Source organism: Agrobacterium sp. 22-209-1 (assembly GCF_053522485.1).
This window is the reverse complement of record NZ_JBNWCH010000007.1, coordinates 1-223,514: the sequence shown is the minus strand read 5'-3', so window position 1 is coordinate 223,514 and position 223,514 is coordinate 1. Positions and strand designations below refer to the sequence as shown.

General features: G+C 59.1%; 220 protein-coding genes, 2 tRNA genes, 1 other RNA gene and 3 pseudogenes (1 of these 226 running past the window's edge). 99 read left to right on the top strand and 127 right to left on the bottom strand.

Annotated elements, in window-relative coordinates; translation table 11 throughout:
* The 9 genes from ACQZ48_RS17160 to rimP all read right to left on the bottom strand — a co-directional run.
* On the bottom strand, window positions 1-277 hold the 5' portion of the coding sequence (locus tag ACQZ48_RS17160; RefSeq protein ID WP_448729055.1) for a class I SAM-dependent methyltransferase. The gene continues 740 nt to the left of window position 1, outside the view; only the first 277 of its 1,017 coding nucleotides appear in the window; it begins with the start codon at window positions 275-277; its stop codon lies beyond the left edge, outside the window.
* Window positions 278-352: 75 nt separating this feature from the next.
* The gene (gene pnp / locus ACQZ48_RS17155; RefSeq protein ID WP_077983279.1) at window positions 353-2,500 is read right to left on the bottom strand and encodes a polyribonucleotide nucleotidyltransferase; all 2,148 of its coding nucleotides are present in this window, start codon (window positions 2,498-2,500) and stop codon (window positions 353-355) included.
* Window positions 2,501-2,779: 279 nt separating this feature from the next.
* Window positions 2,780-3,049 (bottom strand): 30S ribosomal protein S15, encoded by a 270-nt coding sequence (gene rpsO, locus ACQZ48_RS17150; protein ID WP_003492949.1) that lies wholly within the window; start codon window positions 3,047-3,049, stop codon window positions 2,780-2,782.
* A gap of 164 nt (window positions 3,050-3,213) precedes the next feature.
* On the bottom strand, window positions 3,214-4,161 hold the full coding sequence (truB, locus tag ACQZ48_RS17145; protein WP_077983278.1) for a tRNA pseudouridine(55) synthase TruB: 948 nt from the start codon (window positions 4,159-4,161) through the stop codon (window positions 3,214-3,216).
* Between the two features lie 3 nt (window positions 4,162-4,164).
* A complete protein-coding gene (gene rbfA, locus ACQZ48_RS17140) occupies window positions 4,165-4,581 on the bottom strand; it encodes a 30S ribosome-binding factor RbfA (protein ID WP_004439055.1) in 417 nt (138 codons plus the stop codon).
* Window positions 4,582-4,716: 135 nt separating this feature from the next.
* Entirely contained in the window at window positions 4,717-7,455 is a 2,739-nt protein-coding gene (gene infB / locus ACQZ48_RS17135) for a translation initiation factor IF-2 (protein ID WP_191217273.1), read from the bottom strand.
* 102 nt (window positions 7,456-7,557) lie between these two features.
* Window positions 7,558-8,259: an RNA-binding protein gene (locus tag ACQZ48_RS17130; RefSeq protein WP_191217274.1), complete on the bottom strand. Its 702-nt coding sequence runs from the start codon at window positions 8,257-8,259 to the stop codon at window positions 7,558-7,560.
* Window positions 8,256-9,872: a transcription termination factor NusA gene (nusA, locus tag ACQZ48_RS17125; protein ID WP_077983274.1), complete on the bottom strand. Its 1,617-nt coding sequence runs from the start codon at window positions 9,870-9,872 to the stop codon at window positions 8,256-8,258. The genes ACQZ48_RS17130 and nusA overlap by 4 nt, the downstream gene beginning before the upstream one ends.
* A gap of 63 nt (window positions 9,873-9,935) precedes the next feature.
* Window positions 9,936-10,532, bottom strand: a complete 597-nt coding sequence (rimP, locus tag ACQZ48_RS17120; RefSeq protein ID WP_077983273.1) for a ribosome maturation factor RimP — start codon at window positions 10,530-10,532, stop codon at window positions 9,936-9,938.
* A gap of 286 nt (window positions 10,533-10,818) precedes the next feature.
* On the opposite strand from rimP, the gene ACQZ48_RS17115 reads away from it, so the two are divergent.
* The gene (locus ACQZ48_RS17115) at window positions 10,819-12,447 is read left to right on the top strand and encodes an MFS transporter (RefSeq protein ID WP_142914228.1); all 1,629 of its coding nucleotides are present in this window, start codon (window positions 10,819-10,821) and stop codon (window positions 12,445-12,447) included.
* 22 nt (window positions 12,448-12,469) lie between these two features.
* On the opposite strand, the gene ACQZ48_RS17110 is transcribed toward ACQZ48_RS17115, so the two are convergent.
* Together ACQZ48_RS17110 and recR are read right to left on the bottom strand one after the other, a co-directional pair.
* A complete protein-coding gene (locus ACQZ48_RS17110; protein ID WP_191217275.1) occupies window positions 12,470-13,735 on the bottom strand; it encodes a lytic murein transglycosylase in 1,266 nt (421 codons plus the stop codon).
* A 37-nt stretch (window positions 13,736-13,772) separates the two neighbouring features.
* The gene (gene recR, locus ACQZ48_RS17105; protein ID WP_077983270.1) at window positions 13,773-14,378 is read right to left on the bottom strand and encodes a recombination mediator RecR; all 606 of its coding nucleotides are present in this window, start codon (window positions 14,376-14,378) and stop codon (window positions 13,773-13,775) included.
* A 37-nt stretch (window positions 14,379-14,415) separates the two neighbouring features.
* On the opposite strand from recR, the gene ACQZ48_RS17100 reads away from it, so the two are divergent.
* A complete protein-coding gene (locus ACQZ48_RS17100) occupies window positions 14,416-15,051 on the top strand; it encodes an MOSC domain-containing protein (protein ID WP_165691223.1) in 636 nt (211 codons plus the stop codon).
* 55 nt (window positions 15,052-15,106) lie between these two features.
* Here the strand turns inward: ACQZ48_RS17100 and ACQZ48_RS17095 are convergent, their stop codons facing one another.
* The 3 genes from ACQZ48_RS17095 to ffs form a co-directional block, all read right to left on the bottom strand.
* Window positions 15,107-15,430, bottom strand: coding sequence for a YbaB/EbfC family nucleoid-associated protein (locus ACQZ48_RS17095; RefSeq protein ID WP_006309920.1), 324 nt, complete (start codon window positions 15,428-15,430; stop codon window positions 15,107-15,109).
* A 24-nt stretch (window positions 15,431-15,454) separates the two neighbouring features.
* On the bottom strand, window positions 15,455-17,329 hold the full coding sequence (locus tag ACQZ48_RS17090; protein WP_191217276.1) for a DNA polymerase III subunit gamma/tau: 1,875 nt from the start codon (window positions 17,327-17,329) through the stop codon (window positions 15,455-15,457).
* Window positions 17,330-17,408: 79 nt separating this feature from the next.
* Window positions 17,409-17,505, bottom strand: an RNA gene (gene ffs, locus ACQZ48_RS17085) — signal recognition particle sRNA small type.
* Between the two features lie 64 nt (window positions 17,506-17,569).
* Here ffs and ACQZ48_RS17080 point away from each other — a divergent pair.
* Window positions 17,570-17,998, top strand: coding sequence for an HIT domain-containing protein (locus ACQZ48_RS17080; RefSeq protein WP_191217277.1), 429 nt, complete (start codon window positions 17,570-17,572; stop codon window positions 17,996-17,998).
* A 2-nt stretch (window positions 17,999-18,000) separates the two neighbouring features.
* On the top strand, window positions 18,001-18,960 hold the full coding sequence (nudC, locus tag ACQZ48_RS17075) for an NAD(+) diphosphatase (protein WP_191217394.1): 960 nt from the start codon (window positions 18,001-18,003) through the stop codon (window positions 18,958-18,960).
* Window positions 18,961-18,975: 15 nt separating this feature from the next.
* On the opposite strand, the gene ACQZ48_RS17070 is transcribed toward nudC, so the two are convergent.
* Both ACQZ48_RS17070 and ACQZ48_RS17065 read right to left on the bottom strand, forming a co-directional pair.
* Window positions 18,976-19,839: a prephenate dehydratase gene (locus ACQZ48_RS17070; protein WP_137409543.1), complete on the bottom strand. Its 864-nt coding sequence runs from the start codon at window positions 19,837-19,839 to the stop codon at window positions 18,976-18,978.
* An 11-nt stretch (window positions 19,840-19,850) separates the two neighbouring features.
* Complete coding sequence (locus tag ACQZ48_RS17065) at window positions 19,851-20,606, bottom strand: 3-deoxy-manno-octulosonate cytidylyltransferase (protein ID WP_191217278.1); 756 nt, start codon at window positions 20,604-20,606, stop codon at window positions 19,851-19,853.
* 150 nt (window positions 20,607-20,756) lie between these two features.
* Here ACQZ48_RS17065 and ACQZ48_RS17060 point away from each other — a divergent pair, with 150 nt between their 5' ends.
* On the top strand, window positions 20,757-21,332 hold the full coding sequence (locus tag ACQZ48_RS17060) for a c-type cytochrome (protein WP_077983264.1): 576 nt from the start codon (window positions 20,757-20,759) through the stop codon (window positions 21,330-21,332).
* Between the two features lie 81 nt (window positions 21,333-21,413).
* Here ACQZ48_RS17060 and ACQZ48_RS17055 read toward each other — a convergent pair whose 3' ends face one another.
* The 3 genes from ACQZ48_RS17055 to ACQZ48_RS17045 all read right to left on the bottom strand — a co-directional run bounded on the left by ACQZ48_RS17055 (window position 21,414) and on the right by ACQZ48_RS17045 (window position 25,332).
* Window positions 21,414-22,142: a sugar transferase gene (locus ACQZ48_RS17055; protein WP_080791952.1), complete on the bottom strand. Its 729-nt coding sequence runs from the start codon at window positions 22,140-22,142 to the stop codon at window positions 21,414-21,416.
* A 290-nt stretch (window positions 22,143-22,432) separates the two neighbouring features.
* The gene (locus tag ACQZ48_RS17050) at window positions 22,433-24,727 is read right to left on the bottom strand and encodes a PBP1A family penicillin-binding protein (RefSeq protein WP_448729054.1); all 2,295 of its coding nucleotides are present in this window, start codon (window positions 24,725-24,727) and stop codon (window positions 22,433-22,435) included.
* A gap of 146 nt (window positions 24,728-24,873) precedes the next feature.
* Window positions 24,874-25,332 (bottom strand): YbaK/EbsC family protein, encoded by a 459-nt coding sequence (locus tag ACQZ48_RS17045; protein ID WP_448729053.1) that lies wholly within the window; start codon window positions 25,330-25,332, stop codon window positions 24,874-24,876.
* A 459-nt stretch (window positions 25,333-25,791) separates the two neighbouring features.
* On the opposite strand from ACQZ48_RS17045, the gene ACQZ48_RS17040 reads away from it, so the two are divergent.
* Window positions 25,792-26,001: a cold-shock protein gene (locus ACQZ48_RS17040; protein ID WP_003492998.1), complete on the top strand. Its 210-nt coding sequence runs from the start codon at window positions 25,792-25,794 to the stop codon at window positions 25,999-26,001.
* A gap of 409 nt (window positions 26,002-26,410) precedes the next feature.
* On the opposite strand, the gene ACQZ48_RS17035 is transcribed toward ACQZ48_RS17040, so the two are convergent.
* Both ACQZ48_RS17035 and ACQZ48_RS17030 read right to left on the bottom strand, forming a co-directional pair.
* A complete protein-coding gene (locus ACQZ48_RS17035) occupies window positions 26,411-27,802 on the bottom strand; it encodes a dipeptidase (RefSeq protein ID WP_448729052.1) in 1,392 nt (463 codons plus the stop codon).
* A gap of 166 nt (window positions 27,803-27,968) precedes the next feature.
* Window positions 27,969-28,403, bottom strand: a complete 435-nt coding sequence (locus ACQZ48_RS17030; protein ID WP_162520634.1) for a MarR family winged helix-turn-helix transcriptional regulator — start codon at window positions 28,401-28,403, stop codon at window positions 27,969-27,971.
* Window positions 28,404-28,816: 413 nt separating this feature from the next.
* Between ACQZ48_RS17030 and polA the strand changes: the two genes are divergently transcribed.
* The 10 genes from polA to ACQZ48_RS16980 all read left to right on the top strand — a co-directional run bounded on the left by polA (window position 28,817) and on the right by ACQZ48_RS16980 (window position 40,505).
* Window positions 28,817-31,816, top strand: coding sequence for a DNA polymerase I (gene polA / locus ACQZ48_RS17025; RefSeq protein ID WP_191217280.1), 3,000 nt, complete (start codon window positions 28,817-28,819; stop codon window positions 31,814-31,816).
* Between the two features lie 75 nt (window positions 31,817-31,891).
* Window positions 31,892-32,632, top strand: coding sequence for a DUF1868 domain-containing protein (locus tag ACQZ48_RS17020; protein ID WP_191217281.1), 741 nt, complete (start codon window positions 31,892-31,894; stop codon window positions 32,630-32,632).
* A gap of 171 nt (window positions 32,633-32,803) precedes the next feature.
* Complete coding sequence (gene rpmF / locus ACQZ48_RS17015) at window positions 32,804-32,989, top strand: 50S ribosomal protein L32 (RefSeq protein WP_003507205.1); 186 nt, start codon at window positions 32,804-32,806, stop codon at window positions 32,987-32,989.
* Between the two features lie 186 nt (window positions 32,990-33,175).
* Complete coding sequence (locus ACQZ48_RS17010) at window positions 33,176-34,978, top strand: sensor histidine kinase (RefSeq protein ID WP_173987812.1); 1,803 nt, start codon at window positions 33,176-33,178, stop codon at window positions 34,976-34,978.
* A complete protein-coding gene (locus ACQZ48_RS17005) occupies window positions 34,975-36,321 on the top strand; it encodes a sigma-54-dependent transcriptional regulator (RefSeq protein WP_191217282.1) in 1,347 nt (448 codons plus the stop codon). Before ACQZ48_RS17010 ends, ACQZ48_RS17005 begins: the two co-directional genes overlap by 4 nt.
* A gap of 197 nt (window positions 36,322-36,518) precedes the next feature.
* Window positions 36,519-37,502 carry a tripartite tricarboxylate transporter substrate-binding protein gene (locus tag ACQZ48_RS17000; protein WP_077984628.1) on the top strand — a complete coding sequence of 328 codons (984 nt, stop codon included), beginning with the start codon at window positions 36,519-36,521 and terminating at the stop codon, window positions 37,500-37,502.
* Window positions 37,503-37,602: 100 nt separating this feature from the next.
* Complete coding sequence (locus ACQZ48_RS16995) at window positions 37,603-38,064, top strand: tripartite tricarboxylate transporter TctB family protein (RefSeq protein ID WP_077984585.1); 462 nt, start codon at window positions 37,603-37,605, stop codon at window positions 38,062-38,064.
* Between the two features lie 9 nt (window positions 38,065-38,073).
* Window positions 38,074-39,579: a tripartite tricarboxylate transporter permease gene (locus tag ACQZ48_RS16990; protein ID WP_077984584.1), complete on the top strand. Its 1,506-nt coding sequence runs from the start codon at window positions 38,074-38,076 to the stop codon at window positions 39,577-39,579.
* Between the two features lie 148 nt (window positions 39,580-39,727).
* On the top strand, window positions 39,728-39,940 hold the full coding sequence (locus ACQZ48_RS16985; RefSeq protein WP_077984626.1) for a SlyX family protein: 213 nt from the start codon (window positions 39,728-39,730) through the stop codon (window positions 39,938-39,940).
* 13 nt (window positions 39,941-39,953) lie between these two features.
* Window positions 39,954-40,505 (top strand): DUF924 family protein, encoded by a 552-nt coding sequence (locus ACQZ48_RS16980; RefSeq protein ID WP_448729051.1) that lies wholly within the window; start codon window positions 39,954-39,956, stop codon window positions 40,503-40,505.
* Window positions 40,506-40,572: 67 nt separating this feature from the next.
* On the opposite strand, the gene dnaJ is transcribed toward ACQZ48_RS16980, so the two are convergent.
* The 3 genes from dnaJ to ACQZ48_RS16965 form a co-directional block, all read right to left on the bottom strand.
* Window positions 40,573-41,706, bottom strand: coding sequence for a molecular chaperone DnaJ (dnaJ, locus tag ACQZ48_RS16975; RefSeq protein WP_077984581.1), 1,134 nt, complete (start codon window positions 41,704-41,706; stop codon window positions 40,573-40,575).
* A 90-nt stretch (window positions 41,707-41,796) separates the two neighbouring features.
* A complete protein-coding gene (gene dnaK / locus ACQZ48_RS16970) occupies window positions 41,797-43,698 on the bottom strand; it encodes a molecular chaperone DnaK (protein ID WP_077984580.1) in 1,902 nt (633 codons plus the stop codon).
* A gap of 309 nt (window positions 43,699-44,007) precedes the next feature.
* Window positions 44,008-44,097: transfer RNA gene (locus ACQZ48_RS16965), tRNA-Ser, on the bottom strand.
* A gap of 220 nt (window positions 44,098-44,317) precedes the next feature.
* Here ACQZ48_RS16965 and ACQZ48_RS16960 point away from each other — a divergent pair.
* From ACQZ48_RS16960 to deoA, 10 genes are all read left to right on the top strand, one after another.
* Entirely contained in the window at window positions 44,318-44,635 is a 318-nt protein-coding gene (locus tag ACQZ48_RS16960) for a hypothetical protein (protein WP_142913793.1), read from the top strand.
* Window positions 44,636-44,710: 75 nt separating this feature from the next.
* Window positions 44,711-45,361, top strand: coding sequence for a peptide-methionine (S)-S-oxide reductase MsrA (gene msrA / locus ACQZ48_RS16955; RefSeq protein ID WP_448729050.1), 651 nt, complete (start codon window positions 44,711-44,713; stop codon window positions 45,359-45,361).
* A 214-nt stretch (window positions 45,362-45,575) separates the two neighbouring features.
* Entirely contained in the window at window positions 45,576-46,568 is a 993-nt protein-coding gene (locus tag ACQZ48_RS16950) for a BMP family lipoprotein (protein ID WP_077984574.1), read from the top strand.
* An 82-nt stretch (window positions 46,569-46,650) separates the two neighbouring features.
* On the top strand, window positions 46,651-48,156 hold the full coding sequence (locus ACQZ48_RS16945) for an ABC transporter ATP-binding protein (protein ID WP_137410933.1): 1,506 nt from the start codon (window positions 46,651-46,653) through the stop codon (window positions 48,154-48,156).
* 7 nt (window positions 48,157-48,163) lie between these two features.
* Window positions 48,164-49,267: an ABC transporter permease gene (locus ACQZ48_RS16940; protein WP_077984572.1), complete on the top strand. Its 1,104-nt coding sequence runs from the start codon at window positions 48,164-48,166 to the stop codon at window positions 49,265-49,267.
* Between the two features lie 6 nt (window positions 49,268-49,273).
* Window positions 49,274-50,245, top strand: coding sequence for an ABC transporter permease (locus ACQZ48_RS16935; protein WP_077984571.1), 972 nt, complete (start codon window positions 49,274-49,276; stop codon window positions 50,243-50,245).
* 4 nt (window positions 50,246-50,249) lie between these two features.
* Complete coding sequence (locus ACQZ48_RS16930; protein ID WP_077984570.1) at window positions 50,250-50,654, top strand: cytidine deaminase; 405 nt, start codon at window positions 50,250-50,252, stop codon at window positions 50,652-50,654.
* Window positions 50,654-51,454, top strand: a complete 801-nt coding sequence (locus ACQZ48_RS16925; protein ID WP_137409555.1) for a purine-nucleoside phosphorylase — start codon at window positions 50,654-50,656, stop codon at window positions 51,452-51,454. Before ACQZ48_RS16930 ends, ACQZ48_RS16925 begins: the two co-directional genes overlap by 1 nt.
* A 2-nt stretch (window positions 51,455-51,456) precedes the next feature.
* Window positions 51,457-52,230, top strand: coding sequence for a deoxyribose-phosphate aldolase (gene deoC / locus ACQZ48_RS16920; RefSeq protein ID WP_077984568.1), 774 nt, complete (start codon window positions 51,457-51,459; stop codon window positions 52,228-52,230).
* A complete protein-coding gene (gene deoA / locus ACQZ48_RS16915) occupies window positions 52,227-53,543 on the top strand; it encodes a thymidine phosphorylase (RefSeq protein ID WP_191217288.1) in 1,317 nt (438 codons plus the stop codon). The genes deoC and deoA overlap by 4 nt, the downstream gene beginning before the upstream one ends.
* On the opposite strand, the gene ACQZ48_RS16910 is transcribed toward deoA, so the two are convergent.
* The 9 genes from ACQZ48_RS16910 to cyoA all read right to left on the bottom strand — a co-directional run bounded on the left by ACQZ48_RS16910 (window position 53,536) and on the right by cyoA (window position 62,384).
* The gene (locus ACQZ48_RS16910) at window positions 53,536-54,057 is read right to left on the bottom strand and encodes a TIGR02281 family clan AA aspartic protease (RefSeq protein WP_191217289.1); all 522 of its coding nucleotides are present in this window, start codon (window positions 54,055-54,057) and stop codon (window positions 53,536-53,538) included. The two genes, deoA and ACQZ48_RS16910, sit on opposite strands and share 8 nt — an antisense overlap.
* A gap of 134 nt (window positions 54,058-54,191) precedes the next feature.
* Window positions 54,192-54,821 carry a uracil phosphoribosyltransferase gene (gene upp, locus ACQZ48_RS16905; protein ID WP_077984565.1) on the bottom strand — a complete coding sequence of 210 codons (630 nt, stop codon included), beginning with the start codon at window positions 54,819-54,821 and terminating at the stop codon, window positions 54,192-54,194.
* 93 nt (window positions 54,822-54,914) lie between these two features.
* Entirely contained in the window at window positions 54,915-55,892 is a 978-nt protein-coding gene (locus tag ACQZ48_RS16900) for an adenosine deaminase (protein WP_191217290.1), read from the bottom strand.
* Window positions 55,889-57,109, bottom strand: a complete 1,221-nt coding sequence (locus tag ACQZ48_RS16895) for a phosphopentomutase (RefSeq protein WP_191217291.1) — start codon at window positions 57,107-57,109, stop codon at window positions 55,889-55,891. Before ACQZ48_RS16895 ends, ACQZ48_RS16900 begins: the two co-directional genes overlap by 4 nt.
* Before the next feature lie 113 nt (window positions 57,110-57,222).
* A complete protein-coding gene (locus ACQZ48_RS16890; protein WP_191217292.1) occupies window positions 57,223-57,984 on the bottom strand; it encodes an SURF1 family protein in 762 nt (253 codons plus the stop codon).
* A gap of 162 nt (window positions 57,985-58,146) precedes the next feature.
* Window positions 58,147-58,542 carry a cytochrome o ubiquinol oxidase subunit IV gene (gene cyoD, locus ACQZ48_RS16885; RefSeq protein ID WP_003514416.1) on the bottom strand — a complete coding sequence of 132 codons (396 nt, stop codon included), beginning with the start codon at window positions 58,540-58,542 and terminating at the stop codon, window positions 58,147-58,149.
* A complete protein-coding gene (gene cyoC, locus ACQZ48_RS16880) occupies window positions 58,542-59,168 on the bottom strand; it encodes a cytochrome o ubiquinol oxidase subunit III (RefSeq protein WP_173987824.1) in 627 nt (208 codons plus the stop codon). The genes cyoD and cyoC overlap by 1 nt, the downstream gene beginning before the upstream one ends.
* A 5-nt stretch (window positions 59,169-59,173) precedes the next feature.
* The gene (gene cyoB, locus ACQZ48_RS16875; RefSeq protein WP_448729049.1) at window positions 59,174-61,177 is read right to left on the bottom strand and encodes a cytochrome o ubiquinol oxidase subunit I; all 2,004 of its coding nucleotides are present in this window, start codon (window positions 61,175-61,177) and stop codon (window positions 59,174-59,176) included.
* 76 nt (window positions 61,178-61,253) lie between these two features.
* On the bottom strand, window positions 61,254-62,384 hold the full coding sequence (cyoA, locus tag ACQZ48_RS16870; RefSeq protein ID WP_173987966.1) for a ubiquinol oxidase subunit II: 1,131 nt from the start codon (window positions 62,382-62,384) through the stop codon (window positions 61,254-61,256).
* Between the two features lie 248 nt (window positions 62,385-62,632).
* Here cyoA and ACQZ48_RS16865 point away from each other — a divergent pair, with 248 nt between their 5' ends.
* From ACQZ48_RS16865 to ACQZ48_RS16855, 3 genes are all read left to right on the top strand, one after another.
* The gene (locus tag ACQZ48_RS16865) at window positions 62,633-63,961 is read left to right on the top strand and encodes an MFS transporter (RefSeq protein WP_077984559.1); all 1,329 of its coding nucleotides are present in this window, start codon (window positions 62,633-62,635) and stop codon (window positions 63,959-63,961) included.
* Between the two features lie 405 nt (window positions 63,962-64,366).
* Window positions 64,367-69,868, top strand: a complete 5,502-nt coding sequence (locus ACQZ48_RS16860) for a glutamate synthase-related protein (protein WP_448729048.1) — start codon at window positions 64,367-64,369, stop codon at window positions 69,866-69,868.
* Window positions 69,865-71,634: a sulfite reductase subunit alpha gene (locus tag ACQZ48_RS16855; protein WP_191217295.1), complete on the top strand. Its 1,770-nt coding sequence runs from the start codon at window positions 69,865-69,867 to the stop codon at window positions 71,632-71,634. Before ACQZ48_RS16860 ends, ACQZ48_RS16855 begins: the two co-directional genes overlap by 4 nt.
* A gap of 39 nt (window positions 71,635-71,673) precedes the next feature.
* Here the strand turns inward: ACQZ48_RS16855 and ACQZ48_RS16850 are convergent, their stop codons facing one another.
* From ACQZ48_RS16850 to fabA, 5 genes are all read right to left on the bottom strand, one after another.
* A complete protein-coding gene (locus ACQZ48_RS16850) occupies window positions 71,674-72,267 on the bottom strand; it encodes a TadE/TadG family type IV pilus assembly protein (protein ID WP_137409565.1) in 594 nt (197 codons plus the stop codon).
* Entirely contained in the window at window positions 72,264-72,857 is a 594-nt protein-coding gene (locus tag ACQZ48_RS16845; RefSeq protein ID WP_077984555.1) for a TadE/TadG family type IV pilus assembly protein, read from the bottom strand. The genes ACQZ48_RS16850 and ACQZ48_RS16845 overlap by 4 nt, the downstream gene beginning before the upstream one ends.
* Before the next feature lie 182 nt (window positions 72,858-73,039).
* Complete coding sequence (fabI, locus tag ACQZ48_RS16840; RefSeq protein WP_077984554.1) at window positions 73,040-73,846, bottom strand: enoyl-ACP reductase FabI; 807 nt, start codon at window positions 73,844-73,846, stop codon at window positions 73,040-73,042.
* A gap of 6 nt (window positions 73,847-73,852) precedes the next feature.
* The gene (gene fabB, locus ACQZ48_RS16835) at window positions 73,853-75,076 is read right to left on the bottom strand and encodes a beta-ketoacyl-ACP synthase I (protein ID WP_137409567.1); all 1,224 of its coding nucleotides are present in this window, start codon (window positions 75,074-75,076) and stop codon (window positions 73,853-73,855) included.
* A gap of 76 nt (window positions 75,077-75,152) precedes the next feature.
* Window positions 75,153-75,668: a 3-hydroxyacyl-[acyl-carrier-protein] dehydratase FabA gene (gene fabA, locus ACQZ48_RS16830; RefSeq protein WP_077984552.1), complete on the bottom strand. Its 516-nt coding sequence runs from the start codon at window positions 75,666-75,668 to the stop codon at window positions 75,153-75,155.
* A 317-nt stretch (window positions 75,669-75,985) separates the two neighbouring features.
* On the opposite strand from fabA, the gene irrA reads away from it, so the two are divergent.
* Window positions 75,986-76,405, top strand: coding sequence for an iron response transcriptional regulator IrrA (gene irrA / locus ACQZ48_RS16825; RefSeq protein ID WP_003507276.1), 420 nt, complete (start codon window positions 75,986-75,988; stop codon window positions 76,403-76,405).
* 75 nt (window positions 76,406-76,480) lie between these two features.
* Here the strand turns inward: irrA and ACQZ48_RS16820 are convergent, their stop codons facing one another.
* Window positions 76,481-77,119 (bottom strand): trimeric intracellular cation channel family protein, encoded by a 639-nt coding sequence (locus ACQZ48_RS16820; protein WP_077984550.1) that lies wholly within the window; start codon window positions 77,117-77,119, stop codon window positions 76,481-76,483.
* A 77-nt stretch (window positions 77,120-77,196) separates the two neighbouring features.
* On the opposite strand from ACQZ48_RS16820, the gene ACQZ48_RS16815 reads away from it, so the two are divergent.
* Entirely contained in the window at window positions 77,197-77,715 is a 519-nt protein-coding gene (locus ACQZ48_RS16815) for a hypothetical protein (protein ID WP_137409568.1), read from the top strand.
* Window positions 77,716-77,727: 12 nt separating this feature from the next.
* Here the strand turns inward: ACQZ48_RS16815 and ACQZ48_RS16810 are convergent, their stop codons facing one another.
* Window positions 77,728-78,438 (bottom strand): YoaK family protein, encoded by a 711-nt coding sequence (locus ACQZ48_RS16810; protein WP_137409569.1) that lies wholly within the window; start codon window positions 78,436-78,438, stop codon window positions 77,728-77,730.
* A 206-nt stretch (window positions 78,439-78,644) separates the two neighbouring features.
* Between ACQZ48_RS16810 and ACQZ48_RS16805 the strand changes: the two genes are divergently transcribed.
* From ACQZ48_RS16805 to ACQZ48_RS16770, 8 genes are all read left to right on the top strand, one after another.
* Window positions 78,645-79,586 (top strand): ABC transporter substrate-binding protein, encoded by a 942-nt coding sequence (locus ACQZ48_RS16805; RefSeq protein ID WP_162520586.1) that lies wholly within the window; start codon window positions 78,645-78,647, stop codon window positions 79,584-79,586.
* 138 nt (window positions 79,587-79,724) lie between these two features.
* Window positions 79,725-80,498 carry an ABC transporter permease gene (locus ACQZ48_RS16800; protein ID WP_142913780.1) on the top strand — a complete coding sequence of 258 codons (774 nt, stop codon included), beginning with the start codon at window positions 79,725-79,727 and terminating at the stop codon, window positions 80,496-80,498.
* Complete coding sequence (locus tag ACQZ48_RS16795; RefSeq protein WP_142913779.1) at window positions 80,498-81,283, top strand: ABC transporter ATP-binding protein; 786 nt, start codon at window positions 80,498-80,500, stop codon at window positions 81,281-81,283. Before ACQZ48_RS16800 ends, ACQZ48_RS16795 begins: the two co-directional genes overlap by 1 nt.
* 27 nt (window positions 81,284-81,310) lie before the next feature.
* Window positions 81,311-82,048, top strand: a complete 738-nt coding sequence (gene hutC / locus ACQZ48_RS16790; protein ID WP_077984544.1) for a histidine utilization repressor — start codon at window positions 81,311-81,313, stop codon at window positions 82,046-82,048.
* A gap of 192 nt (window positions 82,049-82,240) precedes the next feature.
* A complete protein-coding gene (gene exbB, locus ACQZ48_RS16785; protein ID WP_191217296.1) occupies window positions 82,241-83,437 on the top strand; it encodes a tonB-system energizer ExbB in 1,197 nt (398 codons plus the stop codon).
* A 6-nt stretch (window positions 83,438-83,443) separates the two neighbouring features.
* Window positions 83,444-83,920, top strand: coding sequence for a TonB system transport protein ExbD (gene exbD / locus ACQZ48_RS16780; RefSeq protein WP_077984543.1), 477 nt, complete (start codon window positions 83,444-83,446; stop codon window positions 83,918-83,920).
* A complete protein-coding gene (locus ACQZ48_RS16775; RefSeq protein ID WP_448729047.1) occupies window positions 83,917-84,843 on the top strand; it encodes a TonB family protein in 927 nt (308 codons plus the stop codon). The genes exbD and ACQZ48_RS16775 overlap by 4 nt, the downstream gene beginning before the upstream one ends.
* A 123-nt stretch (window positions 84,844-84,966) precedes the next feature.
* Window positions 84,967-85,956 carry an Ldh family oxidoreductase gene (locus ACQZ48_RS16770; protein WP_269826183.1) on the top strand — a complete coding sequence of 330 codons (990 nt, stop codon included), beginning with the start codon at window positions 84,967-84,969 and terminating at the stop codon, window positions 85,954-85,956.
* A gap of 216 nt (window positions 85,957-86,172) precedes the next feature.
* On the opposite strand, the gene ACQZ48_RS16765 is transcribed toward ACQZ48_RS16770, so the two are convergent.
* The 16 genes from ACQZ48_RS16765 to phnG all read right to left on the bottom strand — a co-directional run bounded on the left by ACQZ48_RS16765 (window position 86,173) and on the right by phnG (window position 100,576).
* On the bottom strand, window positions 86,173-86,418 hold the full coding sequence (locus ACQZ48_RS16765) for a helix-turn-helix domain-containing protein (protein WP_077984540.1): 246 nt from the start codon (window positions 86,416-86,418) through the stop codon (window positions 86,173-86,175).
* Between the two features lie 463 nt (window positions 86,419-86,881).
* Window positions 86,882-87,922: an AraC family transcriptional regulator ligand-binding domain-containing protein gene (locus tag ACQZ48_RS16760; protein ID WP_448729046.1), complete on the bottom strand. Its 1,041-nt coding sequence runs from the start codon at window positions 87,920-87,922 to the stop codon at window positions 86,882-86,884.
* A gap of 87 nt (window positions 87,923-88,009) precedes the next feature.
* Entirely contained in the window at window positions 88,010-88,609 is a 600-nt protein-coding gene (gene phnN / locus ACQZ48_RS16755; protein WP_165691305.1) for a phosphonate metabolism protein/1,5-bisphosphokinase (PRPP-forming) PhnN, read from the bottom strand.
* A complete protein-coding gene (locus ACQZ48_RS16750) occupies window positions 88,606-89,742 on the bottom strand; it encodes an alpha-D-ribose 1-methylphosphonate 5-triphosphate diphosphatase (protein WP_077984538.1) in 1,137 nt (378 codons plus the stop codon). Before ACQZ48_RS16750 ends, phnN begins: the two co-directional genes overlap by 4 nt.
* Window positions 89,739-90,437 carry a DUF1045 domain-containing protein gene (locus tag ACQZ48_RS16745; RefSeq protein ID WP_170985425.1) on the bottom strand — a complete coding sequence of 233 codons (699 nt, stop codon included), beginning with the start codon at window positions 90,435-90,437 and terminating at the stop codon, window positions 89,739-89,741. The genes ACQZ48_RS16750 and ACQZ48_RS16745 overlap by 4 nt, the downstream gene beginning before the upstream one ends.
* A gap of 264 nt (window positions 90,438-90,701) precedes the next feature.
* Window positions 90,702-92,051 (bottom strand): phosphonate ABC transporter, permease protein PhnE, encoded by a 1,350-nt coding sequence (phnE, locus tag ACQZ48_RS16740; protein ID WP_191217300.1) that lies wholly within the window; start codon window positions 92,049-92,051, stop codon window positions 90,702-90,704.
* Window positions 92,051-93,037, bottom strand: a complete 987-nt coding sequence (phnE, locus tag ACQZ48_RS16735; protein WP_142913774.1) for a phosphonate ABC transporter, permease protein PhnE — start codon at window positions 93,035-93,037, stop codon at window positions 92,051-92,053. Before phnE (ACQZ48_RS16735) ends, phnE (ACQZ48_RS16740) begins: the two co-directional genes overlap by 1 nt.
* Window positions 93,038-93,107: 70 nt before the next feature.
* Window positions 93,108-94,013, bottom strand: coding sequence for a phosphonate ABC transporter substrate-binding protein (phnD, locus tag ACQZ48_RS16730; RefSeq protein ID WP_065114564.1), 906 nt, complete (start codon window positions 94,011-94,013; stop codon window positions 93,108-93,110).
* A gap of 85 nt (window positions 94,014-94,098) precedes the next feature.
* The gene (gene phnC / locus ACQZ48_RS16725) at window positions 94,099-94,959 is read right to left on the bottom strand and encodes a phosphonate ABC transporter ATP-binding protein (protein WP_077984535.1); all 861 of its coding nucleotides are present in this window, start codon (window positions 94,957-94,959) and stop codon (window positions 94,099-94,101) included.
* Window positions 94,960-95,197: 238 nt separating this feature from the next.
* Window positions 95,198-95,815, bottom strand: a complete 618-nt coding sequence (locus tag ACQZ48_RS16720; protein ID WP_191217301.1) for a DapH/DapD/GlmU-related protein — start codon at window positions 95,813-95,815, stop codon at window positions 95,198-95,200.
* Window positions 95,812-96,519, bottom strand: a complete 708-nt coding sequence (phnL, locus tag ACQZ48_RS16715) for a phosphonate C-P lyase system protein PhnL (protein WP_142913772.1) — start codon at window positions 96,517-96,519, stop codon at window positions 95,812-95,814. The genes ACQZ48_RS16720 and phnL overlap by 4 nt, the downstream gene beginning before the upstream one ends.
* A 67-nt stretch (window positions 96,520-96,586) precedes the next feature.
* On the bottom strand, window positions 96,587-97,363 hold the full coding sequence (gene phnK, locus ACQZ48_RS16710) for a phosphonate C-P lyase system protein PhnK (protein WP_191217302.1): 777 nt from the start codon (window positions 97,361-97,363) through the stop codon (window positions 96,587-96,589).
* On the bottom strand, window positions 97,360-98,262 hold the full coding sequence (locus ACQZ48_RS16705) for an alpha-D-ribose 1-methylphosphonate 5-phosphate C-P-lyase PhnJ (RefSeq protein WP_077984531.1): 903 nt from the start codon (window positions 98,260-98,262) through the stop codon (window positions 97,360-97,362). The genes phnK and ACQZ48_RS16705 overlap by 4 nt, the downstream gene beginning before the upstream one ends.
* Window positions 98,263-98,395: 133 nt before the next feature.
* Entirely contained in the window at window positions 98,396-99,505 is a 1,110-nt protein-coding gene (locus ACQZ48_RS16700) for a carbon-phosphorus lyase complex subunit PhnI (protein WP_077984530.1), read from the bottom strand.
* Between the two features lies 1 nt (window position 99,506).
* Complete coding sequence (gene phnH / locus ACQZ48_RS16695; RefSeq protein WP_448729045.1) at window positions 99,507-100,115, bottom strand: phosphonate C-P lyase system protein PhnH; 609 nt, start codon at window positions 100,113-100,115, stop codon at window positions 99,507-99,509.
* A complete protein-coding gene (gene phnG / locus ACQZ48_RS16690; RefSeq protein ID WP_173987852.1) occupies window positions 100,115-100,576 on the bottom strand; it encodes a phosphonate C-P lyase system protein PhnG in 462 nt (153 codons plus the stop codon). Before phnG ends, phnH begins: the two co-directional genes overlap by 1 nt.
* A gap of 82 nt (window positions 100,577-100,658) precedes the next feature.
* On the opposite strand from phnG, the gene phnF reads away from it, so the two are divergent.
* Entirely contained in the window at window positions 100,659-101,396 is a 738-nt protein-coding gene (gene phnF, locus ACQZ48_RS16685; protein ID WP_448729044.1) for a phosphonate metabolism transcriptional regulator PhnF, read from the top strand.
* Window positions 101,397-101,405: 9 nt separating this feature from the next.
* Here phnF and dapB read toward each other — a convergent pair whose 3' ends face one another.
* The 4 genes from dapB to mepA form a co-directional block, all read right to left on the bottom strand.
* A complete protein-coding gene (gene dapB / locus ACQZ48_RS16680) occupies window positions 101,406-102,233 on the bottom strand; it encodes a 4-hydroxy-tetrahydrodipicolinate reductase (protein ID WP_173987857.1) in 828 nt (275 codons plus the stop codon).
* Between the two features lie 131 nt (window positions 102,234-102,364).
* Entirely contained in the window at window positions 102,365-103,387 is a 1,023-nt protein-coding gene (locus tag ACQZ48_RS16675) for a glucokinase (RefSeq protein ID WP_191217305.1), read from the bottom strand.
* A gap of 22 nt (window positions 103,388-103,409) precedes the next feature.
* Window positions 103,410-103,793, bottom strand: coding sequence for a methylglyoxal synthase (locus tag ACQZ48_RS16670; RefSeq protein ID WP_020812947.1), 384 nt, complete (start codon window positions 103,791-103,793; stop codon window positions 103,410-103,412).
* A gap of 100 nt (window positions 103,794-103,893) precedes the next feature.
* Entirely contained in the window at window positions 103,894-104,943 is a 1,050-nt protein-coding gene (gene mepA, locus ACQZ48_RS16665) for a penicillin-insensitive murein endopeptidase (protein ID WP_077984525.1), read from the bottom strand.
* Between the two features lie 205 nt (window positions 104,944-105,148).
* Between mepA and ACQZ48_RS16660 the strand changes: the two genes are divergently transcribed.
* The 7 genes from ACQZ48_RS16660 to ACQZ48_RS16630 all read left to right on the top strand — a co-directional run bounded on the left by ACQZ48_RS16660 (window position 105,149) and on the right by ACQZ48_RS16630 (window position 115,202).
* A complete protein-coding gene (locus tag ACQZ48_RS16660) occupies window positions 105,149-106,993 on the top strand; it encodes an extracellular solute-binding protein (RefSeq protein ID WP_191217306.1) in 1,845 nt (614 codons plus the stop codon).
* A gap of 139 nt (window positions 106,994-107,132) precedes the next feature.
* Window positions 107,133-108,227 carry a microcin C ABC transporter permease YejB gene (locus tag ACQZ48_RS16655; RefSeq protein ID WP_077984523.1) on the top strand — a complete coding sequence of 365 codons (1,095 nt, stop codon included), beginning with the start codon at window positions 107,133-107,135 and terminating at the stop codon, window positions 108,225-108,227.
* 29 nt (window positions 108,228-108,256) lie between these two features.
* On the top strand, window positions 108,257-109,372 hold the full coding sequence (locus tag ACQZ48_RS16650; protein ID WP_406568461.1) for an ABC transporter permease: 1,116 nt from the start codon (window positions 108,257-108,259) through the stop codon (window positions 109,370-109,372).
* Window positions 109,373-109,377: 5 nt separating this feature from the next.
* Entirely contained in the window at window positions 109,378-111,018 is a 1,641-nt protein-coding gene (locus tag ACQZ48_RS16645; protein ID WP_191217307.1) for an ABC transporter ATP-binding protein, read from the top strand.
* Between the two features lie 99 nt (window positions 111,019-111,117).
* On the top strand, window positions 111,118-112,365 hold the full coding sequence (locus ACQZ48_RS16640; protein WP_077984521.1) for an NAD(P)/FAD-dependent oxidoreductase: 1,248 nt from the start codon (window positions 111,118-111,120) through the stop codon (window positions 112,363-112,365).
* A gap of 172 nt (window positions 112,366-112,537) precedes the next feature.
* Window positions 112,538-113,899: a glutamine synthetase family protein gene (locus ACQZ48_RS16635; protein WP_165691302.1), complete on the top strand. Its 1,362-nt coding sequence runs from the start codon at window positions 112,538-112,540 to the stop codon at window positions 113,897-113,899.
* Between the two features lies 1 nt (window position 113,900).
* Window positions 113,901-115,202 carry an NAD(P)/FAD-dependent oxidoreductase gene (locus ACQZ48_RS16630; RefSeq protein WP_191217308.1) on the top strand — a complete coding sequence of 434 codons (1,302 nt, stop codon included), beginning with the start codon at window positions 113,901-113,903 and terminating at the stop codon, window positions 115,200-115,202.
* On the opposite strand, the gene ACQZ48_RS16625 is transcribed toward ACQZ48_RS16630, so the two are convergent.
* From ACQZ48_RS16625 to rirA, 7 genes are all read right to left on the bottom strand, one after another.
* Window positions 115,199-115,687 carry a gluconokinase gene (locus ACQZ48_RS16625; protein WP_162520591.1) on the bottom strand — a complete coding sequence of 163 codons (489 nt, stop codon included), beginning with the start codon at window positions 115,685-115,687 and terminating at the stop codon, window positions 115,199-115,201. The genes ACQZ48_RS16630 and ACQZ48_RS16625 overlap by 4 nt on opposite strands.
* 109 nt (window positions 115,688-115,796) lie before the next feature.
* Window positions 115,797-116,537 (bottom strand): ABC transporter permease, encoded by a 741-nt coding sequence (locus ACQZ48_RS16620; protein WP_137409584.1) that lies wholly within the window; start codon window positions 116,535-116,537, stop codon window positions 115,797-115,799.
* On the bottom strand, window positions 116,534-117,472 hold the full coding sequence (locus ACQZ48_RS16615; protein WP_077984518.1) for an ABC transporter ATP-binding protein: 939 nt from the start codon (window positions 117,470-117,472) through the stop codon (window positions 116,534-116,536). The genes ACQZ48_RS16620 and ACQZ48_RS16615 overlap by 4 nt, the downstream gene beginning before the upstream one ends.
* Window positions 117,469-118,635, bottom strand: coding sequence for an ABC transporter permease (locus ACQZ48_RS16610; protein ID WP_162520578.1), 1,167 nt, complete (start codon window positions 118,633-118,635; stop codon window positions 117,469-117,471). Before ACQZ48_RS16610 ends, ACQZ48_RS16615 begins: the two co-directional genes overlap by 4 nt.
* 96 nt (window positions 118,636-118,731) lie before the next feature.
* Window positions 118,732-119,643, bottom strand: coding sequence for a glycine betaine ABC transporter substrate-binding protein OsmF (gene osmF, locus ACQZ48_RS16605; protein WP_448729043.1), 912 nt, complete (start codon window positions 119,641-119,643; stop codon window positions 118,732-118,734).
* 141 nt (window positions 119,644-119,784) lie between these two features.
* Window positions 119,785-120,831, bottom strand: a complete 1,047-nt coding sequence (locus ACQZ48_RS16600; RefSeq protein ID WP_191217395.1) for an AbrB family transcriptional regulator — start codon at window positions 120,829-120,831, stop codon at window positions 119,785-119,787.
* 169 nt (window positions 120,832-121,000) lie between these two features.
* The gene (rirA, locus tag ACQZ48_RS16595; protein ID WP_077984514.1) at window positions 121,001-121,471 is read right to left on the bottom strand and encodes an iron-responsive transcriptional regulator RirA; all 471 of its coding nucleotides are present in this window, start codon (window positions 121,469-121,471) and stop codon (window positions 121,001-121,003) included.
* 173 nt (window positions 121,472-121,644) lie between these two features.
* Here rirA and ACQZ48_RS16590 point away from each other — a divergent pair, with 173 nt between their 5' ends.
* On the top strand, window positions 121,645-122,694 hold the full coding sequence (locus tag ACQZ48_RS16590; RefSeq protein ID WP_448729042.1) for a Fe(3+) ABC transporter substrate-binding protein: 1,050 nt from the start codon (window positions 121,645-121,647) through the stop codon (window positions 122,692-122,694).
* 91 nt (window positions 122,695-122,785) lie between these two features.
* On the opposite strand, the gene ACQZ48_RS16585 is transcribed toward ACQZ48_RS16590, so the two are convergent.
* Entirely contained in the window at window positions 122,786-124,282 is a 1,497-nt protein-coding gene (locus ACQZ48_RS16585; protein WP_448729041.1) for a CoA-acylating methylmalonate-semialdehyde dehydrogenase, read from the bottom strand.
* Window positions 124,283-124,388: 106 nt separating this feature from the next.
* On the opposite strand from ACQZ48_RS16585, the gene ACQZ48_RS16580 reads away from it, so the two are divergent.
* The 8 genes from ACQZ48_RS16580 (at window position 124,389) to pncB (ending at window position 131,252) form a co-directional block, all read left to right on the top strand.
* Window positions 124,389-125,270, top strand: a complete 882-nt coding sequence (locus ACQZ48_RS16580; RefSeq protein ID WP_191217309.1) for a LysR family transcriptional regulator — start codon at window positions 124,389-124,391, stop codon at window positions 125,268-125,270.
* A 117-nt stretch (window positions 125,271-125,387) separates the two neighbouring features.
* On the top strand, window positions 125,388-126,311 hold the full coding sequence (locus ACQZ48_RS16575) for a DMT family transporter (RefSeq protein ID WP_191217310.1): 924 nt from the start codon (window positions 125,388-125,390) through the stop codon (window positions 126,309-126,311).
* A gap of 292 nt (window positions 126,312-126,603) precedes the next feature.
* A complete protein-coding gene (locus tag ACQZ48_RS16570) occupies window positions 126,604-127,710 on the top strand; it encodes a DUF475 domain-containing protein (RefSeq protein ID WP_137409587.1) in 1,107 nt (368 codons plus the stop codon).
* An 11-nt stretch (window positions 127,711-127,721) separates the two neighbouring features.
* Window positions 127,722-128,015, top strand: a complete 294-nt coding sequence (locus tag ACQZ48_RS16565; RefSeq protein ID WP_191217311.1) for a hypothetical protein — start codon at window positions 127,722-127,724, stop codon at window positions 128,013-128,015.
* Window positions 128,016-128,068: 53 nt separating this feature from the next.
* Window positions 128,069-128,413, top strand: a complete 345-nt coding sequence (locus ACQZ48_RS16560; protein WP_077984611.1) for a MarR family winged helix-turn-helix transcriptional regulator — start codon at window positions 128,069-128,071, stop codon at window positions 128,411-128,413.
* 18 nt (window positions 128,414-128,431) lie between these two features.
* Window positions 128,432-129,283, top strand: a complete 852-nt coding sequence (locus tag ACQZ48_RS16555; protein WP_191217312.1) for a C40 family peptidase — start codon at window positions 128,432-128,434, stop codon at window positions 129,281-129,283.
* A 94-nt stretch (window positions 129,284-129,377) separates the two neighbouring features.
* Complete coding sequence (locus ACQZ48_RS16550) at window positions 129,378-129,737, top strand: hypothetical protein (RefSeq protein WP_191217313.1); 360 nt, start codon at window positions 129,378-129,380, stop codon at window positions 129,735-129,737.
* A gap of 210 nt (window positions 129,738-129,947) precedes the next feature.
* Window positions 129,948-131,252, top strand: a complete 1,305-nt coding sequence (gene pncB, locus ACQZ48_RS16545; protein ID WP_191217314.1) for a nicotinate phosphoribosyltransferase — start codon at window positions 129,948-129,950, stop codon at window positions 131,250-131,252.
* Window positions 131,253-131,359: 107 nt separating this feature from the next.
* Here the strand turns inward: pncB and ACQZ48_RS16540 are convergent, their stop codons facing one another.
* A complete protein-coding gene (locus ACQZ48_RS16540) occupies window positions 131,360-132,754 on the bottom strand; it encodes a leucyl aminopeptidase family protein (RefSeq protein ID WP_448729040.1) in 1,395 nt (464 codons plus the stop codon).
* 256 nt (window positions 132,755-133,010) lie between these two features.
* On the opposite strand from ACQZ48_RS16540, the gene ACQZ48_RS16535 reads away from it, so the two are divergent.
* Window positions 133,011-133,721: a tetratricopeptide repeat protein gene (locus ACQZ48_RS16535; RefSeq protein ID WP_191217397.1), complete on the top strand. Its 711-nt coding sequence runs from the start codon at window positions 133,011-133,013 to the stop codon at window positions 133,719-133,721.
* Between the two features lie 45 nt (window positions 133,722-133,766).
* Here ACQZ48_RS16535 and ACQZ48_RS16530 read toward each other — a convergent pair whose 3' ends face one another.
* The 9 genes from ACQZ48_RS16530 to ACQZ48_RS16490 form a co-directional block, all read right to left on the bottom strand.
* Entirely contained in the window at window positions 133,767-134,753 is a 987-nt protein-coding gene (locus ACQZ48_RS16530) for a type II secretion system F family protein (protein WP_077984506.1), read from the bottom strand.
* A gap of 9 nt (window positions 134,754-134,762) precedes the next feature.
* The gene (locus tag ACQZ48_RS16525; protein WP_077984505.1) at window positions 134,763-135,767 is read right to left on the bottom strand and encodes a type II secretion system F family protein; all 1,005 of its coding nucleotides are present in this window, start codon (window positions 135,765-135,767) and stop codon (window positions 134,763-134,765) included.
* A gap of 15 nt (window positions 135,768-135,782) precedes the next feature.
* Window positions 135,783-137,255 carry a CpaF family protein gene (locus ACQZ48_RS16520; RefSeq protein WP_077984504.1) on the bottom strand — a complete coding sequence of 491 codons (1,473 nt, stop codon included), beginning with the start codon at window positions 137,253-137,255 and terminating at the stop codon, window positions 135,783-135,785.
* A 33-nt stretch (window positions 137,256-137,288) separates the two neighbouring features.
* Window positions 137,289-138,572 (bottom strand): AAA family ATPase, encoded by a 1,284-nt coding sequence (locus ACQZ48_RS16515; protein WP_191217316.1) that lies wholly within the window; start codon window positions 138,570-138,572, stop codon window positions 137,289-137,291.
* 34 nt (window positions 138,573-138,606) lie between these two features.
* On the bottom strand, window positions 138,607-139,287 hold the full coding sequence (locus tag ACQZ48_RS16510; RefSeq protein ID WP_077984609.1) for a CpaD family pilus assembly protein: 681 nt from the start codon (window positions 139,285-139,287) through the stop codon (window positions 138,607-138,609).
* 62 nt (window positions 139,288-139,349) lie between these two features.
* A complete protein-coding gene (locus ACQZ48_RS16505; RefSeq protein ID WP_373692764.1) occupies window positions 139,350-140,921 on the bottom strand; it encodes a type II and III secretion system protein family protein in 1,572 nt (523 codons plus the stop codon).
* 11 nt (window positions 140,922-140,932) lie between these two features.
* Window positions 140,933-141,739, bottom strand: coding sequence for a Flp pilus assembly protein CpaB (gene cpaB, locus ACQZ48_RS16500; RefSeq protein ID WP_142913758.1), 807 nt, complete (start codon window positions 141,737-141,739; stop codon window positions 140,933-140,935).
* Window positions 141,740-141,856: 117 nt separating this feature from the next.
* Window positions 141,857-142,369: an A24 family peptidase gene (locus ACQZ48_RS16495; protein WP_142913757.1), complete on the bottom strand. Its 513-nt coding sequence runs from the start codon at window positions 142,367-142,369 to the stop codon at window positions 141,857-141,859.
* Between the two features lie 85 nt (window positions 142,370-142,454).
* On the bottom strand, window positions 142,455-142,634 hold the full coding sequence (locus ACQZ48_RS16490) for a Flp family type IVb pilin (RefSeq protein WP_142913756.1): 180 nt from the start codon (window positions 142,632-142,634) through the stop codon (window positions 142,455-142,457).
* 443 nt (window positions 142,635-143,077) lie between these two features.
* On the opposite strand from ACQZ48_RS16490, the gene ACQZ48_RS16485 reads away from it, so the two are divergent.
* Entirely contained in the window at window positions 143,078-143,461 is a 384-nt protein-coding gene (locus ACQZ48_RS16485) for a pilus assembly protein N-terminal domain-containing protein (RefSeq protein ID WP_142913796.1), read from the top strand.
* A 185-nt stretch (window positions 143,462-143,646) separates the two neighbouring features.
* On the opposite strand, the gene ACQZ48_RS16480 is transcribed toward ACQZ48_RS16485, so the two are convergent.
* Both ACQZ48_RS16480 and ACQZ48_RS16475 read right to left on the bottom strand, forming a co-directional pair.
* Window positions 143,647-143,733 (bottom strand) — tRNA-Leu (locus tag ACQZ48_RS16480).
* 119 nt (window positions 143,734-143,852) lie between these two features.
* Complete coding sequence (locus ACQZ48_RS16475) at window positions 143,853-144,158, bottom strand: Rdx family protein (protein WP_191217317.1); 306 nt, start codon at window positions 144,156-144,158, stop codon at window positions 143,853-143,855.
* A 145-nt stretch (window positions 144,159-144,303) separates the two neighbouring features.
* Here ACQZ48_RS16475 and ACQZ48_RS16470 point away from each other — a divergent pair, with 145 nt between their 5' ends.
* The 4 genes from ACQZ48_RS16470 to ACQZ48_RS16455 all read left to right on the top strand — a co-directional run bounded on the left by ACQZ48_RS16470 (window position 144,304) and on the right by ACQZ48_RS16455 (window position 147,152).
* The gene (locus ACQZ48_RS16470; protein WP_077984497.1) at window positions 144,304-144,753 is read left to right on the top strand and encodes a DoxX family protein; all 450 of its coding nucleotides are present in this window, start codon (window positions 144,304-144,306) and stop codon (window positions 144,751-144,753) included.
* Window positions 144,754-144,888: 135 nt separating this feature from the next.
* Window positions 144,889-145,614, top strand: coding sequence for a type 1 glutamine amidotransferase (locus ACQZ48_RS16465; RefSeq protein ID WP_191217318.1), 726 nt, complete (start codon window positions 144,889-144,891; stop codon window positions 145,612-145,614).
* Between the two features lie 58 nt (window positions 145,615-145,672).
* Window positions 145,673-145,861, top strand: coding sequence for a YegP family protein (locus ACQZ48_RS16460; protein WP_059759498.1), 189 nt, complete (start codon window positions 145,673-145,675; stop codon window positions 145,859-145,861).
* Window positions 145,862-146,039: 178 nt separating this feature from the next.
* Window positions 146,040-147,152: a glycoside hydrolase family 25 protein gene (locus tag ACQZ48_RS16455; protein WP_142913754.1), complete on the top strand. Its 1,113-nt coding sequence runs from the start codon at window positions 146,040-146,042 to the stop codon at window positions 147,150-147,152.
* Window positions 147,153-147,179: 27 nt separating this feature from the next.
* Here the strand turns inward: ACQZ48_RS16455 and ACQZ48_RS16450 are convergent, their stop codons facing one another.
* Window positions 147,180-148,055: a DMT family transporter gene (locus ACQZ48_RS16450; protein WP_137409598.1), complete on the bottom strand. Its 876-nt coding sequence runs from the start codon at window positions 148,053-148,055 to the stop codon at window positions 147,180-147,182.
* Between the two features lie 115 nt (window positions 148,056-148,170).
* Between ACQZ48_RS16450 and ACQZ48_RS16445 the strand changes: the two genes are divergently transcribed.
* Together ACQZ48_RS16445 and ACQZ48_RS16440 are read left to right on the top strand one after the other, a co-directional pair.
* A complete protein-coding gene (locus ACQZ48_RS16445; RefSeq protein ID WP_448729039.1) occupies window positions 148,171-149,583 on the top strand; it encodes an aminotransferase-like domain-containing protein in 1,413 nt (470 codons plus the stop codon).
* A gap of 72 nt (window positions 149,584-149,655) precedes the next feature.
* Complete coding sequence (locus ACQZ48_RS16440) at window positions 149,656-149,973, top strand: hypothetical protein (protein WP_080791645.1); 318 nt, start codon at window positions 149,656-149,658, stop codon at window positions 149,971-149,973.
* A gap of 77 nt (window positions 149,974-150,050) precedes the next feature.
* Here the strand turns inward: ACQZ48_RS16440 and ACQZ48_RS16435 are convergent, their stop codons facing one another.
* Window positions 150,051-150,509: an Rrf2 family transcriptional regulator gene (locus ACQZ48_RS16435; protein WP_077984493.1), complete on the bottom strand. Its 459-nt coding sequence runs from the start codon at window positions 150,507-150,509 to the stop codon at window positions 150,051-150,053.
* A gap of 154 nt (window positions 150,510-150,663) precedes the next feature.
* Between ACQZ48_RS16435 and ACQZ48_RS16430 the strand changes: the two genes are divergently transcribed.
* Window positions 150,664-151,551, top strand: coding sequence for an NAD(P)/FAD-dependent oxidoreductase (locus ACQZ48_RS16430; RefSeq protein WP_077984492.1), 888 nt, complete (start codon window positions 150,664-150,666; stop codon window positions 151,549-151,551).
* Here ACQZ48_RS16430 and ACQZ48_RS16425 read toward each other — a convergent pair whose 3' ends face one another.
* Window positions 151,552-152,328, bottom strand: a complete 777-nt coding sequence (locus tag ACQZ48_RS16425) for an AraC family transcriptional regulator (protein ID WP_443388519.1) — start codon at window positions 152,326-152,328, stop codon at window positions 151,552-151,554.
* Window positions 152,329-152,422: 94 nt separating this feature from the next.
* On the opposite strand from ACQZ48_RS16425, the gene ACQZ48_RS16420 reads away from it, so the two are divergent.
* Window positions 152,423-152,830, top strand: coding sequence for a DUF2000 family protein (locus tag ACQZ48_RS16420; protein WP_077984602.1), 408 nt, complete (start codon window positions 152,423-152,425; stop codon window positions 152,828-152,830).
* Window positions 152,831-152,889: 59 nt separating this feature from the next.
* On the opposite strand, the gene lepA is transcribed toward ACQZ48_RS16420, so the two are convergent.
* The 3 genes from lepA to ACQZ48_RS16405 are packed head-to-tail and all read right to left on the bottom strand — an operon-like array spanning window position 152,890 to window position 156,260.
* Complete coding sequence (gene lepA, locus ACQZ48_RS16415; RefSeq protein WP_162520589.1) at window positions 152,890-154,728, bottom strand: translation elongation factor 4; 1,839 nt, start codon at window positions 154,726-154,728, stop codon at window positions 152,890-152,892.
* A 60-nt stretch (window positions 154,729-154,788) separates the two neighbouring features.
* Entirely contained in the window at window positions 154,789-155,658 is an 870-nt protein-coding gene (locus ACQZ48_RS16410) for a carbon-nitrogen hydrolase family protein (protein WP_271364752.1), read from the bottom strand.
* On the bottom strand, window positions 155,655-156,260 hold the full coding sequence (locus tag ACQZ48_RS16405) for a GNAT family N-acetyltransferase (RefSeq protein ID WP_191217321.1): 606 nt from the start codon (window positions 156,258-156,260) through the stop codon (window positions 155,655-155,657). The genes ACQZ48_RS16410 and ACQZ48_RS16405 overlap by 4 nt, the downstream gene beginning before the upstream one ends.
* A 72-nt stretch (window positions 156,261-156,332) precedes the next feature.
* Between ACQZ48_RS16405 and ACQZ48_RS16400 the strand changes: the two genes are divergently transcribed.
* The 3 genes from ACQZ48_RS16400 to ACQZ48_RS16390 all read left to right on the top strand — a co-directional run bounded on the left by ACQZ48_RS16400 (window position 156,333) and on the right by ACQZ48_RS16390 (window position 157,960).
* Window positions 156,333-156,734, top strand: a complete 402-nt coding sequence (locus tag ACQZ48_RS16400) for a ketosteroid isomerase-related protein (RefSeq protein ID WP_142913747.1) — start codon at window positions 156,333-156,335, stop codon at window positions 156,732-156,734.
* A gap of 95 nt (window positions 156,735-156,829) precedes the next feature.
* The gene (locus ACQZ48_RS16395; RefSeq protein ID WP_191217322.1) at window positions 156,830-157,411 is read left to right on the top strand and encodes a helix-turn-helix domain-containing protein; all 582 of its coding nucleotides are present in this window, start codon (window positions 156,830-156,832) and stop codon (window positions 157,409-157,411) included.
* 21 nt (window positions 157,412-157,432) lie between these two features.
* Window positions 157,433-157,960: a GNAT family N-acetyltransferase gene (locus tag ACQZ48_RS16390; RefSeq protein WP_142913746.1), complete on the top strand. Its 528-nt coding sequence runs from the start codon at window positions 157,433-157,435 to the stop codon at window positions 157,958-157,960.
* Window positions 157,961-157,965: 5 nt separating this feature from the next.
* Here the strand turns inward: ACQZ48_RS16390 and ACQZ48_RS16385 are convergent, their stop codons facing one another.
* Window positions 157,966-159,042 (bottom strand): alpha/beta hydrolase family protein, encoded by a 1,077-nt coding sequence (locus tag ACQZ48_RS16385; RefSeq protein WP_089153266.1) that lies wholly within the window; start codon window positions 159,040-159,042, stop codon window positions 157,966-157,968.
* Between the two features lie 143 nt (window positions 159,043-159,185).
* Between ACQZ48_RS16385 and ACQZ48_RS16380 the strand changes: the two genes are divergently transcribed.
* Window positions 159,186-160,280, top strand: coding sequence for a helix-turn-helix domain-containing protein (locus tag ACQZ48_RS16380; RefSeq protein ID WP_191217323.1), 1,095 nt, complete (start codon window positions 159,186-159,188; stop codon window positions 160,278-160,280).
* 6 nt (window positions 160,281-160,286) lie between these two features.
* On the opposite strand, the gene ACQZ48_RS16375 is transcribed toward ACQZ48_RS16380, so the two are convergent.
* Window positions 160,287-161,390: a TRAP transporter substrate-binding protein gene (locus ACQZ48_RS16375; RefSeq protein WP_077984484.1), complete on the bottom strand. Its 1,104-nt coding sequence runs from the start codon at window positions 161,388-161,390 to the stop codon at window positions 160,287-160,289.
* 162 nt (window positions 161,391-161,552) lie between these two features.
* A complete protein-coding gene (locus ACQZ48_RS16370; protein WP_191217324.1) occupies window positions 161,553-162,023 on the bottom strand; it encodes a truncated hemoglobin in 471 nt (156 codons plus the stop codon).
* 141 nt (window positions 162,024-162,164) lie between these two features.
* Here ACQZ48_RS16370 and mbfA point away from each other — a divergent pair, with 141 nt between their 5' ends.
* Window positions 162,165-163,148, top strand: a complete 984-nt coding sequence (mbfA, locus tag ACQZ48_RS16365; RefSeq protein ID WP_448729038.1) for an iron exporter MbfA — start codon at window positions 162,165-162,167, stop codon at window positions 163,146-163,148.
* Window positions 163,149-163,205: 57 nt separating this feature from the next.
* Here the strand turns inward: mbfA and ACQZ48_RS16360 are convergent, their stop codons facing one another.
* Together ACQZ48_RS16360 and ACQZ48_RS16355 are read right to left on the bottom strand one after the other, a co-directional pair.
* Complete coding sequence (locus ACQZ48_RS16360; RefSeq protein WP_142913744.1) at window positions 163,206-163,820, bottom strand: transglutaminase-like cysteine peptidase; 615 nt, start codon at window positions 163,818-163,820, stop codon at window positions 163,206-163,208.
* 119 nt (window positions 163,821-163,939) lie between these two features.
* Window positions 163,940-164,728, bottom strand: coding sequence for an alpha/beta hydrolase (locus tag ACQZ48_RS16355; protein WP_191217325.1), 789 nt, complete (start codon window positions 164,726-164,728; stop codon window positions 163,940-163,942).
* A 187-nt stretch (window positions 164,729-164,915) separates the two neighbouring features.
* Between ACQZ48_RS16355 and infC the strand changes: the two genes are divergently transcribed.
* The 6 genes from infC (at window position 164,916) to pheT (ending at window position 170,856) form a co-directional block, all read left to right on the top strand.
* Window positions 164,916-165,452, top strand: a complete 537-nt coding sequence (gene infC / locus ACQZ48_RS16350; protein WP_077224822.1) for a translation initiation factor IF-3 — start codon at window positions 164,916-164,918, stop codon at window positions 165,450-165,452.
* Window positions 165,453-165,641: 189 nt separating this feature from the next.
* The gene (rpmI, locus tag ACQZ48_RS16345) at window positions 165,642-165,845 is read left to right on the top strand and encodes a 50S ribosomal protein L35 (protein ID WP_003493355.1); all 204 of its coding nucleotides are present in this window, start codon (window positions 165,642-165,644) and stop codon (window positions 165,843-165,845) included.
* Window positions 165,846-165,885: 40 nt separating this feature from the next.
* Window positions 165,886-166,290, top strand: coding sequence for a 50S ribosomal protein L20 (rplT, locus tag ACQZ48_RS16340; RefSeq protein ID WP_003493358.1), 405 nt, complete (start codon window positions 165,886-165,888; stop codon window positions 166,288-166,290).
* A 164-nt stretch (window positions 166,291-166,454) separates the two neighbouring features.
* Window positions 166,455-167,333, top strand: coding sequence for a lipopolysaccharide kinase InaA family protein (locus ACQZ48_RS16335; protein ID WP_191217326.1), 879 nt, complete (start codon window positions 166,455-166,457; stop codon window positions 167,331-167,333).
* Entirely contained in the window at window positions 167,326-168,408 is a 1,083-nt protein-coding gene (gene pheS / locus ACQZ48_RS16330; RefSeq protein ID WP_191217327.1) for a phenylalanine--tRNA ligase subunit alpha, read from the top strand. Before ACQZ48_RS16335 ends, pheS begins: the two co-directional genes overlap by 8 nt.
* Before the next feature lie 24 nt (window positions 168,409-168,432).
* Entirely contained in the window at window positions 168,433-170,856 is a 2,424-nt protein-coding gene (gene pheT, locus ACQZ48_RS16325; RefSeq protein ID WP_191217328.1) for a phenylalanine--tRNA ligase subunit beta, read from the top strand.
* A 58-nt stretch (window positions 170,857-170,914) separates the two neighbouring features.
* Here the strand turns inward: pheT and ACQZ48_RS16320 are convergent, their stop codons facing one another.
* Window positions 170,915-171,916, bottom strand: a complete 1,002-nt coding sequence (locus ACQZ48_RS16320) for an aldo/keto reductase (RefSeq protein ID WP_142913740.1) — start codon at window positions 171,914-171,916, stop codon at window positions 170,915-170,917.
* A 117-nt stretch (window positions 171,917-172,033) separates the two neighbouring features.
* Between ACQZ48_RS16320 and ACQZ48_RS16315 the strand changes: the two genes are divergently transcribed.
* Complete coding sequence (locus ACQZ48_RS16315) at window positions 172,034-172,924, top strand: LysR family transcriptional regulator (protein WP_191217329.1); 891 nt, start codon at window positions 172,034-172,036, stop codon at window positions 172,922-172,924.
* On the opposite strand, the gene ACQZ48_RS16310 is transcribed toward ACQZ48_RS16315, so the two are convergent.
* The 4 genes from ACQZ48_RS16310 to ACQZ48_RS16295 all read right to left on the bottom strand — a co-directional run bounded on the left by ACQZ48_RS16310 (window position 172,925) and on the right by ACQZ48_RS16295 (window position 175,973).
* Window positions 172,925-173,368 carry a GNAT family N-acetyltransferase gene (locus ACQZ48_RS16310; protein ID WP_191217330.1) on the bottom strand — a complete coding sequence of 148 codons (444 nt, stop codon included), beginning with the start codon at window positions 173,366-173,368 and terminating at the stop codon, window positions 172,925-172,927.
* A 1-nt stretch (window position 173,369) separates the two neighbouring features.
* Window positions 173,370-174,320, bottom strand: a complete 951-nt coding sequence (locus ACQZ48_RS16305) for an aldo/keto reductase (RefSeq protein WP_191217331.1) — start codon at window positions 174,318-174,320, stop codon at window positions 173,370-173,372.
* A 109-nt stretch (window positions 174,321-174,429) separates the two neighbouring features.
* Complete coding sequence (locus tag ACQZ48_RS16300) at window positions 174,430-175,413, bottom strand: GlxA family transcriptional regulator (protein ID WP_448729037.1); 984 nt, start codon at window positions 175,411-175,413, stop codon at window positions 174,430-174,432.
* Window positions 175,413-175,973, bottom strand: coding sequence for an isochorismatase family protein (locus ACQZ48_RS16295; protein ID WP_191217333.1), 561 nt, complete (start codon window positions 175,971-175,973; stop codon window positions 175,413-175,415). Before ACQZ48_RS16295 ends, ACQZ48_RS16300 begins: the two co-directional genes overlap by 1 nt.
* 179 nt (window positions 175,974-176,152) lie before the next feature.
* Between ACQZ48_RS16295 and ACQZ48_RS16290 the strand changes: the two genes are divergently transcribed.
* On the top strand, window positions 176,153-177,136 hold the full coding sequence (locus tag ACQZ48_RS16290; protein WP_191217334.1) for a Gfo/Idh/MocA family protein: 984 nt from the start codon (window positions 176,153-176,155) through the stop codon (window positions 177,134-177,136).
* Here the strand turns inward: ACQZ48_RS16290 and ACQZ48_RS16285 are convergent.
* Complete coding sequence (locus ACQZ48_RS16285; protein WP_137409619.1) at window positions 177,133-177,504, bottom strand: GtrA domain-containing protein; 372 nt, start codon at window positions 177,502-177,504, stop codon at window positions 177,133-177,135. The two genes, ACQZ48_RS16290 and ACQZ48_RS16285, sit on opposite strands and share 4 nt — an antisense overlap.
* Before the next feature lie 12 nt (window positions 177,505-177,516).
* Entirely contained in the window at window positions 177,517-177,759 is a 243-nt protein-coding gene (locus ACQZ48_RS16280; RefSeq protein WP_077983775.1) for a hypothetical protein, read from the bottom strand.
* A gap of 189 nt (window positions 177,760-177,948) precedes the next feature.
* Here ACQZ48_RS16280 and xseA point away from each other — a divergent pair, with 189 nt between their 5' ends.
* Window positions 177,949-179,547 carry an exodeoxyribonuclease VII large subunit gene (gene xseA / locus ACQZ48_RS16275; protein ID WP_191217335.1) on the top strand — a complete coding sequence of 533 codons (1,599 nt, stop codon included), beginning with the start codon at window positions 177,949-177,951 and terminating at the stop codon, window positions 179,545-179,547.
* Here xseA and ACQZ48_RS16270 read toward each other — a convergent pair whose 3' ends face one another.
* From ACQZ48_RS16270 to ACQZ48_RS16260, 3 genes are all read right to left on the bottom strand, one after another.
* Entirely contained in the window at window positions 179,548-180,750 is a 1,203-nt protein-coding gene (locus ACQZ48_RS16270; RefSeq protein ID WP_137409621.1) for a mandelate racemase/muconate lactonizing enzyme family protein, read from the bottom strand.
* Between the two features lie 54 nt (window positions 180,751-180,804).
* Entirely contained in the window at window positions 180,805-181,512 is a 708-nt protein-coding gene (locus tag ACQZ48_RS16265) for a FadR/GntR family transcriptional regulator (protein ID WP_077983772.1), read from the bottom strand.
* Window positions 181,513-181,619: 107 nt separating this feature from the next.
* A complete protein-coding gene (locus tag ACQZ48_RS16260; RefSeq protein WP_170985432.1) occupies window positions 181,620-182,120 on the bottom strand; it encodes a MarR family winged helix-turn-helix transcriptional regulator in 501 nt (166 codons plus the stop codon).
* Window positions 182,121-182,201: 81 nt separating this feature from the next.
* On the opposite strand from ACQZ48_RS16260, the gene pecM reads away from it, so the two are divergent.
* Entirely contained in the window at window positions 182,202-183,065 is an 864-nt protein-coding gene (pecM, locus tag ACQZ48_RS16255; RefSeq protein ID WP_191217337.1) for a 4-hydroxybenzaldehyde efflux transporter PecM, read from the top strand.
* Window positions 183,066-183,072: 7 nt separating this feature from the next.
* Here pecM and ACQZ48_RS16250 read toward each other — a convergent pair whose 3' ends face one another.
* The 3 genes from ACQZ48_RS16250 to ACQZ48_RS16240 all read right to left on the bottom strand — a co-directional run bounded on the left by ACQZ48_RS16250 (window position 183,073) and on the right by ACQZ48_RS16240 (window position 185,236).
* The gene (locus ACQZ48_RS16250; protein ID WP_191217338.1) at window positions 183,073-184,311 is read right to left on the bottom strand and encodes an aminopeptidase; all 1,239 of its coding nucleotides are present in this window, start codon (window positions 184,309-184,311) and stop codon (window positions 183,073-183,075) included.
* Between the two features lie 88 nt (window positions 184,312-184,399).
* Window positions 184,400-184,876 carry a Cys-tRNA(Pro) deacylase gene (gene ybaK, locus ACQZ48_RS16245; RefSeq protein WP_137409625.1) on the bottom strand — a complete coding sequence of 159 codons (477 nt, stop codon included), beginning with the start codon at window positions 184,874-184,876 and terminating at the stop codon, window positions 184,400-184,402.
* 12 nt (window positions 184,877-184,888) lie between these two features.
* The gene (locus tag ACQZ48_RS16240) at window positions 184,889-185,236 is read right to left on the bottom strand and encodes an ArsC family reductase (protein WP_191217339.1); all 348 of its coding nucleotides are present in this window, start codon (window positions 185,234-185,236) and stop codon (window positions 184,889-184,891) included.
* 234 nt (window positions 185,237-185,470) lie between these two features.
* Between ACQZ48_RS16240 and ACQZ48_RS16235 the strand changes: the two genes are divergently transcribed.
* Window positions 185,471-185,638 carry a hypothetical protein gene (locus ACQZ48_RS16235; RefSeq protein WP_003503889.1) on the top strand — a complete coding sequence of 56 codons (168 nt, stop codon included), beginning with the start codon at window positions 185,471-185,473 and terminating at the stop codon, window positions 185,636-185,638.
* 59 nt (window positions 185,639-185,697) lie between these two features.
* On the opposite strand, the gene ACQZ48_RS16230 is transcribed toward ACQZ48_RS16235, so the two are convergent.
* Window positions 185,698-186,414, bottom strand: coding sequence for a 2'-5' RNA ligase family protein (locus tag ACQZ48_RS16230; protein WP_191217340.1), 717 nt, complete (start codon window positions 186,412-186,414; stop codon window positions 185,698-185,700).
* A gap of 380 nt (window positions 186,415-186,794) precedes the next feature.
* Window positions 186,795-187,121, bottom strand: a complete 327-nt coding sequence (locus tag ACQZ48_RS16225; RefSeq protein ID WP_202048158.1) for a winged helix-turn-helix transcriptional regulator — start codon at window positions 187,119-187,121, stop codon at window positions 186,795-186,797.
* A gap of 152 nt (window positions 187,122-187,273) precedes the next feature.
* Here ACQZ48_RS16225 and ACQZ48_RS16220 point away from each other — a divergent pair, with 152 nt between their 5' ends.
* Window positions 187,274-188,263, top strand: coding sequence for a quinone oxidoreductase family protein (locus ACQZ48_RS16220; RefSeq protein WP_448729036.1), 990 nt, complete (start codon window positions 187,274-187,276; stop codon window positions 188,261-188,263).
* A gap of 73 nt (window positions 188,264-188,336) precedes the next feature.
* Here the strand turns inward: ACQZ48_RS16220 and ACQZ48_RS16215 are convergent, their stop codons facing one another.
* Window positions 188,337-188,897: a TetR/AcrR family transcriptional regulator gene (locus ACQZ48_RS16215; RefSeq protein WP_191217343.1), complete on the bottom strand. Its 561-nt coding sequence runs from the start codon at window positions 188,895-188,897 to the stop codon at window positions 188,337-188,339.
* A gap of 109 nt (window positions 188,898-189,006) precedes the next feature.
* Here ACQZ48_RS16215 and ACQZ48_RS16210 point away from each other — a divergent pair, with 109 nt between their 5' ends.
* From ACQZ48_RS16210 to ACQZ48_RS16195, 4 genes are all read left to right on the top strand, one after another.
* Entirely contained in the window at window positions 189,007-189,795 is a 789-nt protein-coding gene (locus ACQZ48_RS16210) for an SDR family NAD(P)-dependent oxidoreductase (RefSeq protein WP_191217344.1), read from the top strand.
* 51 nt (window positions 189,796-189,846) lie between these two features.
* Window positions 189,847-190,929, top strand: coding sequence for an alkene reductase (locus ACQZ48_RS16205; RefSeq protein ID WP_191217345.1), 1,083 nt, complete (start codon window positions 189,847-189,849; stop codon window positions 190,927-190,929).
* Window positions 190,930-191,058: 129 nt separating this feature from the next.
* Window positions 191,059-191,892 carry an alpha/beta hydrolase gene (locus ACQZ48_RS16200; RefSeq protein ID WP_321186463.1) on the top strand — a complete coding sequence of 278 codons (834 nt, stop codon included), beginning with the start codon at window positions 191,059-191,061 and terminating at the stop codon, window positions 191,890-191,892.
* A 50-nt stretch (window positions 191,893-191,942) separates the two neighbouring features.
* Entirely contained in the window at window positions 191,943-192,944 is a 1,002-nt protein-coding gene (locus tag ACQZ48_RS16195) for an NADP-dependent oxidoreductase (protein WP_448729035.1), read from the top strand.
* 232 nt (window positions 192,945-193,176) lie between these two features.
* Here ACQZ48_RS16195 and guaA read toward each other — a convergent pair whose 3' ends face one another.
* The 13 genes from guaA to ACQZ48_RS16130 form a co-directional block, all read right to left on the bottom strand.
* Window positions 193,177-194,754 (bottom strand): glutamine-hydrolyzing GMP synthase, encoded by a 1,578-nt coding sequence (gene guaA / locus ACQZ48_RS16190; protein WP_077983759.1) that lies wholly within the window; start codon window positions 194,752-194,754, stop codon window positions 193,177-193,179.
* A gap of 82 nt (window positions 194,755-194,836) precedes the next feature.
* The gene (locus tag ACQZ48_RS16185) at window positions 194,837-195,475 is read right to left on the bottom strand and encodes a 5'-methylthioadenosine/S-adenosylhomocysteine nucleosidase (protein WP_137409635.1); all 639 of its coding nucleotides are present in this window, start codon (window positions 195,473-195,475) and stop codon (window positions 194,837-194,839) included.
* On the bottom strand, window positions 195,472-195,921 hold the full coding sequence (locus ACQZ48_RS16180) for a PaaI family thioesterase (protein WP_077983757.1): 450 nt from the start codon (window positions 195,919-195,921) through the stop codon (window positions 195,472-195,474). The genes ACQZ48_RS16185 and ACQZ48_RS16180 overlap by 4 nt, the downstream gene beginning before the upstream one ends.
* Window positions 195,922-196,056: 135 nt before the next feature.
* A complete protein-coding gene (locus ACQZ48_RS16175) occupies window positions 196,057-196,509 on the bottom strand; it encodes a TspO/MBR family protein (protein ID WP_137409636.1) in 453 nt (150 codons plus the stop codon).
* A gap of 51 nt (window positions 196,510-196,560) precedes the next feature.
* A complete protein-coding gene (locus ACQZ48_RS16170; protein ID WP_191217348.1) occupies window positions 196,561-197,655 on the bottom strand; it encodes a DUF1513 domain-containing protein in 1,095 nt (364 codons plus the stop codon).
* A gap of 4 nt (window positions 197,656-197,659) precedes the next feature.
* Window positions 197,660-198,781: an imelysin family protein gene (locus ACQZ48_RS16165; RefSeq protein WP_191217349.1), complete on the bottom strand. Its 1,122-nt coding sequence runs from the start codon at window positions 198,779-198,781 to the stop codon at window positions 197,660-197,662.
* Window positions 198,781-200,304 (bottom strand): di-heme oxidoreductase family protein, encoded by a 1,524-nt coding sequence (locus ACQZ48_RS16160; RefSeq protein WP_142913721.1) that lies wholly within the window; start codon window positions 200,302-200,304, stop codon window positions 198,781-198,783. Before ACQZ48_RS16160 ends, ACQZ48_RS16165 begins: the two co-directional genes overlap by 1 nt.
* A 58-nt stretch (window positions 200,305-200,362) precedes the next feature.
* Complete coding sequence (locus tag ACQZ48_RS16155) at window positions 200,363-201,640, bottom strand: imelysin family protein (protein WP_137409640.1); 1,278 nt, start codon at window positions 201,638-201,640, stop codon at window positions 200,363-200,365.
* Window positions 201,641-201,795: 155 nt separating this feature from the next.
* Complete coding sequence (locus tag ACQZ48_RS16150) at window positions 201,796-203,085, bottom strand: RsmB/NOP family class I SAM-dependent RNA methyltransferase (protein ID WP_191217351.1); 1,290 nt, start codon at window positions 203,083-203,085, stop codon at window positions 201,796-201,798.
* Window positions 203,086-203,146: 61 nt separating this feature from the next.
* Window positions 203,147-203,515, bottom strand: a complete 369-nt coding sequence (locus ACQZ48_RS16145; RefSeq protein ID WP_077983751.1) for a septal ring lytic transglycosylase RlpA family protein — start codon at window positions 203,513-203,515, stop codon at window positions 203,147-203,149.
* Between the two features lie 427 nt (window positions 203,516-203,942).
* Window positions 203,943-204,815, bottom strand: a complete 873-nt coding sequence (locus ACQZ48_RS16140) for an SDR family oxidoreductase (RefSeq protein ID WP_191217352.1) — start codon at window positions 204,813-204,815, stop codon at window positions 203,943-203,945.
* 3 nt (window positions 204,816-204,818) lie between these two features.
* Complete coding sequence (gene queG, locus ACQZ48_RS16135; RefSeq protein WP_448729056.1) at window positions 204,819-205,970, bottom strand: tRNA epoxyqueuosine(34) reductase QueG; 1,152 nt, start codon at window positions 205,968-205,970, stop codon at window positions 204,819-204,821.
* Window positions 205,971-206,100: 130 nt separating this feature from the next.
* Window positions 206,101-206,793, bottom strand: a complete 693-nt coding sequence (locus ACQZ48_RS16130; RefSeq protein ID WP_003520121.1) for a glutathione S-transferase family protein — start codon at window positions 206,791-206,793, stop codon at window positions 206,101-206,103.
* Between the two features lie 261 nt (window positions 206,794-207,054).
* Here ACQZ48_RS16130 and ACQZ48_RS16125 point away from each other — a divergent pair, with 261 nt between their 5' ends.
* Entirely contained in the window at window positions 207,055-207,861 is an 807-nt protein-coding gene (locus ACQZ48_RS16125; RefSeq protein WP_191217353.1) for an undecaprenyl-diphosphate phosphatase, read from the top strand.
* A 596-nt stretch (window positions 207,862-208,457) separates the two neighbouring features.
* On the opposite strand, the gene ACQZ48_RS16120 is transcribed toward ACQZ48_RS16125, so the two are convergent.
* From ACQZ48_RS16120 to dnaN, 6 genes are all read right to left on the bottom strand, one after another.
* Window positions 208,458-209,438 carry a complex I NDUFA9 subunit family protein gene (locus tag ACQZ48_RS16120; RefSeq protein ID WP_077983746.1) on the bottom strand — a complete coding sequence of 327 codons (981 nt, stop codon included), beginning with the start codon at window positions 209,436-209,438 and terminating at the stop codon, window positions 208,458-208,460.
* A gap of 121 nt (window positions 209,439-209,559) precedes the next feature.
* Entirely contained in the window at window positions 209,560-209,847 is a 288-nt protein-coding gene (locus ACQZ48_RS16115; RefSeq protein ID WP_077983790.1) for a DUF1330 domain-containing protein, read from the bottom strand.
* A 20-nt stretch (window positions 209,848-209,867) separates the two neighbouring features.
* Complete coding sequence (gene pyrF / locus ACQZ48_RS16110; RefSeq protein WP_003503850.1) at window positions 209,868-210,575, bottom strand: orotidine-5'-phosphate decarboxylase; 708 nt, start codon at window positions 210,573-210,575, stop codon at window positions 209,868-209,870.
* Window positions 210,576-210,579: 4 nt separating this feature from the next.
* Entirely contained in the window at window positions 210,580-211,176 is a 597-nt protein-coding gene (locus tag ACQZ48_RS16105) for a histidine phosphatase family protein (RefSeq protein WP_137409645.1), read from the bottom strand.
* 95 nt (window positions 211,177-211,271) lie between these two features.
* On the bottom strand, window positions 211,272-211,865 hold the full coding sequence (gene pmtA / locus ACQZ48_RS16100) for a phospholipid N-methyltransferase PmtA (protein ID WP_077983743.1): 594 nt from the start codon (window positions 211,863-211,865) through the stop codon (window positions 211,272-211,274).
* Window positions 211,866-212,054: 189 nt separating this feature from the next.
* Window positions 212,055-213,173, bottom strand: a complete 1,119-nt coding sequence (dnaN, locus tag ACQZ48_RS16095; RefSeq protein ID WP_137409646.1) for a DNA polymerase III subunit beta — start codon at window positions 213,171-213,173, stop codon at window positions 212,055-212,057.
* 264 nt (window positions 213,174-213,437) lie between these two features.
* Here dnaN and rsmI point away from each other — a divergent pair, with 264 nt between their 5' ends.
* The 11 genes and pseudogenes from rsmI (at window position 213,438) to ACQZ48_RS16040 (ending at window position 223,290) form a co-directional block, all read left to right on the top strand.
* Entirely contained in the window at window positions 213,438-214,379 is a 942-nt protein-coding gene (gene rsmI, locus ACQZ48_RS16090; protein ID WP_137409647.1) for a 16S rRNA (cytidine(1402)-2'-O)-methyltransferase, read from the top strand.
* Entirely contained in the window at window positions 214,369-214,737 is a 369-nt protein-coding gene (locus ACQZ48_RS16085; RefSeq protein WP_137409648.1) for a YraN family protein, read from the top strand. Before rsmI ends, ACQZ48_RS16085 begins: the two co-directional genes overlap by 11 nt.
* Before the next feature lie 17 nt (window positions 214,738-214,754).
* Window positions 214,755-214,916 (top strand): annotated as a pseudogene (locus ACQZ48_RS16080) (maltose acetyltransferase domain-containing protein); the annotation flags it as partial.
* Between the two features lie 222 nt (window positions 214,917-215,138).
* A pseudogene (locus ACQZ48_RS16075) lies at window positions 215,139-215,291 on the top strand (DapH/DapD/GlmU-related protein); the annotation flags it as partial.
* A gap of 132 nt (window positions 215,292-215,423) precedes the next feature.
* Window positions 215,424-216,722, top strand: coding sequence for an extracellular solute-binding protein (locus ACQZ48_RS16070; protein WP_448729034.1), 1,299 nt, complete (start codon window positions 215,424-215,426; stop codon window positions 216,720-216,722).
* An 82-nt stretch (window positions 216,723-216,804) separates the two neighbouring features.
* Window positions 216,805-217,773 (top strand): ABC transporter permease subunit, encoded by a 969-nt coding sequence (locus tag ACQZ48_RS16065; RefSeq protein WP_170985433.1) that lies wholly within the window; start codon window positions 216,805-216,807, stop codon window positions 217,771-217,773.
* Between the two features lie 11 nt (window positions 217,774-217,784).
* Window positions 217,785-218,627 (top strand): sn-glycerol-3-phosphate ABC transporter permease UgpE, encoded by an 843-nt coding sequence (gene ugpE, locus ACQZ48_RS16060; protein WP_003520108.1) that lies wholly within the window; start codon window positions 217,785-217,787, stop codon window positions 218,625-218,627.
* 10 nt (window positions 218,628-218,637) lie between these two features.
* Window positions 218,638-219,738 (top strand): sn-glycerol-3-phosphate import ATP-binding protein UgpC, encoded by a 1,101-nt coding sequence (locus ACQZ48_RS16055; protein ID WP_077983739.1) that lies wholly within the window; start codon window positions 218,638-218,640, stop codon window positions 219,736-219,738.
* A 109-nt stretch (window positions 219,739-219,847) separates the two neighbouring features.
* A complete protein-coding gene (locus ACQZ48_RS16050) occupies window positions 219,848-220,360 on the top strand; it encodes a cupin domain-containing protein (protein ID WP_077983738.1) in 513 nt (170 codons plus the stop codon).
* Window positions 220,361-220,602: 242 nt separating this feature from the next.
* Window positions 220,603-221,562: a glutathione synthase gene (gene gshB / locus ACQZ48_RS16045; RefSeq protein ID WP_137409651.1), complete on the top strand. Its 960-nt coding sequence runs from the start codon at window positions 220,603-220,605 to the stop codon at window positions 221,560-221,562.
* Window positions 221,563-221,745: 183 nt separating this feature from the next.
* Entirely contained in the window at window positions 221,746-223,290 is a 1,545-nt protein-coding gene (locus tag ACQZ48_RS16040; protein ID WP_191217356.1) for a YifB family Mg chelatase-like AAA ATPase, read from the top strand.
* A 102-nt stretch (window positions 223,291-223,392) separates the two neighbouring features.
* Here the strand turns inward: ACQZ48_RS16040 and ACQZ48_RS16035 are convergent.
* Window positions 223,393-223,514: pseudogene (locus tag ACQZ48_RS16035) on the bottom strand (IS630 family transposase); the annotation flags it as partial.

Genomic DNA, 223,514 nt, shown 5'->3' with positions numbered 1-223,514 from the left:
CGACGCGGTTTTCATTCTCGCCGCGATGTTTGCCGCAAAGCAGCAGAGCCACATCGTAATCTTCGCCCGAAATATCAGGAGTCACTTCTGCGCCTTGAGCCTGCAGAGCACGATAAAGCGGACGTAGATGTTGAACCGCGACGATCTCCGCGTCGAATCCATCCAGCCGCGGACCGGCTTCCGCTCCCAGAAACAGAACGCGTTCGCCCTCCTTCGGCATGGAAAGCATGTCCGAGGCAAAGGGGTGGAAAAGGGTTTTCACGGCGTCACGGCTCATGGGAGCATCCTCAAGGTCAAATAGAAAAAAGGCGCGGGCAAAACCCGCGCCTCGATAGGGTCTGGCGGGGCTGCCTTATTCGGCAGCGGCTTCGCCGTCTTCCTTCTTCTTGTCTGCAACGACTTCCTTGCCGGTCGCCTGGTCGACAACCTTCATGGACAGGCGAACCTTGCCGCGCTCGTCGAAGCCCATCAGCTTGACCCAGACCTTGTCGCCTTCCTTGACGACGTCGGAGGTCTTGGCAACACGCTCGGAAGCGAGCTGCGAGATGTGGACGAGGCCGTCACGCGCGCCGAAGAAGTTGACGAAAGCGCCGAAGTCAGCGGTCTTGACAACAGTGCCTTCATAGATGGCGCCGACTTCCGGTTCCGCAACGATCGAGTGGATCCACTTGCGGGCCGCTTCGATTTCCTTGCCGGAAGAAGAGGCGATCTTGACGGTGCCGTCGTCTTCGATGTTGATCTTCGCGCCGGTCTTTTCGACGATTTCGCGAATGACCTTGCCGCCGGAGCCGATGACTTCACGGATCTTGTCGACCGGAATGTTCATGACTTCGATGCGCGGTGCAAATTCGCCGAGCTGGCCGCGGCTCTCGGTGATGGCGTTGGCCATTTCGCCGAGAATGTGCTTGCGGCCACCCTGTGCCTGCTCGAGAGCGATCTTCATGATCTCTTCGGTGATACCGGCGATCTTGATGTCCATCTGAAGCGAGGTGATGCCGTCGGCCGTACCTGCGACCTTGAAGTCCATGTCGCCGAGGTGGTCTTCGTCACCGAGGATATCGGAGAGAACCGCAAAGCGCTCGCCTTCGAGGATCAGGCCCATGGCGATACCGGCAACCGGCTTTGCCAGCGGAACGCCGGCGTCCATCAGTGCAAGCGAGGTGCCGCAAACGGTTGCCATCGACGAGGAGCCGTTGGACTCGGTGATTTCGGAAACAACGCGTAGCGTGTATGGGAACTGCTCTGCAGTCGGCAGCATCGGGCGGATAGCGCGCCATGCGAGCTTGCCGTGACCGATTTCGCGACGGCCCGGGGAACCCATGCGGCCTGTTTCGCCGACCGAGTAGGGCGGGAAGTTATAGTGCAGCAGGAAGCGTTCCTTGTACATGCCGGTGAGGCTGTCGACATACTGCTCGTCTTCGCCGGTGCCGAGGGTCGCAACAACGATCGCCTGGGTCTCGCCGCGGGTGAACAGCGCCGAACCGTGGGTACGCGGCAGCAGGCCAACTTCCGAAACGATCGGACGAACGGTCGACAGGTCGCGGCCGTCGATGCGGCTCTTGGTGTCCAGAACGTTCCAGCGAACGATCTTGGCCTGAAGGTGCTTGAAGACAGCGCCGATTTCTTCCGGCGTGTACTTGGCTTCGCCTTCTTCCGGCAGGAAGTGTGCCTTCACCTTGGCCTTGACGGCGTCGACGGCGGCGTAACGGGCGGCCTTTTCGGTGATCTTGTAGGCGGCGCGCAGTTCGGTTTCAGCAAGACCGAGCATTTCGTTTTCGAGAGCGGAAAAATCTTCCGGTTCGAATTCGCGCGGTTCCTTGGCGGCAACTTCGGCGAGCTTGATGATCGCGTCGATAACCGGCTGGAAGCCGCGATGACCGAACATGACGGCGCCGAGCATGATTTCTTCGTTGAGTTCCTTGGCCTCGGACTCAACCATCAAAACGGCGTCCTGCGTACCGGCAACGACGAGATCGAGAACAGACTCGTCCATTTCGTCCAGATGCGGGTTAAGGACATATTCACCGTTGATGTAGCCAACGCGCGCGCCGCCAACCGGGCCCATGAAGGGAACGCCAGAGAGCGTCAGCGCTGCGGAAGCCGCAACCATCGATAGGACGTCCGGATTGTTTTCCAGATCGTGCTGGATAACGGTGACGACGACCTGCGTGTCGTTCTTGTAGCCTTCAGGGAAGAGCGGGCGGATCGGGCGGTCGATCAGGCGCGAAACGAGGGTCTCGTTTTCGCTCGGGCGGCCTTCGCGCTTGAAGTAGCCGCCGGGGATCTTGCCGGCTGCGTAGGTCTTTTCCTGGTAGTTGACGGTGAGCGGGAAGAAGTCCTGGCCTGGCTTCGGAGACTTTGCGGAAACCACAGTCGCGAGAACCATCGTCTCGCCGTAGGTTGCGATGACGGCGCCGTCAGCCTGACGGGCAACCTTGCCGGTCTCGAGCTTCAGCGGGCGGCCTGCCCATTCGATTTCCACGGAGTGTTGATTGAACATATCTTGTCCTTGGTTGTGGCTGCCGCACCGGTATCGTGCCGGCGGTGGCAGCGCGGTGACGCAATCACGGGCAAGACAGCGGGAGGCTTTCGACAAGCAAGCATCCGGCAATCCTGCCCCATGACAGGTCTGCGGTTGAAAAAGGCGGCACCGGCCCATCCGGGTCACCCTTATCGTCCGGGGGCCACATCAGCGGTAAGCGCCCGGAAATTCATGCGGCCTCAAAAGACCGGATATAAAAACCGGCGGGCATCGTTGCGAAACCCGCCGGAGAAGTTATTAGCGGCGAATGCCGAGAGCACCGATCAGCTTGGAGTAACGGGCTTCGTCCTTCTTCTTCAGATAGTCGAGAAGCGAACGACGGCTCGAAACCAGCGTCAGAAGGCCACGACGGGAGTGGTTGTCCTTCTTGTGGTCCTTGAAGTGACCGGTCAGGTTGTTGATCCGCTCGGTCAGGATAGCGACCTGAACTTCCGGAGAACCGGTGTCGCCTTCCTTCGTGGCATATTCCTTGATGAGGGCGGCTTTGCGCTCTGCAGTAATCGACATCGGACGATCCTTTCTATTTTAAGGAAAAATGGGACGCCAAAGAGCCGGGATGTCGTCCAGCTCTGGCCATTCAGTAGCGCAGGCAAAGCCTAAGCTGGCGCTGCCTATAAACTATTCCGGGTGCAATGGAAAGAGGCGATTGATTCCCGCCTGCGCCGCCCGGCTCAGCCGAAAACCCGCTTCGGCCGGAACTCGCCTTCGCCGATCTCGCCGATGGCGACGAGCTTGCCATGCGCAGTGGCATAGGCTTCCGGATGGTTGGCGGGCGCGTCGCGCCCGCGCAGCAAGATGGGGTTGCCCATCTTCAGCCGGTGCGCCTGGTCGTCGTTGATGATGAGGCGGGGAAGGGCGGAAAGCGCCTCCGCCGTATCGATCAGATAGGCATCCAGCGCTTCCAACCGCTCGTCGCGGTCTTCCATGGCTTCCAGTGCCGTCAGCGTTTCGAGCGGCACCATCATCTCTTCGCCGAAGGGTGCGACCATGGTGCGGCGCAGTTCCGAGATATGGCCGAAACAGCCGAGATCGCGGCCCATGTCGCGCGCCAGCGCCCGCACATAGGTGCCCTTGCCGCACTCCACTTCAAAATGCGCTGTATCGGCATCGGGGCAGGCCAGCAGCGTCAGGCGATGGATTTCCACCTCGCGTGCGGGAATTTCCACGGTCTCGCCGTCTCGCGCCAGATCATAGGCACGCTCGCCGGCGATCTTGATGGCGGAAAATTGCGGCGGAGTCTGCATGATCACGCCGGTATAATGGGGTAGAATATCGCGGATTGCCTGTTCGTCCGGGCGCCGATCAGAGGAATCGACCACCTCGCCTTCCAGATCGTCGGTCGCGCGTTGCTCGCCCCAGGTCACGGTGAATTCGTAGATCTTCCGGCCGTCCATGACGTAAGGCACCGTCTTGGTGGCGTCACCGAGCGCGATCGGCAGCATGCCGGACGCGAGCGGATCGAGCGTGCCGGCATGGCCGGCCTTCTGGGCGTTGAACAGCCACTTGATCTTGGAAACGGCCTCGGTGGAGCCGAAATCGAGCGGTTTGTCGAGGATCAGCCAGCCCGAAATCGGACGGCCCTTGGGTTTGCGGTTCTGCTGTTTGCGTGGTTTGGACATGCTTCAGTTCTGTTCGTCGTCTTTTTCGTTTGAAGGCCCAAGATCGCGCTGCACTTCGGGTGAGCGCAGGAGCGCGTCGATCTTCTGGTAATTGTCGAAACTCGTATCGTCGCGGAAACGCAGTTCCGGCATGTATTTCATCTGCCGAAGCTGCGGACCGAGGCGACCACGCATGAACTTGGCGTGGCGGTTGAGTGCCGTGATGATGTCGGTGTGATCGGCAACGCCAAGCGGCGTCACGTAGGCGGTAGCGATCTTGAGATCGGGAGACATTCGCACTTCCGAAATGGAAATGACGGTGCTTTCGATCAGATCGTCGCGGACTTCGCCGCGCTGGAGAATTTGTGTCAGGGCGGCGCGCACCTGTTCGCCAACGCGCAGCATGCGTTGGGAAGGGGCCGATGATGTAGCTTTTGCCATGGGTTATGCCTCAAACGGAGCGAGCGCCGGTTAAGCCGGCGCCCGACAGTAAAGTCCTGTTTTGCGGCGAGAACGCTCTTTGTTCTATCGCATTTCCGGACGGAAAACCGGGGATCCACTTTTCCTGGAAATGCTTTAGAGCGTTCTCGTGATGTGTTCGACGCGGAAGCACTCGATGGTGTCGCCGGCGCGGATGTCTTCGTAGTTTTCGAAGGCCATACCGCATTCCTGACCGACCGGCACTTCTGCCACTTCGTCCTTGAAGCGCTTGAGGGTCTTGAGCTTGCCTTCGTGGATGACGACGTTGTCGCGAACCAGACGAACACCTGCACCACGCTCCACCTTGCCTTCGACGACGCGGCAACCCGCGACCTTGCCGACCTTCGTGATGTTGAACACCTCGAGGATTTCGGCATTGCCGAGGAAGGTCTCGCGACGTTCCGGCGAAAGCAGGCCCGACATCGCCGCCTTCACGTCATCCACCAGATCGTAGATGATGTTGTAGTAGCGGATTTCGATACCGGCGCGTTCGGAGGCCGTACGGGCCTGTGCGTTGGCGCGAACGTTGAAGCCGATGATCGCGGCGTTGGAGGCCTCGGCAAGCGAGATATCCGATTCCGTGATGGCACCAGCGCCCGAGTGAACGATACGAGCGCGGACCTCGTCGGTGCCGAGCTTGTCGAGCGAAGCGATAATGGCTTCGACCGAGCCCTGCACGTCGGCCTTGATGACCAGCGGGAATTCCTTCATTCCCGAAGTCTGCAACTGGCTCATCATCTGTTCCAGCGAACCGCGCTGGCCCGTCTGACGGGCGACAGCCTTGTCGCGTGCCAGACGCTGGCGGTACTCGGAAATCTCGCGAGCACGGCTTTCGTTTTCGACAACCGCGAAACGGTCACCGGCAGATGGCGTGCCGGAAAGACCGAGAATCTCGACAGGCATAGCCGGACCGGCTTCCTTGACGTGTTCGCCCTTGTCGTTGACGAGGGCGCGAACGCGGCCCCACTGGTCACCGGCCACGATGATCTGACCGGGCTTCAGCGTGCCCTTCTGCACGAGAACTGTAGCGACGGCGCCGCGGCCGCGGTCGAGTTCCGCTTCGATGACGGTGCCTTCCGCGGTACGGTTCGGATCTGCCTTGAGGTCGAGAATTTCAGCCTGCAGCAGGATCGCTTCGAGCAGTTTGTCGAGACCAAGCAGTTTCTTGGCCGACACTTCCACGTCAAGCACTTCACCGCCCATCGATTCCACGAAGACTTCGTGCTGCAGGAGCTGCTGACGAACCTTCTCAGGGTTTGCCTCGTGCTTGTCGATCTTGTTGATCGCAACGACGATCGGAACACCCGCCGCCTTGGCATGGTTGATGGATTCGATCGTCTGCGGCATGACGCTGTCGTCTGCGGCGACCACCAGAACGGCAATATCCGTCGCCTGTGCACCACGGGCACGCATGGCCGTGAAGGCGGCGTGGCCGGGGGTGTCGATGAAGGTGATCTTCTGGCCGTTCTTCTCGACCTGATAAGCACCGATATGCTGGGTGATGCCACCGGCTTCACCGGCAACCACATTCGCCTGACGGATGGCGTCGAGCAGCGAGGTCTTGCCGTGGTCGACGTGACCCATGATGGTGACGACGGGCGGGCGGGAAACCATTTCGCCTTCATCGTCCGTCTGGTTGAAGATGCCTTCTTCGACGTCGGATTCGGAAACGCGCTTGACGGTATGGCCGAATTCGACCGCGATCAGTTCGGCCAGATCGGCGTCGATTACGTCGCCCGGCTTCATCATCTGGCCTTCCTTCATCAGGAACTTGATGACGTCGACGGCGCGTTCGGACATGCGCTGTGACAGTTCCTGAATGGTAATGGTTTCCGGCAGGATCACTTCGCGCATAACCTTTTCACGGGTTTCCTGCATCTGGCTGCGGCGGAATTTCTCTTGACGGCGGCGCATGGATGCCATGGAGCGGCCGCGCGGTGTGCCGTCTTCATCCAGATTGGACGAGGTGACCGTAAGTTTGCCGCGACGGCGTTCTTCTTCGGTCTTCAGGCGGGCGGCGGGCTTCGCAGGTGCAGGTGCTGCAACCTTGCCACGGACCGGCAGGTTACCACGGCGTGCACCGCGATCGTCCTCATCGTCGCCATCGGTGCGACGCCCACGCGGAGCGACGGTTTCCGTGGTTGCGCGACCAGGTGCGGCAGCGGCGGACTGAGGGCGAGCATCCGAGCGCGGCGCCGGCTGAGTGGCGACTACCGGCTTTTCAGCGGCCTGTTCGGATTTCGCTTCCACGGCCGGCTGGCTTGCCGCCACCTTGGCGGCTTCGGCTTCCTCGGCGGCACGGCGCGCAGCTTCTTCCTTCTCGGCGGCAATGCGGCGTTCTTCCTCGACCTTGCGGCGGGCTTCGTCTTCGGCCCGCTGCTTGGCTTCGATCACGTCACGAGCCTGCGCTTCCATCAGCGCGCGGCGGCGGGCTTCCATCTCGCCTGCGGACAGATCGTGCAGGACGTTCCCGCGCGGACGCTCAGGCTGGCGCTGCTGCGGTGCGGACGAGCCGGGACGCTGCTGCGACTGGGAGGAACCTGGACGCTGCTGCTGGCCGCTGGGCTGGTGGATGCGCGGCTGCGGAGCCTGCGGACGCGGTGCTGCCGCGGGGGCAGGGGCGGCCGGCTTCGGAGCGGGCGCTGCGGTCGAATGAACCTGCTTCTCGTCTTCCGGACGCAGGGGGCGGCGCTTGCGTGTTTCCACGACAACCGCGTTCGTGCGACCTCGACCCATATCCTGCCGCACGGTGCCCTGATTCATCCCGCCCGGCTTGAGGGTGAGAGTCTTCTTAGGCTGTGCGTTAAGTGTCTTGTCGTCGTTGTTGTCGGTCATTCCGTTCCCGTTCCTTCGGACGAGAACCGGATGACGTCCATCAGGCCTCGTCGTTCAATTGCTGCATCGGAACGCGGCGACCGTTGATGTCGGTTAACCGCGTCATTGTTCTGTCCGGGCAGCGTCGCGTTCCGCCTGAGATTGGCCGCCAAGGCGGTACTGCTCAAGCATCGTTGCGCGCTTCACTACACCCTCACCCGCCTGCCCTGCAAGCGCGCAGGCATGGATAAAAGCATTCTGGCCCATCAACTCGTCCATTTCGGCTTCGCTAAAGAGCCGGAAGGACGGAATTTCATTGCCGGCATCGCTGCCGAGCGCCCAGGCCTTGCGGGCCTGGTCCAGTTTTCTGACGCCATCGGCCGCAGCATCGGTCGCGTGAAACACGGCAATCGCGTTCCCGGACCGGACGGCAGCATCGACTTTCGTCGCGCCGCTGATGAACTGGCCCGCCTTGCGCGCCATATTCATCATACCAGCCACATGCTGCGCCATCAGCCGGTCGAGAAGAGTAAGAAGCTCGGCCCCGGCCTTGACGTCGCGTTTGAGAGCCCGCGCGAAGAGCTTCTTCGCGATGGCCTTCTCGATCAGGGCGCGCTCGGGTGTCACCCAGCAACCGCGCCCCGGCAATTGGCGTTTCAGGTCCGGCACGACGGTGCCGTCCGGTCCTGCGACGAAGCGGATCAGCTCATCCGGCGATCCGCTCTGCCGTGTCACAATGCACATACGTCCATTGACGTCGCCCTTGATCCGCCCGTCGTCATCCGTTTCGGGCAGATCGTCCGGCTCATGCGCCTGCGATGTCATTCCTGTTCGGCGGTATCCGCCTCCTCGGCAGCTTCCGCATCGGCTTCCTGTTCGGAAGCGAGCTCTTCGGCGGTGATCCAGCCTGCCAGAAGGCGAGCCTGCACCACCATGTTTTCGGCCTCGACGCGCGAAACGTCGAGCTTGGAGAAGATGCCTTCGAACTTCTTCGTCTCGCCGTCCTTGCGCTCGCTCCAGCCAACCAGATCGTCCGCTGCACAGCCGGCAAAGTCCTCGATGGTCTTGATGCCGTCTTCACCGAGCGCAACCATCATCTGCGAAGTCAGGCCATCGATCTGGCGCAGCTCGTCGGAAACGCCGAGTTCCTTGCGCTTGGCATCCATTTCGGCTTCCAGGCGCTCCAGATATTCGCGGGCGCGGGTCTGGATTTCATCGGCGGTGTCTTCATCGAAGCCATCGATCGAGGTAATTTCGTCGAGATCGACATAAGCGAGTTCTTCAACCTGCGCGAAGCCTTCCGAAGCCAGAACCTGGCCGACCATTTCGTCGACGTCGAGGGCTTCCATGAAGAGGGCCGTGCGCTCGTTGAATTCCTTCTGGCGACGCTCGGATTCTTCCTGCTCGGTCATGATGTCGATATCCCAGCCGGTCAGCTGCGATGCCAGACGCACGTTCTGACCGCGGCGGCCGATGGCGAGCGACAGCTGCTCGTCGGGAACAACCACTTCGATACGCTCGGATTCTTCATCCAGAACGACCTTGGCGACTTCCGCCGGCTGCAGGGCGTTGACGATGAAGGACGCCGGCTCCTGGCTCCACGGAATTATGTCGATCTTCTCACCCTGAAGTTCGCCGACAACGGCCTGGACGCGCGAACCGCGCATACCGACGCAGGCGCCGACCGGATCGATCGAGCTATCGTTCGAGATGACGGCGATCTTGGCGCGCGAACCGGGGTCACGGGCAACCGACTTGATCTGGATGATGCCGTCGTAGATTTCCGGGACTTCCATGGTGAAGAGCTTCACCATGAATTGCGGATGCGTACGCGACAGGAAAATCTGCGGGCCACGCTGTTCGCGGCGAACGTCGTAGACATAGGCGCGCACACGGTCGCCATAACGCATGTTTTCGCGCGGGATCATCTCGTCGCGACGGATGATGCCTTCGCCACGGCCGAGATCGACGATGACATTGCCGTATTCGACGCGCTTGACGGTGCCGTTGACGATTTCGCCGATACGGTCCTTGAATTCGTCATACTGACGGTCGCGCTCGGCTTCACGTACCTTCTGCACGATCACCTGCTTGGCGGACTGGGCGGCGATACGGCCGAAGTCCATCGGCGGCAGCGGATCGGCGATGAAGTCGCCGAGCTTGGCGTCGGGGTTGCGGTCGCGGGCGAGCTCCAGCGGGATCTGGGTCGAATAGTCCTCAGCCGCTTCGACAACTTCCAGAAGACGCTGCAGGCGGATTTCGCCGGTCTTGGAGTTGATGTCGGCGCGGATGTTGGTTTCCGAACCATAGCGCGAGCGGGCGGCTTTCTGGATAGCGTCGGCCATTGCGGCAAGCACGATTTCGCGGTCGATGACCTTTTCGCGCGCCACAGCATCGGCGATCTGCAGAAGCTCAAGCCGGTTAGCACTCACTGCCATTTTTTTATCTCCGTAAGTCGCATAATTGCGGGGATCGCCCGTTTCCCGGGCTTTACGTTGGAATTAGTCTTCGTCTGCTTCGTTTTCGTCGTTCTGGTTTGCGGCGGCGGCCTTTGCCGCCTTGTCTGCCCGCAGCGCATCACGAATAAGGTCGTCCGTCAGAATGAGCTTCGCATCCGAAAGCGCGGTGAACGGAACAATGACTGTCGGCTCTTCGCCATAAGCGATCTGGTCGCGTTCCAGCTTGAAACCGTCAGCATCAACCTCAACGATCTTGCCGCGAAACCGCTTGCGGTTCTCGACCAGAATGGAGGTTTCGACCTTCACCAGATGGCCCTGCCAGCGGGTGAAATCCGATTTGCGAACCATCGGCCGGTCGATACCGGGCGAGGAAACTTCGAGATGATACGCTTTATCGACCGGATCTTCCACATCAAGAACCGGTGAAATCGCCATCGAAATGGCTTCGCAGTCCTGAACGGTCATGGTTCCGTCTTCGCGCTCGGCCATCACCTGCAGCGTCATGCCGTTCTGGTTGGAGAGCCGCACGCGCACCAGAAGATAGCCCATGCCCGTCAGAACAGGCTCGATGATCTCGGCAATGCGCTGGTCGATGCCTGTTTCGGTTATCAGTCGCGGTTCTTGTGCGGTGTCTGCCATCTGGCCTTCCGGTCTTTGATGTTCATCGGGCAGTCAGCCCGTGGTTTCCGGTTCGCCTAACGAAAAAGAGCGGAGCCTTGCGGCCCCACTCTTCATCAAGCGATCAAGAATTTCAAAGGTCATATAGACCTATTGGGGCAGGATTGCAAGGTTTTCGCAGGCGTCTGCGTTTCAGTAACGGTCCCGCCACATTTTCACCCTTACCATGCCGGAAAGGCTGGCATGATCGCCGGCGCTGTCTATAGTTGCCGTTTGACAAATCGCAGTTGCATCAAGTGGACAGAGCGTGCCTGACCGTAAATCGCCACTCGCGCCTTTAAGGCATTTGACTTACAGACGAATCTGGATCGCCAGCCTTGCCTCGAACTTTGGCGGACTGATCCAGGCGGTGGGTGCCGCATGGATGATGACCTCGCTTTCGAGTTCGGAAAACATGATCGCGCTGGTTCAGGCCTCCACCTCTTTGCCGATCATGCTGTTCTCACTGATTTCAGGCGCGCTGGCCGATAGCTTCGACCGCCGCCGCATTATGATTTCGGCGCAGCTGCTGATGCTGACGGCCTCCGTGCTGCTCACCGTCTTTGCCTGGTCTGGCTGGCTCACGCCCTGGCTGTTGCTGTTCTTCACCTTCATGATCGGTTGCGGCACGGCGCTCAACAATCCCTCTTGGCAGGCGTCGGTCGGCGAAATGGTGCCGCGTGAGGATCTGCCCGCCGCCGTGACGCTGAACAGCGTCGGCTTCAACATCACCCGCAGTGTCGGCCCGGCCATCGGTGGTATCATCGTCGCCGCCGCGGGTGCCGCTGCCGCTTTTTTCGTGAATGCGCTGAGCTATTTCACCCTGATCTACGCACTATTTCGCTGGCAACCGCCCAAATATGCCTCAACCCTGCCGCGTGAGCAGCTTCTGGCCGCCATCTCCGCCGGCATGCGGTATGTGGCGATGTCGCCCAATATCGGCAAGGTGCTGGTGCGGGGTTTTCTCTTCGGTCTTTCCGCCAGCGCCATCCTTGCCCTGATGCCCATTGTCGCCCGTGATCTGGTCGAGGGCGGCCCGCTGACCTACGGTGTCATGCTTGGCGCTTTCGGCGTCGGCGCGATTGGTGGAGCCCTTATCAGCGCCAGATTGCGCGAAGTCCTGTCGAGCGAATGGATCGTGCGCGTCGCCTTTTTAGGCTTCGCTTTCAGCGCTGGCGTAACGGCGGTCAGCACGAGCGCCATCATCACGTCGATTGTACTGACCATTGCCGGTGCCTGCTGGGTGCTGGCCCTGTCGCTCTTCAACACCATCGTCCAGCTCTCCACCCCACGCTGGGTGGTGGGCCGGGCACTGTCGCTTTATCAGACGCTGACCTTCGGCGGCATTGCGGTAGGCAGCTGGCTGTGGGGCGAGTTGGCGGAAGATTACGGCATTTCCTATTCACTTCTCTGTTCGTGCGTTTTGATGCTGCTCGGCGTTCTCGTCGGCCTCAAGCTCGCCATGCCGGCCTTCGCCTCGCTCAATCTCGATCCACTCAATCGTTTTGTGGAGCCGCCGCTGAGACTGGACGTCAAGCCGCGCAGCGGCCCGATCGCCATTCTCATTGATTATGAAATCCATGACGAAGATCTCGGCGAATTCCTGCCGCTGATGGCGGAACGCCGCCGCATCCGTCTGCGCGATGGCGCACGGAACTGGAACCTGATGCGCGATCTCGAAAACCCCGACATCTGGACGGAAAGTTACCATGTGCCGACATGGGTGGAATATGTTCGTCACAACCACCGCCGTACCCAGGCGGATGCCGAGGCCTGGGACCGGCTGCTGGAGCTTCACCGCGGCAAGACGCGGCCGCGGGTGCACCGGATGATCGAACGGCAGACCATTCCGCCGACCGACGATATCTTCCACAAGCCGCATACCGACCAGCATTGAGAGACGATGGGCCGGCGGCGGATTATTTCAGCTTCGCCTTCAGCGTGGCATCGGGAAAACATGTCGGTGTGAGGCCGTTTTTCGACTGCCAGTCGCCGAGTGAGCGGCGCGTCTTGAAACCCGCCAGCCCGTCCGCCTTGCCGACATCGTAACCCTTGGCGACCAGCGCCTTCTGCATGGCCAACACGTCGGAGCGCAGCATCGACCCGACATTGCCCCATTCCCCCTTGAACGGCCCTGCGCCATGGGCGATGCGATCGGCGAGATTGCCGATGAAGAGCGCGTAGAGATCGGAATTATTATATTCCTTGATGACGTAGAAATTCGGCGTCACCACAAATTCCGGCCCATGCCGCCCGGCCGGCACCAGCATCATTCCATCGGCGGTCAGGTCATTGGCAGGAAAGGCTTTTCCGGAAATGCGGGTAATGCCCATCTTCGCCCAGTCGGCCACCGGCCGGGCCAGATCAGGGCCTTCCTGCGCGCAGGAGACATTGGCGGGGATGGAGACTTCGAAACCCCAGTCGCGATTGCGCTGCCAGCCACGCTTGGAAAGATAGTTCGCTATGGATGCTAGTGCATCCGGCACGGAATTCCAGATATCGCGGTGGCCATCACCATCGAAATCCACGGCATATTTCAGATAGCTTGATGGCATGAACTGCGGCTGGCCAAGCGCGCCGGCCCAGGAACCCATCATGCGTGAAGCCGCTATATCGCCGTTTTCGACGATCTTCAGCGCGTCGATCAGCTCGGCGCGGAACATCTCCTTGCGGGTCGACATATAGGCTTTCGTGGCCAGCACATCGACCACGGAATGCGGCAGTTTCGCCCGGCCGAAACCGGATTCGCGGCCCCAGATCGCAACGACGATCTCGCCAGGCACAACATATTTCGCCTCTATCCTGCGCAGCGTCGCCGCATGCGTTGCCGCAAGCGAACGGCCAGTACCGGCAAGTCCCTGCAGCCGCTTTTCGGAGAAATAGGCGCCGGGCGAGGAGAACTCCGCCTGGGTCTGGCTCTGCTCCTTTGGCGGCTTCTGGCCGGGAATGACGAGATCGGGCAGGTTCCAGCTGATGGAGAGGCCGCTGAGCGTGGCTTCAAGAGTCTTTTGCGAAATGCCGGCCTTGCGGGCTTCCGGCCAGATTTCCTTTTTCAGCCAGGCATTAAATTCGGCGTCATATCGGGCTGCCGCTGCTCCTGTCGGCGCCGACTGCGCCAAGGCCGTCGTTGCTGAAAAAACGGAAAGAAGTGCAGCCAGTACCTTCGGGGCAAAATGGTTTCGCATTCGGTCTCCTCTTTGAATGACGGGAGGGAGGTAGGCCTCAGATCGTCGTTCGCGCCCGAAGCGCCGCGGTCAATGTGCCCTCGTCGAGATAATCAAGCTCGCCGCCCACAGGCACGCCATGTGCGAGCCTCGTGATCTTGATGCCGAGGTCGGAGAGGCGGTCGGTGATGTAGTGAGCGGTTGCCTGCCCCTCCACCGTCGCATTAACGGCGATGATGAGCTCGCGAATGCCGCCGGCGCTCACACGGTCGATCAGGCCCTTGATATTCAGGTCCTCGGGCCCAACACCGTCGAGCGGCGACAGCGTGCCGCCCAGAACGTGGTAGGCGGTGTTCATCGCGCCCGCCCGCTCCAGCGCCCAGAGGTCAGACACGTCTTCCACCACGATGATGACGGACTGGTCGCGCCGGTCGTCGGCGCAGACGGTGCAGGGATCGATGGTATCGACATTGCCGCAGCAGGAGCAGATCTTCACCTTGTCATAGGCTTCGCCCATGGCATGGCCGAGCGGCCCGAGGAGCTGTTCCTTCTTTTTGATGAGATGCAACGCCGCCCGCCGTGCCGAGCGGGGCCCAAGCCCCGGCACTTTTGCCAGAAGCTGGATCAGTTTTTCAATTTCGGGACCGGTGACTCGTTTTGCCATGAGCGCTTTCTACTGCATAAATCGGGGAACGGGAATCATGAAGCTTGAAGGGCAGTCGATGAAAATCAGGGCGGTGTGTCGGGGCGAGGCAAAAAGCCTGCCGGGAAAGACGACGAAGACGGGCATCTTTAAACATGCCGTGAATGGCCCGGTCATGGTCGACGCGGAAGGCATTGTCAGCGACGCCGTGTGCAATCGCAAACACCATGGCGGGCCGGATCAGGCGATTTACGTCATGGGCTCCGTCGATCTCGAGTTTTGGTCGAGCACCCTGGGTTTTACGGTTGAACCCGGATTTTTCGGCGAGAACCTCGTGCTTGATGGTGTCGACAGCGCGAGATTGCATGTGGGCGACAGGTTTACGGCCAACGACATCGTGCTGGAGGTGACCGCTGCCCGCATCCCCTGCGCCACGCTGTCGGCCCGCATCGGCGATCCCGATTTTGCCCCGCGTTTCCGAGAGGCGGGCCAGCCGGGTTTTTATTGCCGGGTGCTGAAAGGTGGAATGCTTGCGGCCGGTGAGGAGGTGATGTTCGAACCCTATTCGGGAACGAAACTGCCGATACCGACTATCCTGCAGCGCTTCCGTCCCATGCAACTCAACGAAGCCGAACGCGCGGCCTATCTTGAAACACCGCTCGCAAGCCGGTTTCGTGCGATGCTGGAATCTTAAGGTCGCGTCGCGAGGATGGCGAAGGCTCAACGCCATCCTCTTCAGTTGGAATATCTTAAAAAGGCAGCTTCATGCCAGGCGGTAGCGGCAGACCTGCGGTCAGATCGGCCATCTTTTCCTGAGCCTGCGCTTCGCCCTTTTCTTTGGCGTCTTTATGGGCGGCAACAATAAGGTCCTCAAGGATTTCGACCTCGTCTTCTTTAAACAGCGAAGGATCGATTTTCAGGCCGCGCATTTCGCCCTTGCCGTTCAAAATGACGGTCACCAGACCGCCACCGGCCCGGCCTTCGATTTCGAGGGCGGCAATTTCCTGCTGCACCTTCTCCATCTTGGACTGCATTTCCTTGACCTTGCCCATCATACCCATGATGTCGCGCATGTGCCAATCTCCTGTTCTTCTTGTTTAAAACTCGATGTCGTCGCCGGGAAGGATGTCTCCTTCGCTCGATTCGGCAACCGATGGCGGGGTGATGTCCTCCGCCTCATCCTGTATCGCCGCGCGGATACGCACGTCGGTGATCTTTGCGCCGGGAAACTGCGCCAGGATCGCGGCAACATCAGGGTCCTGACGCGCATCGACCAGGCGGGCATCGCGGGCATTGCCTTCCGCCTCGACCAAGGTCGGCTCACCTTGCTCCTTGCTGAGGCTGACGATCCAGTGGATACCGGTCCATTCCTTCAGCTTGACGCCAAGTTCACCGGGTAGCGAGCCGGGCGCACCTTCGCCGAGGCGCATATCGAGCCGGCCAGGCTCCAGCCGCACCAGCCGCACGAAGTTGCGTACCTTCGCCCGCATAACGGGATCGCGGTTTTTCTGGCAGAGATCGGCAATATCCTGCACCGAATTGACGGGAACCTTCGGCTCCGGCCGCTCTTCGGTTTTCGGGGTCGCGACCTGCATCTCCTGCGGCCGGCTATCTGGAACAGCGCGTAGCATGGTGGAGGGCTGCGGGCCCGCCTGCCTCGGGGCGGCAAAGTCTGCAGGTCTTGCCGCTGCCACGGTCTGCGCCGACGAATAGGCACGCGCGCCGCCGCCATTGCCACCGCCGGAAGGTGCGCCATTGGCGTAACCGCCGTCACCGCTGGAAAGCTCAAGCAGGCGCCGCGCCGCATCTTCCGGTGCCGGCAGGTTGGCGGCATGCGAAAGCCGAATCAGCACCATTTCAGCGGCACCCGCCGGGCGTGAGGCGTTTTCCGTTTCAGGAATGCCCTTCAGCAGCATCTGCCAGATGCGCGACAGCGCCGTCACCGCGATGGTTTCGGCAAGCTCCGCGCCACGCACGCGCTCGATCTCGGAAAGCGACGGGTCTTCCGCCGCGTCAGGCACATATTTCATGCGGGTAACGAGATGGGTGAAATCGGCAAGATCGTTCAATACGACGACGGGGTTCGCGCCCGCCTCATATTGTCCGTTGAATTCCGAAAGGGCTGCCGCAACATCGCCTTTGACGACATGCTGGAAGAGATCGACAATGCGCGCCCGGTCGGCAAGGCCGAGCATGCCGCGCACCGCTTCGGCCTCCACACGGCCGCCGCCGTGGGCAATCGCCTGATCGAGCAGGGAAAGGCCGTCACGCGCGGAACCTTCGGCGGCGCGGGCGATCATCGACAGCGCCTGCGGATCGGCTTCGAAACCCTCCTTGCCCGCGATGGCGGTGAACAGTCCGACGAGATCGGCGGCGCTGATGCGACGCAGATCGAAGCGCTGGCAGCGCGATAGAACGGTGATCGGCACCTTGCGGATTTCGGTGGTCGCAAAGATGAATTTCACATGTTCCGGCGGCTCTTCCAAGGTCTTCAGAAGACCGTTGAAAGCCTGCGTCGACAGCATGTGCACTTCGTCGATGATATAGACCTTGTAGCGCGCCGAAACCGGGCGATAGCGAACCTGTTCGATGATCTCGCGAATATCGTCGATGCCGGTATGGGAGGCGGCGTCCATCTCGATCACGTCGACATGCCGGCCTTCCATGATCGCCTGACAATGTTCGCCGGGAATGCGAAGGTCGATGGTCGGCTTGTCGATGGTGTCGGTCTTGTAATTCAGCGCGCGGGCGAGAATGCGGGCCGTGGTCGTCTTGCCCACGCCGCGAACGCCGGTCAGCATATAGGCCTGCGCGATGCGCCCGGTCTCGAACGCATTGGTCAGCGTGCGGACCATCGGTTCCTGGCCGACCATCAGATCGGAAAAATCCTTGGGGCGATATTTGCGCGCCAGTACCCGGTAGCCGGTCCCGACCTGGGATTCGCTTGATGTGGGGGGTACGGTGTCGCTCATCGCCTCGCCAGTTTGTTTTGCCAGTTATCTTGGGGCGCTGAACTGGCCCGGCGAAAGCTGAGCACGTCTTTTAAAAAAGGTGGGAGGCTGGCACGGCGACCCGTGCCGGGCTCGTTAGGGCTGCTTCCTTCCGGACCTGACCCGGTTGGCGAGTGGCTCGTCCACCACCAACCTCCCGGGCCACATATCGGCAATATCGAAAGCAAATGCAAGCCAAGCCTTCAAAAAACTGCTATCACAATGAAAACAAACATGGAGGACGCCTTGGAGACATTCCGGCTGGACGAGAGACTGGCGCGCGACAGCGTGCTTGTGACGCGTTTGGGACTATGTGAGCTGCGTTTGCAAAACGACAAACGCTGGCCCTGGCTGGTGCTGGTGCCGCAGCGGGACGGCGTCAGCGAATTGTTCGATCTCACCCCGCTTGATCAGGCCGTGCTGACATTCGAGACCAATCTCGTCGCCTCCGCCTTGAAAGAAGTTACCGGAGCCACCAAGATCAATGTCGGGGCGTTGGGCAATATCGTCCGGCAGCTGCATGTCCATATTATCGCCCGCAACGAAGGCGACACCTGCTGGCCGGATCCCATCTGGGGTCACGGAAAGCCTGTGCCCTATGCCGCGGGCGAAAAGGAAACTTTGATGAAAAAAATCTCCGGCGCGCTCTGATGATGTCAATGAAAATTTTTGAATCCACTGCCCCGCATCCCGAAGCAAGCCTGCTGACGGCCTTTTCCAAAAACGCTCTCGACCGTTTCGCTGAAAAGCGGACCGAGGAATGTGTTGCCGAGGCTCTGAAAGTTGACGGCACCCATATTTTTGCCTTTTCGGGCAACCGGCTTGTTCTGAAACATGACGAGCAGGTCATCGATCCCCTGTTTTCCGCCTATGAGTTGGCCGAGTTGCAGCCGGATTTCGACAATGCCGTGCTGCTCGGATATCGCGAAACCGGCGAGCCGAGAATTGCGGTGCCGGTCGCCGTGGCCGAGGATGAGCTCGCGAGCCACTATAAACTCGCCGACGCCCGTACCCTTTATCGCGATCATCTTCTCGATGAGGAATTGCTGAGCGAGGTTGCCCAGGCCGTCAGCCTCACCCACTGGAACGCCGACAATCGATTTTGCGGTAAGTGCGGCGGTGCCATGGAGCTGCGCATCGGTGGCTACAAGCGTATCTGCGCCGCCTGCAACCACATGATTTTTCCCCGCACCGATCCTGTCGTTATCATGATGACGATCAATATCGAGCGTGATCTCTGCCTGCTTGGCCGCGGTGCGCATTTTGCACCGGGCATGTATTCGTGCCTTGCCGGTTTTGTGGAGCCGGGCGAAACCATCGAGCAGGCCGTCCGCCGCGAAACGCATGAGGAATCCGGTGTTGAAGTCGGTCGCGTGCGTTATCACGCGTCGCAGCCCTGGCCGATGCCGCATACGCTGATGATCGGCTGTTATGCAGAGGCGCTGTCTTTCGATATTGCCCGCGATGAGATCGAACTGGAGGATTGCCGCTGGTTCACACGGGCGGACGTCGCAAAGATGCTGGAGACTGCAACGGGTGAGGGCTTTTCCGCGCCTCCCGGCGGCGCCATCGCGCACCGGCTGATGCGCGACTGGGTGGAATGGACGAAATAATCGCGTTCGGCAGGCTCAACCCTGGTGGAGCTTGCCGCGCATCGCATGGCCCTTGTAGACACCGAGAATGCGGACTTTTTCCGAGAAAAAGCGCAGCTCGTCCAGCGCATGCCGCACCGGCTCGTCATCGGGGTGGCCTTCAATATCGGCATAAAACTGCGTCGCCACGAATTTACCGCCGAGCTGGTAGCTTTCGAGCTTCGTCATGTTGATGCCGTTCGTCGCGAAACCGCCCATGGCCTTGTAGAGCGCGGCCGGAATATTGCGAACATTGAAAACGAAGGTGGTGACGACGATTTCGTCGCTCGATTGACGCTTGGCCCAGTTTTCATCACGGGAAAGCACAACGAAACGCGTGACGTTGTTTTCCGAATCCTCGACGTTTTCAGCGAGAATATCGAGGCCGTAGAGGCTGGCGGCAAGGCGCGGCGCAAGGGCTGCCATGCTGCGGTCGCCCTTTTCAGATACCAGTCTCGCGGAGCCCGCCGTATCGCCGGCGATGACGGGCTTCCAGCCGTTCGAGCGGATGATTTTCCGGCATTGGCCCAGCGCGTGAATGTGGCTGTGGACGGTTCGGATCTCTTCCTTTTTCACCCCCGGCATCACCATCAGCTGAAAGCGGATCGGCATGAAATATTCGCCGATGATGTGCAGGCGCGATTCCGGCAGCAGGTGATGAATATCCGCAACGCGGCCGGCAAGCGTGTTTTCAATCGGGATCATGCCGAGATCGGCTTCGCCGTTTTCAATGGCGTTGAAGGCGTCCTCGAATGTCGGGCAAGGCAAGGGTTCCATATCCGGGAACATGTCACGGCAGGCCATATCGGAATTCGCACCGAATTCGCCCTGGAAGGCAATGCGATTTGTGCTCAAGGTCATGGGACTTTCCGTTAGAGAGTTCTGCTTGCGAGGATTTTGCGGGCTTTTTCCAGATCGTGCGGCGTGTCGACACCGAGCGGCACGGAACTGACGATTTCCGCATCGATGCGCATGCCCGCTTCCAGCGCGCGCAGCTGTTCCAGCCTTTCGCGCTTTTCCAGCGGCGAAGGCGGCAGGCTGACGAATGTCTCAAGTGCTGCACGGCGATAGGTGTAAAGCCCGATATGATGATAAAGCGGGCCATCGCCGTAAGGGGCGGTGGTGCGGGTAAAATAAAGCGCCCGCAGCCGTGTGTCGGAAAGCGGGCTGCCAACGACTTTCACGACGTTCGGATTGGTTTTTTCTTCCTCGTCGGCGATTTCGACCGTCAGTGTCGCAATATCGACGGCGGCATTTTCCAGCGGACGCAGCGAAGAGCGGATCGTCTCCGCCTCGATGGTCGGAAGATCGCCCTGGACATTGATGACATATTCCGCCTTGCCATAGGGGTCGGCCTTTTGCAGTGCCTCGAAAATGCGGTCCGAGCCGGACTGGTGGTCGTCGCGTGTCATCATCACGTCAAAACCGGCATTCTGAACGGCGGAAAATACCTGCTCGTCATCGACCGCAACGACGATTCGTTCGGCGCCGGCCTCGCGCGCCCGAAGGGCCACCTGCACGATCATTGGCTTGCCGCCAATGTCGGCGAGCGGCTTGCCCGGCAGGCGCGTGGATGCCATCCGCGCCGGTATGAGGACGACAGCTTTCTCGAAATCCCGATTCTTCATCCGACACCCTTCAAATCCCGCCCGAAAAGTGTCAAAACGTCACGGTGTGGGGACCATTATTCAAGTTGCGCAGGCTGTGCAAAAGCCATAGCTTTCGAGTAATTTCAAGATGCCCGGTTATATGGAGCGGATGCGAGGGAGCGCATATAGATGAATTCTTATGTTAATATGGGCGTTGGGGCGTTGCTGGGCACGGTTTTCGTTCTGATGTCGGTGTCGATTGCCTCTGAGGGCATTTTTCATGCGCCGGCGCCCGAGAAGGAAGGTTACGCCATTGCTGCGGCAGAGGGTGGCGGCGAAGCAGCCGGCGGAGAAGCCGCGGCAGCCGCGACGCCGATCGCGCAATTGCTTGCGAGCGCCGATGCCGCCAAGGGCGAGACGGTCTTCAAGAAATGTACGAGCTGTCATACCGGAGAGAGTGGTGGTGCAAACAAGGTCGGCCCCAATCTCTTCGATATCGTTAACCGGCCGATCGCCAGCCACGAAGGTTTCAGCTATTCCGCAGGGATGAAGGATTTCTCCAAAGGCGGTTCCGTTCACTGGGATTACGATCATCTCAACTACTTCCTCGAAGCTCCGAAGAAACACGTTCCCGGCACGGCCATGGGCTTTGCAGGCGTGAAGAAGGAAACCGAAAGAGCCGATCTCATCGCTTATCTGCGCTCGCTGTCGGCAAACCCGGCACCGCTTCCGGATCCGAATGCAGCGCCCGCACCGATGAACTGATCGCCATGATGTTCAATGATAAAAGCCCGGCATCGCTGCCGGGCTTTCGTTTTTTACGCCTGGACGAATGACTCGTGAAAATCAGAAACCCTTGCCGCCGCGCAATTCGGAAATCACCGTTCCGACCATGATCTTGATATCCAGCCAGATCGAAAAATTGTCGACGTAATAAAGATCGGAGACGATTCGGGCGCGGGCCTTGTCGCTGCGATCCGTCGGGCCGCGCAATCCTCGCATCTGGGCAAGGCCGGTAATGCCCGGCCGCACCCTGTGCCGCATATGGTAGTGTGGCACAAGCTCTTCATAAAGACGACCGGCCGCCAGCATGCCGATGGCATGGCAGCGAGGCCCGACCAGTGACATATCGCCTTTCAGCACATTCAGAAGCTGCGGCAGTTCATCGATATTGGTGCGGCGAAGAATTGCGCCGATCCGGGTTATTCTGGGATCGTTCTTCACCGTCTGCGCCACACCGGTGGCATCACAAAGGTCGGTTCTCATGGAGCGGAATTTATAGACACGGATTTTCCGCCCGTTCATACCCCAGCGGACCTGCGAAAACAGGACCGGCCCCTTGCTGTCGAGTTTGACCATCACTGCGACGGTGAGCAACACCGGCGCGAGCGCGACAAGGGCGATGGACGCCCCTGCAATATCCATCGTTCTTTTGAGCGCGAACTGGCCGCGCAAAAATGCGGAGACGGTTTTTTCCGAAGAGGAAGGTTGCGTTTCCGGCGATTCGAAAGTTGTGGCTGCGGAATAGGAGGCACCGTAAAAAACGGCATGCGATGAGCCTTTAGTACCCAGCATAATATAGAGCCCTGAAAAGTTATTTTGATAGAAGAAAATTAATTTATATGAAGGATTAATAATTCATTTACCGTAAAAAGTCATGCGAAATGTAACCGCTCTGGCGCAAATGGCAATCTACGGTTAATGCGACTGCACGCGGATGTTGTAAGGGCGAGCATCCTCTCCGCTCGTGGCTGCGGAGAGGGCCTGTGGCATGGAACCAAACCCTGTAAAATCGGGAGTTTTCTGCAGCGATGGCGACATTGCCATCGACCCCGCGACCAGCGCCTGCCGCGTGTTCTAAATCGTTAGTTTCCCATGAGAATATCGAGCAGGGTCGTCTGCTTCGGTCGGGATGGCCTCTGATCGCCGATTTCGGCGGGTGGCACAGGCCCGTTGCCGGCTGAATAGCCGGGTTCGATATCGCGGGAAGGGATATTTGCCGGCGGCATCGGCACGCCCGGCTGATTTGGGTTTGGCGCAACCGGGGCCTGGGGGTAGGCATGGTTATCCGCAGTCCCGCCGCCGAGCGCATTGGAAATGATATCGCCGATGGTGGAGGGCGCGCTTTCCGGCGCCGGTTGCTGCATTTCCCCGAGCGGCGGAACACCCGATGCACCGAGGCCGAAGAGCGGCGAAGGCGACAGCCCCGAATGGGCGGCGGTCATGAAATCTTTCCAGGCCTTTGCGGGAAGGCCGCCGCCGGTGACCTTCTTCATTGATGTGCCGTCGTCATTGCCGAACCAGACACCTGTGGTCAGGTTGCTTGTATACCCGACAAAAAGGGCGTCGCGGAAGGACTGGGTCGTGCCCGACTTTCCAGCCGCCTGCCAGCCTTGAAGGCGCGCGGCCTTGCCGGTGCCTTCGGTGATGACGCGCGACAACATGCCGTTCATGGTCGCGGCGATGTCTTCGCTCAGCACACGCGGCGGATTGTCGTATTTGTTTTCGTAAAGCACCTTGCCGTCGGCATCGGTGATGCGTTTGACGATATGTGGTGTCGCCTTGTAGCCACCATTCATGAAGGGAGCATAGGAGGCCGTCAGCTCCATCAGCGACACTTCCGAGGTGCCGAGCGCGATGGAAGCATTGTTCTGCAGCTCGGATTCGATGCCCATGCGATGGGCCACCTGTGTCACCCGTTCCGGGCCGACTTCCATCACCAGCTGTGCGGCGATCGTGTTCAGCGAATTGGCAAGCGCAGTGGCGAGCGTGACTTCGCCGCGATATTTCTTCTCGTAATTTTCCGGTGTCCAGTTGCCGATGCGTACCGGCGCGTCATTGCGGATCGTGTAGGGGGTAAGCCCCGATTCGAGGGCGGCGACGTAAACGAAGGGCTTGAAGGCCGAGCCGGGTTGCCGTTTTGCCTTCACGGCGCGGTTGAACTGGCTTTCCGCATAATCCGCTCCACCGACGACCGCGCGGATCGCACCCGTACCATCGATGGAAACCAGCGCCGCCTGCGAAGCGCCCTGCTTCTTGCCGTCACCTTGCAGCACATGGGTAAGCGACTTCTCGGCGTCGCGTTCGAGATTGGGGTCGATGGTGGTATCGACAACGATGTCCTGCTTGACCTCGCCGACCAGGCTGCGCACTTCTTCCAGCACCATATCGGCGGCGTAATGCTCGGCGCCCGACCAGAAACGTTTCGCCTTGGTCGGGGGCTGCGACATGGCGGTCTTGATTTCGTCATCGGTAATGAAGCCGACATCGCGCATGGATTGCAGCACGACCTGCGCCCGTTCTTCCGCCGCCTGCGGATCGCGCGCCGGTGAAAGGCGTGAGGGGGCTTTGAGAAGCCCGGCGAGCATAGCCGCCTCGCCCAGATTGACGTCGCGCGCGGATTTGTTGAAGTAGCGCCTAGACGCCGCCTCGACGCCATAGGCGTTGGAGCCGAAATAGACGCGATTGAGATACATCGCGAGAATCTGGTCCTTGGTGAACTTGTGTTCCAGCCAGAAGGACAGCAGCACTTCCTGAACCTTGCGTTCCAGCGTCCTGTCCGGCGAAAGGAACAGGTTTTTCGCGAGCTGTTGCGTCAGAGTCGAGCCACCCTGCACGGCTCGCCCCGTCAGCACATTCGTGACGATGGCGCGTCCGAGGCCCAGCGGATCGACCCCGAAATGCGAATAAAACCGCCGATCCTCGATCGCCATAACGGCCTGCGGAATATAGGGCGACATATCTTCCAGCGCGAGCGCCTCGCCGCCGGTCGTGCCGCGATTGGCAAGCACGCTGCCGTTGACCGAAACGATCTTCACATTCGGCGGACGTTCGGGAATGGACCAGCTGCTGGCGCTCGGCATGCGCGCACCATAATAAAGGACAAGCCCGGCAACGCCGATTCCGCCCCAGATGCCTAGCACGATGCACCAGTAGAAGAGGGAGCGGATGAAGCCCATGACGCCGCGACCGGAATTGCTGCTGCGCTTTTCTTTCTTGCGGGAGGTGGTGCGACTGGATGCCGGCTTCGGGTTTTTGGCCTGCTGTTTTGTGGTTCCGCCAATGCGCTCGCTGGCGTCAAGACGCAGGTCATCGCCGGACTCGTGGAAATCCCCGAAGGAGGGTTCTACCCGTTCGCGTGATTTACCTTTGCCTGCCATCCAGCCGAAGTCGCTCCTATTTGCGAAACCGTGCACATCCCGTTCGGGTTTAAGGCGTCTATGCCTGCGCGATTCTTAATCCAGGATGAAGAGTTTAAATGCGGCAATTTAAGGCGGGGTTAAGTCTTGGCCGGATCACATCGGCGTCATTGGCAGACGTCGACCCATTCCGCTCCAGTCAATTCGGCCATAACCTCCGGCGAAATCTTCACCGCCGCATTGGTGGCACCGGCCGCGGGAACCACCTCGCGATAGTTTTTCAGCGATATGTCGCAAAACACCGGAAGCCGAGAAGGCAGGCCGAAAGGGCACACGCCGCCGATGGGATGGCTGGTTACGGCAACAACCTCTTCCGGGTCGAGCATGCGCGGCTTTACGCCGAAATGATCGCGGAATTTGCGGTTGTCGAGCCGCTTCGTGCCGGCGGCGACGACGAGAAGAATGATTTCACCCGCCTTCAGGCAAATGGTCTTCGCAATCTGGTCAGGGTCGACACCATGCGCTTCGGCGGCCAAAGCGACTGTCGCCGAACTCGTTTCCGTTTCAATCACGGCAACCTCGGGTGACTTTTCGGTGAAAAAAGCTCTGACGGATTCGATAGACATGCGTGTTTATTAGGCGTTACGCGGAGAAGCTTCAAGTCGCCCCGGAATAGCTATGCAATATGCGCAATGCTGCGCTGCGATGAAACGTCTGTTTTTTAAGCTGGTATACTGTATCTTCAAATCATCGAAGCGACGCACTCCTCCTCCCAGCGTCGCCCGATTGGACTGACAATACTCCTCCTCCCAATTGTCAGTCAGTTTCAAGAACCCGGCGCACCTCCTCCCGCGCCGGGTTTTTGCGTTCATGGTCTGGCCCCTACTTAACCCTGACCAGTTGGCCGTGTTCAAAGAAACTTGACTTTCAGCCCCTTCCCACCTAGGTACTTCGCCATCGATATTTGTTTGACGACCAGAGCTTCGGCGTCTTTTTAGACGCTCACGACGATCTTTTCCTTCAAATTCGACCCAAGTCCGCACTGCTTGCAGTGCAAATACAATTGCCAACGGAAGGAAATCGTTATGGCGACTGGTACAGTAAAGTGGTTCAACGCAACCAAGGGCTACGGCTTCATTCAGCCTGACGACGGTTCGCAGGACGTATTCGTTCACATCTCCGCTGTTGAGCGTGCGGGCCTCACCGCCCTCAACGACGGCCAGAAGCTCTCCTACGAGCTGATGCAGGACCGCCGCTCGGGCAAGATGTCCGCAGGCAACCTCGTTGCTGCCTGATACGCGCTTTGGCCCGAAAGGGTCACTCGCATGAATGGAAAGGCCGGATTTCTCCGGCCTTTTTCTTTTGAAGGGCGCGGCGAACGGGCGGGCCTTGAAAAGGCGCGAGTGCATACCAATATAGGGTTCAACAGTGTTTCAGATGAGAGCTGTCGGACGGGCATTTCGAAAGTGCCGCTGTTATCGCGTTAACCAAAGATTAACCGAAGCAGCCGATCCTGATGGTGAAATGCGGCGGCCATGGAAGTGGACACGCTCTGGAACATCACCGTTGAACGCTTTGACCACGGATGTACTGGCATTGACGGAAAACGGATGGAAAGGTCGGGCTTGCCCGGCCTTTTTGTTTTTGCGATGAGCAAACGGAAAGGGAGGAAGCGCCGGGTAACCGGCGCTTCCTCTTTTTTTGTCATTTTGCCGCGAGCGCGTCCAGAATGCGGATCCAGGAGCGGATGCCCTTGTGGAAGGACTGCAGATCGTATTTTTCATTCGGCGAGTGAATGCGGTCGTCCGTCAGGCCGAAGCCGACAAGCAGCGAATCCATGCCCAGCATCGTCTGGAAATCGCCGACGATCGGGATCGAGCCGCCCATGCCGATGACAACGGCGGGTTTTGGCCACTCTTCCGAAAGCGCATTCTTGGCTTTGGTGAGCACGGGCGAATCGTAGGACAGCTGGATGGCCGGTGATGCGCCATGTTCGTGGAACTCCACGGAGCAATCGGCCGGAATCTTGGATCGCACATAGGCCCGGAAGCTGTCGCGAATGGCTGCAGGGTTCTGCTCGCCGACGAGGCGGAACGACACCTTGGCGGAGGCTTTCGCGGCGATCACGGTCTTGAAGCCGTCGCCGGTATAACCGCCGATGATGCCGTTGACTTCGGCCGTCGGGCGCGCCCAGGTCTGCTCCAGCACGGAACGGCCCTTTTCGCCCGAGGGAACAGAAAGGCCGACTTCACCGAGGAAGGCTTCCGCCGTGCGGCCAAGCGTTTCCCAGGAGGCCTTGATGTTGGCAGGGGTTTCTTCCACACCGTCATAAAAACCGGCAAGCGTCACGCGGCCCGTCTCGTCATGCAGTCCGGCAAGGATATCGGTGAGGATGTGGATCGGGTTTGCGGCGGCGCCGCCAAAAAGGCCGGAATGCAGATCGCGATCAGCCGCAGTAATGATGATCTCTTCACCAACCAGGCCGCGAAGGGCTGCGGCAATGGCGGGCGTATCCCGGTCCCACATGCCGGTATCGCAGACCAGCGCATAATCGGCCTTCAACTCCTGCGCATTGGCCTCGAGGAATGGCTTCAGTGACGGCGAGCCGGATTCTTCTTCGCCTTCAAAAAGAATGGTAACGCGCACCGGCAGGCCGCCATTGACAGCCTTGTACGCTCGGCAGGCTTCCACGAAGGTCATCAGCTGGCCCTTGTCGTCCGCCGTTCCGCGTCCGGTAATCACCTGCCGGCCGGCGCCGATATCCTTGACGGCGGGTTCGAACGGATCGTTTTCCCACAGCTCGAGCGGATCGACCGGCTGGACGTCATAATGGCCGTAAAAAAGCACATGCGGTGCATCCTCGGTGGCTGCATCGTGATGCGCAACGACCATGGGGTGGCCGGCCGTATCCCGGACGGAAGCCGTAAAGCCGAGCGCCGAAAGCGTTCTGACTAGCCATTCCGCCGCCTTGCGGCATTCCGCCTTGTAGGCGGGGTCCGTCGAAATCGAGGGGATGCGCACGAGTTCGAACAGCCGCTCGAGGCTCGAGGTGAGATTGTCGTCGGCGGTGGAAAGAATGGGGGAAACGTCTGTCATCGATGATCCTGTCATGTCTGTCGTGACCCGGCGATAAGACGAAACATCCGGGCATCGCGCATCGCGGGAAACAAGGGGGCCGGCGCGTCGTGAATCGGCAAACGTGCGGCCGCCGGAACGATAGAGCAGTTCAGGGAAAGTGCGAAGCGGTTTCGGGCTGTAAATGCTATTTCGCTTTTTTGGCGCTTTCGATCGCCCGGCGCATATATTCCAGCAGAAGCTGCCTCTCGAAACGCCGGAAATCCTTGAGCAACGCATCTTCGGTGGCTTCGGAGGCGGCAATGGCGTTGGCTTCCAGATCCCTGCCGCGCTGGGTCAGTTCGATGATCTGGGCACGGCGGTCGCTTGGATGGGATTTGCGGACGATCAGCCCATCGCGCTCCATGCGCGAGAGCGTATTGGCGAGCGTCGCCTGTTCGACATCGATCCGATCCAGCAATTGCCGCTGCGTCAGGCCGTCCTCATGCCAGAGTTCGATGAGGATGGGGAATTGCCCGGGCGAGAAACCCAGAGCGGCGGCTCTTTTCTGCAGCGCCATGGTGAATTCCCGCGCCATTCTCGAAGCGAGATAGATTGCCGATTCGTCCCGGGAAAAACCCATTCTTCCGCCCATAAAGCATCGGCCGGCTCAGCCCGGCAATTCGATAGCGCGATATATATCGCATGATATGTTTAAGCCAGACCGAAATAGTGCATAAAACAAAACCGCCATGGCCGGGAGGGGTCGGCCATGGCGGTCATATTGGAGGACAAAGGCCCGGAGAGGGGGAAAGGCCTTTGTCCGGTCTGACGCGGCGGGGGACGAGCCAGCTATCAGACTACGGCGTGATCAGGCGCCGTCCACTGAGAAATGTGTCTCCAAATGCGGCTTTTCAAGGGAAAGTCGGATTACAAATCGGTAACGTTCAGGTGAATTTTGCAGGCCTATGCTACCGCCTCATTCCCCGCTCTTTCCGGTGCGTTGCGCGAAGTTTCGGTAGACGCCAAAACGGCCCCGCGCTATCCATGCTACCCATGAAAAAAGGCGATCATCTCTTCCTCGTTGACGGTTCCGGTTTCATTTTCCGGGCCTTCCATGCAATTCCGCCGCTGAACCGCAAGTCGGACGGGCTGCCGGTCAACGCCGTCTCGGGCTTCTGCAACATGTTGTGGAAGCTTCTGAAGGATGCCCGCAACACCGATGTCGGTGTGACTCCGACGCATTTTGCGGTGATTTTCGACTATTCGTCGAAGACCTTCCGCAACGAACTTTACGATCTCTACAAGGCCAACCGCACCGCGCCGCCGGAAGATCTGGTGCCGCAATTCGGCCTGATCCGTGAGGCGACGCGCGCCTTTAACCTTCCCTGCATTGAGACGGAAGGCTTCGAGGCGGACGATATCATCGCCACCTATGCCCGGCAGGCCGAGGCGATCGGAGCCGATGTCACCATCATCTCCTCCGACAAGGATCTGATGCAGCTCGTCACGGCTAATGTACATATGTACGACGCCATGAAGGACAAGCAGATCGGCGTTCCGGACGTTGTCGAGAAGTGGGGCGTAGGCCCGGAAAAGATGATCGACCTGCAGGCAATGACGGGCGATTCGACTGACAATGTTCCTGGCATTCCTGGCATCGGCCCGAAGACGGCGGCACAATTGCTGGAGGAATACGGCGATCTCGATACACTGCTGGCGCGGGCAGGCGAAATCAAGCAGCAGAAGCGCCGGGAAAATATCATCGCCAATGCGGAGCTTGCCCGCCTTTCCAGACAGCTCGTGGCACTCAGAACCGATGTGCCGCTGGATCAGTCTCTCGAAGCGCTGGTGCTCGAACCACAGAACGGCCCGAAACTGATCGCCTTCCTGAAGGCGATGGAGTTCACGACGCTAACACGCCGGGTTGCCGAGGCGACCGAAACCGACGCTTCCGCCATCGATCCCGCCAATGTGCCGGTACAATGGGGCGCCGAAGCCCATGGTCCCGATCTCGATGCGCCAGCCGCTGCCGTGAACGCTGGCGAAGTGGCCACTAGCGCCGCTGGCGCTTCGGCTTCGCCTGCCGCTCCGGCAAGGAAAGTAACGGGGGAGGGTAGCGCGCCCGCTGATCTCGCCACAGCGCGACAGGCGCTTTTTTCCGCCGCCAAGATCGATACGACCGCCTATCTGACGATCAGGGACCTTGACACGCTCGACCGCTGGATCGCGGCGGCCCGGGAGACAGGCGTCGTCGCCTTCGATACGGAAACGACCTCGCTCGACCCGATGCAGGCGGCACTTGTCGGTTTTTCTCTGGCCATTGCCGATAACGGCAAGGATGCCACGGGCACCGATATCCGGGCCGCCTATGTTCCCTTGACGCACAAGACCGGTTCCGGCGGCGATCTTTTCAGCGACGGCATCAAACTGGCCGAAGGGCAGGTGCCCTTTGCCGAGGCGCTGGCGCGTCTGAAGGGCCTGCTCGAAGACGAAGCCGTTCTGAAGGTCGCGCAGAACCTGAAATATGACTATCTGCTGATGAAGCGCCATGGCGTCGTCATGCGGAGCTTCGACGACACGATGCTGATTTCTTATGTTCTCGAGGCCGGCAAGGCCACGCACGGCATGGATTCGCTGTCCGAACGCTGGCTCGGCCACACGCCGATCGCCTATAAGGACGTTGCGGGATCGGGTAAGTCGAGTGTCACCTTCGATTTTGTCGATATCGACAAGGCCACCGCTTATGCTGCGGAAGATGCCGATGTGACCCTGCGGCTCTGGATGGCGCTGAAGCCGAGGCTTGTCTCGGAACGGCTGACCAAGGTTTATGAGCGGCTGGAACGTCCCCTCGTGCCGGTTTTGGCGCATATGGAAGAGCGCGGCATCACCGTGGACCGGCAGATTCTCTCGCGCCTTTCCGGCGAACTCGCCCAGAAGGCCGCATCCTTCGAAGAGGAAATCTACGAGCTGGCGGGCGAGCGCTTCAACATCGGATCGCCAAAGCAGCTCGGCGATATTCTGTTCGGCAGGATGGGTCTGCCCGGCGGCTCGAAAACCAAGACCGGCCAATGGTCAACATCGGCGCAGGTTCTGGAAGATCTGGCAGCGGAAGGTGCCGAACTGCCGCGCAAGATCGTCGACTGGCGGCAGCTGACGAAGTTGAAATCGACCTATACAGATGCGCTGCCGGGATATATCCATCCCGGGACGAAGCGGGTGCATACGTCCTATGCGCTCGCCTCCACCACCACGGGACGCCTGTCCTCCTCGGAGCCGAACCTTCAGAACATCCCGGTTCGCACAGCGGAAGGCCGCAAGATTCGCACGGCTTTCATTTCCACGCCCGGTCACAAGCTTCTGTCGGCCGACTACAGCCAGATCGAACTGCGCGTGCTTGCCCATGTCGCCGATATTCCGCAGCTTCGGAACGCCTTTGAAAACGGCATCGACATTCATGCCATGACGGCATCGGAAATGTTCGGCGTGCCGGTTGAAGGCATGCCGTCGGAAGTGCGCCGCCGCGCCAAGGCGATCAATTTCGGCATCATCTACGGCATATCCGCCTTCGGTCTCGCCAATCAGCTTGGTATCGCCCGCTCCGAAGCAGGCGACTATATCAAGAAATATTTCGAGCGTTTTCCCGGCATTCGCGATTACATGGAAGCGACCAAAGCCTTCGCGCGCGAAAACGGCTATGTCGAGACGATTTTTGGCCGCCGCGCCCATTATCCGGAAATCCGCTCCTCCAATCCTTCGGTAAAAGCCTTCAATGAGCGCGCGGCCATCAACGCGCCGATCCAGGGCTCGGCCGCCGATATCATCCGCCGGGCCATGGTCCGCATCGAGCCGGCGCTGGAGGCGGAAAAGCTTTCCGCCCGCATGCTTTTGCAGGTGCATGACGAACTCATCTTCGAAGTCGAGGAAGCGGAAATCGAAAAGACCCTGCCGGTCGTCGTCTCCGTCATGGAAAATGCGGCCATGCCGGCGATTTCCATGAGGGTGCCGCTGAAAGTGGACGCCCGCGCGGCGGACAATTGGGATGAGGCGCATTGATCGGTCAATGAGCGGCGGATGTCATTACTTTGTCGCGTGCGGGGACTAGGGGAAACGTTTCACAAGGAGTTTCCCATGCACGCCCCGCTGGTCTCGAAAGATCTCGACTATATTTCCGTCGCCAACCACGATCAGCCGCCGCGCCATCTCGGCAGCCGCTTCAATGCGGATGGCGAGTTTCTGCCGGAGCCCGGCAATACCGTTGTAAGCCATCTCGCCAGCGGATCGCAGACCGAAAAAGCGATCATCGCAACCCGCCAGCGCTTTCTGGACATGCCGGAGGCGTCGCAGCTTGCCTTCACGCCGATTTCCAGCCTGCATATGACCGTGTTTCAGGGCATCATCGAGTTCCGCCGCGCCTTGCCCTACTGGCCGGAAAACATTCCTCTCGATACGCCGATTGACGTGATGACCGATTATTATCGCGACCGGCTCTTCGCCTTTCCGGCCCTGCCGGCATTCAACATGCAGGTGACGGGCCTGCGCCCGACGGGCCTTGTCATGAAGGGTGCTACGGCCGAGGATGACCGGATCGTGGCTCTCTGGCGGGATGAATTTGCCAAGTTGTTCGGCTATCGCCACCCGGATCATGAAACCTACGAATTTCACATCACCCTGTCTTACATCATCAGCTGGTTCGAGCCGGAAACCCTGCCGCGCTGGCAGGCCATGCTGGATGAAGAACTTGAAAAACTGCGCGCTGCCGCGCCGGTCATAGAGATGCGACCGCCAGCTTTCTGTGAATTCAAGGATATGAACCACTTCAAGGAACTCGTTGTTTTCGATAAACCCGCGCCTGTGATTTCCGATATCTGAGACAGGCCTGCCGCGCTGATTTCCCTGAATCGGAAAAAATGCGCATCAGGGCTGGTCAAAGCCCGTTTGGGCATGTATAAGCGCGCCAAATTTCCGATATCGAGACATCCGACATTCGGCCTTTGGTTCTGGCCGGTTCCGTTGTTTCGCCGCTTAAGTGGAGTAACAAAAATGGCTGTACCAAAAAGAAAAACAAGCCCGTCCAAGCGCGGTATGCGCCGCTCGGCTGACGGTCTCAAGTCTGCAACCTACGTTGAAGACAAGAACTCCGGCGAACTGCGCCGTCCGCACCATATCGATCTGAAGACCGGTATGTATCGCGGCCGTCAGGTTCTGACGCCGAAGGAAAGCGCATAAGCTTTTCTAAAAGCATCTATGCAAAAACCGGCCCCCGTGGCCGGTTTTTTGTTTTGAGGGCCGTTCTGCTGTCTTTTCCGCTCACTTGGAAAATTCGGCCACTCCTCCTACACTCTTTTAGAGAGAGCAGGTTTCGATGCCTGCAAAAGGCGGGGAGCTTCGGTGAAATATCGCTGGATTTTGTTGATGCTTCTCAGCCTCGGTCTCGGTTATGGCGCCGTGACCAGAGGTGGCGGCATTATTGCGGAAAGCTATTTCGGCGAAATGTCCGATCAGGGCCGCACCACTCTGCGGCTGGCCGTTTCCGCCCTCGGCGGGCTTTTGAGCCGCTACGAGCCGCTGCCGGCTCTGATCGCCGATCATGACGACATTGAGGAACTGGTCGCACATCCCAAGGATGCCGAACTGCGCCAGCGCGCCAATGTCTATCTCAAATCCATCAACACCCTGCTGGAATCCTCCGATATTTACATCATCACGCTGGATGGGGAGACAATCGCCGCCAGCAACTATGATGGTCCAACCAGCTTCGTCGGTGAGAATTTCAGCTACCGTCCCTATTTTCAGGACGCCGCCAAAGGTTTCCAGTCGCGGTTCTTCGCGCTTGGCACCACGTCCCACAAGCGTGGCTATTATTTTTCGGCGCCCATCCTTTTTAATGAGGAGATCAAGGGCGTCATCGTCTTTAAGGTCGACATTGAAGGCATAGAAGCCTCCTTCGGCAATGGCGAGAACCGAATTCTGGTATCGGACCCGGAAGGCATCATCTTCATGACTGGAACGCCGCAATGGCTTTATTCCGGCCTGATGCCGCTGACGCCCGAGAGGCTGGCGCGCACGGAGACTTCTCGCCGCTACGCCAATGCAACGCTGAAGGAGTTGCCGGTGAAAAACGGCAACTTTGGCTCCCATCAACTGATGACAATCACCCAAAATGACGGTGAAAGGGAATATATGGTCCTGTCGCAGCCGATGCCCGACGCGGGCTGGACAGTCAGTGTGCTGATGGACACGGGTTCCCTCCGAACGCAGGTGAAGACGGCGATGATAGCCATCATCCTCTGCCTGTGTCTTGCTGCCGCGCTGATCGCCGCCATGCTGCAAAGGCGTCGTCGTCTGCGCGAACGCCTGACCCATCAGGCGGAGGCGCAGGCGGAGCTGGAACGCCGGGTGGAGGAGCGCACCGCCGATCTGGCGCGGGTCAATCAGGAGATCGAACACGAAGTCGCAGAGCGCCGCCAGACGGAAAAACAGTTGCGCAAGATGCAGAACGAGCTGGTGCAGGCGGGCAAGCTCGCAGCGCTCGGCCAGATGTCGGCGGCGTTGTCGCATGAGTTCAACCAGCCGCTCGCAGCCGCCAAGAATTATGCCGAAAACGCCTCGCTTCTCGTGGAACGGGGACGGCTGGAGGAGGTGACAGAAAACCTCAGGCGCATTTCGGGCCTTATCGACCGTATGGCCTCCATCAGCAAACATCTCAGGAATTTCGCCCGTAAACCCAATGAAAAAACGGCCGCGGTAAGTCTCGAAGCTGTCCTTCGCGATACGCTCGAAATCGTCGGCGCGCGGCTGAAGGCCGCCGATGCGGTGCTGGATGTGGATCTCGGTCGGGTTCCGCTTGCCGTGAAAGCCGGCCCGGTGCGGCTGCAGCAGGTGCTCGTCAACATCATCTCCAATGCTGCCGATGCGGTGGAGGGACGCGAGGAACGCCGCATTGCGCTGCGGGCCGTGCAGCACGGCCAGTCGGTGTCGATTTTCATTCTTGATCGCGGTCCGGGCGTGCCGGCGGCGATTTCAGAACGCATTTTCGATCCCTTCTTCACCACCAAGGGCGTGGGGCGCGGCCTCGGTCTTGGCCTGTCCATATCCTATAATATCATCAAGGATTTCGGCGGCCAGCTGCGCGTCAGAAACCATGAAGACGGCGGGGCGGAGTTCGAGATCGAATTGCCAGCCGCCGCGTGGCGCGTGGAGGCGGCTGCGGAATGACCATGTCGCGGGTTCTATTGATCGATGATGAGGAAGAGCTGCGCTTTTCCACGGCGCAGGCGCTGGAGCTCTCAGGCTGTGACGTCACCATGCTCGCAAGCGCCGAACATGCGCTCGAACTCATCGGCTACAGCTTCGACGGCGTGGTGGTTAGCGATATCCGGATGCCCGGCATGGATGGTATGACGCTGCTGCAGAAGGTGCGGGAGCTTGATGCGGAGATACCTGTCATCCTGATGACAGGCCATGGCGATGTGCAGCTCGCGGTCAACGCCATGCGCAACGGCGCTTATGATTTCATCGAAAAGCCGTTCACGCCGCAATATCTCGCCGGCATCATAAAAAGGGCCAATGATCGGCGGGCGCTGGTGCTGGAAAACCGCCGTCTCAAGGCGGTGGCAGGCAAGCATGACGATCTCGAAACACGTCTGCCCGGCAGAACCCAGATCATGGTCGATCTGCGGTATCGTATCCGCGCTATCGGTGCGACGGACGCCGATACGCTGATCGTCGGTGACACGGGCGCCGGCAAGGAGGTCGTGGCGCGCGCGCTTCACGATATCAGCGCCAGGGCCAACCGGCCATTCGTGGCGATCAATTGCGCCGCCCTTCCGCAGACGTTGATCGAAAGCGAGTTGTTCGGTCATGAGGCAGGCGCCTTCCCCGGTGCGCTGCGCCCGCGCTACGGCAAGTTCGAACATGCTCGCGGCGGCACCATATTGCTGGATGAGATCGGCTCCATGCCCTTCGAATTGCAGGGCCGCTTCCTGCGTGTCTTGCAGGAACGGGTGATTACCCGTCTCGGCTCGAATGAAACGGTCGAACTCGATGTCCGTTTTATCGCCACCAGCAAGGTCGATCTGGAACAGGAAGTCGCGGCCGGTCGGTTCCGTGCGGATCTTCTTTATCGGCTCAACGTGGCGACACTTCTCGTGCCGTCGCTCTCGCAGCGCAGCGCAGATATACCGTTACTTTTCCTGCATCTCGTGCGGGAAGCTGCTGCCCGCTACGGGCGGGAAGACATGGAGGTGCCGCAAAGTCTGCTTTCGGTCGTCTCCCTGCGTGAGTGGCCGGGCAACGTGCGTGAACTGCGCAATGCGGCAGACCGTTTCGTTCTCGGTCTGGAAAGCGATGTGTCCGAAGCCTCCCTGCCGTTTCATGATGACGGAAAAGCGGCCCTTGCCACACGGGTTGCGGCTTATGAAAAAAGCCTGATCGCACACGCAATCGCCGTGCACGGCGGAAATCTGAAATCCGTTTATGAAAATCTCGGCATTTCGCGCAAAACGCTCTACGAAAAAATGCAGAAATACGGCCTGCACCGGCACATGACCGAGGTCTGATGGGTGGATTTCCACCCATAGATCATTCCTTATGGGTAGAAATCCACCCATTGCCGTCCGGGATGGCAATAAAAGCGCACCGCACGACAAGACCGCCATTGCTGAACGGTGATCCCGGATCGCAAATATCTCACCCCGGTCGCCATGGAGGAGCATGCGCGGCTGAAGTGGCGAACATTTTCATCCGGGAGGAATCGATGAAAATACTGAAGACAGTCACCGGCCTTGCTGCTGCCGCTGCCGTTTCCCTTTTTGCGCTGTCCGCATCCGCTCAGAACTATCCAGAGCGCAATATCACCATGGTCGTGCCCTTTTCCGCTGGCGGCCCCACGGATACGGTCGCGCGTCTTGTCGCTGAATCCATGTCGAAGGACCTCGGCCAGCAGATCATCGTCGAAAATGTCGGCGGCGCAGGCGGCACGCTGGGTGCTGGTCGCGTGGCGTCGGCCGATCCGGACGGTTATACCGTTCTTCTCCACCATATCGGCATGGCGACCAGCGCCACGCTCTACCGCAAGCTCGCCTATGACACGCTGAACGCCTTTGAATATGTCGGTCTGGTCACCGAAGTGCCGATGACCATCCTGTCGCGCAAGACCCTCGAGACGACGGATCTGAAAAGTCTGATCGACTATGCCAAGGCGAACAAGGACAAGGTGACCGTCGCCAATGCCGGCATCGGCGCCGCCTCGCATCTGTGCGGCATGCTGTTCATGAGCGCCATAGAGACACCGCTTGTCACCGTTCCCTATAAGGGCACAGGTCCGGCCATGACCGATCTTCTCGGCGGCCAGGTCGACATCATGTGCGACCAGACCACCAACACCACCAAGCAGATTCAGGGCGGAACCGTGAAAGCCTATGCCGTAACCACGGCCAAGCGGCTGGACGTGCTTCCGGATGTGCCGACGGTTGTCGAAGCAGGCCTGCCGAAGCTCGAAGTAGGTATCTGGCACGGCATCTATACGCCGAAGGGCACGTCTGCCGAAATCAACGAAAAGCTCTCCAAATCGCTGCAGGCCGCGCTGAAGGACGAGAATGTCGTAGCTCGTTTTGCTGAACTCGGCACCACGCCTTCCTCTGAAAGCGATGCGACGCCTGCGGCGCTGAAGGCCAAGCTTGAAAGCGAAATCGCCCGCTGGAAGCCGGTGATCGAAGCTGCCGGCCAATATGCCGACTGATGGCTGAAAGAATTACCGGCGGCGTCATGCCGCCGGCTTTTTGCCATCGATTTAACGCGCGGGACGGTGGGTTGCCGGCCGCAGTGGAGGGGCATCTTTCATGAAGTCGTTTTTTATTGACCCTGCCGAAGCAGTCTGCGGGGCAATTTTTATTGGGCTTGGCGCATTTTTTGCCCTGCAGTCCTATGGGCTGGAGATTGGGAGCGCATTCCGAATGGGACCCGGCTATTTCCCGCTTGTTTTGGCGATCATTCTGGTCCTGCTCGGTGGGGTGATATTCATACGGTCCACGCGCATACAGGGTGAGGCTATCGGCGCGATTGCCTGGCGGGGGATATTTTTCATTCTGCCCGCCCCGATCTTCTTCGGCCTCACTGTCCGGGGTCTCGGTTTCGTTCCGGCACTTTTTTTCAGCGCCCTCATCGCTTCCTTCGCCTCGCACAAGATGAGCCCGGTCATGGCGGTCATTCTTTCCGCTGCGATCACGGTCTTTTCCGTCGCTGTTTTTAACTACGGTCTCGGCCTGCCGTTCCAGCGCTTCGGTCCCTGGCTTAAATTTTGAGGTGCCGTGATGGATTTGCTCGATAATCTCGCTCTCGGTTTCGTCACGGCTTCTTCGCTGGCAAACCTGTTCTTCTGCCTTATCGGCGTGTTGCTCGGCACTTTGATCGGCGTGCTGCCCGGCATCGGTGCGACGGCGACCATCGCCATGCTGCTGCCGATTACCTTCCAGCTCGAACCGGTCTCGTCGCTGATCATGCTCGCCGGCATTTATTACGGCGCGCAATATGGCGGCTCGACCACGGCCATCCTGATCAACATGCCCGGCGAATCCTCCTCTGCCGTTACCGCCATCGATGGCTATCAGATGGCGCGCAAGGGCAAGGCGGGGGCTGCTCTTGCCATCGCCGCCATCGGCTCGTTCTTTGCCGGCACGGTATCCACCTTCCTTGTGGCGATCTTCGCGCCGCCCTTGACGGCGATAGCGCTGGAGTTCGGCGCGGCAGAATATTTCTCGCTGATGGTCGTGGGCCTCGTCTCATCCATTGCGCTCGCCCATGGCTCCATCGTCAAGGCTCTGGCCATGGTCGTGCTCGGCCTGCTGCTCGGTCTGGTCGGCACGGATATTTACAGCGGCACGCCGCGCTTCACTCTCGGTATTCGCGAGTATGCCGACGGTCTGAACTTTGTGGCTGTGGCCGTTGGCGTCTTCGGTATCGCCGAGATCCTGCGCAATCTCGAAAACGAGCGGACCCGCTCTGTGCTGATCGCCAAAGTCAGCAGCCTGATGCCGTCGAAGGAGGACTTCAAGGCCATGATCGGTCCGGTGTTGCGCGGCACTGTCATCGGTTCGGCACTAGGTATTCTGCCGGGTGGTGGTGCCATCCTTGCGGCATTTGCATCCTATACGGTTGAAAAACGCGTCTCCAAGAACCCGAAAGAATTCGGGCATGGCGCGGTGGCCGGGGTGGCCGGTCCGGAATCCGCAAACAACGCGGGTGCGCAGACCTCCTTCATCCCGCTGCTCACGCTTGGCATTCCCGCCAATCCGGTCATGGCGCTGATGATTGGCGCGATGATCATCCAGGGTATCGTGCCGGGTCCGAACGTTGCGACCGAACAGCCGGCGCTGTTCTGGGGCATCATCGCCTCCATGTGGATCGGCAACCTGATGCTCGTCATCCTGAACCTGCCCCTGATCGGGCTGTGGGTGAAGCTTCTGACGGTGCCTTATTATGTGCTGTTCCCCATCATCATGGCCTTCTGCGCCATCGGGGTCTACAGCGTCAATTCCAACGTCTTCGATCTGTATGCCGTCGCCTTCTTCGGCTTCATTGGCTATGTGCTGGTGAAACTGCGCTGCGAACCTGCACCGTTGCTGCTGGGCTTCGTGCTCGGTCCGCTGCTGGAGGAGAACCTGCGGCGCGCCATGATTCTGTCGCGTGGCGATCCATCGACCTTCTTCACCCGGCCGATCAGCGCCACCCTGCTTTTCATCGCGTTGGCCGTGCTGATCGTCGTCTTTCTGCCCAGCGTGAAGAAGAAACGCGAAGAGGTTTTCGTAGAAGAAGACTGAGGAATGCCAAAGACTCGGATGCCGGCGATGGAAACACCGCCGGCTTTTTTCGTTTCCGGATCGCCATGACGAATTTGCTTCACCAAAGCGACATATGGTTGACTCCCAAGCTTTTACGCCCAAGGAAGGGCTGGAAAGAGAGGTCGATATGACGTCGGAAACCGAAAAACGCATCATCATACTCGAGGAAACGGCCGCGCATCAGGCGAAGGTGATAGAAGAACTCTCTGATCAGCTGGCGGAGCAGTGGAAGGTGGTGGAGCAGACCCGTGCCAAGCTGGACCGCCTGACGGAGAGGTTTCTGAGCCTCGAAGAGCAATCGCTGGACGCGCCTGCAATTACCCGGCCGCCGCATTATTGACAGGGAAGAGCCAATGAAAAACGACACCGCCGAGCTAGCCGCCGATATCGTCGATTTCTGGAAGAAGGCCGGACCGGAGAAGTGGTTCGACAAGGACGCCGCCTTCGATAACCGCTTTCACGACCGTTTCCGCGACGCCCATTTTGCGGCCGCAAGACGTGAATTGGACAACTGGCTGGAGGACGCGGAAAGCAGCCTCGCGCTGATGCTTCTGCTGGATCAGTTTCCGCGCAACTGCTTTCGCGGCACCGCGCACATGTATGCGACCGATCCTCTGGCGCGGCTTTTTGCCGATGAGGCCATCCACAGCGGGCATGATCAGGCGGTGAGTGAGGATTTGCGGGTGTTCTTCTATCTGCCCTTTTCCCATGCCGAAGATATCGAGGCCCAGCAGCGTGCCTGCGTCCTGAACTATCCGCTTGGCGGGCTTTATCTTCACCATGCCGAAGAACATCGCGATATCATCGAGCGTTTCGGCCGCTTTCCGCATCGTAACAAGATATTGTTGCGAGAAACGACACCGGAGGAGCGGCAATATCTGGAAGAGGGCGGCTTTTCCGGTTGAGCCAGAAACGAAAACGCCGCCAGTCCCTGATGGCGGCGGCGTTCTAAAAGCGGGGAAGCGGCAGCGATCAGCCGTCGAAGAATTCCTTCATCCGGGCAAAGAAGCCCGTCGATTCCGGATTATTCTCCTTGGAGGAGAGCTGCTCGAATTCCTGCAACAGCTCGCGCTGCCGCTTGCTGAGTTTCTGCGGCGTCTCGATCTGAATCTGGATATAAAGGTCGCCCGTCTGCGCTGAACGCAGCACCGGCATACCCTTGCCCTTCAGACGGAACTGCTTGCCCGGCTGGGTTCCTTCCGGAACCGTAACCCGCGATTTGGTGCCGTCGAGCGTCGTGACATCGAAAGTGCCGCCGAGCGCCGCCGTCGTCATGGAGATCGGCACGGTGCAATAAAGGTCGGCGCCGTCGCGCTGGAAGAATTCATGCGGACGCACGGACAGGAAGATGTAAAGATCGCCCGCCGGACCGCCGCGCATGCCAGCTTCGCCTTCCCCCTGCAAGCGAATGCGGGTGCCGTCTTCAATGCCCGAGGGAATGTTGACCGAGAGCGAGCGCTCTTCCGTTACACGGCCCTGACCATGGCACTTGCCGCACGGATCGGAGATCGTCTGCCCGCGGCCATGGCAGGTGGGGCAGGTGCGTTCCACCGAGAAGAAGCCCTGTGCTGCGCGCACGCGGCCGGAACCCTGACAGGTAGCGCAGGTCTTCGGCTGTGTACCTGGTTTGGCGCCAGAGCCCGAACAGACATCACAGGTGATCGAGGTAGGAACCCTGATCTGCGCCGTCTTGCCGGTGAAGGCCTCTTCCAGCGTGATTTCCATGTTGTAGCGAAGATCGGCGCCGCGTTCGCGCCCGCCGGAAGAGCGGCGCGCACGGCCACCACCCATCATCTCGCCGAAGATGTCCTCGAAGATGTCGGAGAAGCCGCCATTGGCGAAACCGCCGCCACCCATGCCGCCGCCGCCCATGCCGCCATTTTCAAATGCGGCGTGGCCGAAACGGTCATAGGCCGCTCGTTTCTGAGGGTCCTTCAACGTCTCGTATGCTTCGTTGATTTCCTTGAATTTCCGTTCGGAATCGGCATCGTCCGGGTTCTTGTCCGGATGGTATTTCATCGCGAGTTTGCGGAAGGCGCTTTTCAGCTCTTTTTCGTCCGCAGTCTTGCTGACGCCAAGTGTTTCGTAAAAGTCTGCTTTCGCCATTCAGTTAACAAGCCTCGCAAATGGATTTCCGGCTGCACGTCGGCAGCCGGATGTCTTGCATAAATTGTCAGGAGACGGAAAGTCACGCGATTAAGCGGACTTCTTGTCGTCCTTGATTTCTTCATAGTCGGCGTCGACGACGTCGTCCTTGCCTTCTTCGGAAGCATCGCCGGCCTCGGCCTGCTGCGCTTCGTAGATGGCCTGACCAAGCTTCATGGAAACTTCCATGAGGGTCTGGGTCTTGGCCTGAATGTCGTCTGCATCCGGCTCAGCGGCTTCGACGGCGGTCTTCAGGCTGGCAATGGCGTCTTCGATAGCCTTGCGGTCAGTTTCGGAAACCTTGTCGCCATATTCCTTCACCGACTTTTCGGTGGAGTGGATGAGGCTTTCGGCCTGGTTCTTGGCTTCCACACCCGCACGACGCTTCTTGTCGGCCTCGGCATTGGCTTCGGCGTCCTTCACCATCTTTTCGATGTCGGCGTCGGAGAGACCTCCGGAGGCCTGGATGCGGATCTGCTGTTCCTTGCCGGTGCCCTTGTCTTTCGCCGAAACCTGCACGATGCCGTTGGCGTCGATATCGAAGGTCACTTCGATCTGCGGAACGCCACGCGGTGCCGGCGGCAGGCCGACGAGGTCGAACTGGCCGAGCAGCTTGTTGTCCTGCGCCATTTCGCGCTCACCCTGCGAGACGCGGATGGTCACGGCCGACTGGTTGTCTTCGGCGGTCGAGAAGGTCTGGCTCTTCTTGGTCGGGATCGTCGTGTTGCGATCGATCAGACGGGTGAAAACGCCACCCAGCGTTTCGATGCCGAGCGACAGCGGGGTCACATCGAGCAGCAGAACGTCCTTGACGTCGCCCTGCAGAACGCCAGCCTGAATGGCGGCGCCCATGGCGACCACTTCATCCGGGTTCACGCCCTTGTGCGGCTCCTTGCCGAACAGCTGCTTGACGACTTCCTGGACCTTTGGCATGCGGCTCATGCCACCGACGAGAACGACTTCGTCGATCTCGGAAGCGGAAACGCCGGCATCCTTGAGCGCTGCCTTACACGGTGCGACGGTGCGCTGCACCAGATCGTCAACCAGGCTTTCGAATTTGGCGCGGGTCAGCTTCAGCGTCAGGTGCTTCGGACCGGAAGCATCGGCCGTGATGAACGGCAGGTTGATTTCGGTCTGCTGCGAGGAGGAAAGTTCGATCTTTGCCTTTTCGGCAGCTTCCTTGAGGCGCTGCAGAGCGAGCTTGTCGTTCTTCAGGTCGATACCCTGATCCTTCTTGAACTCGCCAGCCAGATATTCGACCAGACGCATGTCGAAGTCTTCACCGCCAAGGAAGGTATCGCCGTTGGTGGACTTCACTTCGAAGACGCCATCGCCGATTTCCAGGACGGAAATATCGAAGGTACCGCCGCCAAGGTCGTAAACCGCGATGGTCTTGCCGTCCTTCTTGTCGAGGCCGTAAGCGAGTGCTGCCGCAGTCGGCTCGTTGATGATACGCAGGACGTCGAGACCTGCAATGCGGCCGGCATCCTTGGTTGCCTGGCGCTGCGCATCGTTGAAGTAGGCGGGAACGGTGATAACGGCCTTCTCGACCTTTTCACCGAGATAAGATTCAGCCGTTTCCTTCATCTTCTGAAGGATCATCGCGGAAATCTGCGAAGGGGAATAGGGCTTGTCCTGCGCCTTCACCCATGCGTCGCCATTGTCACCCTTGACGATCTCGAAGGGAACAAGAGCCTTGTCCTTCTCGACGGTCGGGTCTTCATAACGGCGGCCGATCAGGCGCTTGACCGCAAACAGGGTGTTGGTCGGGTTGGTGACCGCCTGGCGCTTGGCCGGCTGGCCGACAAGGCGTTCGCCATCGTCGGAAAATGCCACCATGGACGGCGTGGTGCGCGCGCCTTCCGCGTTTTCAATTACTTTCGTGTCCTTGCCGTCCATCACTGCGACGCAGGAATTGGTCGTGCCAAGGTCGATACCGATTACTTTTGCCATGCTCTTCTCTCCTTGAAGCGAGCTGCCGGAACCCCGTGAGGCATTCTTGTGGCAACTCCTTGACTTGGATTTGCAGCCTTCGCTGCTGTTATGCGGCGTATATAAGGAGCGATTTTTCCTGCTGCAAGGCGCAAGACAGGGGGAAGCGCAGCAAAAAAGCGCAAGAAACCCCTGTCTGTGCAGAAGCATAGCCATCACTGCTTGCGGAAGCGGGAAAACGCGGCTCGGGCTCTACGCGGCGTTGCCGGTCGGCATCGCGGCGAACGACCCGTTGAGACTGGATTTTAACGGTATCGGGGTGGGGTGAAATGGCGGACAGGGTGGGATTCGAACCCACGGTACGCTTTCACGCACACACGCGTTCCAGGCGTGCGCCTTAAACCACTCGGCCACCTGTCCTTTTTCAAATCTGCATGTTTTGAAGAATGCAAATCACTGGAACGGCGCGATATATACCGATGAATTCGCAGGGATCAACACGAATCTGACAGTTTTTTGAAATGTCGGCAATTTCCTGTGTTCCGATGCGATTGCAAACCGGTTTTCCCGCCTTTATCGATGCATTATAGATTTGAAAATATGTCTGTCTGACCGACAGATCGTAAGCGAGGTGTCTCTGATGAAAGCTTTTTTGCGGTTTTTGAGCTTTCTTTTCCTCGTTGCTGCGGTTTTTCTGGGCGTGCTCGACTCGATCCGCTCGGTTTCCACATCCTCGGTCAACATCGCTGGCGTCCTGTCCGTCTGGAACTATCTTCTTCCTGCTTCCCGCACCATGGTGGAAGCGGCCATGGCTCACTATATTCACCCTGAAGCGTGGCGCTTCATTGAAAATGCCCTGTCGGCGGTGCCCGCATTTGCCGTTTCCCTGGCGCTTTCGCTGCTCTGCTGGATGGCGGGTTACAGGAAACACAAGGCGATGAGGCGTTTATCGGCCTGACTTTGTGTCTGTCGAAAGGATGCGCCCGCAGACGTGAACCATGAAAAGCGGCGGACTTGCCGCATGGAGGACCGAATGTTCCTGTTCGATACGCTTTCAAAAAAAACCACGATGCCGACTAAAGAAACCGCCTTGCCCGGCCGTGAAGAGGCGCTTGCGGTGCCGGAAGCCCATTTCGTCAATGGCCGGCCCTTGAAGGGGCCTTATCCTGAGGGACTTGAAACCATTTATCTCGGCATGGGCTGCTTTTGGGGTGCGGAACGGTTGTTTTGGAAAACGCCGGGTGTCTGGGTGACGGCGGTTGGTTATGCCGGCGGCTTCACCCGCAACCCCACCTATCAGGAGACGACGACCGGCCAGACGGGCCACGCCGAAGTGGTCAAGGTTGTATACGATCCGGCGGTTATCTCGCTTTCGGGCCTGCTGAAGATATTCTTCGAGGAGCATGATCCGACTCAAGGGATGCGGCAGGGCAACGATGTTGGCACGACCTACCGTTCCGCCATCTACGCGACGACGGAAGGGCAGTTGCAGCAGGCGCAGAAGGGGCGGGATGCCTTTCAGGAGGCCCTCAACGATGCCGGTCATGGCGCTACCATCACCACCGAGATCGGGCCGCTTGAAACGTTTTATTACGCCGAGGACTATCACCAGCAATATCTTGCCAAGAACCCCGGTGGCTACTGCGGCCTGAGGGGAACCGGCGTAAGCTGCAATATCGACTAGTTTTTTTGCAAGTCGCTCCGGTGGAAAGACCAAAAAAGCGCCAGAATAAAGTTTTTCCACCGGGTCAAAAAAACCGGATGAATTTTTCATTGAGCCATGCAAGGATATGAGGCAAGCACAGCCGGGATAACGGCTGGCGGTTCCGCAGACATTCCCGGTAAACGGGATTGCGGGAGGACCCTTAAAATATCAATTGCAACAACAGGGCTGCACAATGAAAAAATCCCTTCTGACGCTTTTTGCGCTTGCCGCAATGTCGGCTTCCGCGCTGGCTGCCGATATCAAGCCGGCGCTGGTCTATGGCACGGGCGGCAAGTTCGACAAGTCGTTCAACGAGGCCGCTGCGGCCGGCGCTGAAAAGTTCAAGGCGGAAACGGGCATCGATTTCCGTGACTTCGAACCGACCAGCGACACGCAGGGCGAACAGGCCATCCGCAACTTCGCCAGCAAGGGCTTCAACCCGGTCGTGGCCGTTTCTTTCGCCTGGACCTCGGCCATGGAAAAGGTCGCAGCCGAATTCCCCGACACCAAGTTCGTGATCGTCGATTCCGTCGTTGAGCTGCCGAATGTCCGCTCCGTGGTCTACAAGGAGCATGAAGGTTCCTACCTCGTCGGTCTTCTGGCCGGCATGGCCTCCAAGACCGGCAAGGTCGGCTTCATCGGCGGCATGGATATTCCGCTGATCCGCAAGTTCGCCTGTGGTTACGCCCAGGGTGCAAAGGCGGCAAACGACAAGATCGAAGTCTTCCAGAACATGACCGGAACGACAGGTGCAGCCTGGAACGATCCGGTGCGCGGCGGTGAACTCACCAAGAACCAGATCGATCAGGGCGCTGACGTGATCTATGCGGCAGCCGGTGCGACTGGTCTCGGCGTTCTGCAGACTGCCGCCGATAACAAGAAGCTCTCCATCGGCGTCGACTCCAACCAGAACCATCTGCATCCGGGTTCCGTTCTGACCTCGATGGTCAAGCGGGTCGATCTGGCTGTCTATAACGCCTACAAGGATGCCAAGGACGACAAGTTCACCCCCGGCATCGTTGCGCTCGGCGTCAAGGAAGATGGCGTGGCCTATGCCCTCGACGACAACAACAAGGCGCTCATCACGCCGGAAATGACCGCCGCCGTGGACAAGGCGAAGGCCGATATCATCTCCGGCGCCGTCAAGGTCCATGACTATATGGCGGACAATTCCTGCCCGAAATGATATGATATCTGACTGGGGCGCATGATGTTTTTCATCTTGCGCCCTTTTCATATCCAGCCTTCGGAAAGGTTTCGGTTTGAGTATGGACCCAGCAATCGAACTCGTGGGCATCGACAAGAAATTCGGTGCCGTTCACGCCAATAAGAATATCAACCTGACCGTTGCCAAGGGTACGATACACGGCATCATCGGGGAAAACGGTGCCGGGAAGTCGACCCTGATGTCGATCCTTTACGGTTTTTACCAGGCGGATGCCGGTGAAATCCGGGTGAATGGCGCGCCCGTCGCGATCCGTGACAGCCAGGCGGCCATCAATGCCGGCATCGGCATGGTGCATCAGCACTTCATGCTGGTGGAAAATTTCACCGTGCTGGAAAACGTTATGCTCGGTGCAGAAGGCGGCGCATCGCTTGCCAAGGGGCGGGCGGCGGCCCGCAGGGAGCTAAAGCGCCTCGAGGACGATTACGGGCTGGAAGTCGATCCGGATGCGGTGATCGAGGAACTGCCGGTCGGCCTGCAACAGCGCGTCGAAATCCTCAAGGCCATGTATCGCGGCGCCGAAATCCTGATCCTCGATGAGCCGACCGGCGTTCTGACGCCGGCTGAGGCGGATCACCTGTTCAAGATCCTCGGCGTTCTGCGTGAGCAGGGCAAGACCGTCATTCTCATCACCCACAAGCTGCGCGAGATCATGGCGATCACGGATTCCGTCTCCGTCATGCGCCGCGGCGAAATGGTGGCAACCCGCAAGACGTCCGAAACCAGCGTCGAGGAACTGGCTGAGCTGATGGTCGGTCGCCGCGTGCTGCTCCGGGTGGAGAAGGGTGAGACGACGCCGGGCGATGTTCTGCTCTCTATCCGCAATCTGACTGTCAAGGACAACCGTGGCGTCACCATGGTGGATGATGTCTCTCTTGATGTCCGCGCCGGTGAAATCGTCGGCATTGCCGGTGTGGCGGGCAATGGCCAGTCGGAATTGCTCGAAGCCATAGCCGGGATCCGCAAGCCCTATTCGGGCGAGATATGGGTGGATGGCCGGAAGGTGGACCGCCCCGATCCGGCAATTTTGCGCAGGCTCGGCCTCGCGCATATCCCGGAGGACCGCCACCATATGGGGCTGGTGCTGAAATTCGAGGAATATGAAAACTCCATCCTCGGTTATCACCATGATGAGCGATACGGCAAAGGGCCCTTCCTCAACCCCGAGGCGATCCGCAAGGATGCGGTCGAAAAGATCGAGAAATACGATATCCGCCCGCCGAACCCGCAGCTGAAGACCGCCAATTTTTCCGGCGGCAATCAGCAGAAGATCGTCGTCGCCCGCGAAATCGAACGCGACCCGAAGATGCTGATCATCGGCCAGCCGACCCGCGGCGTGGACATTGGCGCCATCGAATTCATCCATCGCCGCATTATCGAAATGCGCGATGCCGGCAAGGCGATTTTGCTGGTTTCGGTCGAACTTGATGAAATCCGTTCCCTTTCGGACCGGATCATGGTCATGTTCGCCGGCCGTATCGTTGGAGAGAAAACGGCGGAAGCCGAAGAACAGACGCTGGGCCTGATGATGGCCGGCATCGCCGCATGAGGCATGAATGAGCACCGCTTCCGTTCCCTTACCAAACTGGATCAGCTATGGCCTGTTGCCGTTGCTGAACGTCGTCACCGCCTTCCTGATTTCCGGCCTCGTTGTCTGGTCGATCGGGGAAAACCCGCTGGCGGCGCTCCGCCTTCTCATCGAAGGAGCGCTCGGCCGCGGCGACGCCATCGGCTTCACGCTGTTCTACACGACGAGCTTCATCTTCACCGGTCTCTCCGTCGCCGTGGCTTTCCATGCCGGCCTGTTCAATATCGGCTCCGAAGGTCAGGCCTATATTGGCGGTCTGGGTGCCGCGCTGGTGGCGCTGGCGCTCGACCGTTACGTGCCGTGGTATGTGACGATGCCTTTCGCCGTCATCGGCGCTGCGGTTTTCGGCGCGGCCTGGGCCTTCATTCCGGCTTGGCTGCAGGCGAAACGCGGCAGCCACGTTGTCATCACCACCATCATGTTCAACTTCATCGCGGCTGCGCTGATGGTCTATCTGCTGGTGAATGTGCTGATCGTGCCGGGCAAAATGGCGCCGGAAACACGCACCTTTCTGCCGGGCGGGCAATTGCCGAAGCTTGACTGGCTGATGGCGCTGTTCGGCCTCAAGCTCGGGCCGGCGCCATTCAACGTCTCCTTCATCATCGCGCTGGTCATGTGTTTCCTTGTCTGGGTTCTGATCTGGCGCACCAAGCTCGGTTATGAGATGCGCACGCTCGGCATCAGCCCGTCGGCCGCCGTCTATGCCGGCATTCCCTATGCGCGCACTGTCATCATCGCCATGCTGATTTCCGGCGGTCTGGCGGGCATGATGGCGCTGAACCCGGTCATGGGCGCTTCCGCCCGCCTGCAGGTGGAATTCGTCGGCGGTGCGGGTTTCGTCGGTATCGCTGTGTCGCTGATGGGGCGAAGCCATCCGCTTGGCATCATCTTTTCGGCATTGCTGTTCGGTATTCTCTATCAGGGCGGTGCGGATCTTTCTTTCGAGATGCCGAACATCACCCGTGAGATGATCGTTGTCATCCAGGGTCTGGTGATCCTTTTCGCAGGCGCATTGGAATATATGTACCGGCCGGCGGTTGTGCGCATCTACCAGCGTTTGGCAAAGGGGTGAGTTGATATGGATTTTTTCGATATGCTGGTCAGCATCCTCGGCTCGACCGTCCGTCTCACTATCCCGCTGCTCTTCACCGCGCTCGCTGGGCTCTTTTCCGAGCGCGCTGGCGTGTTCGATATCGGCCTTGAAGGCAAGATGCTGGCGGCGGCCTTCGCTTCCGCCTGTGTGGCCTATATCACGGCCAATCCCTGGGCCGGTCTGCTGGCGGGCATCACCATCTCCATTCTGTTCTCGCTGACCCATGGTTTTGCCGTCATCACTAACCGTGGCAACCAGATCGTATCCGGCGTGGCACTCAACTTCATCGCCGCCGGTCTGACGGTGGTTCTGGGGCAGGCGTGGTTCGGACAGGGCGGCCGCACGCCGCAATTGTCGGCAGAGGGCCGTTTTGCGCCGATCATCCTGCCCGGCGCGGATGCGATGCGCGAAGTGCCTTTCATCGGCCCGCTCTACGCCAATGTCATTTCCGGCAACAATATCCTCACCTATCTGGCATTTCTGGCGGTACCGCTGTCCTGGTGGGTGCTTTACCGCACCCGTTTCGGCCTGCGACTGCGCGCTGTCGGTGAAAACCCGGGTGCCGTCGATACGGCGGGCATTTCGGTGACGTGGATGCGTTACCGCGCGGTCATCGTCGCCGGCTTTCTCTGCGGTTTCTCAGGTGCCTATCTTGCCGTTGCGCAATCGGCGGCCTTCATCGCCAACATGTCGGCGGGCAAGGGCTATATCGCGCTGGCAGCGCTGATCTTCGCGAAATGGAAGCCGGTGCCGGTCATGTTCGCCTGCCTGCTATTCGGTTTTCTGGACGCCTTCGCTAACTTCATGCAGGGCAAATCCGTGCCCGGTATCGGCGAAGTGCCGGTGCAGATTTTCCAGGCCATGCCCTATATTCTGACCTGCATTCTGCTTGCCGGTTTCATCGGCGTCGCCAAGCCCCCCAAGGCCGGTGGCGTTGCCTATGCAAAGGAGCGTTAAATCCATGTCCTCCGATCCAAAATCCCATGCGCTGTTCGAGGCGGCGGTGGAGGCCATGGCCTTTGCGCACGCGCCTTATTCCAAATTTCCGGTCGGCGCGGCGATCCGCGCGGAAGACGGGAAGATTTACAAGGGCGCCAATATCGAGAACCTCTCTTTTCCGCAGGGCTGGTGCGCCGAACCTTCTGCGATCAGCGCCATGATCATGGGTGGGGCAAAGAAGATCAGCGAGATCGCTGTCATTGCTGAAAAGCTGGCTCTCTGCCCGCCTTGCGGCGGATGCCGGCAGAAGATCGCCGAATTTGCCACGCCGGAAACGCGAGTCTATCTGTGCGACGAAACTGGCGTCCAGAAGGTCATGACCATGGAAGAGCTTTTGCCCTTCAGCTTCAAGACAGAGCTGCCCTGATGCCGGATACGCTGATCGATATTCTGGTGGAGCGCCTGAACGGCCTAATGCCGCGCGTAGCCATCGTCCTCGGCTCGGGTTTGGGTTCTTTGGTGGAAGAGGTCAGCGATCCGATCCGCGTGCCCTATGCCGAGCTTCCCGGTTTTCCCGCAAGCGGTGTTTCCGGCCATGCGGGCGAGCTGGTGGCCGGTTATCTCGGTGGTGAGCCGGTCATGATGCTCTCCGGTCGGGTGCACTTTTACGAAAAGGGCGATCCGTCCGCGATGCGGGTTGTCATCGAAGCGCTGGCTGGTCTCGGCGTGCAGTCGCTCATCCTCACCAATTCGGCAGGCTCGGTCAGGCAGGATATGCCGCCCGGTTCAGTCATGCAGATCACCGATCACATCAACTATTCCGGCATGAACCCGCTGATCGGTGAAGAAAGCGACCGTCGCTTCGTCGGCATGACCACTGCTTACGATCCTGATCTGATGCTTGCCATGCGCAACGCCGCCATCCGCGCGACGGTGCCATTGTTTGGCGGCGTCTATATGTGGTTTTCCGGCCCGAGCTTCGAAACGCCGGCGGAAATCCGCATGGCGCGGCTGCTGGGGGCGGATGCCGTCGGCATGTCCACCGTGCCGGAAGTCATCCTTGCCCGCTTTTTCGGGATGCGCGTTGCCGCCGCATCGGTTATTACCAATTACGGTGCCGGCATGACCGGTGCGGAACTGAGCCATGAAGAAACCAAGGATATGGCTCCCGTGGGTGGCAAGAGGCTTGCCGCCATCCTAAAGGAAATGATCGCAGGAGGAGCGTGACCATGGAACTCCAGCGTCCGCGCGAAGCGGCTGCCCTCACTTTGTCCTTGCTGGACCTGACCAATCTCAAGGAAGATTGCACGCCCGAGCAGATCGCCGCTCTATGCCAGCGGGCCCATACGGAATACGGCAATACGGCCGCAATCTGCATCTGGCCGCGCTTCGTGGCGCAGGCCCGTGCTGCTTTCGGAAAAGACCATGCTATCCGCATCGCCACGGTCGTCAATTTTCCTTCGGGCGATCTCGACATCGCAGCTGTGGTTGCGGAAACCGAGGCGGCGATCCGCGACGGCGCTGACGAAATCGATCTGGTCATTCCCTATCGAAAGTTCATAGCAGGCGATGAAACGGCGGTTTCGAACATGGTGGCTGCCGTTCGCAAGGCCTGCGCGGCACCTGTGTTGCTCAAGGTTATTCTTGAAACCGGCGAGTTGAAGGACAAGGCGCTCATCCGTCGCGCATCGGAACTCGCCATTGCCGAAGGGGCCGATTTCATCAAGACCTCGACTGGCAAGGTTGCCATCAATGCCACGCTGGAGGCCGCCGACATCATGTTGCAGGCGATCCGCGACAGCCGGCAGAAGGTGGGTTTCAAGCCCGCCGGCGGCATCGGCACAGTGGAGGACGCCACGCTTTACTTGAGGCTTGCGGAAACCATCATGGCGCCCAACTGGGCCATGCCGTCCACCTTCCGTTTCGGCGCGTCGGGTGTTCTCGATGATGTGCTGAACGTGCTGGCCGGCGGCGAGCCCGCCAGGGCCGCCAGCGGGTATTGAGCTTGATCCCGCAGGAAATCATCCGGCGCAAACGCGATGGCCTGTCACTTGAGCCTCGGGAGATTGCCGCTTTCATAGAGGCGCTTTCAAAAGACGGCATCTCGGAAGGGCAGGCGGCTGCCTTTGCCATGGCGGTGTTCTTCCGCGGCATGAGCCGGGATGAGATGGTGGCGCTGACACTGGCGATGCGCGACAGCGGTGAGGTCCTGTCCTGGAGCGATCTCGGCAGGCCGGTGGCGGACAAGCACTCCACCGGCGGCATCGGCGATAATGTCTCCCTGATGCTCGCGCCCATCGTTGCCGCCTGCGGTCTTGCCGTGCCGATGATTTCCGGCAGGGGCCTTGGCCATACCGGCGGCACGCTGGACAAGCTGGAAGCGATCCCCGGTTACAACGTCACGCCGGACGAGATGTTGTTTCGCCGGACGGTAAAGACGGTCGGCTGCGCCATCATCGGCCAGACGGGTGACCTCGCTCCCGCCGATAAACGCCTCTATGCCATTCGCGATGTGACCGCGACGGTGGATTCCATACCGCTGATCACGGCCTCCATCCTGTCGAAAAAGCTTGCGGCCGGGCTGCAGACGCTGGTTCTGGATGTGAAGGTGGGCAACGGCGCCTTCATGCAGAATGTGGAGGATGCCCGCAATCTGGCTCGCGCGTTGGTCGATGTGGCGAATGGCGCGGGCCTGCCGACGACGGCGCTGGTAACCGACATGAACCAGCCGCTTGGCGATGCAGCCGGTAATGCGGTCGAGATCGTTAATTGCCTGGATTTTCTGGCTGGTCGCAAAGCGGGAACCCGTCTCGAAAAGGTCGTGCTCGCCTTCGCTGCTGAAATGCTGGCGCAGGCCGGGAGCGCGACTACGCTTGATGAAGGCGAGGCGCTGGCGCTGGCCGCTCTTTCCTCCGGCCGGGCCATGGAGGTCTTTGCGCGGATGGTTTCAGCACTCGGCGGGCCTTCGGATTTCGTTGTACGCCCGTCCCATTACCTGCCGTCCGCGCCGGTCACTCTCCCGGTTTCGGCTCCGCGCAGCGGTTGGCTCTCATCCTGCGCGACCCGCGATCTCGGTATGGTGGTTGTGGAGCTTGGCGGCGGTAGAAGAAAGCCGTCGGATACCGTTGACGCTGCCGTCGGTATTTCTGACATCCTGCCGCTCGGCACAAAAGTGGAAAAGGGCGAGCCTGTCGCGATAGTCCATGCTGCCTCTAAAGAAGAAGCGGAACACGCCGCCGAAATGATTGCGGCTTGTTACGGGATTGATGACGCTGCGACAGAGATCGGCAACGTGGTTCTTGAGAGGATCACCTGACCAGCCGCATTTCGCCGCCCGATACCTTGAATGATGACAATTGCTTGAGGAAGCTCATGCCGATCAGCATGTTGCTAAGCGCATTGTCCTTCAGCACCATGGCGTCGACATTCTGAACCCGGATAGCGCCGATTTCCACCCGGTCGAGCTTCACATAGGCGGCCATGGTCTGGCCGTTGGCCGTTGAAATCGCATACTTAAAATCGAGGCTGTTGACCCCGTAACCGAGTCGGCGCGCAATCGTCTCGTTGATGGCGACCATGGAAGCGCCGGTATCGACAAGGCCGTCGAAGGATTTGCCGTTGATGCGGAAGGCGGCATTGAAGTGGCCGCGAGCATCGGCTTTCAGATTGACGCCGCCAAGGGAAACGGACGCCGGTTTGGCCGCCTCGGGTCTGGCTTCCGCTTTCTCGGCGCCTGCTTCCGGGCGCGGCTGAAATTTTTCCACCAGCGCCGGAATTTGCGTTGCGCCGAGGGAAATGCCAACAAGCAGGAAAATCGCGCGCGCCAGCAAGTCGTATCTCCTCAAAGGGCGGGGTTATCCTTGCCGAGAATAGACGCAAAACATGCTGAAATCTTAAAAGAAAAAGCCATCCGCCGCGTTGCGTGCGGCGAATGGCTCAAACGGTTAAGTAATGATGAACGGTGTTATTTGGTACCGTACATGCGGTCGCCAGCATCGCCGAGGCCGGGAACGATATAACCCTTCTCGTTCAGATGGCTGTCGATGGCGGCGGTATAGATATGCACATCGGGATGCGCTTCACGGAAGTTCTTGATGCCTTCGGGCGCCGCCAGCAGACACAGGAAACGGATGTTCTTCGCACCGCGCTCCTTCAGCTTTTCAACGGCGGCGATGGAGGAGTTTCCGGTTGCCAGCATTGGATCGACAACGATGATCAGGCGCGCATCGAGGCTTTCCGGAGCCTTGAAGTAATATTCGACAGCTTCCAGCGTGTCATGATCGCGATAAACGCCGATATGGGAAACACGCGCCGAAGGCACGAGCTCGAGCATGCCTTCCAGGAGGCCATTGCCAGCGCGCAGAATGGAAGCAAAAACCAGCTTCTTGCCTTCGAGCACCGGTGCCTGAATGGTTTCGAGCGGCGTATCGATGGTTTCCATCGTCATCTCAAGGTCGCGCGTCACTTCATAGCAGAGCAGCGTCGAAATTTCCCTCAGCAGACGGCGGAAGCCGGCCGTGGAAGTTTCCTTCTTGCGCATGATGGTGAGTTTGTGCCGCACCAGCGGATGTTCGATGACTGTGACGCCGTCCATGAAACTGGCCTTCCTTTTATCTTATGCCCTGTAATTCACCGAAAGCTCGTTTTTCGCAAGCCTTCTTCGCGGTTTTACCCTGTCAACAACAGCTCAGGACTGATCGATCCGTGCGAGCAGCCGTGCGCGGGTGGCTTCGTCCACAAAGGCGCATTCCAGCGCGGTGCGGGTCATGCGGTTGATCTCGGCATCGCTGAAACCGAAAGTCTCCGCAGCGAGCGCATATTCCCGCGCAAGCGAGGTGAAGAAGAACGGCGGGTCGTCGGAACTGATGCAGACACGCACGCCGGCATCGTTCAGAGCTTTCAGCGGGTGGCTGGCGAAATCGGGATAGACGCCGAGCGCGATATTCGAGCCGGGGCAGACTTCGAGAACCGTTCCCGTCTCGACCAGACGGGAGATGAGAGCGGCATCTTCAACGGCGCGCACGCCGTGGCCGATACGCGACGGTTTGACGAGATCGAGTGCGTCGGCAACGCTTTCCGGTCCGCAGACCTCACCGGCATGAATGGTCAGCCCAAGGCCGGCATCGCGGGCGATGTCGAAAGCACGCGCATAATCGGCGACGCGGCCCATGCGCTCCTCGCCGGCCATGTTGAAACCCGTTACCAGCGGATGCCGGGCGCGCGCCGCATATTCGGCCGCGGCGATCACCCGTTCCGGACCGAAGTGGCGTTCACCGGTGACGATGATGCGGGTTTCGATTCCGGTCTTTACCTTGGCAATGCAGATGCCCTCGGCAATGCCGGCAAGATAAGCGTCGGCGCCAAGGCCGATGCGGTCGCCATGATCCGGCGAGATGATCAATTCGCTGTAGATCGTATTGGCTTGCGCCAGTTCCGTCAGATAGGTTTCCGTCAGGACCGCATAGTCCTCATCGGACTTGAACACCTGCGCCACCGCATCGTAGCACTGGATGAATTCCGCAAAATCCGACCATACATATTGGCCGTCCCGCAGAAAACCGCTGGTGTCTATGCCGTATTTCTCCGCCTGTTTAGCGACAAGGGCGGGCGGAGCCGCACCTTCGATGTGGCAGTGAATTTCCGCTTTCAGCAAATGCGATGTCAAATGAAGCTCCTGCCGTGAGAACCGGCCTCGATGCCAAGATGGTGGGCGATGCTTTCGCCGATATCGGCGTAGCTTGAGCGGATGCCGACATCGCGGGACCGGATTCCCGGCCCGAATGCCATGATCGGCACCCGTTCGCGTGTATGGTCCGTGCCCCGCCAGGTGGGGTCGCAGCCGTGATCGGCGGTCAGAAGGGCGATGTCACCCGGTGCCATCTTGCGATGGATTTCGGGGATTCGCGCATCGAAGGCCTCAAGGGCGGCGGCGTAACCGGCAACGTCGCGACGATGGCCGTAAAGCATGTCGAAATCGACGAAATTGGTGAAGACGAGATCGCCGTTTTCGGCCTCATCGATAGCCTGCAACGTCGCATCCATCAGGGCGCTGTTGCCATTTGCCTTGATGACGCGCGTCACACCCTGATGGGCGTAGATGTCGCCGATCTTGCCGATGGCGTGCACTTTTCGGCCGGCCTCCACAAGTCTGTCGAGCAGGGTCGGTTCAGGCGGCAGAACGGAGAAATCGCGGCGGTTGCCGGTGCGCTCGAAGGTCGCGACCGTTTCGCCGATGAAGGGGCGGGCGATGACGCGGCCGATATTCAGCGGATCGAGCAGCTTGCGCACCGTCTCGCAGAGCGAGATGAGCCGCTCCAGACCGAAATGCGTTTCGTGCGCGGCTATCTGGAAAACGGAATCGGAGGAGGTGTAGCAGATCGGTTTACCGGTCCCGATATGTTCTTCTCCGAGCGCAGCGATGATCTCGGTGCCGGAAGCATGGCAATTGCCGAGAATGCCCGGAATATCGGCTTGCCTGCAGATCGCTTCCACCAGTTCAGGCGGAAATGCATCGCCTTGCGTCGGGAAATATCCCCAGTCGAAGGTGACGGGTGTACCGGCGATCTCCCAGTGACCGGAAGGTGTGTCCTTGCCTTTGGAGATTTCGCTGGCGGAACCGTGCAGGCCGAAAATGCGCTCCGGCGGTTCCATGCCGGCGGGAATGTCGCCGCTTGCCTGTCTGGCGATTTCCAGTAGGCCGAGCGAACACATGTTCGGCAGCTTCAACGGACCGGCGCGAAGTCCCGCTTTATCGGCAGCGCCCGCTGCACAGAATTCCGCGATATGGCCGAGTGTGTTTGCGCCAAGATCGCCATAGCGCTCCGCGTCGGGTGCGCCGCCGACGCCAAAGGAATCCAGAACGAGAAGAAATGCTCTTGCCATAACTCACCGAAACAAAATGCGCCGACGGGCAATGTCAGGCCGAACTGTCGTTATAGATCAGCAAAACGTGAAGAAGGAAGTGCTTTTATGAACCATCCGGTAAAACCGGCTGCTTAGTCCTCGTCCCGTTTCGGTTTGGGGGCGTTGAGGTTGCGCAGGACATACCACCCTGCGGCCACCACCATCGCCGCCAGAATATACCACGTAACGGCATAGGAGAGGTGGTTGTTGGGAAAGGTGAGCATGGTCTTGCCGCCGACCGGCAGGCCGCCCGGATTGGGTGTCGCATCGGCGTCGACATAGAACGGCGCGACATCGGACAGGCCGGATGCCTGCGAGATTTGCGGAATGTTTCGGGAATACCAGCGGCCATTTGCCGGATCGTTGGTGCGCAGGAAAAGCCCGCCGGTTTCGGGCGCGCGCATCAGCCCGACGATCTCGACGTTTCCGGCCGGTTCGCCTTCCTGGCGGGAGGATGGGTCGCGCCTGTCGGACGGCACGAAGCCGCGATTGACGATGATGCTGGAGCCATCGTCGCGCTGGAGCGGCGTCATCACCCAGTAACCGGGCCCGAGATCCGTGACCGTATAGACCTGAACCTCCCTGTCATTGAGGAAGGTGCCGGACAGTTTCACACGGCGATATTCGTATTCCGCCGGATCGCCGAGCGCCGGCCATTCTTTGGCGTCAGGGGCGTCGACGGGATCGGCATGGACGCGGGCTTCGACGCGCTCGATGAGATCGAGCTTCCAGGAAAGGCGTTTGACCTGCCATGTGCCAAGCGCCAGCAGCAGCCCCGTCAGGACAATGGTCAGGAGCAGGACGACGATCGCAGCAGGGCGGATTCGCCGGTTATTTGGTGTGGTTTCACTCATGTCACAGTCCTTGGGAAGCCGCGGCGAGCGGCAAAGACCATCTGGCGTCCACCGGGGCATCCTCCAGCAAATAACCCCATAAATCGCACCACGATTCATGGGGTTATGTGTTGGCGCGAAAGCGGCCCGCCGGAAACCCGGCAGGCCGTTGGTCTATGCTGCTCAGGGCAGGTTTTTCACATCCTCAATGTGCAGCGGCATCATGTTCTTGTTCATGTTGTACATGACCCAGAGCGAGCCGGAGAGCGTGATCAGGAGCACCACGACGGTGAAGATCAGCGCCATGAAGGTCCAGCCGCCTTCTGACTTGGTGTCCATGTGCAGGAAGTAGATCATGTGAACGAAGATCTGGATGACGCCGAGACCCATGATGGCGATGACCAGCAGGGTCTTGTTTTCAAGAACGTCGCCCATGACCAGCCAGAAGGGGATCGCCGTCAGGATGACCGACAGGACGAAGCCGATCATGTAGCTCTTGAAGGTGCCGTGGCTAGCACCATCATGGTGATGATGGTCGTCGCCATGCGCGTCGTGATGTGCGTGTGCTTCGGAACTCATCAAAGAACTCCCATGAGGTAAACGAAGGAGAAGACGCCGATCCAGATGACGTCAAGGAAGTGCCAGAACATCGACAGGCACATAAGGCGGCGCTTGTTCGCCGCGATGAGGCCATGTTTGCCGACCTGGAACATCAGCGTGACGAGCCAGATGATGCCGAAGGTGACGTGCAGGCCGTGCGTGCCGACCAGCGCGAAGAAGGCCGACAGGAACGCCGAACGCTGCGGGCCCGCACCTTCCGCGATCAGGTGGTGGAACTCGTAAAGTTCGACGGCAAGGAAGGCGAGGCCGAAGAGGCCGGTCACGCCAAGCCATATCAGCGTTGTTTTTACCTTCTGCTTTTCCATTTCCAGCATGGCAAAGCCATAGGTGATGGAGGAGAAAAGCAGGAAGCCGGTATTGATGGCGACCAGCTTGAGATCAAACAGGTCCGCACCCGAAGGACCGGCCGCATAGCTGCGGCCGACAACGGCATAGGTGGCAAACAGCGTCGCGAAGATGAGGCAGTCGCTCATCAGGTAGAGCCAGAAGCCCAGCGACGTGCCGTTCTCCGGGTGGTGGTCTTCCTTCAGGTAAAAGACCGGTGGTTCAGCGCCGCTGGCGCTTTGTGCAGGTGCATGAGCCATATTCGTTACGCCTGTTCTGCAAGCAGCTTTGTACGCTCAGCCTCGACAGTCGAAACGTCGGAAGCCGGAATGTAGTATTCGCGGTTGTAGTTGAAGGTGTGGGCAATCGAGACTGCAATGATGGCGAGCATCGAAAGGGCGGCAAGCCACCAGATATGCCACACCAGGGCGAAGCCGAGGACGACGCTGATGGCGCTGATGATGACGCCTGCGCCGGTGTTCTTCGGCATATGGATTGGGATGAACCCTTCCTGCGGACGGCTGTAACCGCGCTTCTTCATGTCCGCCCAGGCATCCACGTCGTGAATGACCGGCGTGAAGGCGAAGTTGTAGGCGGGCGGCGGCGAAGACGTCGACCATTCCAGCGTACGGCCATTATAGGGGTCGCCGGTCACGTCACGCAGCTGGTCGCGCTTCAGGTAGCTGACGATGAGCTGGATGATGAAGGAGGCGATGCCGAGCGCAATCAGGAAGGCACCGAAGGCTGCGATCACGAACCAGATCTGTAGCGAGTTGTCCTCGAACTGGCTGAGACGGCGGGTGATGCCCATCAGGCCGAGAATGTAGAGCGGCATGAAGGCGAAATAGAAACCGATGAACCAGAACCAGAAGGACAGCTTGCCCCAGAACGGATCGAGCCGGTAACCGAAGGCTTTCGGGAACCAGTAAACGATGCCCGCAAGCACACCGAACACGACGCCACCGATGATGGTGTTGTGGAAGTGGGCGATGAGGAACAGCGAGTTGTGCAGCACGAAATCCGCCGGCGGAACGGCAAGAAGAACGCCGGTCATGCCGCCGATGACGAAGGTGATCATGAAGCCGATCGTCCAGAGCATCGGAACGTCGAAATTGATGCGGCCCTTATACATGGTGAAGAGCCAGTTGAAGATCTTCGCGCCGGTCGGGATCGAAATGATCATTGTGGTGATGCCGAAGAAAGCGTTGACGCTCGCGCCGGACCCCATGGTGAAGAAATGGTGCAGCCACACGATGTAGGCAAGGATGGTGATGACACCCGTCGCATAAACCATCGAGGCATAACCGAAGAGGCGCTTGCGGGAGAACGTGGCAACGATTTCCGAGAATACGCCGAATGCGGGCAGCACCAGGATGTAAACTTCGGGATGGCCCCAGATCCAGATGAGGTTGACATACATCATCGGATTGCCGCCGAGATCGTTGGTGAAGAAATTGGTGCCAACGTAACGGTCGAGGGTGAGAAGTGCCAGCGTGCCAGTCAGGATCGGGAAGGATGCCACGATCAGGATGTTCGAACACAGCGATGTCCACACGAAGATCGGCAGGCGCATCATGGTCATGCCAGGCGCGCGCATCTTGATGATGGTCACGATCAGGTTGATGCCCGATAGCGTCGTTCCCACACCGGCGATCTGCAGGCCCCAGATATAATAATCGACCCCGACCCCGGGGCTTCCATCGATGCCGGAGAGCGGCGGATAGGCCAGCCAGCCGGTCTGCGCATATTCACCGATGAACAGCGAGATCATGGTGATGACGGCGCCGGCCGTGGTCATCCAGAACGAGAAGTTGTTGAGGAAAGGGAACGAAACGTCGCGGGCGCCGATCTGTAGCGGTACGACGAAGTTCATCAGACCCGTGATCATCGGCATGGCCATGAAGAAGATCATGATGACGCCGTGGGCCGTGAAGATCTGATCGTAATGGTGCGGCGGAAGGTAACCCTCCGATCCGCCCGACGCGATCGCCTGCTGGACGCGCATCATGATCGCATCGGCGAAACCGCGCAGCAGCATGACCAGCGCCAGAATGATGTACATGATACCGATCTTCTTGTGATCGATGCTCGTGAACCATTCGTTCCAGAGATAGCCCCAGAGGCGGAAATAGGTGAGGGCGCCGACGACGGCGATACCGCCCAGAGCCACGGCCGCGAAGGTCGCGACAAGAATGGGCTCGTGAAGCGGGATGGACTCCCATGTCAGCTTCCCGAACAGGAACGACGTTTGATCGGAATTGACGATCATTTTTAGCCTCTTGCGATTCTAAGACATAAGATCGGCGCAGCCATTGGCCGCGCCGCATAATGCCGGGACGTATCCGTCAGCCAGCGACTTGTTTCGTTTCCGGCAGCGCCGCAGGTTCGAAAGTCTGGCCTTCGAGCGCAGCCGGAGTGGATTGGGGGCCGCTGGCGACGCCAAAGGGCGCAAGCGGCGTGCAGACGACGGAATTCAGCGCCTTGGCGATGTCGATGCCTTCCTTGCCGCCGCCGCCATTGGCGTCGATATGCATCATGTCACGCATGCAGAGCTTGTTCGGCTCGACGCAGCGGTTGAGGATGGCGCTGTAGAGTTCGGGATCGACCGAAGCGAAATATTGTACCGGTTCGCGTTCGGAAGGCTTGGCGAATTCCAGATATTCCTGACGGCCGAAGCCCTTGCCGCTTTCTTTCGCCTTCGCCACCCACTGATCGAAGCCCTGCTGGCTCAGGCCATGGAACTTGAAGCGCATGTGCGAGAAACCGGGGCCGGAGAAATTGGCCGAGAAGCCGTCATAAACGCCTTCCTTGTTGATGACCGCGTGCAGCTTCGTCTGCATGCCGCCCATGGCGTAGATCTGGCCGGCGAGCGCGGGAACGAAGAAGGAGTTCATCGCCGTCGTGCCGGTGATCTTGAAATTGATGGGAACATCGACCGGAGCGGCGAATTCATTGACGCTGCCAATGCCGAGGTCGGGATAGAAGAACAGCCACTTCCAGTCCATGGCCACCACTTCTACCGTGATAGGCTTGGTTTCGGCGGTCACCTGGCGGTTCTCGTCGATACGCTCCAGCGGGCGATAGGGGTCGAGACGGTGCGTTGAAATCCAGGTCACGGTGCCGAGCATCAGGATGATGGCGACCGGAGCCGACCAGATCACCATTTCCAGGCGGGTGGAGTGGTGCCACTCGGGATCGTAATCCTCAGCCTTCCCTGATTCGCGATACTTCCATGCGAAGAACAGCGTCAGGGCAATGACCGGGACGATGATCAGCAGCATCAGAACCGTGGACGTTATGATAAGATCGCGCTGCTGGATCGCGATGTCGCCCGAAGGGTTCATGACGACGAGGTTGCAGCCGCTGAGCAGCAGCAGAGCCGGGATTGCCAGAAGGGCGGATAGGATTTTTTTGATCGTGCGCACGTTCTTTGAACTCGTACAGTTTGGATTATGCCGCGAATAATTGCCGAACATCATTTTTAGAATGAGGTATATTGTCGCGGTGCAGCGAAACCTTCGCGATGCACCATGTCTCGGGCAGTGCTGCGTTTAGGACGGAGCCCGTGCATTATCGCATGGTCGGCTGACTGGGCAACCTTTTATTGCCAAACTTCAATTGACGTTACGTAGGGTGCGTGTGACAATCCGTCGCATCGTAACGCAACGGATGAGGAGCCGGCGCGTTACAGGAAATGGTTCGTCCATGACGCAGGAGGGATATTATGAGTTATACGAATGCTGCTCCATCCTTTGGGCAGGCGCCGGAAGCGAACGGACATGGGGCCGGTCCCGTCAAGGTCGATCCGGATCGCATCACGATTGCAGTCATTCTCGCGAGAATGACGGAGTTTTTTGACTTTTTCATCTACGCCATCGCCTCCGCGCTCGTTTTCCCCCACGTCTTCTTTTCCTTCGTCGATCCGCTAACGGCCACGCTCTATTCCTTCGCGGTTTTCTCATTGGCCTTTATCGCAAGGCCGATCGGTTCGCTGATCTTCCTCCAGATAGACCGAAAGTTCGGGCGCGCCGTTAAGTTGATGGCTGCCCTCTTCACGCTCTGTGGTTCCACGATGGCGATCAGCTTCCTTCCGTCCTATGCGGAAGCGGGCATGCTCGCGCCGGTCATGCTGGCTGTATTCCGTATCGGTCAGGGTCTTGGTCTGGGCGGCGCATGGGACGGTCTCGTCTCGCTGCTCGCCATGAATGCACCGCAGAAGCAGCGCGGATGGTACGCCATGATGCCTCAGATCGGTGCGGCCATGGGGTTCGGTCTCGCCAGCGCCTTCTTCATCGTCTTCGTGACGCAGCTTTCCAATGCGGAATTCCTCGCCTGGGGCTGGCGTTTCCCGTTCTTCGTGGCGCTAGCGCTGAATGTTCTCGCGCTCTTTGCCCGCCTTCGCATGATCGTGACGCCGGAATTCCAGGCCATGCTGGAGCAGCACGAACTGGAACCGCGCCCCATGTTCAAGATGCTACGTTCACAGTTTCCGGTGGTGGTCACGGGTGCCTTCGTGCCGCTGGCGAGCTTTGCGCTCTTCCATCTCGTCACGGTCTTTCCGCTGAGTTGGGTTTCGCTCAACACCAGCCAGCGTGTGTCGGACTTCCTGTTCGTGCAATTCGTCAGCGCCATCATCGCCGGCGGCATGATCGTGGTTTCGGGCATTCTGGCCGACCGGATCGGCCGGCGGAAGCTTCTGGCTGTTGCGGCCGTGCTGATCGGGCTCTTCAGCCTCGTGGCACCCGTTCTCCTGAGTTCGGGCGATATTGGCCGCTATCTCTTCGTCCTGATCGGCTTTTCTCTGCTTGGCCTGTCCTTCGGTCAGGCGGGCGGCGCGCTTGCTTCCCGCTTCAGCCGTGAGTACCGCTATACCGGCGCATCGCTCACCTCGGATATTTCCTGGCTGATCGGCGCCGGTTTCGCACCGCTCGTCGCGCTCGGATTTTCGTCTAAATTCGGTCTTTTCGCCGTCGGCATTTACCTGATGTCGGGTGCGCTCTGCACGCTGATCGCCCTCTGGTTCAGCCGCACGCTGGACATGCCATCGGAGTGATCTGGGCAATTTAAAAATCCCTGCACCCATCGCGCCGCGGAATCCTGTCGGATTTCGCGGCGTTTTTGTTTTTTTATTGCGCCAGGTCGATTTTAATCTTGACTCAGTCGATCATGAAATATTATGTAAGCAATACTGACGTAATTCAGTGTGCCTCACCGCCGGAAAGCCGGCCATCAGGGAACGCGATGCGAACGACGACGATCATTATTTGCGAGAAAGCGGCCAACGCCGCCACGCCGTTTGTCGGCCGCAAAACGACCGTTCGCGCCATTAAACGCCGATAAGCAGAAGAAGAGGAGCAGCCAGGTCGCCTGCGGCTCCGCCCGCAGAGTGCCGGCTGACGCGCCGGGTTTCGGGAAAGACGGCGATGCCGCGCGAAACGCGCAACGAGAGGAGAGTGCCTTGAGCGTGACGGAGCAAAAATTCGGCCTTTACGATGCGGCTTTTGAAAAAAGCAGCTGTGGCGTCGGTTTCATCACCCGCAAGGACGGCGTGCAGACACATGAGGTGCTGAAGCGCGGCCACGAGGCTCTCTGTGCCGTGCCGCATCGCGGCGGCATGTCGGCGGAAGGAGTCGGTGACGGTGCGGGCGTGTCGATGGATCTGTCGCTCTCCTTTTTCCAGAAGCTGACGGGCAACGATACCTTGCAGGCCGGCCGGTTTGGCGTCGGCAATTTTTTCCTGCCGCAGAACCCGTCTTTCCATGAACAGGCGGTTGGCATTATCGGCAGCGCGCTGCAGCAGCAGGGGTTTTCGACTCTCATCGTCCGCGACGTGCCGGTGAATGACGCGGCCATCCGCCCTGCCGCCATCCGTTACCAGTTGCCGATCCGGCAATGGGTCTTTTCGGCTCCGGCCGAATGCGGCACCCCTGCCGAATTCGACTGGCGTATCCACAAGGCGCTGCTCGCCATCGAAGCGCTGGCCTATACCGTGCCTGATCTCGCCGGTTTTTACCCACTGTCGCTCAGCGCGCGCACGCAGGTGCTCAAAGGGCGTCTGAACTCGCACGAGGTCATGCCTTATTTCTGCGACCTCACCGATCCGCGCCATGAAGTGCATACGATGTATTTCCACACGCGGTTTTCCACCAATACCGATCCGCATCCCTCCATGGCGCAGCCCTTTCGCCTGATGGCGCATAATGGTGAGCTCAACACCGACAAGAAGAACCGGCTGTCTGAAGCGGCCGTGGCGCTGGCGAAGAATGCCAGCATCGTCAGGCCGAAGGGCCAGTCGGACAGCTGCCGTCTGGACCAGACATTGCAGGCGCGGGTGATGGAGGATGGTCTCGACCTCGTCACCGCCGTGGTCTCGATGATGCCGCCTGCCTGGGAAAACGACGACACCCTGTCGCCGGGAGTCAAGGCGATGCTGGAATATTTCTCGCTCTATGAGGAGAAGAATGACGGTCCGGCCGCGCTGATCTTCGGCGACGGCAACATCATCGGCGCCCGTCTCGATCGCCTCGGCCTGCGCCCTTTACGCACCGTCGAGACGGAAGATTATCTCTGCGTCATGTCGGAGGCGGGGCAGATCGCCTTTCCGGCGGAAAGCGTCATCCGCCGCGGTCGTATCGAGGCGGGCGGCATGCTTTATTACGACCACGCCGAGCGGCGTGCCTTTTCCACCGTCGAGGCGTTGGAGCTTCTCGCCTCACGCCGCGATTATTCATCTCTGCTGCGCGAAGCCCGTGTCCTGCTGGACGATCTGCCGGAAGTGCCCGCCGAAAAGCAGGGCTCGCCACTACGTTACAATGGCGATCTGGAACGGCACCAGCGTTATGTCGCCTATTCGCATAATCAGGAAAGCTTCAAGTTCCTGATGGACCCGATGCTGGCCTCCGGCGCGGAAAAAATTTCGGCGATGGGATATGGCAATGCCATCAACGCGCTGTCCGATCAGGAAGGCGGCGTCGCGAAGTATTTTTCACAGCGTTTCGCGCAGGTCACCAATCCGCCGCTCGACAGTATTCGTGAGGCCGATGGCATGACGTTGCGTGTCGCCCTCGGTGCGAAGCCGAACAGCGGTGCGAAGAAGGCCCGCCAGATCGTCGTGCACTCCCCGATCCTGACTCATCTCGACATGCTGCGCATTCGCGAGCAGTCGGAGACGCCCGTTCGCCGTTTCGAAATGCTTTATACGCCGATCTTTGATGCTGCGAAAGCCAATGAAGCGGCCCTCCGGCAGGCGATCGACGGCCTTTGCGATGACGTCGTGGCTTTCGCGGCGGAGGAAGGCGGCATTGCCGTCGTCACCGACCGGCATGTTTCGGCGGGCCGCGCAGCTTTGCCGATGATTATGGTCGTCTCCGCCATCAACCAGCGGCTGATTGAGGAAGGCCTGCGGCTGCGCGTTTCCCTGATCGTCGAAAGCGGGCAGTTTTCGTCCTCCCATCATATCGCGGCGGGCCTTGGCTTCGGGGCTTCGGCTGTCTACCCACTCGGCGTGCAGTTCCGTGCCGAGGAGAAATTCGGTGCCGACGCCGACAAGGCCTTCAAGCGCTTCGCCAAGGCGGCTGAAAAGTCGCTGATGAAGACCATGGGCAAAGTCGGCCTGTGCACGGCGGAAAGCTACATCGGCGGTGAGTTCTTCGAGCCGAATTTCCTCGATACCAACGATCCCGTCCTGAAGCGTTATTTCCCCAATGTGAAGACCCCGGTCGGCGGCGTCACCTTCGCCGTCATCGCGCAGGCGGTGGCCGACTGGCATCGAAAAGCATTGTCGGTGAAGGGTGAAAACGACATTCCGCTGCTCGGTCTCTTCAAGGAGCGTGCGGAAGGTGCTGGCCATTCCTATGGCACGACGGCGGTACGCGGTTTCGTGGATATGACCGAGGAAAAGATCGGTTTCGACAAGGGAACCGAAAATGAGGACGCCTTGCGTCTGCTGCCGCTTAACCGGCTGGAAGATGCCTTCGGTCTCAACGATGCGGCCTATTATCACAACAGCTTCGACCGGCTGACCCCGGAGGCGATCGACGCATTCGAGGTAACGCCCGGTTACCGCGCGTTTGCCCGCATGATGGCGGAAGAAAGGGCCCGCCGTCCGGCAGCCCTTCGTGATGTTCTTGAATTGCCGGCCGATGTGACCTTTGCCGGTTCGGCCGAGGACTTCCGCCGCGAAATGGGGCGCTTTTCCAGACGTGGCAACAACAGCTTCATGGTGCGCGGATTGCTCTGCGAAAATGCAGGCGAAGGTGCGTTCCGGCTGCAATTGACCGGACCGCACGGTCACGAGCTTGCCCGGCTTGCCGCGCTCGGCCAGTCGCTGCTCGACCGTTTCGGTGAGGATATTGCCGGCCATTGGCTGGAGGGCGGCGCGCTTCTGGTTCAGGCGAAGGGCGAAGCTTTCACCTATCTGTCGCTGATCCGCACCGCACCTGACAGCATTGCGCTCGAGGCAGTGCAAAAGGCGAGCGAGATCACCAGGACGCTGGCATCGGGCGCCATGAGCCACGGTGCGCTGGTTGCCGCCGCCCATGAGGCGGTTGCCCATGGCACCAACATGGTCGGCGGTATGTCGAATTCGGGCGAGGGCGGCGAACATATATCCCGCTACGGCACCATCCGTGCCTCGCGCATCAAGCAGTTCGCCTCCGGCCGCTTCGGCGTCTGGGCCGGTTATCTTGCCGATCCGATGCTGGAAGAGATCGAGATCAAGATCGGTCAGGGCGCAAAGCCAGGCGAGGGCGGGCAGTTGCCGTCTCCCAAGGTGACGGTGGAAATCGCCGCCGCGCGTGGCGGCACGCCGGGCGTCGAGCTTGTCTCGCCGCCGCCGCATCACGATACCTATTCCATCGAGGATTTGGCTCAGCTCATCCATGACGCCAAGGCGGCGCGCGTGCGCGTCATCGTCAAGCTCGTCTCGTCGGAAGGGATAGGCACGATCGCGGTCGGCGTCGCCAAGGCGGGGGCCGATGTCATCAATGTCGCCGGCAATACCGGCGGCACGGGGGCGGCGGCCGTCACCAGCCTCAAATATACCGGCCGCGCGGCGGAAATTGGTATCGCGGAAGTTCATCAGGCGCTCTGCGCCACCGGCCTGCGCTCCAAGGTGCTGCTGCGTTGTTCCGGCGCACACCAGACGGCCAGCGACGTGGTGAAGTCGGCGTTACTCGGCGGCGACAGTTTCGAGTTCGGCACGACGGCGCTGATGATGCTGAAATGCGTCATGGCGAAGAACTGCAACATCAAGTGCCCGGCCGGTCTCACCACCAATCAGGAGGCTTTCAACGGCGATCCGCGCGCGCTGGCGCAATATCTCATGAATATCGCCCATGAAACGCGTGAGATTCTGGCCGCACTCGGGCTGCGCTCGCTGCGGGAAGCACGCGGACGTTCCGATCTTCTTCACCTCCTCGATCACCCGGCAAGCGTCGGCCAGCTTGACCTCCAGGCAATGCTTGCCGTGGTCGAAGAGGTGAAGATCGACAGCCCTGTCTATATGGAAAAGGATTTTGGGCTGGACGATGCCTTCATCGAACTCGTGCGCTCGGCTCTGGTGGACAGCAAGCGGGAAAAAATCGAGCTGGGCGGCAATCGCTTCCTGAATAATTGCAGCAAGAGCGTCGGCGGCCAGCTCGCCGTCGATATTGAACGCATGCTGAACCACGAGCTTTCCGACGAAGAGGCGGATGCGCTTCCGGCCGTGAAGCGGGACAGCCGTGGCCGCCGGTTCCTGGAGGCGGGTTCGGTGCATATCGAGACGTCGGGTTCGGCCGGTCAGTCCTTCGGCGCCTTCTGCAATGACGGCATGGTCATGGTTCATACCGGCACCTGCAATGACGGTGTCGGCAAAAGCGCCTGCGGCGGCACCATCGTCGTGCGCTCACCCGGCGGCGGATCCGAAGAGGCGGGCGGCAATGTGCTGGTCGGCAATTTCGCGCTGTTCGGCGCCACCGGCGGCCGCACCTTCGTGGAAGGGCAGGCGGGAGACCGTTTCGCAGTGCGTAACTCCGGTGCCACCGCTGTCGTCGAAGGCGTGGGTGATTTCGCCTGCGAATACATGACCAACGGCGCGGTGCTGAACCTTGGCAGCTTCGGCAAGGGTTTCGGCAACGGCATGAGCGGCGGTTTCGTTTATCAATATGATCCCTATGGCGATCTGCCGAAGAAGATCAGCCATGATTCCATCCTGCTCGGCTCGATCACCGGTGAGGATGAGCAGGCCGCGATCCATCATCAGGCTGTGCACCAGCTTCTGGCCTGGCATGTCGCGGAGACTGGCTCGGCCAAGGCGGTATGGCTTCTGGAAAACTGGGAAAGCGAACAGCATAATTTCGTCTATGGCATGCCACGCGCCCTGCTGCTTTATCAGGATAGCGACAAGATTCTGAAGGCGAAGCCCCGCAAGGAACTGCTGGAGGAATTGGCATCCGCGCTTACCGCCCATCAACTGCGCAAGTTCAAGCTCGCCTATCGCGACCGCAAGGCCGTCCTGAACGGAAGGGTGCCGGGTCATAGTGAGACGGATACGGAGGAGATGTATGCGCTTCTCAATAACTACACGGTGTTGAGCATGGCGCAGGCGATCGCCCTCCAGCGGGTGCCGACGGCGCCGGGTCCTTCCGACCCGGCTATTGAAAAAGCCGTGCGCAATCTCATTCTTACGGAAGACTATGCGCTGATGCAGCGGCTGCTGAAATATGCCCGCGAGGCGCTTTCAGACCATAGCGATCAACAGCTCGCGGTGATGATCGCCGCCAAACGTCTCGACGATTACAAGCAGGCGCTGGCGCGCAGGAACACCTTGTCGGTGGACAGCCCCGGCACCTATGGCTGGATCATTCAGCAGAACCGGAAAAACATCGAGAAGATCGGCCGTCTGCCGGGCTTCGAGGAGCTTTTCGCAGCCCGCGCCATTCCAGACCTCGCCACCGCATCCAGCCATAGGGCAGCATGATGAAGATACCTTATATTCCCGAGGACGCGCCCTTCAACGGTGATCAGCGCGCATGGCTTTCCGGTTTTCTGGCGGGGCTCCATTCCCGTGCAGCCATCGGCATGGAGACATCTGTTGCTGCGGCCGCTCCGAATGCCGAGGCCAGTATGCTGAATATTCTTTTCGGCACCCAGACCGGCAATGCTGAGGCGCTGGCGATGGATATCGCCGCCGCCGCCCGCGCGCAGGGCATGCAGCCGGTGGTGACGGCGTTGGACGATGTCTCGATGGACGGTCTCGGCGCCATGAAGCGCGTCATTGTCGTCACCTCGACATATGGCGAAGGTGAAATGCCTGACAATGCTCAGCTTTTCTGGGAAGCGCTCACCGCTGACAGCGCGCCGCGTCTGGACGGGATGAATTTTGCCGTCCTCGCGCTCGGCGATACCGGCTATGACGGCTTCTGCCAGGCGGGCAAGCTGATCGATACGCGGTTCGAACAACTCGGTGGCAAGCGTATGAAGACGCGTATCGACTGCGATATCGACTTCGAGGACGCCGCCGCCGCATGGATCGGCGAGACGCTGCCGCTCGCGGTTGCTGTCGATGGCGGCAATGCGGCATCTGTCACCATGCCCCATGTCGCCGAGCCGCCCGTGCGGGCAAAACAGGGCTGGAGCCGCAAAAATCCCTATTCGGCTGAAGTAAGCGTCAATCGTCGCCTGTCCGGTACCGGCTCGTCCAAGGAAATTCGCCACTACGAATTCGACCTCGGCGAAAGCGGTCTGGACTATGAGGCGGGTGACGCTCTTGGCGTCGTGCCCCTGAACGATCCGAAACTGGTCGGCGCGCTGCTGCAACACTTCGAAGCGGCTGCGGACCGCCAAATCGCCGGGCTGGACGGTCCGGTCGGCGATGCGCTTCTCAACATGTTCGAGATATCGACGCCCTCGCGCGAACTCGTCGCCGAAATCGGCAAGCGGGCGGGGCATAACGAACTCAGCCACATTCTCGCAAACGGAGACAGGGAGCAGCTCGCCGCCTTTCTCTGGAGCAAGGATATTCTCGACCTCATCAATCTCGCCGAAAAGCCGCTATTTGATGTTGCTGAATTCGTGACATTCCTGAAGCCGCTGCAACATCGCGCCTATTCCATCTCCTCCAGCCCGCTGGTTGCAAAAAACAGCGTGCATCTGACCATCGCCAGCGTGCGTTATCGCGCCGAGGGCCGTGAGCGTGGGGGCGTGTGCTCCACCTATCTCGCCGACCGCGTGGAGGCCGGGCAGAGTGCCGGGATTTTCGTCTCGCCGAACAAGGCGTTTCGTGTGCCGCAGGACAATGATGCGCCTGTTATCATGGTAGGGCCGGGCACGGGCATCGCGCCATTCCGGGCATTTTTGCAGGAACGGCAAGCCAGAGGCGCAAAGGGCAAAAACTGGCTGTTTTTCGGTGATCAGCACCGGCAGTCGGATTTCATCTATGAAAGCGAGCTTGGCGACATGAGTCGCGATGGCGTTCTGACCCGTCTCGACCTCGCCTTTTCACGAGATCAGGCGGAAAAGATCTATGTCCAGACCCGCATGCGGCAGAACGGTAAGGCGCTCTATCAATGGCTTGAAGAGGGTGCTTTTTTCTATGTCTGTGGCGACGCGACCCGTATGGCGAAGGATGTCGACGATGCCTTGCGTGGCATCGTCAGCGAAGAGGCCGGCATCTCCGCCGAGGCGGCAAGCGAGTATGTGAACCGGCTGAAGCGCGAAAAACGTTATCTGCGCGACGTCTACTGACGATTGCCATGACGGGACCGCCTTGACGCACCGATTGGTTCAGCAATTGGTGCAGACGGTCTCGGCGTCGCGCTGCTTGAAGAAATACTCCCGCCCGATCGTGATCGACTTTACTCCGGACGAGGCAATGTCGGGCATGAACATCAACAATTCATGCGGTATGGAAAGTTCGACGTGGATGAGAAAGCTGTTTTCCACCAGCAGGCGCGTCGGAACGGCGACCGGTGAACCCACCGCATAGGGTCTCTGATTTTTCTCATCCCAGGACCAGGTGATTTTCGCCTGTTTTTGCGCGTCGATCTTGATGCCGCTGATCTTCAGCTGCAGACCCTTGGTGCTGTAGGGCGCAAACACGGCGGCTGCGACGTCCTGCATGCCCGTGAGATAGGTCTTATCGACGGAACCTGTTTTCGATATCAGATCATTGATGGAGGCTGCGGCGGTGCTTGCCCGCTTGTAGGTATTGTATCCGATCGTTAATTCGAAAGAGGTTAGATAAAGCGCAAGCAATATCGGAAAGAGGATCGCGAACTCCACCGCGCCCACGCCACGGCGATCTTTGGCAAAGCGTGAAACGAGCGCCACCAGGCGTCGTTTGCCGTTTGCCGCAACGGACACCAGCCCTGCCATCATGAGCCCCCGCCTGTGATGTATTTCTCATTCATGAACGCATTTGTCGCGACGATGAGGAAATGTGAGGGCATTGATCCATCGGCCGGACGTATTTTTGTGAGATATGGCCGGATGATATCGGCAACGACACGCCAGCGATAATAGACACGCAACATGTTGATGGTTTCCGGCCCGCCCGGCGTGAAGCCGAATTGAGCGGTATCGAGATCGTAATATTCGCCATAGGCCTTCAGCGGTATCGTGGTCGGAATATCCTTGAAGGCGGCAAAGGAGCGAAGGTCGATATAGAGCTTCTGTTCTTTATCGATCTCATCCGAGCAGGTAATCATCACTGAAACTTCGTCGCAGAAACTCTTGCGGAAATCCTCTTTCGAAATCGAGCTGCTGATTTGCCCTGTGCGCAAACGCCGCGCCATGGTCTCGGTGGCGTTGGCGACGACCTGTTCCGCCATCAAGGCGACGAAGGTCTCGATGATCGCAAAGACGACGAGGAAATAGGGTATTGCGAGTATCGCGAATTCGATAGCCGCTGTCCCGTCGCGCGAGACTCCCAATTTTTCCAGCAATGGCTTCAGTCTGGCCAGTCGCATGAGGCGATATCGATCTCTAAGAATATGCGGCGAGCGCAACCGTTGAATTTGTTGCGGACCATAACCACCCGATGTTTAAAATCAGTTACTTCGATAAACTATACTTTAGTGATTTCCAAAATCGATACGACGCATAAAAAGCCCGGCACAGGGCCGGGCTTTGTTGATTGCGAAAGGTAGGCTTATTCCGCGTCTGCCTTGGAGAGAACCTCAAGCGTGGGTGTCGAGGTGATATTGTAACCGCAATCCACGTAATGACATTCGCCGGTCACGCCGCGCGACAGGCTGGACAGCAGATAAAGTGCGGACCCGCCGATATCGTCGATGTCAGCCGTCCGCCGCAGCGGTGCGTTTTTCTGGTTCCACGCGTAGATAGCGCGTGCATCCGAGATGCCGGCACCTGCCAGCGTCCGGACCGGGCCGGCCGAAATGGCGTTGACGCGGATATCGCGCGGGCCGTAATCGGCGGCGAGATAACGCACGGACGCCTCGAGAGCCGCCTTGGCGACGCCCATGACATTGTAGTTCGGAATGACGCGCTGCGAACCATTATAGGTCAGCGTCAGCATGGAGCCACCATTGGTCATCAACTCAGCAGCGCGCTTGGCGATTTCCGTGAAGGAGAAGCAGGAGATGACCATGGTGCGGCTGAAATTCTCGCGCGTCGTATCCGCGTAGAGGCCTTTCAGCTCGTTCTTGTCGGAAAAGCCGATGGCATGGACGATGAAATCCAGCGAGCCCCATTTTTCGCGGATGGTCGCGAACAAGGCGTCGACCGAGGCGATATCCTCGACATCGCATGGCACGATGAAATCGGAACCGAGTTCGGCGGCGAGCGGTTTCACGCGCTTGCCGAGCGCTTCCCCCTGATAGGTGAAAGCCAGCTCCGCGCCCTGTGCTGCAAGCGCCTTGGAGATACCCCAGGCGATCGAATGATTATTTGCGACGCCCATGATGAGGCCGCGTTTACCCTGCATGATGCCGTTCATGGGCAATTATCCGTTATGACGCTGGAAGACGAGCGTGGCGTTGGTGCCGCCGAAGCCGAAGGAATTGGAAAGGATGGTGTCGATCTTGGCGTTGTCGATGCGGCTGCGAACGATCGGAACGCCCGCAAATTCCGGATCGAGCTCGGAAATATGCGCGCTCTCGCCGATGAAGCGTTCCTGCATCATCAAGAGGCCGTAGATCGATTCCTGCACGCCGGCCGCACCCAGCGAATGGCCGGTGAGAGACTTGGTCGACTGGATGTGGGGGATCTTGTCGCCGAAAACTTCGCGGATCGCGCCGATTTCCTTGCTGTCGCCGACCGGCGTCGAGGTGCCGTGGGTATTGATGTAGTCAATGTCGCCCTTCACGGTGGCAAGCGCCTGCCGCATGCAGCGGATCGCACCTTCGCCTGACGGGGCAACCATGTCGTAACCGTCCGAGGTCGCGCCATAACCGACAATTTCGGCATAGATTTTTGCACCGCGTGCCTTCGCATGCTCCAGCTCTTCCAGAACCAGAACGCCCGCACCGCCGGCGATGACGAAGCCGTCGCGGTTGACGTCATAGGCGCGCGAGGCGACGTCGGGTGTTTCGTTGTATTTGGACGACATCGCGCCCATGGCGTCGAAAAGGTTCGACATCGACCAGTCGAGATCCTCGTGGCCGCCGGCGAACATCACGTCCTGCTTGCCCCACTGGATCATTTCGGCGGCATTGCCAATGCAGTGCGCCGAGGTGGAGCAGGCCGAAGAGATGGAGTAGTTGACACCGTGGATCTTGAACCAGGTCGCGAGCGTGGCCGAAGCGGTGGAGGACATGGCCTTCGGCACGGCAAAGGGACCGATGCGCTTCGGGCTGTTGTTCTTCAGCGTGATATCGGCGGCCTCAACGATGGTGCGGGTGGAAGGACCGCCCGAACCCATGATGATGCCGGTGCGCTCATTGCCGCTGATGTCGCTCTCCTCGAGACCGGAATCGGCGATTGCCTGCTTCATGGCGACGTGGTTCCAAGCGCCGCCTTGCGACAGGAAGCGCATGGCGCGACGATCGACCAGATCGGTGGGGTCCAGAGACGGCTTGCCCCAGACCTGGCACTTGAAACCGTGTTCGGCAAAATCCGGCGAAAAAGAAATGCCGGATTTGGCATTGCGCAGCGACGCGGTGACCTCAGCGGCATCACCGCCGATGGAGGAAACAATACCGAGGCCGGTGACAACAACTCGTCTCATCAAAGGGACCTTTTCTTTAGATTTCGGCTGGGCGACTTAAGGCCGTCCGGCGTTTGTCTCGATTATTTCGTCTGCCTCAGGCAGACTTTTCCTTGGACAGGCCGACCCGCAGATCCGATGCCTGATAAATGGTTTCACCATCCGCCTTCAGCCAGCCATCGGCGGTGCCAAGCACCAGACGGCCGCGCATCACGCGCTTGAAATCAATACCATATTGCAGGAGCTTGGTGTGAGGGCGAACCATGCCCTTGAATTTCACTTCGCCGGTGGAAAGCGCCATGCCGCGGCCTTCTTCGCCAAGCCAGCCGAGGAAGAAGCCGGTCAGCTGCCACATGCCGTCAAGGCCGAGGCAGCCCGGCATGATCGGGTTGCCCTGGAAATGGCAGGGGAAATACCAGTCGTCGGGGCTGACATCGTATTCGGCGCGGATGAAACCTTTATCGAACGCGCCACCGGTTTCGGAAATTTCGGTGATGCGATGGACCATGAGCATGGGGGGCAATGGGAGCTGTGCATTTCCCGGGCCGAACAATTCGCCGCGACCGCAGGACAGGATCTCCTCGTAATTGTAACTTGATTGCCTCGTTGCCATACCGCTTTCACTTCCCCAATCACTGGTGTTGATCGACTTCACTAGAGCAAGTTAGGTTCAAAATGAAGCGCTGCAAGGGCAGAGGCGGTTTCGCCCCCATTCTTTGTCTTCAGAACCTTCTTTGCCGAAGTCATTACCTCAATATGCCGTCCGCATACAGGAACCATCCGGCTGGAACCAGAGGAAATTTGCAGGAATGGCCGGTTTGCAGCCATTTGCGACACGCAGCGGCGCTGAAACTATTGAAAGCAATCCCTGCAAAAGATATATGCTATTGCAATTGACGGGTTTCATACCCCTGTTTGGAATGGGATGGCATGGCATTTGACGCCACATTGGATATCGGAACGAGGCTGCGGCGCTCGGGGCTGCGGCCCACGCGCCAGCGCGTTGCTTTGGGCGATCTTCTCTTCGCAAAGGGTGATCGCCACCTGACGGTCGAGGAGCTGCATGACGAGGCGGTCACCGCTGGCGTGCCCGTTTCTCTCGCCACGGTCTACAACACGCTGCACCAGTTTACCGAAGCCGGCCTGATCCGAGTTCTGGCCGTCGAAGGTGCGCGCACCTACTTCGATACTAACGTCTCGGATCACCATCACTTCTTCGTGGAAGGTGAGAACGAGGTTCTCGATATTCCCGTCAACAATCTTCAGATCGACAATTTGCCGGAAGCGCCCGAGGGCATGGAAATCGCCCATGTGGACGTGGTGATCCGCCTTCGCCGCAAGCGCGGCTGACGCTTCTATCTGATGACGGATATGAAAATGGCGCCGAAGGGCGCCATTTCTGTTTTCAGCGTCTCTTTCGACAGGTCACTTCATCACGTCTTCCGGCCGTCTGCCGGGCTTGGCCTTATAGGGTGGGAAAGTCCAGCCGAACAGCAACGCACCGGAGCGCACGGATAAGGCTGTCAGGAAACCCGCGGCGGATGCGGCATAAAGCGGTGCGCCGAAGAAATAGACGATAATGAAGGTGGAGGAACCCAGAAGCGCGCAGGTGATATAGATTTCCGGGCGCAACAGAACGGAAGGCTCCCCGGCCATAATATCGCGCAGCACCCCTCCGAATGTCGCCGTCAGAACGCCTGTGACGATGGCGACGGTTGCCGAGCCGCTCGCGGCAAGGCCCTTGGCTGCTCCCATGACGCAATAGGCGGACAGGCCGAGGGCATCGAGCCAGATCAGTACGCGATAACGGGATTCGAAAAGATGCGCGGTGAAGAACAGCAGAACCGCGACCGAGACGCAGACGAGAATATAGGTGGGGTTTATTACCCAGAATACTGGCGTTCTGCCCAGTACCAGATCGCGCACCGTACCGCCGCCGATGCCGGTTGCGGCTGCGAAAAACAGGAAGCCGATCAGATCCAGCTGTTTGCGCGAGGCGGCGAGTGCGCCGGTTGCGGCAAACACGGCGACGCCGGCATAATCGAGAAAACCGAGAAGTGTCATGAAAAGGTTCCTCCCGGAACACGGGCAGCGAACACGTCAGTGTCGCGCAAGCACTAAACTCTAGGCTGGCCGCCCGGATGATCGCAACATCCATAACTCAAACGGATGCAAAGGAAAATGCCGTGCGAATCGCTCTCGTTGCCGCTCTTCAGGCGCTGGTTCTCTTGATGTTCCCGGTGGCGCTCGCGGCGCAGCAGCAGCTGGTGAACGATCCGGAGATTTACGAGAAGGATCATTTCCGCAACGAGTGCAGGGTGGCGGCTTTCGGCGACGATTTCGTTACACGGCTGGATATCAACAATGACGGGCTGATGGATGCCGTTGTCAATCATGGCGTTCTGGATTGCGACGGCGAAAAAGGCCGCGCCTGCGACGACGAGGGATGCCCCTATAATTTCTATGTCCAGGTGAAAGAGGGCGGCTATCTGATGATCGCGACGGCCCGGATTTACGGTTATGATTTCATCAAGCGGTTCGGCAACATGGTTTTCGTGCTGAAGATGCATCCGCGTTATTGCGAGCGTACCGACAAGGAACCCTGCCTGATGACGGTGCGGGTCCGCGGCACGAAATTCGTCACCATCTCGCGAAAGTGACGACGACGATTTTCAGGGCGTAATTCGCCGGATTTTGACCCTTTGATTGTAGCGCTGGCGAAGCGAGCGCGGAATGATGAAGGTGGCGATGGCGACGGTGAAAACCGTGGCCGCAACCACCCAAAGGGCATTCGATTGCAGCGTGGCGGCGAGAACGGCGCCGCAGATCGCGCCGCATATCATGCCAAGCCATGGCACGATCTGAATGCCCCAGTCGAGGCTCCGCTCGCCGAGAAGAAAGCGGCCGATGCCGCGGCCGAAGCGGGAAAGCGCGCCGGTCACATAGGTAAGCCCGATCGGCAGTCCCTCAATGTGCTCAACGGCGGCGTTGACCATGCCCATGGCGAAAACGACGAGGTAAAACTGCGCAAGAGCGGACGTCTCGCCGCCGAGCAGCGCGGCAATTGTTACCAGCAATCCCACCGCCATCAGAACGGCGAAGATGCGCCGGTCGAACTTATGCGCCACCACGATGCCGCCGGCATTGCCCGCCACGAAGGCAACGATTGCGAAAAGCAGCTTCGCGGCATGGGAATAGAGGCCAGCCTCCATCGAGACTGCGGCGCGCGTGGTGTTACCGGTCATGAACGACACGAAGTCACCTGAAATATGCAGGCCCACCGCATCCGTCATGCCCGCGATGAAGGAAATGGCGGCAACCAGCGCAATTCCGGTTCCGGTTCGCCTTGCCCTGATGATACTGCGGCGTCTTTGTCTGGTCATGGAGAGCTCGATATGGAAAAATGGCGGGCCTGTGGATGGGGCCGTGTTATCCTATGTCTAAAATGCCGGACGGTACATTTGCAATCGTTCTGGAGGCGCTCGGGAACCTCTATTTTGTCTAGACAAATACAAAATCCCTGCCTACCATGCCTCAAATAAAGCGAAAAACAACATCGCACAAAAATAAATCAAAAGGGGTTCAGATCATGAAGAAAACATGGGTTCTCGCCACAGTCGCCGCGCTCTTTTCATCCGCTTCCGCCTATGCCGAGACGTCGGTAACGATCGGGATGTCCGGCTGGACCGGTTTTGCGCCGCTGACGCTCGCTAAACAGGCCGGCATTTTCGAAAAGAATGGCCTCAAGGTCGATATCAAGAAAATACCGCAGGCGAGCCGCCATCTTGCTCTTGCTTCCGGTGACATCCAGTGCGCAGCCACCACAGTGGAAACATGGATTGCCTGGAACGCCAATGGCGTGAAATCTACCCAGATTTTCCAGATGGATAAATCGCATGGCGCCGATGGCATCGCCGTGCGCAGTGATGTGGCAAAGGTCGAAGACCTGAAAGGCAAGACGGTTGCCGCTTCCGCGCCGGGCACTTCGCCTTATTTCTTCCTTGCCTGGATCCTCAAGGAAAACGGCCTCACCCTGAAGGACGTCAAGGTCGTCAACCTCGAACCGGGGCCGGCCGCGCAGGCGTTCGTTGCCGGTCAAAATGACGCGGCCATGACCTACGAGCCCTATCTGTCCACTGTCCGCGCCGCCCCTGACAAGGGTAAAATCCTTGCCACGACGCTGGATTATCCCGCCGTCATGGATACGTTCGGTTGCACCCCGGATTTCCTGAAGGCCAATCCGCAGGCGGCGAAAGCCCTGGCGGACAGCTATTTCCAGGCCCTCGAACTCATCAAGGCCGATCCCGAAAAGTCCTATGCGACGATGGGGGCGGATGTGAAGCAGACCGGCGAGGCCTTTGCCGCTTCGGCAAAGTTCCTCGAATGGCAGGACAAGGCCGCCAACCAGAAGTTTTTCGAGGGTGAATTCAAGACATTCTCGGAAAAATCGGCGGATCTGCTGCTGGAAATCGGCGTGATAAAGTCGAAACCCGATCTTTCGACACTCGCGGATACGTCCTTCATCAAGTAACAGAAAAGGCGGCCGCATTCCCTGCAGGGAATATAGCAGCCAAAGACAGGTGAGTGCGTCGATTGTGCGTCACGAAACGCGCATGGCGTTCTAATGGCGCGGCAAAGGTGCCGCGCCGGTTTTCCGGACAGGCGACAGATGCAACCTCTTCAACCCATCAGGAACAGCACGAGAATTGCTCTCGGCATCCTGTTCTTCGTGCTGTTTTTTTTCGCCTGGGGCTTTGCCACGCTGGGCGGTTTCGTATCGCCGACCTTTCTGGCTGACCCCATCACCATGCTGAAGGACGGCATCTATCTGCTGACCGATCAGGGGTTTGCCAGTGATATAGGCATGACGATCTGGCGCGTGGTGGGCGGTTTTGTGCTGGCCTCGGTCGTCGCGGTGCCGGTCGGCATCGCCATGGGGGCCTATAAGCCCATTGAGGCGCTACTGGAACCTTTCGTCTCCTTCGCGCGCTATCTGCCTGCTTCCGCTTTCGTGCCGCTCCTCATTCTCTGGGCCGGCATCGGCGAGATGCAGAAGCTGCTGGTGATCTTCATTGGCGCGGTTTTCCAGATCATCCTGATGGTGGCCGTGGCTGTCGCCGGCACGCGGCGTGATCTGGTGGAGGCCGCCTATACGCTGGGTGCGAAGGATCGGGGTGTTGTTCGCCGTGTTCTCATTCCTGCCAATGCGCCCGATATCGCGGAAATCCTCCGTCTCGTTCTCGGCTGGGCTTGGACCTATGTCATTGTCGCGGAACTGATCGGCGCCTCCTCGGGCATCGGTTATATGATCATCAACAGCCAGGCGCTGATGGCGACCGGGCAGATCATCTTCGGCATCATCGTCATCGGCATTATCGGTCTTATTTCGGATTTCGCGTTCAAATCGCTGAACCGGAAGCTTTTCGCCTGGAGGCTTGCCTGATGAACGAGCTCGTTATCAAGGGCGTCAGCCGCACCTTTCCGGGCGTGCAGGGCGGGCAGCCGACACTGGCCTTGCAGCCCACCGATCTGGAAATCCCCCGCAATGATTTCGTCACCATCCTCGGCCCGTCGGGATGCGGAAAATCCACCTTGCTGCGCATCATCGCCGGTCTCGACCGTCCGACAACCGGCGAAGTCCTGCTGTCCGGCAAGGCGGTGACGGGCCCGGGGGCGGATCGCGGGATGGTGTTCCAGTCCTACACCCTGTTTCCCTGGCTGACGATCCGCGAAAACGTCGCCTTCGGCCTGCGCGAACGCGGCGTGGCCGAGACGGAAAAATGGGAGATCGTCGATAGCTATATCGACAAGGTCGGCCTGCGCGGTTTCGAAAATCATTGGCCGAAACAATTGTCTGGCGGCATGCAGCAAAGAACGGCCATTGCCCGTGCGCTCGCGAACGGCCCGAAAATTCTGCTGCTCGATGAGCCTTTCGGCGCTCTCGACAACCAGACACGCGGTCTGATGCAGGAGTTGCTGCTCGGCATATGGGAGCGTGAGCAGAAGACAGTCATTTTCGTCACCCATGATATCGAAGAGGCGGTCTTCATGGCGTCGCGTGTGGTGACCATGTCCGCAAGGCCGGGTCGCATCAAGTCGATCACGCCGGTCGACCTGCCGCATCCGCGTCACTACACGATCAAGGCCAGTCCGGAATTTTCGCAGCTGCGCGCGAAGCTTACGGAGGAAATCCGCAGTGAGGCGATTGCCGCTGCGGCCCATGGATAGGCGAAAGGGGAGGATAAAGGCATCGGGATGAGAAGTGCTGGCGCCGATCTTCAAGAAAAATCGTTGCATGAGCGCATCCGCAATGATGTCGAGCGCCACATCATGTCGGGCGAATGGCCGCCGGGTTATCGCATTCCCTTCGAACATGAGATGACCAGGCAATATGCCTGTTCACGCATGACGGTGAACAAGGCTCTCGGTGAATTGGTGCAGCGCGGACTCATCGAAAGACGCCGCCGGCTTGGCACTTTCGTTCGCCAACCCCATGCGCAATCCGCCGTTCTGGAAATCCACGATATTGAACGGGAGGTGCAGGCGCTGGGTCTCGTCTACAGTTACCATCTCGACAAACGCCGGCTGCGTCCTGCGGGGGAAAAAGACGGTGCGGCCATGGCGCTTGCTGCCGACGCCCAGATCCTGGAACTTACCTGCACGCATTTCGCTGGCGGCGTTCCCTTTTGCCTTGAGGAACGCATCATCAATGTTACCGCCGTTCCGGATGCGGAAGCTGCGGATTTTTCACAGATCGGGCCGGGGACGTGGCTGCTGAAAATGGTGCCCTGGAGCGCTGCCGAACACCGCATCAGCGCTGTTTCGGCCGACCGTAAAAATGCGGCGGCGCTTGGTATTGCCTCCGGTGCTGCCTGTCTGGTCATCGATCGACGGACGTGGCATGGGGCGGATTATGTCACCCGCGTCCGTGTCACCTATCCTGGTGACCGCCATGCGCTCGTCGCACAGTTTTCGCCCTCGCAGAACAGCTGAAAGCCGTCAATCGGTCAATTTTTTGTAAAGAAGAGTTTACGAGTCGTCTTTTGACAATATAATAGTTGCCAAAGGAACTCAGGTTTATTATCGGAACGTCAAGCTTTCACGACGGCATCCGTTCAAGGCCCCGGTTTTCAAGAACCGGTCAATCTGCGGATGAGTTCATCGACGGAAATCCGGGATAAAATTATGTCAGCTGAGACCTCAACTTCTTCCGCATCCTTCAACAAGGCAAACACAACTAGGCATATCTCGCTTGCCATGGCTGTCACCTTGCTGGCCGGCTTGAGTGCCGGCGCGGTTTTCGCTCAGACGGCACCGGAAACCCAGGCACAGCCCGCACCGCAAACAGAAGCGGTTCAGCCGACAACTCCTGTAACGCCGAGCGCTCCGGCCGCCGCGCCAGTCCAGCCTTCCGCGACGGCGCCGGGACAGCCGGCTGCCACCGCACCCTCGCAGCCTCAGTCAACTCAGCCCGCAGCAGTTCAGTCTGCACCCGCTCAGCCTGCGACGAATACCGCACCGGGAGCCGAAGGCCTGGCGCCGCAGCCGGCGCAAACCGAGCAACCCGCACAGACGGGCCAGACGACCGCGCCGAATGAAGCCGCGACCCCGATAGAGCCTCTCGGCACCGAACCCGCGAGCGCTGAACATCGAGCGGATATCCCGCACAACCTTTCTCCCTGGGGCATGTTTATGGCGGCCGACTGGGTCGTGAAGGGTGTCATGATCGGTCTTGCCTTCGCATCGCTGGTCACCTGGACGGTCTGGGTCGCGAAGTCTATCGAGCTTGCGGGTGCTCGGGTGCGCGCCGGCTCGACGCTCAAGGTCATTCGCAAGGCAAAAACTCTGACTGAGGCCACCGAAGCGGTTGAAAAGAAGGGCGGTCCGGCAGCCTTGATGCTGCGCATGGCAACCCATGAAATGCAGCTTTCCGATGCGGTGGTCGACCATACTGATGGCGGCGGTATCAAGGAACGTGTCTCTTCGGCGCTCTCGCGTATCGAAACCCATGCGGGCCGCCGCATGTCGCGCGGGACGGGTGTTCTGGCGACCATCGGTTCCACTGCTCCCTTCGTCGGTCTGTTCGGCACCGTCTGGGGCATCATGAACTCCTTCATCAGCATTTCGGAATCGCAGACGACCAATCTTGCCGTCGTCGCGCCGGGCATTGCCGAAGCGCTGCTCGCCACCGCCATCGGCCTTGTCGCCGCTATTCCGGCTGTCGTCATCTACAATGTCTTCGCCCGCTCGATCACCGGTTACCGCCACCTGCTGGCGGATGCCGCAGCCGGCGTGGAGCGCCTTGTCAGCCGCGACCTCGATTTCCGCCGCATTCCGCCGGGCAGCGCCAGCAAGCCCGCAGTATCGCTGGTTGGACGGTGATCGGCCATGGCTGGCGGTATTCGCGAAAATAACGGAGACGATCTCTCCGAAAACCACGAGATCAATGTCACGCCCTTTATTGACGTGATGCTGGTTTTGCTCATCATCTTCATGGTGGCCGCGCCGCTCGCCACCGTCGATGTGAATGTCGATCTGCCGGCATCCACTGCCAAACCGGCGGAGCGCCCGGAAGAGCCGCTTTATCTGACCGTCAAGGACGATCTGTCGCTCAATCTGGGAAATGATGCGGTTGCCCGCGAAGAATTGGCCGCCGCCATCGACCGGCAGACGGGCGGCAAGAAGGATACGCGCATCTTCCTGCGGGCCGACAAGGCCGTCGACTACGGCCACTTCATGGAAATCATGAACCTGCTGAGAGATGCCGGCTATCTGAAGATCGCCCTTGTAGGGCTGGAAAACGCGGCTGCCGCATCGCAGCCCGCTACCGTTGGCCAACCCGCAGCGCCGGGAACCGCGCCATGAGTGAAAACGGCTACCCGCAGGCCCGCCATTCCCGTCTCGGGGAAGTGACGCTGTGGTCCGCCGCGGCGCTGCTCATGCTGGGCGTTCACGCCGGTTTTGCCTATTATCTGATGCAGGAGCCCGAGGAGGTGGATGCCGGTGGGCCACCACCTGCCGCAATCATGATCGAAATGGCGGCGATACCGGAAGCCGTCCACACCGAAGAAACGACGCAGGCGCAGGATGTCGAAGACGCCGAAGAGGTAAAGAGCGATAGCATCGAACCGGTGGAGGAAGCCGCTCCGGAAGCGCCGCCGCCACCGGAGCCGGTTGCGGAAACGCCGCCGCCAGAGCCGGCGCAGTTGCCCGAACCGCCCGTCGAGGAGATCGTCGAACCGCAGGAAATTCCCGAACCCGTCGAGCCGGTCGATCCCGTTCAGGAGCAGATGATGGCGGAACTCGACAATATCGAGGTTCCTCTGCCCGTCATGCGTCCTCCGCCGCCACCTGTTGAAAAGAAGGTGGAAAAGAAAGAGCCGGAAGAGAAAAAGAAGGTCGAGCGCCAGCGTCCCAAACGGCAGCAGGCCTCGGACTTTCGCGAAACGGCAAAAGCTGAAGCGCAGCAGTCCGACCGGACGGCGGCATCGCGCAGCAACGCCGGCTTCTTCTCGTCATCGTCCGCCTCACCGGCGAAATGGGGATCGAAGGTCCGCTCGCATATTCAACGGCGCAAGCCCCGGTCTCTGCGTAGTGATGCTATGACCGCGACGGTTCGCTTCCGGGTCAACGATGCTGGCGCCATCAGCGGTGTCAGCGTTGTGCAGTCTACGGGAGATTCCTCTATCGACCAGCAGATTGCGGCATGGATTCAGAGCGCATCACCTGTGCCTGCTCCACCTCCGGACGCAAACAAAACGATCACACTGCCGATCAGCATCCGCTAGGCCGTCCCGCTTGGGGCGCACCCGCTATTCCGCGCGTACGGCGCGGTTTGCGCGCGAATAACATTTCGCGAATGTTTTCGATGGTGTAGGTCTTGGAGACTTTACGAGCAGAGGCATTCCGGAATGAAATTCTCAATCGCAGAGGCGGAGGATCTCGTATCCTCTATCTTTGAGCGCAACGGCGTTCTGCCGCAAAACGCCCGTTCGGTGGCAAAGGCACTCGTCGCCTCCGAGGCGGCCGGTCAAGGTGGTCACGGTTTTCGCCGTATCCCCGTTTATGTCCGGCAGGCGCGGGTTGGAAAGGTCGATGGCGAGGCGCGTCCGGCAGCGACCCGCGTGAAGCCGGGCGTACTCTCGGTTGACGCCAACCACGGTTATGCCTATCCGGCGATCGATTGCGCTCTCGAGGAATTGCCTGAAATGGCCCGGCAGCAGGGCATTGCGCTTGCCGCAATCCACCGCTCCCATCATGCAGGCGTTATGGCGCTGACCGTCGAGCGGATCGCCGAAATGGGCCTTGTTGCACTCATGTTCGCCAACGCGCCGGCATCCATGGCGCCCTGGGGCGGCAACAAACCGCTTTATGGAACCAATCCAATCGCCTTCGCCACGCCCGTCAGCGGCGCCGATCCGCTGGTCATCGATCTCGCGCTCTCCAAGGTCGCTCGCGGGAAGATCATGGCCGCCCGCCAGAAGGGTGAAGCGATACCCGGCGACTGGGCGCTCGACCGAAACGGCCGGCCGACGACCGATCCCGAAGAGGCAATAGAGGGAACCATGGTGCCCGCGGGCGAGGCCAAGGGCGCTGCGCTGGCATTGATGGTGGAGATCATGGCCGCCGCGATTACCGGCGGAAACTTCGCATTCCAGGCTTCTTCGCTTCTGGACGACAAGGGAGCGCCACCCTCTCTTGGCCACACGATCATCGCCATAGACCCGGTATCGTCAGGCGGCGCGACCTTTACCGAGCGGCTGGCGCTTATCGCCGGCGAGATAGAAAAGCAGGAAAATGTGCGTCTGCCCGGCCGCCGCAGTCAGGGGATTCGCAAACAGGCACTGGAAAGCGGCATCGTGATCGAAAGCGATATTCTGGCCGAAATTCAATCGCTCTGATGTGATGATAAAAACCCGGCGGGTCGAATATGACCCGCCGGGCAAACCGTACATGGCTGCTTTACATTCGCGTCGATAGGGCCGGGCATCATGTCCGGTCCGCTTTGGTCCGCCATCCCGCCACTGATATGGAAGGATTTTGACGCAGAAAGCTGCTCATTCGGTTTTCAGCTTACGGAAGGAGACGTTTCGCGTAAGCTTGAATATAAACGGCGACTATGCCTCTTGCTCGATCAGGCCGCGCAGCAATGCGATGCTGACGGCGTTCAGCAGATTGGCCGCACCCAGCCTGTGTCGCACGCGCTCAAGAGTATCCTTTACGTCCGCCTCGTCAGCACCCGTCATCAAGGCGACATGGGAGGGATGCTTGCCCCTCGCGACCAGACCCAGATAATGCCGCTCACGCTCCGAAAGGATAATTTCACGCGTTTGGCGATGTTCATGCGGTGTATTTGAAGACATTTTCTTTCAGCCTCAAAATAGATTGGCCTTTCCGACGCACGATCAGGCAATGATTCATTCCCCGAAACCAGCTCGTTTACCGCTCTGTCTACACGCGAACAGAAACGCTAAATTCGCCAATAGGTTTCATCCGGCATTGGGAATTACGCAATAAAAGCTGGCTTCCCAGCCAGCCGATCCCGGCGCGGCCGCTCTATTCTTGAGCATTGAGAGGAACTGCGACACCGATATCGCCAGAGACAAAATCGATCTTGCGGAAAATGCAGCTTCAAGGCCCTGGAATGTTTTCGTCACGCCTTGGGGATATGCGGCGCTCTAATAGGTGATATGCCTCACCGATAGAATAACATCGCGCGCCAAGTTTTCCGTTTTACTGTTATGTTTCGGCACATATTGCGATGGTCGCCGAAATATTTCTTAAACTTAATGCGTCATTGCGAAATATTGATGCCGTCAACATGTATTATCCGGCGGAATGATGCGCGTGTTTCTTGCGAATATCCGTCGGGGTCGCCCCGAACCAGCGGGAGACGGAACGCGAAAACGCACCGGGCGTCGAATAACCGAGCCTGTAACTAATGTCGGAGACAGGAAGATCGCTTTCCACGAGAAGCTTGAAACCGGCATTTTTGCGAATGGCGTCCTTTATCTCGTTGAGATTGGTGCCGAGCTCTGCGAGCCGCCGTTGAAAACTGCGTTCCGACAGGTTGAAATAAGGAGCGATCTCACCGAGTGAAAGCTCGGTATCCGAGAGGCGCATCTGCATGTACCGCTTTACCTGATCAATGAAATGGGTCGCATCCGCCGATGTTTCCGGTCGCAACATGCGGCACTGCAGGTTCATCAACTCGAACAGCCGCTCATCCGCAACCGGATTGACCACATCGAGAAGCGATATCGGAAGACGCATGGTATGGATCGGCTGGGAAAAACTGACGCGCCTGGTCATTCTTTCTTTAAATAGCTGAATATTATTCGGTTTCGGCCGCTCCAGACCGATCTCTATCTGGTTGATGCGGTCTCCGAGAATATCACGCAGACGCTGCACCAGGACGGCAAGGGACAAATCCACATATTGATCGCGTTTGGCGATAACCGGCGCGAAGGACCATGACAGGGTTACCTGCGTGGCATCCGTTACCATGGTGAAATTGCTGTTGTTGGTGGCGTAATAAACATGGTCCTGAAGAAAACGAAGGAACGCCCGTACCGTCGGTGCGCTGATCAGCCCATATCCGAACGCGCCGGATGCACCCGCCGGAAAGGTGGAGGCGCATTGCAGACCGAAGGCGTCGTCGCCGGAAATCAGTGCGCAGGTTTCGAGCAGGCGGGAAAATCTATCGAGGCTGATGCGTTCCGTCAGGCTGCTGAATGTGGCTGGATCAATGTCCAAAGCCGCGCATATCGGCACAATATCGATGCCCCGGGACCGGGCATAATTGCTGACGCCGGCAGCCAGACCGGCCACCACAGTTATCTCGTCACTGACCCTCTTTTCGGGCATCCCTCGCCTTGGCGTACCATGTTTGGAAATTGTCGCCTGATGGTAAGCTTTGAGAGAGCGTTTGTCGAGCAGCCCGGCTTCGGGATTTTAAGTGCGATTGGTGTCTGCGCTTTGCTCCAGCACCTGCATGATGGCTTGGCCGGCATCTTCGATAGCGCCGCTATTATCGACGGTCGTAACGTCGAAATCTCCATTGACGTTCAGCGAGCTGCGTTCCAGCCGCCGGAGAATATCGTCCCGGCTTTCCCGCCCGCGCTGCTCCAGCCGCCTTGCCAGCACATCCGGCCGGGCAACGATATTCACGACCTTAAGACGGGAAAAGGCGGTTCCGAATTGCGGCAGGGCGGAACGTGAACCGTTGGCGATGACCACGTCTCCCACATTGAGATGATGGTAGACAGCGGCCGGGATGCCATATTTCAGCCCATGCGCCTGCCAGGATACCGCGAAGGCGCCCGCATCTTCCAACCGGTTGAACTCGTGCATCGAAACGGCATCGTGGTTTTCACCTCCGGCATCGCCGCTGCGGGTAATGACGCGGCGGGTGAAATGAAAGCCCGGCCGTCCACACAATCGCGCTGCCGCGTACTCCATCAGCGTATCCTTGCCGGCCCCACTGGGGCCGACAACCACGATCATCGTACCCGGCGATTGCTCGCGCCGATTATCCTGCCCATCATCGTTCATGCCACGCGCTTGCCCTGACGCCAGACGGAACGGGCGACCGGCACACCGTCCTCGCGGTGAACCCGGACCAGATCGGCCCGCAATCCCGTCGCGATACGACCGCGATCAAGAAGGCCGACGGTGCGCGCCGGCGTGGCGGTGACCATGCGCAGCGCTTCCGGCAGGCTGATGGCTTCCACCTGATCGGCGAGCAGGAATGGCGCAAAGAGTAGGCTGAAGGGCACGTAGTCGGAAGAAAGAACATCCAGAACGCCGATCTCGGCAAGATCGCGGGCGGCTATGTTGCCGGAGTGGGACTTGCCGCGAACGATGTTCGGGGCACCCATCAGCACGCTCATGCCGGCGCTGTGCGAGGCTTTTGCGGCTTCGACGCTGGTGGGGAATTCCGCCAGTTTCACGCCGTGGCCGATAGCCTCGCCGACATGCGCTTCGGTGGCGTCGTCATGGCTTGCTACGGTAATGCCGCGCTCGGCGCAGCGGGCGGCCAGATAATCGCGGTGCTTGGCGGAATATTCGGCCGACGCCGCCTGCCGGCGCCGCACGAACTCGGCGAAAGCCTCGTCGCTCAGCCCGCGCTTCTTCTGGTAATAGAATATATATTGATCCATCGACTGGAACTGGCGCTGCCCCGGGGAATGGTCCATCAGGGAAATCAGCCGCACGCGCGGATCGGTTTCGAAGTCTTCGAAATGTTCTAGTACATCCGAGGAGGCGACTTCACAGCGCAGATGCAGCAGGTGATCCGAACGAAGGCGATTCTGATCGGCCGCGGCCTCGATGGCGTCAGCCATTTCGCGCATTTCACCCTTCTTGAAGCCGCCGTCTTCATCCGAACCGAGCCGCAGGCAGTCGAATACGGTGGTGATGCCGGAAGCTGCCACCTGGGCGTCATGGGCCTGAATGGCGGCGATTTTGTCCCAGATCACGCCGGGGCGCGGCGAATAATGTTGCTCGAGATGGTCGGTATGCAGTTCCACCAGACCCGGGATCAAATAATCACCTTCCAGGTCTTCGCCGGTTTTGGAGGCGCCTGCGCTGATATCGGCGATCTTGCCGTCACGGATCAGGACGGAGCCCAGAATAATATCGTCTTCCAGAACGATACGGGCATTGGAAAGGGCGTGCTCGGTCATGGGGTCGCATCTTTCTTTGGAGGCTGGCCAAGGGGGCGCCAGCTATGAACGGTAAATGGCGCGCCGCGCGTTTCTTCAATGAACAAGGCGAGGCCGGAAATGCTGAGGGGTCGATCGGTGAATTCGGAAAACCGCGCCGAAAGCACCTTGTGCATGGCGGGCTGCTCGCTCTCGTCGATGCGGCCGGTCAGCGTCATATGAAAACGGAAATCATCCATGACATGCGGATAACCCCAGAGAGATAGATTCTGCCGCTGGCTCTCCGTTAGCATCTGTGGCCGCCGACGGGCAATATCGGTCTCTGAAAGGGGCGCGCGAAACCGGTCGAAATGATCGACGATCTCGGCGGCAAAATCCTGCAGCGGCTGATAGGTGCGGTCCGGGACCAGTGCAAAAAAGGGCCCGAGTGCACCGACGACGACGCGCGGAATTTCGAAGGTGGACTGGCTGGCCGCGAAATCTTCGAAGGCCGTGAGCAGTTCCGCTTCGCTGTATTTTTCGGCAAGCTCGAAAGGAGCCTTCAGGGTCGCGTGGAAACCGTAACGGCGTGGCTCCTCCGTGATCTCGGCATAGTCGTCGTGGTCGTCATGCAGCGTGCCGGAAAATGCGTTGCGGCCCAGCCATCGTGACGCCGCCTCCGTCAGCGGGTGATCTTTAGCCGGAGAAAAATAGATGGCATAGCGCACGGCAAGCACTCTTCAGTGTCATGGGAGACCAGGGATGAGAAGCTATTTGGCGTGACTCGCCGGCTTCCCGCAAGGTCAGGAGTGCGAGGTAATTGGTTTCCGTGACAGAATGATGATGCCGAGGGAAAAAAGCGTATTGGAAATGCGGCAGGCTTCGGAATGTGCTGAAGACACAGACGGAGATGATGACGACCGGCATAAATCGGGACTGTGCGGGTGTTCCGCGGAGAGGACGAACATCGTTACGACGTTCGCCATTCCATCCCTTCAGACTTAGTGTTGTGTTTTGCCGATCAGCCGCGAACGTAGAGAATTGGAGATGTGGTCGAAGAGGAAAACGACAAAGAGGATGAGCAGGACCATATAAGCGACCTTGTCCCAGTCGGCATTCGTACCCATCGCCTCTAGCAGTTTCAGGCCGATGCCGCCGGCGCCCACCGCGCCGATGATCGTGGCGGAGCGGGTGTTGCTCTCCCAGAAATACAGTGATTGGGAAATGAAGACCGGTAACACCTGCGGCAACACACCGAAGCGGTTGACTGCAATCGGGGATGCGCCGACCGACTTGACGCCCTCGCGCTGCTTGTCGTCGACATTTTCCAGTGCCTCGGCATAGACCTTGCCGAGCGCTCCGGTATCGGTGAAGAAGATCGCGGCAATGCCGGGGATCGGTCCGGGACCGAAGCTGCGGGTGAAGAACAGCGCCCAGATCAGCATGTCGATGGAACGCAGGAAGTCGAACAGACGTTTCATGCCCCAGTTTGCTGCCCTGTTGGCGGTGATGTTGCGGGCGGCGATGAAGGCGAGCGGCAGGGCGACGAGCGTGCCGAACAGCGTGCCCACAAAGGCCATGACCAGCGTCTGCATCAGCTTGGACAGAATATCGGCATGCTGCCAGACGCTGTTGTCGAGGAAATCATCGACCATATGTCCGATATTGGAGCGTGCGGGATCGAGCCGCTCTCCCCAGAGCGCGAGAGCCGCAAGCTCACCATAACCCTTGCCCCAGAATTCCGATTTGGTGTCGAACAGGAAATTCGCCCATCCGAGGAACCGGCGCTGGACATAGACCTGACTGGTACGGATTTCTGCCTGACCGGCAAAGCCATAATGGACGAGGACCTTCTTGCCGTCCTGCTGGATTTCGTCGGGTATCCCCTGTGGTGCGACAGCCCCGTCTTCGTTGATGACAATTGGATAGTTCCTGCCGTCGATATAGACATCCACTTGAGTCGGGGTCACGTCGAGGCGGTTTTCCATACCCCTATAAACGACGCTGTAACCGCCACCCGGCAGGGGCTGCAGCCAGTCGATCTTTGCATCAACCGGATATTGTCCGCGGCTCGACCATTGCGGTTCAACCTTGCCGTCTTCGAAACGCAGGCGCGGCTGGGCGCGCCAGGAGTACCAGTCCTGAATATAGCTCGAAGCGCGATCCCACCGCCCCTGCATGAAGGCCGGTCCAACATTGAAGAAGAAAAAGCAGCCAATGAGATAGGCGGTGACGGCAAGAAGGCCGACGAGCAGGCCATACCGTTGCATGAAACTGCGGTTGAATACGCCGGGATATGCAGCCGTCAGTCTTTCGCGGTCGGCGGTGTTGAGAATGAAGCTGGACGACATCAGGCCGCTCCCCGTCCGAATTCGAAGGATTGTTGGCCGATCAGCCTGCGGCGCAGCCAGCTGGAAAACTGGTCGACGGCAATGATGGTGATCAGCAGAAGGATGATGATGGCATAGGTCTTTGACGCGTGATCGTTACCGATCGACAGGCGGAAGACTTCGCCGATGCCACCGCCGCCGACAGCGCCGATGATGGTGGAAGCGCGCACGTTGATTTCGGCGCGCAGCAGCGCATAGGAGACGAAATTGGGCAGAACCTGCGGCACGATGGCGAAACGCACCCGTTCCAGCCAGTTGGCACCGGCGGCACGCAAGCCTTCGTCCGGCTTCATATCGGCATTTTCCACCACTTCGAAGAAGAGCTTACCCAGCGCACCGATCGTATGGACCGAAATCGCAATAATGGCGGCGATCGGTCCGATCGAGAGGATGGCGGTCAGCAGCCCGGCGACGACGATTTCCGGAAAGGCGCGCAGCACTTCCATAATCCGGCGAACCACCCAGCGCACGAGCCCGGCGCCGACGAGATTGGTGGAGGCGAAGAAGCAGAGCACGAAGGCGAAACTCGTGCCGATGATTGTCGAGACCAGCGCAATATTGAGCGTGATGATCAGCTGGTAGATGAAGTGCGGGATGTAGAAACCGTCGGTGATGTAAACGCGATCCGCGACGTAGTTATATTTCAGCGAACCATCCGCATAGGGCGACGGCAGGTCGAACATCGCCCGGAAGATTTCCAGCGGACTATCGGGCACGAAGGTCTTCATGAAATCGAAGAAATAGGGCAGGCGCTCGAAAAACTTGCCTGAATTGGCCGCATTGGCGAAATTCAGGGAGGCGGCGAGGATGACGAGAAAGATCACGAGCGAAATGACGGTATAGATTCGTCGTGTCGCAAGCTGCTGTTGATAATGGCGCATGACCGTCCTGGACGATGCGCTCAACCCCTCGGGCGAGAGGGTACCATTGTGCAGTGTGGTCGCCATGCCGCTTTTCCTTTATTGGCAAAAGCGGCGGCGCCGTGGGGCACCGCCGCTTCCGGATATGATCTGAGGATCAGCCGCCGATAACGGACTTACGGGCGTCGATGATCGTCTGGTAGAAGGACGGATCGACCTTGATGTAGGCGGTGTTCTTGCCCTGGGTGAAGCCCTGGAAGCATGCGAGATCCTTCTTCGGCAGTTCCATGAAGAAGTCTTCGACCTTCTGCTTCATCGCGTCGCCGAGCTTGTTCGTAACCATCAGCGGACCGTTCGGGATCAGCGGCGACTTCCAGACTTCGACGATATCGTCCATGTCGAGGTTGCCCTTCTTGACCATCTGGTAGAGATTGCCGGCGGTGTAGCCTTCTTCCCACTTGCCAACGCCCGAACCGAAGGTGGTGCCAACGTCGAACTTCTTGTCGAGAACGGCGAGAACGAGGTTCTCATGGCCGCCGCCGAAGCCGGTTTCGGAGAAGTATTCCTTGACCGGAACACCGGTTTCCTTCGGGATGGCCACGTTCGGAACGAGGAAGCCGGAGGTGGAGTCCGGGTCGGCGAAGCCGATCTTCTTGCCCTTGGCGTCTGCCAGCGTCTTGATGCCGCTGTCCTTACGGGCAACCATGATCGTGTAATAACCGGTCGAACCGTCAGCGCCGGCCGTGGTCAGGATCGGGTCGACAGCCTTCGGGTCGGCCAGAGCGATCTTGGCGTAGGAGGATGCGCCCATGGAAGCGATGTCGATGGTGCCGCCGAGCAGGCCCTGGATAACGCCGTTATAGTCCGGCGACGGGAAAACCTGAACTTCGGAAACGCCGGTTGCAGCCTTGAGGCCATCGGCAACGCACTTGGTGTTGCGGATCTGGTCGGCTTCGTTTTCGGAACCGTCGAGACCGATGCGCAGAACCTTGACGTCCTGAGCCATGGCGGAACCGGCCAGAACGCCAAGGGCGACTGCCGAAAGAAGGACTTTCTTCAACATGGACTTTCTCCTGTTTCCCGGCGAGCCGGAGTTTGTTGTGAAATATTGGCCCTTGACGCGGGCGCAAACGATGCTGAGCGGTTCCTCAGAGCCCGGCGAGAGCGAGCGGTTCGGGACCGGCAGATTGCTGCACCGGACGCGCGGCAAGCTGCGCGCCGGGAATATTGATGCTGGTCGAGGTCATGGTCTCGTCGATGCCGGAGCCTTGCGAATCGGTTCCGTAGATTTCGGTGACGGCGGCAGCAGTGAGCTCGGCGGGCGTTCCATCGAAGACGACGCGGCCCTGCGACATGCCGATGATGCGTTCGCAATAATTGCGCGCCGTATCCAGCGTGTGAAGGTTGGTGATGACGGTGATGCCTTCGCGCTCGTTGATGTCGCGCAGCGCGTCCATCACGATCTTGGCATTGAGGGGGTCGAGGGAGGCGATCGGTTCATCGGCCAGGACCATCTTTGGAGACTGCATCAACGCACGCGCAATGGCGACGCGCTGCTGCTGGCCGCCGGAAAGCGTGCCTGCCGCCTGCATCGCCACATGTTCGATGCCGAGCCGCTCGAGCGCGGCGATAGCCATCAGCCGCTCCTCATGGGTGAAGATGTTGAAAAGGCTGAGCGCCGTTGAACGGTGGTTGAGGCGGCCGAGCATGACGTTGGTGAGCACATCGAGGCGGGGCACCAGATTGAACTGCTGGAAGATCATGGCGCAGTCGCGCTGCCAGTTGCGGAGCGCAGCACCCTTCAGTGCAGACACTTCGGTATCGTTGAAATGAATGGAGCCCGAAGACGGATCGACGAGGCGATTGATCATGCGCAGCAGCGTCGATTTTCCCGCACCTGAGCGCCCGATCACGCCGACCATCTGACCCTGCGGTATCTCGACATTTACGGAATCGACCGCAGTGTGGTTGCCGAAACGGCGCGTGACTTGCTTCAGGTGAAAGCTCATTTCCCCGTCCAATCTTCTTTTGACGGGGTTCGACGTAACAGCGGTGCGTGAAGCGTGAGTGTCAGTTTGATGAAGAAAATATTACATAATTCGCAGATACGACACCCGTGGGTTCGCCGACAAACCTTTCTTCTGGCTTGTCATGCGGTGGAAATCCTGCGTGGCATATCGGGAGCCGACAAACAGAAATCCCGGGACATGACCCCGGGACTGCAATTGCTTCGGTATAGGCGGGAGTTTACCCGCCATATTTCGCCACGAAATCCTCGGCGGCGAGTGTGCGGAAATCATCCAGCGCGCTGCGCAGCCTCGCATGGTCCCAATCCCACCAATTCAGTTCATCCATGCGCTTGCCAAGCTCCGCGGTAAAACGCTCGCGGATCAGCCGGGCGGGCACGCCGCCGACGATGGTGTAGGGCGCAACATCTTTGGAAACGACCGCCCCGGCCCCGACGACTGCACCGTTCCCCACCGTGACGCCGGGCAGGATGGTCGCACCGTGGCCGATCCAGACATCGTGGCCGATCACCACCCGTTTGGCACGCCGGGCGGCGAAGAAATCTGTTTCATCTTCGGCGTCGTCCCAGTAGCTGCGGGCGCGATAGGTGAAATGGTGCAATGTCGCCCGCTGCATCGGATGATTGGTGGCGTTGATGCGGACGGAAGCGGCGATGTTGACGAATTTGCCGATGGTGGCGCACCAGATCGCGCCATCCTGCATGACATAGGAGTAATCGTCCATCTCGACCTCCTCAAGGCGGCAGCGCTCCGAAATTTCGGTATAGCGGCCGATCGAGGAATTGGTGACGCGGGCACTTTCGTGGATGACGGGTTCGAGACCGACCTTGACGCTCATGCCGCTGCCTTTCGCGGAGAGAACTGCGAGACGTCGAGAATGCGGTCGGCCACGGCTTCGCGCACTTCTTCGTCATGGAAAATGCCAAGCAAGGCGGTCCCCTTGCGCTTCTTTTCGGCGATCATCTCAACGACGACCCGCCGATTGGCGGCATCCAGTGAGGCGGTGGGTTCGTCGAGAAGCAGGATGGCGTGATCGGTGATGAAACCGCGTGCGATATTCACACGCTGCTGCTCACCGCCGGAAAAGGTTGCCGGCGGCAGCGACCATAATTCCTTCGGCAGGTTGAGCTTCGAAAGCAGCGCCGCTGCCTGCTCGCGCGCCTCCTCGACCGCAACCTTGCGGGCAAAAAGCGGCTCGGCGACGACGTCTATTGCTGGAACGCGTGGCACGGTGCGCAGGAACTGGCTGACATAACCAATCGTGCGGTGGCGTATTTCGAGGATCGTGCGCGGCGAGGCATTGCCGATATCGACGACCTGGCCCTCATGACGAACGAGAATCTGCCCGCTGTCGATGGCGTAGTTGCCATAGAGCATTTTCAGGATCGAGCTTTTGCCGATGCCCGAAGGGCCGCCGAGCACGACGCATTCGCCGCTAGAGACGGAGAAATTGACATCGCGAACGACTGGCAGCTCGATACCGTCGCGAAGATGCATGGTGAAGCTTTTGAAGACTTCCGAAACGATGAGAGGCGTCGTCATGGTGGGTTCTTTCTTTCTGCGCGTGATTTTGTCCGAAAACCGGGGACCATTTTTCGGAATCGCGCGGCTAGACCTGCAAGATGGAGGAAACGAGCAATTGCGTGTAAGGCTCGCGCGGGTCGTCCAGCACGCGGTCGGTGAGGCCATGTTCGATGACGTCACCACCCTTCATCACCATCATGCGGTGAGAGAGAAGTCGCGCCACCGCGAGATCATGGGTGACCACGACGACCGCAAGACCGAGATCGTTGACGAGGCCGCGAACCAGATCGAGCAGACGTGCCTGTACCGAGACATCGAGGCCGCCGGTCGGTTCGTCCATGAAGACGAGGCGCGGCGATGTGACGAGGTTGCGGGCGATCTGCAGGCGCTGGCGCATGCCGCCGGAAAAGGCGCGCGGCTGATCGTCGATACGGTCGGTGCCGATTTCCACCCGTTCCAGCCATTCACTGGCCGATTGGCGGATGTTGCCGTAATGACGGTTGCCGACCGCCATCAGCCGCTCGCCGACATTGGCACCGGCAGATACCGCCATGCGCAGTCCATCCGCCGGGTTCTGGTGCACGAACCCCCAGTCGGTGCGCATCAGAAAACGCCGTTCGGCCTCGCCCATATGGTAGAGATCGCGCATCGAGCCGTCGCGCATGCGATATTCCACGCTGCCGGCGGTGGGCATCAGCCGGGTGGAAATGCAGTTGAGCAACGTGGTCTTGCCGGAACCGGATTCACCGACGATCGCCAGCACTTCGCCCGGATAGAGGTCGAAGGACACGTTGCGGCAGCCGGCGCGGTCGCCATAATATTTGGAAACGTCCCGGACTTTCAGAAGCGATGCGTCGCTCATTCTGCGGCCTCCTTCACATCCGCCAGCAGGTGGCCTTTGTGGCCATGGGCGCGGCGGTCTTCGCAATGGTCGGTATCGGAGCAGACGAACATACGCCCGCCCTTGTCATCCAGCACCACCTCGTCGAGATAGACATTCTCCGCGCCGCACAGCGCGCAGGGCTTGTCGAAACGCTGGATTTCGAAGGGGTGATCTTCGAAGTCGAGGCTAACGACATCGGTATAGGGCGGCACGGCATAGATGCGCTTTTCACGCCCGGCGCCAAACAGCTGCAATGCATCCGACATGTTCATTTTCGGATTGTCGAATTTTGGCGTGGGCGAGGGGTCCATCACGTAGCGCCCGGCCACCTTCACCGGATAGGCATAGGTGGTGGAGATGCGGCCGTTACGGGCGATGTCCTCATAAAGCTTGACGTGCATCAGGCCGTATTCTTCAAGCGCATGCATGACGCGGGTCTCGGTCTCGCGCGGCTCGAGGAAGCGCAGGGGTTCGGGGATCGGAACCTGATAAACGAGAACCTGGCCCGAATGCAGCTCCTCTTCCGGAATGCGGTGCCGCGTCTGGATGATCGTTGCATCCTTCGTGCGGGTGGTGACCGCCACATTCGCGACCTTCTGGAAGAAGGCACGGATGGAAACGGCGTTGGTCGTGTCGTCCGCGCCCTGGTCGATCACCTTCAGCACATCATCAGGACCGAGGATGGAGGCGGTCACCTGCACACCGCCGGTGCCCCAGCCATAGGGCATGGGCATTTCGCGGGAAGCGAAGGGAACCTGATAACCGGGAATGGCGATGGCCTTCAGGATCGCCCGGCGGATCATTCGCTTGGTCTGTTCGTCCAGATAGGCGAAGTTGTAGGCAGCCAGCCCGTCGTCAAATGAAACTTCTTCAAGCATTGCGCGTTAGCCTTGTGAAAAAAGGAGTACAAGCTCATGGAGATTGGAATTCTTGCAGCCGTGTTCTTTGCTGTCTTTGCAGCATCGACCGTCTTTTGCGCCTACTGGTTTGGCGAGCAGCACAGCCGCTGAGCTATTCGGCCGCATCGCTCATCCATTCCGCGCCATTGGCGTTGATCGCCTCGAAATCGGCGCGCATCTTTCGCACCAGACCGAGTTCGGCCTGAAAATCCACGTAGTGCGGCAATTTCAGATGCTCGACGAAACCCGTCGCCTGCACATTGTCGGCGTGTGAAATGACGAACTCCTCGTCCTGTGCCGGCGCGACGACATCTTCGCCGAATTCGCCGGCGCGCAGCGCGCGATCAACCAGCGACATTGCCATCGCCTTTCGTTCGCTCTGGCCAAAGACCAGACCGTAGCCGCGGGTGAATTGCGGCGGTGCCTTCGCCGATCCCTTGAACTGATTGACCATCTGGCATTCGGTGACCTGGATATCGCCAAGCGAGACGGAGAAGCCGAGTTCCGGCACATCAAGCTCGACCTCTACTTCGCCAATACGGATTTCGCCGACGAAGGGGTGTGTGCGGCCGTAACCGCGCTGGGTCGAATAGGCGAGGGCCAGAAGGAAACCCTCATCGCCACGCGCCAGCGATTGCAGGCGCAGGTCACGCGGCATGGGAAACTCCATCGGTTCCCGTGTCAGGTCGCCGGCAATATGATCGTCCGGCATGTCGCCGTCGCTTTCGATCAGCCCCTCCTGAGCGAGGATATCGGAAACGCGCATGACATATTCCGGCTCGCCTTCACGCTGGGTAGCGGTTTCGACGGCCCCGTCTTCGAGGAGGGAGGGATCAAGCAGCCGGTGGGTGTAGTCGAAGGTCGGTCCCAGCAATTGCCCGCCGGGCAGATCCTTGTAGGTCGCGGAAACACGCCGCTGCACCGCCATGTCAGCGGTATCCACCGGCACCGAATAGCCGAAGCGCGGCAGCGTGGTGCGATAGGCGCGCAGCAGGAAGATGGCTTCGATCATGTCGCCGCGCGCCTGCTTGACGGCAAGGGCCGCAAGCGACTGGTCGTAGAGCGAGGCTTCCGCCATCACCCGATCGACGGCGAGAGACAGCTGCGAAACGATCTGCCCCACGCTCATGGCGGGCAGGTCGCGGTCTCCGCGCCGCTGGTCGGCCAGCAGCCGGTGGGCGTTGGCGATGGCGGTCTCCCCGCCTTTGACAGCAACATACATCTTATGCCTCCACGGGTTTGATGCGCGTCGTACGCGGCAGGCAGACGAATTTATCGCCAGCCGTCAGGATGACATCGACGCCACGCGGGAAGGTGGCGTTGTTCTCTGCCCAAAGCCTCGGGAAAATATCCGGCAGGCCGGAAGGGCTGATGATGTTGACGTGACGGATGCCGGGCCCGGAGAGCAGCAACTCCCGTCCACCATCCAGATCGGATAATTCGATGATGAGTGTCGTCGAGCGGTCGGGATATTCCTGACTGCCCTGGGCGAAAAGGCCGAAGGACGCGATGGCGCTGCCCGCTTCGATGACGGCGAAATGCGCAGCCGCTTTTTCTTCCGTCGCAGGCGCGCCGGTGTGAAATCCGATCCAGCCCGGCACCGCAGTCTTGCGCAAGGCACCACTCAGCCAGACCGGCGTATCGTGGTCGCAAAGCGCCAGCAGAACCGCACCGGTGGCAGCGGCAAGCGGCAGTGGCGGGGCGACAGCCGTTTCGATTGTCTGCGGTGTGCCGGGACGGGCCATGCCGTCCATCAGCTTCTTGAAAATACGCTGGGAATCGAAGACGGCGCTGGAAAAGCCGCCCGTCAATGCTTCGGCTTTCACACCCATCAATCCTCTCCTCTAACCATGGTGAAGAAATCGACCCGCGTGGCGGCGGTTTCCCTTGTTTTCCGTTCCTTTTCCTCGCTCAGTCTTTTTTCGACCGGCGAAAGAAGCTCGGTCTCGATGAAGTCCCGGGTTGGGCTTTCCTGCCAGAGTGCGTCGAAAACGGCGGCGTACCAGGCCTTCTTGCGACCAGTGCCGAGAACATGCGCATGACCGACGGTTCCCGAGGCCAGCTTGACGGTCGCGCGGGTGACTGTGGTTTCGCCGAGATTAAAAGGCGCACCGCCGCCGCCGATACGGCCCTTGACCATGACGAGCCCGGTTTCCGGCCCCCGTACGTTTTCCGTCTGCGGGCTGGTATCCTGCCGGGTCCAGACCGTCTCAAGTTCCTGAACGGTGGCGCGGGCAAGAAGCGCCGCCACTCGCTTCCTCTCTGCATGTATATTCGCAGCTTCGTTATTCATCGCTTGACCTCTAATGTCTATTGATATAGACAACTATACAATATAAGTTACAATTAACGTCGATGAATGACAAGCGTGTGACATGAGCCCTGCGGCAGCGATGAAAAGAAAGAACGGCGTAGCGCTCTGGCGGCAGATCGCCGACCGGATCAGGGGCGAGATTGCGGCTGGCGATCACGACGAAACCGGCATGTTGCCGCCCGAGATGACGCTGGCCGAAAAATTCGGCGTCAACCGTCATACTGTCCGAAGCGCCATTGCCGCACTGGCCAGCGAAGGCATTCTCGAGCCGATGCAGGGGCGCGGTACGATGATCGCCCGCAAGGAGCGCCTGAGTTTTCCGATTTCGCTGCGCACGCGCTTCACGGCAGGCATCGGCGATCAGGTGAAGGAAATGGAGGCGCTACTTCTTTCCCACACGACCGAACCGGCCAGTGCCGATCTGGCAGCGCGGCTGCAACTGACTGCCGGTACGCCGGTCATACGTCTGGAAACCCTGCGCAAGGCGGACACCCGCCCTGTATCCCGTTCGACCACATGGTTCCCGGCTGATCGTTTTGCCGGAATAGGCGAAGCATACCAGCAAAGCGGATCGATCACCGCCGCTTTCAAGATACTTGGCGTGGCGGACTATGTGCGCATCTCCACCGTCATTTCTGCTATCCACGCGGATACGCAGGATCTGGTCGATCTCGAACTGTCGCCCGGGGCCATCCTGCTTGTCACTCAGGCATTGAATACCGATATGGATGGCGTACCTGTGCAATATGCCGTCAGCCGATTTTCTGCCGATACGGTCGAATTCACGGTGGAAAATTAGAATACGGGTTTATTCCGCCTGCGAAAGGCCGAGCACATCCAGCATGGAATAGAAACCGGGCTTCTTGTCGAAGGCCCAGACCGCTGCCGTGATCGCGCCGCGTGCGAAGATGGAGCGGTCGCCGGCATAATGGGAAAGCTCGACGCGCTCGCCTTCGCCAGCAAAAATCACCGAATGTTCACCGATCACCGAGCCGCCACGCAACGTGGCAAAACCGATGGTGCCGGTCTCACGCGCGCCCGTGTGTCCGTCGCGCACGCGCACGGAAGAGGCGGTAAGATCGACCTTGCGGCCGGCCGCCGCCGCTTCGCCCAGCAGCAGCGCCGTGCCCGAGGGCGCATCCACCTTGTGCTTGTGGTGCATTTCCAGAATTTCGATATCCCAGTTCTGCGCATCCAGCGCCTGCGCCGCCTGCTGGGTGAGAACGCTGAGCAGGTTGACGCCGAGGCTCATATTCCCCGACTTGACGATGCGCGCATGGCGCGACGCTGCCTTGAACTTTTCCTCGTCTTGCGGCGAGCAGCCGGTCGTGCCGATGACGTGCACGATGCGGGCCTGCGCGGCGAGGCCGGCAAAGGTGACGCTGGTTGCCGGTGAGGTAAAATCGATCACGCCTTCGGCATGCAGGAATGCCTGTAAGGGATCGCTGGTGATTTCGACGCCGATGGGGCCGAGACCGGAGATCTCACCGGCATCGCGGCCAACAAAAGCTGAGCCTTCACGCGCCACTGCGGCATGCAGCTGGACGCCGGGGGTCTGGTGAATGAGGCGGATCAGCGCCTGTCCCATGCGGCCCGCCGCGCCGACCACCACCAGTTTCATGCCGCTGCTGCCCATGCTTTCACTCACTTTTCATGTCGGGCGGATTGGAACCCGCCGCTATCGGACGATCGATGTTTGCAACGGCGACGTTAAAGACCGCTTGTCCGCTTCGCAAGGCATCACAAAGGGCTGGTCGTTGGAAACGATCAAGCCCTCCAGCGCCGCCCGTCCAGCGCCAGACCGAAATCCGCAGGTGTTCTGGCATAGGTGGCAAGCCCGGAAAGCGCCGCCTGCGGATGGGTGACGACGAATGTCGAAATGGTCCGCATCAGGGCGCTGTGCGGCGCCTTGTCCTCGAACGCCGTCCGGAATTCCGGGCTCTTCAGTGCCGGAATGATCTTCTGCGAAATGCCGCCGGCCAGATAAACACCGCCCTTTGCCATGAAGATAAGCGCAAGGTCGCCCGCCACGCGGCCGAGATAGGTGCTGAACAGCGACAGCGTTTCTTTTGCCTGCGCGTTCTGGCCCGAAAGCCCTTGCGAGGTGATGTCGGCCGGATCGGAAAAGACAGGCTCGATGCCATCGGCTTTGCAGATGGCCCGATAAAGATTGACCAACCCGCGTCCGCACAGGATCTGTTCGCCGGCGACGCGGCCCTCGATGGTTTCGATATGGGGGAAAACCGCATAGTCGCGCGCGCTTCTCGGGCCGATATCGATATGCCCGCCTTCGCCAGGCACCGGGAACCACATGTGGCGGGCATAGACCAGCCCGGCAACGCCGAGCCCCGTGCCCGGTCCAAGAACGACCCTCGACGCCAAAACGTCTTTCTTGCCGGAGCCGATGGCGTCGCGGTTATCGTCGTCAAGGGCCGCGATCGCCAGAGCCTGCGCCTCGAAGTCGTTAATGACGATGACATCCTTCAGGCCGAGATTGGCGAGCATGTCCTTCGGCTTGACGACCCAATGGCAGTTGGTGAGGGGAATCTCGTCACCTTCGATGGGGCCGGCAATCGCGAGAATCGTCGAGACCGGCTGAAGCGAGGTCTTGTCCAGAACCGCCTGCTGGATGGCGTCGTCGATAGCAGGATATTCCGCCGTCTTTACCGTGGTGAGGTGCACCGGTTCGGCAAAGGAATCGATCAGGATGGAAAAGCGGGCATTGGTGCCGCCGATGTCGCCAAGAAGGATTGGAAAGGACAGATATTCGGTATCGGACGTCTTCGGCATTGCCTGTTCCATGTTGGGAGGTTCAGTTGGCGACGTGGAAGTCGATGAGATTTTCTGCGGTAGCGCGGTTGAGCGCCATGGGAATATCGTAAACCGTAGCAAGCCGCGTCAGCGCCTTCACGTCAACATCATGCGGCATGGCCGTCAGCGGGTCGGTGAAGAAGATCAGCATATCCACCTCGCCTGTGGCGATCATCGCGCCGATCTGCTGGTCGCCGCCAAGCGGACCGCTCTTGAGGCGGATGACTTCAAGACCCGGACACGCTTCCTGTACCCTTCCGCCGGTGGTGCCGGTGGCGACGATCCTGAAACCGGCAAGCGCTTTCTGGTGATGACGGGCGAAATCCGCCATATCGTCTTTTTTCTCGTCGTGAGCGATGAGCGCGATACAGCGTTGTTCTTCCATGGTCCCAGCCCGTTCAATCAAGAATTAAATCGATTTGAAGCCTTCTATAACAGCTTGCCGCCATTTGAAAAGGGAAGCTGTTGAATGCCTCATTTCTGTTTCAGTTCAATGTCGGGCGCTGGGTAGGAAGCGGAATATCCGAAGGCGGCTGTAGGGCGGGGGCTGCCTGAATGACCTGTTCCACGCTTTGCTGGCGCGTTGCTGGAGCAGGCGAATAGGCCTGAGCCGCAATGCCTTCGGGGTTGGCGGAAGGAGCGGCAGCCACGGCGGCGCAGGCCGAGGGCAGATCGGAAACCATGACCGGGCGCGGTTTAACCGGCTTGGCGTTGGGGTCCTTTTTCGGCGGCGCCCATGGTTCCTTGCTGAACCACCAGGCAAGCGACTTGTCGCAGCCGTCGCCTTTGCCCACGGCCGCCTGCGGCTTGCAGTTGGGCGCGCCGGGCGGGCATTCGAGACGGATGTGGAAATGCTCGTCATGGCCGTAGATCGGCCTGATCTTGCCCATGAAGGTGCGGTCGCCGGTCCATGTCTGGCAGAGTTTCTGCTTGATGGCCGGGTTGACGAAGACACGCTCCACCTGCGGATAGCTTGCCGCCATCATCACCAGCCGGGCATTGAGGGGTGACCACTTGCGGTCATCGACCGTCAGGAACTTGCTCTTGTCCAGCATGGAGATGAAAGGCACCGTTTCGCGCTGCTCCACGCTCAGCCGCGGGGTCGGCATCGGCCGCCACCAGATGTCGACATCGAGGCCGATCTGGTGCGACGCATGGCCGGTCAGCATCGGCCCGCCGCGCGGCTGGGAAATATCGCCCAGCAGCAGGCCCGGCCAGCCGATCTTCTGGGCGTCCTGCGAAAATTGCTCGAGGAACGAAATCATCTGCGGCTGGCCCCAGCGCCGGTTGCGGGAAAGGCGCATGGCCTGCCAGCCGGGACCATCCGTCGGCATGGCGATGGCGCCGGACTGGCAGCCCTTGGCATAGGAGCCGATCGGCTGCGAGCCCGTGGCGGAAGGCAGAGCCATATGCCCGAACACCTCTTTCGCCGGCCTGTCCTCGGCCGCTGCAGTTTCCATCTGCAACTGCAACGCGGAGACGACCGAAATCGCCAGCAAGGCCGCCTTGAAAACTCTCGATGATCCCGCCGTCATAAAGTCTTGCCCGTCCGATCAGATGATTCTCTTCCCCTCAAGATAAACTGGAATGGGATTTTGTTGAAACCATGTTTCGCCCTGCATCTTGCAAAGCGGAAGGATAAAGGCGCCGATAAAGAGCTTGTGAGCCAGTACATCTGTTTTTTGCCAATCTTTGTTTTATGCTCTCTTCAACAAACGCGAAAACAGGGACATTCCCCCAATGATATTGGCACCACTGAAATCCCGTCTCCTCATTGCTCTTGCGGCATCCGCCCTGCTGATACCGGCGGCGGCCTCCGCACAATCGACCGATGTATGGCGGAAGGGGATTTCGACGGTCGGGGAACTGAAACATCCCGATGGCTTCGATCATTTCGACTATGTGAATACCAAGGCGCCGAAAGGCGGCACCCTTCGCCTGTCGACGGCGGGCACCTTCGATACCCTCAATCCGCTGCTCGCCAAGGGCGAGGCGGCGACCGGCCTTTCGCTGGTTTTCGATACATTGATGAAGTCGACCGAAGAGGAGCTGTCGGCCTCCTACGGTCTTCTTGCCGAGGGAGTAAGCTATCCAGACGATATTTCGAAAGCCACCTTCCGGCTGCGTGCAGAGGCCAAATGGGCCGATGGCAAGCCGGTGACGCCGGAGGATGTCGTCTTCAGCTTCGAAAAAGCCAAGGATTTGAGCCCGCAGCTCGCGACCTATTACACCCATGTCACCAAGGCGGAGGTGAGCGGCGAAAGGGACATTACCTTCACTTTCGACGAGAAGAACAATCGTGAATTGCCGCAGATCGTCGGGCAATTGCTGATCGTTCCCAAGCACTGGTGGGAAGCCGTCGGCGCGGATGGCAAGCCGCGCGACATATCGCGCGGCACGCTGGAACCGGTGATGGGTTCCGGCCCCTACAAGATTGCCTCAGTCTCTCCCGGTTCGACAATCGCTTATGAACGCCGCGACGACTACTGGGGCAAGGACGTCAATGTGAATGTGGGGATGAACAATTTCAAAACCATCGCCTACACCTTCTTTGCCGATCAGGATGTGGAATTCCAGGCCTTCAAGTCCGGCACCGTCGATTTCCGTCAGGAAGCCTCCTCCAGCCGATGGGTTACGGGTTATGATTTTCCGGCCGTCAAGGAAGGCCGCGTCAAGAAGGAAGAGCTGCCGAACATCTATCGCTCCGTCGGTATCATGCAGGCCTTCGTGCCGAACATGCGCAGGGAGAAGTTCCAGAACCCGAAACTGCGCAAGGCGCTCAATTATGCGTTCGATTTCGAGGAGTTGAACCGGACGCTGGCTTACGGCCAGTTCCAGCGCATCAACAGCTTCTTCATGGGCAGTGAACTGGCCTCTTCCGGCCTGCCGACCGGTCGCGAGCTGGAAATTCTTCAGGAACTGAAGGATCAGGTTCCGCCGGAGGTTTTCACAACCGAATATCGCAATCCGGTCGCGGGTGATCCGGCCAAGCAGCGCGACAATCTGCGCGAGGCGGTCAAGCTGATGAAGGAAGCCGGCTACGAGCTGCGCGGCAACCGCATGGTCAATGCGAAAACCGGACAGCCGCTCGATATGGAGTTTCTGATCGATTCCTCCGGCATGGAAAGAACCATTCTTCCCTATGTCCAGAATCTGAAGAAAATCGGTATCAATGCGACGATCCGCACGGTCGACGCCTCGCAATATACCAACCGTACCCGCAGCTTCGATTTCGACGTAACTGTCAAGCTCTGGGCGACATCCGCCAATCCCGGAAACGAGCAGGCGGATTTCTGGGGTTCGGCGGCAGCCGACCGGCAGGGTTCGAACAACCTCGCCGGCATCAAGAACCCGGCAGTCGATGCGTTGGTCAGGAAGGTCATATTCGCGCCCAACCGAGATGAGCAGGTGGCTGCCGCCCGCGCACTTGACCGCGTGTTGCTGGCGAACAGCTATGTCATCCCGCAATTTTACCGCGGCGAGATGTTCATCGCTTACTGGAACACGCTCATCCGTCCGGAAAACCTGCCCCAATATGGCGTCGGCTTTCCCGAGGCATGGTGGTCCAGCCAGGCCGGAAACTGACGCCGGCCTTGCTTTCATGGCGAAGGCTTGATTCACATAGGGCGAGACGAATCGCTCAAAGCGCAGGCAGCGCTTTCAGGAAGGGACAGGTTTTGAAAGAAACGAAAACCGCTGACGTATCGGCCGGGAGCAGAGGCTGATGGGCGCCTATATCCTCAGACGTCTGGCGCTGATGATCCCGACCATCATCGGCATCATGGGCATTTCGTTTCTCGTCATCCAGTTCGCGCCGGGCGGGCCGGTGGAGCAGGTCGTCGCGCAATTGACGGGGCAGGGTGACAGCGCCTCCGACCGGCTATCGGGCGGCGGCGATCTTATGGGCCAGTCCGGCGGTTTCGATGACAGCGGTTCGAAATACCGTGGTGCGCAGGGTCTCGATCCGGAACTGATCGCCAAGCTCGAAAAACAGTTCGGCTTCGACAAGCCGCCGCTCACCCGTTTCCTCGAAATGATGTGGAATTATATCCGCTTCGATTTCGGCGACAGCTTCTTCCGCAATTCCTCGGTGATCGATCTCATCATTGACAAGCTGCCGGTCTCGGCCTCGCTCGGCTTCTGGATTCTGATCATTTCTTACATGATATCCATTCCGCTCGGCATCAAGAAGGCCGTATCCGACGGCTCGACCTTCGACGTCTGGACGTCGGGCGTTGTCATCGTCGGTTATGCCGTGCCAAGCTTCCTCTTCGGCATCCTGCTCATCGTCCTCTTCGCCGGCGGGTCCTTCTTCGACTGGTTCCCACTGCGCGGCCTTGTGTCCGATAATTTCGCTGAACTGAACTGGTGGCAGAAGATCATCGACTATTTCTGGCACCTGACCCTGCCGCTGATCGCGCTGTCGCTCTCGGCCTTCGCGACAACGACGCTGCTGACCAAGAACTCCTTCATCGACGAGATCAAGAAGCAATATGTCATCACCGCTCGCGCCAAGGGCCTCACCGAACGCAGGGTTCTTTATGGGCATGTCTTCCGCAATGCGATGCTGATCGTGATCGCCGGTTTTCCGGGCGCTTTCATCTCGGCCTTCTTCACCGGATCGCTGCTGATCGAGAATATCTTCTCGCTCGACGGTCTCGGTCGCCTCGGTTATCTCTCGGTCGTCAACCGCGATTACCCGATCGTCTTCGGCACGCTCTTCATCTTCTCGCTGATGGGCCTCGTCGTCGGCCTCATTTCCGACCTGATCTATACATGGATCGATCCGCGCATCGATTTCGAGCGGAGGGACGTGTGATGACACTTGTCCATACCGCCGAAACGGAAATGCCGGCAAAGCCGAAGCGCCCGTGGTTTTCGCCCACGACCAAGCGCCGCTGGCAGAATTTCAAGGCAAACCGGCGCGGTTACTGGTCCTTCTGGCTGTTCCTGGTCCTGTTTTTTCTGAGCCTCATTGCGGAATTCATCGCCAATGACAAACCCATTCTCGCTTCCTACAAGGGCGAGTTGCTGGTGCCGGTCATGGTCGATTATCCGGAAGAAAAATTCGGCGGGTTCCTGGCTCAGACCGATTACAAATCCTCCTTCATTCAGGATGAGATCAACGCCAATGGCTGGATGATCTGGCCGCCGATTCGCTATTCCTATCAGACGGTCAATTCCAATATTCCCCATTCGGCGCCGACTGCGCCCTTCTGGCTGATGGATAAAAAGGATCGCTGCTCGGCTTACCCGCAGGGCGATGCCGATCCCGGCTGCACGCTTGGCAATCTCAACTGGCTCGGAACCGACAATCAGGCGCGCGACGTCACCGCGCGAATGATCTACGGGTTCCGCATTTCCGTGCTGTTCGGTCTGACGCTGACCATCGCTTCCGCCATTGTCGGCGTCACCGCCGGCGCTATTCAAGGCTATTTCGGCGGCTGGACGGACCTGCTTTTGCAGCGTTTCATTGAAATCTGGTCGTCCATGCCGGTGCTCTACATCCTGCTGATTATCGCAGCCATTCTGCCGCCGGGCTTCTTCGTGCTGCTCGGCATCATGCTGCTCTTCTCATGGGTCGGCTTCGTCGGCATCGTGCGCGCGGAATTCCTGCGCGCCAGAAACTTCGAATATGTCCGCGCCGCCCGCGCGCTTGGGGTCGGCAACTGGACGATCATGTTCCGCCATCTTCTGCCCAACGCCATGGTAGCGACGCTGACATTCCTGCCATTCATTCTCTCAGGGTCGATCACGACGCTCACCTCGCTCGACTTCCTCGGCTTCGGTATGCCGCCGGGGTCGCCGTCGCTGGGCGAGATGATCGCGCAAGGCAAGAACAACCTTCAGGCCCCCTGGCTCGGCCTCACTGCGTTTTTCACCATGTCCATCATGCTCTCGCTGTTGATCTTCGTGGGTGAAGCGGTGCGCGACGCTTTCGATCCACGCAAGACGTTCCGGTGATCGCCATGACGGAAACAAATATCCAGCCGCTTCTCTCCGTCCGTGATCTCTCCGTCGCCTTCCATCAGGGCGGCGCGACGAGCATCGCCGTCGATCATGTCTCTTTCGATCTGATGCCGGGCGAGGTCGTCGCCCTCGTCGGCGAGTCCGGTTCCGGCAAATCGGTCACGGCAAATTCCATTCTCAAATTGCTGCCCTATCCGGCAGCGAGCCATCCTTCGGGAAAAATCCTGTTCGACGGCAAGGATATGCTGACTTTGCCGGAGCGCGCGCTGCGCGCCGTGCGCGGCAACGACGTCACCATGATTTTTCAGGAGCCGATGACCTCGCTCAACCCGCTCCACACCATCGAGCGGCAGATCGGCGAGATTCTGGAGCTGCATCAGGCGATTGCCGGAGCGGACGCGCGGGCGCGCACGCTGGAACTGCTGCTGCAGGTGGGTATCCGCGAGCCGGAAAAGCGCCTGAAGGCCTATCCGCACGAATTGTCCGGCGGCCAGCGGCAGCGCGTGATGATTGCCATGGCGCTTGCCAACCGGCCGAAACTGCTGATCGCCGATGAACCGACGACGGCGCTCGACGTGACGGTTCAGGCGCAGATTCTCGAGCTGCTCGGCGATCTGAAAACGCAGCACGGCATGTCCATGCTGTTCATCACCCACGATCTCGGCATCGTCCGCAAATTTGCCGATCGCGTCTGCGTCATGACCAAGGGCAAGATCGTCGAGACCGGTACGGTGGAGCAGGTGTTTACCGATCCGCAACACGCCTATACGCGCCATCTTCTGGCGGCAGAGCCAAAGGGCGAGCCTCCCCATTCTGATGCAACCAAACCGGTGGTCATGCAGGGTGACGATATCAAGGTCTGGTTCCCCATCAAGGCGGGGCTGATGCGCCGGGTGGTGGATCATGTGAAGGCGGTGGACGGCATAGATATCACCCTTCGCGCCGGCCAGACTGTGGGCGTTGTGGGCGAATCCGGCTCCGGCAAGACGACGCTCGGGCTGGCGCTCTCGCGGTTGATCGCATCTAAGGGTCGTATCAGCTTCATCGGCCAGTCGATCGACCACTATTCCTATGAAATGATGAAACCGCTCAGAAACCGGTTGCAGGTGGTGTTTCAGGATCCTTATGGGTCTCTCAGCCCGCGCATGTCTGTCGGCGAGATCGTCGCCGAGGGCTTGAAGGTGCATGAACGGTCTCTGTCTGCCGATGAGCGCGATATGCGTGTCGCCACAGCGCTGGAAGAGGTCGGTCTCGATCCGGCCACCCGCTGGCGGTATCCGCATGAATTTTCCGGCGGCCAGCGCCAGCGTATCGCCATTGCCCGCGCCATGGTGCTGAAACCGCGTTTCGTCATGCTGGACGAGCCGACCTCTGCGCTCGACATGAGCGTGCAGGCGCAGGTGGTCGATCTGCTGCGCGATCTGCAGGCGAAGCACGAACTCGCCTACCTTTTCATCAGCCACGACCTGAAGGTGGTGAAGGCGCTCGCCAACGACCTGATCGTCATGCGCCACGGCAGGGTGGTGGAGAGCGGCCCGGCGGCGGAGATTTTCGCCAATCCGCAGCAGGACTACACCAAGGCGCTGCTGGCTGCCGCCTTCAACATTGAGGCGGTGAAAACGAAAGCGGTCAGCCAGTAAGACGCGTCACCTTTCCATTAAGACGATGATTTTTCTGTTGCTTCGCGGAAAATGCCGACCCATGTTGAGGGGCAGTGACGCGGAAACGGATTGATTGCCATGGCAGCGGATGTGATCGTTTTGGGTGCGGGGATCATCGGGGTCTCCATCGCCCTGCAATTGGCCCGCAGGGGTAAGTCGGTGGTGCTGGTCGACCGGCGCGGGCCGGGTGAGGAGACCTCCTTCGGCAATGCCGGGCTGATCCAGAGAGAAGGTGTCGTACCTTATGCCTTCCCGCAGGATCTCGCCCTTCTGCTGCGCTATTCCCTGAACAACAGCATCGATGCTCGCTATCACCTCTCCGCCCTGCCGAAGATCGTGCCGTTTCTCGGCCGCTACTGGTATAATTCCGCAGCCTCGCGCCACGCGGCAATTGCCCGCGCCTATGCGCCGCTGATCGAGCATTCGGTTTCGGAACACAACATCCTGATCGAGGAAGCGAAAGCCGGTGATCTGATCGTCAAGAACGGCTGGATGGAGGCCTACAGGACCGCCGTAAGGCGGGATGCAGATTTTGCTTTCGCCGAGCGTCTGGCGCGCGACCACGGTATTTCCCATACGAAACTCGACGCCGAGGAGCTTGCCGCAGCCGAACCGCATCTCAGCCATGATTTCGTCGGCGGCCTGAAATGGAACGATCCCTGGTCGGTGCGTGATCCGCATGCGCTGACGCTCGCTTATGTTCGGCTGTTCGAGAGCCTTGGCGGAAGTTTCGTCCGTGGTGATGCCTCCACCCTCAGCCAGACGGTGAGCGGTTGGACGGTGCGCACCGAAACCGGCGCGGTCGAGGCCGAACATGCCGTGGTGGCGCTAGGCCCCTGGGCGGATACCGTCACGGAACGGCTGGGTTATCGCTTTCCACTCGGTGTGAAACGCGGTTACCACATGCATTATGCGCCACAGGAGGGCGCGAAGCTCAATAACTGGCTGATCGACGCCGAGCGCGGTTATTTCCTCGCGCCGATGCGCAAGGGTATCCGCCTGACGACGGGCGCGGAATTCGCCGAACGCGATGCGCCGAAATCTCCCGTGCAGATCGAGCGGGCGGAGCGGGTGGCGCGTACCGTCTTTCCTCTCGGCGGCCGGCTGGATGCGGAGCCGTGGATGGGAGCGCGGCCCTGTACGCCGGATATGATGCCGATCATCGGCAAGGCGCCGCGCCATAAAACATTGTGGTTTGCTTTCGGGCACGCCCACCATGGCCTCACACTTGGGCCGATCACCGGCCGTGTGCTGGCGGAAACCATGCTTGGCGAAACGTCGGTTATCGCCATCGACGCCTATCGCCCGGAAAGGTTCAATCCCTGATAGCTAAATCCGCTGGCCTTCCGGGGACAGGCCACGTAACATGGTCGCGTGCAAAGGGAAAAGGGGCGAAACGTCATCATGGTGGCGAGGTTTCTCATCTATCAGCAGCAGGACGACTTTCGTTAGCGCAACTCGCTGCGCATGAAACGAGATGGAAACGGCTTGCTGGTGCATGATGGATGATATTGAAAACGCAAAGAAATTTTTCGCCGATAATCCCGATATCGAAATTCTCGAAGCTTTCGTCATAGATGCGAACGGCGTGCCGCGCGGCAAGTGGATTCCGCGCGAACGGGCAATTGACGTTCTTGAGAAAGGAATGGCCATTCCCCGGTCGGTCTATGCGCTGGATATCTGGGGTCGAGATGTGCATGCTGCAGGTCTTGCGGAAGGCACGGGCGATCCAGACGGTTTTTGTTTCCCCGTTCCAGGCACGCTGTCGCGGGTGACATGGCTTGGCCGCCCAACGGCACAGGTTCTGCTGGCAATGAAAAATCCGGATGGGACCGGCTTTTATGGCGATCCGCGCCATGTTCTGGCGCAGGTTCTAAGCGCCTATAAAAAGGCGGGCCTCACGCCGGTCGTGGCGACCGAACTTGAATTTTACCTGATCGATCCTGTCCGCTCCGCGCTCGATCCTGTCCGCCCGCCGCGCAGCCGCGAGGGCCGATGGCACACGGGCCAGACACAGGTTCTGTCGATTTCCGAATTACAGGATTTCGAGGATGTTTTCCATGATATTGCCACGGCCTGCCGCGCACAGGGCGTCCTTGCCGATACGACGCTGCGGGAAAACGGCCCCGGGCAATATGAGATCAACCTCAACCATGTGCCGGATGCATTGCAGGCGGCCGATTTCGCCGTCTTCCTGAAACGCATCGTCAAGGGCGTGGCGCGGCGGCATGACCTCGACGCCACCTTCATGGCCAAGCCTTACGGGTTGCAGGCCGGCAACGGCATGCACGTGCATTTTTCCGTTCTCGACAGGGACGGCAGGAACATATATGCCGGGGAGAACGGCCCGTCGGATGCTTTGATGCATTCGGTCGGCGGCCTCTTGGAAAACATGGGTGAAAGCATGGCGATCTTCGCCCCCCATGCCAATTCCTACCGCCGCCTGACCCCCAGCGAACATGCGCCGACCTACGCCTCCTGGGGCATCGACAACCGCTCGGCGGCGGTGCGTGTCATCGTTGCCAGCAAGACGGCGACGCGTATCGAACATCGGGTCGCGGGCGCTGATACCAACCCCTATCTCGTTGTCGCGATGATCCTGAGCGCCGCATTGGCAGGCATGAAGGAGAAGCGCCAGCCGGGCGGCGCGATTGCCGGCGACAGCCACGCGATCAATCACGAGCCGCTGCCCACCAACTGGGACTACGCGTTGCAGCGCTTCACGCGCTCGAGCTTTGCCTATGCGACGCTCGGCCAGAAGTACCGCACGCTGTTTTCCGCCTGCAAACAGCAAGAGCTTTCCGAATTTTCCCTGCGTGTAACCGACGTCGAATATGACGCCTATATCAGGACGGTGTGAAATGGCTGAGGTAACGAATATTCCCAATCCCGGCCACACATCGTCATGGTATGCGGCCTCCGCCAATGTCAAAACCGTGCGGCCGACACTCGAAGGCGCGCTGGACGCCGATGTCTGCATCATCGGTGGCGGCTTCACCGGCATTTCCGCCGCGCTGGAACTCAGTGAACGCGGCTATTCCGTCATCGTCCTGGAAGGTGTCCGCGTCGGCTTCGGCGCTTCGGGGCGCAATGGCGGTCAGATCGTCAACGGCTATAGCCGTGATCTCGAAACCATTGCCGGTCGCTATGGGCATGACAAGGCGGTGAAACTCGGCGAAATGTCGCTTGAAGGCGGCGCGATCATCCGCAGCCGCATCGCCAACTACGCCATCGATTGCGATCTCGTCGATGGCGGTTTCTTTGCCGCCTTCACACCGAAACAAATCCGCGAGATGGAAGCTCACAAAGCCCATTGGGAAAAACACGGTCATGGCGGTCTCGAAATGGTCTCCAGGGCGGATGTCGGCCACTATGTGAAGACCGACCGTTATGCTGGCGGCATGATCGACCGCTTCGGTGGCCATATCCACCCGCTCAATCTGGTGCAGGGCGAGGCGGCGGCTGCCGAAAGCCTTGGAGCCCGCATATTCGAAAATTCGCGTGTCATCGCGGTGGAGCAGGGCGTCAATCCCATCGTGCGCACGGCAACGGGCAGCGTGAAGGCGAAATATGTCCTCGTCTGCGGCAACGCCTATCTCGGCAAACTCTTGCCGGAAATCGGCGACCGCATGATGCCGGTCTCAAGCCAGGTCATGGCGACGGAGCCGCTTGATGCCGATCTGATCGAGGAGCTTCTGCCCGCCAATTATTGCGTCGAGGACGCCAATTACATTCTCGATTATTACCGCCGCACCTCGGATAACCGCCTGCTCTATGGCGGCGGCATCGGCTATGGCGGCAGCGATCCTGCCGATCTGACGGGTGTGATCCGGCCGAATATGCTGAAGACCTTTCCGCAACTGGAAAAGACGAAGATCGACTTTGCCTGGAGCGGCAATTTTGCGCTGACGCTCACGCGCATCCCGCATATGGGCAGGTTGTCCGACAATATCTATTTTTCGCATGGCGATAGCGGCCACGGTGTTACGACAACCCATCTGCTCGGCAAGATATTGGGCGAGGCCGTTGCCGGCCACGCCGAACGTTTCGATGTCTGGAGCTCGCTGCCGAACTATCCGTTCCCCGGGGGTAAGACATTCCGGGTGCCGCTGACCGTGCTTGGCGCATGGTGGTACGGCCTGCGCGACAGGCTCGGATTTTAGAACGTTACCGTCTTCAAACCGGAAAGTGCGTTATTCGCAATATCCTCCGGTGTGGCATCGATGCTGACGGTTACGACGCCCGGTTCGCCGGTCGGCACTTCCAGCGTGGCAAGCTGGGTCTGCAGCAGCGAAAGCGGCATGAAATGGCCCTTGCGCTCACCCATGCGCCGGCTGAGAAGCTCCAGGCTGCCATCCAGATAAACGAAAGCCAGCGGGCCGCCGGTGGCCTTGCGAAGGCGGTCGCGATAGATTTTCTTAAGCGCCGAGCAGGAAACGACGACACCATCGCTTTCGCTGCCCTTGCGCAGTTCCGCGCCGATCAGATCGAGCCAGGGCCAACGGTCTTCGTCCGTCAGCGGAATACCTTCGGACATTTTTTCGACATTGGATTTCGGGTGCAGCTTGTCGCCCTCTATGAAGGCAATGCCCAGTTTCTCCGCCACTGCTTCCGCGACTGTGGACTTGCCGGAGCCGCTCACTCCCATCACGACAATTGCCTGTGTCACCCGCACCTCGAATGTTTCTGTTTCGACCGTCAGCCCCTATCATGTGCGGCAGGCATCGGGAATATAAAAATGCGGGGGCTTGCCTGTGTCAGTGCCCGGTTTTGCGCGCCGCAGTCTTTTCCATGGCGGAAAAGGCCGCGTGAATCAGGATCGCCAGCGCCGCAACGATCAGCCCGCCCTGAAGAATGAAGGCCAGATTGTTGGATTGCAGGCCAGCAATGATCACTTCGCCGAGGGTGCGCGCCGCGACTGTCGAGCCGATGGTCGCGGTCGAAAGGCTGATGACCGCCGAAAGCCGGATGCCGGCGAGAATGGCTGGAAGGGCAAGCGGCAACTCCACTTTGACAAGGCGTTGCCAGCCGGTCATGCCGCTTCCTCTCGCGGCGTCCATCACCGTGGCGGGCAGGGTCGTAAGACCCGTCAGCGAATTTTCGAATACCGGCAAAAGCGCGTAGAGAAACAGGGCAATGAGCGTCGGTTTTTCGCCAAAACCGATCATCGGCACGGCCAGCGCCAGCACCGCCACGGGCGGAAAGGTTTGGCCGATATTAACGATGCTGCGCGACAGCGGCAGGAAATCCGCCCCAAAAGGCCGGGTGACGAGAACCGCAAGGGCCCCCGCCGTGAGCGTGGCCAAGCCCGTGGCAATCGCCACGATAGTTAGATGCGACAGGGTGAGGGAAAGCAGATTGGCCTGCGTGTAGATTGCGGGTGCATTGGCCTGCACGAGAGGGCGGAACACCGGTGCGAAGACCTGCGGCGCTGCCAGAAAGATGATCAGCGCCAGTAGCAGTAGCCCGAGAGCAAAGAAGGATAATGCGTTTTTCATAGGGCTCCGGCGGCGCGCTGGAGGAGAACATCACGCCGCACCCGGCCGGCGGGTTGCCCATCGTCCCCGACGACCGGCAAGGCATCGCAACCCGCCCATAACATCGCCGACAGGGCGTCGCGCTGGCTTGTATGTTCGGTGAGCGGTTCGCCCTTAGCATTTCCCGGCTCCACGACATCGGCAACGGAGAGAACGGATAGCAGTTTCAGCGCCCGTTCGTTTTCACCGATCATGGTGCGCACGAAATCCGTCGCCGGTTTCAGCACCAATTCGGCCGGCGGGCAGTCTTGGACGATACGGCCTTTGTCCATCACGGCGATACGATCCGCCAGATGAAAAGCCTCGTCCATATCGTGTGTGACGAGAACGACGGTCACGCCGAGCTTTTTCTGGATGTCGAGAAGATCGTTCTGGGCCTTGGCGCGGATCACTGGGTCCAGCGCGCCGAAGGGTTCGTCCATCAGGAGAATGTTCGGTTCGGCGGCCAGCGCACGCGCCACGCCGACACGCTGCTGCTGACCGCCTGACAGTTCATGCGGGAAACGGTTGGCATAAAGCGCGGGATCGAGCTGGAAGAGCTGCATCAGCGCGTCGATCTTCGCATCGATCCGCTTGCGATCCCAGCCGATCAACTGCGGAACAGTCGCAATATTTTCGGCCACCGTCCGGTGTGGAAAAAGGCCATGGCCCTGAATGGCGTAGCCGATCTGGCGGCGCAGCTTGAAGCCGGGTATGGCGCTGACATCCTCACCGTCGATACGGATCGTGCCGGAGGTGGGCTCCACCAGCCGGTTTATCATGCGCAGCAGGGTGGTTTTTCCCGAGCCGGAGGTGCCGACGATGACGGTGACGGTGCGCGGCGCGACAGTCAACGATACCTGATCAACGACGGCTGCATCGCCATATCGCTTCGTGATGGTGTCGATTTCGATCATGCCTTTTGCCTTCCGCCTGCGCTGAAGAGATTGCTGTCGATGAGGGCGTCGAGTGTTATTGCTGCGGCAAAGCCGAGAAGGACGGTCGGTACGGTGCCAAGCAGCACGAGGTCCATCGCTGTCTGCCCGATGCCCTGAAATACGAAAACGCCAAAACCGCCGCCGCCGATCAGGGCGGCTATCGTCGCCAGGCCGATATTCTGCACCAGTACGATGCGGATGCCGGTGAGGATGACCGGCATGGCCAGCGGAAATTCCACCCGCAGCAACCGTTGCACCGGCGTCATGCCAAGCCCGCGCGCCGCTTCCCGGACCGCCTGCGAAACGCCCGAAAGACCGACCACAGTGTTGGAAACGACCGGCAGCAGCGAATAGAGAAACAACGCCACGAAAGCGGGCGCCATGCCGATGCCGGCGATGCCGATTTTCGCGGCGCCCGGCACAGTGGCTGCGATCCACCCCAGCGGGGCGATCAAAAGGCCGAAAAGGGCGATGGAAGGGATGGTCTGGACGATATTGAGGCCATTCAGTACACCCGCGCGCAACCACTCGACCCTGTAACAGAGTATCCCCAGGGGAATACCCACTACGGTCGCCGCGATCAGCGAGCCTATGGCAAGTTCCACGTGCCGCAAAGCCTCGGTCCAGAACGTATCGGCCCGGCCGGTATATTCCTTGATGATGGAGAGGTCGTTCCAGAGGCCGCTTGTCAGCACGGCCGCGAGTGCGGCGATGGCGGCCAGCAGCAACAAAATCCGGGCAGCGGGCTTCGGCTCAAGACGCGCAATACAATCCGTAGCGAGCAGAGCCAGACCGGCAAACATCAACCAGAAGCCGCTTGCGGGCGAAACGCGGGCAAAACTGTTACCCTCTGGCGTGAGAAAAGATGCCGCCTGCCCGATGAAAACCGCCAGTGCCGCAAGACCGACCAGCGCGGCTGCGAGTTTCAATCGCGTGGGAAAGCGGAAAAAGGCGATGAAGACTGTAACAAGAACGATGGTGACGAGAAGAGTTGCAGCTGAACCCGGAAGCGCTTCGAAGACCGTGCGTGTCTCGCCCTGAACGATCCGGTTGGCACGCAATGTCATGAAAGGCGACGCAAAAAGCGCATAAAGAAGCAGGGACGAAATCACCACGCCCACTTTGTCAGGCCACTTCGTCAAATCCTGCTCCCCTGCCTTTTGTCTCGCCTACTCTTGATTCGGACCGGATCATGGGAACGTACCGGCTCCCGCAACCCGCTCCGGCGTCGCGAGCGGTTACTTGACGAAGCCGTTCTTTGTCAGGAAGTCGATGGCTACGGTCTTGGCCTGTTCACCCCCCACCTGCACGCGCGCATTCAGGTCCTGCAGGGTTGCCAGATCGAGTTTTTCGAACACGGGTTTCAGCAACTCTTCGATATTCGGGTGCTTTTTCAAAGCCTCTTCGCGAATGATCGGCGCTGGCTGATAGACCGGCTGCACATGTTTGTCATCCTCCAGCACCACGAGACCTGAAGGCGCGATGCCGCCATCCGTGCCATAGACCATGGCAGCATTGGCGTTGTTCGTCTGGTTGGCGGCGGCGGCGATCGTGGCCGCAGTGTCGCCGCCGGAAAGCGTGATCAACTGGTCAGGCTTCATGGTGAAGCCATAGGTGGTCTGAAATGAAGGCAGCGCAGCGGCGGAATTGACGAATTCGGAAGAAGCGGCAAGGACCACCTCGCCACCATCGGCAACATATTTGCCGAAGTCGGAAAGCGTCTTGAGATTGTTCTTGTCGGCGACATCCTTGCGCAGCGCAATAGCCCAGGTGTTGTTGGCCGGAGATGGTGTCAGCCAGACGATCTTGTTGGCGTCGAAGTCGAGTGTTTTTGCTTCTTCATAGGCCTTGGCTGCATCTTTCCAGAGCGGATCGTCCGCCTTGGAGAAAAAGAAGGCGGCGTTGCCGGTATATTCCGGATAAATGTCGATCTCGCCGGCTGTGATCGCTTTTCGCACAACCGGCGTCGCGCCGAGCTGGATGCGATCCGTCGTTTCGATCTTGTTCTGATTGAGAACGGCGAGGATGATGTTTCCGAGAACACCGCCTTCCGTGTCGATCTTGGACGACACGACCACCTGCGCCTGCGCGATGGAAACAGAAAGGGCAAGCGCAAGTCCGGCGCCCGTCAACGTCATCAAGCGGTTCATGAATGTTCCTCCGGTGGGTCAGCCTGCAAACAGGCGAAAGATCGCCGCCGCAATTGCGGCCCAACATAAACAGCCGGAAGGAAAAATGGTTGCATGCCATCTGCTTTTTTTGCGTCAATGGCTGCGGCTGGACGCCGATAGTCAGGTTTCGCCGTCACGTTTGCGCGCATCCCTGCCCATGACGAGCGGCATGAGAACGGACAGAAACAAGAGCCGGATGACGTGATGGGAACCGACATAGGCGGTATCGGCATGCATCATCACCGCCATCGCCGCCATGGTTTCCAGACCGCCCGGCGAATAGGCGATCATGACGGCATTGAGAGGAACGCCGGTCACACCGGAAATCATCCAGGCAATGCTGCCAGCGATAACCATCACGGCGATGGTGACGACGAAGCCCGCCAGAAAGCCTTTCCGCACGTCCATCAGTGAGACATTCGAAAAGCGCGTGCCGATCAGGCAGCCGATAAGCACATAGACGGGCAGGCTGAGCCAGGTGGGAACACCGCCTTCGGTAAGGCCGGTAATATGGGTGCCTATGGAAATGGCGACACCGCCAAGCAGCAGGGCGGCCGGAAACTTCCAGCGCAGGAAGAGCCAGCCGGTCAGAAGCGATGCACCGATGGTCAGCGCCAGCGTAAAAAGGCCCATTGGCGGGTTGGCCACAAGCGGTTCCCTGCTGACAAGATCGAAATATTCGACGATCAGCGGCACGGAAAGCGTCAGCGCCAGCACCCGCACGCTTTGCACGATGCTGACGGTCGCAAGGTCGCTTTTCGTTTCGGCGCCGAGGCTGATGATATAGCTGAGATGACCGGGAGAGGCGCCTAGCATCGCTGTCGTCCGGTCGTAACCGAAGCCGTAATGCAGAATCCAGTAGGCGACATAGAGCATGATGACGACGGCGGCGAGCACGACGACGAAACTCAGGGGCCAGGTCTTTGCGGCGTGGATCACGGACGGCGTCACGCTCGTTCCCATCGAAATGCCGACGACGACGAAACAGGCGTTGCGGATAAAGGCGGGAATACCAAGCCTTACACCGGCCAGTCCCGTAATCGTCACGGCAAGCGCCGGGCCGGAAAGAAAAGGCGCCGGGATATCGATGAGACTGGCGAGCAGCGCACCAATGCTGCCGACGAGCGCGGTGAGCGCGAATGTATGGAGTTCAGGCTTGATGATCATTGCGACGCTGAGTGTTTGCTTGAAAAAGCTCGCGACCAAATGCGCCGCTTCCGTTCATGACGTCAACACGCAGGACCAGAAATATTACATTTCTTGCTTATTTACATAAGAAAAGCCCGTGGCCTACAGGGCACGGGCTATGGCAATTCCCGATGGGACAATGGGATGATCAGGCAGCCGGAAGGGGAGCGACCTTCGGCATTTCCGTGTCCAGGCCCAGGAGGAAGTTGATCTGGGGCCGCGCCTTGACGAGATCATCGATTGAGTATTCCGCCAGAACGTCAAAAAAGGCATTAAGTGCCTTGCGAAGCGCCGAGTTGAGGCCGCAGCTATCTACAAGCGGACATTCCACCGCACCATCCTCAAAGCACTCGGCCATGGCGAAGCTGTCTTCAGTAACCTTCACCACGTCGAACAGGCTGATCTTGTCGGCGGGTTTGCCAAGACGCACGCCGCCGTTGCGGCCGCGCACGGTCTCCACCAGACCTGCCTTGTTGAGCGGCTGCAGGATTTTGAACAGGAACAGCTCCGAAACGCCATAAGCCCTGGCAATCTCGGGAATGCGGCTCAGATGGCCGTCATTTGCGGCGCAATACATCAACATGCGAACGGCATAGTTGGTCTGTTTGGTCAAGCGCATGCTGGTCTCCTAACTCTCAATGTGGAGTTATATAGTCTCTTTTTCAGTTTAGAACAATTCCAAAAACTGAAAAAACTGGTACCCATCCGATATTTCTCGAACAGCGTTGTTGACCGTCCGGATGATTCATGAACAAACAAGTCAAGAATCCGAATGTAATGGAGGCGTTCATAATGGCAAGCTTGAAATCATACTTTTCCGCTGCCGTTTTTTCAGGGTTGACGATCCTTGTCGCCGCGCCCGTCGCTTTGGCGGAGGGGGAGGTTAACGTCTATTCCTATCGCCAGCCTGAATTGATCCAGCCGCTGCTCGATGCTTTCACGAAGGAAACCGGGATAGAGGCGAATGTGCTTTTTCTCGACAAGGGGCTGGTGGAACGCATTCAGGCCGAGGGCGTCAATTCACCTGCGGATGTGTTGCTAACGGTCGATATCGCCCGTCTCGTCGAGGCGAAGGAGGGCAAGGTTACCCAGCCGGTCCTCAACGATCCCGTCATCGAAAAGGATATCCCCGCCAATCTGCGCGATCCCGAGGGCGAATGGTTTGGGCTCACCACGCGCGGCCGGGTGGTCTATGCGTCGAAGGAAAGGGTGACCCAGAAGGAGATTACCTATGAGGAGCTTGCCGATCCGAAATGGAAGGGCAAGATCTGCATTCGCGACGGCCAGCATTCCTATAATATCGCGCTGATCGCCTCGATGATCGCCCATCACGGCGTCGATTATACCCGCGCATGGCTGACCGGCCTGAAGAACAATCTTGCTCGCAAGCCTGATGGAACCGACCGCAGCCAGGCGAAATCGATCTTTTCCGGTGAATGCGATATCGCGCTCGGCAACACCTATTATGTCGGCCTGATGCTGACCAATGATCGCGAGCCGGAAGAAAAGGAATGGGCCGGATCGGTGCGGGTGATTTTCCCAAATGCGGGCGATCGCGGCACGCATGTGAATATCTCCGGCATGGCGCTGACGAAATACGCCCCCAACAAAGACAATGCGCTGAAGCTGATGGAATTCCTGGCCTCGCGGGAGGCGCAGGAAATCTACGCCAGGCAGGTCTTTGAATATCCGGTGCTTCCCGGTGCGGAGCCATCCGATGTTGTGAAGGGCTTCGGCCCCATCAATCCGGACAAGCTGCCGCTGACGGACATAGCCGCCCATCGCAAGCAGGCGTCCGAACTGGTTGATGAAGTGGGTTTCAACGACGGCCCGACCAACTAATCCCGGCGCAACCCTTACCGTTCTGCCGAAATCTAATAAAAAGCCCCGCTGTTTTTGCAGCGGGGCTTTGTTTGTCTACGTGCTTCTCGGGTTACTTCATTGTCGGCATGACGAATTCTGCGCCCGACTTGATACCCGACGGCCAGCGCGAGGTGATCGTCTTGGTCTTTGTCCAGAACTTGATCGAATCCGTGCCGTGCTGGTTGAGGTCGCCGAAGCTCGAAGCCTTCCAGCCGCCGAAGGAATGATAGGCGAGCGGAACGGGGATCGGAACGTTGATGCCGATCATGCCGATATTGATGCGGCTTGCGAAGTCGCGGGCGGCATCGCCGTCACGGGTGTAGATCGCGACGCCGTTGCCATATTCGTGCTTCATCGGCAATTCCAGCGCGTCTTCGTAGTTCTTGGCGCGCACGACGGAGAGAACCGGTCCGAAGATTTCCGTCTTGTAGATGTCCATGTCAGGAGTGACATGGTCGAACAGGCAGCCACCGACGAAATAGCCGTCTTCATAACCCTGCAGCTTGAAGTCGCGGCCATCGACCAGTAGCTTTGCGCCCTGTTCGACACCGCTGTCGATCAGACCCTTGACGCGCGTCTGGGCTTCCTTGGTGACGAGCGGACCCATATCGGCCTTGTCATCGGTATAGGGACCGATCTTCAGCGCCTCGATCTGCGGGATGAGCTTTTCAACGAGGCGATTTGCCGTTTCTTCGCCAACCGGAACCGCAACGGAAACCGCCATGCAACGCTCGCCGGCGGAACCGTAACCTGCGCCCATCAAGGCGTTTACCGCCTGGTCGAGATCGGCATCCGGCATGATGATCATGTGGTTCTTCGCACCGCCGAAGCACTGCGCACGCTTGCCGTTCATGGCGGCCGTGCCGTAGACGTAGCGGGCAATCGGCGTCGAGCCGACGAAGGAGACCGCGCCGATATCGGGATCGGTCAGGATGGCGTCGACCGCGCCCTTGTCGCCGCTGACGACGTTCAGGATGCCAGCCGGAAGACCGGCTTCGATCATCAGTTCGGCAAGGCGGATTGGCAGGGACGGGTCGCGCTCGGAGGGCTTGAGGATGAAGGCGTTGCCGCAGGCGATCGCAGGGGCGAACATCCACATCGGGATCATGCCGGGGAAGTTGAACGGGGTGATGCCCGCACCGATGCCGACCGGCTGGCGGATCGAATACATGTCAATCGCAGGGCCGGCACCTTCGGTGAATTCACCCTTCTGCAGATGCGGAATGCCGCAGACGAATTCGCACACTTCGAGGCCACGGACGATATCGCCCTTGGAATCCTCGACGGTCTTGCCGTGCTCGCTGGAAAGCAGCACCGCCAGCTCATTCATGTCGCGGTTCAGAAGCTCGACGAATTTAAAGAAAACGCGGGCGCGGCGCTGCGGATTGGTGGCGGCCCATTTTGGCTGTGCCGCTTTTGCGCTCTCAACAGCGGCGCGAAGCTCGGCATCGCTCGCAAGCGCGACAGTCGCCTGAACTTCGCCGGTGGCCGGGTTGTAGACATTCGATGTGCGACCGCTGGTGCCCGGCACATGCTTGCCATTAATGAAATGACCGATTTCCTTCATGGGTTTTCCTCCAGAATGTGATGGCGCAGCATTACCTTTCGATTTGCACAAATCAATCGCCTGAAATAAGCATCCATTGTGCAAAAATAGACATAAGGAGGGTGCCGTGAACTGGGATGATGTGCGTTTGTTTCTAAGCGTGGCGCGAAGCGGCCAGTTTCTTTCGGCGGCGAGAAAGCTCGGTGTGAACCACGCCACCCTCAGCCGCCGTATTTCCGCGTTGGAAGCGGCCATCGGCACACAGCTCTTCCTGAGAAGCACCAATGGCTGCGAGTTGACGGAAGAGGGCCAGCGCCTTCTTGCCGGGGCCGAGCGCATGGAAACCGAAATGCTGAATGCCCAGGCAAATCTCGGCCGCGTCGATACGGCGGTGGCGGGAACGGTGCGCATTGGCGCGCCGGATGGTCTCGGCGTTTCCTTCCTCGCGCCGCGGCTTGGCCGGCTGACGGCGCGTTATCCCGATCTTAAAATCCAGCTCGTGCCGGTGCCACGCTCTTTCTCTCTGTCGCAGCGCGAGGCCGATATAGCCATCACCATCGAAAGGCCGGAGCAGGGCAGGCTGATGTTTTCGAAGCTCACCGATTATTCGCTGGGCCTCTATGCCTCGGCGGATTATCTGGACGATTACGGAACGCCTGATGATGTCGAGGCACTGAAGCGCCACCGGCGGATCGGTTATGTAGAGGACCTGATCTTTTCGCCTTCACTGAACTTTACCGGTGAGATCATGCGCGACTGGGACGCCGCCTTTGAAATATCGAGCGCCACCGGTCAGACCGAGGCAGTGCGCTCCGGTGCGGGTATCGGTATCCTGCATAATTACATTGCGGGGCAATATCCCGAGCTTTTGCGCATCATGCCGCAACTCACCATCAGCCGGTCCTATTGGACAGCCTATCACGAATCCGCCCGTCAACTTGTCCGCGTCCGCACAGTGGTCGATTTTCTCCAGGAACTCGTGGCCGAAGAACGGCGGATATTCACCTGACATCCCACATGTCGATATTATTAGTACTATTAATTGTTCGGGCCTGGTTGTTCGGGGCTTGACAAAGGATAGCTGGCTGGACGACCAATGCAGCCATTGGGAGAGATCGGAACTGACATGTCTATAATACGTAAGCTTTCGCCGACTGGCCTCGGCGTGGCCGTCATGCTGCTTGGAATGCTGCTTTTCGCACTGAACGACGCCATGGGGAAGTGGCTCGTCGCCACCTATAGCCAGGGTCAGGTGATCCTTATTCGCAGCGCGGCGGCGCTTATTATCCTCGTTCCGATCGTCTGGCGTGCCGGCCTCTCCGGCCTTGTCAGAATTGAGCGTCCCGGCCTTCAGTTTGCGCGCGTTTTCTTTTCCACCGCAGAGCTTTTCTGTTTCTATTTCGCGGTCGCGGCCCTGCCGCTCGCCGATGTCATGACCTATTGGCTGGCCGCCCCCATTTATGTGGCGGCGCTCTCACCGTTTCTGCTCGGAGAAAAAGTGGGCTGGCGTCGCTGGACGGCCATCGCCATCGGTTTTGTCGGCGTTCTCATCGCGCTCAAGCCCAGTTCGGCAAGCCTCACCTCCGCAGCATTGTTTTCGATCCTCGGCAGCGCCGCTTTCGCTTTCATGATGTTGTCTGGCCGCCAGCTGCGCAATACGCCGGATACCGTGCTTGCCTTCTGGCAGATCATCGGTGCGGCGCTTGCGGGCATTGTCGCGGTATTCCTTACGCCATCGGGATGGCTGCCGGTTCAGTCCGGTTTCGATCTCGCCTTCCTCGGCCTGCTTGGCGTCGTCGCCATGACAGCGCATGTGCTGGTCAACCGGGCACTTAAACTCGCCGATGCTGCAACCGTTGCACCGCTGCAATATACGCTGCTGCTCTGGGCGGTGATCTTCGGCTGGCTGTTCTTCAACGATGTGCCGCAGACCAGTATCGTTGTCGGTGCAGGCCTGATTGTTCTTTCCGGACTTTATATTTTCTTCCGCGAAAATACACTCAAGCGACGCCGTGAAACCGCCGAAGGACTGGCTGCGGAGCAGGTTTGATCTTTCCAGTTCGCCGTGGTCACAATCACGGGACTTGACGAAGGCGTGATCTTCAGGAAGTAAGAAGGGGCCCTGCGATGATTTGTCTCGCAAGGGCAGAGGAAACAAAGGTGCCGGGCCCCTCTGGCGAGAGTTTTACGGCGCTCTCGCGATGTCGGTACCGCCTGCAAAAATTGGCCGGCGGATTAAAGACTATGAAAAACCTGAATGTGCTTCGCGCGCGTGCTTTCTGCGTGCGGCCTGACGCCTCTCGTCGGTCCGTGAACGTCCTCGTCATTGGAGGCGACCGGACATGAGCGCTGCCCAGAAAAACACGCTTACCTACTTCAAGTGGGCTTTTATCGTCACCATTGTCGGCCTGATCCTCGGCGGTTATCTCGGTTGGGAAATGACCGGAACGGTGGGCGGCACGGCGACGATCTTTTTCATCTGTGTCGTTCTGGCGGTGCTGGAAATCTCACTTTCCTTCGACAACGCCATCGTTAACGCCAACAAGCTGAAGGATATGACACCGGTCTGGCAGCATCGCTTCCTGACATGGGGTATTCTGATTGCCGTTTTCGGCATGCGTATCGTCTTCCCGCTGCTCATCGTGGTCGTCGCGGCCAATGTCGGCCCCTGGACAGCTCTCGTCATGGCGGCCACACAGCCGGAACGTTATGCGGAAATCATGCGTGACGCCCATTTGCCGATTGCTGCTTTCGGCGGCACCTTCCTGATGATGGTCGGCCTCAACTTCTTCTTCGACCACGAAAAGGATGTGCACTGGGTACGCTGGATCGAGGAAAAGGCTGCAATCTATTCCTCCGTCAAGGGCATCGAGATTGCCTTCGTGCTGGTCGTCATGCTGATCTTTTCCCGCATCATCGGCGCAAGCGACAATCCTGAACTTGGTCCGGTCGCCGCCAACACCTTCTTCCATTCGGCGATCTGGGGTCTTCTGACCTTCCTGCTGGTGGAAGTTGTCGGCGGTATTCTCGACCGCAGCCAGGAAATGCTGGAGGGCGCTGCAAAAGGCGGCTTCGGTGCGTTTCTTTACCTCGAAGTGCTGGATGCCAGCTTCTCCTTCGACGGCGTGATCGGCGCTTTCGCGCTGACGCAGAACCTCTTCATTATCGCCATCGGCCTCGGCATCGGTGCCATGTATGTGCGCTCGATGACCATTATGCTGGTCGAGAAGGGAACCCTGGCCGAATATCGCTATCTGGAGCACGGCGCCTTTTATGCGATCCTCATCCTGTCCGTCATCATGTACGTGCAGACCATGGTGCATATTCCGGAGGTCATCACGGGCCTTGGCGGCGCGGGCCTGATCGGCATCTCGCTCTGGTCGTCGATCCGCTATAACCGGCGACAGAATGCCGATGCGGTCGATGCCGCGCGTGGCGCGGAGATCTGATCCGCGTATCCTTGCCTTCCGCTGTCGCGGCGGAAGGCAATTTTTATGCATTGAGTTATTTTTGCCTATTTTTATTGCTGTTTATCCTTTGCGAAAAATTTCGCCAAAAGACGAATTTTTCCCTTAAGTTGCTGTTTTTACGAATATTTGCGCGTTGCATCAAAACTGGCACGCTTCCTGCTTCTTATCCTGCAAGTCCAGAGGGGACATCATGGCCCGAAAACGGGTCAACAAATACCGCCGCGCCGCGCGATCTTTCTGATCTGCGCCGTGCGGCGGTTCTGTTTGTGCGGGATGGTTCTTGAGTTTTCCGTTCTCTTGAATGAAAAAGGTAAGAAAACGACTGGAGGGGCAAGGTTTGCCTGCACAATTGTCGCCCTCGGAGGCGCTTGGCCTCTGGCATCGTGTGTCCACGACGCAGGTCATTGACGATCAGCCGGATTTGACCTTGCGTCAAACCGCCATCCTGCTGCAGATTTATCTCGTCACGCCACCACACACCGTCAGGGGGCTTGCGGCAACGATGGGAGTCACCAAACCGGTCATTACCCGCGCCCTCGACAGCCTCGGCGCTCTCGGACTCGTCGATCGGGTTCGGGATGAGCGGGACAAGCGCAATGTCGTGATAAAACGTACGGTGGCTGGTGCGCTTTATCTGGAAAAATTCGGCGACCTGATTATTGATCAGGCACGCAAGATCTAACCCCTGGATGTGAAACCCATGATGCTCGACCGCCGCCTGAATGTCTTCCGCTCCGATCTCGCCGATGAAAAGCTGCGGGGCGTGGTGCAGGCCGAACGTTTTGTCAGCGGCTCGCCTGCCCAGATCGCGGTGCCGGCTATTGGCCTGCGGCCGACGCCGGACCTTGCCGTCGGCATCGATACCGAGCTGCTGTCTGGCGAAACCATCCGTGTTTTCGACCGGGCGAACGGCTGGGCATGGGTGCAGGCGGATGCGGATGGTTATGCCGGCTATGTGCCGGAAAAGGCGATTGGCGACGTCGTTGTCGCCACCCATCGGGTGACTGCGCCGCGCACTTTTCTCTATCCAGCCGCTGAGTTGCGCAAACCGCCGGTCGCAGCACTGTCCATGGGTAGCCTGATCCAGATTGTAGGCGAGGCGGAGACACGCGGTACCCGTTACCTGCTGACCGAAAAAGGCGAAGGCATCATCGCCGCCCATTGCCAGGCCGTCGACGCGGCGCTTGACGAAGATTATGTGGCGGTGGCGCTGCGCTTTATCGAAACGCCCTATCTCTGGGGCGGCCGCTCCGGCTTCGGTATCGATTGTTCCGGCCTCGTGCAGCTTTCCATGGCCATGACGGGTCGGCGGGTTCTGCGCGATACCGACATGCAGGTGAAGTCGCTCGGTATGGAAATCGAGCGGGATGAATTGCGCCGCGGCGATCTCGTCTTCTGGAAGGGCCATGTCGGCCTCATGGAAAACGAGGAAACCTTGCTGCATGCCAATGGCCATACGATGAATGTTGCACGCGAAAATCTCGATGCGGCCATCGAGCGCATCGGCTGGCTTTACGAAAAGCCGACGGCTTTCCGCCGGCTGGAGGACTGAGAAGGCGGCTTTCACGAAATTGTGCCTGCCTGGCCCTTTGTGGGAAAGTTTCCGACGCCTACATCGGTTGGATGATGGTATGGGACTGGCAACGATGAAGACGAGAACGGCAACACGACTGGCAACGATCGTCGCAGCGATTTTACTGAGCGCCCCTGCGCAGGCGCAGACCGTTTTTCAGAATGGTTTTGCCCCCGCACCGGATGCCTATGCAAACCTGCCGGGCGTCAAGGACCCGCGAACGCTGCAGCCAAAGGTCCGTTACAACTGCCATAGCGCATTGGGTGTGACCGGATATTCCCGAGGTCCTTACCGGGATGTTTTCGGCAGCCGTGGGCTTCCCGTTCAGGGATATCGCTGTACCGACGAAAACGGCATTTCCAGTTTCGGCGGCAGAAATCCGGTCTCCAAGGACTGGTATCCCGGCATAAACCCCGTCGACCCGACCTTCTGAAGCCGCATGGTTTGAACGCCGGACCGAAAACCCCTTTGTGGTCTTCGGAAAATCGATGCGTGAGCTGTGGTGGCAGGCATTTGCCAGGCGGGTGCTCTGGACTTGTTGTCGCTTTTTCAGATAAATCTTCCGCATGACAGGTTGATACCTGCCAGGGTGCGGAGTGACATCGGCTATTCTGACCTTTGGCCGATATTGGGGAATGCAAGTATGACGAAGACCGATATAGCCACCCGTGTCCACAATCATACCTGGAAGCTAGACCCGATCGTCCGCAGCCTGATCGACACGGATTTTTACAAGCTATTGATGTTGCAGATGATCTGGAAGCTCTATCCGGAAGTCGACGCGACATTTTCCCTGATCAACCGCACGAAGACGGTACGGCTGGCGGAAGAGATCGACGAGATGGAACTGCGCGAGCAGCTCGATCATGCGCGTACCCTGCGTCTCTCCAAGAAGGAAAATATCTGGCTTGCGGGTAATACGTTTTACGGCCGCTCGCAGATTTTCGAGCCGGAATTCCTCTCCTGGCTGTCGAGCTATCAATTGCCGGAATACGAGCTTTTCAAGCGCGACGGGCAATATGAGCTGAATTTTCATGGCCGCTGGATGGCCACGACGCTCTGGGAAATCCCGGCGCTCGCCATCATCAACGAGTTGCGCTCGCGCAGCGCCATGCGTTCGCTCGGTTATTTCACGCTCGATGTGCTCTATGCCCGCGCCAAGGCCAAGATGTGGGAGAAGGTCGAGCGGCTGCGGGAACTGCCGGGCCTGCGCATTTCCGATTTCGGTACTCGCCGCCGCCACAGTTTCCTTTGGCAACGCTGGTGCGTGGAAGCGCTGAAGGAAGGCATCGGTCCTGCCTTTACCGGTACGAGCAATGTCCTGCTCGCCATGGATTCCGATCTCGAAGCCGTTGGCACGAACGCGCATGAACTACCGATGGTCGTCGCGGCGCTGGCGCAGACGAATGAGGAACTGGCCGCCGCTCCCTATCAGGTCCTGAAGGACTGGAACCGGCTTTATGGCGGCAACCTGCTGATCGTGCTGCCGGATGCGTTCGGCACGGCGGCTTTCCTGCGCAACGCGCCGGAATGGGTGGCAGACTGGACGGGTTTCCGTCCCGACAGCGCCCCGCCGATCGAAGGCGGCGAAAAGATCATCGAGTGGTGGCAGAAGATGGGCCGCGATCCGCGCAAGAAGATGTTGATCTTCTCCGACGGTCTCGATGTCGACGCCATCATCGATACCTACAGGCATTTCGAAGGCCGGGTTCGCATGAGCTTCGGCTGGGGCACCAACCTCACCAATGATTTTGCCGGTTGCGCGCCAAAAACCATCGCCAGCCTCAAGCCGATTTCCATCGTCTGCAAGGTAAGCGACGCCAATGGCCGGCCGGCGGTGAAGCTCTCGGACAACCCGCAAAAGGCGACCGGTGATCCGGGCGAGGTGCAACGGTACCTGAAGTTCTTCGGTAAAGAGGACCATAAGGAACAGAAGGTGCTGGTTTAAAGCTTTTCCAGGAAACTCGGAGCCCGGTTTTCCGTCCGGAATGCTCCGAATTGAAAACGGGCGCTCCGGTTGAGGAAGCGCCCGTGGAAGCCTGACCTATCAGCAGATTACTTCGCAAACTGGTGTGCAATATAATGGAAGAGTGCGCGGATGCCCTGCGCCTCGCCGCCGATCGATGAGTGATGCCTTTCGCTCAGAGACCAGCCGTAAATATCGAAATGCGCCCAGCGCTTGGTATTGGTGACAAAGCGCTTCAGGAACAGGGCAGCGGTGATCGATCCGCCCATGCCGCCCGAAGGCGCATTGGTGATATCGGCTGCGCGCGAGCGTATATCCTTGTCGTAGCCCATGTAGAGCGGCATGCGCCACAACGGATCGTCCGTATCGATGCTGGCTTCCGCGATATCATGCGCCAGATCCTCGTCATCGGTGTAGAAGGGCGGCAGATCCGGGCCGAGCGCGACACGCGCCGCACCCGTCAGCGTCGCCATGTCGATCATCAGGTCCGGCGCATCTTCGTCCGCATAAGCGAGCGCATCCGCCAGAACGAGACGACCTTCGGCGTCGGTATTGTCGATCTGTACCGTCAGCCCCTTGCGGCTCTTATAGATATCGCCGGGACGGAAGGCATTGGCGGAAATGGAGTTCTCGACCGCCGGCACGAGAACGCGCAGATCGACAGGCAGTTTCGCATCCATGATCATCAGCGCAAGGCCGAGAACATTGGCGGCACCGCCCATATCCTTCTTCATCAAGGCCATGGAGGCGGCGGGTTTGATATCGAGGCCGCCGGTATCGAAGCAGACGCCTTTGCCGACAAGGGTGAGGCGCGGATTGCCCTTCTTGCCCCAGTTCATCTCCAGAAGCCGCGGCGCGCTTTCACTGGCGCGGCCAACGGCATGGATCAGGGGTAAGTTTTCCTTGAGCAGATCATCGCCGGTAGTGACCTTCACCTTTGCCTTGTAATGGGCGGCAAGCGCGCGGAAGGCAATCTCTAGCTCATCCGGTCCCATATCGTTGGCCGGAACATTGATGAGATCGCGCGCAAGGAAAACGCCGGCCAGAACGCGCTTGATCTCGCCGTCTTCCGCATCCTGCGGAATAAGGAGCTTTGCCCCGTTCGCCTTGGTGGTCTTGTATTTGTCGAAGCGGTAGCTGCCGAGGCCGAAACCGAGAGCGAGCCGATTGGCCGTCAGGGGTGCGGTCTCGATGTGCCATTCGCCTTCCGGCAGTTCACGGGCGAGTTTCCCGGTGATGAAGGGGATTTCCGAGGGATTGCCGCCGAGGCCGAGAAGCACGCCGCCCAGCGAACCATCGGCGGAAGGAACGAGGAGGATAGCGCCCGCCTCCGCCATGAACCCCGCCTTCTTCGCCCAATCCAGAGCGACAGGGTCGATGGCGCCCTGTTCGATATGGGCCGGCGTGACGGCGAAAACCGGCAATGTGCTGCCGGCCTTGGAGCTGAAGGGGGTCGGGCGTTCGATGAACTGATAGGGCGCCATTATATGCTTCCGTAAATGTCGAGAATCGGTGCGATTAACGCTCTGTTAGGGTTAACAGATTATTGCTTAAGCGAAAGTTGCGTCATGTGAGTCTGTCGTGTGTCGGGCGCAAGATCGATCATTCTCGGGCGGGGGCGCTGCCATGACTGCATTTTCTTTGGGCGAGACAGGCCGGACAGGGTTGCTGCGGGGAGCATGTCTTGCCGCATTGGTTCTTGCGGTTTCAGGATGCGCGGGCGCCAACAAGCCCGATCGCATGTCCACCGGCTCCATTCCCGCGGCCACGCGTTCTTACGACCATCTGAACATGGAGCAGCTTCGGCAGGCGGAAGAGACCGCCGGCAAAGCCTATGAACGCAATCCCAAGGACAAATCGGTGGGCATGAATTATGCCAGCGTGCTGATGATGACCGGCAAGAACACACAGGCTCTCGCCGTCATGCAGCAGATCGCCATCGCCAATCCGGCCGACCGTGATGTGCTTGCCGCCTATGGCAAATCGCAGGCGGCTGCCGGCCAGCTGGAACAGGCGCTTTCGACCATCCAGCGGGCACAGACGCCGGACCGGCCCGACTGGCGGCTTTATTCCGCCGAGGGCGCCGTGCTCGATCAGCTTGGACGTTCGAACGAGGCGCGTTCCCGCTACAGGCAGGCGCTTGACCTGAAGCCGAACGACCCGAGTGTATTGTCCAACCTCGGCATGTCTTACGTCCTGTCGAGCGATCCGCGCACTGCCGAAACATATCTGCAATCCGCCATCGCCCAGCCGGGCGCCGATAGCCGCGTTCGCCAGAACCTCGCGCTCGTGGTCGGTCTACAGGGCCGCTTTGCCGAAGCCGAGCGCATCGCGGTTCAGGAACTCTCGCCACAACAGGCGCAGGCAAATCTCACCTATCTGCGCGCAATGCTTTCACAGCCGAACTCCTGGCAGCAACTGGCGAAAAAGGACGGTAAGCCGGCCGGTTGATACGCTTTTGCGGTCATAGAGGGGCCGCGCCCTGATGGTTCGTCGTCAGAATGTGTCGGCGACACGAATGCCGGCAGGCCCGAGAATGACGGCGATGAGAACCGGCAGGAAGAATATTATCATCGGTACAGTCAGTTTGGGCGGCAACGCTGCGGCCTTTTTCTCGGCTTCATTCATTCGCTCGTCCCGGCCTTCCTGCGCGAGAACGCGCAGGGCCTGGGCGAGGGGGGTGCCGTACCGCTCCGCCTGGATAAGGGCCTGCACCACGCTTTTGACACCGTCCAGTTGTGTGCGCATACCAAAATTCTCAAGAGCGACACGCCTGTCCTGAAGGAAGGACAATTCCGCTGTCGTCAGAATCATTTCTTCTGCGAGTTCAGGTGACTGCTCGCCCATCTCTTCCGCTACGCGGCGCATGGCGGCTTCCATCGATACACCGGATTCGATGCAGATCAGCATCAGGTCAAGCGCATCCGGCCATGCCCGTTTGATCGATGCCTGTCGCTTGGTCATGCGGTTCGAAACATAGATATTGGGGGCGTAAAAGCCGACATAGCCGAAAAGAAGCACCGCCATCAGCCGAACGACAAAAGCCTGATCAGCCAGGTTTCCAAGAATAAAAACCCAGGTGAATGCCACGGCCAGGAAAATGAACGGAAAGATGAACCGGGCGGCGAGAAATGTATTAAGCGCATTTTGCGAACGAAAACCGGCTGCTCGCAGCTTGTTCATTGTGTTCTTGTCGGCAAGTGCTTCCCGGAGGTTGAATTTTTCGACGATTCGACGTGCGGACTTATTGTTGTTGCCTCGCAGGGAGGTCTTGCCGTCTCTGGTTGCTGTCGCAAGTCGCTCGCGCTCGCGGCTGCGAATGAGTTCTCGCTCCGACGATACGGCTTTCATGCGCTTGGCAAAGTCTTTTCGCTCGAAGAAAGGCGTAATGAGCGTATACAGAGTGGCGAAAACTGCCACTGTTACCAGAATCGCAATAATGGTCTGCGGATTTGTCAGGTCTGAAAGGAGATTCCTTGTCATTGATGACCCTCAAATATCGAAATTGATCATTTGACGCATGATGAAAATTCCTATGAGCATCCATAGTCCAGATGCACCCAGAATGATGTGCCCGCGCATATCCGTGAACAGGACTGAAAGATAGTCAGGTGACGTAAAGTGCACCAGCAGCATAACGATGAAAGGCAATGCGCCGATAATGACGGCAGACGCTTTTGCCTCCATGGATAGGGCGTTCACTTTTGCGCGCATTTTTTTTCGGTCGCGCAACACCTTTGAAAGGTTGGATAACGCCTCCGACAGATTGCCGCCTGCCTGTGCCTGGATATTGATGACAATGCTGAAGAAACTCACTTCGAAAAGCGGCATGGTCAGCATCATACGCTCTATCCCTTGGGGAATCCCGATGCCAACCTGCTGCGCATCGACAACTCGCTGAAACTCTGTCTTTACCGGCTCCTGACCATCTGACGCGATCAGGCGTACCGCGTCGTTCAACGGCAAACCTGACTTGATCGAGCGGCACATGACATCAAGCGCATTGGGGAATTCCTCGAGGAATTTTTTCTGCCGGCGCTTGAGGAGAAAAGCCAATACCCAGCGTGGCAATCCCAAGGCCGCAACAGCGGCGACGAAGAGAACTGTCATTAACGACAGACCGTAGATAAGTGCAATAAAAGCGGCGCAAGCTGCCGCGCCAAGGCTCAGAAGGTGGAACTGCCGAACGGAAATTACCAGCCCAGCCTGCATCAGTTTATCGCGCAGGCTGACGTTCTTTGTTTTTTTCGCCTTTTCATTTTGTTTCTTCTCCATGTCCCGCAGGCTGTCCTGCATGGACTTGCGGCGCTTGCTGAGCTCCTGAACCCGATCGCGCGCAGCTTTGATATTTGCGTGATCCGTCTCTGCGGCCCGCACCCGCTTGAAACGACTAGTGGTCTTTTTTTCGACCTCTATCTGCTGGAAAAGAAACGCATAAGCGAGTGCTCCTGCCGAGATGGCGACGAGTACGGCCAGTAACACTATTGTCGGGTCCATGGCAGTCGCTTTCCCTTAGGATGTCTTTTCCATCTCATCGAGCGCGGCCGCCAGGCGTTTTTCTTCACCGTAATAGCGTGCACGATCCCAGAAATTGGGCTTGCTGATACCGGTCGATACGTGTCTGCCGATCAGCCTGCCCTGCGCATCCTCGCCTTCGATCTCGTATCGCATCAGATCCTGGGTGACGATGACATCGCCTTCCATGCCGATCACTTCCGTGATCTGCGTTATCCGGCGCGAGCCGTCGCGCAGACGCGCCGCCTGAATGACGACATCGATCGAGCCTGAGATGATTTCACGCACGGTCTTGGCCGGCAGGGTGAAGCCGCCCATGGCGATCATCGATTCGATACGGCTGAGGCATTCGCGCGGCGTATTGGCATGCAGCGTTCCCATCGAACCGTCGTGACCGGTGTTCATGGCCTGGAGAAGGTCGAAAACTTCCGGTCCGCGCACTTCGCCGACGATGATGCGTTCGGGTCGCATGCGAAGGCAGTTCTTGACGAGATCGCGCATGGTGATCTCGCCTTCTCCTTCGATATTCGGCGGACGTGTTTCGAGCCTCACCACATGCGGTTGCTGCAGCTGCAGTTCGGCGGTGTCTTCGCAGGTGATGACACGTTCATCCCTGTCGATGAAGCTCGTCAGGCAATTGAGAAGCGTGGTCTTGCCCGAGCCGGTGCCGCCCGAAATGACGACATTACAGCGGACGCGACCGATAATTTTGAGCAATGTCGCGCCTTCCGGCGTAATCGCTCCGAAACGCACCAGCTGGTCGAGTGTCAGCTTGTCCTTCTTGAATTTTCGGATCGTCAACGCCGGACCGTCGATGGCGAGCGGCGGCGCGATGACGTTGACACGCGATCCGTCCGGTAGGCGCGCGTCGCATATCGGGCTCGACTCATCCACCCGTCGGCCGACCTGGCTGACGATGCGCTGGCAGATGGAAAGCAACTGCGCATTGTCACGAAAACGAATATCGGATTCGATGGTTTTACCGCCGACTTCGATGAAGGTCTGGCCGGAACCGTTGACCATGATATCGGCGATATCATCGCGAGCGAGGAGAGGCTCCAGCGGCCCGTAACCAAGAACGTCATTGCAGATATCTTCGAGCAGCTCTTCCTGCTCGGCGATCGACATGGCGAAATTCTTGATCGTGATAATATCGTTGACGATATCGCGAATTTCCTCGCGTGCGCTCTCCGCGTCGAGCTTGGCGAGTTGCGAAAGGTCGATCGTATCGATAAGTGCGGAAAATACCTGGCTCTTGGTATTGTAGTAATCTTCCGTGCGGGCGCGTTTTTTCTGTGCCGGCGGTACGCTTGCGGTCGCCTGACGCATTGCCGGCGATTGGCCGGGTTCAAGAGTGTCAATCGCAGCAGAACGAGGTTCAGGCGCCGTCACCGCCTGCATATGTACAGGTGCAACAGGTTCCGGCTTCGTGCTTCTGGCTGGGCCCTCAGGCCCGCGTTTTCCGAACATCGGCGTTTCCGTCTAAGGGCGCAGGCAAAAGACCTACTTGCGCTTGAGAATATTCTTCAGTTTTTCGAGGCCGCCGCGCCTGCTTTTGCGCAGCACGGAGCGGCCTGTGATGGTGTGGGCGATTTGCGAGAAGGTTTCCGCTATTTGCGATTTTTCATCCATCTCGCTGATCATTCGGCCGCTATTGGCGGCATTTCCGAATAATGATGCGTCGAACGGGATGATCGCGATCGGTTCGATTTCAAGCGGCTCAAGGAAATCCGCCGGCGCGATTTCCGGACGTTTGGGCATGCCGACCTGATTGAGAACGAGATGCGGCAATTTATCGTTGGGTCTCAGCTTTATCAGCGCGTCGAAGAGATTTTTCGTATTGCGCAGGTTTGCGAGATCGGGAACGGCCGTTATGACCACCTCATCGGCTTCCGCAAGGACTGCCCGCGTCCAGTCGCACCATTGGTGGGGAAGATCGAGAACCGCAACCGGGGCGCTGCGCTGCAAAACCTCGAGGATCGGCAGAAAGGCTTGACGATCGAGATCGTAGGTGCGGTCGAGAAGAGACGGCGCTGCCAGAAGCGAAAGATGATCGGAACATTTCGTCAAGAGACGGTCGAGAAAAACCTCGTCCAGCCGCTCCGGCGAAAAGACCGCTTCAGCCATGCCTTGGGCAGGGTCCTGATCGAAATCGATATTCGCCGTTCCGTAGGCAAGGTCCATATCAGCCAGAATGGTTTCCGTGGAAAAAAGACTGGAAATACCAAAGGCGCAATTGTGCGCGATGGTGGACGAGCCCACACCGCCCTTGGCGCCAATGAAGGCGATGTTGCGGCCGAGCGGCTCCGCTTCCGGATCGACGAAGATCGCGGCGATCGAACCCAGGAGATCGGCCATATTGACCGGGGCGACGAGATATTCGGAGATGCCGTTGCGGATGAGATCGCGATAGAGCGTTATGTCATTGTGCCGGCCGACGATGATGACACGCGTGGAGGGATCACAAACCTCTGCCAGCGGCGCGAGATCGTCCAGCAACGAGGCGGTCGAGCTTGCCGTTTCGAGAATGATGAGATTAGGCGTTGGCGATGCGGAAAACATTGTCGCCGCCGCATTGATATCGCCCTTGGTCACCCGCAGCGTGACCTTGCTCATGCGCCTGTCGCTGGATAGCGCTTCCATGACGGCCTGCATATGGTCGCTGACGCAGAAGGCATGAATGGAAATGCGGGGCAGGGGCCGCAGGCGATCCATATCCGAAGCGCGCAACGGCGGTTCGATTTCCGCGCCGCCGCTTGGCTTGATATCGTATTCTACAGCGCTCATTGTTTTTCCTGCCGTGAGAAATCGTGGATCTGCATCAGTTTGTCGGTGCCGTCGAAGTACCGCTGCGATAGGTATCGATGACCACCGCCCGGCGTTCGGCATCGATCGGGCTCATGCCGCGCGGGCCGACGAGATCCATGGGATTGGCGATCTGCGCTGCGAGATTGCTCTGGGACGCGCATCCGAAATTGTACCAGTTCTTGTTGGCGAAGGTATTATCCGAGAGGTCCTCGGGCCATTGGCCGCACTGGCCAGTCATGGCGGTAACCGCAACATAGCTCAGGCGGATGGGCGCGGCGTCGCCATTCGGGGAGGCGGCATAGTTCGTCTGCATGATTTTTCCTGGCGCCACACCCGCACCCGAAAGCGCTGAGCGAATCTGTTTTGCCATTCGTGATGCCGCCGCGGAGTTGGCGGAGCCGGAAGGTATTTGAATATTGACTATGCCCGTCGACATGGATGCATAATTCTGGGCAAAGCCACGAACATTGTCTGCCATCGCAGTGGTCAAGCGGCTATCGCCGGCAGAAACGGGTATGTCGAGCGAGTGCTCGGCTTCGGACAGCGTAATCGGGTGGCGGGTGCGATAGTCATCGGGGATCGCGTTGGTCGTCATGGGGTCACGGGCGCAGCCCTGTAGCAACCCCGCGACAACAGCGACGACAGCCGCAAGGCCGATCTGTTTTGCGAAAGGGCGGTGAGTGTTTGCGTGCATGATGTCACCTGCGCGGTCCGGACTTGCTGCGAGATCGGGTTGGGAATTGGCGGAACTCGTCGTCATTTGTAGATGAACCCCACGGAGCCTTGATATGGCGCCGCCTGGACCTGGTCCTTGCGGCCATAGACCTTGTTGACGCGGTTCATGAAATACATGGCGGCATCGTTTTCCGGATTGAAGTTGTCATCCGGCCGGGCGATCTGGTTGCGCGCGACGGGACGTACCAGATAGGGCGTCGCGATGATGACCAGTTCCGTTTCGTTGCGCAGGAAGTCCTTGCTGCGGAAAAGCGTACCGAAGATAGGAATTTTCGAGATGCCCGGCAGCCCGGACATGGCTTGCCTGACATTGTCCTGGACAAGGCCCGCGATCACGATTGATCCTCCCGAGGGAAGTTCGACCGTCGTGGAGGTCTCGCGCTTGCGCACGGACATATAGGTCGAGCCTGGAACGCCCCGCCCGTAATTACCGGTGACGACATTGCCTTCATAGGTGGGTTCGGAGACATTGGTCTCGATCTTGAGACTTATTCTGCCTGGTGAAAGCACCACCGGCTTGAAGTTCAAGGTGATGCCGTAGTCTACCGTCTGTGTCTCGCGTATAACTTTGCTCGGCTGTTTCGTCTCGTTATCAATCTCGATTTCTTGTGTAGCGGCAAGTCGGAAGTCACCGCCCACGTAAAATTTGGCCTGCTCGCCGGAAATGGCTGTCAGGCTCGGCTCTGCCAGGGTGCGCATGACGCCGGCCTGCTCCATGGCGTTGAGGTAGGAAGCGAATCTGAGAGAGCCAGAACCAATCGCACCACTGGCGATCCGGGACGCTCCATCGATCGCGTTGCCGAGATTGGACGGATTTGCGAATTCGAAACCATTGCCGCTCGTTGTACTGCCGATCGACCCGTTGAAGCCGAGTTGCTTCAGAACCTGTCTGCTGACTTCGGCAACGGTGACCTTCAGCGTCACCTGATCTTCACCCTCAATCGTCAACATATTGACGATTTGCGATACCTGCCGGCGCTCGGCAAAAATCGCCGCATCGCCACCATTGTCGCCGCCCGTCAGCGATATGTTGCGTGTGGTGGCCTCACCGCCCTTTAGAAAGGCGTCCGCCAGCTGCACGGCGCGTGCGGAGTCCTGCGGTGTGCGCACCGATCCCGTCAGAACGATATTGTCCGAAACGATTTCCACCTTGATGTCAGACTCGGGAATGAAGCGGCGAATATTGGCCTCAAGCCCGGAAATATCGCGCTCCACCTCCAGATCGAGGCTGACGATTTCCCTGCCGCCGTCACCGAAAATGAAAATATTGGTCTGACCGACCGTTTTACCGAAGAGATAGATTCGTCTGGACGTGCGGGTCACGGCATCGGCAAGGCTCGGATCGGCAACAAGGATATCGTGAGCATCTTCAGGCAGGTCGATAACCAGGGCCTTGTTTAAACCCAGTTTCAAGCGTTTGCGAGTGCCAGCACCGCTTTCGGTGATCCGCACGACGCTTGCGCTTTGCGCCTCTGCTTCGCTGAAACGCAGAAATTTGGGGGAGTGCTGGCCGGGGATGCCTGAAAAGGCAAGGCAGAATGCGAGCCCACCCGCCATCGATGAACGCAGGTGTTGTTTGAGACGGTTTGTCATGAGCCCCCCGGTCATTGTGAAGCTCCTTGACCGCTCTTCACGATCGAGCCGGATTTGATTACCTGAATTTCCGGCTGCCCGGAGCTTCCGCTGAGAAGATGGCCGGCCGAAAGCGTATCGTTTTCCTGTGCATCGGCGACGGAGCGCAAGGCGAGCGTGAGACGATCCGCCATCTGTTGCGCCACTGTGATGATCTTCGCCTGTTCAGGGGTCAGTTCGAGTGTAGCGGTTGCGCCGACAACCGCCGACGTTCCGTCCTCGCCTTCCTTGATCTGCTGATCGATCGCCAGGACACGAACATTGTTCAAAACATTTTCGGTCAGAAAGTTATTGTTTTCGCCCTTGCGGACCATGATCACATCGACCCGGTCGTTCGGCAGCACGAAACCGCCTGCACCTGTCGAGACGGAAATCTCGGTGGCGACGGCGCGTTTTCCGGCCGGCAGAAGGGAGGACATGATGCGCGTGCTGGAATCGACCACTTTTTCCGGCCGGATCGGTTCGCCTTCGAAGAGAGGCAGCCGGACGACAGCGCCCGCGAGTTCGGTGATGGCGTCAGGCCTTTTCGCTTCCGTGATGAAACTGTCGACCACATTGCCCTGTGGCCAGGGTGTCCAGCGCACGGAGCTGTCGTTCAGGCGGCTGCCGACGGGCAGGTTGACCGAAGAGACGAGAACGTTGACCGTCGGTTCTTTCTGGATGATCGTTTCCGCTTTTTCGATGACCTGTTTTGCGCCGGAAATCTGCATGGCGACAAGGCCGGCCAGACCGGCGGCCACCAGGGCAACGGAAAGAATGACAATACGCGACGGTTTCATGCTCGATCCTTGAAGGAATCAGATTCTGCTCCCGTCAGGATGGCGCGCGATTGGTATATTTATGGTTAATATTGTACTGAAGTGTGTGGTTAATAGATGCTTAATGCAAGAGGTTATTTAGGAAAGGCTTGCAATGGCGGCCTTAACCAGTGGCGTTTCGCCGTAGGTTAGAAGTCCGGCGATTGCTATACCAATACCGTAAGGGATTTTTTTTGCCACAAGCAGAGAATCCGGTACCGGAATTCCTGCCGCCATGATTTCCTGGGAGCGTGTCCGCAAGAGAAGAATGCCTATCGTCAACGCGCCACCCATAAAGGTAACCGCGAGCAGAAATTCGATGACGTAAGTATTAAAGCCATACCAGACCGCCGCGGCAGTCAAAAGCTTGGCATCCCCCCCGCCCATGACATTGGCGGCGAAGAGTGCAAAACAGGCGAAAAAAACTGCAGCGCCAGCGACGAGACTGAGGGCAAAAGTTTGCCAGTCCATGCCTGAAAGGGGCGCGACGATCATAAACGAAAAGAACAGGATGAGCGGTATCCTGTTCGGGATCGTCATGGTGAGGAGGTCGTTCAGCGCGGCGAAGCTGAGACAAAGAGGAAGAATGAGGAATATCGCCGCAACCGTCATAGTTCTTAAATCTACCTATGAGTAAAAATTGTGTTGCGTCAGCGATTGCCGGCGCAACACAATCAAATTCAATCGCTAGCTAAAGTTACGGGTTTTTCGCCACGTTCATGTAGCTGCCGAGGTTCGTGAACTGGGTGCTGAGGCTGGTGCCCAAGGTCTTGGCGCCGCCAATAATGGCAACAGAAATGAGGGCAGCGATCAAGCCGTATTCGATGGCGGTCGCACCGGATTCGTCCTTGAGGAAACGAGCGAAAATCTTGGTCATGAGGTCTCTCCTAAATCTTGTTTGGTTCAGCACGCCGACAACTGTTTTCCGTTGTTCGGTTGCCTTCAAACTACAGCCGAGCGATTTCCAAGCGCTTAAAAAAAACGATTAATTCAAAGTAAACGGCAGGATGAGTTTCTCTTGGTAAACAAACAAGAAAAGTAATTTCTGTATTTTTATATTTACTGATAAACAAATGTATTTTGAGCCTGTCCGGTTATCTCTTCCCTGAAAGTGTCGTTTCACAGGGGCGCACATGTTCATTTTTGGAGCGTGTCAAGAGACATGAAAATATCATCTTGTTACACACGGCCATCGTCTGCTTAGAGGATTTCAGCCATTTAACGCTTCATTCACTAAAACCACGCATTCTCTAGCGCAAGAAATTGTGCGGATAATGAGCAAGGGCCAAAAGCGTGACATCCGGAAAACTGGCGAAAATCGTGGTCGGCTTGTCCGCTATTCTTGGAGCAGCGGCGCTGCCTGTTTTCGCTCAGGAAGATTCATTACGCGTGTCGATGAATCACGCCCGCGTCCTCCGCCTCGATCGTCCCGTGAGCAAGGTTATCGTCGGCAATTCCAAGGTCGCAGACGCCACGGTTGCCGATTCCACCACGATTGTTCTGACAGGCCGCAGTTTTGGCACGACCAATCTCGTGCTTCTGGATGCCGATGGCAATCCTATCGTGGACGAACGGATTCTCGTCTCCATCGACGAGGGCAATACGGTGCGTGTTTTCCGCCAGACGGAGCGAACCGTTCTGTCCTGTACGCCGAATTGCGAACAGCATTCGCAAAATAGCGGCGACAAGGACGCTCAGCCGTAACGCCGTAACATCAATCATAGATTCTGACAGTATGGCAGCCTTCCGGTAACACGGGAGCGGCCTTCTTTCGGGTTTTCCCATCGGTGGGAAGGCGAAAAAGCAACACGCTTCCCGGCGTTTACCGGTCGGCTATATGTTGCTATTTTTCGGCTAAGTATTTGATCTGGCTAAGATCAAAAATGGAATGGTGCCCAGAAGAGGACTCGAACCTCCACACCCTTGCGAGTACCAGCACCTGAAGCTGGCGCGTCTACCAATTCCGCCATCTGGGCGACGGAGAGCGATGTACGAGGGCAGCCGCCCGGTGTCAACAGACTTTTTGAACTTTTATGACGATCATTGATTTTAAAGGGAAAAAACTTGGTTGGCCTTGTTGAAACATGTCGCCGGGTCAAATGTCGAGGCCTTCGTGCTTCGTTCTGTCCACATGGCCGAGGTCGCGTTCCGGGTCGATGATGTCACGGATTCTTTGTTTGAGTTCTTTTGGGCCGGGAAAACCGCCATCGCGTTTGCGTTCCCATATGGTCGTGCCGTTAACGGTGATCTCGAACAGACCGCCGGTTGAGGGAACGAGGCTGACTTCGCCGACATCAGAAGCGAAGGTCTGCAGGATTTCCTGCGCCATCCACCCTGCCCGAAGCAGCCAGTTGCATTGTGTGCAATAGCGGATGGTTATGCGGGGTTTGGTTTCGGTCATCCTCACGTCTCCTTCGCTGCCCGGCAGGAAAAATGCTCACGATAATGTCAACTATAGCACTCATGTTTTTATCGGGTGCACCCTTGTTCTTACCATGCGGCTTTGCGAACAGAGAAGCTGTCGAAGGCTGCAACGTGGAGATCCTATGGCCCAGTTCGAGAATAATCGTCAGCGTCTTTTCGTTCCGGCGGTCGCACCGCTTTATAATGCGACGCATGATCTGGTGGAGACGATCCTGCGCGTCACGGCAGGACTTCTTCTCGTTACCCATGGGGTCGGCAAGATCGTCAATCCTTTTGGCGCAGTCGGCATGGTGGAGAGCCTCGGCTTTTATCCAGGCGTCTTCTGGTCGCCGCTGCTTGCTGCCACGGAATTTTTCGGAGGAATTCTGGTCGCTATCGGCCTGTTTACACGGCCTGCGTCCTTTGCTGCCATGATCGTTCTTCTGGTAACGGTTTATTTTCACGGCATCGTAAAGGCGGAAGGTCTGGGCGGCGCGGAAAAATCGATTCTGTGGGCCGCGATTTTCCTGTTCTTCGCCGTTCGCGGCGGCAACCGGCATTCGGTAGACGCCAAGCTGGCGCGTGAATTCTAGGGCGTATCGCTTCAGAATCCACCTATTGTCACAAGGACGTTGCTGCGGCTCTTGAAAATCGATTTTTCTCGTGGTGAAGCTTGATTTGATCGGTACTTTTGGCCGGTTGAATCCATGCCGTCTCCACGAGGTTTCATGCGCGTCGCAATTATAGAAAATATGGCGGGTACGCCGCATGGGCAGCTCGGTGTCGCGCTGCAAGAAGCGGCGGCGGAAATCCATGTCATCCGCGCCTATGCGGGTGAGCCTCTCCCAAGGGATGCCGCCGACCATGATGCGCTTGTCGTTCTGGGCGGCGAACAGAACGCGCTTGACGATGCGCTTTATCCCTATCTTGCCGATCTCGCCCTTCTCATGAAAGCCTTTGGCGATGCTGGCAAGGCGGTCTTGGGTGTGTGCCTCGGCAGCCAGTTGCTGGCGCGCGCCTATGGCGGAGAGAATATTCTCTCAGGTCCGCCGGAATTCGGTTGGCAGGATGTCTCCCTGACGGAAGAGGGCGTGTCCGATCCGCTATTGGCCAGGCTGGAAAAGACCTTCCCTATTTTTCAGTGGCATTGCGATACATTTACGCTTCCGCCGGACGCCACGCGGCTTGCGACCAATGGCGCGACACGAAATCAGGCCTTTCGCATCGGCCGGGCAGTCTATGGCACGCAATTCCATTTCGAGGCCTCGACCACCGTGGTTGATGGCTGGTGCGAAGCGTTTCCTGCTTCCGTCGAAAGAATGTCCCCGGGCTGGCTGGGGAATTATCGTGACCATCGTGGCCCGCGCGCAGAAATGGCGGATGCAGCCGGACTGGAAATCGCTCGAGCCTGGGTACGGCTCATTCAGATCGCCGATTTTCCGTTGCGAAAGTGATCGAGGCCGAACAGAGTTGCGGCTGATGGACTACGGCGCGAAAGGAGACGCAAACATCATGTACAAATTTGAAATCTACCAGGACAAGGCCGGCGAATACCGGTTCCGCTTCAAGGCATCCAACGGGGAAACAATGTTCTCGTCGGAAGGATACAAGGCAAAAGCTTCGGCCATCCATGCGATCGAATCGATCAAGAGAAATTCCCCCGGCGCCGACACTGTCGATCTGACCGCCATGACGGCCTGAACCGCGCCGCCGCGCGAGAATTCGATCCGTTTCGCCTGCCAGAAATGACGGGCGTATTGGCGGGTGCCGACGTAAAGATAAGATTCAGTCTTTTTTGATAATCTTCCGTTAGCATTTGTATTTCGAGGTCTCCGGGCGGCATCAGAGCGCCCCCGATTTGTTTTGCGTACGGGTTCTCATGCGTTCATCGGCTGTGCCAGCACTCTTCTTCGGTTGCTTCCTGCTTGGAGGCTGCACGTCCAGTTCCGGGCCGGAAAGCCTGATGGCGGGCTTGCCTTCAAAGGAAACGACGAGTTCGGTCACGCCATCCGCACCGGTGCCGCAGGCAGGCGTCGGTACCCAGGCCATCGCCGCTCAGCCACGGCAGGAAGTTCTGGCATGGGGTGGGCCGGTGCCTGACGAACCCAAAGCCTTTTCCGCTGTCACCCCCAGGGCGTCGTTAACGCAGAATGCACCTGAAATCCGTTTGCCGGTTCCGTCACAGGCGGCGGGAATGGTGCGGCCGGCGGAGCGCCCCACGATCAACCAGATGGAGCGTCCGGTCCAGTTGGCCATGGCTGCGGCGCCGGCGGCGAGCGCCGGTGCGCAGGTTCGTTCACGCATTTTCCGCTCCAGCTTCAGCGATGCCAAGCCGATCAATTTCGGCAGGGTCCAGCCGCGTCATTTTCAGGTCCACGGGGTGGATGTATCCCGTTGGCAGGCCAATATTAATTGGCCGCAGCTGCGCACACGCGGCGCCAATTTCGCCTTCATCAAGGCGACGGATGGCGGCGATCATCTCGATCCGATGTTCCGCACCAACTGGCAGCGCGCGAAGGAAGCGGGTATTCGCCGCGGTGCTTACCACTTCTTCTACTGGTGCCGTAACGCCAGCGAACAGGCGGACTGGTTCATTCGTAATGTACCGCGCGATCCAGATGCGCTGCCGCCTGTCATTGATGTGGAATATAACGGCGAATCGAGTTGCAAGATGCGCCATTCGCGTGAGCGCGTTCTGGAAAAGATGCGCGTCTTCATGGACAAGCTCGAGCGCCATTACGGCCAGCGGCCGATCATTTATACGGCGCCCGATTTTTACAAGGACAACCTCAAGGGCGAATTCCAGAATTATCCCTTCTGGCTGCGCGCCGTTGCCCAGCATCCGTCCGTGGTGTATCCCGGCCGCAAGTGGCTGTTCTGGCAATATTCCGGTTCCGGCCTGTCGCATGGCGTCGATGGCCGCATCGATCTCAACGTCTTCAACGGCAGCGAGGACGCATGGCATCGCTGGGTGGAGCGTCGTTCGAGCTGACATCGTTCGAGCTGACGATGGCAGCCGTCAGCGCGCGAATTTCCGCGCGCCTGCAACACAGAGAACCACCACAAGCGTAATGGCGATCATGGCCGGGCTCACCTCCTCATGCAGCAGGGTTGCGGCAAGTGCCAGCCCGAAGAAGGGCTGAAGCAATTGCAGCTGGCCCACGGCGGCGATGCCGCCAAGCGCCAGTCCGCGATACCAGAAGATGAAGCCGATCAGCATGCTGAACAGGGAAACATAGGCAAGGCCGGCCCAGGCCTGCGGCTCGATGCCGGCAAGCGTTTCCGGCCCGGTAAAGAAAGCAAGCGGCAGCATGACCGGCAGGGAAAGAACCAGCGCCCAGGAAATGACCTGCCAGCCGCCCAGCTTGCGGGAAAGGGCAGCACCCTCCGCATAGCCGAGCCCGCAGACGATGATTGCCCCGAGCATCAGCAGGTCGCCGGCAAGCGAGGCCTCGACACCGGCGGCCAACGAATTCGACAGGGAAAACCCCGCAACAAGCGCGCTTCCAAGGCAGGAAAAGAGCCAAAACACCGGGCGTGGGCGTTCTCCGCCGCGCAGCACCGCGAAGATTGCCGTTGCGAGCGGCAAGAGCCCCACAAAAACGATGGAATGCGCCGAGGTAACATGCCGCAGGGCCAGCGCTGTGAGCAGCGGGAAGCCCACCACAACACCCAGTGAGACGATGAAAAGCGATGTCAGGTCATCGCGCGCCGGGCGCCTTTGCCGGAACAGAAACAGCAGCGCCAGCGCCAGCAGGCCGGCAATGCTGGCGCGGGCGACAGTCAGGAAAACCGGATCGAAACCCGTTACCGCAATGCGCGTCGCGGGCAGCGAACCGCTGAATATCACCACGCCTGTCAGGCCGCTCAGCCAGCCGCTCGTCGTCTTGTCCATCGTCAACTCCTGCGTTTTGCCTTTCTTGATCCGGAATGGCTGGCAGGAACAGCGACAATCATATACAATTTCAATAAACTGTTATGGTATCGCAAGCGGTACAGTTGGAGGAAGTGTGGACGGACCGATTGCTGCGGGCACGCGCATAGAAAAGGTGATGGCAAGTGTGCGGCAACGCATCGCCTCGCGCAGCCTCGTGCCGGGCGCGCGCCTGCCATCGGTCAGGGCGCTGGCGAAGACCATGCAGGTTTCCACCTCCACCATTGTCGAGGCCTACGATCGGCTGGTGGCCGATGGCACGATAAGCTCGCGCCCCGGCTCCGGTTTTTTCGTTTCGGGTCCGCTTGCGCCCCTGTCGCTTGCCGATATCGAACCGCAGCTGGACAGGGCGGTGGATCCTTTGTGGGTTTCACGGCAGGCGCTGGATGAAAGTTCCGTTCTCGCCAAACCCGGTTGCGGCTGGCTTCCCACATCGTGGATGCCGCAGGAGGCGTTGAGGCGAGCCATGCGCGGGCTTACCCGCGCCGACGCAGCCCTGTTGACGGATTATGGTGGCCCGATGGGGCTGTTGCCGCTGCGCCAGCTTCTCTCGCGCAGGTTGGCCGAACACGGGGTGCAGGCGGGCCTCAACCAGATCATGCTCACCGATTCAGGCACGCAGGCGATCGATCTTTTGTGCCGTTTCCTGCTGCAACCGGGGGATACGGTTGTTGTCGATGACCCGTGTTACTTCAATTTCCACGCCCTCTTGCGGGCGCACAGGGTAAAGATCGTCGGTGTTCCCTATACGCCGACCGGACCGGACCTGGAACTCTTCGAGCAGGCGCTGAAAGACCATCAGCCCCGGCTTTATATCACCAATTCCGCAATTCATAATCCGACAGGCGCAAGGCTTTCCGCCGTTTCCGCCCATCGCCTGCTGATGCTCGCAGAGCAGGTGGGGCTGACCATCATCGAGGATGATATTTTTGCCGATTTCGAAACCCAGGCAGCGCCCCGGCTGGCTGCCTTTGACGGTCTGAACCGCGTCGTCCAGATAGGCAGTTTTTCAAAAACCCTGTCGGCCTCCGTACGGTGCGGTTTCATCGCAGCACCCATGGCATGGGTAGACCCTCTAACCGATCTCAAGATCGCCACCACTTTTGGCGGAACGCATTTTTCGGCGGCGCTCATCCTCTCGCTTTTGACCGATGGCAGCTACCGCAAACATGTCGAGGCGCTCAGGCAGCGTCTTGCAGCGGCGATGCCGGAGGTGGCGGCGCGTCTCAGGTCGGGTGGATGTGTGCCGTGGATCGAACCGCAGGCGGGCATGTTTTTGTGGTGCCGCCTGCCGGACGGGGTTGATGCCGCCGATGTGGCGCGCCGCGCCCTTTCGCGGCAGGTGGTGCTGGCCCCCGGCAATGTGTTCAGTTCCTCACAGAGCGCGTCCGGTTTCATGCGTTTCAACGTGTCGCAAATGGCAGGTCCGCAGGTCATGACGGTGCTGGCGGAGGCGCTTCAGCAGGCGGTTGAGCCTCGTCTGTCGTAAGCGTTCTGGGCCAAATCGGAACAAAATCTCGTGAACGTCGTTTTCTCCGCAGAATGAAGAGGAGGAAACACCATGACATTCGATCCCAACAACCCGCGTCCGGACCGCGATCTTCGTCCGGAAGTGAATATCAGCAATGAACCGCGTGCCCGCACGTCGTCGTCCTGGGTGCCGTGGTTGGCGATCATCGTCGTCGTATTGGTGGGCGTTTTCGCCTGGTCGCAGATGAGCGGCCCGACCACCGATCCGGCCACGACATCCTCCACCACGCCGCCTGCGGCAACGGATCAGGCACCGGCCCCCATGGCTCCGACCGCTCCGGCAACACCGCCTGCGAACGATACTGCACCGGCAAGCCCGAATACGGGCGGCACGCAGACCCAGCCGTAACGAGCCTACTCATACAATAAAACCGTCTGCCTCAGGGCAGGCGGTTTTTCTTTGCGAGATGGCCCCTTTCCCGCCCCCTAAAGCTGTTCCATCGCGGAAGGGTGGTTGGAAACCCTGGACCAGCGGCTGATGGACTCTTGCGCCAGCTGCGAAAGGGCAATGCCTCCGAAACGGGACAGCAGAATGTTTTCCGCTTCTTTCATGGCATCAAAAAGTGCTGCATTGACAGCCTGTTCGATAACGCAGTTCGGGTTGTCGCCAGCCAACCCGATCGAGAACAGTTCCGGCGCGCCAAGCGCCCGGTAAATATCGAGCAGCGTGATTTCGCTGAGCGGCCGCGCCAGCACCCACCCACCGCCATGGCCTTTTTCCGACGAGACGTAACCATGCTCTCGCAAGCCCGCCATTGTCCTGCGCACCACCACCGGATTGGTCTGAAGCATCGCTGCGATGCTCTCGGATGTCGCTGCACCCTTATGATTTTCCATATGGATCAGAATATGCAGCACCCGTGAAAGGCGCGTGTCGTGTCTCATTGTCCAAACCCGCTTGTTTACAACGACGATATCATTTTCGATGTGACGTAACAATATAAGTTGCGTGACTATTGACTCCGAAAATCACGTAACAATATAAGTATCGTGAAACGAACGGGCACTTCCGCCTCCCTCCTGAAACGATGGGTGCATCATGAAATTCGACGTCATCATTATCGGCGGCAGCTATGCCGGCCTCTCAGCCGCCCTGCAGCTTGGACGCGCCAGAAAAAACATTCTGGTGGTGGACGCAGGTGAACGGAGAAACCGTTTCGCCAGCCATTCCCACGGTTTTCTCGGTCAGGATGGCAAGGCGCCGGGTGAAATTATCACCGAGGCGCGCCGCCAGATCGAACGCTACCCGACCATAGATTGGGCTGAGGGCAGGGTGACCGATGCCGAAGGCTCCTTCGGCGATTTTGTAATCGAGATCGATGGCGGCCGTCGTGAGACTGCGGACCGGCTCATCCTCGCTATGGGCGTCGCCGATGAATTGCCTGCAATTGCCGGGCTGAAAGAGCGTTGGGGCTCTTCGGTCTTCCATTGCCCCTATTGCCATGGTTACGAGCTCAATCAGGGAAAGATCGGCGTCATCGCCGCTTCACCTTTGGCCATTCACCACGCATTGATGCTGCCCGACTGGGGCGAGACGACCTTTTTCACCAACGGCGTCTTCGAGCCGGATGCGGACCAGAACGCATTGTTGTCAAAGCGCGGCGTGCGGGTGGAAACAACCCGCATCCGGGAAATTACGGGGCATGCGGATGTCGTTCTGGCGGATGGACGCAGCATCGCATTGGCTGGCCTTTTCACCCAGCCGAAATTGCGTATCGCCTCGAACTGGCTGGAAAAACTTGGCTGCGCTGTGGAGGAAGGGCCCATGGGATCAAGCATCGTGACAGACCCGATGAAACAGACCACCGCCCCCGGTATTTTCGCCTGCGGTGACGTGGCAAGGCCTGCCGGCTCGGTCGCCCTCGCGGTGGGAGACGGCGCCATGGCGGGTGCTGCGGCTCACCGGTCGATCCTGTTTCCGGAATGATCAATTCGAAACAAGGTTGAGCCAGCGTCCCGGCGGCATGCCAAAGGCATTTTTGAAGTGTCGGGTAAAATGCGCCTGATCCGCAAAACCGCAGGCAAATGCCGTTTCCGCAAGCCCCGCACCCGCACGCATCATGTCCTTGCATTTTTGCAGTCGGCGCATGATGAGATAGCGGTGCGGGCTTGTGCCGAACAGGAAACGAAAGTGCCGAAAGAGCGTGAAGCGGTCGAGCCCACTTATCCGTTCCAGCTCTTGAGAGCCGACGGTGCCGGCGCTATTCTCCAGCAGATAGTCCCGGCACCGCAAAACGGCGATACGGTCGATCCGTTTGATGGTTCTGGCGCTTCCGTTTGAATGTTTCCAGAGCAAGTCCGCCAGTCTTGACTGCCAGTCGGTAAGAAGCAGATTGTCCGGCTCGCCTTCCAGATTGCCAAGCGCCTCAATGAGGCATCGCCGGAATTCCTCATCTTCGATGACGGGATTTTGGGCGAAGGGCAGCGCATTATATCCCGCCTCAGTCGTTTTTTCGGGCGGAAGATAAAGCATACGGTAGCGCAGCCCTTCATCGGTGCCTGCGCCGCCATCGTGAACTTCGTCCGGATGCAGCACGATTACCTTTCCGGGCATGCTGAAATGCGATTTCCCCCGATAGGAAAAGGTCTGGACGCCGGAAAGCGTGACACCCAGCGCATAGGTATCATGACGGTGCGGCGCATAGGCGTTGCCATGAAAGCGCGCTTCGATGCGTTCTATGCCTTCGCTGGAGGGCGCCTGCACGATCCCTTCGAATTTGCACGAACGTTCAAGATCGCCGACGCCCCGAGGCGCTAGGATCGTTTCTCTTTCGTAACCACAGCCAGATTGAGTTCGCATGTTTGATACCAAGATCGCCGTCATCCTTCGCGATGACCTTGCCGTGTGGCAAAAACTGAACGTTACCGCATTTCTCATGTCCGGGATCGTCGCCCAGGCACGAGAGATCATCGGCGAACCATACCGCGACGGGGCGGGCAACGTCTATAATCCCCTGTCCATTCAGCCGATTGTGGTCATGGCTACGGATCAGGAGGCGTTGCGCAAAATCCACCAGCGATCCCTCGAGCGCGACGTCACGACATCGCTTTATATCGAGGAAATGTTCGCCACCGGGCACGATGTCGCCAACCGCCAGGTATTTTCGGAATTTTCTCCTGATGATGCCAAGGTGGTCGGCATGGCGCTGAGGGCCGACAGGAAGATCGTCGACAAGATCACCAAGGGTGCCAAGTTGCACGCGTGACCCTAAACGCAAAAGGGAGGCTGTGGGCCTCCCTTCGATAGCGATGCAGTGATTGCCGCTTATTCGTCGTTCATCTTGAGAGCGGCGATAAAGGCTTCCTGCGGAATCTCCACCTTGCCGAACTGGCGCATGCGCTTCTTGCCTTCCTTCTGCTTGTCCAGAAGCTTGCGTTTGCGCGTCGCATCGCCACCGTAGCACTTCGCCGTCACGTCCTTGCGCAGGGCGCGCACGGTTTCGCGGGCGATGACCTTGCCGCCAATGGCCGCCTGGATCGGAATCTGGAACATGTGCGGCGGAATGAGTTCCTTCAGCTTTTCGCACATGCCGCGCCCGCGCCGGTCGGCCGCCGAACGGTGCACCAGCATGGAGAGCGCATCCACCGGATCGCCATTGACGAGGATCGACATCTTGACGAGATCGCCAGCGCGATAGTCGATGATGTTGTAATCGAACGAAGCGTAACCCTTGGAGATGGATTTCAGCCGGTCGTAGAAATCGAACACCACTTCGTTGAGCGGCAGTTCATAGGTGATCATTGCACGGTTGCCGACATAGGTCAGCTCCGTCTGCAGGCCGCGCCGGTCCTGACAGAGTTTCAGGATGCCGCCGAGATATTCGTCCGGCGTCATGATCGTCGCCTTGATCCACGGCTCGCGGATTTCCTTGATCTTCACGACGTCAGGCATATCGGCCGGGTTGTGCAGTTCCTTCTCCGTGCCATCGGTCAGCGTCATTTCATAGACGACCGAAGGTGCGGTGGCGACGAGATCGAGATTGAACTCGCGCTCGAGGCGTTCCTGAATGATTTCGAGATGCAGCAGGCCGAGGAAGCCGCAGCGGAAACCAAAACCGAGAGCGGCCGACGATTCCATTTCGAAGGAGAAGGAGGCGTCGTTGAGGCGGAGCTTGCCCACTGCCGCGCGCAAATCCTCGAAGTCGGCTGCATCGACCGGGAAGAGACCGCAGAACACCACGGGCTGCGCGGGCTTGAAGCCGGGCAGGGCCTGCGCTGTCGGGCGCTTGTCGTCGGTGATGGTATCGCCGACGCGCGTATCGGCCACTTCCTTGATCGACGCGGTAATAAAGCCGATCTCGCCGGGGCCGAGGCTATCGACAGTGACCATCTTCGGGGTCAGCACACCGACGCGCTCAATGCCGTATTTCGCGCCGGAGCCCATCATGCGGATCTGCTGGCCCTTGCTCAGCACGCCATCGATGACACGCACCAGAACCATGACGCCGAGATAGGTGTCGTACCAGCTGTCCACCAGCAGTGCCTTCAGCGGTCCGTTTTCGCCGACATCGCTCTTCGGCGGCGGCAGGCGGTGGACGATGGCTTCGAGAACATCGGGAATGCCAAGGCCGGTCTTGGCCGAAATCATCACGGCGTCGGAAGCATCGATGCCGATCACTTCCTCGATCTGCTCCTTGATACGGTCGGGTTCGGCCGCCGGCAGGTCGATCTTGTTGAGCACCGTGACCAGTTCGTGATTATTGTCGATCGCCTGATAGACGTTGGCGAGCGTCTGGGCTTCCACGCCCTGCGACGCATCGACCACCAGCAGCGAGCCTTCGCAGGCCGAGAGCGAGCGGGACACTTCGTAGGCAAAATCGACGTGGCCGGGCGTGTCGATGAGGTTCAGCACATAGGTTTCGCCATCATTCGCCTTGTAATGCAGGCGCACGGTCTGTGCCTTGATGGTGATGCCGCGCTCGCGCTCGATATCCATCGAATCGAGAACCTGTTCCGACATGTCGCGTTCGGCAAGGCCGCCCGTCGACTGGATCAACCGGTCGGCCAGCGTCGATTTGCCGTGATCGATGTGGGCAACGATCGAGAAGTTGCGGATATGGTCCAGGGGCGTGCGGGTCGAATTTGTGCTCATGTCCCGCGCTATAGCAGGGGCTTGTCATGCCGCAAAGCGGGAATTTGGTTAAAAGCCCTTTAAAATGGGCTTTCAGATCGCAAATTGCTCCGGCCAGTCACGCCGGGTGGCCACCTGTCCTTCGGTGCGCAGCCTTGCAACGGCGGCAAGATCGATATCTGCGATCAGCAACGTGCTTTGTGTGACCGCATCGTACTCGCTTTCCGCAATGATGCCGGATGCCGGCATGCCATAGTCTGACGGCACATAAAGGGCGGCGCGGCCGCAATTTTCATCGACGGCGGGAGACCATGGGGCCTCGCCCGCAGTAGGGGAGGAGAGGATGGCATATTGATTTTCCAGCGCCCGTGCCTGCGCGCCGATGCGAACCCGGTAGGCGCCCGCCAGCGTGTCGGTGCAGCTGGGGGCGAGAACAAGTTCGACGCCGAGCTCCGCCAGCCTGCGGCCCAGCATCGGAAACTCATTGTCGTAACAGATAAGGATGCCGAGCCTGCCGATCGGGGTCTCGAAGGCTTTCAGGCCCTCCACGCCGGCATGAATGTTCCATTGCTCCCGCTCGAAGCGGGTCATGATCTGCTTGTCCTGATAACCGATCAGGCCATCCGGGCCAAACAGCCATGCGCGGTTGCGGAACTTGCCGTCCGGATCCTTCACCGGGGCGCTGCCCGGCTGGAAGAGGATTTGATGTTGCCGCGCCAGCTCCTCGCAAAGCTCCACCCAGGAAGGGATCAGCGGCTGTATCTCTTCGATGGAACGATGCAGATCGGAGCGGGCGTCGGGCGGCAACTGTCCGGTCAGCGCCATCGCCGAATATTCCGGCAGCAGCAGCAGTTCCGCGCCCTTTTCCTTGGCCTCGCGGACGATGGCGGAAAGATGCGCGGCATAGGCCTCCCATGTTTCGATCAGTTCGATGGCATATTGGCTGGCGGCTAACCGGGTCATTCGTTTCCGTCTCCGGCAATGTTCTTCATCCAGAAGGACAGCGGTTTTGCGCTTTCGCTGCTTTCGTCGAGATCCTGCCATGTGAAACTGGTGCGCAATTCGGGATGGTGGCGATAACCCCGCTTTTCCCAGAAGGCATTCAGCGGCACGTAATCCGCCGGGCGACGCGGATGGTCGGCGGGCCGCTCGACCGCACAGAAGGTGCAGCGATCAAAGCCGAGCCTCTTTGCATGCGCCTCCCGCTCCTCGAAGAAGCGCACTCCTATCCCGTGACCACGATAGCCGGGCAGCAGCACGCTTTCACCGAAGTAAAATATCCGGTCCGGATCGTAACCCGCCTTGACGAAGGGCGCCTTCACCTCTTCGGTCTCTGCCGCCATCGGCATGCCGGTCGACATGCCGACCACATTGCCGTCATCGAGCGCCAGCACGAAGACCGCGCCGTCCGTATCGGCATAGGTCGCGAGATATTTTCGCTCATAGTCCAGCGAGCCGTCATAGAGATAGGGGAAGGCACGGAATACGGTGATCCGCAGGCGCGCGAGGTCATCGAAATGATGCGCGGCGTCGATGCCGGAAAGAGACTTGATTTCGACGGTCATGGGCATTTTCACTCTCGGTTGCACTGGTTATACCGTCATGGAACACCCGCGCAAGCATGAACGGAGAAGACGATGACCGCTGCCGAGACCATCCGCGCCTATTACGATGCCTTCAACCGTCAGGACATGGATGCCTTCCTGGCGCTGCTTCACGATGAAGTGGTGCATGACATCAATCAGGGCGAGCGCCAGACCGGCAAGGCCGCCTTTGCCTCCTTCATGGACCACATGAACCGCTGCTATAGGGAAAACCTCACCGATATGGTGATCATGGCGAGCGATGACGGCAAACGCGCATCCGCCGAATTCGTCGTGAACGGCCAATATCTCAAGACCGACGAAGGGTTGCCCGAGGCTAATGGCCAAAAATACGTCCTGCCAGCCGGTGCCTTTTTCGACCTGAAGGACGGAAAAGTTAGCCGAGTAACGAACTACTATAACCTCAACGATTGGATTGCCCAGGTCGGCGCTTGACACCTCTATTTGTCGCGGAGCAACCGGCGGCGAAAACGGTCACAATTTCCACTATCATGGATATTGACTCCATCATATGAGAATGCAATTCTCATATGATGGAAAACGAAGATCATATTCTCGACCGCTCGATCGGCGAGCGGATCAAAACGTTGCGGGCTGAAAACGGCCTGACGCTGGACAGGCTAGCGTCCGAATCCGGCGTCAGCCGAGCGATGATTTCCCGTATCGAACGTGGAGAGGCGAGCCCCACGGCGTCGCTGCTCGCCCGCATCTGCGCAGCACTTGGCCTGTCGCTCTCCGGTTTCTTCGCCGAAGACGAAGAGGTTGTTTCCCCCCTGGTGAGAAAGCGCGATCAGCAGCTCTGGAAAGATCCGGAGACGGGCTATGTACGCCGCGCCATCTCCCCGCCACGTATGGGGTCTGACGTTGATATCGTTGAAGTCGAATTTCCAGCAGGCACGCGTGTCGGTTTTCCGCCGCATGCGGCAAGCCGGGGCATGATGCAATATGTCTGGCTCTTCGAAGGCGTTCTGGAGATGACGAGCGGCGATGTCGTGCATCTGATGGAACCCGGAGATTGCCTTTTCATGCCGGTTGGAGAAGGGCATGTCTTTCACAATCCTTCCGAAAAACCTGCCCGTTATGCCGTCGTGCTGGATCAAAGACAGCGCTGATTTTTCCTGACAGGAGTTTTTATGGCCACAATCCGCGTGTTGAACGGGCAAGAGACGCTCGACGTCCTGCCGGAACTCTGCGAAGTCCTCTCCACCTGCGTGAACGGCGGCGCATCCGTTGGTTTCATGTTGCCCTTTTCCCCACAGGACGCCGAGTCATTTTGGCGGGATGTGGCAGCTGCCGTGGGACTAGGCGGCACAATTCATGTGGTGGCGGAAGTGGATGGCATGGTGGTGGGCACCGTACAGGTGGGCCTGGCTTCCAAACCCAACCAGCCGCATCGCGGCGATCTGATGAAGCTTCTCGTGCATCCCTCGGCGCGCGGTCTCGGACTTGCCCGCGAACTCATGCAGAAGGTGGAAGAAGAGGCGGCGAAGCGTGGCCGCACCCTTCTGGTGCTGGATACGGCCACGGGCAGCGATGCGGAGGCGATCTATCCCCGTCTCGGGTGGGAGCGGGTCGGCGTCATTCCTGACTACGCCCTGTTTCCCGATGGGCGTTATTGCGGCACGACCCTGTTTTACAAGCGGATCGGCCAGAGCGTTTAGGCTGCCTATTGCCCTGGCTTCAGCGTGCGGTTGAAGGCGGCAACAATCATCTTTTCCAGTTCAGCATGAATATCTGCACGGTCGCGCGCCCCGGCCGGTTCGCAGATCGGATCGCGCTCACCGACGGATTTGAGAAACGCATCGGCTTCCGGCTTGCAAAGGGGCAGAAAGCTGAAATGGTTTGCCTCATCCACCTGCTGATAGGTTGAACCGGGCACCTCGGCTGCGAGTTTGTCAGCCAGCACAGCTGGCGGTATTTTCCCTTTGCCGCCGAGATTAATGAAGGTCAGTGGAATATCGATTTGTTTCAGGCCCTCCAGCTGGAAGGCGAGCGCCAGGCCGGGATCGACGAGCACGGCGGAACGGATGCGGGGATCGCGGTTCTGCTGCTCGAACTGCGTCTTATCGATGGTTCTGAGGTCGAGCTTCGGCACGCTGACCGGCTCGTTATTGACATAACCCCGGCCGCCGGCGAACCATTGGCAATCCATCATCGCCGCATAATCCTCGCAATAGCGCCTATACGCGTTGAGATCGGCGCGTGCGCCCGAAATCTCCATTGCCGCGCTGCCGCCCAGCGAAAACCCAAGGACGCCGATCCTCTGCGCATCAATGACGCTCGACCATTTGCCTTGCGTCGTCAGCGCCGTGAGAATCGAGGAAAGATCGTCTGTCCGTTCCCAGATTTTCGGCGTGTCCGCAGGTGTGGAATAGCCGCTGGTCGTGCCGGGATGGTTGGTTCCAGCAACGATGAAGCCTTCGCTAGCGAGCTTCGCCGCAATCCAGGCCATGGCCTCCGCGCGCGAGCCGGAACCATGGGAGATCAGCACGAGTGGGAAATGTCCGTCCTTGATGGACGCGTCCTTCCGCACTGCCATCCCCTGAAATATGCGGTTATCGCCAGAAAGAGCGGGCGTGCCGGTCCCGCTTTTGGCCGGATACCAAATTGTCACATCAAGGTCCGTGTTGCGCGCCTTGGAGGACACCGGGACGTTCAGAAGTCCAACGTCATCAGCAGCCAATGCCTGCGAGGAAAACGCCGCGCATACCAGAAGTGCGACGAGGGTGTTTTTCAGTGTCATGAGAGCTTCTCCGTTTGACAAGGTGGATGCTCCCGTTCTCTCTTTTGGACGTATAAATGCGTCCTTGATCACGTTTGAGGTCGTACCGAAACGCGATTTGGTCCATGACAGAGCAATAGATCGTCGATCCGGGATATTCTTTCGTGCTTTTCATTCCCCTGCCATTCGTCGTGGCGCTTCTGCTGGTCGTCATGTTCATCGTCTTTTTCCGAGGCGGAGACGATGTGCGGACGAACCGCGCCTTTCTGGCCCTGATCGCGCTTTGTGCGGCGCAATCGGTTCTTGTCGGCCTGCGCTGGGGGTATGGCGTCAATGCCGTGCGTTATGTCCTGCCGGTTCTCGCCGCCTGCCTGCCACCACTTGTCTATATCGCCTTTCGCGGCTTGATGAGGGTCGGGGCAGACAGCAGAAGGACGATGCTGGCAGGTCTTGTGCTCTCGCCTCTGTTGATTATCGTTCTCGAGTTCGCCCTGCCGGTGGCGATCGATCTTGCCTTGATCCTCATCTTTGTCGGCCATGCCGCCGCATTGCTTCTTCTTGGAGGAAGGGGGCCGGATGGGCTGGACGAGGCGCAATTCGCCAGCGTCAGTTCGGCGCATGGGGCGCTCATCGTTGCTGCCATTGCCCTTTGCGTTTCGGCACTGTTCGACCTTCTGGTGTTTCTCGATTTTGAAGGGGCGCACGGAGAGAATGTCGCCGCACTCGTCAGCAATGCCAATCTTTTCGGGCTGTTGTTGATCGGTCTGATGGCCGCTATGGCTGGAAAAAGCAAAGCACCGCGAGCGGCTATAGAGCTTGCTGAGGAATCGCCGCTTTCGGTGGAACCATCGAAACAGGATCGAGACATTGTGGCAAGCCTCGACCAAGTGATGACAACACAGGCGCTTTACCGTGACGAGAACCTCAATCTGACGCGGCTGGCCAGACGCCTCGGCCTGCCAAGCCGGCAGATTTCCGGGGCCATCAATCGTTCCCTCGGCGTCAATGTCTCGCAATATGTCAACCAACTTCGTATCCGCGAAGCGTGCCGGCTGCTGGAAGAGACGGAGCAATCGGTAACGGCGATCATGTTTTCCTCGGGTTTCCAGACCAAGTCCAACTTCAACCGGGAATTCCGCCGCGTCACCGGCATGAGCCCGGTGGACTGGCGTGAACGGCAGGTATGGAAGCTGGTCTCGCCAAACAAAACGGCCACCCGGCAGATGCCGGATGACCGTTTGAAGATCGTCGGGAAATGATGGGAATCAGAGCGTGCCGTTACGCTGCTGGATCATCATGTAGGTGTCGTAGGTATATTCAGCGATCTGCGCCCAGAGATAAGCGTCCTTCTTGAAGGCCTGCTGGCTCTCGTAGATTTTCTTGAAGCTCTCGTTCTTGGCCGAAATATCCGCGTAGGTTTCCTGCGCCGCCTTATGGCAGACATCGAGGATTTCCTGGCTGAACGGGCGCAAGATAGCGCCCTGCGCCACGAGTTCCTTCAGGGCTTGCGGATTGCGCGCATCGTAACGTTCCAGCATGCTGGCGCTGCCGGCGGCGCAGGCATCCTTCAGAATGCGCTTGTAGTTCTCGGGCAGTTCATTGAACTTCTGCAGGTTCACGAAGGCATGAACGGCCGGGCCGCCTTCCCACCATGCCGGATAGTAGTAGTATTTTGCGACCTTGTAGAAGCCGAGCTTCTGGTCGTCATAGGGGCCGACAAATTCGGTAGCGTCGATCGTGCCTTTTTCCAGCGCGGCATAAACGTCGCCGCCGGCGATCTGCTGCGGTGTCACGCCAACCTTCTGCATCACCTGGCCGGTGAGGCCGGCAATGCGCATCTTCAGACCCTTGAGGTCATCGATCGTGTTGATTTCCTTGCGGAACCAGCCGCCCATCTGGGCGCCGGTATTGCCGAGAAGGATCGAATAGATATTGTGCTGGGCAAGGAATTCATTGAGCAGCTCATTGCCGCCGGCCTGATTGAACCAGGCATTTGTCTGGCGCGCGTTGAGGCCGAAGGGAACCGAGGTGCCGAGTGCGAAGGTCGGGTCCTTGCCGACGTAATAATAGGCGCAGGTATGCGCCATTTCGACGGTTCCGGCCGTCACCGCGTCCGCCGCCTGCAACGCTGGCACGATTTCACCGCCGGCAAAGTGCTGAATGACGAAGTTGCCGCCGGAGGCTTCCTTGACATGGTCGGCGACGATCTGGCCGGCCCCGAAAAGAATGTCGAGGCCCTTGGTGAAGGACGATGTCATGCGCCAGGTGATCTTGGGATTTTCCTGTGCAATGGCCGGAGCGGCAAGCGCCGTTGCTGTAACACCGGCGCTAAGAGCGCCCGCCTTGCGGATAAATGATCTGCGATCCATGTCGATAAGCCCTGCTATGTCTGCATATGACGGGCGAACCGTACGGTACGCCTCCCGCCGGCTACTAATCATTTATCCTTGCGGTCATCAAGAGGGAATGTTCGAAACTTGCGTGATCATCGGTAATGCTTGGCGAATGTTGCTTCTTCACGTCTCTCCGTATCATTTGCTGCGCATCAACGTCGGGTCGTCCAGTGCGGGATTGTAAAACAGCGAAAGTGTCAGGCTTCTGGCGATGCGTTCGGCCGTTTCCATGAACCAGTCATGGGCCTGTCTGCTCGGCGCGATATCGTCGAGCGTGGTTGAAAAAAGCGCAAGCCATTGCGGGAAAAGCTCCGCCGACATGCCCTTTACGCCGAGATGCGCCTGCACGGGCTTGCCGCCGTAACCGCCGTTCTTGAAGGCCACTGCCGCCCAGAACTGTTTCATCCTTGTCATATGTTCCGGCCAGCGCCCGTCAAGCCGTGCATCAAAAACCGGGCCGAGCGTGGGATGGGCGAGAACGCGTCCGTAAAATGTTTCCACCAACACATCGATAAATCCGGCATCCACGCCGATCGCAGCCATGGCTTTTTCCGCCTTGTCCTGAATTTCTGCGCTGTGGGTGGCTCTGGCCGCAATGTCGTCTTGCATGGTGTTTCCTTTTTGGGCGAATTTACCCTGCTGCGATGCGACCCGCAATGCGACCCTTTGCCTTGTTAGAATTATTCTAAAATGACTTGATCCTGTCGGGGCGGAGATGTATTTAGAATTATTCTAAAAAAGGTTTCAGCCATGTTTCGTAGTTTTTTCTCCCTGTCCAAACGTCCCTTTTCTTCCCTTGGCGAACAGGAAATCCTAGCGCTCGCAATTTCGTCTGAAGAAGACGATTCCCGCATCTATCGTTCCTATGCCGATCATCTGCGTGTGCAATATCCGCAATCGGCGAAAGTCTTCGATGATATGGCCGAGGTTGAGCAGCAGCATCGAAACGTGCTGATCGACATGCATCGCCGCCGTTTCGGAGAGACGATCCCGCTCATCCGTCGCGAACATGTACGTGGTTTTTATGAGCGCACCCCGGACTGGCTGGTGAAGAATCTGTCGCTGGAAAAAATCCGCGCCCAAGCCGAATTGATGGAAGCCCAGGCAATCCGTTTTTACGATGAGGCCGTCAAACGCACCAGCGATGCCTCGACGCGCAAGCTCCTCGGCGATCTGGCCGAGGCGGAGCGGGGGCATGAAGACATCGCGCAGATGCTGGAAGAGAAACATCTCGATGAGGATGGCAAGACCGAAGAGGCGGAAACCGCAAGGCGGCAATTTCTTCTGACCTATGTGCAGCCCGGTCTCGCGGGATTGATGGATGGTTCCGTTTCAACGCTCGCGCCGATCTTTGCGGCCGCCTTTGCAACGCAGGATACCTGGCAGACCTTTCTCATCGGTCTTTCCGCCTCCGTCGGTGCGGGTATCTCCATGGGCTTCACAGAGGCCGCCCACGACGATGGCAAGCTTTCCGGCCGTGGATCACCGCTGAAGCGCGGCCTGGCCTCGGGTATCATGACGGCCGTTGGCGGTCTCGGCCACGCGCTACCCTATCTCATTCCGCATTTCTGGACAGCAACGGCGATTGCCGCCATCGTTGTTTTCGTGGAGCTCTGGGCTATCGCCTTCATTCAGAACCGTTTCATGGAAACGCCGTTTCTTCGCGCCGTATTTCAGGTGGTGCTGGGTGGTTCGCTGGTGCTCGCGGCGGGTATTATCATCGGTAACGGGTGAGAAAAGAAAGAGCCCGCTACCGCGGGCTCCAATCTCTCAGACGCGGAACTTTAAGCGTCAGCGCAATGCGCCAACCAGAACGTCGCGGCCATCCTCGATGGAGACCCAACGGCCCGTGTTGAAGGACGCCTGTCGCTTCAGATAGGTGTAGTTGGTGTCGGTCCACAGCTTCACGTCGTCGGTGAGGTTGTCGAGAATGTAATCACCGTCCGTGGTGCGGAGCGTCAGCACGGCATGGCCTTCGCCGTCAGGCTTGCGCACGACTGTTATCAGCAGATCGGCGACGGAAAAACCGCGCTCGATCAGCTTCTTGCGCTTCAGCAGCACGAAATCTTCGCAGTCGCCGGCGGTCGTCGGATATTCCCAGACCTCGTCCTTGCCGTAGATTTCCTGGTCGGTCATCGCCACGATGGTCGTGTTGACGGACGTATTGATCTCGCGAATGACGCCCCAGCCATATTCGGTAACGCGCGGCGGCGGCGTGACCTTGCTGCGGATGTTGCAATCGTCGGCATATTTCTGACAGAACTCGTAATGGCCGATCGGCTGGGAGGTAATACCGCCCGTCACCATGGAAGGGCTTCCCTTGGTTTCCGCGGTGGCGGAGGCGGCAGTCATTAGCCCTGCGGCAACTGCAAACAGCAGCGCACGCGCCAGCGGTGCGTTCATCATGAAACCCGTCCCTTAAATTCTTAATGAAAAGTTAAGAGGGATCGGGGGTGCGAGTCAATCATTAGCAAACGGCGGCCCTCAAGACTCGCTGAATATGGTTAAGAGCGTTGCGCAAATGCCTATATTGCAAGGGCTTTGACAGCTGCGAGCATCCGCTCGATATCCTGCGGTCGGGAAAGCCGATGGTCTCCGTCGCGGATCAGCGTCAGCACCACATCGTCGGCAGGAAGATGTTCGATGAGTTTCAAAGCATGCTGATAGGGAACGTCTGGGTCACGCATGCCCTGCAGGATGTGGACGGGGCAGCCGGTGATGATGATGCCCGTGAGCACGCGGTTCTGCTTTCCGTCTTCCATCAGTGCGCGGGTGAAGATGTTGGGCTCGGGGCTATACTCCGAATGTTCCTCGAAGTAACCCCGTTCTGCGAGAGAGGCTTTTTCCGCATCCGAAAGGCTCGGCTCTATCAGCTCCTGCGTGAAATCCGGCGCAGGCGCGATGAGAACCAGACCGGCGACGGAGGGTGCGCCGCCCGCCTTGCGAAGCTCCTCGACCATGCGCAATGCAATCCATCCACCCATCGACGAGCCAACGAGAATGACCCGTGACGGCGCTTTTGCACGCACCACCGCTAGTGCCTCTTCGAGCCATCTCGAGATCGTGCCTTTGTTGAAATCACCGCCGGAAGCCCCGTGCCCGGAATAATCGAGGCGCAGGCAACCAAGGCCGTTGTCCGCGGCGAAGCGGTCAAGCTCAATTGCCTTGGTGCCCGTCATATCGGAACGGTATCCGCCCAACCAGACGAGCATGGGCGCGTCCTGTTGCGATGTTGCGCGGCGATGAAGGAAGGCAATGTTGCGGGCGTCATCGCCCATTCCTATATGCAGAAATTCAATGGCTTGTTCGGTCATGTATATGCAATTCTCCTGATTTTCCTGCAATATCGGCGGCGTATTTGCAAAATCCGTGGCAACAGGTGATCTTTTCGGGCAGATATGCTATTGACTTCGCCGCGGCAATAACGACATTTCCGCCACTTGTACCAAACAAGCTGTTTTTTGTTGACGTGATCCAGAAACAGATCAGGAGAATACGACCATTCGCAGACCTTTCAAAGCCGATGCCCCCGTCAAGGAGGGGCCGCGCTCCAACCGGGAAATTCGGGTTCCCAGAGTTCAGCTTATTGATGAAGAGGGCCAGAACCTCGGTAGCATGCCGACGGATCAGGCTTTGAAAATGGCGGAAGAGGCCGGTCTCGATCTCGTCGAGATTTCGCCGAACGCAGAGCCGCCGGTATGCAAGATCCTCGATCTCGGCAAGCTTAAGTACTCGACCCAGAAAAAGGCCGCTGAAGCGCGCAAGAAACAGAAGATCGTCGAAGTCAAAGAAATCAAGATGCGCCCCAACATCGACACGCATGATTATGACGTGAAGATGAAGGCGATGAACCGTTTCTTTGACGAAGGTGACAAGGTGAAGGTGACGCTGAAGTTCCGTGGCCGTGAAATGGCCCACCAGGAACTCGGCATGAAGCTTCTCCTCCAGGTGAAGGAAGACACCCAGGCGATTGCCAAGGTGGAAGCCGAGCCGAAGCTCGAAGGCCGTCAGATGATGATGGTTCTCGCCCCGAAATAACTTGCGCCAGCCTTTTAAGGCCGCATGAATAGCCATCGCAAGGGGAAGTTTGCTTTCCCCGTTGCGCTTTTAGCCGACTGCGGTTATAAGCGCGCGTCCGAACGGTCCGGCAGGGCATGCCGAGGCCGTTCCTGAATAGCTTGAAATAGGCCTCGTCTGCCTGTTTCGATACAAAAACGGAGTAGCAAAATGCCCAAGATGAAGACGAAGTCCGCTGCAAAAAAGCGGTTCAAGATCACCGCCACCGGCAAGGTTGTTGCAGCTGCCGCCGGTAAGCGCCACGGCATGATCAAGCGTACCAACAAGTTCATTCGCGACGCGCGCGGAACCATGGTTCTCGCCGAAGCTGACGGCAAGAAGGTCGTCAAGAACTACCTGCCGAACGGTCTCTGAGACTTTTCCGCACTTTTGGACACTTTAAGGAGATCATGACATGGCACGCGTAAAACGTGGCGTAACTTCCCGCGCCAAGCACACCAAGACACTCAAGGCAGCCAAGGGCTTCTACGGCCGCCGCAAGAACACCATCCGCGCAGCAAAGGCTGCCGTGGATCGTTCCAAGCAGTACGCCTACCGCGACCGCAAGGTTAACAAGCGCAACTTCCGCGCTCTGTGGATCCAGCGTATCAACGCTGCTGTTCGCGAATTCGGCCTGACCTATGGCCGCTTCATCGACGGCCTGAACAAGGCTGGCATCGAAGTCGACCGCAAGGTTCTGTCCGACATGGCTATCCATGAGCCGGCAGCATTCGGCGCGCTCGTCGAAGCAGCAAAGAAGGCGCTTGAGTACCTCAAGGATGCCGGCACGGCCAACGAGTTTGAAACCGCTGTAAAGTAATTACGGCGCGGACAATCTGTTGTTCATTTGAAACCCGCGTCGGGAAACCGGCGCGGGTTTTTCGTTTTGAGTTGCTGATAATTTCCATCGGTATTTTTTAATTTAGAAATTTAGAAGAGTTGGAGTATTCACGCCGTTTGGAGCGAAACCCTTGGTGGATGGAAATGCTGGTCAATAAAAGTGAGGTTGTGGAAGCGGAAGGTTTTCGCGTTCATCTCGAAGACGATGACATCGCAACCGTGATGCGCGTCCTCCTGAAAAGTGACCGGCGCATTCAGAAGGTCGAGCTTTCGCAGCTGACGGTGTGGATCAAACGGCAGGGCACGGAACGGGTGACCTGGTGGATGAAAATGCAGAAGCTGCTGTCGAAACTTCTGCCCTACACTTTTCTTCGTCCTTCCGAACCGCTTGATGGTGCCGGCCTCATGCAGCGAGAACTGGAAACATTGCAGCAGTTCCAGCAACGCGGCTTCCCGGTTCCGCCGCTGATCTATTCTTCACGTACGGCGGTGGTGCTGGGAGATGTCGGCCCAACGATCATGGAGCGGATGGATGCGCTGAAGTCGTCCGATCCGGTGGAGCATGACGCCTTGCTTGTGAAATCCGCAGAAGCGCTCGGCGAGCTGCATGCTGCAGGCCTCTGCCACGGTCGCCCGCATGTGCGTGATTTCTTTTTAAAGGACGGCCGTGTCGGTTTCATGGATTTCGAGGAGCGCCCGCAGGAGGTCATGCCGCTTGAAACGGCGCAGGCCCGCGATATCTGGCTGCTGTTTCTGCAGGTCGCGACCCGTGCCTGTGATGCCCCTAAAACCCGCGATGCGGCCTTTTCACGCTGGCTTGAAAACGCCCCACCCCGGGCAGTCGAAGAATTAAGCCGCCTGACCCGCATTCTCGGGCGATTTTTACCGCTTGCCCGGTTGATCGGGCGCGTGCGGATGGGTAGTGATCTGCGACGCTTTATCATGGCGACCGACTATCTGATGAATGCTGTGAACACCGACGCCGCTGTAAAAAAGTCCGGCAAGGCAGGAAAAGATGACTGAACTTGATACCTTGAAATCGCAACTGATGTCGGAGATCGCCGCCGCTGCCGATGAGCCGGCCATCGAAGCCGTGCGCGTCTCCGCGCTTGGCAAGAAAGGCTCGGTTTCGGAGCTTTTGAAGACGCTTGGCAGCATGACGCCGGAAGAGCGCCAGACCCGTGGGGCTGCCATCAACCAGCTCAAGACCGAAATCACCGACCTCATTAGCGAGCGCAAGAACGCGCTGAAGAATGAGGCCATCGCCGCCCGGCTTAAGGCGGAAACGGTGGATGTCAGCCTGCCGGTCCGCCAGTCTCCGGCCGAGCGCGGCCGCATTCATCCGATCAGCCAGATCGTCGATGAAATCACCGCCATCTTTGCGGATATGGGCTTCTCCATTGCGGAAGGTCCCGATATCGAGACCGATTATTATAACTTCACGGCGCTGAATTTCCCGGAAGGTCATCCGGCCCGCGAAATGCACGACACCTTCTTCTTGCCACCGGATGAAAACGGCGAGCGCAAGGTGCTGCGTACGCACACCTCGCCCGTGCAGATCCGCACCATGGAAAGCCAGAAGCCACCGATCCGCATCGTCATTCCGGGCAAAACCTATCGCCAGGATTCCGACGCCACGCATTCGCCGATGTTCCATCAGGTCGAAGGCCTTGTCATCGACAAGAAGGCGCATGTTGGCAATCTGCGCTGGATTCTGGAAGAATTCTGCAAGACCTTCTTTGAGGTCGACAGCGTCGTCATGCGCTTCCGCCCGTCCTTCTTCCCCTTCACGGAGCCGAGCTTCGAGGTGGATATCCAGTGCGACCGTTCTGGCCCAATCGTGAAGTTCGGCGAAGGCACGGACTGGATGGAAATCCTCGGTTGCGGCATGGTGCACCCCAATGTGCTGCGCGCTGGCGGGCTTGACCCGGATGAATATCAGGGCTTTGCCTGGGGCATGGGCCTCGACCGCATCGCAATGCTGAAATACGGCATGCCTGACCTGCGTGATTTTTTCAACGCCGATGTCCGCTGGATGACCCATTACGGCTTCCGCCCGCTCGACATGCCGACGCTATTCGGCGGTCTCAGCGTTTAATCCGGTTAGCCAAGGAGCAAAGACATGAAATTCACTCTTTCCTGGCTGAAAGAGCATCTCGAAACGGATGCGACGCTGGACGAGATCTGCGAGCGGCTGACGGCAATCGGCCTTGAGGTCGAGGATGTTGATGACAAAACGGCCTACAAGCCTTTCGTCATTGCCAAGGTGGTTTCCGCTGAAAAACACCCCGAGGCCGACCGCCTCAAGGTGCTGATGGTCGATGCCGGAGACGGCAAGCCGGTGCAGATCGTCTGCGGCGCGCCGAATGCACGCGCCGGTCTCGTCGGTGCGCTCGCGCGTCCGGGCGTCTATGTTCCGGGCATCGACGTCACCCTTGCAGTCGGCAAGATACGCGGCGTGGAAAGCCACGGCATGATGTGCTCCGAAAAGGAGCTCAACATCTCCGACGATCATGACGGCATCATCGATCTGCCGCAGGATGCCCCTGTCGGCACGTCCTTCGCCACCTATGCCGGTCTCGACGATCCGGTCATCGAAATCAACCTGACGCCGAACCGTCCCGACTGCACCTCGATCTATGGCATTGCTCGGGATCTCGCCGCGTCCGGTCTCGGCAAGCTGAAGACGAGACCCGCGCCGTCCTTCAAGGTGGAAGGCGCAACGCCTGTGGACGTGAGGCTGGAACTGGACGACACTGCCCTTTGCCCCGGCTTCTCGTTGCGCATCGTGCGCGGCGTGAAGAATGGCCCAAGCCCGAAATGGATGCAGCAGCGCCTGATGGCAATCGGTCTGCGCCCCATCAATGCGCTTGTCGACATCACCAACTACATGACCTTCGATCAGGGTCGGCCGATGCACGTCTTCGATGCCGCCAAGGTCAAAGGCGATCTCACGGTTCGCCGTGCGAAGGAGGGCGAGACCATCCTCGCGCTCGACCAGCGCGAATATAAGCTCGGTCCGAACAATGTCGTCATCGCCGATGAAAAAGGCCTCGAGTCCATCGGCGGCATCATGGGTGGCGAACATTCAGGCTGCGACGAGAACACCGTCGACGTGCTGATCGAATCCGCTCTCTGGGATCCTATCAACATCGCCAAGACCGGCCGTTCGCTCGGCATCATCACAGATGCGCGTTATCGTTTCGAGCGCGGTGTCGATCCGGAATATATGGTTCCGGGTCTGGAACGCACCACCGAGCTGGTTCTGGAACTCTGCGGTGGCATTGCCGGGGAAGCCAAAGTCGTTGGCTACAAGGGCCATCAGCCAAAGGTCGTGGATTTCCCGCTGACGGAGGTGAAGCGCCTGACAGGTCTGGAAGTGTCGGCGCAGGAGAGTCTCACCATTCTCAAGGGTCTCGGTTTCGGCGTCGAGGGAACGGGCGAGCGCGTATCCGTCACCGTGCCGTCCTGGCGTCCTGATGTCGACGGTAAGGCCGATCTGGTTGAAGAGGTCATGCGCATTCATGGCGTTGACAATATCAAGCCGGAACCGCTGGAAAGCTTCGGTGCCGTCAACGGCCGTATCCTGACCACGCTGCAGATCCGCACCCGCACCGCGCGCCGTGCGCTGGCAAGCCGCGGCATGCTCGAGGCCGTCACCTGGTCCTTCATCCCGGAAGCGCAGGCAAAGCTGTTCGGCGGCGGTTCGCCGGCCCTGAAGCTCGCAAACCCGATTGCGGCCGATATGTCTGACATGCGGCCCTCGCTGCTGCCCGGCCTGCTGACCGCCGCACAGCGCAATGCCGACAAGGGCTATGGTGACGTCGCGATCTTCGAGGTTTCCGGCACCTATGAGGGCGATACACCTGATAAGCAACGCCGCGTTGCCGGCGGCGTTCGCCGTGGAACGGCCTCGCTGGCGGGTAGCGGCCGCATGTGGTCCAATGCTTTGAAGGGCGGCGGTAAGCCGGTCGATGTTTATGACGCCAAGGCCGATGCGCTTTCGGTGCTCGAAGCTTGCGGCCTGCCCATGGCCAATGTGCAGATTGAGGCCGGCGGCCCCTCCTGGTATCATCCCGGCCGTTCCGGCACCATCAAGATGGGTCCGAAGGTCGTGCTCGGTTATTTCGGTGAATTCCACCCGAAGACGCTGTCCGAACTGGATGTCTCCGGCGCCTATTGCGGTTTCGAGATTTATCTCGACGCCATGCCGGAGCCGAAGAAGAAGGCAACCCGGACCAAGCCTGCGCTTGAGCTTTCACCCTTCCAGGCGGTGAAGCGCGACTTCGCCTTCGTGGTCGACAAGTCGGTGGAAGCGGGCGCCATCATCAAGGCGGCTACAAGCGCCGACCGCAAGCTGATCGCCGGCGTCAACGTCTTCGACATCTTCGAAGGCGCATCGCTCGGCGAAAACCGCAAGTCGGTAGCCATCGAGGTCCAGATCCAGCCGGTCGACAAGACGCTGACGGACGAGGATTTCGAAGCCTTGACGGCCAAGATCGTCGGCAATGTCGAGAAATCGACGGGCGGCGTCCTGCGCGCCTGAGCCTGGGGGCATCTGTCGGAATGAACAAAGCCGCGGCGGTTGCCGCGGCTTTTTGTTTCTAGCGATTGGCCATCCGTGACATCTGTTCTGGGTAACGCGCGCCGGCGACTTTTGCGGGCGAAAGTAGCGCGCCGAGGCTGGCGGCTTCTTCTGCCGTCAGCGATACCTCCGCCGCGGCAACATTCTTCTCCAGATTGGCGATTTTTGTCGTGCCGGGAATAGGAACGATGAAGTCGCCCTGCGCCAGAACCCAGGCCAGAGCCAGTTGTCCGGCGGTCACGCCCTTCTCAGTCGCCATGTCCTCCAGAAGCTTGATGAGCGCCAGATTGGCGTCGAAGTTTTCGCTTTGAAAACGCGGCAGGCCGCGGCGAAAGTCGTCCGATGCAAGTCCGTCGAGCGTCTTCAATGCGCCAGTCAAAGCGCCGCGTCCAAGTGGACTGAAGGGGACGAAACCGATGCCGAGTTCGCGGCAGGTCTCCAGCACGCCGTTTTCCTCCACGTCGCGGGTCCATAGAGAATATTCGCTCTGAATGGCCGCAATCGGATGAACAGCGTGCGCTTTGCGAAGTGTTTCGGCGCTCGCTTCCGACAGGCCGAGATGCTTCACTTTGCCCTGTCGCACCAGCTCGGCCATGGCGCCGACCGTGTCTTCGATCGGAACATTCGGATCGACGCGATGCTGGTAGAACAGGTCGATCTCATCGACGCCAAGGCGTTTGAGAGAGGCTTCGGCGACGGCGCGCACATTTTCCGGGCGACTGTCGGTGCCTACCATCATCTGGCCAGCGGGTTTGGTGGTGTCGATTTTGAAGCCGAACTTGGTGGCGATGACCACCTTGTCGCGATAGGGCTTCAAACCCTTGCCGACAAGGATTTCGTTGTTGTAAGGCCCGTAAACCTCCGCCGTATCGAAAAAGGTAACGCCGAGTTCGACGGCGCGGTGCAGCGTTGCAATTGCGCTGCTCTCATCGCCGGTCGGGCTATAGGCATGGGTCATACCCATGCAGCCGAGGCCAAGCGCCGAAACGGAAAGGTTGTTTCCGAGGGTTCTTTTTTTCATTTGTACGTCCTTCCATAAGGAGCCGCCCATCGCTAGGGGCGTGGTTAGAAAATAGCGTCTCATGGCGATAAAAATAATCGCTGCAAATCCGTGTGGGTTGTTCTATCATTTAGAACAATGAACCGTGTGCAACTCTCCCAGCTGGCCGTTCTGGCCGCCGTTGCCGAAGGCCGCAGCTTTCGCAAGGCCGCCGCCGAACTTGCCATTGCCCCTTCCGCCGTCAGCCATGCGGTGTCATCGCTGGAGGCGAGCGTTGGGCTACGCCTGCTTCATCGTACCACCCGCAGCGTCTCACCGACAGAGGAGGGCAGGCGGCTTCTCGAGACGCTTGGCCCTGCACTTGCGGATATCGATGCGGTCATCGAGACCCTCGCCGAGCATGGCGGGAGACCGGCCGGCCCTCTGCGCATCACTCTGCCGAGACTGGCCGCCGAGGACCTCATCGTGCCACGGCTGGGTGAATTCCTGCGGCTCTATCCCGATATTTCACTCGAAATTTCAACCGACGACCGCTTCGAGGATATTGTCGCAAAAGGTTTCGATGCCGGGCTGCGGCTCGGGGAGCACCTCGATGCGGATATGATTGCGGTTAAAGCCAGCGGCGCGTGGCGCGGCGCAATTGTTGGCTCTCCGTCCTATTTTGCGGAAAATCCATCGCCACGCGATCCCAGGGATCTCATTCGGCATCGCTGCATTCGCCGGCGTTTCGCTAGCGGCCTTATCTATCGCTGGGAACTGGAGAAGAATGGCAAGCCATTGGTGGTCGATGTGCAAGGGCCGCTGATCCTGTCGGACCAGAGCCTCATTCGACGGGCGGCGATTGACGGCGCAGGGCTTGCCTTCGTTTTTGAGCAGCGTGTCGAGGACGATATCAGGGAGGGAAAGCTGATCCGCGTGCTGGAGGACTGGTGCGCGCCCTTCGACGGTTTTTACATTTATTATCCCTCGCGCAGGCAGATGCGTCCGGCGCTGAGGGCTTTCGTGGATTTTTTCCGCTACCGGGGCTGATCAGAACTTGATGCGATAGCGGATATGGCCGTCGCTTTTGACGTAGCTGTCGTAAAGCTTCTGGGCACGGTGATTATGCTCGTCCGTATTCCAGTACAGCCGTGACCAGCCCTTGTCCTTGCAAATAGTGATCAGGTCATCCATCAGCGCCCGGCCCGTGCCCTTGCCACGGATTTCGCTATCGACGAATAAATCCTCCAGATAGCAGTCCGGTGTCTTCACCCAGGTGGAATCATGGAAATGGTGGATGGCGAAACCGGCCATGCGCTTGCCGAGCATGGCCACCCGCATGGAAACACGGGATGTGGGATCGAGGATACGCGCCCAGGTGTGTTCCGTCACATCATCGGCAAGATCAACCTCGTAAAAGGCGAGATAATCGTTCCAGAGGCGCAGCCATTCCGCCCGGTCAGCCGGCTCTGCGTCGCGAATCGTGAGTTCCATCTTATACGCCAGCCTTGTCGAGAAGGGTCATCATATCATCCGTGAGCTTCAGATCGCCGGCGCGTTTGAAGCTTTCAAGCTGCGACAGGCTGGTGGCGCTGGCAATCGGCGCGGTTATCGCCTTTTTCCTTAACAGCCAGGCCAGCGCGATATCCGCGAGCTTGGCCCCGGTTTGTACCGCCACAGCATCCATGGCGCCCAAAACGGCGAGACCACGTGCGTTGACATATTCGCCGACGCGATAGCTGCGGGCGACACCTTCCGTATCGGCCTTGGCGCGATATTTCCCGGTCAGAAAGCCGGCGGCGAGGCTGTAATAGTTGATGACGCCGAGCTCTTCCTTGACGCAAAGATCGGCAAGAGGACCTTCAAAATCCGCGCGGTTATAGAGGTTATATTCCGGCTGCAGTACATCATAACGCGGAAGATTGTTCTTCGCGGCCACGTCCAGCGCCTCCTGAAGCTGGCTCGCGGAATAGTTGGAGCAGCCGATGGCGCGGATTTTCCCCTCTTCCTTCAGCTTTGCGAAGGCGGCAAGCGTCTCTTCCAGCGGCACGTCCGCATCCGGTTTATGGGCAAGATAGAGGTCGATATAGTCAGTCTGCAATCGCTTCAGCGAAGCCTCGACAGCCTCTGCGATCCACCTGGCGCTCAGCCCTGTCTTCTGGCCGCGATTGTCGAAACCGACCTTGGTGACGATCACCGCGTCCTCCCGCTTCACGCTCGATTGCTTCAGCCATTTGCCGATGATCGCCTCGGACTCGCCGCCCACATGTCCATCCACCCAGGCGGAATAGACATCTGCCGTGTCGATGGCGTTGAACCCGGCGTCGAAAAAGGCGTCGAGCAGGGCAAAGGAAGTCTTCTCGTCCGCTGTCCAGCCGAAGACGTTGCCACCGAAGACGATCGGGGCGATGGAGAGGCCGGTGCGGCCAAGGCTTCGTTTTTCCACGGGGAATGCTCCTGTTGCTGACTTTGCCCCAAGGTTAGCAACTGCCAGTCTGCATAACCATTCAATTCCTTTGATGGCATTCATCAGGCAGCGGCAGGGTCTGAGATTATCAGGCCTGAAAACCGCGATAGTGGCTGGGAGGGAAGCGATTATGCTGTTGCCAGACACGCCGCAAATGCCGGGCGGAGGCAAAACCGGCCCTCTCGGCAATGGCTTCCATATCCAGACGGCTGTTGGCGAGAATGTCGCGGACGAGATTGACCCGCATCAGGTTGACATAATCGATGACACTGATGCCCGTATGCTCGCGAAACAGGCGCGACAGGTGCCTTTCGCTGAGCGCCGCAATATCGGCCAGCCGCTCCAGCGACCAGTCCTGCGCCGGCTCGGCCATCACACGGTCCTGAACCCGATGAATGGCGGGGTGGATGTGGTTGCGGCCGGTGAGCCACGGGGAGATTTGCGGATCGCTGCCGCTGCGCCTGAGATAAACCACCATGGTTTTGGCAATACGCGCTGCGACCGCCGGGGATGTCAGCCGGGAAACCACATGCAGCATCAGGTCGATACCGGTGGAAATGCCGGCGCTTGAGAAGCGGTTGCCATCCTCGACGAAAAGGCGGTTTTCGGCCACCTGGGACAGCGGCGCGACGCGGCGCAGCCCTTCAACGCAATCGGCATGGGTCGTGCAGTTGCACCCGTCGAAAAGCCCGGCTTCGCCCGCCAGCAGCGCGCCGGAACAGATGGAAATGACTGTCGTATGAGGGCGCACCGCGCGGCGCAGCCATGCCACCAGCGTCTGCCGCTCTCGCCGTGCCTCCGGATCGTTGTCGAAGCGTGACGTGCTGCCCGAGATCAGCAGGAAAGCATTTTCCGGCAGGGTCGCGGGCAAGCTCTCCAGCCCTGAAAGCGCAAGGCCGATGGAGGATTGTTGTTTGTCACTCGCAGCAATGTAGCGGCAGTCGAAATGGATGTCCCGTTGTTCCCCGTTGGCATAACGGATCACTTCGAGCGGACCGGCAATATCGAGCAACAGCGCATGGGGCGGCACAAGCGTATAAAAGGGAATGGTGCGTGTGCCGCCTTTATCCATCAGGCCGCCTCTTCCAAGGTGGCAAGTGCGTCGTCGACGGTCACGATGCGCGCAAAGCGGCCAGCCAGCACCAGCTCGGTCCGCTTGCGGATATCGTCGGGGCTGAAGACGGTGCCGGAAGCATGTGTCATCGGGAAAGTCAGCGTCGCTTCGGTGACGTAGTCGACGCTGTAACCAAGATCGGAGGCGTGACGGGTGGTGGTTTCACAGCATTGTTCGGTGCGGATACCGGAAACGATCAGCCGGTTGATACCCTTCTGCGTCAGCCAGATTTCGAGGCCGGTGCCGGCAAAAGCGGAATGGCGGTTCTTGTGAAAGGTGACATCTGGGGTAATCCGCACACCCTCCAGCGCCCGGATATAGCCGCTGTCTTTTGAAAAAGCCCTGTCGCCATCGACATGGAAGATTTGCACGACGGGAATGCCCGCAGCCTTGGCGCCGTCGATCAGCATCTGCTGCTTCTCCAGATAAGCGGCAAGCTCGCTTTCTTCGAAGTAAGGGGCGTGCCGAAAGGATTCCTGAACGTCGATGACTAGCAGCGCTGTACGAGAAGAGGACATTTCATGTTTCTCCATTGGGTTCATGCATAGCATAATTCCTCTTATCTAGCTTGGAGAAAAGCAGGTATTCCGACAAAGACAGGACAAATTCAGCCATACACTGCTCTGTCATGCATGGGCGGCTTGCCAGGCCGTGTGACGATGGTAAGTTTCCGACGATGGCAGAGCGGGAGAATGGAATGCTGCGTTTCGGAATAATCTCAACGGCGAAAATCGCTCAGGATCACGTCATCCCGGCGATGCAGGATGCGCGAAACTGCGTGGTCAGCGCCATCGCCAGCCGTGACCTCGCCAAGGCCCGCGCGGTGGCGGATCGTTTTTCCGTGCCCCACGCCTTCGGCTCCTATGAGGAGATGCTGGCGTCGGGTGTTATCGACGCCGTCTATATTCCGCTTCCGACCTCGCAGCATGTGGAATGGACCGTCAAGGCCGCCGATGCCGGCAAGCATGTTCTGTGCGAAAAGCCGATTGCACTGAAGGCCGAGGAGATCGATACCCTCATCGCCGCGCGTGACCGCAACCGTGTTATCATCTCGGAAGCCTTCATGGTCACCTATGCGCCCGTCTGGGCGAAGGTGAAGGAACTGCTGGCGTCCGGCGCGATAGGCACACTGAAGCATGTTCAAGGCGCTTTCAGCTATTTCAATCGCGATCCCGGCAATATGCGCAATATTCCCGAACTGGGTGGCGGCGCCTTGCCGGATATCGGCGTTTACCCGACCATCGTTACCCGCTTCGCTACCGGCGCGGAACCCCGGCGCGTACAGGCCACCGTCGAGCGCGATAAAGAATTCGGCACGGATATCTATTCCAGTGTCCGGGCCGATTTTGGCGATTTCGAACTGAGTTTTTATCTGGCCACACAGCTTGCCGCCCGTCAGCTCATGGTTTTCCATGGCACTGAGGGGTATATCGAGGTCAAGTCTCCGTTCAACGCCAATCGCTGGGGTGCGGAAGAGATCGAGCTGACCAATCAGGCCCACAACCAGTCGCAAATCTTCCGGTTTCAGGATAGCCGCCAATACAAGCTGGAGGCGGAGGCCTTTGCCCGTGCGGCGAAGGGTGAGGGCGACGTCGTGACGCTGGAAAGCTCGAGAAAGAACCAGCTTTTCATCGACGCTATCTACCGGGCAGCGGAAAAGGATGGCTGGGAGACAGTTTAGTCCTGATCCTGCCGTTGCTTTTGAAGCCGCCAATAGCCGTAAAGCGCCAGCACAAATGCTGCGAGTGCTGCAAAAGCAAGCGGGACGAGCGGCTGCACCAGCGGGTTGCGCCATTGCAGCAGGGCAAACAGCCCGACGCTGACGATCCGTGAGGTAAGCGTGACGGCATTTGTCAGGAAGCTGTTCAGCCTGGCTGATGCCTCACCATACGAACGGTTCAGCCGCCAGCTTGTTGCAAGCCCCGTTGCGGCACCCGGCAAACGGGCGGCAAGCGGATCGACGCCGAGATAGAAAATAAGCAGACAGGTAACGACGAGATCAACGGCCAGTCCGCCGATCTCGGTCAGTGCAAAGTGCGGAAGCCTCAAGGCGATGGACTTTTAGAGGGTTGGCTTGGTGGAACGCGGGCGCTGCAGCACCAGAAGGCTGATAACGACACCCACGACACCGAAATTGTAACCGGCGAGCGCCAGAAGCAGCGAGATCAAGGGCACGGCCGTGGAAGAAAGTGCAATCGCCACGCCATAGGCACCGATAACCATCATGCAGATGAAAACGATGCTGAAAACCGAACGGAGCGCAACTGCGGTTACGCCGAGCACTGTGGCGGTAAGAAAAATCATGATGCCGCCTCCTCTTTGATTGTCGGGCCTGAGGGAAGGCTTAACGCCGTTTTCCCTAACGAACCCTTGTTTCCTCCTCCCATCCTCATCTTCCTAACTCGTTAGTTGGGGATATGGTTTCAACGTCGTTAAAATGAGGCTGGTCGGCGCCGGCATTTCCGAATCGGCGGGTTTTGGTTACAAACGGGCATGAGCGATATTTTCTCCCACGCAGCATTGAGCAATCTTGCCGAGTTCTCGGTCTCCGAACTGTCGGGTTCCATCAAGCGCACGGTGGAGACGGCGTTCGAGCAGGTGCGGGTGCGCGGCGAGATTTCCGGCTATCGTGGTCCGCATTCGTCCGGGCACGCGTATTTCTCGCTGAAGGACGACCGCGCCCGTATCGACGCGGTGATCTGGAAAGGCACCTTCTCGCGGCTGAAGTTCCGCCCCGAAGAGGGCATGGAAGTCATCGCCACCGGCAAGGTCACAACCTTTCCCGGCTCCTCGAAATACCAGATCGTCATCGAAAGTCTCGAGCCGGCCGGTGCCGGCGCGCTGATGGCGCTTCTGGAAGATCGACGTCGGCGGCTGGCGGCGGAAGGGCTGTTCGATGCGGCTCGCAAGCGCCGGCTGCCCTTCATGCCGCATGTCATCGGCGTCGTCACCTCGCCGACGGGCGCTGTCATTCGCGACATCCTTCACCGCATTTCCGATCGCTTTCCGGTCCATGTGGTCGTCTGGCCGGTCAAGGTGCAGGGTGAAGGTTCGGGCGAGGAGGTGGCGAACGCCATTCGCGGTTTCAACGCACTTCAGCCCGGCGGTGTGACCTCGCGGCCCGACGTACTGATTGTCGCGCGCGGCGGCGGCAGTCTGGAGGACCTCTGGAGTTTCAACGATGAAATCGTCGTGCGCGCCGCTGCCGAAAGCGAAATCCCGCTGATTTCCGCCGTCGGGCATGAAACCGATACGACCTTGATCGACTACGCCGCCGATGTGCGTGCGCCAACCCCGACGGGGGCCGCCGAAATGGCCGTGCCGGTGCGTGCGGAACTTGAAGCGCAGCTTTCCGGCCTTGCCGCGCGCCTTGCCGGTTCGGTTTCGCGGCAGATGGATAATCGCCGCCAGGGCGTGCGGGCGCTGGTGCGTGCCTTGCCGTCCCTCGATCAGCTTCTGGCCCTGCCGCGCCGCCGTTTCGATGAGGCTACAAGCGGTCTTGGCCGGGGATTGGAATTGACGACGCTGAACAAGCGCCGTGCCTTCGAACGTTCCGCTTCGGGGCTGAGACCGGAGACCCTGCTAAACGGTCTCAAACACCACAGGCAACGCGTCACCGAACGTATGCACCGGGCCGAGACCCTGGTGGAGCGCCGTTTGCTGCAGGGCAAAGGCCGCGTCGATGCCTTCGATTCCGCGCTGCGTTCGCTTCCCGCTCGGTTGCTCGGCCAGGTGGAGCGGCAGAAGGAGCGGGTCGTCACTGCTGTGCGTCGGGCCGATACCGCCGTATTGCACCGCATGGCGCAGAACCGCGCGGGCCTTGCCGCTCATGACCGCATCCTGCAATCTCTGTCTTATAAAAACGTGCTGAAACGCGGTTATGCCGTGATCCGTGACGAAGAGAACCGGCCGTTGACGCGTGCGGCAGCTATCGCTTCAGGTGCTGTGGTCTCGATGGAATTTGCCGATGGCCGCGTCTCGGCCATCACGACGGGGGAGGGCGCACCGTCCCCCGATAACCCCATAGCGCCAAAAAAGAAGCCGGCGAAACCGGCTTCTTCCGATCCGGGCAATCAGGGCAGCCTGTTCTGATCAGATCGACGCCGTATCCGAAAAACGGCGGCTGACAGTGAAGGTCTTTTCGATATCGGGGTGCAGTTCCATGCCAAGGCCGGCGCCCGGCGGCACGGTAATCATGCCGTTTTTCACCTCAGGCAATGCGGTGACGAGATCGCGATACCAGGTCTTGTAGAAGGCGCGCACGCTTTCCTGCACCAGCGCATTCGGCGCATTGAGAGACAGATGCGTGGAGGCGCAGAGCACGACCGGGCCAGTGCAATCATGCGGCGCGACCGGCAGATGCCAGGCCTCCGCCATGGAGGCGATCTTGCGCGCCTCCGAAAGTCCGCCGCACCAGCTGATGTCAAGCATCACCACGCCGGCTGCACCTGTTTCCAGCAGGTCACGGAAGGCCCAGCGGGAGCCGAGCGTTTCGGATGCGGAAATGGGCGCTGGCGACACTGCGGCATAACGCGTCAGGCTGGAAAGGCTGTCCATCTTGATCGGGTCTTCGTGCCAGAAGGTCTGGTAGGGGGTAAGCGCCTTGGCGATCTGCATGGCGGGCAGAAGCTGCCACATCGAGTGGAACTCCACCATGATATCCATCTTGTCGCCCACCGCCTTGCGGATCTTTTCAAATGGCTCGAGCGCGCTTTTCAGGTCCGGCATCGAGATATATTGCCCGCGCGTCTTTTCCGCCGCCGCATCGAAGGGCCAGATCTTCATGGCGGTGATGCCGTCTTCCAGCAGCGAATGGGCAAGCTCGTCGGCCCGGTGCAGAAAGCCGTTCAGATCGTCATAGTCCTTGCCGCCGGAAAGGCCGTAATTGGCTGTCTGCTGGCCGGTCGCTTTCTTGATGTATTCGGTGCCTGCGCAGGTATTGTAGGTGCGGATTTCCCTGCGGCTGAAACCGCCGAGCAGCTGGGCGATGGGCTGGTTGGTGGCCTTGCCGAAAATATCCCACAGCGCGATGTCAAAAGCGGAGTTGCCGCGCACTTCCGCGCCCGAGGAACGGAAGCCGAGATAACCGACAAGGTCTTGCGCCAAGAGGTCGATTTGCAGCGGGTCGCGACCGATTACCCGGGGCGCGATATATTCATGGACATAGGTTTCCACCGTCTCGGCGCCATAAAAGGTTTCGCCAAGCCCGGTAATACCTTCATCCGTATGGACCAGAACCCAGAGCAGGTTTGCCCGTTCCGCCACACGGACGGTCTCAAGTTTCGTGATTTTCATGAAGTATCTCCTCCAGAGGCAGGTCGTGTTCCGCCTGGAACGGTGTTTGAAAAATCAGGCGATGCCGGCGGCCAGAAGCGCATGCACGCTTTCATCGAAATGCCGCGCCATCAGTGTTGAAGCCGTTTGCGGATCGCCGGCGGCAATGGCCTGTCCGATGGCGATGTGAAGCTCGCTTGCGGCATGGCGCTGCGCATCGGATGTGCGGCTTTTCCAGCCGATCGGCCAGGTCTGACGCGTCACATTCTGGAAGGCGGCGAGAATGAGTTCGAAAACCGGGTTCTTGGAGGCCCTGGCTATGGCGATGTGAAAAGCAAGATCGTGTTCCATGACCTTGTCGTTGTCGCCGAAATCCCGCTCCATATTGTTGGCATGGTCGAGAATGGTCAGCGCCTCCGCATCGGTGCGCCTCAGCGCCGCAAGCGTCACGGTTCTGACTTCGATGGTGCGGCGTACGTCGTAAATCTGCTGGATGTTGATCTGTTCGGTGTGAATGCCATGTTCGAACATCAATGACATTGCACCGTGATCCAGCGTCGCCACAGTGGCCCGCTTGCCGGCGCTCACGTCGATCAGCCGCATGGCAGACAGAGACCGGAAAGCCTCACGAACGACGGTGCGGGAGACACCGAGCTGCTGCGAGAGCGAAAGCTCGCTAGGGAGCTTCGCGCCGGGTGCGAGTTCGTTTTCGCGGATATGACGGGTGATAGCGCCGACCGTGCTGCTGACGAGACCGGCTTCATGCGAAATGGCGTTTAACATTTTTCCTCCAACCTGTAGTACAGGTTTATGGAGAATTGCTTACAGGATTTTCTGAAGCGAAACAAGCGCCATCACGGAGCCATTGTGTGTTTGTCGGCCAAAAAGGCCTATTCTTCGAAATCTCGCAAAAACCGTTTCAGCAGTCGGTTCAGCGTCGCACGGTCTTCTTCGCTGAGGCCGGCGACCAGGCGGTGCTGGTTTTCGACGTGAGCGCCTGCCGCTTCCTCGACAATCGCAAGGCCCCGTTCCGTCAGCGATATCAGGACGCTGCGCCGGTCGTTCGGGTTGTGGATACGTTCCACCAGGCCGGCTTTCTCGAGTTGGTCGATTCGGTTGGTCATGGTGCCGGAACTCACCATCGTCATGGCCAGGAGATCGCCGGGGGAGAGCCTGTAGGGTGAGCCGGAGCGCCGCAATGTCGCCAGTACATCGAAAGCGGAAGAGGAAAGCCCGTGCTTCAGCAGCGCCGCCTCTACCTCGCGGCCGAGATGGGTGGAAAGACGGTTCAGGCGCCCGAGCAGCCCCATGGGATCGACATCGAGATCGGGTCGCTCCCTGCGCCACTGCGCCAGAATGTGATCGACGTGGTCCAACGGTTCTTCGCTCATCACCAAGGCATAACAATTGATATCTTGACGTCAAGATAAAATCGACTAAGTTGAATTTATCTTGATATAGAGATTCTTGATATGAAGAAAAATACGACCTACTTAGCCGATGTGCTGGTGACAGCACTTGCTCCCGCCATCTGGGGAACCACCTATTTTGTCACGACGGAATTCCTGCCGCATGGATATCCGCTGCATGTCGCCATGCTGCGCGCCTTGCCGGCCGGTGTCCTGCTGCTGCTTCTCGTCCGAAAGCTGCCGCAGGGTATCTGGTGGCCGCGCAGCTTCATTCTCGGTGCGCTGAATTTTTCGTTTTTCTGGGCGATGCTCTTCGTTTCAGCCTATCGACTGCCGGGCGGTGTCGCAGCCACGGTGGGTGCGGTGCAGCCGCTCATCGTCATCGCGCTGTCGCGGCTGTTTCTCTCAATACCGGTGCGGCCGCTCGCCATCGTCGCCGGTTTTCTCGGCATTGCCGGTGTTGCGCTTCTGGTGCTGACGCCCGGCGCGGCACTTGATAGTATCGGTGTTGCCGCAGGCCTTGCCGGCGCCGTCTCCATGGCCTTCGGAACGGTGCTGACCCGCAAATGGCGCCCGCCCGTCTCGAACCTCACCTTCACCGCGTGGCAATTGACGGCCGGCGGCATTCTTCTTTTGCCGGTCGCTTATCTCTTGGAGCCGGCTTTGCCGGCGCCAACGGCGGCCAATGTTCTCGGTATGGCCTATCTCGGCCTCATCGGTGCAGCACTTACCTATCTTCTGTGGTTTCGTGGGCTTGCCCGCATCGAACCTTCCGCGGCCGCATCGCTCGGCTTCTTAAGTCCGGTCGTTGCAACTTTGCTGGGCTGGCTGGCGCTCGGTCAAAGCCTCGCGCCAGCGCAGATCGCCGGTTTCATTGCCGTGCTTTTCAGCATCTGGCTCAGTCAGCGCAGCCAGTTGCCGAGGTAGGGGGCCGTCAGGCCCATTCGCCCTTGCGCATGACAGGAACCGTGGAGCCATCTGGCTTAACGCCGTCAATATCCACCTTGTCGGAACCGATCATCCAGTCGATGTGGATAAGGCTGGAATTGCCGCCCTGCGCCTTGATCTGATCCTGCGACAGCGAGGCGCCGTCGAGAAAACATTTCGAATAGCATTGGCCAAGCGCGATGTGGCACGAGGCGTTTTCATCGAATAGCGTGTTGTAAAACAGGACTCCGCTTGCCGAAATCGGCGAGGAATGCGGCACAAGCGCCACTTCGCCAAGACGCCGTGCGCCCTCGTCGGTGTCGAGCACCTTGTTCAGTACGGCTTCGCCCCTGGAAGCCTTGGCTTCGACGATGCGACCGGCTTCGAACTTAACCTGGATATCATCGATCAGCGTACCCTGATGCGACAGTGGTTTGGTGCTGGAGACGTAACCGTCAACCCGCAGCGCATGCGGTGTCGTGAAGACTTCTTCGGTCGGAATATTCGGGTTACAGGTCACGCCGTTCTTGGCGGTGGAAGCGCCGCCATGCCATTCATGGCCGTCAGCTAGGCCGATCTTTACGTTGGTGCCCGGGCCGGTGAAATGCAGCGCGGAGAAGCGTTCGCCATTCAGCCATTCGGAGCGCTTGGCGAGATTGGCATTGTGCTGCGCCCATGCGGCGACGGGATCGGCGACATCCACCCGCGAGGCGGCGAAGATGGCATCCGCGAGCTTGTGCACCGCTTCATCTTCGGTGAGGCCGGGGAAGACTTGCTTTGCCCAGGACGGATTGGGGTAAGAAATGATGTTCCAGTTGATATCGAAGTTGGAAATCTTCTCCAGCGCCGGCTTATAGGCGGTGGAATTGGCCTTGTTGGCGCGCGCCACCTTGGCGGGGTCCTCTTCGGCCAGCAGCATGGGGTTGTCGCCGGCAATCGCCAGCCGCGCTGCGCCATTGGCATAGGCCTTGGCCATGCCCTCATAGAGCCAGCCGGAAGCCCGGTCGAAATTCGCGTCGCTGGCATGGCGGTAGCGCGAAAGCGTGGTTTCCTCGTCGGAATAGAAAGTGGTAACCAGCCCGCCGCCCGCCATATAGGCATGCTTGGTCAAAAACCTGACCAACGGCAGGGCCGCCAGCGGTGCAGTGATCACCAGATCCTGATCCTTCTGCAATTGCAAGCCGACCTTGACGGCGACTTCCGCGAGTTTTTCCAGTTTGACGGGATCGATGGGGGAAACGGTCATGATCTGCCTTCGTCTATTTCAATAGGAGGCGCCGACCATAGCCCATTCCTTCTGAAAGCCAAATGCTTTCAGGCGTGCCCCTCGCGCGTCAATCGGCGACCAGCGGTGCGGCAATGGCCTTCAGCGCCTTTTGGGCATCGCGTGGCGAAAGCCTTACCTGTAAGCCTCGCTGCCCGCCGTTCATGTAGACACAATCATGCGCCATGGCCGCGGCCTCGATGGCCGTCGGCACCTGCTTCTTCTGCCCGAAAGGGCTGATGCCGCCGACATGGTAACCGGTGGCCCGCTCCGCATCGGCAGGCTTCATCATGCTGGCGGATTTGCCTCCGAAGGCGGCGGCAAGCTTCTTCATGCTCACCTCGCGGTCGGAGGGGACAATGACGCAGACCGGCTTGCCGTCCAGCTCCGCCATCAGTGTCTTCAGCACCAGATGTGGCGCCTCACCGATCGCCTCGGCCGCCTGCAGCCCGATGCGATCGGCATTCGGGTCGTAATCATAAGTCACGGTGGTGAAGGCAATGCCGGCTTTAGTCAGCATCTGGGTGGCGCGGGTTGTTTTGGACATGGTGGGTTGCGTTCAGGCAAAAAGCGTCTGGTAGATTTCCGGCTTGAAGCCGACGGTTATCTTACCCTTCGCTTCCAGCACGGGCCGCTTGATCATGGAGGGCTGTTCCAGCATCAGCCCGATGGCCCTTTCTCGTGTAAGATCGGCCTTCTGGCTGTCGTCGAGTTTCTTGAATGTCGTGCCGGCCCGGTTGAGAACCGTTTCCCAGCCGGCGGCATCACACCATGTTTCCAGATGGGCGCGGTCGATACCGGCTGTCTTATAGTCGTGGAAAGAATAATCGACGCTGTTCGTCTCCAGCCAGCTTCTGGCCTTCTTCATCGTGTCGCAATTCTTGATGCCGTAAATCGTGAACGTCATGCTATCGCCTCTTCGTCTTCAAGCCTTCCGGCATAACAAAATATCCATCTTATTCAAGCTGCCGCCTGAGGCGCCTTGCGTCGATTCATCCCTCACAATGCTTGAGCTATGCAAAATCGAGGCGGCTGACATCCAAACGAGCGCGAGCAAAGCTGCATGGCTTCCCTGCTACATCGAGAGTTGTAGAAGATGCCTGAAATCCCCATTATCTGGGCAACAAAGATGGAGATTAAAATGCGTCAGGTTGCAAAGACATCGCGTAACTTCTTCGGTGAAACCTTCGCCGTTCTCGGTGCAGCGCTCTCGGTTTCGGCCGCTGTTCGCGCACATCGCAAGCCCGCCCGTGCCGATCTAGAAGCTCTCGGCATCGACGGCAAGGCTTTCGACAAGGTTCAGCTCTAAGCTGCTATCGTTTGTAGCGAGGCGATTTCGCCTCGCCCGTGAGTATATTTTGGCGCGCCTTAGCGTTCCGACTGCTTCCGGTTCGGTCGTTTTCTAGGACCGATCAATTTGTGCGGTAGATGTAGCTGACTTTCGAGCGGCTCATACCGATCCGCTTTTGCGGAGAGTGCGAAGCGTCCAAGGGACTCATGTCGGGTTTCGCCATTATGGCTGAAAACAAGCTCGAAATTACTCGCAAGCCAGCTATATGGCTTTCCGGCCGGCATCGGTTCCATCTTCCCGCAGCTATAAATCATCGTGATATGCGGTGTAAAAGATGGTGCAGGGATATAGGGAAGGTTCGCCTGTCGAAGCGCCCGTTGCAGCAGCCTCACCAGGGCATGGATCTCCGGCTGATCATCACCGTTTCGTAGGACCAAACTGTTGCGATTGCCAAAAAGTGCACTTCCGTCCAGGGTGACCGGAACAGGCCGCGCGTTTACCGCACCCATTGCCGCCTTCAGTCTGCTTGTCAGTCCGTGAGGGATCGTCTCGAAACATCCCAAACACAACAGGGTTATGTGTAGAAGCTCGGCGGGATATGCCTCACGGGTTGTCCGACCCAGAGCATGATGCGACGCATCGACAAACATTCTTTCCGCCAATTGCCGTGGCGGCTTCAGCAGCAACAGGAGCTTGTTTCGAAAGCGTGGATTGACGCGTCGTATTTTCTGCGGCTCCAGCCCATCAAAGCAAAGCTGCCTCAAGGCTCTTTCGTCCGTCAACTCGCACTCCATGACGATGCTCCACAGCCTTATGCCAAGGCCGGAAACCTATCATTGTGCGGTGATAAAATAAAGAACAAAAGATGAACAGAAGGCGGAATTGCTCCGCCTTCGCTTATTCCCACTCAATTGTTCGATTTCATGCTAACAAATTGAATTCATTTCAGAAAATATTTTTCGGCTTGATTACTACCGGCCCAGGACCCGTCAGAAAGCTATGCTACTGATATCATTTAGGAATTTCCACTGGCCTCCGCAAGCCATCTTTCGACTACTATCGGCTCTTTCCGCGCCAGGCGGAGAACTAACGTCTGAGCGAGACACGCGCCGAAAGTACCGTCAGCACCTCACTCCTATGAGCGCATCTGGCGACCCCCAGTTCCATTGAGCGGTCAGGCGCCGTCGCGTTCCCGATCGAACCGCTGCTTCGCCGCCTCAATCTCCGGCCCATGGGCAACAGACCACTGAAAGATCGCCTGAAACGGCGCTTTCAGCGATTCGCCCAGCGGAGTAACGCTGTACTCGACTGCGACCGGCGACACGGGGAACACTCGTCGCTCGATCAGTCCCAAACGTTCCAGTCGACGCAGCGTCTGTGTCAGAGCCTTCTGCGTGACACCGTTCAGCTCGCGCTTCAGTCCATTAAAGCGCATGGGTCCGGAGCAGAGTGCCGCAATGATGAGGATCGACCATTTGTCGGCGATCTGGTCGAGGATCATCCTGCTGAGATGATCGCTGTATTCGGTCGGGCAAAGCGCATCGGTGATGAGGTTTCCTTCAATATACCTGGTCTATTTGAAGTGCCTAATTGATACTAGGTATATGAATTATACCTTAAGGGCATCCGTTTCACAAACAGAGAGCCTGCAGTATGAAAGCGATACGTTTCCACTCAACGGGTGGCCCGGACGTTCTGGTTTATGAGGACGTTCCTGATCCGGTCGCGGGTCCCGGCGAAGTGCTGATCAAGGTCGAGGCCGTCGGCATGAATTTCGCCGACATCATGCGTCGTCGCGGCGATGACTATCCCGAACCTTCGCCGCCTCCGTTCATTCTTGGCGCCGAGGTTGCTGGCACAGTCGCCGCGCTCGGCGACGGCGTGACCAACATTCCTGTTGGCCTATCGGTTCTCGCGGCGCCGGGTGCGGGCGGATATGCCCAGTATGTTGTGGTTCCCGCCGCTACGATCATCCCGCTGCCGGAAGGCTTCGATGCCGTTCAGGCTGCCGCCCTGTTGGGCCACGGCCTCACCGCTGCCATCGCCCTGAAGCAGGCCGCCAAGCTTTTGCCGGGCGAAACCGTCCTCATTGAAGGGGCGGCCGGTGGTGTTGGCTCGTTCGCGATCCAGCTCGCCAAGCTCTATGGCGCCGGTAAGATCATCGCCGCTGCCAGCACGCCAGAGAAGCGCGCCAAGGCCGAAGCAATGGGTGCGGATGTCTCGGTCGATTATACCAAGCCAGACTGGGCCGACGATGTTCGCCGGGTCACCGATGGGCAAGGCGTCAACATCGTCATCGAGACGGCCGGGGGCGACACCCTGAATCAGGCGCTGGATGCAATGGCGCCGTTCGGCCGCATGATTTTTCTCGGCCAGTCCAGTGGAAAGACCGCGCTGGTCGATCCATGGCGGCTGACCTCGATGAACCATAGTGTGGTCGGCTTCTATATCGGCGCCTATCTGGCCAACGCTGACTTGTTGATGGCGACCATCGGTGAACTGATCGGCTTCGTGGCGAGCGGTCAGGTCAAGATCCAGGTCGGCACGGTGCTGCCGCTGTCGCAAGCTGCTGAAGCACACCGTTTGCTTGAAGGTCGTCAGACCACTGGAAAGGTGGTGCTTCAGCCCTGGCGCACCGCCTGACATTAGAAGCGCCGTGGGGGTCTGCCCGCGGCGCTTGCGCTCCCGAAGGCGACTGTCTTCGCTCAGCCAGCTTTCAATTTGAGGAAGGATGTAACCCAGCCTCGATCCAGGCCCGCGTCTCTTCCAGGACTTCATCCGAAAGAGTGTCGTCGTCGATCGCGCGGGCAAGGATCACCGCCCCGACCATCGCAGCCCAGGTTCCTATAGCCGCGCGCCGCCGTTCCGACGCATTGATGTCAGGAAGAGCCTTCGCCATGCGCTCGATTTGGGCCTGAAGCCCGGCTGTCATGGCGGCGCGAGCCGCCGGTGTCTGATGGCGGATATCAGCTGCCAGCCCTGCCGTTGGACAGCCTCTGGCCGGGTTGTTACGATGCTTTGGTGCGAGATAGTCTTCGAGATAGGCCCGCAAATCGAGGGTGCCGCTTTCATCACCGGAGAGCGCATGAGCAATCGTTGCGGCAATGAGGTCATCCTTCGAGGTGAAATGGCCATAGAAACCACCGTGGGTGAGACCGGCGGCCTTCATCACCTCCGATACGCTGACTGCATCAAAACCCTTCTCGCGAAACAATCCGCTCGCCACGTCCAGAATGCGGCGCCGATTCTCGATCATCTGCTCTCGGCTGACCTTCATTTCAAAAATTCTCCACTGGTCCCATTGACATAATCATGACGGTCATCATATTTACGCAATCATGACGACCGTCATGAATATAGGTCCTAACCGAGCAGAGAGCAATCCCATGACCGCTACTCCTTCCGTTCTCATCACCGGAGCCTCCACAGGCATCGGCGCGATTTACGCTGACCGCTTCGCCCGTCGCGGCCACGATCTTGTCCTCGTTGCGCGCAATAGCGATCGCATGGAGGCCCTTGCGACCCGCCTGCGCGGCGAAACGGGGGTAAAGGTCGACATCATCCAGGCAGATCTGACCAAGCCGGCAGACCTTGCCGCGGTCGAAGCCCGGTTGCGTGACGACAGCAGCATTGGCATCCTCGTCAACAATGCCGGCACGGCGCTCGGAGGCAGCTTCCTCGATCAGTCCACGGATGAGGTCACCCGGCTGGTCGCGCTCAACACCACGGCGCCGCTGCGGCTTGCCAGCGCGGTCGCCCCTCGTTTCGCTGAGGCAGGCAGCGGCGCAATCATCAACATTGGTTCCGTCGTCGGCGTTGCGCCGGAATTCGCGATGACCGTCTATGGCGCCACCAAGGCGTTCATCCTGTTCCTGTCGCAGGGACTGAGCATCGAGCTCGGCCCCAAGGGCGTCTATGTCCAAGCGGTGCTTCCCGCGGCCACGCGCACCGAAATCTGGGAACATGCCGGTGCCGACGTCAACACCATGAGCGGTGTGATGGAGGTGGGTGAACTGGTCGATGCAGCGCTGGTTGGGTTCGACCGCCGCGAGCCGGTCACGGTCCCGCCACTGCCCGATGCCGTGCAATGGGATGCATTCCAGGCGGCACGCCAAGCCATGTTGCCGAATTTCGCTCAGACCCATGCGGCTGAGCGCTACCGGACCAAGGGCTGATTGGCTGCAATCGGTTCAACATTTCCAGTTTCCATAGAAGGGGATAACCCTATGACTGACAAGTCTTTCTTCGAGCCATACAAGCTCGGTTCCCTGCCTCTCTCCAATCGCATCGTGATGGCGCCGCTGACCCGCAACCGTGCCGGAGCCGGCCTGGTGCCTGGCGCGCTTGCGGCGGAATATTATGCCCAGCGCGCCAGCGCCGGACTGATCATCACCGAGGCGACCCAGGTCTCTGAACAGGCACAGGGCTATCAGGATACTCCCGGTCTCTACACGCGCGAACAGATCGCTGGCTGGCGCACGGTGACGGACGCCGTACACGCCAAGGGTGGACGCATCTTTGTCCAGCTTTGGCATGTCGGCCGCGTCAGCCACGTGGACCTGCTCGGCGGTAAGGCTCCCGTCGCTCCGTCGGCCATTCGTGCGGAAACCAAGACATTCGTGAACAACGGTTTTGCCGATGTGTCGGAGCCACGCGCTCTTGAGACCGATGAGATCCCCGGCATTGTCGAATCCTTCCGGCAGGCAGCCGCCAATGCCATCGAAGCGGGCTTCGATGGCGTCGAGGTGCATGGTGCCAACGGCTATCTGCTCGATCAGTTCTTGCGCGAGACGGCGAATACCCGGACCGACGCTTATGGCGGCTCAATCGAGAATCGCGCCCGCCTGCTGCTTGAGGTGGCCGAAGCCGTGTCGAGAGAGATCGGTGCTGATCGTACTGGCGTTCGCCTGTCACCGGTCTCGCCTGCGAGCGGCATCGTCCTCTCTGGCAACGAACAGCAGCAGTTCAATTACGTCGCGGAGCAACTCGACAAGCTCGGTATCGCCTATATCCATATCGTCGAAGGCGCGACGGGCGGCCCACGTGAGGCGACGCCGTTCGATTATGCAGCCTTGCGCCAGCGCTTTGGCCAAACCTTTATGGTCAACAATGGCCTGGACCTGACGCTTGCCGAGCTACAACTCGCCCACGGCGAAGCCGACCTCTTCGCATTTGGCCGGATGTTTATCGCCAATCCTGATCTGGTGGAACGGCTGAAAGCCGGCGCTGCGCTGAATGATGTGGATTTTACCACGCTCTACGGCGGCGGAGCCAAGGGCTACACCGACTATCCGACACTGGCCGACTGATGCCAGGCGGGCGGCGTTCGTCTGGGCCGCCGCCCGCCTACCGAGACCAACTGTTCTCTCAACTATCCGCTGCGTCAAAAACGGTAGCGTAGCATCCAGGGATAACCGACCATGGTCAATGACAACCGCATGTCTGATTGGAAAACTGTCCCGACCCAACATGTCCAGGCGCTTGACACAAGGTTTGCCTACCGCCGTCTTGGCCCTGCCACAGGTGTCCCGGTCGTACTCCTAAACCACTGGGCGGCGAACCTCGACAATTTCGACCCACGGCTGGTGGAAGGACTTTCGGCCGATCGCCCGGTCTACGCGCTCGATTATCGCGGTATAGGAACCTCGAGCGGCAAGGCGCCGCTGGCGATCAAGGATATGTCGCGTGACATGATCGCCGTCATTCGTGCACTCGGGCTGGTTCAAGTCGATCTGATCGGATTTTCCTTGGGTGGCTTCGTCAGCCAGCAGATCCTGTTCGACGCGCCCGAGCTGGTGCGGCGCGTCATTCTGGCCGGGACCGGGCCTGCCGGTGGAAAGGGTATTGTAAAGGTTGGAGCCGTTTCCTGGCCACTGATCTTCAAGGGCCTCGCCACGTTCCGCGACCCCAAGGTCTTTCTGTTTTTCACGTCCAGCGCCAATAGCCGCCGGGCCGCCAATGCCTTCGTTGCACGGCTGAGGGAGCGAAAGAGCGACCGGGACAAAACCGTCGGATTCGGCCCCATGCTTCGCCAGTTAAAGGCCATCAAGGCGTGGGGGCTCCAGCCCTCGCAGCCGCTTGAAACCATTCAGCAGCCTGTCCTGGTCGCGAATGGTGACCACGATATCATGGTGCCGAGCGAAAATTCGACCGACATGGCAGAACGCATTCCGCACGCCAAACTCGTCCTTTACCCCGACGCTGGGCACGGCGGCATTTTCCAATATCATGATGCCTTCCTGAAAGAAGCGAAAGCTTTCCTGGCGGGCTGATCCGCACGTCCCTTCAGATCACAATAACATTCTCTTCAAGGCAGAACACGATGAAAGCTCTTATCTTCAAACGTTATGGCAAATCGACCCAACCCGACTATGCGGACATGCCGCGTCCCGTCATTGGCCCTGATGAAATTCTCGTCCAGGTGCATGCCGTTGGGCTGAACCCGATTGACAACATGATCCCCAAGGGCACGTTCAAACCCGTGCTCAAGTTCGATCTGCCAGCCACGATGGGCAGCGATGTCGCAGGCATCGTGAAGGAGGTAGGAACTCGCGTGACACGGTTCAAAGTCGGAGATGCGGTCTTTGCCAGCGTCTTCGATCTTGGTCGCGGAACTCTGGCTGACTTCGTTGCGGTTCCTGAGCGCTTTGCAGCGTCGAAGCCGACCAACCTTGATTTTGTCGAAGCAGCGTCGATCCCGATGGTTGGCCTCACGTCCTGGCAAGCCTTCAAGGAGCGGGCAGGGCTGAAGGCCGGGCAGAAGGTCTTCATTCCCGCCGGATCGGGTGGTATCGGCACCTTTGCCATTCAGCTCGCCAAGCACCTCGGCGCCAAGGTCGGCACGACGACCAGCACGGGCAATATCGATCTTGTAAAGAGCCTCGGCGCAGACGAGGTGGTCGATTACAAGAAGCAGGAATTCGAAACGGTCCTGCGCGGCTACGACATGGTGCTCGGGACCATCCGTGGCGACGGCATCGAGAAGTCGCTACAAATCCTGAAGCCCAACAGCATTATTGTTTCGCTGATCGGCCCGCTTGATGCTGCCTTCGCCCGCGCGCGAAACCTCAATGCCGTGCTGCGCTTCGTCTTCAGCCTCATGAGCCGTAAGATCCTGCGCCTCGCGAAGAAGCGTGATGTCCGCTATTCTTTTCTGTTCGTCCATCCCGACGGCGATCAACTCGCGCAAATCGGCGGGATCATCGAAGCCGGTCACATCCGTCCTGTTATCGACAAGGTCTTTCCATTCGATCAGGCAAGGGAAGCGCTCGCCTATCTGGAAACCGGGCGCGCCAAGGGAAAGGTCGTCGTTCAGCTTGTATGAGGTCTGCTCAAGCCAGCCTGCTGCCGCTTAGGCGTCCGGAGCGCTTACATAGGACGCAATTGAAACAAGGTGCTGCGGGCTGGCACGCAACCGCTCTGCATAAGGGCGGCCAATCACGTACGACGTTCGGAAACCGCATAGCCGACATGCTGATATCTATCGCCATCAATCAGCATACCAAACCACCGATTCTGCGACGGAATATCCTGCAATATCCGAAACTACGCCGCCGTCACTCCCACTCGATCGTGCCGGGCGGCTTGCTCGTCACGTCATAGACGACGCGATTGATGCCGCGCACTTCGTTGATGATGCGGGTTGCTGCGCGGCCGAGGAAATTCATGTCGTAGGGATAGAAATCCGCCGTCATGCCGTCCACCGAGGTCACGGCGCGTAGCGCGCAGACGAAGTCATAGGTGCGGTAATCGCCCATCACGCCCACGGTCTGTACCGGCAGCAGCACGGCAAAGGCCTGCCAGATGGTGTCGTAGAGACCAGCCTTGCGGATTTCGTCGAGATAGATCGCATCGGCCTTGCGCAGAATATCGAGCTTCTCACGGGTGATCGCGCCGGGGCAGCGGATTGCGAGACCCGGACCTGGGAAGGGATGGCGGCCGATGAAGCTGTCCGGCAGGCCGAGTTCACGGCCGAGCGCACGCACTTCATCCTTGAAGAGTTCGCGCAGCGGCTCGACGAGCTGCATGTTCATGCGCTCGGGAAGACCGCCGACATTGTGGTGGCTCTTGATGGTGACCGAAGGGCCACCGGAAAAGGAGACGCTTTCGATGACGTCAGGGTACAGCGTTCCCTGCGCCAGAAACTTCGGTGCCCCCTTGCCATCGGCAGCGATCTTGGCCGCTTCGGCCTCGAAGACTTCGATAAACAGACGACCGATGGTCTTGCGCTTCACTTCCGGATCGGAAACGCCCGAGAGTTCACCAAGGAACAGATCGGCGGCGTCAACATGAACGAGCGGAATATTGTAATGGTCGCGGAACATGCCGACGACCTGCTCGCTCTCACCAAGCCGCATCAGGCCATGATCGACATAAACGCAGGTGAGCTGGTCGCCAATAGCCTCATGAATGAGGATGGCTGCAACGGAGGAATCGACGCCGCCGGAAAGCGCGCAGAGCACGCGGCCGGTGCCGACCTGCTCGCGGATCTTGCGGATCATTTCGGCGCGATAGGCGGCCATCGTCCAGTCGGATTTGAGCCCGACGATCTTGTGCACGAAGTTGGAAAGCAGCTTGCCGCCATCAGGCGTATGCACCACTTCCGGGTGGAACATGGTGGTGTAATAGTGACGCTTCTCGTCCGCGGCGATGGCGAAAGGTGCATTCTCGGAAGTCGCGATCACCTCGAAACCGTCCGGCAGCTTCGTGACGCGATCGCCGTGACTCATCCACACAGGATAGCTCTTGCCCTGCTCCCAGAAACCGTCGAACAGAGGGCTTGCCTTCTTGATGTCGATATCGGCGCGGCCGAATTCGGCTGCGTGGCCACCTTCAACGGTACCGCCGAGCTGGGTGCAGAGCGTCTGCTGGCCGTAGCAGATGCCGAGGATCGGAACCTTGCTGTCAAACACCGCCTGCGGTGCGCGCGGGCTTCCTTCCGCCGTCACGGATGCGGGGCCGCCGGAGAAGATCACGCCCTTGGGCTGAAGCTTCTCGAACGCCTCTGCGGCATTCTGGAACGGATGGATTTCGCAATAGACCCCGGCTTCGCGGATGCGGCGCGCAATCAGCTGCGTCACCTGGCTGCCGAAATCGATGATGAGAATGCTGTCGGGATGGGCTATCTGGGTCATGGCGAGCCTTTAAAGAAAAGCGGGGCTTTAGGCAACCCGGAAGCGGGCGGCAAAGGCGGAAATTTGCGAAAATCGCAAGGTTCTAAAGGGCGATCACGCCGTCCTCGATGGCGCGGCAGAGCCGGTCGACGGCATCCGCCAGCTTTTCATCGATGACGTGCAGGTATTCCGTCCAGTCGTCCACATGGTTCACATCCTCCTTGCCGTCGGAAATGCCGCGCAGACTGACGAGCGGTACGCCGAAGCGCTGGCAGGCTCTTAAAACCGCAAAGGTTTCCATTTCCACCATATCGGCGTCGATCAGCCCGTAGGCCTCGCCTGAAACGACATTGGCGCCCGTGGAAAGCCGCGCCTCGGCAATGTCCGGTATCCGCAAAGGCAAGGCCACTTCGGCGGGCAGATCGAGCAGCGGCGTGCAGCCCTTTTCGAAACCGAAGGCGGAGGCGTCCATGTCGCGATAGGAAACGGAAATGGCCTGATAGACGCCGGTTTGCTCCAGCGTCCGCGAACCGGCGGAACCGAGCGAAACGACGAGGTCCGGCAGGTGATCGGCCGCATCGAGACCGGCAAGAACGGCCGTGACTGCAATCGCCGCCTCGACCGGGCCGATACCGGTCATCAGCGGTGCAATGCGTGCCTGAAGATGGGGCCCGTATTCGGGGGAGGCCGCCATGACGAAGAGGACGGATTTATCCGCAACATGCGAAAGCCGGTAGCTCATCCGATAATATCCTCGCGACCCTTCACCACCATCATCGTGCCCGTCATGGAGGCGATCAGCTTTGCCGGCCCATCGGACAGGGCATAGGCACGACCATCCGCCACGATCAGATTGTTGCCGGGCTTGATGATCTCGCCGCGAAACAGGAACCGCTCACCGCGCCCGGGCGACATGAGGTTGACCTTGAATTCGATGGTCAGCAGCGAGGCTTCCGGCTCAATGATGGTATAGGCGGCATAGGTGCAGGCCGTATCCAGACCCGCGGCGATGACGCCCGCATGCAATATGCCGTGCTGCTGCGTCAGCTTTTCATGAAAAGGCAGTTCGATTTCCACCAGACGGTGTTCGATACGGCTGATCTCGGCGCTGATCGCCTGCACCACGCCCTGCCGCGCAAAGCTTCTTTCTATCCGCTGACGAAAATCGCCGGGATCCGTGATCTCCATGGCCTACCTGCCTGCTTCTGCCTCATCGCAAACTGACATGGCGCGTGGCGGCAGGCAAGGCAAGGGCGGTGCGGAGAATTAGAACATTTCCAGAAAAAGTGGAGCCCGGTTTCCTTTCGGGAATACGAAAACAGTCTAGTTGAGCATGCCTATGCTCGCATTCAATACCGTGGCAAAGGCGACCCATACGGCATAGGGCACGAAAAGCCACATGGATATGCGGTCACGGCGGTAGGTGAGCGCCACAAAGGCGACGATGCAGATCAGCATCGGAATGATGATGATGAGCGCACCTGCCGGGCTCTGCATTCCGAAAAAAATCGGAGACCACAGGAAGTTCAGCACCATTTGCGTGAACCAGAGCCGCATGCGCGTCCCCATCGGCTTGCGGATCCATGTCCGTGCGCCGGCAATGCCGATCAGCACGTAAAGCGCGGTCCAGACGGGCCCGAAAATCCAGTTGGGTGGATTGAAGAAAGGCTTCTGCAGCGATTGATACCATTCGCCGGGCACATTGTTGACGCCAATCAGCCCCCCCACGGCAACAACGACAACCACAAAAACGATATAGACGGCAAGGTTTCTCATAGTCCGTCCAATGCAAAGGGCGGGCTTTTGTTCCCCTTTCTTTTCAGTATTTTAGCTGGGCAAACGCACGATGTGCTGGTCCCACGCCACGTCGCTGCGCCGGGTTTCGAAAAATCCGTCATAGGAAGATACCGCAATGCCTCTCGCGGCGGGCGCGACGCCTGCCGCTTCTCGCACGGTCGTCTGGGAAACGACGCGCCCGGTTTTCGCATCCAGCGTCACGGCGGCGTTGCCGTTGGGCGAGGTCAGTCCCACCAGCCCATCGCGCCGGTTGACGGCAATGGCCCCGACATAATTGGCGAGACGCACCGTCGTTTCTTCCGGCAGATCGACGAAGGCCACATCCTCACCCTTGGAGAAATGGCCGACAAGCGGCGGAAGATCGTTGCGCGGTCCTTCATATTGACAGGCGAACCAGATACGGCCGTCATCGCCGAGATCGACATGACGGGTGGAAAGCTGCCGAAGCTGCTCCGGCATGGCGTGTTTCTGGATCAACTGCCCGGTCGTCGCATCCAGAAGCACGAGGGACGGCTGCATGCTGTCGATATTGAGCTTGGTTCGGCCGAAATCCGGATGGGTTTCGATGCCGCCATTGGCAATCACGATCAGCCGGCCGTCATCGCTTACCGTCATGTCATGTGTGCCGATGCCATGCGCATCATATTCGCCGATGCGGGCAAAGCCGTTGCGGGCGTCATAGAGACCGATAACGCCGCGATTGCCGTCGAAGTCGTTTTCGCTGGCGTAAAGGATCGCGCCATCGGGTGAGAATTGCCCGTGGCCGTAGAAGTGGCGGTTTTCCGGTGTGTGCATCACAATCGGTTCGCCGCGCCGCGCGGGATCGAAGGCCATGAAGAAGGTGCCGGGCCGGCGCGCAAAGGCAACGGTCATGCCGGTCGCATGGCTCGTCGCCATTCCATGGGCGCGGGCAGGAAGCGCGACGCGGTCGATGATCTCGCCGCCTTCGCTCACCGTCGCAATGCCGTAGGACCCGTCACGGGCGCGAAAGGCGGAAGCGAAGACCGCGTCCGCCCGTTCGAGCGCATAAAGTGAACGGGGAGCCAGCGCGGCGAGAAAGGGAGCTCCTGCCGCCTTGATGAAGCTGCGCCGATCTATCAGCATCCGTTTGGCGCCGGAGATCATCGGTTCAATCTCCATCGGCGAAGGAAAAGCCGGAACTGAGGCCGATCGCGCCGCCATATTGATCGTTCAGGCGGTAGATCAGGTCTTTGCCATTGAGCAGCAGATAATCCACCTTGGCGCGCTGATCGTCCTGATCCAGCGCTTTTTGCACATCCGTATCGATTGTCCCGGCAACGCGGATCATCGATTTGGCGATGAAATCGATGGAGTTGACGATGGAGCGCTGATCCGGCGGTACGAGTTCGACCATATCCGCCGTGTGCAGCAGGGTCTGAACCGCCTTGATATTGGTGGAAATGCTTTGCCAGGTCTGGCCGGAGCGCCAATAAATGGCGGTGCGGGGAAAACCTGCCTTGTCCGGTCCCTTGTAGAAGGTTTCGATTCGCTGGTCGCGGATGGCTTCGGAGCCGTGGACGAGAATACCGAGCAGGGCAACAAGCGCCTCGCGCTCATCACGAAAGACGGGGTTGTCCGCTCCGGGCTCCGTCCAGTTTTTCTGCGCACCGTCGGGCGCATTCCAGCTGTCGGAAAGTTCCGCCGCCACATTGGCGATATTGCCGGCGATAGCTGCGCCGTAGCGGCAGCGGAAATCACCTTTCCTGTCGAGCAGCTCTTCCGCTCCTGTTCCGTAAAGCACGAACTCAAGAGCGCCGAGCCCTTGCGCCGCAACGCTCTTGCCGCTGAGGCCGTCCGCACTCGTGACGCTTTCATCCTTTTCGGTGAGATAGCGCTGCACCTGTTTCAGCCCGAGACCCTTCTTGTCGGGGTAATAAAGCACCCGTTCGAAACGGTTCTTCTCAATGACAGGGCCGACACGTACGATCTCGATTGTCGACCAGCTTGACACCGTATCGACAAAGGCAGCCTTGGCAGCCGCCGCCGTCGTTTCCGAGGGAGCGGTGCAGAAAGCTTTCATGCGGCCTTCCAGCCTCTTCGCCGACTGCCGGAAGCGGTCATAGCCGGGACGGATAAAGCCGTTTACCGCCTTTTCCATCACACTCTGCACCTTAACCGGGTCGAGCGGCGGTGGCGGCATCAGTTCGACATCCTGCGCCCTCGCCGGAAGCGTGGTCAGAAGCACCAATACGGACATGACGCCGGAAATTTTTCGCATGGTATTTTTCATCAAAGGGACTCCAGAAAGGCCAGCAAAGCCTGCCGGTCGGATTTTTGCAAGGCGGCGAAGGCGTTTCGCGCTTTTTGCCCTTCGCCGCCATGCCACAATATCGCTTCCGGCAGGCTGCGCGCCCGGCCGTCATGCAGGTAAAAACCGTTGCCATTGACCTTTTGGGTGAGGCCTATGCCCCAGAGCGGCTGGGTTCGCCACTGCCGTCCGCTGGCTTCGCCCACCTGCTGGCCATCGGCAAGTCCTTCGCCCATGTCGTGCAGCAGAAAATCGGAATAGGGCCAGATCAGCTGGAAAGCATGCATGGGATCGGCGGCGTCGCGGCGGGTTACGAATTTCGGGGTGTGGCAGGCCGTACAGCCGGAGGCGTAGAAAAGCTGCTTTCCCTGCAGGACCGTCGGATCATCGACGTTGCGGCGGCGCGGCACGGCGAGGTTTTCGGTATAGAAGGTCACGAGATCGAGAACCGGATCGGGCGCCTCCACCGGCCCGAGCCTGGGCTGCACGCCGGTCGGCATGGCAAGACAGTCCTTCTGGGCCTCGGTGCAATCGCCATAGGCATTCGGCGCATCCGGCGTGGAAATGCCGATATCGTGGGAAAAGGCGCTGGCGCTCTGGTCGCGCACGCTCGCATTTTGCGCTTTCCAACCAAACCGCCCGAGTTTCACCTCGCCAGTGCGATGGTCTTTGACCCATGCGGGACGCCCGGCAATGCCGTCGCCATCGTTGTCGTTCGGGTCGGCCTTGGCCAGAATATCGGCCTCGGCAATGGCCTCAATCAGGCCCAGCCCGAGGGTGGGCATGGCAATGCGCGCTGAAAGCGCCGTGTCGGCGCCAAGCGGGCCATATTGCAGATTCGCCACGGCATAGTCGGGCTTGCGTAACATCACCACCTCACCATCCGCGAATTGAACCGGCTCTTCCCTATAGGTGATGACTGGCTTGCCTTCGGCTGCAAGGCCGGGAATGGCCAGGTTCTGAAGCTGCCGGCCATAGGTCTCATCGGGAAAATTCAGCACTTGGTGGCTGGCAATGGCCTGTCGTTCGGCTTCGTTGCGGGCCGGTCGCGCCAGCCGCAGAAACAGCGAGACGGCGTCTTCTCCGGCAAGGGGCGGTCGACCCCTGCCATCCTTGACATGGCAGGTCTGGCAAGAACGTGCGTTAAAAAGCGGCCCGAGCCCATCCGAGGCCTGTGTGGAAGAAGGGGAGGAGACCCAGAGCTTCTGGAACAGCGCATTGCCGAGCTTGAAATCCTGCTTTCGCTCGAGCGGCATGGTGGTGGAAGGATGTGAAAACGCGCCGCTGTCGGCTTTGCCGACACTTGTCGTCGCTCCGCCTGACATGGCCTCGAAAGGTTCCGGCCTGGTAAAATACGTCGTTGGCGCGGTCACGGCCAGTACGCGACTTCGATCTTTTTCCGTCAGATCGTCCCGCAGCGGTTCGGCAAGCGCCATCGACGCTGCAAGGCAGGCTGCCGCGGCGAAGAAGAATGGCTTGCGGATCGGCGGCGGCAAAAATTGCATGAAAACAAGGGTGGATGGAGAATAACGGGCCGCGGCGATCCACGGCCCGCTTTACCGCTTATTTGAAGACGGTGTTAGGATTGTCGAGGCTGTCGGAGCCTTCAAGCTCGATCTTGCCCAGATCGAGCGCCGCAATGACGCGTTCGACAGTCTTCGTCTGGTCGAGCAGGCCGTCGATGGCCGTCTGAACCACGGCGTTGCCTTCCTTGTTGCCCTCGCCGATCATCTGGTCATAGGCCTCGACGGTCTGCGCGCGCTTTTCCATCGCGTGCATGGCGTCGAGCGTCTTGTTCAGCTTCGCCAGCATCTCGTCGTTCAGAGCCTTGTCCTTGGCGCCGACCAGTTCAGACAGCGAGGCGCCCGTCATCTTCGTTCCGTCTGCGCGGGTGTAGTCACCGGTATAGGCCGAGGCGATGCCGATCGCGTCGTAAAGATGCGAATTGTAGGTGTTGTCGGAGAAGCAATCATGCTCTTCTTCCGGGTCGTGCAGCAGAAGGCCGAGCTTCATGCGCTCACCCGCCAGCTCGCCATAGGAGAGCGAACCCATGCCGGTGAGGATGGCGGTGAGGCCCGCTTTCGGATCGGCTTCCAATGTCTTCGTGGCTTCGCCCTCCGGCGCCCAGGCATCCACCATCTCCTGAAGATCCTTGATCAGCAGGGTCGAAGCGGATTTCAGGTAATCGGCGCGACGGTCGCAATTGCCGTTCGTGCATTTTGCTTTGTCGTAGTCGGTGTAGGGGCGGTTGCCTGCGCCCGGTCCGGTGCCGTTCAGATCCTGACCCCAGAGCAGAAATTCGATGGCGTGGTAACCGGTCGTGACATTGGCTTCGACATCGCCCGCCTCGTGCAGGCTTTCGATCAGCTCGGGGGTGATCTTGGAGGCGTCGACCTCTTCACCGCTGATCTTGATCTTCGGATTGGCGATGATGTTGGCGACGTAAAGCTCGTTCTCGTCGCTTTCCGTCCCGTAGGAGCCGTCGACATAGTCGATCAGGCCTTCATCCAGCGGCCAGGCGTTCACCTTGCCTTCCCAATCGTCGACGATCGGGTTGCCGAAACGATAGACTTCCGACTGCTGATAGGGAACGCGGGCCTTGATCCATGCTTCCCGGGCGGCTTTCAGGGCTTCTTCGCTCGGCGTTGCGATCAGCGCATCGATGGCCTTGTCCAGCGCCTTCGCCGTGGTCAGCGAATCCTCATATTTCGCATGCGCGACATCGGCGTAATGCTTGACGACGGCGGCCGCATCGGTGGCAGCCCGGGCGGGAAGCGCGGTGAAAACCGCAGATGCGGCAAGAAGCGCAAAAGAAGCGCTGAGAATGGTTTTGCGGATCATGATCCCTCTCCTTCGACAGGCGCGAAATGACTTCGCGCCGCGGCAAGCGAGTTCTGACCCAATCATAAACTTGTGTCAAACATTCTAGTTTAGAATGCTTAGAAACAAGACCCGGCGTCGTATTCCAAGAAAAATCGGTGCTTGCAAAGACGGTACTATGCTTTGCGCTTCATCAAGCAGAAGAAGAAGCCATCCGTATCTGTGGTTGCAGGCGTTAACGTCACTGTCTTGCCGTCGGAGGAATGCGGTTTGTTCGCGTGGCCGCCGAAAGTCAAATGCCAGCGCTCCAGTGCAGAACCGATCGTAAATTCTGGATTTTCCTCACAGAAACGTCCGACCTGCTGTTCGTTTTCTTCAGGCAAAACCGAACAGGTGACATAAAGCAGCTCGCCGCCGGGCCGCACGAAACCCTTGGCCTGCGAAAGCGCCTCGCCCTGCTGCTGCACGCGTTCTTCCAGATTGCGCGCCGTCAGGCGCCATTTGGTGTCGGGACGGCGGCGCCAGGTTCCGGTGCCGGTGCAGGGTGCGTCGACCAGAACGCGGTCGAATTTTTCCTGGAACGGGGCAAGGCCCGCTGCGCGGTCATGCACCTGCACATTGCGCGTACCGGCACGCTTCAGCCGCTCGATGATCGGCGCGAGCCGCTTGCGATCGGCATCGAAAGCGTGGACCTGACCTTTATTGTTCATGCTGGCGGCCATGGCCAACGTCTTGCCGCCACCACCGGCGCAATAATCGAGGACCTGCTCGCCTTCCCGAGCACCGGCAAGATCGGCGACGATCTGCGAGCCCTCATCCTGCACTTCGAACCAGCCCTTCTGGAAGGACAGTTCGGCGGTGACATTCGGTAGGCGGGATGGGCCTTGGCCGGCGGGAATGCGCACACCCTGCCGGGCGATATGTGTGGCTTCCGCGCCGCTCTCCTCCAGCGCCTTCAGCACCTTGTCGCGCGTCGCTTTCAAGGTGTTGGCACGCAGATCAAGCGTGGGCCGTTCGTTGAGCGCCTGCGCCTCGGCGAGCCAGCGCTCTCCAAAGGCGGTTTCGAAGGAAGATTGTACCCATTCGGGTATGTCGCCCTGAATATAGGCCGGTGCGTCACCGAGGGAACGGGAGAGGAAGGCCTTCTGCCTTTCCGCATCGGGTGCGGTGGGCGCGAATTTGTCGCCGTCGAATTCCGCCTCAAGGTCCGAAAAGCTTTTGCCCCACTGCCGCAATAGAACCGCATAGGCGAGAGAGACGGCACTGTCGTCATCCATCAGCCAGGCGTGCGAGAGCTTCATGCGCAGCGCGTCATAAACGATGTTGCCGATTGCGGCCCGGTCGCCGGAACCGGCGAAACGATGGGCAAGGCCCCAATCTTTCAGAGCATCGGCGACGGGACGCCTGCGTCCCTCAATATCCGCCAATACTTCGATTGCTCCGGCCAAACGCCCGCCTAAACGCATTGTCTACCTCGTTCTTGTGCTAAGCCCGGTTGGTAGACGCGAATGGCGGCGAGGGCAAGGCTCAATCGGCCTTGACGATCTCGTAGCAGACCTTGGCGGTGCCGGAATTGATCATGCCGATGTTCTTGGCGGCCGCCTTGGAAAGATCGAGAACGCGACCCTTGATGAACGGCCCGCGGTCATTGATACGCACCACAACGGCCTTGCCATTGCGCGCATTGGTCACCTTGATCTTGGTGCCGAACCGCAAAGAGCGGTGGGCAGCGGTCAGGTGGGCAGCGTTCATGCGCTCACCCGAAGCAGTCTTGGAGGTCAACGCATACCACGATGCGCCTCCACAACCATTTGCCGCATTCGCCTGAAGAGGCGCAATGATGGAACAGGCGGCGATAGTTGCAGCGGTGAAAGTTATACGACGGATATTCAACAAACTGTACTTCCCTGAAAATCGGCCCCGCGCCGATTGATTGTGCCCTTGCTAAACGGCCATGAACTGGCCTGAACGCCTTTTGATGCGAGATTGTAGGGCGAGGGAAAAATGGCGAAAAAAAGCTGAGCTCAAATCACGAACCGTTACAGCCTGTAATATTCGTGATCGTTAGCCGGGAGCCTGTCAGAGCGTGCTTTAAGAAAAAAGTGGAAAAAATAACGCGGAATCAATAGTTAATCGAAATGCCGTTGCAGATCACGACTTCGTGAATCTGGTTCACGAAATGTAAGTGAAATATTTTTCTAATTACTCTGAATTTACTGATTTTTGGGCGGTTAATAAAATCCTAATTGGCTGAAATGAGACGAAAACCATCCGCAAAAGCGGGCTTGGAAGGATTTTTCATCACTTTTCGACAGGGGATTTTTCAGCCCCGCCAGACGCCGTTTTCCCACAATTGTCTGAGGGAGAGCCTGTACTCCGGAAAGCGGAAATCGAAGCCGAGATCGCGTATTCTGGCGTTGGAAACGCGCTTGTTCTCGCCATAAAAAGAGCGCGCCATCGGCGTCAGATCGGCGGTCTCGAAGGCCTGTTCGGGTGGCGGTTCCACCCCCATCAGCGCTGCTGCGAAGCTCACCACATCCTGCGGCGGGCAGGGTTCATCGTCGGTCACGTTGAAGATGCCACGTTCGTCTTTCGCTACAAGAAAGGCAAGTGCTGCACCGATATCCTCGACCCGGATGCGATTGAATACCTGATCTTTCTTCACTAGCCGCCGCGCCGTTCCCTTCTCGAAATTCATGAAGGTATTGCGTCCGGGGCCGTAAATTCCGGAAAGGCGCAGGATGGAAAGCGGCGCCCCCGCCTTTTCCGCCGCCGCAGTCCAGGCGGTTTCCGCAGCCACCCGTTCCACGGATCGCGCGGAGACCGGGCGGCAGGGCGTTGTCTCGTCCACCCAGGCGCCGCCATGATCGCCATAAACGCCGACGGTGGAAAGATAAGCGACCCATTTCAGATCGGGCATGAGCTTTTTCAGATCGCCGCCCAGAAGCGCAAACAGCGGATCGCCATCCTTGCCCGGCGCGACGGATTGTACGAGATGGGTAACATTGCCCATTGCGGCGACGAGTTCGTCGTTGAGTTGAATACCGTCGAAGAGCAACGGCGTCATGCCTGCGGCGGCGAGGTCTGGGAACTTGTTCTGGCTGCGTGTGGTGCCGGAAACGCTTGCTGCTTCGGTCTTTAGCGCGTTAGCGATTGCTTTTCCTGAATATCCCGCGCCGAAAATCATCACATGCATGCGTCACGCCTCTGCCAGTTGCCATTCCATTTCCGCCTCCGGATCAGGCTCCGGGGCGCGACCGGCAGAGTATGTACGGAATTCGTCCCTGTCCATAAGCCGTGACAAAGCCCATGCGGCCATGCCGCGCACCTCCGGCGAAGGGTCTGTTTCGGCAAGCGCCTTGCATTGTTCCACGAATTGCCGGTCGGCAGAGTTGCCCGCCGCGATCAGTACGTTGCGGATGAAGCGATTGCGGCCGATGCGCTTGACGGGCGAGCCGCTGAAGAAACTGCGAAAGGCGGCGTCATCGAGCGTGAGCAGGGAGGCGATGGAAGGCTCCTTCAAATCCTCGCGCGCCTGCAATTTCATCTCGGAGGCGCTGGCTGCGAATTTGTTCCACGGACAGGCGGCAAGGCAGTCGTCGCAGCCATAGATGCGATTGCCGATCATCGGCCGAAATTCGTGCGGGATCGGCCCCTTGTGCTCGATGGTGAGATAGGAAATGCAGCGGCGCGCATCCAGTTGATAGGGCGCGGGGAAAGCGGCCGTCGGACAGGCATCGAGACAGGCGCGGCACGACCCGCAATGGTCGCTCTCAGCCTCGTCAAGACAGAGTTCGGCCGTGGTGAACATGCTGCCGAGAAATAGCCACGAACCATGGGTGCGGCTGACGAGGTTGGTGTGCTTGCCCTGCCAGCCGAGACCGGCGGCGGCGGCAAGCGGTTTTTCCATTACGGGTGCGGTGTCGACAAAGACCTTTACGTGCTCGCCGGCACGCGCGGCAAAACGGGTAGCGATTTCTTTCAGCCGCCCCTTGATTACGTCGTGATAATCGCGATTGCGGGCATAGACCGAAATGGCCGCCTTGTCGGGTTGGGAAAGCAGGTCGCGCGGATCTTCTTCCGGACCGTAGTTCAGCCCGAACATGACGATGGAACGAACGTCTCCCCAGAGCGTTTTCGGCTCTGCCCGGCGGGCCTCGGTTTCCTCCATCCACGCCATCGTGCCGTGATAGCCATTGTCCAGAAACTGTCTCAGCCGTTCGGGTGCGAGCGGAATGCTGTCTGGGGCAGTGATGCGGCAGAGATCGAAGCCAAGTGAAAGCGCTTCCCGACGAACGAAGTCCGTCAGTTTATGCGCGCGTATTCGCTGCTTTTCGCTCGCGACGTCGATGGTCGTTTCTCCTGCGGGTTAATCTGCGGCATATATAATGCATGTCGCCCGAAAGTGTGCAGCGGTTTCGGGACAACGACATGCTTTACATACAGCCGCACGCCGCAGCAAATAACCGGATGGGCAGACCTTAGAAGTCCAGATCGGCGTAGTGGGAAGAAGGGGCAAGTCGGGGAATGCGTTCGCTGAGGAACGGCCGGAAGGAAGGCCGGGATTTCACCCGCTGATACCATTCCTTGGCAATCGGCGCTTCGAGCCAGTTGATCTCACCGAGATAATCCAGCACCGAGACCGCGGCAGCCGCGGCAAGATCGGCATAGCTCAACCGGTCGCCGGCCAGCCAGGTGCGCGAGCCGGCCAGCCATTCCAGATATTTGATGTGCTGGCGAATATTGTTGCGGGCGGTGCGCAGCAGCTTGGAATCCGGCGGTCCGCCACCCTGCGCCGCCGTCATCTGCAATTTATAGACCCGTTCCCGCACCAGCGGCCGGGTGACGTCGTTTTCCATCTTCTGCAGAAACCATTCCGTCAGCCGGCGGATTTCAGCGCGCTGAAACGGGTCTTCGGCAAGAAGCCGACGGTCGCGCTTCAGAACCCCGTGCGTTTCGTCAAGAAATTCCGCAAGCACATAGGGCCCGCTCAGCGAGCGCATATTGTCGTCCAGATAGACCGGCAAGGTACCGGCAGGATTGAGCGCCAGAAACTCTCGCCGTCTTTCCCATGGCTGCTCCTCCACGAGATCGGTCTGGAACCCGTATTCCGCAAGGATCAGACGAACGAACCGGGATGCGGTCGACATCGGAGAGTGATAGAGAGTTGGCATCGGTACTCAATTTTTACGATTGGTTGTCATGATCGGCATTGCCGAAAAACTTTTTCAGTTTCGCTTCATCAAGACGCTATAAGAACTCGGCTACTTTAAAACAAGTTTAACGCTATGGCATGTCTCCCAAAAGTGTGCAGCGGTTTTGGGGCAAAGACGTGCATAAAAACAAAAATTTAAAGTGCGTCGCACCGGTTCGGTCGAACGCGTCGCGCTTTATTACCTTCCATTGCCGCTTTCCCCTGAAAAGAAGGATATCTCATGGATGACCAGTCGATCATCAGCGCACTTCTGCTGGGCATTATCGAGGGTCTGACGGAGTTCATCCCCGTCTCCTCAACGGCGCATGTGCTGCTGGCCGGGCATTTCCTAGGCTTCAAATCACCCGGCAACACCTTTGCCGTTCTTATTCAGCTTGGTGCGATCCTTGCGATCCTCCTTGTTTATTTTCAGAAGCTTGTGTCGATTGCGCTCGCTTTGCCGACAAGCGCGAAAGCGCGCCGCTTCGTGCTGGCCGTTGCTCTCGCTTTCCTGCCGGCGGCGATCATCGGGGCTTTGGCGCATGACTTCATCAAGACCGTGCTGTTTGAAACGCCGATGCTCATCTGTGCGGTGCTGATCGTCGGCGGCGTCATCCTGCTTGCGGTCGATCGTATGCCGCTGAAACCGAAATATACCGACATCATGGATTATCCGCCGTCGCTTGCATTCAAGATCGGCCTCTTTCAATGCCTTGCGATGATTCCCGGCACGTCGCGGTCTGGCGCCACAATCGTCGGATCGCTGCTGATGGGAACGGACAAGCGCTCCGCCGCCGAGTTTTCGTTCTTTCTGGCAATGCCGACCATGCTCGGTGCTTTCACGCTCGATCTCTACAAGAACCGCGATGCGCTGAGCTTCGATGACGGCGCGCTGATCGCCGTGGGGTTCATCGCCGCTTTTGTCTCAGGCCTCTTCGTCGTTCGCTCTCTGCTGGATTTCGTATCGCGGCGAGGCTTTGCACCCTTCGCATGGTGGCGCATCGTCATCGGTTCGCTGGGACTGATCGCGCTTCTTGTGCTGGGGTGAGCCATCGGCGGCAATAATCTGCGCTCGCAACGAACAAAAAAGCGCCCCGGAGAACCGGCGGCGCTTTTTCTTTGAAACTTTTAAAGTCCGATCAGTTGGTGCTGATCGAAGCCGTTGCGCAGGGGTCGACGCCATAGGCTGGAGCGCAACCGCTCTTGCCCGCTGCAACCGTTCCCGGCGCCATGAAAGAACCCGCCAGAACCACCAAAGCCGCACACGCAAAAAAGAGTGCGATAGATCTGCCCATTTTATGATTGCCTTTCAGACGTTCGTTCGCGCGGATCATGCCGCCGTGTGTGAATTGAGGGTTCGGGATATGTTTGGAATGTGGCGAATATCAATAAAGCAGCTTGTTGAATACCGGGTTAATGCGAAGTCTTTTCCACAGTTGCGCTTGTGCCACGCTTGCCTGTGGAGCCCGGACGACCGTTAACTTTTACCCGGCTTTGCAACGCAGCCTTAGTTCATTCAACACCTCCCCTGCAGTTGAGGGGAAAATGCGCGAATAGCGGTTTGGTTGCGATTGAATTGCGCAAAAACAAAAAGCGGGAATGGCTCCCGCTTTCGTTTCTGAGCGATGAGGCTAAAGGCAGGCCTCAGGCCGCTTTTCCGGCATTGGAGAACTGGCCGTGCGGGCGATATTGCACCATGTAGGAAGGCAGAACCGACGCAACGCGAACAGGGGTGATGCCGATACCTTCCAGCGTCAAGCCGTTCTTTTCGGCGTCAGTGGAAACGACATTGTCTTTTTTCAGCATGGTTACCTGATCGGGCGTCAGCGGCGGCGCAATCAGAGGTACCATTGAAGCGATCTTTCCAATCATCGACGCGACGCCGAAAGGCAGGTTGACGAAAGGACGCTGCCGGTAGGTCGCGGCAAGAACCGCCTCGAGACAGTCACGGAACGTCATGACATCCTGACCGCCGAGTTCATAGATCGCGCCTGGCTTTAGCTTGCCATCGACGCCACGGGCGACGGCTTCCGCGACATCCTCGACATAAACAGGCTGGAACCTGGTTTTTCCGCCGCCGATCAGCGGCAGGAACGGCATGCTGCGGGCCATCTTCGCGAACTTGTTGAAGAAATCGTCTTCCGGTCCAAATATGATCGACGGGCGCAGGATCACGGCGTCAGGAAGGGCGGAATGAATTGCGGCCTCGGCGCGGCCCTTGGTGCGGCCATAACCGGTTGGCGAATTGGCGTCCGCGCCGATGGCGGAGATATGCGTCAGTGTCGCACCCGCGTCGCGGGCCGCCTCAGCAATGGCTTTCGCGCCGAATTCCTGTACGGCGTCAAACGTGTTGCGACCGCTTTCGGTCAGGATGCCGACGCAATTGACCACATGGTCGGCGTCTTCCACGGCTTTGACGATGGAATCGCGATAACGCAGGTTCGCCTGGGCGAAGGAAATCTGGCCGACATTGCCGAGCGGCTGCAGGAAACCGGCGAGATCCGGGCGGCGCACGGCGACACGGATGCGGTAACCGCGCTTCGCAAGTATCCGCACGACATGCCGCCCGACAAAACCCGAACCGCCGAAAACGGTGACGAGGGGTGGAAGGTTGGCCAAGGTCATGGGAGGCTCCTCAGAAGCTGTCGATAAAGCGTTTTTCAGTCTCTTAGCCCAAAGCTACGCGCGCGTGAAGAGCGGTTGTCGCAAGGCTTGAGGCTAGTTTGGGAAATGCGGTTGACGGTCCTCAAATTCCTTCGACGATCATCATCTGCGCATCTGCCACTTCCTGGCGGATTTTAGCCGCCGCCTGGTATTCGGGAGAGTTGTAGCAGTCAATCGCATGCTGGACGGACGGGAATTCGATGACAACGTTGCGCGCACGCGCCTTACCTTCCAGTTCCGTCACCGAACCGCCGCGAGCCAGAAAATTGGCGCCGAACCGCTCGAAGGCGGGCTTGGCTGTGGAGACATAGTCCTTGTAACGCTCGCTGTCGCGTACATCGACCTGGGCGATCCAATATCCCTTTGCCATTTCATCTCCTCCTGTCATCGTTACTGATTGGCCGGGAAGCTGGCGCGCAGCATATCGTCCAGAATGGCGCGGGCCGCCGCTTTCGGGTCTTCCGCCCTGACGATGGGGCGGGCGACAACCAGATGGCTCGAACCGGCCTTGATGGCATCGTAAGGCGTCATCACACGCTTCTGATCGCCGAGATCAGCGCCGGCTGGGCGAATGCCGGGGGTGACCACGGCAAGGTCTGGGCCGAGGATTTCGCGCACGGCAGTCGATTCTTCCGCCGAACAGACGATGCCGCCCATGCCCGCCTCGCGTGCCTGCTCCGCCCGGCGCAGCACCAGCGAACGGGCGTCAGAAGCATAACCCGCCTCGGCGAGATCGACGTCGTCCATCGAGGTGAGCACGGTGACGCCCAGCAGGCAAAGGCCGGAGCCTTCAGCGGCCTTGACGGCAGCGCGCATCGCTTTCGGATAGGCGTGCAGCGTCAGCATCGACATGCCCATGCGGGCGATGTTTTCGACACCGGAGGCGACGGTATTGTCGATATCGAGCAGCTTCATGTCGAGAAAGACCTTCTTGCCGCTCTGGACAAGGTCACGCGCGAATTCGAGACCGCCGGCGAAGACCAGCTGATAACCGATCTTGTAGAACAGAACCTCGTCGCCGATTTTCGAAACGATGTCTTCGGCCTGCTGCACAGTCGGAACATCCAGCCCGACGATGAGTTTTTCGCGCGCGGTCATTGTCTTATCCCTGCCATGTTTCCATTGCCGTCCAGTCGCATGTGGGGGGCGCGGCTGCAAGTGAAAAGTCGGCGATGGAGAAGCGAAAGAGATTGCCACCGCCGGGCGGCTGGTCCTCGGCGCGGCTGATGCCACGGCCTTCGATATGGCATTTCAGAAGCGTGCCAACGCCACCATGACCGACAAAGGCGATCGGCTGCTGCGGGTCGTGCCGGTCAAGAACGGCTTTGACCGCCCCGACGATACGCGCCTGCGCGTCGATTGCACGCTCCCAGCCGTGAAAGCTTTCCTCGGGATGGGCGAAGAACCAGTCCGCCGCCTTTTCGAATTCCGGCGACGGCAGGAAGCCGGTGGCGGACCGGTCGTTTTCATGCATCGCCTCGACGATGTTCACGTCCGCCCCGGAGGCTTCAGCCAGGATGCGGGCGGTTTCGATCGCCTTGGTCTCGGCGCTGGAAACGATGTGGCGCAATGACCGTGCCCAGGGCAGGCGGCTTGCCTCGCGCGTCCGCTCGGCGCCCCTGTCCGAAAGCCCCCATTCGGGAACGGGAACGGCCGGATCGATCTTGACCTGCGGGTGGGTAATGTAGAGCGCATGCATGGCAATCGGTCCTCAAGGGCGGCGGAAAGGGCAAATCAATACCCTAACCATCCGCCGTGACCTGGAAATGACGGGTTCCGGCGCTCCGTCGACTATCAGGCCCGCGTGTAGGTCCACAATTGCGCCGGCGGAATATTGCGCACGATGAAATCGAAATGACGGATGTGATAGAGATGCGGCTGCGCAACGATCGGGGAAATCGGACCGTAGGATATCTGCACGACGGGGCGGCCATGGGGGACGCGCTTCAGCAATTCGTCGAGAAGCTTGATACGGGCGGCCATGGGAAAATTCAGCATCGGTACGGCGGAAATGACGCTGTCGAACATCTGGCCCGCGTGTTCGCCAAGCGTGGAATCGAGATCGAAGGCGTCGCCATTGACGAAATTGACGCCCGGATAGCTCCTGAGCAGCTGATTGTAGAAATCGGTGGAATATTCGATGGCGGTGAGGTTCTCCGGCTTGATGCCGCGCGCCAGAATGGCCTTGGTGATGACGCCCGTGCCCGGGCCGAGTTCGAGAACCGGCAGGCCGGAATGGGGATTGATGACACTCGCCATTTTTTTCGCCGTGATCGTCGATGTCGGAACAATGGCTCCGACTTTTTTCGGCTGGCTGACCATACCTTTGAAAAAGCGGATTTCTTCCTCAAATTTCTGTTCAAGCCGTTGCTTCAGGTTAAGTGCCATAGTTCCCTCAGATGCATTTGGTCATTGTCAAAAAACTGTTACGCAATGTTGATCCCATTTGGCGCAAAAACAAGGCAAAATGTCGTAACTGGAAAAATTCGTCTACGGTTCAAGAAGCGCTGCCGAATCAAGAAAAGCCGGTGAAGCGTTCCACCGGCTTTTCGATGAAATTTGCGGAAAATTCCCGTTTCAAACGCGCATCGGCATCAAAACGTAAAGCGCGTCGTCGCCGGCGGTGTCGCGTACGAGCGTCGGCGAGCCGGCGTCTGCCAGCAGGAAAATCGCGTCGTCGCCGGAAAGCTGCGAGGTGATGTCGAGGAGATATTTGGCGTTGAAGCCGATTTCCATCGAATCATTGTCGTAACCGACAGCCACTTCTTCCGTCGCACTGCCCGAATCCGGGTTGTTGACGGTCAGCGTTAGCTGGCCGTTGGTGAGCGCGAGCTTCACGGCGCGGCCGCGCTCGGAAGAAATGGTCGAGACGCGGTCGACAGCCTGCGCGAAGGTCTGGCAATCGACCCGCATTTCCTTGTCGTTGCCGGTAGGGATCACGCGCTGGTAGTCCGGAAAGGTGCCGTCGATCAGCTTCGAGGTCAGAACGACAGAGCCGATTGTCAGGCGGATTTTCGCATCCGATACTTCAACCGTCACTTCCAGTTCAGGGTTGTCCATCAGCTTCTGTAGTTCGCCCACCGTCTTGCGCGGGATGATGATGCCCGGCATGCCTTCGGAGCCGGACGGCGCATCCACATCGGCGCGGGCCAGGCGGTGACCGTCGGTCGCGACAGCGCGCAGCTTCAGATCGCCATTGCTCTCGATGGTGTGGAAGAAGATGCCGTTTAGGTAATAACGCGTCTCTTCGGTCGAAATCGCAAACTGTGTGCGGTCGATCAGCATCTTCAGGTCGGTCGCCTTCAGTTTGAAGGTGTGGCTGAAGGTGCCGGCGGTCAGGTCAGGAAAATCCGCTTCCGGCAGGCATTGCAGCGAGAATTTCGAGCGGCCGGAGGCGACGGTCATGGTTGAACCATCAGGGTTGGTCGCCAGAAGCACTTCGGAACCATCCGGCAGCTTGCGCACGATTTCATAAAGCAGGTGAGCCGGCACGGTGGTGGCGCCGGCCTGCTCCACCATAGCCGGGGTCGCTTCGGTGATTTCGAGATCGAGGTCGGTCGCCTTCATGTCCAGATTGGCGCCGGAGGCGCGCAGCAGAACGTTGGACAGGATCGGGATCGTGTTGCGACGCTCGACGACCCTGTGGACGTGGTTCAGCGATTTCAGAAGGTTCGACCGCTCAAGAGTAATACGCATGGACGCTACCGCTTTCAACGTTGCGAACCGGCCACCGCCGGATCGGCAAGAAGAGTCTTCACCGGCAAAAAGCCGGACAATGTGGACGGGCAAAATGGCAGAGTTATTGCAGAAAATGCAAGAGCCGAGTTCATCTGCCTCCGCTCATTTTGCTGCTATACAACATGATCCACAGGTTGGGACTGTCGATGGAGCTTGTTCGCCGGTTTTCTATTGCCCATAAAGGAAAAAACCGGAGCGACCGGCCGGCAAGGGTCGGCCAGAATGATTGGAAGCCGTGTGACGCAGGAAATATCGAACAGTGATGCCAGACAGGCGGCGAAGGAATTCAGGATCGGCACGGCCACCGTTCCTGCGCGGCCGCTGGAGCCGGCGCTTTATCTCGTCGCCACACCCATCGGCAATCTTGGCGATATCACCATCCGCGCGCTGGAAACGCTGGCCTCGGCCGATGTTCTCGCCTGCGAGGATACCCGCGTCACCCGCATCCTGCTTGAGCGTTATGGCATCCGCACGCGTCCGCTCGCCTATCACGAACACAATGCCAATGAAGCGGGACCGAAGCTCATTGCCGCGCTGGAGGCCGGAAAATCCGTGGCACTGGTATCGGACGCCGGAACGCCGCTGGTGTCCGATCCCGGTTATCGTCTTGGCCAGCTGGCGCTTGAGGCAGGCCATCGCGTCGTGCCGGTGCCGGGCGCATCGGCGCCGCTTGCCGCTCTTGTCGGTTCCGGTATGCCGAGCGATGCATTTCTGTTTGCGGGTTTCCTACCGGTGAAGGATCACGGCAAGCGCGACCGTTTTGCCGAACTTGCGAAAATCCCCGCCACTTTGATCTTTTTTGAATCGCCGCGCCGCATTGGCGCCACCGTCAAGGTGGCGTCGGAAGTGCTTGGCCACGACCGGCGCGCCGTGGTGTGCCGCGAACTGACCAAGACTTTCGAGGAGTTTCGGCGCGGCACGCTCAGCGAGCTTGCCGATTATTATGACGAGGATCGTGTGGTGAAGGGCGAGATCGTGCTGCTGGTGGAGCCACCCTCCTATGACGACATTCCCGATATCGAGGATGTCGAGAAGCTCCTGAAAGATCTTGTCTCAACCATGTCCGCCGCCAAGGCTGCCGGTGAAGCGGCGAAGCTGACGGGCCTGCCCCGTAAGGAGCTTTATCAGCGGCTGCTGGATATGAAGGACAGGAATGGCGGCTGACGCGCAAAGGGACAAAAGGCGTAATGCCGAGCGGCGCGGCCACACCGCGGAATATTGGGCCGCACTTTATCTGCTGGCGAAAGGATATCGCATCCTCGCCATTCGGTATCGCACCCGGCTGGGGGAAATCGATCTCATCGCCCGTAAGAAGAATCTCGTTGCCATCATCGAGGTCAAGGCGCGCGCTTCGGGTGAGAGCGCGGTGAATGCCGTCGGTTTCCATTCGCAACAGCGCATCCGCGCGGCTGCCGATCTCTGGCTCTCCCGTCGCAAGGATGCCGACCGTCTTTCACTGCGCTTCGATATTGTCGCCATTCTGCCACGACGCCTGCCGCAGCACTTTATCGACGCATTTTAAGAGGGAGGGGGAAGCCAATGTCCACCGAGCGGGAAAAGATGGCCGCGGGCGAATGGTACAACTGCATGGATGCCGAACTGGATTTGCTGCGCGGCCATGCGCGACGGGCGGTTCACCAGCACAATACCATGCAGCCGGATAAGCGCGGTGCCATCGGGCCGCTACTGCGCGCCCTTTTTGCTTCTGCGGGTGAAGGGGCATTTATCGAGGCGCCGTTTCATTGCGCCTACGGCCTCAACGTCACGCTGGGCAGGAATGTCTATCTCAATGCCGGCTGCACAATTCTCGATTCTGCGAAGGTCGCGATAGGCGACGGCGCGATGCTTGGTCCCGCCGTGCAGATCTATTGTGCGGAGCACCATCTGGACCCGGTTCCGCGCGCGCAGGGGATTGAAATCGCAAAGCCCGTCACGATTGGCCGCGATGTCTGGATTGGCGGCGGAGCGATCATTCTGGCCGGTATCACCATCGGTGACGGCGCAATTGTCGGCGCCGGTTCGGTGGTGACGCGCGATGTGCCGCCAGGTGCAACGGTCGTGGGAAATCCGGCCCGACCCATAAATCGTATAGCCGGCTGAGATTGTCCGTACGCGCTGTAATAAATCTGACACGGAACTGTCAAAGAGGCGTCATGGAACGCCTCTATTCGCATCCTCATCCCAATAAATGGTGGAGAGGATTTAGTAATGTTGAAGAAGATTTCCATGGCCGCGGTGGCCGTCAGCATGTCGGCAACATCTTCCATGGCTGCGACCAACATCACTTGGTGGCACGGCATGGGCGGCCGCAATGGCGAAGTCATCAACGAAGTCGCCCAGAAGTTCAACGAAGCCCAGAAAGAATGTGCGCTGACGCCGGTTTCCAAGGGCTCCTACGAAGAAGCCCTGGCCAGCGGCATCGCTGCCTTCCGCTCCGGCGAGCAGCCGAATATCCTCCAGGTTTTTGACGCTGGCGCCGCCACCATCATCAACGCCAAGGGCGCTGTCATTCCTGCCGAAGACCTCATCAACAAGGCTGGCTACAAGTTCGACCGCGACGCCTTCATCAACGGCGTTCGGTATTTCTATGCTGCCGCTGACGGCAAGTTCGTCGGCATGCCGTTCAACTCCTCCGCTCCCATCATGTATGTCAACGACGAAGCCCTGAAGAAGGCCGGCGTCGAAGCGCCGAAGACCTGGGAAGAGTTCGAGCAGGTGGCGCCGAAGCTTAAGGAAGCCGGCTATATTCCGCTCGTCCAGTCGCAGCTGACCTGGCAGTTCACGGAAAACTTCTTCTCCCGCAACAACATCCAGTTCGCCACCAACAATAACGGCTACGACAGCGTCACCGACACCAAGCTTAAGGTCACCGACCCGAACCTCGTCATGATGTTCGACAAGCTGAAGGACTGGAAGGACAAGGGCCTGTTCGCCTATCACGGCGCCGGCTGGAACGACAACCAGAAGCCCTTCGAAGAAGGCAAGGTCGCCTTCTGGATCGGTTCTTCGGGTTCCTTCGGCGGCCTGCAGAAGACGGCGACCATGCCGTTCTCGGCAACCTTCCTTCCCTACTGGGGTTCCATCAAGGGCGCCGGCACCAACTCCTTCATCGGTGGCGCTGCGCTCTTTGCGATGTCGGGCAAGTCTGAAGCCGAAAACAAGTGCGTGGCCGACTTCTTCCAGTTCCTGACCTCGCCGGAAATCCAGGTCTTCTACCACAAGGCAACCGGTTACGTCGCCATCACCAAGGCCGCTTACGAAAAGGCGAAGGCTGAAGGCTACTACAAGGAAAAGCCGGTCGCCGAAGTCGGTATTCAGCAGCTGTCGCTGCCGGGTGGTGAATGGTCCAAGGGTTACCGCCTCGGCTTCTACCCGCAGATCCGCGCTGTCATGGAACGCGAATATAACCGCATCTTCTCCGGCGAAGTCACGCCGAAGGACGCCTTCGATATCATCGAGAAGGAAGGCAACGACCTGCTCGCCCGTTTCGCCAAGACGGCCGGCTGATCGATCTTTACGAAACCAATGACCATTGCCGAGCCTCCTTTCCCACGGAAGGGGGCTCGCTCTTGGATAAGGAAGCGCAAGCGTGGCCTATTCATCGTCTCAACCGCGTCGGTTTTTGTCCGGCTGGTCCGCAAAGGCTGCAAAGCCAGCAAAACCTGCCGACGCCGGCATGAAGCGCGTGCAGTTCTCCTCGTCCTACGTGCCCTACCTGTTTCTGGCGCCGCAGCTTGCGGTGATTTTCATCTTCTTCTACTGGCCGTCGGTTCAGGCCATACATTCGTCCTTTTATATTGAAGACCCGTTCGGTTTTGGCGCCTCCTTCGTCGGATTTGCCAACTATTCCGATGCGATCTTCAGCCCCGAATATCTCAGCATCGCCAAATTCACGGTTGTATTCACCGTGCTGGTCACCTTCTTTTCGCTGGCGCTTGGCTTGCTGCTCGCCGTCAAGGCGGATGCGGTCATTCGCGGCAGCTCGACATACAAGACACTGCTGATTTCCGTCTATGCCATCGCGCCGCCTGTCGCCGGTCTCATCGGCATGATGTTTTTCGACCAGCATATCGGCCCCTTCGTCAAAATGGCCGCGTTTCTCGGCTGGGACATGAAGGTCGGCCTCAATTATTTCGATACGGCCTTCGCCATGATCGTCGTTGCGGTCTGGAAGCAGATTCCTTACAATTTCATCTTCTTCCTTTCGGGGCTTCAGGGTGTCCCGGTTTCGGTGCGGGAAGCCGCCGCCATCGACTGCCGCTCGGGTTTTCGACGGTTCTGGACGGTGATCATGCCGCTTCTGGCGCCCACGGCCTTCTTCCTGCTGATCATCAACATCACCTATGCGCTCTTCGACACATTCGGCGTTATCGACGTGATGGTGAAGGACAAGGCAGCCAATAATCCGATCACGCTGGTCTACAAGGTGTTTCTGGACGGTTTCCGCGGCAATGACATCGGTGGGTCTTCCGCCCAGTCCGTCATTCTGATGCTGGTCGTCTTCGTTCTCACCATCATCCAGTTCCGCTTCATCGAAAAGCGCATCCATTACAATTGAGGGAAAAGACCATGTACAAGACAAAGCCCCTCGATCATCTCGTGCTGATCATCGGCGCGCTGTTCTTGATATTGCCGGTCATCGTGGCCTTCATGACCTCCACGCATACCGCTGCGGAAATTCACCGCAGTGGTCTGACGATGGTTCCCGGCGACAATTTCATCGAGACTTATGAAAAGGTCCTGACCCAGAAGGGCGGCTTTACCGGGCAGATCACGGGTCTCAACATGGTGTTGAATTCGCTGATCCTCGGCATCGGTTTTGCCGTCGGCAAGATCGTGCTGTCGATGACCGCGGCCTATGCGATCGTCTATTTCCGCTTCCGGTTCGCAACGCTCGCCTTCTGGATCATCTTCACCACGCTGCTTCTGCCGCTCGAAGTGCGCATCATGCCGTCCTATGAGGTGATGAGCAAACTCGGCCTTTTGAACTCCTATACCGGCCTCATCGTGCCGCTTCTCGCTTCGGCGACGGGCACCTTCTATTTCCGGCAATTCTTCAAATCCGTGCCGGAGGAGTTGCTGGAGGCTGCCCGTATCGATGGCGCGGGTCCGGTGAAATTCTTCATCGACGTTCTCATCCCGCTGTCCCGCACCATGATGGCGGCGATCTTCATCATCATGTTCGTTTATGGCTGGAACCAGTATCTCTGGCCCATGCTGATGACGACGGATGAGGGCTTCTTCACCCTGATGCGCGGCATCAAGTCGATCCTGCAGGTCTGGGTCGGTTCGCAAATTCCCGATTACAACGAAGCTTTCGCGCTCGCCGTGCTGGCCATGCTGCCGCCGGTGCTGATCGTCGTCATTTTCCAGCGCTGGTTCATAAAGGGCCTGACCGAAAGCGATAAATAAGGAGACCGAAATGGCCGCGATAGACATCAGTCAGGTCTGCAAGGATTATCATGGCGGCGTGCGTGCCGTGCATCACGTCGATATCGACATCAGGGACGGTGAATTCATCGTTCTGGTCGGCCCCTCCGGCTGCGGCAAATCCACGCTCCTGCGCATGGTTGCTGGGCTTGAGGATATTTCCGAAGGCACGGTGAAGATCGGCGACCGGGTGGTCAATCAGGCCGATCCGGCAGACCGCGATATTGCCATGGTGTTTCAGAACTACGCGCTCTATCCGCATATGTCGGTGCGACAGAACCTGGAATACGGTTTGAAGAACCGCAAGACGCCGAAGGAGGAGATCGATGCGCGTGTGGCTGAAGCCGCGCGCATGCTGCAGCTTGAACCCTATCTGGACCGCAAGCCGCGCGCCCTGTCCGGCGGCCAGCGGCAGCGTGTGGCCATGGGCCGCGCCATCGTGCGCAAACCGGCGGCCTTCCTGTTCGACGAGCCCCTGTCCAATCTCGACGCCAAGCTGCGCGTTTCCATGCGGGGCGAAATCAAGCGCCTGCAAAAACGTCTCGGCACCACCTCGATTTATGTCACTCACGATCAGCTGGAAGCGATGACGCTGGCCGATCGTCTTGTGGTGTTGAATGGCGGTCGTATCGAACAGATCGGCGCACCGCTCGATGTCTATCACACCCCTGCCTCGACCTTCGTTGCGAGTTTCATCGGCTCTCCCGCCATGAACCTGCTGAACGCAGAGTTGCATGGTGATAGCCTCGCCATCGGTCCGTCGCTCTTTGCGCTCAACGGTTTCGCACCTGCCTCAGGGTCGGTGACGGTTGGCATGCGGGCGGAAGATCTCCGCCTCGCTGCGGCAGGTGAGCAGGGCTTCCCGCTTCGGGTCGATTATATCGAGGAACTGGGCTCGCAGCGTCTCATCCACGGCATGATCGGCGAACAGAACCTGACCGTTGCCTTCCCGCCGGATGTCGAGGTTCCGTCTGCGCTCTCGGTCACGATCGCGCCGGAAAAACTGCATTTCTTCTCCAGCGAAACCGGCAAGCGTATCGCCGGCAAAGCGGAGCAGTTGGCGGCGCGGCCCGCGCAAATGGCGACGGCCTGAGCGCATCGCAGAAATCGGCGCGATGACTAAAATTGCGCCGATTGTCAAAACCGCTTTGTTACGATCCCGATGATAGAAGACCTCCAATATTTCACGGGGGTTTTCTCATATGTCCTTCAAAATGATGTTCGCTGCCGCGGCAACCATGGCGATCCGCACGGTGCCGATTTTGCCGGCCTATTTGCGCCGGTCAAAAGATGAGGCTGTTGTCAGCGCGTCCTGCACCGATCTGCGGCTTCAACCGGCGCCCATCAATCCGGACTGGATCATTTCCGGCAATCCTCAGGCGCGGGCGGCAGATCATTCCAGAAGCGGCGACCGTGCTTCAAGCACCGCCATGTGGGATTGTACGGCTGGTGAGTTCCGATGGTTCTTCGGCTGGGATGAAACCGTCTATATTCTGGAAGGCGAGGTGCATGTGACGGCCGAAGACGGTTCGGTTAGCATCCTGCGGGTTGGGGACGTCGCCTATTTTCGGGCTGGAACATGGGCCACCTGGCGGGTGGATGATTATGTTCGCAAGGTCGCCTTCATGCGCCGTCCGTTCCCCAAGGCGCTGGCTTTTGCCTATCGCGTCAAGAACAAGCTGTTTGCCGGCCGTTCCTATAAGCTGGCGGCCTGAACCCATAAAACATTGCGGTTGGCGGGGCCCGCAAGGCTCCGCCGGCAGAATTGTGAAGGTTCAATAAAACTCACACAAACCACCGCTTGCAGCCGTTGCCTTTGAAGGGTCGCTGCCCTACATCTTCAGGGTTTTCTGAAGCATTTCCGGGTTTCTCCTGGTCCTGCAGGGAAGCTTGAAAAGGTGAGGCAATGGGCACCGCGGGCCGCAAAGCGTCCGCATGCTGCAAGAGGAACATTCGCATGGCGAAGATCAAGAACGTCGCGATCCAGATGGATCATGTCTCCGGAATCAATATCGCCGGTGACTCCACCTTCGCCATGAGCCTTGAGGCGCAGGCGCGCGGATATCGGTTGTTCCATTATACGCCGGAGCGCCTTTCCATGCGTGATGGCAAGATTTACGCCACTGTTGAGCAGATGGAACTGCGCGATATCAAAGGCGACCATTTCTCCCTGTCCGAACCGGAGCGTGTCGATCTGTCGATGATGGATGTCATCCATCTGCGTCAGGATCCGCCATTCGACATGGCTTACATCACCTCGACCCATCTGCTGGAGCGCATTCATCCGAAAACGCTGGTGGTCAACGATCCCGCCTGGGTGCGCAACTCGCCGGAAAAGATTTTCGTCACCGAATTCGCCGATCTGATGCCCAAGACGCTGATCACCAAGGACGTGGAGGAAATCGCCCGCTTCCGCAATGAAATGGGCGATATCATCCTCAAGCCGCTTTACGGAAATGGTGGTGCAGGCGTCTTCCATTCCGCGCGCGACGACCGCAACTTCTCCTCTCTGCTGGAGATGTTCGGCCAGATGTTCCGCGAGCCTTACATCGCCCAGCAATATCTGCCTGACGTCCGCAAGGGCGACAAGCGCATCCTCCTGGTAGACGGCGAGCCGGTTGGCGCAATCAACCGCGTGCCGGCGGAAAACGACGCCCGCTCCAACATGCATGCCGGCGGCCGACCTGAACCGACGGAGCTGACGGCGCGTGAAAAGGAAATCTGCCGCCGCATCGGCCCTGCCCTGCGGGAGCGCGGTTTCCTCTTCGTTGGCATCGATGTCATCGGCGATTATCTCACCGAAATCAACGTCACCTCACCAACCGGTATTCGCGAAGTGCGCAAATTCGGCGGCGCCGATGTGGCGAGCCTGCTGTGGGACGCGATCGAGAAAAAGCGCGACGCTCAGGAGTTCTGAAGCGATCTCAATCGCTCCCGGTTTGTTCCATGCGTACAACTCGATACAACTAAAATACATCGCATGCGAGAAATTGTTCTCTAGGTGTTCTTGTTTTATTCTTTTCTCTGTGGCACGTTGCTTGCGGGCGGCTGCCTTGGAACATGAAGTTCAGATGACGCGGCCGGTTTGCGGGGGCAGGCCATGGTGGCAAGGGTCAATACGGTTGCGTTTCAGGGCATAGAGGGCGTGCCAGTCGAGGTGCAGGTGATGGTTGCACCCGGAAAGATCGGTATCCAGATTGTCGGCCTGCCGGACAAGGCGGTCGCCGAAAGCCGCGAGCGAGTGCAGGCCGCCCTGCATGCCTCGGGTCTGGCCTTGCCGGCAAAAAAAGTCACCGTCAATCTGGCGCCTGCCGATCTGCCCAAGGAAGGGTCGCATTTCGATCTTCCAATCGCTCTCGGCCTCATGGCTGCTCTGGGTGCCATACCGGCGGAAGCGCTCAGCCAGTATGTGGTTCTCGGCGAACTCAATCTCGATGGTACGATCGGCATGGTTTCGGGCGCGCTGCCGGCGGCCATCGGCGCCAATGCGCTCGGCAAGGGGCTGATTTGCCCGGCCGAAAGTGGGCCGGAAGCGGCCTGGGCCGGCGCCGGCATCGATATTCTAGCCCCGCGTAGTCTCATTGCGCTTGCCAATCATTTTCGCGGCACCCAGCTTCTGTCGCGCCCCGCACCTGCCATCCGTGCCAATCCGGTCAATCTGCCGGATCTGGCCGATATCAAGGGGCAGGAGACGGCCCGGCGCGCGCTGGAAGTGGCGGCTGCGGGTGGCCACAATCTGCTGATGGTTGGCCCGCCCGGTTCTGGCAAATCCATGCTCGCCGCTCGGCTGCCCTCAATTCTGCCACCGCTGGAGGCTGCGGAATTGCTGGAAGTGTCCATGGTTCACTCCATCGCCGGCCAATTATCGGGCGGCAAGCTGTCGGACCGCAGACCGTTTCGTACGCCACACCATTCCGCCACCATGGCCGCGCTGATCGGCGGAGGGCTGCGGGCCAAACCGGGGGAGGCCTCGCTTGCCCATCACGGCGTTCTTTTTCTGGATGAGTTTCCGGAATTCTCACCCCAGGTGCTGGATGCGCTGCGCCAGCCGCTGGAGACTGGCGAATGCATCATCGCGCGGGCCAATCATCGCGTCAGCTATCCCGCGGAAATCCAGCTCGTTGCGGCGATGAACCCCTGCCGCTGCGGCATGGCGGGAGAGCCGGGTTTCACCTGTGCCCGAGGCCCGCGTTGTGTGACGGATTATCAGGCCCGCATTTCCGGTCCGCTGCTGGATCGTATCGATATCCGTATCGACGTTCCCGCCGTCTCCGCCGCCGATCTTATCCGCCCCGTCGCGTCCGAGCCGAGTGCGGCAGTGGCCGGCCGTGTCGCCCGGGCTCGCCTTGCGCAGCAGGAACGCTACGCGGCGGCGGGATTTGCCGCCATTCGCACGAATGCCCGCTGCACGACGACCTTGATAGAAAAATATGCCGAGCCGGATGCGTCCGGGCTGCAATTGCTGCGCGATGCGGCTGAGCGGTTGAAGTTCTCCGCGCGCGGTTATCATCGCATTCTCAAGGTTGCCCGCACCCTGGCCGATCTGGATGGCAAACAAACGGTCGGCCGCATCCACGTGGCGGAAGCTGTGTCCTATCGTATCGCTGGCGAAAGGCTGACGGCGGCGACCCAGAGCATCCAGTAGAGATATGAAGCGGTTTTTCGTCCGGAAAATGTTTAGAAACAAGGAGGTAGGGGCCGTCCAACGATTCCGCTTAAACTGGAATTGCCCTAGAGCAGATCCTGCTCAATCCGGGTCATAGCCTGCAACCCTGAAGTAGTTTGCGCATTCCTCCGATGTGAATCGGGGGATCAATGTGCCGACGGCATCCCATAGGGCGTCGATTTTCCGCTCCGCTCGAGCCCGTA

Bases quoted from the DNA above. Each gene is read 5' to 3' on its own strand.
- pnp (WP_077983279.1), bottom strand. From the start codon at position 2,500: ATGTTCAATCAACACTCCGTGGAAATCGAATGGGCAGGCCGCCCGCTG.
- rpsO (WP_003492949.1), bottom strand. From the start codon at position 3,049: ATGTCGATTACTGCAGAGCGCAAAGCCGCCCTCATCAAGGAATATGCC.
- truB (WP_077983278.1), bottom strand. From the start codon at position 4,161: ATGTCCAAACCACGCAAACAGCAGAACCGCAAACCCAAGGGCCGTCCG.
- rbfA (WP_004439055.1), bottom strand. From the start codon at position 4,581: ATGGCAAAAGCTACATCATCGGCCCCTTCCCAACGCATGCTGCGCGTT.
- infB (WP_191217273.1), bottom strand. From the start codon at position 7,455: ATGACCGACAACAACGACGACAAGACACTTAACGCACAGCCTAAGAAG.
- ACQZ48_RS17130 (WP_191217274.1), bottom strand. From the start codon at position 8,259: ATGACATCGCAGGCGCATGAGCCGGACGATCTGCCCGAAACGGATGAC.
- nusA (WP_077983274.1), bottom strand. From the start codon at position 9,872: ATGGCAGTGAGTGCTAACCGGCTTGAGCTTCTGCAGATCGCCGATGCT.
- rimP (WP_077983273.1), bottom strand. From the start codon at position 10,532: ATGGCAGACACCGCACAAGAACCGCGACTGATAACCGAAACAGGCATC.
- ACQZ48_RS17110 (WP_191217275.1), bottom strand. From the start codon at position 13,735: ATGCGAAACCATTTTGCCCCGAAGGTACTGGCTGCACTTCTTTCCGTT.
- recR (WP_077983270.1), bottom strand. From the start codon at position 14,378: ATGGCAAAACGAGTCACCGGTCCCGAAATTGAAAAACTGATCCAGCTT.
- ACQZ48_RS17100 (WP_165691223.1), top strand. From the start codon at position 14,416: ATGAAGCTTGAAGGGCAGTCGATGAAAATCAGGGCGGTGTGTCGGGGC.
- ACQZ48_RS17095 (WP_006309920.1), bottom strand. From the start codon at position 15,430: ATGCGCGACATCATGGGTATGATGGGCAAGGTCAAGGAAATGCAGTCC.
- ACQZ48_RS17090 (WP_191217276.1), bottom strand. From the start codon at position 17,329: ATGAGCGACACCGTACCCCCCACATCAAGCGAATCCCAGGTCGGGACC.
- ACQZ48_RS17080 (WP_191217277.1), top strand. From the start codon at position 17,570: ATGAAAACAAACATGGAGGACGCCTTGGAGACATTCCGGCTGGACGAG.
- nudC (WP_191217394.1), top strand. From the start codon at position 18,001: ATGTCAATGAAAATTTTTGAATCCACTGCCCCGCATCCCGAAGCAAGC.
- ACQZ48_RS17070 (WP_137409543.1), bottom strand. From the start codon at position 19,839: ATGACCTTGAGCACAAATCGCATTGCCTTCCAGGGCGAATTCGGTGCG.
- ACQZ48_RS17065 (WP_191217278.1), bottom strand. From the start codon at position 20,606: ATGAAGAATCGGGATTTCGAGAAAGCTGTCGTCCTCATACCGGCGCGG.
- ACQZ48_RS17060 (WP_077983264.1), top strand. From the start codon at position 20,757: ATGAATTCTTATGTTAATATGGGCGTTGGGGCGTTGCTGGGCACGGTT.
- ACQZ48_RS17055 (WP_080791952.1), bottom strand. From the start codon at position 22,142: ATGCTGGGTACTAAAGGCTCATCGCATGCCGTTTTTTACGGTGCCTCC.
- ACQZ48_RS17050 (WP_448729054.1), bottom strand. From the start codon at position 24,727: ATGGCAGGCAAAGGTAAATCACGCGAACGGGTAGAACCCTCCTTCGGG.
- ACQZ48_RS17045 (WP_448729053.1), bottom strand. From the start codon at position 25,332: ATGTCTATCGAATCCGTCAGAGCTTTTTTCACCGAAAAGTCACCCGAG.
- ACQZ48_RS17040 (WP_003492998.1), top strand. From the start codon at position 25,792: ATGGCGACTGGTACAGTAAAGTGGTTCAACGCAACCAAGGGCTACGGC.
- ACQZ48_RS17035 (WP_448729052.1), bottom strand. From the start codon at position 27,802: ATGACAGACGTTTCCCCCATTCTTTCCACCGCCGACGACAATCTCACC.
- ACQZ48_RS17030 (WP_162520634.1), bottom strand. From the start codon at position 28,403: ATGGGTTTTTCCCGGGACGAATCGGCAATCTATCTCGCTTCGAGAATG.
- polA (WP_191217280.1), top strand. From the start codon at position 28,817: ATGAAAAAAGGCGATCATCTCTTCCTCGTTGACGGTTCCGGTTTCATT.
- ACQZ48_RS17020 (WP_191217281.1), top strand. From the start codon at position 31,892: ATGCACGCCCCGCTGGTCTCGAAAGATCTCGACTATATTTCCGTCGCC.
- rpmF (WP_003507205.1), top strand. From the start codon at position 32,804: ATGGCTGTACCAAAAAGAAAAACAAGCCCGTCCAAGCGCGGTATGCGC.
- ACQZ48_RS17010 (WP_173987812.1), top strand. From the start codon at position 33,176: ATGCTTCTCAGCCTCGGTCTCGGTTATGGCGCCGTGACCAGAGGTGGC.
- ACQZ48_RS17005 (WP_191217282.1), top strand. From the start codon at position 34,975: ATGACCATGTCGCGGGTTCTATTGATCGATGATGAGGAAGAGCTGCGC.
- ACQZ48_RS17000 (WP_077984628.1), top strand. From the start codon at position 36,519: ATGAAAATACTGAAGACAGTCACCGGCCTTGCTGCTGCCGCTGCCGTT.
- ACQZ48_RS16995 (WP_077984585.1), top strand. From the start codon at position 37,603: ATGAAGTCGTTTTTTATTGACCCTGCCGAAGCAGTCTGCGGGGCAATT.
- ACQZ48_RS16990 (WP_077984584.1), top strand. From the start codon at position 38,074: ATGGATTTGCTCGATAATCTCGCTCTCGGTTTCGTCACGGCTTCTTCG.
- ACQZ48_RS16985 (WP_077984626.1), top strand. From the start codon at position 39,728: ATGACGTCGGAAACCGAAAAACGCATCATCATACTCGAGGAAACGGCC.
- ACQZ48_RS16980 (WP_448729051.1), top strand. From the start codon at position 39,954: ATGAAAAACGACACCGCCGAGCTAGCCGCCGATATCGTCGATTTCTGG.
- dnaJ (WP_077984581.1), bottom strand. From the start codon at position 41,706: ATGGCGAAAGCAGACTTTTACGAAACACTTGGCGTCAGCAAGACTGCG.
- dnaK (WP_077984580.1), bottom strand. From the start codon at position 43,698: ATGGCAAAAGTAATCGGTATCGACCTTGGCACGACCAATTCCTGCGTC.
- ACQZ48_RS16960 (WP_142913793.1), top strand. From the start codon at position 44,318: ATGAAAGCTTTTTTGCGGTTTTTGAGCTTTCTTTTCCTCGTTGCTGCG.
- msrA (WP_448729050.1), top strand. From the start codon at position 44,711: ATGTTCCTGTTCGATACGCTTTCAAAAAAAACCACGATGCCGACTAAA.
- ACQZ48_RS16950 (WP_077984574.1), top strand. From the start codon at position 45,576: ATGAAAAAATCCCTTCTGACGCTTTTTGCGCTTGCCGCAATGTCGGCT.
- ACQZ48_RS16945 (WP_137410933.1), top strand. From the start codon at position 46,651: ATGGACCCAGCAATCGAACTCGTGGGCATCGACAAGAAATTCGGTGCC.
- ACQZ48_RS16940 (WP_077984572.1), top strand. From the start codon at position 48,164: ATGAGCACCGCTTCCGTTCCCTTACCAAACTGGATCAGCTATGGCCTG.
- ACQZ48_RS16935 (WP_077984571.1), top strand. From the start codon at position 49,274: ATGGATTTTTTCGATATGCTGGTCAGCATCCTCGGCTCGACCGTCCGT.
- ACQZ48_RS16930 (WP_077984570.1), top strand. From the start codon at position 50,250: ATGTCCTCCGATCCAAAATCCCATGCGCTGTTCGAGGCGGCGGTGGAG.
- ACQZ48_RS16925 (WP_137409555.1), top strand. From the start codon at position 50,654: ATGCCGGATACGCTGATCGATATTCTGGTGGAGCGCCTGAACGGCCTA.
- deoC (WP_077984568.1), top strand. From the start codon at position 51,457: ATGGAACTCCAGCGTCCGCGCGAAGCGGCTGCCCTCACTTTGTCCTTG.
- upp (WP_077984565.1), bottom strand. From the start codon at position 54,821: ATGGACGGCGTCACAGTCATCGAACATCCGCTGGTGCGGCACAAACTC.
- ACQZ48_RS16895 (WP_191217291.1), bottom strand. From the start codon at position 57,109: ATGGCAAGAGCATTTCTTCTCGTTCTGGATTCCTTTGGCGTCGGCGGC.
- ACQZ48_RS16890 (WP_191217292.1), bottom strand. From the start codon at position 57,984: ATGAGTGAAACCACACCAAATAACCGGCGAATCCGCCCTGCTGCGATC.
- cyoD (WP_003514416.1), bottom strand. From the start codon at position 58,542: ATGAGTTCCGAAGCACACGCACATCACGACGCGCATGGCGACGACCAT.
- cyoC (WP_173987824.1), bottom strand. From the start codon at position 59,168: ATGGCTCATGCACCTGCACAAAGCGCCAGCGGCGCTGAACCACCGGTC.
- cyoB (WP_448729049.1), bottom strand. From the start codon at position 61,177: ATGATCGTCAATTCCGATCAAACGTCGTTCCTGTTCGGGAAGCTGACA.
- cyoA (WP_173987966.1), bottom strand. From the start codon at position 62,384: ATGTTCGGCAATTATTCGCGGCATAATCCAAACTGTACGAGTTCAAAG.
- ACQZ48_RS16865 (WP_077984559.1), top strand. From the start codon at position 62,633: ATGAGTTATACGAATGCTGCTCCATCCTTTGGGCAGGCGCCGGAAGCG.
- ACQZ48_RS16855 (WP_191217295.1), top strand. From the start codon at position 69,865: ATGATGAAGATACCTTATATTCCCGAGGACGCGCCCTTCAACGGTGAT.
- ACQZ48_RS16850 (WP_137409565.1), bottom strand. From the start codon at position 72,267: ATGATGGCAGGGCTGGTGTCCGTTGCGGCAAACGGCAAACGACGCCTG.
- ACQZ48_RS16845 (WP_077984555.1), bottom strand. From the start codon at position 72,857: ATGCGACTGGCCAGACTGAAGCCATTGCTGGAAAAATTGGGAGTCTCG.
- fabI (WP_077984554.1), bottom strand. From the start codon at position 73,846: ATGAACGGCATCATGCAGGGTAAACGCGGCCTCATCATGGGCGTCGCA.
- fabB (WP_137409567.1), bottom strand. From the start codon at position 75,076: ATGAGACGAGTTGTTGTCACCGGCCTCGGTATTGTTTCCTCCATCGGC.
- fabA (WP_077984552.1), bottom strand. From the start codon at position 75,668: ATGGCAACGAGGCAATCAAGTTACAATTACGAGGAGATCCTGTCCTGC.
- irrA (WP_003507276.1), top strand. From the start codon at position 75,986: ATGGCATTTGACGCCACATTGGATATCGGAACGAGGCTGCGGCGCTCG.
- ACQZ48_RS16820 (WP_077984550.1), bottom strand. From the start codon at position 77,119: ATGACACTTCTCGGTTTTCTCGATTATGCCGGCGTCGCCGTGTTTGCC.
- ACQZ48_RS16815 (WP_137409568.1), top strand. From the start codon at position 77,197: ATGATCGCAACATCCATAACTCAAACGGATGCAAAGGAAAATGCCGTG.
- ACQZ48_RS16810 (WP_137409569.1), bottom strand. From the start codon at position 78,438: ATGACCAGACAAAGACGCCGCAGTATCATCAGGGCAAGGCGAACCGGA.
- ACQZ48_RS16805 (WP_162520586.1), top strand. From the start codon at position 78,645: ATGAAGAAAACATGGGTTCTCGCCACAGTCGCCGCGCTCTTTTCATCC.
- ACQZ48_RS16800 (WP_142913780.1), top strand. From the start codon at position 79,725: ATGCAACCTCTTCAACCCATCAGGAACAGCACGAGAATTGCTCTCGGC.
- ACQZ48_RS16795 (WP_142913779.1), top strand. From the start codon at position 80,498: ATGAACGAGCTCGTTATCAAGGGCGTCAGCCGCACCTTTCCGGGCGTG.
- hutC (WP_077984544.1), top strand. From the start codon at position 81,311: ATGAGAAGTGCTGGCGCCGATCTTCAAGAAAAATCGTTGCATGAGCGC.
- exbB (WP_191217296.1), top strand. From the start codon at position 82,241: ATGTCAGCTGAGACCTCAACTTCTTCCGCATCCTTCAACAAGGCAAAC.
- exbD (WP_077984543.1), top strand. From the start codon at position 83,444: ATGGCTGGCGGTATTCGCGAAAATAACGGAGACGATCTCTCCGAAAAC.
- ACQZ48_RS16775 (WP_448729047.1), top strand. From the start codon at position 83,917: ATGAGTGAAAACGGCTACCCGCAGGCCCGCCATTCCCGTCTCGGGGAA.
- ACQZ48_RS16770 (WP_269826183.1), top strand. From the start codon at position 84,967: ATGAAATTCTCAATCGCAGAGGCGGAGGATCTCGTATCCTCTATCTTT.
- ACQZ48_RS16765 (WP_077984540.1), bottom strand. From the start codon at position 86,418: ATGTCTTCAAATACACCGCATGAACATCGCCAAACGCGTGAAATTATC.
- ACQZ48_RS16760 (WP_448729046.1), bottom strand. From the start codon at position 87,922: ATGCCCGAAAAGAGGGTCAGTGACGAGATAACTGTGGTGGCCGGTCTG.
- phnN (WP_165691305.1), bottom strand. From the start codon at position 88,609: ATGAACGATGATGGGCAGGATAATCGGCGCGAGCAATCGCCGGGTACG.
- ACQZ48_RS16750 (WP_077984538.1), bottom strand. From the start codon at position 89,742: ATGACCGAGCACGCCCTTTCCAATGCCCGTATCGTTCTGGAAGACGAT.
- phnE (WP_191217300.1), bottom strand. From the start codon at position 92,051: ATGTCGTCCAGCTTCATTCTCAACACCGCCGACCGCGAAAGACTGACG.
- phnE (WP_142913774.1), bottom strand. From the start codon at position 93,037: ATGGCGACCACACTGCACAATGGTACCCTCTCGCCCGAGGGGTTGAGC.
- phnD (WP_065114564.1), bottom strand. From the start codon at position 94,013: ATGTTGAAGAAAGTCCTTCTTTCGGCAGTCGCCCTTGGCGTTCTGGCC.
- phnC (WP_077984535.1), bottom strand. From the start codon at position 94,959: ATGAGCTTTCACCTGAAGCAAGTCACGCGCCGTTTCGGCAACCACACT.
- ACQZ48_RS16720 (WP_191217301.1), bottom strand. From the start codon at position 95,815: ATGAGCGTCAAGGTCGGTCTCGAACCCGTCATCCACGAAAGTGCCCGC.
- phnL (WP_142913772.1), bottom strand. From the start codon at position 96,519: ATGACGACGCCTCTCATCGTTTCGGAAGTCTTCAAAAGCTTCACCATG.
- phnK (WP_191217302.1), bottom strand. From the start codon at position 97,363: ATGAGCGACGCATCGCTTCTGAAAGTCCGGGACGTTTCCAAATATTAT.
- ACQZ48_RS16705 (WP_077984531.1), bottom strand. From the start codon at position 98,262: ATGCTTGAAGAAGTTTCATTTGACGACGGGCTGGCTGCCTACAACTTC.
- ACQZ48_RS16700 (WP_077984530.1), bottom strand. From the start codon at position 99,505: ATGTATGTTGCTGTCAAAGGCGGGGAGACCGCCATCGCCAACGCCCAC.
- phnH (WP_448729045.1), bottom strand. From the start codon at position 100,115: ATGGGTGTGAAAGCCGAAGCATTGACGGGCGGCTTTTCCAGCGCCGTC.
- phnG (WP_173987852.1), bottom strand. From the start codon at position 100,576: ATGAATAACGAAGCTGCGAATATACATGCAGAGAGGAAGCGAGTGGCG.
- phnF (WP_448729044.1), top strand. From the start codon at position 100,659: ATGAGCCCTGCGGCAGCGATGAAAAGAAAGAACGGCGTAGCGCTCTGG.
- dapB (WP_173987857.1), bottom strand. From the start codon at position 102,233: ATGGGCAGCAGCGGCATGAAACTGGTGGTGGTCGGCGCGGCGGGCCGC.
- ACQZ48_RS16675 (WP_191217305.1), bottom strand. From the start codon at position 103,387: ATGCCGAAGACGTCCGATACCGAATATCTGTCCTTTCCAATCCTTCTT.
- ACQZ48_RS16670 (WP_020812947.1), bottom strand. From the start codon at position 103,793: ATGGAAGAACAACGCTGTATCGCGCTCATCGCTCACGACGAGAAAAAA.
- mepA (WP_077984525.1), bottom strand. From the start codon at position 104,943: ATGACGGCGGGATCATCGAGAGTTTTCAAGGCGGCCTTGCTGGCGATT.
- ACQZ48_RS16660 (WP_191217306.1), top strand. From the start codon at position 105,149: ATGATATTGGCACCACTGAAATCCCGTCTCCTCATTGCTCTTGCGGCA.
- ACQZ48_RS16655 (WP_077984523.1), top strand. From the start codon at position 107,133: ATGGGCGCCTATATCCTCAGACGTCTGGCGCTGATGATCCCGACCATC.
- ACQZ48_RS16650 (WP_406568461.1), top strand. From the start codon at position 108,257: ATGCCGGCAAAGCCGAAGCGCCCGTGGTTTTCGCCCACGACCAAGCGC.
- ACQZ48_RS16645 (WP_191217307.1), top strand. From the start codon at position 109,378: ATGACGGAAACAAATATCCAGCCGCTTCTCTCCGTCCGTGATCTCTCC.
- ACQZ48_RS16640 (WP_077984521.1), top strand. From the start codon at position 111,118: ATGGCAGCGGATGTGATCGTTTTGGGTGCGGGGATCATCGGGGTCTCC.
- ACQZ48_RS16635 (WP_165691302.1), top strand. From the start codon at position 112,538: ATGATGGATGATATTGAAAACGCAAAGAAATTTTTCGCCGATAATCCC.
- ACQZ48_RS16630 (WP_191217308.1), top strand. From the start codon at position 113,901: ATGGCTGAGGTAACGAATATTCCCAATCCCGGCCACACATCGTCATGG.
- ACQZ48_RS16625 (WP_162520591.1), bottom strand. From the start codon at position 115,687: ATGGGAGTGAGCGGCTCCGGCAAGTCCACAGTCGCGGAAGCAGTGGCG.
- ACQZ48_RS16620 (WP_137409584.1), bottom strand. From the start codon at position 116,537: ATGAAAAACGCATTATCCTTCTTTGCTCTCGGGCTACTGCTACTGGCG.
- ACQZ48_RS16615 (WP_077984518.1), bottom strand. From the start codon at position 117,472: ATGATCGAAATCGACACCATCACGAAGCGATATGGCGATGCAGCCGTC.
- osmF (WP_448729043.1), bottom strand. From the start codon at position 119,643: ATGAACCGCTTGATGACGTTGACGGGCGCCGGACTTGCGCTTGCCCTT.
- ACQZ48_RS16600 (WP_191217395.1), bottom strand. From the start codon at position 120,831: ATGATCATCAAGCCTGAACTCCATACATTCGCGCTCACCGCGCTCGTC.
- rirA (WP_077984514.1), bottom strand. From the start codon at position 121,471: ATGCGCTTGACCAAACAGACCAACTATGCCGTTCGCATGTTGATGTAT.
- ACQZ48_RS16590 (WP_448729042.1), top strand. From the start codon at position 121,645: ATGGCAAGCTTGAAATCATACTTTTCCGCTGCCGTTTTTTCAGGGTTG.
- ACQZ48_RS16585 (WP_448729041.1), bottom strand. From the start codon at position 124,282: ATGAAGGAAATCGGTCATTTCATTAATGGCAAGCATGTGCCGGGCACC.
- ACQZ48_RS16575 (WP_191217310.1), top strand. From the start codon at position 125,388: ATGTCTATAATACGTAAGCTTTCGCCGACTGGCCTCGGCGTGGCCGTC.
- ACQZ48_RS16570 (WP_137409587.1), top strand. From the start codon at position 126,604: ATGAGCGCTGCCCAGAAAAACACGCTTACCTACTTCAAGTGGGCTTTT.
- ACQZ48_RS16555 (WP_191217312.1), top strand. From the start codon at position 128,432: ATGATGCTCGACCGCCGCCTGAATGTCTTCCGCTCCGATCTCGCCGAT.
- ACQZ48_RS16550 (WP_191217313.1), top strand. From the start codon at position 129,378: ATGAAGACGAGAACGGCAACACGACTGGCAACGATCGTCGCAGCGATT.
- pncB (WP_191217314.1), top strand. From the start codon at position 129,948: ATGACGAAGACCGATATAGCCACCCGTGTCCACAATCATACCTGGAAG.
- ACQZ48_RS16540 (WP_448729040.1), bottom strand. From the start codon at position 132,754: ATGGCGCCCTATCAGTTCATCGAACGCCCGACCCCCTTCAGCTCCAAG.
- ACQZ48_RS16535 (WP_191217397.1), top strand. From the start codon at position 133,011: ATGTCCACCGGCTCCATTCCCGCGGCCACGCGTTCTTACGACCATCTG.
- ACQZ48_RS16530 (WP_077984506.1), bottom strand. From the start codon at position 134,753: ATGACAAGGAATCTCCTTTCAGACCTGACAAATCCGCAGACCATTATT.
- ACQZ48_RS16525 (WP_077984505.1), bottom strand. From the start codon at position 135,767: ATGGACCCGACAATAGTGTTACTGGCCGTACTCGTCGCCATCTCGGCA.
- ACQZ48_RS16520 (WP_077984504.1), bottom strand. From the start codon at position 137,255: ATGTTCGGAAAACGCGGGCCTGAGGGCCCAGCCAGAAGCACGAAGCCG.
- ACQZ48_RS16515 (WP_191217316.1), bottom strand. From the start codon at position 138,572: ATGAGCGCTGTAGAATACGATATCAAGCCAAGCGGCGGCGCGGAAATC.
- ACQZ48_RS16510 (WP_077984609.1), bottom strand. From the start codon at position 139,287: ATGCACGCAAACACTCACCGCCCTTTCGCAAAACAGATCGGCCTTGCG.
- ACQZ48_RS16505 (WP_373692764.1), bottom strand. From the start codon at position 140,921: ATGACAAACCGTCTCAAACAACACCTGCGTTCATCGATGGCGGGTGGG.
- cpaB (WP_142913758.1), bottom strand. From the start codon at position 141,739: ATGAAACCGTCGCGTATTGTCATTCTTTCCGTTGCCCTGGTGGCCGCC.
- ACQZ48_RS16495 (WP_142913757.1), bottom strand. From the start codon at position 142,369: ATGACGGTTGCGGCGATATTCCTCATTCTTCCTCTTTGTCTCAGCTTC.
- ACQZ48_RS16490 (WP_142913756.1), bottom strand. From the start codon at position 142,634: ATGACCAAGATTTTCGCTCGTTTCCTCAAGGACGAATCCGGTGCGACC.
- ACQZ48_RS16475 (WP_191217317.1), bottom strand. From the start codon at position 144,158: ATGACCGAAACCAAACCCCGCATAACCATCCGCTATTGCACACAATGC.
- ACQZ48_RS16470 (WP_077984497.1), top strand. From the start codon at position 144,304: ATGGCCCAGTTCGAGAATAATCGTCAGCGTCTTTTCGTTCCGGCGGTC.
- ACQZ48_RS16465 (WP_191217318.1), top strand. From the start codon at position 144,889: ATGCGCGTCGCAATTATAGAAAATATGGCGGGTACGCCGCATGGGCAG.
- ACQZ48_RS16460 (WP_059759498.1), top strand. From the start codon at position 145,673: ATGTACAAATTTGAAATCTACCAGGACAAGGCCGGCGAATACCGGTTC.
- ACQZ48_RS16455 (WP_142913754.1), top strand. From the start codon at position 146,040: ATGCGTTCATCGGCTGTGCCAGCACTCTTCTTCGGTTGCTTCCTGCTT.
- ACQZ48_RS16450 (WP_137409598.1), bottom strand. From the start codon at position 148,055: ATGGACAAGACGACGAGCGGCTGGCTGAGCGGCCTGACAGGCGTGGTG.
- ACQZ48_RS16440 (WP_080791645.1), top strand. From the start codon at position 149,656: ATGACATTCGATCCCAACAACCCGCGTCCGGACCGCGATCTTCGTCCG.
- ACQZ48_RS16435 (WP_077984493.1), bottom strand. From the start codon at position 150,509: ATGAGACACGACACGCGCCTTTCACGGGTGCTGCATATTCTGATCCAT.
- ACQZ48_RS16430 (WP_077984492.1), top strand. From the start codon at position 150,664: ATGAAATTCGACGTCATCATTATCGGCGGCAGCTATGCCGGCCTCTCA.
- ACQZ48_RS16420 (WP_077984602.1), top strand. From the start codon at position 152,423: ATGTTTGATACCAAGATCGCCGTCATCCTTCGCGATGACCTTGCCGTG.
- ACQZ48_RS16410 (WP_271364752.1), bottom strand. From the start codon at position 155,658: ATGACCCGGTTAGCCGCCAGCCAATATGCCATCGAACTGATCGAAACA.
- ACQZ48_RS16405 (WP_191217321.1), bottom strand. From the start codon at position 156,260: ATGACCGTCGAAATCAAGTCTCTTTCCGGCATCGACGCCGCGCATCAT.
- ACQZ48_RS16400 (WP_142913747.1), top strand. From the start codon at position 156,333: ATGACCGCTGCCGAGACCATCCGCGCCTATTACGATGCCTTCAACCGT.
- ACQZ48_RS16395 (WP_191217322.1), top strand. From the start codon at position 156,830: ATGATGGAAAACGAAGATCATATTCTCGACCGCTCGATCGGCGAGCGG.
- ACQZ48_RS16390 (WP_142913746.1), top strand. From the start codon at position 157,433: ATGGCCACAATCCGCGTGTTGAACGGGCAAGAGACGCTCGACGTCCTG.
- ACQZ48_RS16385 (WP_089153266.1), bottom strand. From the start codon at position 159,042: ATGACACTGAAAAACACCCTCGTCGCACTTCTGGTATGCGCGGCGTTT.
- ACQZ48_RS16375 (WP_077984484.1), bottom strand. From the start codon at position 161,390: ATGGATCGCAGATCATTTATCCGCAAGGCGGGCGCTCTTAGCGCCGGT.
- ACQZ48_RS16370 (WP_191217324.1), bottom strand. From the start codon at position 162,023: ATGCAAGACGACATTGCGGCCAGAGCCACCCACAGCGCAGAAATTCAG.
- mbfA (WP_448729038.1), top strand. From the start codon at position 162,165: ATGTTTCGTAGTTTTTTCTCCCTGTCCAAACGTCCCTTTTCTTCCCTT.
- ACQZ48_RS16360 (WP_142913744.1), bottom strand. From the start codon at position 163,820: ATGATGAACGCACCGCTGGCGCGTGCGCTGCTGTTTGCAGTTGCCGCA.
- ACQZ48_RS16355 (WP_191217325.1), bottom strand. From the start codon at position 164,728: ATGACCGAACAAGCCATTGAATTTCTGCATATAGGAATGGGCGATGAC.
- rpmI (WP_003493355.1), top strand. From the start codon at position 165,642: ATGCCCAAGATGAAGACGAAGTCCGCTGCAAAAAAGCGGTTCAAGATC.
- rplT (WP_003493358.1), top strand. From the start codon at position 165,886: ATGGCACGCGTAAAACGTGGCGTAACTTCCCGCGCCAAGCACACCAAG.
- ACQZ48_RS16335 (WP_191217326.1), top strand. From the start codon at position 166,455: ATGCTGGTCAATAAAAGTGAGGTTGTGGAAGCGGAAGGTTTTCGCGTT.
- pheS (WP_191217327.1), top strand. From the start codon at position 167,326: ATGACTGAACTTGATACCTTGAAATCGCAACTGATGTCGGAGATCGCC.
- pheT (WP_191217328.1), top strand. From the start codon at position 168,433: ATGAAATTCACTCTTTCCTGGCTGAAAGAGCATCTCGAAACGGATGCG.
- ACQZ48_RS16320 (WP_142913740.1), bottom strand. From the start codon at position 171,916: ATGAAAAAAAGAACCCTCGGAAACAACCTTTCCGTTTCGGCGCTTGGC.
- ACQZ48_RS16315 (WP_191217329.1), top strand. From the start codon at position 172,034: ATGAACCGTGTGCAACTCTCCCAGCTGGCCGTTCTGGCCGCCGTTGCC.
- ACQZ48_RS16310 (WP_191217330.1), bottom strand. From the start codon at position 173,368: ATGGAACTCACGATTCGCGACGCAGAGCCGGCTGACCGGGCGGAATGG.
- ACQZ48_RS16300 (WP_448729037.1), bottom strand. From the start codon at position 175,413: ATGGATAAAGGCGGCACACGCACCATTCCCTTTTATACGCTTGTGCCG.
- ACQZ48_RS16295 (WP_191217333.1), bottom strand. From the start codon at position 175,973: ATGTCCTCTTCTCGTACAGCGCTGCTAGTCATCGACGTTCAGGAATCC.
- ACQZ48_RS16290 (WP_191217334.1), top strand. From the start codon at position 176,153: ATGCTGCGTTTCGGAATAATCTCAACGGCGAAAATCGCTCAGGATCAC.
- ACQZ48_RS16280 (WP_077983775.1), bottom strand. From the start codon at position 177,759: ATGATTTTTCTTACCGCCACAGTGCTCGGCGTAACCGCAGTTGCGCTC.
- xseA (WP_191217335.1), top strand. From the start codon at position 177,949: ATGAGCGATATTTTCTCCCACGCAGCATTGAGCAATCTTGCCGAGTTC.
- ACQZ48_RS16270 (WP_137409621.1), bottom strand. From the start codon at position 180,750: ATGAAAATCACGAAACTTGAGACCGTCCGTGTGGCGGAACGGGCAAAC.
- ACQZ48_RS16265 (WP_077983772.1), bottom strand. From the start codon at position 181,512: ATGTTAAACGCCATTTCGCATGAAGCCGGTCTCGTCAGCAGCACGGTC.
- ACQZ48_RS16260 (WP_170985432.1), bottom strand. From the start codon at position 182,120: ATGAGCGAAGAACCGTTGGACCACGTCGATCACATTCTGGCGCAGTGG.
- pecM (WP_191217337.1), top strand. From the start codon at position 182,202: ATGAAGAAAAATACGACCTACTTAGCCGATGTGCTGGTGACAGCACTT.
- ACQZ48_RS16250 (WP_191217338.1), bottom strand. From the start codon at position 184,311: ATGACCGTTTCCCCCATCGATCCCGTCAAACTGGAAAAACTCGCGGAA.
- ybaK (WP_137409625.1), bottom strand. From the start codon at position 184,876: ATGTCCAAAACAACCCGCGCCACCCAGATGCTGACTAAAGCCGGCATT.
- ACQZ48_RS16240 (WP_191217339.1), bottom strand. From the start codon at position 185,236: ATGACGTTCACGATTTACGGCATCAAGAATTGCGACACGATGAAGAAG.
- ACQZ48_RS16235 (WP_003503889.1), top strand. From the start codon at position 185,471: ATGCGTCAGGTTGCAAAGACATCGCGTAACTTCTTCGGTGAAACCTTC.
- ACQZ48_RS16230 (WP_191217340.1), bottom strand. From the start codon at position 186,414: ATGGAGTGCGAGTTGACGGACGAAAGAGCCTTGAGGCAGCTTTGCTTT.
- ACQZ48_RS16225 (WP_202048158.1), bottom strand. From the start codon at position 187,121: ATGATCCTCGACCAGATCGCCGACAAATGGTCGATCCTCATCATTGCG.
- ACQZ48_RS16220 (WP_448729036.1), top strand. From the start codon at position 187,274: ATGAAAGCGATACGTTTCCACTCAACGGGTGGCCCGGACGTTCTGGTT.
- ACQZ48_RS16215 (WP_191217343.1), bottom strand. From the start codon at position 188,897: ATGAAGGTCAGCCGAGAGCAGATGATCGAGAATCGGCGCCGCATTCTG.
- ACQZ48_RS16210 (WP_191217344.1), top strand. From the start codon at position 189,007: ATGACCGCTACTCCTTCCGTTCTCATCACCGGAGCCTCCACAGGCATC.
- ACQZ48_RS16205 (WP_191217345.1), top strand. From the start codon at position 189,847: ATGACTGACAAGTCTTTCTTCGAGCCATACAAGCTCGGTTCCCTGCCT.
- ACQZ48_RS16200 (WP_321186463.1), top strand. From the start codon at position 191,059: ATGTCTGATTGGAAAACTGTCCCGACCCAACATGTCCAGGCGCTTGAC.
- ACQZ48_RS16195 (WP_448729035.1), top strand. From the start codon at position 191,943: ATGAAAGCTCTTATCTTCAAACGTTATGGCAAATCGACCCAACCCGAC.
- guaA (WP_077983759.1), bottom strand. From the start codon at position 194,754: ATGACCCAGATAGCCCATCCCGACAGCATTCTCATCATCGATTTCGGC.
- ACQZ48_RS16185 (WP_137409635.1), bottom strand. From the start codon at position 195,475: ATGAGCTACCGGCTTTCGCATGTTGCGGATAAATCCGTCCTCTTCGTC.
- ACQZ48_RS16180 (WP_077983757.1), bottom strand. From the start codon at position 195,921: ATGGAGATCACGGATCCCGGCGATTTTCGTCAGCGGATAGAAAGAAGC.
- ACQZ48_RS16175 (WP_137409636.1), bottom strand. From the start codon at position 196,509: ATGAGAAACCTTGCCGTCTATATCGTTTTTGTGGTTGTCGTTGTTGCC.
- ACQZ48_RS16170 (WP_191217348.1), bottom strand. From the start codon at position 197,655: ATGATCTCCGGCGCCAAACGGATGCTGATAGATCGGCGCAGCTTCATC.
- ACQZ48_RS16165 (WP_191217349.1), bottom strand. From the start codon at position 198,781: ATGAAAAATACCATGCGAAAAATTTCCGGCGTCATGTCCGTATTGGTG.
- ACQZ48_RS16160 (WP_142913721.1), bottom strand. From the start codon at position 200,304: ATGCAATTTTTGCCGCCGCCGATCCGCAAGCCATTCTTCTTCGCCGCG.
- ACQZ48_RS16155 (WP_137409640.1), bottom strand. From the start codon at position 201,640: ATGATCCGCAAAACCATTCTCAGCGCTTCTTTTGCGCTTCTTGCCGCA.
- ACQZ48_RS16150 (WP_191217351.1), bottom strand. From the start codon at position 203,085: ATGCGTTTAGGCGGGCGTTTGGCCGGAGCAATCGAAGTATTGGCGGAT.
- ACQZ48_RS16140 (WP_191217352.1), bottom strand. From the start codon at position 204,815: ATGCATGTGATGATTTTCGGCGCGGGATATTCAGGAAAAGCAATCGCT.
- ACQZ48_RS16130 (WP_003520121.1), bottom strand. From the start codon at position 206,793: ATGCCAACTCTCTATCACTCTCCGATGTCGACCGCATCCCGGTTCGTT.
- ACQZ48_RS16125 (WP_191217353.1), top strand. From the start codon at position 207,055: ATGGATGACCAGTCGATCATCAGCGCACTTCTGCTGGGCATTATCGAG.
- ACQZ48_RS16120 (WP_077983746.1), bottom strand. From the start codon at position 209,438: ATGACCTTGGCCAACCTTCCACCCCTCGTCACCGTTTTCGGCGGTTCG.
- ACQZ48_RS16115 (WP_077983790.1), bottom strand. From the start codon at position 209,847: ATGGCAAAGGGATATTGGATCGCCCAGGTCGATGTACGCGACAGCGAG.
- pyrF (WP_003503850.1), bottom strand. From the start codon at position 210,575: ATGACCGCGCGCGAAAAACTCATCGTCGGGCTGGATGTTCCGACTGTG.
- ACQZ48_RS16105 (WP_137409645.1), bottom strand. From the start codon at position 211,176: ATGCATGCGCTCTACATTACCCACCCGCAGGTCAAGATCGATCCGGCC.
- pmtA (WP_077983743.1), bottom strand. From the start codon at position 211,865: ATGGCACTTAACCTGAAGCAACGGCTTGAACAGAAATTTGAGGAAGAA.
- dnaN (WP_137409646.1), bottom strand. From the start codon at position 213,173: ATGCGTATTACTCTTGAGCGGTCGAACCTTCTGAAATCGCTGAACCAC.
- rsmI (WP_137409647.1), top strand. From the start codon at position 213,438: ATGATTGGAAGCCGTGTGACGCAGGAAATATCGAACAGTGATGCCAGA.
- ACQZ48_RS16085 (WP_137409648.1), top strand. From the start codon at position 214,369: ATGGCGGCTGACGCGCAAAGGGACAAAAGGCGTAATGCCGAGCGGCGC.
- ACQZ48_RS16070 (WP_448729034.1), top strand. From the start codon at position 215,424: ATGTTGAAGAAGATTTCCATGGCCGCGGTGGCCGTCAGCATGTCGGCA.
- ugpE (WP_003520108.1), top strand. From the start codon at position 217,785: ATGTACAAGACAAAGCCCCTCGATCATCTCGTGCTGATCATCGGCGCG.
- ACQZ48_RS16055 (WP_077983739.1), top strand. From the start codon at position 218,638: ATGGCCGCGATAGACATCAGTCAGGTCTGCAAGGATTATCATGGCGGC.
- ACQZ48_RS16050 (WP_077983738.1), top strand. From the start codon at position 219,848: ATGTCCTTCAAAATGATGTTCGCTGCCGCGGCAACCATGGCGATCCGC.
- gshB (WP_137409651.1), top strand. From the start codon at position 220,603: ATGGCGAAGATCAAGAACGTCGCGATCCAGATGGATCATGTCTCCGGA.
- ACQZ48_RS16040 (WP_191217356.1), top strand. From the start codon at position 221,746: ATGGTGGCAAGGGTCAATACGGTTGCGTTTCAGGGCATAGAGGGCGTG.